Here is a 230,686-nt window from a genome sequence, read left to right on the forward strand (position 1 = left end):
TTTGCGCCGCAAAGCAGGCCTTGCCGCGGTCAAATTGTGGGAGTGCCCTTGGGCGCGACCGCAGCGCTACGGATTCACCACAGACCGCGGCCAGAGCGGATCTCCGCGGTCGCGCCCAAGGGCGCTCCCACAGTCGGGCTTCGTTGGGCGTCGGTGAGATCCATAGGGTGTGCCTTGGCGCACCGATACGAGCGTTCGGACGGTATGCCCGGTGCGGCCAGCCGCACCCTATGAATGTCTGCTTAGCGCCCCAACCCGCCGTTGAGATCACGGGTGGCCCCGGGGCGCCGGAGACAGGCCCTCAGGCGGCCTTGACCTGCTCGTCGGCGAACCTTGCGATGGCCCGCTCCAGCGCATCGAACAGCTCGTGGACCTGCGCCTCGGTGATCACCAGCGGCGGACAGATGGCGATGGTGTCGCCGGCCAGCGCTCGCACGATCAGACCCTCTTCCTGGGCCAGCGCCGCGAGGCGGATGGCGGCCTTGGCCGACGGATCGAAACGCTTGCCGGCGCCCGGATCAGCCACCAGCTCGAGGCCACCGAGCAGGCCCTTGCCGCGTACGTTTCCGACGAAGGGCTTGCCCATCAGCCCCTGCAGGCGGGCCTGGAACGGCACGCCGACCCGGGCCGCATGGCCGACCAGGTCGCGTTCCTCGAACAGTTCCAGGTTGCGCAGGGCGACCGCGGCGGCGACCGGGTGGCCGCTGTAGGTGAATCCGTGGGCGAAGGCGCCGACCTGGTTGCTCGGCTCCAGCATGGCCTCGTGCATCCAGTCCGGCACGGCGACGGCGCTGATCGGCAGGTAGGCCGAGGACAGCGCCTTGGCGATCGAGACCGTGTCCGGCCTCATGTCCATGGCCTCGCTGCCCATGCGCGTGCCGAGCCGACCGAAGCCGCAGATCACCTCATCGTCGATCAGCAGGATGTCGTGGCGGTCGAGCACCGCCTGGATCTTCGGAAAGTAGCCTTCCGGCGGCACGATCAGGCCCCCGGCACCCATGATCGGCTCGGCGATCATCGCGGCGATGGTGTCCGGGCCTTCCTTCTGGATCAGGGCTTCGAGTTCGTCGGCGAGCCGGGTCGCAAAGGCCTCATCGCTCTCACCCGGGTGCGCATGGCGGAAGGCGTGCGGGCAGCCGGTGTGCATCACACCCGGAATCGGCAGGTCGAAGTGGGCGTGGAAGGGAGGCAGGCCGGTCAGGCTGGCCGAGGCCAGGGTGACGCCGTGATAGCCATTCAGACGGCTGATGATCTTCTTCTTGTTCGGACGCCCGGTGACGTTGTTGTAGTAGCGGACCAGCTTGACCTGGGTGTCGTTGGCGTCAGAACCCGAGTTGCCGAACAGGAACTTCCACGGCCCGGTGTGACGCTTGGACGGCGGCACCCAGGACTCCAGCTTCTCGGCCAGCAGGATGCCCGGCTCATGGCTGCGCGAGGCGAACAGCTGGCCATAGGCGAGCTTGCGCATCTGCGTCGTCGCCGCCTCGACCAGGGCCTCCTCGCCATAGCCGATGGCCACGCACCACAGGCCCGCCAGGCCCTCGATATAGCGCTTGCCGTGGGTGTCCCAGACGTAGATGCCCTCGCCGCGCTCGATGACCAGCGGGCCGGTCTTGCGGTGCATGGCCAGGTTGGTGGCCGGGTGCAGCAGGTGGGCAAGGTCTTTCTCGGCAAGTGCTTCCATGGCGGGTCCTGGTCTTAAAACGGCCAGCCTATCAGCGTCGGCGCGGCCTCGCGCGTCTCATCCGGTGAGACGCCGCGCGCGTGTGATCCGCGCACCGCCGCCGACTGCCGATCGCCATGCTCGCCCCCAACGTCACTCCGCTGTTTCCCAGCCGCGAAACCCTGCCCGAGGCGCCGTCGCGGGATGCCGGAAAGCTCGTTCGCGCCCTGTCCGGCAAACACGCCGACCGCATCACCGGCCAGCTGACCCTGCCCGCGCGCCCGGCCGACACCCGACCGTTGCCGGAAGACCTCGGCCCGCGCATCCGCAGCGCGCTGGAGGCCCGCGGCGTCACCGCCCTCTACTGCCATCAGCTGCAGGCCTGGGAGGCGACCCGACGCGGCGAGCACGTGGTCATCGCAACCCCTACCGCCTCGGGCAAGACCCTGTGTTACACCCTGCCGGTGCTGGATGCGGTAATCCGTGAGCAGCGCCGTGCGCTGCACCTGTTCCCGACCAAGGCGCTGGCCCAGGACCAACTGGCCGAGCTGCTCGAGCTGAACCGCGCCGGCGAGCTGGGCGTACGCGCGCATACCTTCGATGGCGACACGCCGGGCGATGCGCGGCAGGCGGTGCGCCTGCACGGCGACATCGTGATCAGCAACCCGGACATGCTGCACCAGGGCATCCTGCCGCATCACACCAAATGGGCGCAGCTGTTCGAGACCCTGCGCTACGTGGTGATCGACGAGATCCACAGCTACCGCGGCGTGTTCGGCTCGCACCTGGCCAACCTGCTGCGCCGGCTGCAGCGGATCTGCGCCTTCTACGGCAACCGGCCGCAGTTCATCCTCGCCTCGGCGACCATCGGCAATCCCAAGGAGCATGCCGAGGCGCTGCTCGGGCAGGCGGTCACCGCGCTAACCGACAGCGGCGCGCCCAGCGGCGCGCGCCATGTGCTGCTGTGGAACCCGCCGGTGGTCAATCGCGACCTCGGCATCCGCGCCTCGGCACGCTCGCAGTCGACACGCATCGCCCGCGCCGCCATCCGCGCCGGGCTGAAAACGCTGGTGTTCGCGCAGTCGCGGCTGATGGTCGAGGTGATCACCAAGTACCTCAAGGACGTCTTCGACCACGACCCGCGCAAGCCCGAGCGCATCCGCGCCTATCGCGGCGGGTATCTCCCCACCGAGCGCCGCGAGACCGAACGGCGCATGCGCGCGGGCAGCATCGATGGCCTGGTCGGCACCAATGCGCTGGAACTCGGTGTGGACATCGGCTCGCTCGACGTGGTGGTGCTGAACGGCTATCCGGGCTCGATCGCGGCGACCTGGCAGCGACTGGGTCGCGCCGGCCGCCGCCAGCGCCCGGCGCTCGGCGTGCTGGTGGCCAGCAGCGAGGCGCTGGACCAGTATGTGGTGCAGCACCCGGAATTCTTCTTCGGCGCGCCGCCGGAACAGGCGCGCATCGCCGCCGATCAGCCGCTGATCCTGCTCGACCATATCCGCTGCGCGGCGTTCGAACTGCCATTTTCGGAAGGCGAGCGATTCGGCAGCGTGGAGCCGGCGCCCTATCTGCAGCTGCTGGCCGACAGCGGCGTGCTGCACGAGGAAGGCGGTCGCTTCGAATGGATCGCCGACAGCTATCCGGCCAATGCGGTCTCGCTGCGCTCGGTGGCCGACGGCAACTTCCTGGTCATCGACCGCAGCGAGGGCCGGCAGACGATCATCGCCGAGGTCGACTACAGCAGCGCCGCGCTGACGCTTTACGAGGGCGCCATTCACCTGATCCAGTCGCAGCCGTTCCAGGTCGAGAAGCTCGACTGGGTCGGCCGCAAGGCCTTCGTCACCCGCACCCGGGCCGACTACTACACCGACGCTATCGACTACACGAAGCTCAAGCCGCTGGAGATCTTCGAGCGGGGCGCCAGCGGCGCGGGCGAGGTGGCGCATGGCGAGGTGCACGTGGTGCGCCGCGTCGCCGGCTACAAGAAGATCCGCTACTACACCCACGAGAACATCGGCTACGGGCCGGTCACCCTGCCCGACCAGGAACTGCACACCACCTCGGTGTGGTGGAGCCTGCCGGCGACGGTGCTCGAACGCGAGTTCGCATCACGGCAGGCGGTGATCGATGGTTTCCTCGGTGCCTCGACGGCCCTGCATACGGTGGCGACGCTGGCAGTGATGGCCGAGGGCCGCGATCTGCAGAAGGCGGTCGGCACTGGCGACGGGGCGATCCGCGGGCGCGGCGCGCCCTCGCCATTCAGCGTGCCGCGCGAGGGCGACGAGGACACCGGCGACTTCGCGCCCACCGTGTATCTCTACGACAACTACCCCGGCGGCATCGGCCTGTCCGAGCCGCTCTACCTGCGCTCGCACGAGCTCCTGCAGCGGGCCCGCGAGCTGATCGAGCGCTGCGCCTGCGCGGAGGGCTGCCCCGCCTGCATCGGCGCCCAGTCCGGCGAACCCGCGGCAGAGCCGCCCAAGCCGCTGGCCCTGCGCGTGATCGGCCTGCTCGAGCGCGCCGCATGAGTGTCGAACGCCTGCGCACGCTGTACCGCCAGGCCAGCGGGCAGCGCCTCGACGCGCCGCCGCCGGTCGCCTCCCCGATGCCGGCCCTGCCCAGCCTGAACACGCTGCTTCGCCGCACGCAGCGGCTGGAGGGTAGTGCGCGTCCAGGGAAGCGCGGCGCTGGCCGGCTGCCGGGACAGACGGTGGTCGATGGCCTGCAGCTGATCCAATCGAGCCACCCGCAGCCTGCCTGCGGCCGCCTGCAGTTCGACCACGCCGAACTGGGCCAGGTGGATGCGACGAGGCTGCTGGCCATCGACACCGAAACGACGGGACTCGCTGGCGGCAGCGGCACGCGGGCCTTCCTGATCGGCGCCGCCGACTGGCATTCGGGCAGTCTGCGCGTGCGCCAGCTGCTGCTGACCTCGCTGGCCGCCGAAGGCGCCCTGCTGGATGCCTTCGCCGGCTGGCTGGCGCAGAGGCCGATCCTGCTCAGCTACAACGGCAAGTGCTTCGACGTGCCCCTGCTGCGCACGCGCATGCGCCTGTACCGCCGCGACCCGCGCTGCCTCGACCTGCCCCACGTCGACCTGCTCTACGGCGTGCGCCGGCGCTACCGCCAGCGCTGGGAGAACTGCCGTCTCGCCACTGCCGAGCGCGAGCTGCTGGACCTTGCCCGGGCCAACGATCTGCCCGGCAGCGAGGCCCCCGCGGCCTTCCGCCGCTGGCTGCGCGATGGCGAAAGCGAGGGCATCAGCCGCGCAGCGGAGCATAACGCCCAGGATCTGGTCAGCCTGATGCAGCTGGCGGTTCGGCTGGGCGGCGAACGCGCCACGCCCTGGTAGCGCCCTGCCTCAACCTCGTCCTTGCAACCGCCGGGGCGAATCGCCAGCAAGCTGGCTCCTACAATTCGACAGACCTGTAGGAGCCAGCTTGCTGGCGATTGCCTGCGCAACCGACAGCTCCGACGCTACTTGCGTCCGTAGACGTCCTCGAGCCGGACGATGTCGTCCTCGCCGAAGTAGTCGCCGCACTGCACCTCGATCAGATGGATGTCCTTCTCGGTGTGGTTCTCCAGGCGGTGCACGGTGCCGGCCGGGATATACGTGCTCTGGTTGCGCTGCAGGAGAATCTCCTCGTCGCCGACGCGCACCTTGGCCGTGCCATGAACCACGGTCCAGTGTTCGCTGCGCCGGGCATGCTTCTGCAGCGACAGGATGCCGCCCGGCTTGACCGTCAGTCGCTTGACCTTGCAGTCCTCGGCATCCTCCAGCACGGTGTAGCTGCCCCACGGTCGATGGACCGTCAGGTGGTGCTGGGCCGCAGTGTGCTTCTCGCGCTTGAGCTGGTCGACCACGGCGCGAACAGACTGCGACTGCTCGCGATCGGTGACCAGGATGGCATCGCCCGAGTCGACGATGACCAGGTCCTGCACGCCCACCGCGGCGACGATGCGCTCGCCGGCGTCGACGTAGCAGTTCTCGGCCTCCACCAGGATCGCCTGGCCGCGCACGCGGTTGCCGCGGGCATCGGCCTCACCCAATTCGCTGACCGCCTTCCACGAGCCGATGTCGCTCCAGTCGAAGCGCGCCGGCACCACGGCGCGCTTGCCGGCTTTCTCCATCACCGCGTAGTCGATGGAGATATCGGGCTGGGCGAGGAACAGCTCGCGATCGAAGCGCAGCGGCTCGGGCATTGACTCGCTGCCCTCGAAGCAGGCGCGTGCCGCTCCGAGCACGTTCGGGCAGGACTCTGCCGCCGCGGCCAGCAGGGCGCCGGCGGAGAAACAGAACATGCCGGCATTCCAGAAGTAGTGGCCGGAGGCGAGGTAGCCCTCCGCCGTGGCGCGGTCGGGCTTCTCGACGAAGGCCTCGATGGCCCGTCCGCCGCGCCCCTCGATCGGCGCCCCGGCGTGGATATAGCCAAATCCGGTTTCCGGATGCGTCGGGCGGATGCCGAAGGTCACCAGGTAACCGTCCGCCGCCAGGGCCGAGGCGGCCGCGACGTCAGCCGCGAAGCCGTCGATGTCGGCGATCAGATGGTCCGCCGGCAGCACCAGCAGCTGCGCCGCCTCGCCATGCCGGACGGCGATATCCAGAGCGGCCAGGACGATGGCCGGCGCGGTGTTGCGCCCGGCCGGCTCCAGCAGAAAGCGCTGGTTCACCTTGGCGGCGGCCGGATCGCGGGCGTACTCGTCGCGCGAGAGGAAGTGGTATTCGGCGCCGGTGACAGTCAGCACCTCGCCGGCATCGGCCACCGCGAGCGCGCGGCGCAGGGTCAGACCGAGCAGCGAGTGGCCATCGCCCAGACGCATGAAGGGCTTGGGATAGCCCTGGCGGGAGACCGGCCACAGGCGCGTACCGGCACCGCCGGAGAGGATTACGGGAATCAGCATGGGCGTTTCATTCCGGCGCCGGAGGTCGGCGTAAACCACCATTTTATCCCGACACCGCTGGAACGCCCGAGGCCCCCGGCCGGCGGACCGTCCTCACGACGCCGTCCGCCGAAACGACGCTGCCCCGGCGGACCGGGGCAGCGCGGTCTTGCGTGGCGCTGTTGGCTCAGCGCGCGGCGTTGCTGTTCATGGTGCTGTTGCGGCTGCTGTCGAGGTACTGCGCCGGGTCACGCATGCCGGTGACATGGCACTGTCCCGAGGTATGACCGCGGTTGCTGGCCCCGGAGAGCTGGCCATAGGCCTTCTCGGTGGTGCCGTCTTCCGGGTCGCTGAGGACGAGGTCCGCGGCGAAATTGCAGTAGTCGTTGACCCACCAGTAGGTGCTGCGGAAACCGGTGGTGTAGTAGTTGACCTTGGAGCGCGCCCAGCTGGGAATGCCCGACAGCCAGGCCGAGGCGCCGCTGTAGGTCATGTTGTCGTTGCTGCCGCACTGGACGCCGAAGAAGCCGCCGATCGCCGCGATGACCCCGGCGAGGTTGGTGCCCTGGTAGGGCGTACCCACCGACTGTATCAGCCGTCCGCTGCCGGCCTTGTCGAGCCCGCTCCAGTAGTAGGTGTACAGGTGCAGCGCCGCGGCGCCGCCCTGGCTGTGGGCGACCACGCCGAAGGAGTTCCAGGTGGCGCCGTAGTCGCGGATCAGTCGGGCGAACTGGTCATGGCTCCGGTTCTGGTTGGCATCGAGGAAGGTCGAGGCATTGCTGAAGTTCGAGGTTGGCCACACCGCGGTGGAGCAGTAGCCGTGCACCAGCAACAGGCGCGAGCCGGTGCCCTTGGACGCATCCAGCAACGAGGCCGGGCGCGGACCCATGCGCATCGATTCGTCGATGGCCAGGTCCACTGCGGCCTTGATCCGGCTGGCCGGCAAGGGGAGCGGCAGCGCGTCGGACTGCAGCAGCGGGATGAAGTGGTCGGCATCCTCGATGCGCAGATTGCGCAGCTCGAATGGCCCCTGCGCGCCGGCCTTGGCAATCCAGCGCTGGTCGAGGCCCAGCGACAGCGCCCCATCGACCAGCTCGCTCATGCCGCCGATCCAGGCCACGGGCAGCGCGTTGCCGGCGACGTCGCGCCCCCAGACCTCGGCATAGGTCCGCACGTGGCTCGCGGCCTTGGCTGCCTGCACCGGAAGACTGATGGCGAAGCGCCCGCCGGCCGACTTGGCGACCTGTGGCGCGCCACGCAGGCTGATCGCCTGGTCGGTCACCGGAACGATATGTTCAGCGCTGCGCAGCAGGCTGCGCCCGGACTTGTCCTGGCCCTCGATCAGCACCTGCGCGGTCCACTTGCCTGCCTCCGGCACCTCGAAGCGCGCTCCATAGATGCCGTCGCCCGCTGCGGCATCGCCGTTGAGGCCATCGTCGAACATCGGCAGGGTGCGCACCATGCCGGCCGGCGAGGTCAGCCTCAGGCTGGCCTTGCTCAGCTCGCCGACGCCGAGTTCTGCCGGCGCCTCGTCCTGGCTCTCGGCCAGCATGGCCACCACCTGCTGGGTCACCCCGACCTTGTGCTGGCGGTGGCTGAGGTAGGACACCAGCTCGAGGTCCGCATTGCCCTCGATGAGCAGGAAGGCCGGCGCGGTGGCGTCCTTGGCGGTCAGTTCCAGCGACCAGTCACCCTCGCCCAGGCCCTCGAAGTCGTAGTACTGACCCGGTACCGCGCTGCCCTCAAGGGCGAGGCGGTCGGGCCGGGCGCTGCGGGCCAGCGACTTCGCGCTCTGCCAGGCACCGCCATTGGGATGGCGCAGCCGCACGCTGGGCTCGCTGCCGGGCTCGGCCAGAAGCAGGAAGCGTGCGCGGCCATTCTCGACGGGCAGCCGGCCGCTCCAGGTGGGCACGCCCGACTTGCCGACGTTGAATTCCAGCGGAATCAGCGCGCTCTTGGAAATGACCGCAGCGCGGGCCGGGTCGGCGGGCTGCATGCCGGCGAACTCTTCCGGCGGGCCGGCCAGCTGTTTGGGCGAGAGTCCCGAGGCCAGGACAGAGGTCGAAGCGAGGGCAAGAACGGACGCAAGCGCCCGGGTCAGACGACGAGTATTCACTAGCATTCCCCTCCCAGAGAATTCACGTGGACCAGCAGGTTTTTGGATTGCTGAACTTCGACCGGGGCGGCGCATGTCCTATGGCGCTCCCGGTGACGGCGCCGCAGCGCCGCCCGTACCGCCCCGCGCCCTCCCAGACGCGGGTGCCGGTGCCTTGCACACCGGAGGCCGCGTGAACCGGATCACGGTAGCGCTGTGCGCCCGATCACCCATACGGCGGCGAATGGATAGTCGCCTGAACGAAAGTTGAAGGCAACCCGGGGGATTTCCCCAGCCCCTCGCGGGGAAGGTCTTGGCCGGGGAGGAGCGGAATGGGCGCGAAGAAAACCTTCCGCAAAACCCGATTGCAGGAGCCAGCTTGCTGGCGATCGTCCCATCCAAAGCGCCTATCGCCAGCAAGCTGGCTCCTACACGCAACGGTGCAGCAAGCTCCGGTTTGCGCCGTAAAGCAGGCCTTGCCACAGCCAGTTTGTGGGGTGCCCTTGGGCGCGACCGCGGAGTTCCGCTCTGGCCGCGGTCTGTGGTGAATCCGTAGCGCTGCGGTCGCGCCCAAGGGCGCTCCCACAGTGGGGCACCGCTGGGGGGCGGCGAAGGCCTATAGGGTGTGCCTTGGCGCACCGATACGGGCGTTCGGACGGTACGCCCGGTGCGGCCAGCCGCACCCTATGAATGTCTTCTTCGCGCCCTGAAACGCCGATCAGCGCGCCTCGGCGGGATCCCGGTAGGGCGGCGAGCCCGGGTAGCGGACGAAGGCCAGCAGGCTCCAGCCGCGGCGGGTGATCTGGCGCTCGGCGCGGGGGCTGACGCCGCCGGCGATGAGCACGGTGCGCCGGGGGAAGCGCGCGACCTGGGCATGATCGAAGTAGTCCGCCACGCGCGCGATCCAGCTCAGGTGGTCCACTGGCAGGGCGAGGAAGAACTCCCCGCCGGCGTCACGCCAGCCAAGCAGGGCACCGACCGCGACCAGCTCGCCGGCGCCGAGCCGCTCTGCGCGGGGCGCCTGCAACAGGCGCAGCGCGTGAAGCACGAACCGGGCCTCTGCCTCGCCTTCGGCCATCCGAGCCACTTCCAGCGCGGCCTCGGCACCGCCCTGTGGAGCGAGCCGGTCGAGCTCGTCGAGCAGCTCATCCATCAGGGTCGCGGGGAAGGCGCTGCGATGCGCGAGCGCGAAGCGCAGGTCCGGATCCCCGGTCCAGCGCCCCAGCCGCTCCTCGTTGCGCAGGCGCAGCGAGTCCTCGTCGGGCAACCTGGTCAACGACTCGGCGCGCTGCAGTTCGCCGATGACCTGGGCGACCACCGGCAGGGCAAGACCCAGCGCCTGATCGTAGGCAAGCCTTTGGCTGGCGACCGCCCAGGCCAGCTCGTCGAGGCGCTGGCGGATCAAGGGGTGGCTGGTCGAGGGATCGATCCCGAAGGCCTGGGCGATGGCGCGGCGCGCGCGACCGTGGCCGGCCTCGGAGCGCAGCAGCCGGCCGACCTCGTCTACCGGCGCGTCCCACCAGGGCTCTTCCGGACGCGCCTCCTTCGGCACCGCCTCGTCCAGCTGCAACCCATCGTAAGGCGAGCCCTCGTGGCTGATCCGTTCGTCGATGCGCTTGCCGAGGCGCCGCGCGCGCTGTCCCCAGTCACGCAAACGATGGGTGAAGTAGCGCAGCACGCCGCCCGGCAGGCGGGCGAGGCGCTCAACCGGCTCATCGGTCAGCGCCTTGGCGCTGCGCCAGGGCTTGGTCAGCTCGTCCAGCCCTGCCTGGCCCAGCACCTCGGTCAGATCGGCCGACATCAATGCGGCAAGCTGGGGCATCTCGCCCACACGCAGCGCCAACATCTCGACCGAATCGGCGCGCAGCTCGCCCCATTCGGTACGGATGACGAAGCGCGCCTGCAGTCCAGCCAACCGGGTCTCACCCTCGACCTGGAAACCGGGACCGGCGAGCAGCGCTGGCTGCACCAGATCGGCACTGGCCAGAACCGGTTCCTTCTCGCCCCCCTGCGCGCAGGAGGCTGCCGCCGCCAGCAGCAAAGCGGCGAACCGAGGATGATGCAGCATGGTCAGTCGTCCAGCAGGTCGAGCACGCGCTCGGGAGGCCGCCCCACCACCGCCCGCTCGCCGCTGACGAGAATCGGTCGCTGGATCAGCCGCGGGTGACCGGCCATGGCCGCGAACAGCGCCGCATCGCTGACCCCCGGCTCATCGAGACCGAGCTGGGCGAATTCCGGCTCCCCGGTGCGCATCATCGACTTCACCGGCGCGCCGAGCGCCCTGGCCACGCGCTCGATCTCGGCGCAGTGCGGCGGATGCTTGAGGTACTCGAGGATCTCGGGCTCGCAGCCGCGCTCGCGCAGGAGGGCCAGTGCCTCGCGGGACTTGGAACAGCGCGGGTTGTGCCAGAGGAGGTAGGTCATTGCTGCGTGATTCGTCATTGGTGATTCGTGATTCGTCAGAAGCAGCAGCCGGTACAGCAGCCGGGTGCGGATTGCACCGACCTGCTGGCGATCCGCGAACCGCGACCCGCACTTGCGAATCACGAATCACGAATCACCAATCACGGGCCGTCAGTTCCAGCTGCACACCACCTTGCCGCAGTGGCCGGACTCCATCAGCTCGAAGCCCTTCTGGAAGTCGTCGATGTGGATCTGGTGGGTGAGCACCTTCTGCAGGGGGAAGCCGGTGAGCAGCATCTGGGTCATCTTGTACCAGGTCTCGTACATGCGACGGCCGTAGATCCCGTGCAGAGTGAGGCCCTTGAAGATCACCTTGTCCCAATTGATGCCGGCGCCATTCGGAAGGATGCCGAGCAGGGCGATCTTGCCGCCGTGGTACATGCAGTCGAGCATGTCATTGAAAGCGCCGGGGTGGCCGGACATCTCCAGCGCCACGTCGAACCCTTCCATATGCAGGTCCTTCATGACCTCCTTGAGCGACTGCTTGGCCACGTTCACCACGCGGGTCGCGCCCATGTCGGCGGCCAGCTTGAGGCGGTAGTCGTTGACGTCGGTGATCACCACGTTGCGGGCCCCGACGTGCTTGCAGATGCCGGCGGCGATGATGCCGATCGGACCGGCGCCGGTGATCAGCACGTCCTCACCGATGACGTCGAACTCCAGCGCGCAGTGCGCGGCGTTGCCGTAGGGGTCGAAGAATGCGGCCAGCTCGCTCGGGATCTGGTCCGGAATCGGCCACAGGTTCTTCGCCGGCATGACGATGTACTCGGCGAAGGCGCCGTCGCGGTTGACGCCGATGCCGACGGTGTTCGGGCACAGGTGCTGGCGGCCGGCGCGGCAATTGCGGCAGTGGCCGCAGACGATGTGCCCCTCCGCCGAAACGCGGTCACCGAGCTGGTAGTCGGTCACGCCCGGGCCCATGTCGACGATGCGGCCGACGAACTCGTGGCCGATGACCAGGCCCGGCTTGATCGTTCGCTGGCTCCACTCGTCCCATTTGTAGATGTGCAGGTCGGTGCCGCAGATCGCGGTCTTCTCGAGCTTGATCAGCACCTCGTTCGGGCCGGGCGTCGGCACCGGCACCTGCTCCATCCAGATGCCCTTGGCGGCTTCCTTCTTGACCAGCGCCTTCATCGTCTGCGACATGGCAGTCCGCATCACTTCATGGGGGGCGCATATTCTAGCGCCGGCGGCTGAACGCGCCGCGATGAAGCCCGCCGGGCCGGGAGTTTGCTAGGCTTGGGCTCAGACGGCACGACCCCGAACAACGGGGCCGTGCCGGCTCCAAAGCCCGCGAGCCTGCCCTCCACCCGGAGAACGGTTCACGGGCCGCCGGTCGGGCCTGTGTCCGGCTGGCCGGGCGACGCGGGAAACGGCGTCGTCTCCCGACCTTGGAAAGGAGCCGCCATGACCTTGCTCGCCGATCGCCACGGCAGGCAATTCCCGTACCTCAGGCTGTCCCTGCTGGATGCCTGCAACTTCCGCTGCAGCTATTGCCTGCCGGAGGGCTACCACGGCTGCGGCACGCAAGGCGTGCTGGGCCTGGACGAGATACGCCGCCTTCTGGCCGCGTTTGCCTGCGTCGGCCTGCGCAAGCTGCGCCTGACCGGGGGCGAACCGACGCTGCGCCGCGACCTGCTCCCGATCATCGAGCTGGCCGCCGCCACGCCCGGTCTTGAGCGGCTGGCCATGACCACGAACGGCATTCTGCTGGAGAAGCGCAGCGCCGACTGGCGCGCCGCCGGCCTTGATGCCCTCAACATCAGCCTCGACAGTCTTGATGCCGCACGCTTCGAGGCGATCACCGGCAGCCCCGCCCACGCGTCGATCCTGCGCGGCATCGAGTCCAGCCTGCGCCTGGGCTTTGCTTCGGTGAAACTCAATGCGGTGCTGCTGCGCGGACTCAACGACGACGAGCTGCCGAGCTGGCTGGACTACCTGCGCGAGCGCCCGGTATCGGTACGCTTCATCGAGCTGATGCAGACGGGCGACAACGCCGAGTACTTCAGCCGCCACCACCTGCGCGCCGAGGCCCTCGAGGCGCAGCTGGGTGAGGCCGGCTGGGTGCTGCAGCCGCGCCCGCCAACAGCCGGGCCGGCCAGGGAGTATGCCCACCCGGACTTCGCCGGCCGGATCGGCGTCATCGCGCCTTACTCGAAGGACTTCTGCGCCGGCTGCAACCGGCTCAGGGTGACCGCGACCGGCGACCTGCGCCTGTGCCTGTTCGGCGAGTTCGGCATCCCGCTGCGGCCGCTGCTGCAGGACGACGCCGACCGCGAGGCCCTGGTCGGCCGGCTGACCGGCCAGCTGGCGCTGAAGACCGCGGGCCACGGCCTGCACGAGGGGCACACCGGCCTCACCCCGCATCTGGCCTCGATCGGCGGATGAACGAGGCAGCACCGAAAGACTACGCCGAAGCGCTCGGGCTCTGGCTCGCCGAGGCGCCCTCCCCCGTGGTCGAGCGCCTGCCCCCGGGCGAAGCCGCGGGGCGCGTGCTGGCCGAACCGGTGCAGGCCCTCGACGCGCTGCCGCCCTTCGACAATGCCGCCATGGATGGCTTTGCCTTGCGCCTCGAAGGCGAGGCCCTGCCCGAGGGAACACGGCTGCGCCCCGAGGGCGCCCAGTTCGCCGGCGATGCCGAGCAGGTCAGCAGCGCCGAGGCGATCGAAATCACCACCGGCGCCGTGCTGCCTGCCGGCTTCGATGCCGTGGTGCCGGTGGAGCGCACCACACGCTTGGCCGATGGCCGCATCGAGCTGACCCAAGCAGTCCGTCGCGGCCAGCACATCCGCCGCTGCGGCAGCGACATCGCCGCGGGCAGCCTGGTGCTGCCGCCCGGCCGCGTGGTCGACGCCGAGGTGCAGACCATCGCGGCGGCGCTGGGCGTGGCCCGCTTCGGCGTGGCGCGGGCACCGCGCATCGCAGTGATCGCCACCGGCCCGGAGCTGGTCGACGACCCCGCGCAGCCGCTGGGCTCCGGCCAGATCCGCAACTGCAATCGTCCCGGGCTGGCAGCGAGGATTCGCGGCGCCGGCGCCGAATGCGTCTACCAGACCACCATCGGCGACGACGGCGATGAACTCGAGGCGGCGATCGCGAAGGCCGAGGCCGCCGGCGCCCAACTGGTGCTGAGTTCGGGCGCGGTGTCCATGGGCCGGCATGATTTCGTGCCGGACACGCTCGCCAGACTGGGTGCGCGGATCCTCTTCCATCGTCTGCGCATGCGCCCGGGCAAACCGATCCTCGCCGCGCGGCTCGGCTCGGGGCTGCACTACGCCGGGCTGCCGGGCAATCCGGTGTCGACCGCGGTCGGCTTCCGCTTTTTCGTCGAACCCTGGATCCGCCGAGCGCTGGGGCTGCCCGAGGAGCGCCCCCTGCGCCTGCCGCTGCACGCGGCGCTGCCGGCGCGCGGCGGCTTCCGCTTCCACCTGAAAGCGCGGCTCTGCCTGGACGCCGGCGCCCGCCTTGGTGTCGAGATCCTGCCCGGCCAGGAGTCGTTCCGCCTGGCGCCGATGCTGGAGGCCAACTGCTGGGCGATCATTCCGGCCGACAGCCCGGACCTCGAGGCCGGCAGCCCCGTCGAGGTGCTGCCGCTCTGCCACCTGCCCGCGTTCCCGCTGAGTGCCTGACATGCCCACCGTCACCCTTGCCCTCCACGGCGCCTGCCGCGAACTGCATCCGCAGCCCAGCATCGAGGTCGAGCTCGACGCGCCCGTGGCCACGGTCGGCGACCTGCGCCGCGCGCTGCCCGGCTGCTTTCCGGACGCGCCGGCCGGCAAGGTCGCCGCCCTGCTCCAGGCGTCGGCCTTCGCCAGCGACGAGGCCCTGCTCCGCGACGGCGACCCGCTGCCCGGGGACGGCCGGTTGGCGATCCTGCCGCCGGTCAGCGGGGGCTGAGCATGGCGTCGATCCACGTCGGCGTGCGCGATATCGCGGAGTCTGCCCTCGACGTCGCTGCGGCGATCGATTTCGTCAGCGATGCCGAGCATGGTGGCATCGCCCTGTTCGTCGGCAAGGTGCGCCGGCGCAATCTGGGCCGCGAGGCGGTCGGCATCCACTACGACATCCACCGCCTGCTGGCGCCAAGGCTGATGCGCGAGATGGCCGAACAGATCGCCACCGACCTTGGCGCGCCGGTGAGCCTGTATGCCGAACACGCCTGCGGGCACCTGGCCGTGGGCGACACCGCCATCGTCGTGGCCGCCGCCACCGCCCACCGCGATGAGGCCTTCCGCGCCTGCCGCGCCCTGACCGAGGCGATCAAGTACCGCGCCCCGGTGTGGAAGCAGGAGCACTACGTCGACGGCAGCAGTGAATGGAGCGAAGGCGCGGCCTGGGATCAGGCCGGCAAGGTGGACGAGGATCGTCCCGATGCCTGAGGCGCGCTACGGCCGCAAAGAAGACATCCATAGGGTGCGGCTGGCCGCACCGGGCGTACCGTCCGAACGCCCATATCGGTGCGCCAAGGCACACCCTGTGGGGCTTCGCTGTCGCCCAACGAAGCCCGACTGCAGGAGCGCACATGGGCGCGACCTCGGAGATCCGCTCTGGCCGCGGTCTGTGGTAAATCCGTAGCGCTGCGGTCGCGCCCAGGAGCGCTCCCACAGTTCGACTGCGACAAGGTCTGCTTTGCGGCGTAAACCGGACCTTGCATCGCCGTCGCATGTAGGAGCCAGCTTGCTGGCGATAGGCGCCCTGGACGGGACGATCGCCAGCAAGCTGGCTCCTACATTCGGAGTCTGCGGAACGTCTTCTTTGCGCCCATTTTACCCCTTGCCCGGGAGACCCAGACGCCATGACCGCCCCCGCTCCCTGGCAAGCCCTGATCCTCGCCGGCGGCCGCTCGCGACGCATGGGTCGGGACAAGGCGCAGCTGCCGTGGCGGGGCGGCACGCTGCTGGACCATCTGGTCGATGTGCTGCGCAGGGCGGGCGCAAGCGCCGTGCATGTCTCGGGCGTGCAGCCGGATGGCCGCGGCATTCCCGATCGTTGGCCCGGCGTCGGGCCGCTGGGCGGCCTCGCCAGCGCCCTGGCCCAGGTCGGGGACGGCATCCTGCTGGCTCTGCCGGTCGACCTGCCTCTGCTCGACCCTGAGCTGCTGGCGCCGCTCCTCGCCCACGCCGACGCTCCCGCTGTTCGCTTTCGCGCGCAGCCGATGCCGGTTCGGCTTCGTGTCGATGCAGCGCTGCGACGCGAGCTGCAGGCACTGCTTGATGCCGAGCCCGCGCAGCGCTCCATGAACACCCTGTTCCGTCGGCTGAACGGCATCGAGATCGAGTGCCCCGAGGGGCTCTCCGGCGCCCTGCTCAATTGCAATACGCCGCAGGAATGGGCCGACGCACAGCAAAGGGCGGGTGTCGCAGCAACTGATACCCGGGGCTGACGATCACCCATCCCGGCACTTGCCTGCCGCTGCCGCCCGGGCCAGCATCGGCGGATGCCCGACCTGCGCTGGTACTTCGACCCGATCAGTCCTTTCGCCTGGCTGCAGTGGCCACGCATCGCCGCGCTGGCCGCCGAGCGGCCGGTGCAGCTGAGGCCGATCCTGTTTGCCGCCCTGCTCGACCACCACGGCCACAAGGGGCCGGCCGAAATTCCGGCCAAGCGCCGCTTCACCTATCGTTACGTGAGCTGGCGTGCGGCCCGCGACGGCCGGCCGCTGCGCTTTCCCCCGGCGCATCCGTTCAACCCCCTGCCAGCGCTGCGCCTGATCGTCGCCGCCGGCAGCACGCCGCCGGCAGTCGATGCGGTGCTGCGCTTCGTCTGGGAGTCAGGACAGGCCGCCGATAGCGTCGAGGCCATCGCCCCGCTGGCCGCCCGGCTCGGCGTCGAGGACACCGCCGCTGCGCTGTCGGCTGCCGAGGTGAAGCAGGGCCTGCTCGCCCATGGCGAGGAGGCACGCGAGCTCGGCGTGTTCGGCGTGCCTACCCTGCTTGTCGACGGCGAGCTGTTCTGGGGCGAGGACGCCACCGACATGGCGCTGGAATGGCTGCGGGATCCGGCCGCCGCAAGGCAGCGCTACGCCGCCACCGACACCCTGCCCGAGGCCGTGCAGCGTCGCCCCGCGCGCTGAGGAACGCCCGCCCGTGGCGTCGTCGAGCAGCAACCTTCGCGTTCCTCGATCCTGATCGGCAGCCCGCTGACCTGGAGACCGCGGCCGAGCGCAAAGATCCGGATCCATGCAGCTCCAATTGGGGCTCAAATCGGTCATTCGCCACCGACCCTGATCGGGCGGGCTCTTCGTAGGAGCGGACATGGCCGCGATCGCGGAGGTTCGCTCTGGCCGCGGTCTGTGGAGAACACGTCACGCCGCGGTCGCGCCCATGTGCGCTCCTACGGTCGGGCTTCGTTGGGCGTCGGCGAAGCCCCATAGGGTGCGCCTTGGGCGCACCGATAAGGGCGTTCGGACGGTACGCCCGGTGCGGCCAGCCGCACCCTATGAATGTCTTCTTCGCGCCCGTCTTTCACCCGGGCATGCCCGCGAAGGCGCTCGCCGGTGAGCCGGGAAGGGTCTCCCTGGCCTGGCCAGGCCTCGGCTTGGAGCGAACCGGGCGCGCGGCCATACTGCAGCGCCGGATCACGCGGAAGCTTCCGATGCGCTCGCTGGCCTGCACTGCCTTCTTCCTGTCCGTCACGCTCGGCGGCTGCACGCCGGACACTCCATCTGCGTCAGGGGACGCCTCCGAAGCGCAGCCAGCCGTTGCTGCAACCGTCGACAGCCTCGTCGCCGAAGACCGCAGCGTCGCCGAACTGCAGGCGCGAATGACGAGCGGGGACACCTCCGCCGTCAGCCTGACCCGCCACTACCTCGAGCGCATTGCAGCGGTCGACGACGCCGGCCCACGGCTCAATGCGGTGATCTCGCTCAACCCGGCGGCGATCGAGGAGGCCACCGAGCGCGACCGCGAGCGCAGCGCCGGCAACGTCCGCGGCCCGCTGCACGGCATCCCGGTCCTGCTCAAGGACAACATCGATGCACGGGGCATGGTGACCTCGGCTGGGTCCCTGGCGCTCGCCGACCACAGGCCGCCGCAGGATGCCTTCCTGGTCAGCCGGCTGCGCGAGGCCGGAGCGGTCATCCTCGGCAAGACCAACCTCAGCGAATGGGCCAACTTCCGCAGCACCGAGTCTTCCAGCGGCTGGAGCGGGCTCGGCGGGCAGACCCGCAACCCCTACGTGCTCGACCGTTCACCCTGTGGATCCAGCTCGGGCTCCGGAGTGGCCGTCGCCGCCGGTCTCGCGCCGCTGGCCGTGGGTACCGAGACCGACGGCTCGATCATCTGCCCGGCCGCGGTGAACGGCATCGTCGGTATCAAGCCCACGCTCGGTCTGGTCAGCCGCGGGGGCATCGTGCCGATCTCGCCGTCGCAGGACACCGCCGGCCCGATGGCGAGCTCGGTGGCCGATGCCGCGACCCTGCTGCAGGCGCTGGTGGCGGCCGATGGGGAAGATCCTGCCGCAGAGCCCGACCGCGCCGAAGTCGACTACCTCGCAGCCCTGCGAGCCGATGCCCTGCAGGGCGCTCGAATCGGCGTGATGCGCAAGGCCATGGGCTACCACCCCGAGGTCGACCGAGTGATGGAGGCGGCGATCATCGCCCTGCGCGAGGCCGGCGCCGAGGTCGTCGACCCGGCCGATCTGCCGACGCACGGGGAGTTCGGCAAACACGAGTTCGAAGTTTTGCTGTATGAGTTCCGGCCGGCGCTGGAGGCGTATCTGGCGCGCAGCAAGGCGCCGGTCGGCACGCTGGAGGCGCTGATCGGCTTCAATCGCGAGCACGCGGCGCGCAGCATGCCCTGGTTCGGCCAGGAGCTGTTCGAGCAGTCTGCCGCCAAAGGGCCGCTGAGCGAGCCGGCCTATGTCGAGGCGCGCGAGGTCGCGCGGCGCCTGGCCGGCACCGAGGGGATCGATGCGGCGCTCGCTGCGCATCAGGTCGACGCCCTGCTGACCAGCGCGGTCAGCCCGGCCTGGAGCATCGACTTCGCCAACGGCGACCACTTCCGCGGCGCTGGCTATTCCGCCGCCGCCGTGGCCGGCTACCCGAGCATCACCGTGCCCGCAGGCAGCGTCCACGGTCTGCCCATCGGCGTCGTGTTCATGGGCCGTGCCCACGACGAGGCTCGCCTGATCGGCTACGCCCATGCTTTCGAGCAGCGCACCCGGGCGCGCAGGCCGCCGTCCTTCCGGCCGTCCCTGTTGTCACCCTGAGCACCACGATCCCGACAGCGAAAGGCCCGCGCTCGGCGGGCCTTTCGAAGCGAGCGGCACGTGCCGCCCCTTGCGTGTCCCTCAGAACGGGATGTCGTCGTCGCTGAAGTCGTTGTCCTGGGGCGGGGGTGACTGGCGCGGGGGCTGCCCGCCGCCACGCTGGCCACCGTAGCCGCTGCGCTGGCCGCCGTCGTCGCGCGGCCCGCGACCGCCGCCACCGCCACCGCCACCGCGCATTCCACCGCCGCCACCGCCCTCACCGCCCATGCCGCCGAGCATCTGCATTTCATTGGCGATGATGTCGGTGGTGTAGCGCTCGATGCCGTCCTTGTCGGTGTACTTGTCGGTCTGCAGGCGGCCCTCGACATAGACCTGCTTGCCCTTGCGCAGGTACTCACCGGCGATTTCGGCGAGGCGGCCGAAGAACTTCACCCGGTGCCACTCGGTGCGCTCCTGCTGCTCGCCGGTCTGCTTGTCCTTCCAGGCCTCCGAGGTCGCCACCCGGATGGTGGTGATCGCGCCGCCGTTGGCGGTGTAGCGGGTTTCCGGATCGGCGCCGAGGTTGCCGACGATGATGACCTTGTTGATACCGCGAGCCATGGAGGTTCCTTGCGTTGCGCGCCGGCAACCGCTGCCGGCGACGGAAGCAGCCTAGTATACGACCGCCCCCCGCGCCCTAGGACGCCGCCGGCCATCCGGGTCGGATTTTTTCCCGGCGATGACACCTGTGCTCCGTATAATCTGTCCGATGAATGCCTCGCTCTCCCCTGCCGCCCCCGCTGCCCTCGGCGTGTCCGAGATCCAGCGGCTTGCCGCGCCGGACATGGACGCCGTCAACGCCCTGATCCGCAAGCGCCTCGCCTCCGATGTGCTGCTGATCAACCAGGTCGCCGAGCATCTGATCGCGGCCGGCGGCAAACGCCTGCGGCCGATGCTCCTGCTGCTGGCCGCGAGGGCACTCGGGCACCACGGCAACGAGGCTCACCAGCTTGCCGCCGTGGTGGAGTTCATCCACAGCGCCACCTTGCTGCATGACGACGTGGTCGACGAGTCGGATCTGCGCCGCGGGCGCAAGACGGCCAATGCCGTCTGGGGCAACGCCGCCAGCGTGCTGGTGGGCGATTTCCTGTATTCGCGCAGCTTCCAGCTGATGGTCGAGCTGGAGCGCATGCCGGTCATGCGCATCCTCGCCGACACCACCAACGCCATCGCCGAGGGCGAGGTCCTGCAGCTGCTGCACGTGCATAACCCGGACACCGACGAGGCCGCCTACTGGCGCGTCATCGAACGCAAGACCGCGGTGCTGTTCGCCGCGGCCACCCGGCTCGGCGCCGTCCTGGCAGGCGCCGACGAGGGCACCGAGATGGCCCTGCACCGCTACGGAATGGCTCTGGGCTACGCATTCCAGATGGCCGATGACGTGCTCGATTACACCTCGGATGCCGAGACACTCGGCAAGAACCTCGGGGATGACCTCGCCGAAGGCAAGGCGACCCTGCCGCTCATCCATGCCATGGCCCACGCGCCCGAAGCCATCCGCGCCCGCCTGCGACAGATCGTCGAGCAGGGCGAGGCCGAGGCGTTCCCGGAGGTGCTGGAGGCTATCCGCGCCTGTGGCGGCGTCGAGTACACCCTCGGCAAGGCCCGGGAGCAGGCGGCACTGGCCGAGGCCGAACTGGCCGGGCTGGACGACAACGCCTTCGTTCAGGCCCTGCGCGGGCTGGCCCGCTACGCGGTCGATCGCACGCACTAGCCGACTGTCCCGGCACCGGCGGGGCCGCGTGGCCCGACGCCGTTCGTGCTGAGGAATCGAAGCGCGAGCGGCCTGCGGAGACACCGGGTTTCGCCCTTCGATACCTCAGGGCGAACCGTTGCTTCGGGCGCGATGTTCCGTATGCGCTTCGCGTCTCCGATGCCGGACACGCCCCGAGGGTATCGAGGCACGAACGGCCTGCAGAGACATCGGGCTTCGCCCTCCAATACCTCAGGGCGAACGGATGCCTTGAATGCCTATCGAGAGCCCGGTTGCTCCGGCCGGTCGCGGACGATCCGTCGGCCGCCTGCGGCCGCACCCTACTCAGTCGAACAGCCCGACCTGCCGCGGCGCCTCCCGGCCGGTGCGCGCCGCCTCGTGGCGCAGCAGCCAGTCCTTCACGGGCAGGCCGCCGCCGAAACCGGTCAGTGAGCCATCGGCGCCGATCACCCGGTGGCAGGGAATGATGATCGGCAGTGGATTGCGGCCATTGGCCGCACCGACCGCGCGCACCGCGCTCGGCCTGCCGATGCGCGCCGCCAGCGCCGCGTAACTTTCGGTTTCACCGAAGCGTATCTGGACGAGCGCTTGCCAGACCTCGCGCTGGAAGGGCGTCCCCCGGGGCTGGAGGTCAAGCTCGAACTGCCGCAGCCGACCTTCGAAGTACGCGCCGAGCTGCTCCACCGCCGCGCCGAAGCCGCCGGGAGCCGGTGCCAGATCACCATTGAGGGGCGCCGGGCGGCCATCGCGGGCAAACAGGATGCCGGTGAGACGGTCTGCCTCGCCGATCAGGGTCAGCACGCCGATCGGCGTGTCCAGGCGGCGGAATCTCGCCTCGGTCATGCCGCCTCCCCTGCTGCTGAAGGCGGCTCCGACGCCGCGCGCCACAGGCGCATCAGGGCATAGGCGCGCCAGGGCCGCCAGGGCTGTGAACGCGCCTCGCAGGCGCGCTCGGCCAGCGGGCGACCGCTCCCCAGCTGCTGGCGCAGCACCAGGTCACCGGCGGGATAGGCATCGGGATCGTGCAGCACGCGCATCATCATGTAGTCGGCGGTCCAGGGGCCGATACCGCGCAGGGCGAGCGCGGCCCTGCGCCATTCCACCGGGTCCGCCCTGCCCGGCTCGTCGGCAAGACAGCCGTCCGCCACCGCCCGCGAAAGGCCACGCAGGCACTCGGCCCGCGCCGAGGTCACTCCGATGCCTTCGAACGAAGCTCCGGCCAGCGCAGCCGGCGTGGGGAAGGCACGGCGGAAGCCTTGGACCTCGGGAACGGGCTGACCGTAGCGCTCCACCACCCGGTTCATCAAGGTGCTGGCCGCCGCCACGCTGACCTGCTGGCCGAGCACCGCGCGCACCATCGACTCGAAGCCGGCGAAGGCGCCCGGCAGACGCTGCCCGGGAAAGCGCGCGCCGAGCGCCGCCAGCAGCGGATCACGGTCAAGCACGGAATCGATGGCCAGGGGATCGGCGTCGAGGTCGAACAGCCGGCGAAGGCGGCGCAGCACGCCCGGCAAGGCGGTCAACTCGGGCAACTCAAGGCGCACCTGCAGGGCGTGGCGACCGGGCAGACGGGTGACCTCCAGCCAGCCGCCGCGCCCGGAGCCTGGCAGCACCCGCAGGTAGGCGGACTCGCTGATCCGCTCGACGCCGGCGATCTCGCGTCGACGCAGGAAGGCAAGGATGCCATCCCAATCGTAGGGCGGCCGGTAGCCCAGCTGCAGGGTCAACGCCCCTCCATCGCGCACCGGGCGCCCGGCGCGCAGGGCGCTGGGAGTCATGCCGACCCGCTGGCGGAACGCGCTGTTGAACCTGCGCAGACTGCGGAAACCCGAGGCCAGCGCCACCTCCGTGACCGGCAAGGCCGACTCGGTCAACAGCTGTTTGGCCAGGAGCACGCACTGATTCAGGTGCAGGTCGAGGGGGCCTGCCCCCACCCGCTCGACCAGCAGGCGGCGAAGCTGCCGCTCGCCCACGCCCAGGCCCGCGGCCAGTGAGCCGACGTCGCCTGTCTCCAGCGCGCCCTGGCGGATCCGGACCAGGGCCGCTTCCACCGTGCGGTCACCGGAGTCGCAGGGCGCACTGCCCGGGGCGAGTTCCGGCCGGCAGCGCAGGCAGGGCCTGAATCCTGCAGCTGCCGCGCCCGCGGCATGGAGGAAGTAGCGCACATTGCGCTCGTGGGCGGGCGGCGCCGGGCAGACGGGCCGACAGTAGATCCCGGTGCTGGTCACGGCAACGAAGAAGCGCCCGTCGAAGCGCGCATCGCGGGCCTGGCGGGCGCGGGAGAAGAGCGCCAGCGTCGAGTCTGGGAAAGCGTCCATGGGCCAGTCCGTTGCGTGCGTCACGCGGCGCCGTCCGCGTCACGGCCCCCGCACCGGGGCGCGAAGGGCGAGACCACGTTACCCCGCTCGCCGACCGCGCGCTCGCCGCATTCGGACATCAACGCCGGCGCTAGGGCGCCCCCGCAGCGCTATGGCTCCACAGCCGCTGCTCGATGCGGCCGAGGCTGTCCGGGAGATCCGCCGCCGGCACCGGCCGACCGAAGTAGTAGCCCTGGGCGAAGTCGCAGCCCGAAGACTCGAGCAGGGCCAGCTGGCCGCCCGTCTCCACGCCCTCCGCCACCACCTGGAAGCCGAGCGCGTGGGACATGGCGATGATCGCCTTGCATAGCGCCAGCGCGCGTGGGTCGCGCTCCAGGCCGCTGACGAAACTCTGGTCGATCTTCACGTAGTCGATCGCATAGCGGTGCAGGTAGGAAAGCGAGGAGTAGCCCGTGCCGAAGTCGTCGATGGACACCTGCAGGCCCGCCTCGCGCAGCAGCTCGAGGCGCTGTTCGGGGCTGGCCGAGGCGTCGAGCAGCAGGCCCTCGGTGATCTCGAGAACCAGCGCCCGGCCGGGCAGCGGCTCGGCGCGGAGCCGCTGCAGCCAACGTGCAAGGTAGGCGTCCTCCGCGCGGAACTGGGCCGGGGAGACGTTGAGGGTGATCTGGAACTCAGGATGCAGCGATCGGCGCCACTGGGCCGCCTGGGTGAGCGCAGTCTCGAACACCCAGTCGCCGATCTCGTTGATGAGGCCGGCCTGCTCTGCCACCGGGATGAACTCAGCCGGGCTGACCTGACCCAGGGTCGGGTGCTGCCAGCGGATCAGCGCCTCGACCTTGCGCAGCACGCCCGAACGCAGATCGATGATCGGCTGGTAGTGAAGACTGAACTGACTATCGGCCAGCGCCGAGCGCAGCTCCCTGGCGATGCGCACGCGCTGCTCGGTGGCCGCCTCGAGATCGCGCGAGAAATAGCTGGTCCGATTGCGTCCACGGTCCTTGGCCGCGTAGAGGGCCTGATCGGCATGCTTGAACAGTTCCCCCACACTGCGCGCGTCGTCCGGATAGAGGCTGATGCCGATCGACGCGGAGACGAAGCATCGCTGCTGGTCGATCAGGAACGGCTGGTTGACCGCGTCGAGCAGCCGGCGGGATAGGTCCTCGACCTCTTCGCGTTCCGGCCGGTCGACCATCAGCACGGTGAACTCGTCGCCGCCCAGCCGCCCGGCGACGTCGATCAGGCGAAGCTCGTCGCGGATGCGCCGTGCCGCCTCGACCAGCAGCTGGTCGCCCTTCTCGTGGCCGAGCGTGTCGTTGATCTCCTTGAAGCCGTCGAGGTCGACGAACATCACGGCCAGGGCCCCGCCTTCACGGTCGCAGCGCTCGACCTCGGCCTGCAGGCGCTCACGGAACAGGCGCCGGTTCGGCAGCCCGGTCAGCGGGTCGAAGTTGGCCTGGCGCCAGATAAGCTCTTCGGTCTGCTTGCGCTCGCTGATGTCGGTATGGGTGCCGACCATGCGCAGGGGGCGTCCCTGGGCGTCACGGCTGACCACGGCACCACGGCTGAGAACCCACTTCCAGCTGCCATCCTTGCAACGGATCCGATGCTCGTTGACGTAGGACGGCGAAGCGCCGGAGAAATGCGCCTCGCGCGCGCGCTGCATCTCCTCCAGATCGTCCGGGTGGGTGCGGGAATCGAGCGCGTGCGGAGTGTTGGCCAGTTCGTCCTCGGCGTAGCCGTACATCGCCTTCAGGCGCGGAGTGAGGAACTCCATGCCATCGGCGATGTGCCAGTCCCACACGCCATCGCCGCTGGCCTCGAGGGCCAGCGCCCAGCGCTGCTCGTTCTCGCGCTCGATGCGCTCGGCCTCGCGACGCGCGGTGACGTCGGTCAGCAGGGCACGAATCAGCACCCGCTCCGGATCAGGCAGCCGCGACAGCCATACCTCGCAGGGCACCGGCCTGCCGTCGGCGCGGCGATGCTCCCAGCCGAAGCTGACCGGCCGCCCCGCGATGGCCTCCTCCAGATAGGCCGCGGCGGCGGCCTCGCTTTCCCGGCCATCCGGCTGCAGTGGCGGGCTGACAGTCGCCGGCGAGCTGCTCAGCAGCTGGGCCCGGCTCATGCCGAACAACTCCAGTGCCGGCTTGTTGGCCTCGACGAAATGACCGGCGCCGACATCGAAGACGACGATGGCTTCGGTCGCCAGCTCGATCTGATCGCGGTAGCGCCGCTCACTCAGGCGCAGCGCCTGCAGGGTCTGCTCGCGGGTTGCGGTGAGTGCCGCGATGACCATCGCCACGGCGGCATTCGACACGCCACCGATCCACTGTCCGAACAGCTGTTCGAAGTCACGAACCGCCTCGCCCTGCTGGTGGTACAGCAGATCCAGGGCGGCGGTGGCCGCCAGCGTGGTGGCCAGCGTCGCGCTATGGAACAGGCCGAACCGAAGCCCCATCCAGACCACCAGGGCAGCTGGAAGGACACCCAGGTCCACGCCGGCGAAGGCCAGCGCATCGTGCGACAGAGCCATGGCGATGGCCAGCACGAACCCAAGGGCCAACTCGAAACGCCGTGACCAGGCGCGCGGCCGGCCCAGCACCTCGCGATTCACCGCCAGCAGGGGCAGCCCGCCGAGCAGCACCCCGGCGGCGTCCCCCAGGCACCAGCCGAGCATGCCCAGCGCCAGGTCCGAGGCGGGCAGGAAGCCCAGCACCCAAAGGGCAAGCGAGCCGTTGATCGCGGCGAGTGCAGAGCAGCCGAGCGCAACAGGCAGGGCCAGCCACCACAGCGATCGCGCCGAGACGGCATCGGTATCGAAGCGCACTCCGCGCAGCAGCAACGCACCCACCCAGGCGGCCGCGGTACCGCCGGAGGCGATCCAGGCGCCAGCAAGCAGGTCGCCGCCGATCCAGCTGTTGACCGCGAACGACCCCAGCCAGACGAAAGGCCAGTACTGCCGCCCCCAGCGGCGCAGCGCGGCCAGCGCGATGCCCGAGGGCAACCACAGCAGCGCGACGAAATCGCCGATGGCTGGCAGCGAAACGCCCAGCACGCCCAGAGCAACGTAGGCGCTGGCCACCACCAGCCCCCGACCCAGTTCGGGCCGCTCTCCGCCAGGCCACCTCATTCGGCTGACCCATCACGGGGCGCGCGGGCGATCTGCCAGCGAGGCAGCACTCGGGGTGCTGGGCAGGCACAGCTTGGGTGCGGCGGCATCGGTCCCCTGCCGGCGATCGGATCAGTGCATCGATGCTACCGTGTCGGCCGCCGCAGGTCGCGCCCCCGTCGGGATCAGACCACCCGCGCCCACCCGCCGCGGCCCAGGCTGGGTAGAATCCGGACTCGGCAACGCCTTCCGGAAAGGTCCGAATGCTGGCTCCCGAAGCCTCTGTCGCAGTCGATCTGACGCCCTCCGCGGCGCGGCTTCGCTGCGTACTGATCTGCGACCTCGCCGACTCCACGGCCCTGATCGAGCGGATCGGCGATGCCCGGGCCAGCGTGGTGCTGCGCCAGCACGACCGCATCGCCCGGCAGGCGCTGGTTCGCCACCACGGCCAGGAGATCGACAAGACCGACGGCTTTCTCGCCCTGTTCGAGCGCCCGATCGAAGCGGTCGCCTTCGCCCTCGACTACCAGCAGCAGCTGCGCAAGCTCGGCGAGGACAACGGGCTGCAGCTGCGCACGCGCGTCGGTATCCACGTCGGCGAGCTGCTGAGCTGGCGCAATGCCAGCGCCGATGTGGCCGCGGGCGCCAAGCCGGTAGAGGTGGAGGGACTGGCCAAAGCGATCGCCGCGCGGTTGATGAGCCTTGCCGACCCTGGTCAGGTACTGCTCTCGGAGTCGGCCTACAGCCTCGCCCTGCGCGCCCGCGGCGAGCTGTCCCCCGAATGGCAGGCGCGCTGGTGCGAGCACGGCCCATACCGGCTGCACGGAGTCGGGCGCCCGATGCCGGTATTCGAGGTCGGAACCGCAGCGAATCCGCCGCATCCACCGGGGGACAAGATCAAGGCCCGGCGCCTTCGGCCCTGGTACCGCTGGCCACCGGTCTACGTCGCCCTGTTGCTGGCCTTGATCGCTGCGCCGCTGTGGTACGCGCTGCAGCCGACACCGGCGATCGCTTTTGTCGAGCGCGACTGGGTGGTGCTCGGCAATGTGCGCAACGTCACCGACCGCGGCGACCTCGGTCCGGCACTGGAGAGCGCCTTCAGGATCAGCCTCGAGCAGTCGCGCCACGTCAACCTGCTGTCCGAGCTGGCCGTTCGGGAAACCCTGCAGCGCATGCAGGATATCCCGGTGGACAGCGCGATCGACCGCGAGGTCGGCGCGGAGATCGCCCTGCGCCGCGGTGCGCGGGCGGTGATCATTCCGACGGTCGCCGAGGTCGGAGGCCGGCTGCGCTTCTCCGCAGAACTGGTCGAACCGCACTCGCGGGCCACCGTGTACGCGGCCTGGGCGGATGGTGTGGGTGCCGACTCGGCCCTGGGCTCGGTGGACCGCGTAGTGCGCGACCTGCGCGCCAGCCTCAACGAGGACCTGGCGATCATCACCGAGGAGTCCCGCCCGCTTCCCGAGGTATCGACCTCCAGCCTCGAGGCGCTGCGGGCCTTCGCACGCGCCCGCGAGTTGCTCAACGGCAGCCGGCGGGAGGAGGCCGTCACCGTGCTCAGGCAGGCGCTGATCCTCGACGGAAATTTCGACCTTGCCCGGCTTTCGCTGGCCACCATCGAGATGTCCCGCGGCGACTACGAGAAAGCCGTCGAGGAACTCCGCCTGATTCCTCTCGACAACCCCCGCCTGAGCGCCCGCGAGCGATTGCAGGTCGACGCCGTGCGGGCCTGGCTGGAGTCGGGACCGCACGAAACCTACCGCCGCTGGAAAGCGCTGGGCGAGCTCTATCCGGATCATCTTCCGGCCTTCGCCAACCTGGCCCATGTGGCCGCCGATGAGTTGCTGCTCTTCGACGAGGCCTTCGAAGCCATGTCGATGGCGCTGCGACCGAGCTATGCACTGCAGCGGTCGGCCCATCTCAGCCTGGCCACCATCGAACTGAGCCGCAATCGGGTGGCCGAAGCGGCGGGTCAGCTGGAAGCGGCTCGGCAGATCGACCCCGAGGACAGCTTCTTTGTCTTCGCCGACGTCGCCTTCGCCCGCGGTGACCTCGAGGAGGCACGACGGCGCCTCGGCGAACCGGCGGCCCGTGCCGAACGCCCCACGTCGCGCTATTCGAGGCTGCTGCGCCTGACCTCGGTGGAGCTGGAAGCCGGCAGGCTCGAGGCGGCGCGCAAACTGTGGGAAGACGGCTCGCCCCAGGGCGACGACGAGGCCTCGACCGCCCTGAGGCACCTGGAACGCCTCGTCCTGGCATCACTGCCCGGCGCCTCTCCCGACGCCGAAGCGCTGGCCGGGATCGCCCGCCTCGGGGCCACCGAAACCGAGGACGAGGTCGAGGCATTGCGCTCACAGCGGGAATTCCGCGCCATGCTGGCGGCCCTCCTGCTGGCCCGCAACGGCGAGCCTGGCGAGGCCCGGGCACTTCTGGCGCGCCCGGCCACCGTCCAGACGGCGCAAACCCACCCGATCAATGCCGATCTGCGCAGCGTGCTGGAAGCGGAAGTCGCCCTGCAGGAAGGCCGGGCCTCCGCCGCGCTGGACCTCCTGCAGTCGTCGCTGCGCGACACCTCGCTGGTCCTGGTCCGCCATCAGGCCCTGCGCAGCGCCCTCGCCGCCGGGGACGACGAGGCGGCAAGGCGCCACGCGGATTGGCTGCTGGCCAACCGCGGGCGGGCCATCGCCGAGATCAACCACCGCATGGTGCTGCAGCCGATGAACGTGCGCGCCCTGGCCGAGGCTGCCGCAGCCAGAGCCGCGACCGCTGCGCCCATCGGCCCTTGAGAGCAGGAGTGGCAGCGCGGCGCGGCCTTCAGGCCACGCCTTCTCCCTCAGCCGGGAGAATTCGACACGCGACACAGGTTGGCGACGCCCGACGCAGGGCCGCAGGCGTCCGCCGCGTCGGCGGCGGTCAGCTGGTCGGGTTGTGGATGATCTGGGCCAGGTGCGCGGTCAGCAGACGGCCGACCATCGCATCATGGTTCTGCCGCAGGGTATCCAGCGGCGCGAGGGTGCCGCCCATGATCTTCTGGCAGTCGTTGAGTGCTTCCTGGCTCTGGATGCCCAGCGAATCCAGGACCGGCGTCATGTTCGCCGCAAAGGCATCGTAATTTTCCTGCGATGCGGTGATGTGCGACATCACCCGCAGGGCTTCCGCCAGCGTCAGGCCCTTTGCCATGATCCCCCCTTAAGTTGGCCAGAATGCCTGGCAGCGCCAGTCTTCCATCTGCGCAGAGGGCTGGCAAGCGGCACTTTGCACCGCGGCGCCACGCTCTTCTAGCGCCCGCTGGCCCGTCACCAAGCGCTTCTGCAGCCCGTTCCGAGGTCCGCCGATGTTGATTCGACGCTGTTTCGCCCTGCTCATGGAGCCCGCGGAACTCCTGGAGTTCGACGCCGGACGACTGGTGCAGGACGGCGCGCCCTGGCGGGTCCGACCGGCCTGGCGCGCCCTGGCGGGGCACCTCGACGAAGCGGTCGAGATCGATGAGTCCCAGCTGCTCGCCCTTGGTCGACTTCCCATCCACGCCTGGCAACCGATACCCGACGACCCGGCGCAGGCGGAGGTGTTGTCGACGTTGATACGTATCGGTCTGGTCATCGCCGAGCACGGGGAGTCCGCACATCGCGCGGCCGACGACACCCTCCGCCAGGTGGGCTGGCATGCCATAAGCGCCGTCTTCCACCGCCACACGCGCTGGCACGACGCCGACTCGCGCGCGGCGGCGGACGCGCTGGCGACGCTCGGCAGCGAGCGACGCACTGCCCTGCAGGGTACGCCGCCCGAACCTGTGCTACGCCGGCAGGCGTCGGCAGCCCCACTGCGGCTGCCCGCCCCACCAGCCGACGCGCTGGATGAGCTGCTCGGGCGTCGGGTCACCTGCAGGAATTTCGACCGCCAACGGGCGGTGTCCAGCCAGGCGCTTTCCGCCTGCCTGTACCGGGCCTTCGGCGCGCAGGCAACGGCCCGTGCGGGCACGCCGCATCTGCTGCTGAAGAAGTTCGCACCCTCGGCCGGCGGGCTCCACCCGATCGATGTGTTCGTGTTCGTGCGACAGGTCGAGTCGCTCCACCCCGGCACCTACCACTACCTGCCCGATACCCATGCCCTGGAGCCGATCGAGCTGGCGCCCGACCAAGACATCGAAACGCTCTGCAAGCTGGCGCTGGCGGGGCAGGACTGGTTCGTCGGCGCGCCCGTTCTGCTCGCTCTCGCCTGCCGCTTCGACCGCAGCTACTGGAAGTACCGCGAGCACGCCAAGACCTATCGCGCCGCCAGCCTCGACCTCGGCCACGCCTCCCAGCTGCTCTATCTCGCGGCAACGGAGCAGGGGTTGGGCTGCTTTGTCACCTCTGCAATCAACGAACGGCCGCTCGACGAAGCACTCGGGCTGGACCCGTGTCGCGAAGGCGTTCTGGCGATGAGCGGGCTCGGGTATCGTGCCGCGGAGCGACGCGAGGTCGAGTTCGATCCGCTCGCCCGGGTCTGGCCCGGTGACAGCCTCTGAAACGCCTAGGTCAGCCTCGGCTCTTGTGCGCCAGCGCAGCGGCGTTGGCCTCCCAGTTCTGCCCATCGAAGGGCACCACGCGCGCGCCCTGCGGCCACTTATCGAGGCAGCGCAGATTGACGTCCATGCCGTCCGGGTTGGATCGCGGCACGTAGAACGGCTTGATCCCGCAGATGCTGCAGAACCGGTGCTCGGCCACCCCGGTGTTGAAACGATAGGTAGTGAGCGCATCGCCGCCCCGCAGCAGGCGGAACCTTGCCAAGGGCACGATCAGGTGGAGAAACCCGGTCATCCGGCAGATCGAGCAGTTGCAGTCCTCGATCTCCGGGTTGTCGGACACCTCGACCTCGAAGCGCACCGCGCCGCAGTGGCAGCCGCCTTGATGGAGCATGGGACGAATTCCGTCATGACTTGCAGGCCGACATTGAACCCGTTCGGCGCGCTGGAGGCCAGAGCGCGCTTCAAGAGATGGTCAATGTGGGCGCATATTTGCCGTTCGCTGCGGCCTCGGATGGGCGCGCTTTTCGTAGGAGCGGACATGGCCGCGACCGCGGAGGTTCGCTCTGGCCGCGGTCTGTGGAGAACATGTCACGCCGCGGTCGCGCCCATGTGCGCTCCTACGGTCGGGCTTCGTTGGGTGTTGGCGAAGACGCATAGGGTGCGCCGTGGGCGCACCGATGAGGGCGTTCGGACGCTATGTCCGGTGCGGCCAGCCGCACCCTATGCATGTCTGCTTTGCGCCCAGTGCCCGCATTCGGTCGGCAACCCCGGCGCGGTCAGCGGCCCCGGACGTCTGCCCCGGCCTGCGCCTGCAGGGTGTGCAGCACCTGCATCGCCCGATCGGCCTGCTCGATGGGAACAAACAGGTGATCGTGGTGCACCGCAGCCAGCACATTGCAGGCAATGCCCGCCTCACCCAGCGCGCGGGAAAAAGCCGCAGTAAAGCCGCATGCCTCCAGCGAGGAATTCACCTCGAGCACGATCCACGCGGCGCGAAGCATGATCTCGCAGCCAATACTCTCCGCCTCGGCCAGCGGCAGGACGAGAGTCAGACCTTCGCGCTCGCGGAAGCTCGCCAGCGCCTCGGCAGGAATCGCGCTGCCGCCCGGCAGGCAGACGAAGGCGTACTGTCCCGGCATGCGCCGCGGACGCATGCCGGCCAGCAGGGCGTCCAGGCGGGTTTCGGCAGGAGGCGGCGTCTCGGCAGGCATCTTCACTCAAACGGCGGGTGTTGGAGCGGCTTGCCAAGGCACGGCCGCTCCGCGAGTATGCGCGAGCTTTCCACAGAACGAGGGGGACCACGATGACCGATGTACAGAAGCTCAAGGCGCTGTTCGACAAGCTGGGCAGCGACGATGCCTTCCGCGCCCGGCTCGAGGCCGACCCCAAGGCTGCCCTGGCCGAGCTGGGCGTGCACGTCCCCGATGGGCTGCCGACCGGCACCATCCGCCTGCCCAGCAAGGAAGAGGTCCAGGCCAACTCGGCCCAGTGGCTGTCGCATGCCGAAGGCACGCCGACCGCGATGGCGATGTTCTTCTTCCTGAAGTGAACCAGGCGGCCGACGCGGCGGGGCGCTTTTGCCGCGTCGATCCGCTGTTCATCGAATGCGGGCAGCGGGTGTTCTTCGATCCTGCGGCCCTGTTCCAAGGCGAGGTGAACCTGGGGCCGCAGGCGGTGCTCCGGGCCTGGCGACCCGGGCGTACGACTCCGATCGAGATCGATGGCGAAGAGGCCGCGGTGCTCGCGGCACTGGCCCCGACGACGCCTCGCCCACTGCCGGACTGGCTGTCCGGCGAACGCCGCGTGGCCGTCATTCGCAGGCTAGCCGACCTCGGACTGATGGCCTGCGATCCGATCACCGACCCGGCACTCGAGGACTGGTGGACGCCGGCCGCGCTATACCACTTCGGCTCGCGCTGGGACGGCGTCCTGGCCCGCGATGACGTGCCCACCGACACCGCCTCGTCGCAGGATGCGTTCGCCCGCAGCCGGATGCAGTTCGAGGCGCTGGCCGCGCGCAAGGGACCAGCGCCCGACCATCGCCTGCGGCATGGCGAGGAAGTCGGGGCTGTCGATCTGCCCGGCCACGCAAGGGACGAGTTCGACAACCTGCTGCAGGCCAGAGAAACCCACCGGCTGTTCCGCACCGACCGCTCCCTGTCGCTGGAACAGGTGGCAGGGCTTCTGCGCCGCAGTTTCGGCGTGATCGGCGAGGCAGCGCTCGGGGGCGGACTGACCGCCCTGCGCAAAAGCGTGCCGTCTGGCGGCGGGATGCACCCGATCGAGGCCTATGTCCTGGCAGTCGACGTCGAGGGCCTGGCGGCAGGCTGGTACCACTATCGCGCGGACCAGCACCGTCTGGCGCCGATCCGTCACCTTGGCGTGGCCGAGGCCCGGGAGCGGGTCTGCGTCTACGGCGCCGGACAGCGCTACTTCGCCAGCGCGCCCCTGCTGGTCGCGCTCGCGCCACGCTTTCCCCGCCATCACTGGAAATACCCGCAGCACCCCAAGGCGCTGCGGGTGATCCTTCTGGAAGCCGGGCATCTCGGCCAGACCTTCTACCTCGCCGCCACCCACGAAGGCCTTGGCGCCTTTCTCACCTGCGCGATCAACGAGGCCGACCTCGACCGCGACCTCGGTCTGGATGGCGTGGGCCAGGGTTGCATCGCGCTGATGGGTGCCGGCTGGCCCAGCGACGAGGGCGCCGCGCTTCGCCTTTCGCACTACGTCAAGCACCGATCGGATCGCTGACCCGACTGCCGGAGTGCCGCACACGTCCACATCGCGCTGCCGGGGGAGCGACTCAGACCCAGCCGCGCAAGCGACGCCAGAACATCAGATTCGGCAACTGCAGCGAGAAATAGTTGTAGGACTCTCCGAGGCCCTCGTGGAGCCGACGCGAGAGGGTGGCGGCGCGGTCGCCGATTGCTTCGCCACGGGACAGGCGCGCCTCAAGCTCCAGCTCGTGGGACAGGAACAGGGGCGCCCTCAGCCGCGACTCCTCCGCCGCCAACACCGCCTCGTCATGGCGCCCGGCCCGCTGGGCCTGCCAGCCCTCGCTCAGCCGTTGCAAGGCCTGCAGCAGCGGGTAAGCGCGCCAGCGGCCGTCAAGGGTGGCCAGCGGCGCCACCGCCGCGCCCTGCTCCGGCCAGACTTCCCGCGCCGACACCAGCGCAAGCATCAGGGCGTCGGCTCGAGGCACCAACATCGCCCCGCCGACGTCGGCCTCGATCTGCTCCCGCAGGAGATCAAGCAACAGCGAGAAAGCGCGCCGTGCCGGAGCCTGGTCGCCGCTGGCGATCGCGGCATGGAGCTCCGCTCGATGAGCCACCAGGCCGGCCGCCGGGAAGTCCCACTCCGTGCTGCGACGTTCCAGGGCAGCCCCCAGGCGGCGCGCAGCCTCCAGATCGCCCCGGTGCACCGCATGCAGGACGGCAGCCTCGACGCGCTCGGTTTCCAGCGAGGGTGTCTGTGCATCCTGGGCAAAGCGCTCGATCAGCTCTGCCGCCGCGGCGCTGTCGCCCCGTACCAGGAACAGTCGCAGCAGGCCCCAGTGGATCGGATTGCCCTCCAGCTCGAGCGCCTCCTGCAGGCTGGTCGCCGCCGCATCCATCTCGCCCAGGGCAAGCTGCATGTAGCCCAGGTTGTGCAGGGCCCTTGAACGCCAGGGGTGTGACAGCTTGACCACCTGACGTTGCACCGCCAGTGCGTCGCCAGGTTGGCCGTAGTGGCTCCACGCCAGCCACGCCACGTTGTTGCCGGCTGCCATATCGTCGGGGAAGGCCGCGTACATGGCAGTCCAGCGGGCCCGCATCAGCTCGGGCGTGGTGGTGTTGGATAGAGCGGCCTCGACGTACATCTGCTCGCGCCGGGTGAGCCGATCGCTGCGCTCGATCGCCGCCCGCCAGTTCGACTCGGCCCTGCGTTGATCGATTCGGAACAGCATCTGCACCGTACCCAGCTTGGCCAGTGCACTGGCGAAGTCGGGATCGATGTCGATCGCCTGCTGCAGCAGGGCTGCGGCCTCCAACGGCTTGCGGTCGCGGACCTTGAGTTCGGCCTCCGAGTAAAGCCGCAGGGCAGTGAGGTCGGTGGTGGTCACCTTGGCCAGCGGCCGCGAGTCGGCGACGATGGCCTCGATCGACTCACCGAGGCTGGTCCGCACGGCGGCCGCCAGGTCGTCCAGCGCGCGGGTCAGGCTCTCGGCGCTGGGCATGGCGACGTCGACGCTGTGCACCAGGCGGTTCTTCCACGGGTCGATCACCGTGCAGGACAGGCGCAGGCCGATGTCGATGCTCGACACCGCCGGCATTACCAGCGCCTTGGCCTGCTCGCGCTGGGCCACCTCGATGGCCAGCGAGCGGTCGGTCAGCTGCTCGACGTCGCTGCGCATCCTCCGCAGCGTCTCGCGCACCGCTTCGCCATTGAGCACATAGGCGAAGCGCGATTGCTCCAGGGCGATGCGGAAGGCGGTGCCCAGCACCTGGGCCAGCGAGGCATCGCCCACCGAGTCCATCCAGTCGGCCAGCACAAGCCAGCCGGTCTTGGGAAACTCAAAGCGCGTGTAGCGATACCAGGCCACTCCGCCGGCCGGCAGGGCCACGCTGGCCGCCAGCGCAGCGCCGCCGCGCAGCAGGCGCCTTCGTGACTCGCGGCGCAGTGAGACCACCTTGCTGTTCTCCAGCGGCTCGCGCGGCCGCACCGCGCCGCGGACCAGCACCTCGTGCACCTCGATCGGCAGGTCGACACCCTTGAGCCGGAAGCGGCCGTGGGCGATCCAGTCCAGATCCCCGATCTCGGCACGGTGCTCGGCGCAGGCCGCCTCCGCCACCTCGCGGGCTGCGGTGCTGATCAGGATCTGTCCCCCGTGGGCAGCGCTCATCAGGCGCGCCGCGATCGGCTTGCCGACCCCGCTCACCTCGACCGGCTTGGCGCCGCGCGCGACGTCCTCCGGCTCGTGCCGTGTGAGGTAGACCTCGGCCCAGTGGATGCCGACCTTCGACTTCAGCGCCACCCCACTCCGCCGCGACAGGCCATCCAGTTCGCGCTGGTAGTCGAGGGCAAAGGCTACCGCCTGCCAGGGTTGTTCGAAGACGAACAGGAATCCATCGCTGCGGTCGATCTCCTGGCCGCCGTGATACCGGGCAAGGCGCCGCGCGCCCTCCTCCTCCGTGCTCAGCAACTGGGTCGCCTCGTACTCACCCAGCCGGGCGAACAGCTCCGTGCTGTCGACCAGGTCGGTCACCAGCAGGGCGCAGCGGACGCTGTGAGCGGCGCGCGTAGCTTCGGCGAGCAGGGAGAGCATCAGGACACCTGGAACCCAGTCAGCACAATGAGTGTAAGTGTTTCGAATCGCCCCACCAAAAGGGGTTTTAGGTTTTCCGTTCGAGAGTCGATCCCCGCCCCCGGATGTCGCCCCGGAAGACCGTGAGCGGCCTGGTTCCGCATTGGCTGACGCTCAGCCCTGGGCCAGCTTCCAGCCCAACTCCGCCACCGGCCGGGCCAGCTTTCCGGTCTCCACGGCCTGGGCGCTGCTCGCCGTGCCCTGTTCGGCGCGCCGGGCGATGCCCTGGGCAATCCCGGCGAGGCGGAACAGGTTGTAGGCAAGATAGAACGGCATGTCCGGGATGCCCCCGTCGCGGCCGGTGGCCCGGCAGTAGTCGGCGATGTAGCCGGACAGACGCGGAATGCCCAGCGCCTCGATATCGAGCCCGGCGAGGCCGCGCATGATCCCGGGCGGAGTGAACCAGGCAAGGCAATGGTAGGCGAAGTCCGCAAGCGGATGCCCCAGGGTGGACAGCTCCCAGTCGAGCACGGCGATCACCCGCGGCTCATCGGGGTGGAACACCAGGTTGTCGATGCGGAAGTCGCCATGGACGATGCGCGTCGCGTCGTCGTCGGGGATGCGGGTCGGCAGCCACTCGATCAGCCGCTCCATCGCCTCGATGGTGCCGGTCTCGGCGGCCCGGTACTGCTTGGTCCAGCGGCCGATCTGGCGAGCGAAGTAGTTGCCCGACGCCCCGTAATCGGCGAGGCCCACGGACTCGGGGTCGACCCGGTGCAAGGCGGAGACCGTGCGGTTCATGGCCGCGTAGATCGCGCCCCGTTCGGCGGGATCCAGTTCGGGCAGCGCCGAATTCCAGAAGATCCGACCCTCGACCCGTTCCATGATGTAGAACATGCGACCCAGCACCGACTCGTCCTCGCATAGGGCGTGGACCCGCGGCACCGGCACGTCGGTGCCGGCCAGCGCCGCCAGCACGCGGTACTCGCGCTCGATGGCGTGTGCGGACGGCAGAAGCTGCGACACCGGCCCCGGCTTGCTGCGCAGGACCAGCCGATGGCTGGGCGACTCCAGGGCGAAGGTCGGGTTGGACTGGCCGCCCTTGAACTTCTCGAGGCGCACCGGCCCCTCGAACCCGGGAAGCATCCCGGCCAGCCAGCGGGCCAGCGCATCCGTATCGAGGGTGGAGTGGGCGGCGGTCTCGCTCATCGATGCACCTTGCTTCGGGCCGGGCTGCGAGCCTAACAGCCCGGACGCGTCGCTGCCGCGCCCGGAGAATCGATCAGACCAGCACGATGGGGACGCGCAGCTCGCGCGGCAGGGCGAAGGTCATGTTCTCAGGCTCGCCGCGCATCTCGCGCACGCTGCCGCCGCCGAGTTCACGGACCCGCTCGATGACGCCGCGCACCAGCACCTCCGGCGCCGAGGCGCCCGCGGTGACGCCGACAGCGCGCCGGCCCTCGAACCAGGATGGATCGACATGTTCGGCCCCGTCGATCAGGTAGGCAGTGGCCCCCTGCTTCTCGGCCAGCTCGCGCAGGCGGTTGGAATTGGAGCTGTTCACCGAACCGACCACCAGCACCAGGTCGCACTCGGCGGCCAGCTCGCGCACCGCGTCCTGGCGGTTCTGGGTGGCGTAGCAGATGTCGTCCTTGCGCGGCCCCTCGATGGCCGGGAAGCGTTTACGCAGGGCGGCGATGATCTCGAGCGTGTCGTCGACCGACAGCGTGGTCTGGGTGGTGAAGGCGAGGTTCTCCGGCTGGCCGACCTCCAGCGTGGCGACATCGTCTACGTCTTCCACGAGATAGATCGCGCCGCGGGCCCCGTCCTTCAGCCACTGGCCCATGGTGCCCTCGACCTCGGGGTGGCCGGCGTGGCCGATCAGCACCACGTCGCGCCCGGCGCGGCAGTGGCGCACCACTTCCATGTGGACCTTGGTCACCAGCGGGCAGGTGGCGTCGAACACCTTCAGGCCGCGCGATTCGGCTTCGCGGCGCACCGCCTGTGGGACACCGTGGGCGCTGAAGATCACCGTCGCCCCGTCGGGCACCGCATCCAGCTCCTCGACGAACACCGCGCCCCGGGCGCGCAGGTCCTCGACCACGAATCGGTTGTGCACCACCTCGTGGCGAACGTAGATCGGCGCGCCGAACAGCTCCAGCGCGCGGTTGACGATCTCGATGGCGCGGTCGACACCGGCGCAGAAGCCGCGCGGGTTGGCCAGGACGATGTCCAACTTAGTTCTCCTTGGGCCGATGCCCGAAGCCCAGAACGATCAGGGCAATGGCGCCGACCACGATGGCCGAGTCGGCGATATTGAAGGCCGGCCAGTGGTGGCCCTGCCAGTGCCAGTCGATGAAGTCGACCACGTAGCCGAAGCGCACCCGGTCGACCAGGTTGCCCAGCGCGCCGCCGATGATCAGGGCGAAGGGCAGCGCATTGCGCCAATCACCGCGCGGCGTGCGCAGCAGCCAGAAGGTCAGCAGGCCGCTGATGCCGATGGCCAGCGCGGCAAAGAACCAGCGCTGCCAGCCGTCGGCGTCAGCGAGGAAGCTGAACGCCGCCCCCGTATTGTAGGCCAGCGTCCAGCTCCACAGGCCCTCGATGAAGACCACCGGTTCACCATAGGTCAGGTGATCGAGCGCCAGCTGCTTGGTCCACAGGTCGAGGATCAGGACCACGGCCGACAGCAGCAGCCAGATCGCGGCGCTGGGGCGTGGCCTCGTCATGCGTGTAGCCCCCGCTCATGTAGGAGCCAGCTTGCTGGCGAACATGGCACTACATCTGACGGAGTCTGCTGGATCTGGCCGCGTAGGGGGGCGGTCGCCAGCAAGCTGGCTCCTACAGGGGAGGTCGAGGTGGCTCGACGCATCGGCATCAGAACCATTTCCGCGTCTCGCCGAAGCCGACCACGTTGTCGACGCAGCGGCCGCACAGCTCCGGATGGTCGCGCTGCGGATCCTCGGCATCGCGATGGCTGCCGACGTCGGCGCGGTAGTGCCAGCAGCGCACGCACTTGGCGTGCTCCGAGGCGGTGGCCATGGCGTAGGCCTCGATGCCCTCGGCGCGCTGGGCGCCAGCCGGCTTTTCGGCCAGCGGGTGCAGGCGGACCTCGGAGGTGATGAACACGAAGCGCAGCTCCTCGGCCATCGGCGCCAACCGCGAGCGCAGCGCCTCGTCGACGTAGAGGTCGACCTCGGCCTCGAGCGAGGCGCCGAGCACCCCGCTGGCGCGCATCGGCTCCATCACCCGCGTGGCCGCCTCGCGAAGGGCCAGCACCTGCTGCATCAGCCCTGCGTCGACCGGCGAATCCTCGCGCAGCGGGGCAACGCCCTCGTACCAGGTAGCGAACAGCACATTCTCCTCGCGGGTGCCCGGCAGGTGGCTCCACACCTCGTCGGCGGTGAAGCTGAGGATCGGGGCCAACCAGCGGGTCAGCGCCTGGGCGATGTGGTACATCGCGGTCTGCGCAGAGCGCCGGCCGCGGGAGTTCTCCGGCATGGTGTAGAGCCGGTCCTTGGTCACATCGAGGTACAGCGAGCCGAGTTCGACGCTGCAGTAGTTGCCGAGCCGCTGGACCACGCCGGCGAAGTCGTAGCGCAGGTAGCAGGCGGCGATCTCCTGCTGCAGGGCATGCGCGCGAGCCACCGCCCAGCGGTCGAGAAAGACCATGTCGTCGAGATGCACCGCATGCTGCTTCGGCTCGAAGCCATGCAGGTTGCCGAGCAGGAAGCGGCAGGTGTTGCGGATGCGGCGGTACAGGTCGGCGCTGCGCTTGAGGATCTCCTGCGACAGCGACATCTCGTAGCAGTAGTCCGTGGAGGCGATCCACAGGCGCAGGATGTCGGCGCCGAGGGTCTTGATGACCTCCTGCGGCGAGACCACGTTGCCCAGCGACTTGGACATCTTGCGGCCCTTCTCATCCACGGTGAAGCCATGGGTGAGGACCTGCTTGTAGGGCGCGGCGCCGTCCATCGCCACGGCGGTCAGCAGCGAGCTCTGGAACCAGCCGCGATGCTGGTCGGAACCCTCGAGGTACAGATCGGCCGGCTTGCCCATCCCGCGCGCAGCCAGCACTGCCTCATGGGTGACGCCGGAGTCGAACCAGACATCGAGGATGTCGGTGACCTTGTCGTAGTCGGCGGCCTCGTTGCCAAGCAGGTCGGCGGCCTCCAGCTGGTACCAGGCATCCACCCCGCCCTGCTCGATGCGCTGGGCGACCTGCTCCATCAGTTCCACCGAACGCGGATGCGGCTCGCCGGAGACCTTGTGCACGAACAGCGCGATCGGCACGCCCCAGGTGCGCTGGCGCGAGATGCACCAGTCCGGGCGGCCTTCGATCATTGAGCGGATGCGGGCCTCACCCCACTCGGGGAACCAGCCCTTGTTGCGACCGATTTCGGCGATGGCCTTGAGCGCATCCTCGCGCAGCCCTGCCTGCTCCATCGAGATGAACCACTGCGGCGTCGCGCGGAAGGCGACCGGCGTCTTGTGCCGCCAGCAGTGCGGATAGCTGTGCTGCAGCGCGCTGCTTGCCAGCAGCACGCCGCGCTCGCGCAGCAGCTCGATGATCGAGTCGTTGGCCTTCCAGATGAACTGGCCTTCGACCATCGGCGTACCCGGCAGGTAGACGCCGTTGCCGCCGACCGGATTCATTTCCGGCGCGCTGTACTTCTCCAGCAGCCCGTAGACCTGGCCGACGGCGAAGTCTTCCTGTCCATGGCCGGGCGCGGTATGCACGGCGCCGGTGCCGTCCTCGGCGGAGACGTGATCACCGAGGATCAACGGAATCTCGCGCGGATAGAACGGATGCGCGGTCACGAAATGCTCAAGCGCCGAACCCTTCGAGCGACCCAGCACCTTCGGCTCGGCCACGCCATAGCGTGCCAGCGCCGGGCCAGCCAGCGGCTCGGCCAGCACCAGCAGGCGCGGCCCATTCGGGCCGGCCGGGCCCTCGACCAGCACGTAGTCCAGCTCGGGGCCGAGGCTGATGGCGAGGCTGGCCGGCAGGGTCCACGGCGTGGTGGTCCAGATGGGCACCGCGACCTCGGTACCCGCCGGCAGCTCGACGCCGAACTTCGCCGCCAGCCCCGTGGCGTCCTTGGCCACATAGGCGACGTCGATCTGCGGCGAGGTCTTGTCGGCGTATTCGATCTCGGCTTCGGCGAGCGCCGAGCCGCAGTCAAAGCACCAGTGCACCGGCTTGAAGCCTCGGCTGACGTGGCCGCGCGCATAGATCTTCGCCAGCGAGCGGACGATGTCGGCCTCGAAGCGGAAGTCCATGGTCCGATACGGATTGGCCCAGTCGCCGAGCACGCCGAGGCGCTGGAAATCGGTGCTCTGCAGGGCGATCTGCTCGGCTGCGTACTCGCGGCATTTGGCGCGGAAGGCGGCGGCGTCGAGCTTGGCCCCGACCTTGCCGTGCTTCTTTTCCACCGCGTGCTCGATCGGCAGGCCGTGGCAGTCCCAGCCGGGCACGTAGGGCGCCTGGAAGCCGGCCATCAGCCGCGACTTGACCGCCACGTCCTTGAGGATCTTGTTCACCGCATGGCCAAGGTGGATCACCCCGTTGGCGTAGGGCGGGCCGTCGTGGAGCACATAGCGCGGGCGGCCCTCGGTGCGGGCCATCACCTGCCCGTAGAGGCCGTCTTTCTGCCAGCGCTCGAGCGCAGCGGGCTCGCGCTTGGGCAGGTCTCCGCGCATCGGGAATTCGGTGGCGGGCAGGTGGATGGTCGGCTTGTAATCGTGGCTCACGCGGATTTCCGGTCGACGTTGTTTGAAAGGGACGCTTGGGCAGCGAGGATCGCGCGAGCCTGGGCGGCGTCGCGGTGCATCTGCTCGGTCAGCGCCTCGAGTGATTCGAACTTCAGCTCGTCGCGTAGGCGGGCGACGAACTCGACCTCGATGCGCCGACCGTAGAGGTCGCCGTCGAAGTCGAAAAGGTGAGTCTCCAGCAGCGGCTCGACGCCATCCACCGTCGGCCGGGTGCCGAGGCTCGACACGGCCGGCCAGGGCCGCTCGCCGACCCCGTGGACCCGGGTGGCGAAGATGCCGGTCAATGCCGGGCGAACACCGGCCAGGCGCTGGTTTGCGGTCGGGTAGCCGAGCTCGCGGCCCAGCTGGCGACCGCGGATCACCTTGCCCGAGATGCTGTAGGGGCGACCCAGGGCACGCTCGACCGTATCGAAATCGCCGACTGCCAGCGCCGCGCGCACCGCCGAGCTGGAGACCCGCTGACCATCGATCTCGTGGGTCTCGATCGCCTCGGCCCGGAAGCCCAGCGTCTCGCCCATCTGCCGCAGCAGGGCGAGGTCGCCGCGTCGCTTGTGGCCGAACCGGAAGTCCTCGCCGACCCAGACCTCGGCGACCTGCCAGCGTCCGACCAGCACCCGGGTCACGAAGTCCTCGGCCGACATCGAGGCCAGCCGCGCGTTGAACCGCAACAGGCCGACCAGATCGACGCCCATCGCCCGCAGGCGCTCGAAGCGGTCGCGAGCGGAGGCGACACGTGGCGGGGCTTCCGCGCCGAGCAGGAATTCGCGGGGCAGCGGATCGAAGCTGATCACACCGGCCAGCGCGCCGATCGAGCGGGCACGCGCAAGGGTATGCCGCACCAGCGCCTGATGCCCGACGTGCAGGCCATCGAAGGCGCCGATGCAGACCACGCTTGGTTGCGTTGCGAGGGGGCCGCCTTCGACGTCCCGGACCAGCCTGCTCATCCGCTGGAGTATAGCGGCTATGGGGGTTCGCGCAGATGGCGCGGGCGCAGTCCCAGGCAGAGAAGCACGAGCGCGTAGGTGAGGCCTCCCGCGGCAATCACGCCGCCCAGCCAGAGCACCCGTTCCCAGGCAGCAAGCAGGTTCCAATCCCCGGGCAGGCCCTGCAGCCAGGCGATGGCCAGACCCATGGCAACCACCGCGGTGAGCAGACGCCCGAGATAGACGCCCCAGCCGGGCAGCAGGCGCAGCCGCCCTTCTCGCCGCAGCCCCCGCGCAAGCAGCAGCGCATTGGCGATCCCCGCCAGGGCCGTGGCGAGGGCGATGCCGGCGTGGGCGGCCTCGAAGCCGGCCCGCCACAGCGGCCAGACCAGGGCCACGATCAGCACGATATTGACCACCACGGTCAGGATGGCCACGCGCATCGGGGTCACCGTGTCCTGGCGCGAGAAGAATCCCGCCAGCAGGACCTTGCTGGCCATGAAGGCCGGAATGCCGACGCTCATCGCGGTGACTGCCGCCGCGGTCATCTCGGCGTCGCGGGCCGCGAAGGCGCCATAGTTGAACAGGGTGGCGCAGATCGGCAGGGCCAGCACACCGAGCCCGACCGCCGCCGGCAGGGCCACCAGCAGCACCGCGCGCAGGCCCCAGTCCAGGCTGGCCGCGTAGCCGTCGCCGTCGGCCAGCGCGTGCTTGCCCGACAGGTGCGGCAGGATCACCGTGCCGATGGCGACGCCGAACAGGCCCAGCGGCAGCTCGACCAGGCGATCCGAGTAGTACAGCCAGCTCTGCGCCGAGGCGACCAGCAGGGAGGCGGCCATGGTTCCGACCAGCAGGTTGAACTGGGCCACCGAGGACGAGAACAGGGTCGGCAGCATCAGCCGGAAGACCCGGACCACGCCCGGATGCCGGGCCCTGAAGCGTAGCCGGGGGCGCAGGCCGAGCTTGGCCATCGCCGGCCACAGCAGGGCAGCCTGGAGCAGCCCGGCCAGGCACACGCCCCAGGCCAGGGCCTTTTCCGGCACGGCGAACCAGCTGCCGGCGAACAGGATTGCGGCGATCACCGAGAGGTTGTGCAGCACCGGTGCGAAGGCCGGCAGACCGAAGTGGCGGAAGCTGTTCAGCACGCTGCCGGCCAGCGCCGTCATCGAGATGAACACCAGGTAGGGGAAGGTGATCCGCAGCATCTCCGCGGTCAAGTCCACCGGAATCGCGTTGTCGCCGCTGGCAAAGGCGAGAAACCCGCGGGCGATCCACGGCGCCGCCAGCCAGCCCAGCGCGGTGGTCAGGACCACGGCGGCAAGCAGCGCGCCGGCGACGTGGTCGAGGAAGTCCTGGATGGCCTCCTGATCGCCCTTCTCGCGCAGCTCGGAGAGCACCGGGACGAAGGCCGAACTGAACGAGCCCTCGGCAAAGATCCGTCGCAGGTAATTGGGGATCCGATAGGCGACGACGAAGGCGCTGACCGCTGGCCCTGCGCCGAAGGTCACCGCCTGCAGCCAGTCCCTGACCAGTCCGGCAATACGCGAGAGCAGGGTCATCGAGCCGAATACGGCGCTGGCCCGGGCGAGGCGGCTCATGCCGGGGCTCCCGACGCGGTGCGGGCCGCGACCCGGCGCGGATTCCTGGTTGCGATTCGCTGCGCCCAAGGGCATAATGCGCGGTCTTTATCCGGTCCCGTCCGACCCATTTCAGGAGCATTCCCTTGGCCAACATCAAGTCTGCCAAAAAGCGCGCCAAGCAGACCCTCGTCCGCAACGCCCGCAACGTCGCCCAGCGCTCGATGCTGCGCACCGCCGTCAAGAAGGTCATCAAGGCCATCGACGCGAACGACGCCGCCGCCGCCACCGAGGCTTTCAACACCGCCCAGCCGATTCTCGACCGCTTCGCCGCCCGCGGTCTGATCCACAAGAACAAGGCCGCTCGCCACAAGAGCCGCCTGACCGCGCGCATCCGCGCGATCGGCTAAGCGGCCAGCGACGGGACCCTCGATCAAGCCGGCGAAAGCCGGCTTTTTCGTTTCCGGGCGGGAGCGGGGAGCGGGGAGTCGGACCACCTCACCCTCGTATCGATCAACCTGCGCGCCGCCCTGCAGGAGCCAGCCTGCTGGCGAAAAATGCGCACAAAGGCGCGCTGCGGACTGATCCGACACACCATCCCCGCCCCGACGCGGCCGAGCGCCCCCCGAAACACCGTCACCCTTGATCGCCAGCAAGCTGGCTCCTACCGGGGGATGCACGGGCGGCTCAGCGCGGCGCGCTGTCCGCATCGTCCTCAGACTGCGCAGCCTCGTGCTCGGCTTCACGCTGGGCGTCCAGCGCCTTCATCACGTCCTGGCAGATCCGCTCGGTGCCCTCGCGGGAGATCGCGGCGATGGCGTACCAGGGCGACTTCCACTCCAGGCGTTCGAGGAGGTCGGCAATGCGCACCTCGCGCTCGTCTTCCGGGATCAGGTCGACCTTGTTCAGCAGCAGCCAGCGCGGCCGCTCAAGCAGCTCGGGGTCGAACTTCTCCAGCTCGCCCTCGATGGCCTGCACCTGCTCGACCGGGTCGATGCCCTCCTCCAGCGGCGCGGCATCGACGATGTGCAGCAGCAGACGGTTGCGCTGGACGTGCTTGAGGAAGGTGATGCCCAGACCTGCGCCTTCGGCCGCGCCCGGAATCAGACCCGGAATGTCGGCGACCACGAAGCTGCGGTGCTGCTCGACGCGGACCACGCCGAGGTTCGGATACAGGGTGGTGAACGGGTAGTCGGCGACCTTCGGCGTCGCCGCGGACACCGCGCGGATGAAGGTGCTCTTGCCGGCGTTGGGAAAGCCCAGCAATCCGACATCCGCCAGCAGCTTCAGCTCCAGGCGCAGCTCACGCTCCTCGCCCGGGGTCCCGGGCGTCGCCTTGCGCGGCGCGCGGTTCGTGGAGCTCTTGAAGTGGATGTTGCCAAGGCCGCCGCGACCACCCTGCGCCACCTTCAGCCGCTGGCCGTGGCGGGTCAGGTCGCCCATGACCTCCTCGTTCTCGATCTGGGTCACCACGGTGCCGACCGGGACGCGGATCTCGATGTCCTCGCCCTTCTTGCCGTACATCTGCCGGCTCATCCCGTTCTCGCCGCGCTGGGCGCGGAACTGCCGCTGATGGCGGAAGTCGATCAGGGTGTTGAGGTTCTCGTCGGCGACCAGCCAGACCGAGCCGCCATCCCCACCGTCTCCGCCGTCGGGACCGCCCAGCGGGATGAATTTCTCGCGCCGGAAGCTGGCGCAGCCATTGCCGCCATTGCCGGCGGTCACGCGGATGTCTGCTTCGTCGACGAGTTTCATGGGTTAGAGCCGTGATTGGTGATTGGTGATTCGGGATTCGCTAGAGCGCACAGGGGCGACTTGATGCCGCGCAGTCTAACGAAGCTCCCTTGCGAATTTCGGACGAGATCGGGCCTGGGCCTGGCGAGATTCTGCTCTTGCGAATCCCGAATCCCGAATCCCGAATCCCGTTGCGGCCGCCGCAGGCGGCCGAAAAACAAAAGCCCCGCACGCGGCGGGGCTTCTGCTCACACCGTCGGCTGCGCTCAGGCGGCCGGGTTGATGCTCACGGTGCGACGGTTCTTCGGGCCCTTCACCGCGAACTGCACGGTGCCGTCGACCAGGGCGAACAGGGTGTGGTCGCGGCCGAGGCCAACGCCGCTGCCCGGATGGAACTGGGTGCCACGTTGACGAACGATGATGTTGCCGGCTTCCACGGCCTGACCGCCGTAGATCTTGACGCCGAGGTACTTCGGATTGGAATCGCGGCCGTTACGGGTACTGCCGCCTGCCTTTTTATGTGCCATGACTCGTGCTCCAGGCTAGTCGGCTGCGCTCAGGCGCTGATGCCGGTGATTTCGATTTCGGTGTAGTGCTGGCGGTGGCCAGCCTGCTTGCGGTGGTGCTTGCGGCGGCGGAACTTGACGATCCGAACCTTGTCGTGACGGCCGTGGGCCTTCACCGACGCCGACACCTTGGCGCCATCGACCAGCGGCGCGCCGAGGGTGATCTTGTCACCGTCGCCGACCATCAGGACCTGGTCGAAATCGACCGTGGCACCTTCCTCGACGTCCAGCTTCTCCACGCGGAGGGTCTCGCCCTTCATCACGCGGTACTGCTTGCCGCCGGTAACCATGACTGCGTACATGACTTTCCTCTGTAGTTCTTCTGATAACACCATCCGTCGCCGGACTGCGGGACGGAAAGACCGCGAATAATAGCCGGTGGCGAGCAAGCGGTCAATGCCGGAAACGCCCGCCCACGGCGGCGTTCAGGCCCGCCTTGGCCACCCGGCGCTATCCTTTCCGAACGGCCGGAGACGAAATCGAGGAGTCGACCATGTGCACGAGGATGCTGTTGCTGGGAGGGGCCCTGGCCCTTCTCTCGGGGGTCGGTTCCGCCGTGGGCGAGGACGGCCGTGTCGAGGTCGAATTCCTCAGCCCCGAGAAATACACCGACGCCCGCCTCGACGACGGTTTCCGCAAGGGGGCCAGCAAGGGCGTCACCGAAGGTCTGGAGAAGTACCTCCGGAAGCGCGCGCCCGATCATCTGCAGGCCGGCCAGCGGCTGCACGTGGAGTTCGTCGACATCGACCTCGCCGGCGACTACGAGCCGACCACCCAGATCGCGCTGCACGACGTCCGCATCGTCAAGCGCATCTACCCGCCGCGGCTGGTCTTCCGCTGGGAGCTCAAGGACAGCCAGGGCGGTACCCTGAGGGCCGGCGAGGAAGACCTGCGCGATCTCGGCTTCCAGGACCGGGGTGGCGGCTACGATCGCGACCCGCTGCGCTACGAGACCCACATGCTCAGGCGCTGGCTGCAGGACACCTTCCCCCGCGGCAGCTGAGCCGCAGCCGACCACGGGCTCTGCGGTCACGGTCCGGTAACGGCCCCGGACGCTAGACTGGCAAGCTTGCCCGCACCGTTCCTGACTGCATGGACAGCATCCGCATCCGCGGCGCCCGCACGCACAATCTGAAGAACCTCGACCTCGACCTGCCCCGCGACCGGCTGATCGTCATCACCGGACTGTCCGGCTCGGGCAAGTCGTCGCTGGCCTTCGACACCATCTACGCCGAGGGCCAGCGCCGCTACGTCGAGTCGCTGTCGTCCTACGCCCGGCAGTTCCTGTCGATGATGGAGAAGCCGGACGTCGACCACATCGAGGGCCTGTCCCCGGCCATCTCGATCGAGCAGAAGTCGACCTCGCACAATCCGCGCTCGACAGTCGGTACGATCACCGAGGTCTACGACTACCTGCGCCTGCTCTACGCCCGCGTCGGCACCCCCCGCTGTCCGGACCATGATCTGCCGCTCGAGGCGCAGACGATCAGCCAGATGGTCGACGCCACCCTCGCCCTCGACGCCGAGCACCGCTACATGCTGCTTGCCCCGGTGATCCGCGAGCGCAAGGGCGAGCATCTGCAGGTCTTCGAACAGCTGCGCGCCCAGGGCCTGGTACGGGCACGGGTCAACGGCAAGGTCGTGGAGCTTGATGACGTGCCCAAGCTGGCCCTGCGCCAGAAGCACACCATCGAGGCGGTCATCGACCGCTTCCGCCCGCGCGCCGACCTCAAGCAGCGCCTGGCCGAGTCCTTCGAGACCGCGCTCAAGCTCGGCGATGGACTGGCCCGCGTCGTCGACATGGACGATGCAAACGCCGAGGAGCAGCTGTTCTCGCAGCGCTACTCCTGCCCGGTCTGCGACTACGCGCTGACCGAGATGGAACCCCGGCTGTTCTCCTTCAACAGCCCGATCGGCGCCTGCCCGAGCTGCGACGGTCTCGGGGTAACCCAGTTCTTCGATCCCAAGCGGGTGGTCACCAAACCAGAGGCCAGCCTGGCTGCCGGCGCCGTGCGCGGCTGGGACCGGCGCAACGCCTACTACTTCCAGCTGATCCTTTCACTGTCCAAGCACTACGGCTTCGACGTCGACACGCCCTGGAACAAGCTCGGCGAAAAGGCGCAGCAGGCCGTGCTGCACGGCAGTGGCGGCGAGCCGATCAGCTTCACCTACCTCACCGAGAGCGGCGGTCGTGCACAGCGCAAGCATGCCTTCGAGGGGATCATTCCCAACCTCCAGCGCCGCTATCGGGAAACCGAGTCGCCGATGGTCCGCGAGGAACTGTCGCGATACATCAGCGAGCGTCCCTGCCCCGGCTGCGATGGCCAACGGCTGAATCGCACGGCACGCCACGTGTTCGTCGACGGTCAGAACCTGCCTTCGATCACGGCGCTGCCGATCGACGAGGCCCTGCTGCGGTTCGAGCAGATGCAGCTCTCCGGCTGGCGCGGCGAGATCGCGGTGAAGATCGTCAAGGAGATCCGCGAGCGGCTGAAGTTCCTGGTGGATGTCGGTCTCGACTACCTGACCCTCGACCGCCAGGCCGATTCGCTGTCCGGCGGCGAGGCGCAGCGCATTCGCCTGGCCTCGCAGATCGGCGCCGGCCTGGTCGGCGTGATGTACGTGCTCGACGAGCCCTCGATCGGCCTGCACCAGCGCGACAACGAGCGTCTGCTCGGCACCCTGACCCGGCTCCGCGACCTCGGCAACACGGTAATCGTGGTCGAGCACGATGAGGATGCGATCCGCCTCGCCGACCACATCCTCGACATCGGGCCCGGCGCCGGCGTGCACGGCGGCGAGATCGTCGCCCAGGGCGTGCTCGAGGACATTCTCAAGTCCGAGCGTTCGCTCACCGGCCAGTACCTTTCCGGGCGCCGCGGCATCGTGGTGCCCGACCAGCGCCAGCCGGTCGATCCCGAGCGGGTGCTGCGCCTGCGCGGCGCCCACGGCAACAACCTCAAGGACGTCGACCTGGAGATTCCCGCCGGGCTGTTCGTCTGCGTCACCGGGGTCTCCGGCTCGGGCAAGTCGACCCTGATCAACGACACCCTGTTCCGTCTGGTCGCCGGCGAACTGAACGGCGCCAGCGCACAACCGGCGGCCTACCGCAGCGTCGAGGGACTGGCCCTGTTCGACAAGGTCGTCGACATCGACCAGAGCCCGATTGGACGCACCCCGCGCAGCAATCCGGCCACCTACACCGGCCTGTTCACCCCGCTGCGCGAGCTGTTCGCCCAGGTGCCCGAGGCCCGCGCCCGCGGCTACCAGCCCGGCCGCTTCAGCTTCAACGTCAAGGGCGGGCGCTGCGAGGCCTGCCAGGGCGACGGCATGATCAAGGTCGAGATGCACTTCCTGCCCGATGTCTACGTGCCCTGCGACGTCTGCCACGGCAAGCGCTACAACCGCGAGACGCTGGAGATCACCTACAAGGGCCACACCATCCACGACGTGCTGGAGATGACCGTCGAGGATGCGCTGACCCTGTTCGAGCCGATCCCGGTCATCGCCCGCAAGCTGCAGACCCTGATGGAGGTCGGGCTCAGCTACATCAAGCTGGGCCAGTCGGCGACCACGCTGTCGGGCGGCGAGGCGCAGCGCGTCAAGCTCTCGCGCGAGCTGTCCAAGCGCGATACCGGACGCACCCTGTATATCCTCGACGAACCGACCACCGGCCTGCACTTCCACGACATCGAGCAGCTGCTCGGCGTATTGCACCGGCTGCGCGACGGCGGCAGCACCGTGGTCGTGATCGAGCATAATCTCGACGTGATCAAGACCGCCGACTGGGTGATCGACCTCGGCCCCGAGGGTGGGCACCGCGGCGGCCGGATCCTGGCCACCGGCACGCCTGAGCAGATCGCCGCCCACGAGGACTCGCATACCGGTCGCTTCCTCGCCCGGCTGCTGCCCGAAGCGGCATCCAAGGCCCGGAAGCCAAGGGAGTCAGCGTCCTCCGCCCCGCGCAAGCGCGGCACGGCCAAAGCAAGGAAGCGCGCATGAGCGAAACCACCCCGAAGAAGCCGGCCGCCAAGAAGGCCAAGCCGGCGCGCAAACGGACCAGCCGGGCCAAGGCCAAGACCGCGCCTGCCGACAAGGCGGCAGCAGCGGCGCCGCCGGTCGAACCCGCGGCGCCCCCGGAGGCGTCGGACGCCCTGTTCCGGATCGACTTCGAGGTGCGCTGGCGCGATCTCGATGCCTTCAACCACGTCAACAACTCGACCTTCCTCACCTATCTCGAGGAGGCCCGTCTGCGCTGGCTGGAGTCCCTCGACGGCCCCTGGCTGACCGAGACCTCGGCCCCGGTGCTGGCTTCGGCCGAGCTGCAGTTCCGCCGCCCGATCCCCTGGCCGGAAACGCTGAGTGTGACCCTGCACGCCGAGCGCGCCGGCAACAGCAGCCTGACGCTCGGCCACCGGATTTCCTCGGCGACCGACCCCGACGCCGTCTACTGCGAGGGCCGGGTGGTGATGGTCTGGGTCGATGCCGCCAGCGGCAAGGGCGCCAGCCTGCCCGAGGCAGTGCGGCGCGCGGCCGAATCCCGACTCGGCGACTGAGCGCCGCGGCGGCTCAGAAGTCCGCCTGCCCCATCGGGTGCACGGTCAGCTCGTCGACCACCAGGCCCGCCGGCTGCCAGAGCATCTGAACGATCAGTTCCGCCAACTGGCCCGGCTCGAGCAGGCGGTGTCCGTCACCCTGGCCGGCTTCCCCGCCGCCGAAGCCCGTGTCGATCATCCCGGGATTGACCAGGCTGACCCGGATGCCCTGCGGCCGGAACTCGCGAAGCAGGGACTGGGCAAATCCGGCCAGGCCATGCTTGCTGGCAACATAGGGCGCCATGTTGGCCAGCGGCCGGCGGGCCAGGTCCGAGGCGACAAACAGCAGCTGCCCGCCGCCGCGCCGGCACATCGCCGGCAGCAGCGCGTGGCATAGCTGCATCGCAGCGCCAAGATTGACCTGCAGGAGGTCAAGCAGCTCGTCGCTCGAATGATCGAGGAAGGGCCGATACCAGCCGATGCCGGCGTTGTGGATGAGGCCATGCAGCGACGACCACTCGGTTGCATGCGCCTGCATCGCCCGCTCGACCCCCGCGGCATCGGCAAGGTCGAGCACCAGCGGGCGGAACCCGCCGCCCAGCCGGTCGGCCATCCGGCGCAGCGCGGCGGCGTCGCGGGCCACGCCGATCACCCGCTCGCCGCGCGCCATCAGCTGCTCGCACAGCGCCTGGCCCAGCCCCCGGCTGGCGCCGATGACCAGCCAGCTGCGGCCTTTCGCCTCTTCCACCGTCCGTCTCCCGCTCGAATCTGCCGGCACCATGGCATGCAGCCCGAGCTTTCCGCGGTGCAGCACGCCGGGCGCAGGCATGAATACGTTTGCAGTCCCCTCCCCCCCTCCGGAGCGGGCCGCTACTCTGCCCCGGTAACAGCCCCGCGCGCCGTCGCGCCGCTGCCGAAGCGCGCTGCCGGACCTCCGGTGGCACGCGGGGCACGGAGAGATTCGGGTGACCTGCGCGCGACGCGGGGACGTCATCTGCGGTTGGGGGGACCACACGCAGCGGGACCGGTCACTGCGTCGCCCTGGCGACTCGGGCCGGTCGACAGCCATTCCGACGCGGAGACCATACGAATGACCGACACCAGCACCGTTTCGCCTGCGCCCGCGTCGACGTCGCTCGCCCCCCTGCTGCAGTCGTCCCTCGAAGCCCAGCGCCAGGCCGGCGGCCGCGATGCCGCGGCGCTCGGCGCGCTGCGCGCCGCCGCCTCGGTCTGCCGCGGCGGGCTGGAGCGGCGCTGGGAGGCCACCCAGCAGCGTGATCGCGCGCAGCTGGAGTCCGGTTCGGCGCGCCGGGTCCACTACCTGTCGATGGAGTTCCTGATGGGCCGGGCGCTGGGCAATGCGCTGGATGCGCTCGGCCTGCGCCAGACCCTCTCCGATGAGCTGGCCAGGCAGTCACTGGAACTCGGCCAGGTCATCGAGGCCGAGCCGGATGCGGCGCTCGGCAATGGGGGGCTCGGGCGCCTGGCCGCCTGCTTCCTGGATTCGCTGGCCGAGCTGGGCCTGCCCTCGTTCGGCTACGGACTGCGCTACCGCTACGGCATGTTCGCCCAGGGCATCCGCGACGGCGCCCAGGCCGAGCGACCGGACGACTGGCTGGCGCACGGCGACCCCTGGAGCGTGCCCCGCCCCGGCCTCCACTACACCATCGGTTTCGGCGGCAGGGTGGTCACCGAAGGCCATGGCCGGCGCTGGGAGCCCTCGGAGCGGGTGCGTGCCGAAGCCTTCGACTTCATCGTCCCGGCCCACCACGGCGAGCAGGTGTCCACCCTGCGCCTGTGGCAGGCCAGCGCCGCCGAGCCGATCGACTTCCCTGCCCTGTGCCGGGGCGAGATCGCCGCCGCCGGCCAGCACCAGCTGCAGGCCGATGCGCTGAACTGGGTGCTGTACCCGGACGACAGCACCGAGGCCGGCCGCGTGCTGCGCCTGAAACAGGAGTATCTGCTGGTCGCCGCCTCGCTGCAGGACCTGCTGGCGCGGCATCTCGAGGAGGGCGGACGGCTGCATGAGCTGGGGCTGCGCAATGCCGTGCACCTCAACGACACCCATCCGGCGCTGGCCCCGGCCGAGCTGATGCGCCTGCTCCTGGACGAGCACGGACTGTCCTGGGACGAGTCCTGGTCGATCACCCGCCAGGCCTGCTCCTACACCAACCACACGCTGATGCCCGAGGCGCTGGAGACCTGGCCGGTGCGCATGTTCGAGACGCTGCTGCCGCGCCACCTCGAGATCATCTACGAGATCAATCAGCGCTTCCTCGATGCGCTGCGCGAGCAGGGCGGCGTGGACGATGCGCGCATTCGCGTTCTGTCGCTGATCGACGAGCGCGGCGAGCGTCGCGTGCGCATGGCGGCGCTGGCCATCGTCGCCTCGCACAAGGTCAACGGCGTCGCGGCACTGCATTCGAAGCTAATGGTCGAGACCATATTCCGCGACTACGCCGCGCTCTGGCCGGAGCGCTTCATCAACGTGACCAACGGAGTGACACCGCGACGCTGGCTGGCGCAGTGCAATCCGGGCCTGGCGGCCCTGCTCGACCAGCGCATCGGCGAGGGCTGGCGCCGCGACCTCGGCGAGCTTGACCGCTTGCGCGGGCTGGCGGGCGATGCCGAACTCGGCCGCGCCCTGCAGGCGGTGAAGCGTGCCAACAAGCTGCGGCTGGCCGAGCGCATCCGCCGCGACACCGGCATCGTGGTCGATGCCGACTCGCTGTTCGACGTGCAGGTCAAACGCATCCACGAGTACAAGCGGCAGCTGCTGAACCTGCTCCACGTGGTCGCCCGCTACCAGGCCATGCTGGACGCGCCCGAAGGCGAGGACGGTCGCGGCTGGACGCCCCGCACGGTCATCCTGGCCGGCAAGGCGGCTTCGGCCTACCAGACCGCCAAGCAGATCATCCGCCTCAGCCATGACATCGCCCGCGTGGTGAACAGCGACGCCCGGCTGCAGGGCCGGCTGAAGCTGGTCTTCCTGCCCAACTATGGCGTCTCGCTGGCCGAGCGGATCATCCCCGCAGCGGACCTCTCCGAGCAGATATCCACTGCCGGCACCGAGGCCTCTGGCACCGGCAACATGAAGTTCGCGATGAATGGCGCGCTGACCATCGGCACCTGGGACGGTGCCAACATCGAGATGGCCGAGGCGATCGGTCCCGAGCACCTGTTCGTCTTCGGCCGGCGCACCGAACAGCTGGCCGAGCTGGCCGCGCTGGGCTACGACCCGCGCCTGCAGGTCGAGGAGCAGCCGCGCCTGCGCCGGGTGCTCGAGGCGATCGCCTCGGGCGCGTTCTCGCCAGGCGAGCCTCTGCGCCATCGCGGTCTGGTCGATGGCCTGCTGCAGCGCGACCGCTACTTCCTGCTCGCCGACTTCGCCGACTACCTCGCCGCCCAGCAGCGCGTCGACGCCCTGTACCGGGAGCCCGCGGCCTGGGCCGAGGCCTGCCTGCGCAACATCGCCGGCATGGGCGGCTTCTCCACCGACCGCACCATCGCCGAGTACCAGCGGGAAATCTGGGCGCCGGCGCAGGCCCGGGCCGTGCGCGAGGAGGCGCTGCAGCCGCGGCATGCCGGATGATCCCGCCATCACCGCGCTGGTCGAGGGTCGCCATGGCGACCCTTTCTCCCTGCTCGGGCCGCATGCGGTGGAGGATGGCCGGATCCGGCTGAGCGCCTTCCTGCCCGGCGCCGCCGAGGTCGAGGCCGTGGATGCCGCCAGCGGACGCCGCATCGTCCGGCTGCGCGCCCTGCATCCGGCCGGCTTTTTCGCCGCCACCTCGCGCCGTCGGCGCGCCTTCGCCTACCGACTGCGGGTACGCTGGCAATCGGGCGAAACGATCTGTATTGGCGATCCCTACGCCTTTGGACCGCAGCTCGACGCGTCCGCCCTGCGCGCCTTCCACGAAGGACGCCACGGCGCGCCCTACCGCCTGCTCGGCGCCCACCCGGCCAGCGTCGACGGCGAAGCGGGCGTTCGCTTCGCCGTCTGGGCGCCGAATGCCTCGCGGGTCAGCGTAGTCGGCGAGTTCAACCACTGGGATGGTCGCCGCCACCCGATGCGCCTGCGCCACGATGTCGGCATCTGGGAGCTGTTCCTGCCCGGCGTCGAGCCCGGCGCGCTGTACAAGTTCGAACTGCTGGACCGCGCAGGGCGGCTGCTGCCCCTGAAGGCCGACCCCTATGCCTTCGCCGCCGAGCTGCGCCCGAACAGCGCCAGTCGCGTTGCCGCCCTGCTCCCTGCGCGGCGCCTCGGCGATGACCGCGCCGCGGCCAACCGGCGCGATGCGCCGATCAGTATCTACGAGGTGCATGCCGCCTCCTGGCGCCAGCCGGGCGGACGATTCCCGACCTGGGACGAACTGGCCGCCGGCCTGCCCGAGTACGCTGCCGGAATGGGCTTCACCCATGTCGAGCTGATGCCGGTCAGCGAGCATCCCTTCGACGGCTCCTGGGGCTACCAGACCCTCGGCCAGTTCGCGCCCAGCGCGCGCTTCGGTGATCCCGGCGGCCTTGGCCGCTTCGTCGATGCCTGTCACCGCCAAGGCCTGGGCGTGCTGCTCGACTGGGTGCCGGCGCATTTTCCGTCCGACGCCTTTGGCCTGGCCCGCTTCGACGGCAGCGCGCTCTACGAATACGAGGATCCGCGCGAGGGCTTCCATCGCGACTGGAACACCCTGATCTACAACTGTTCACGCAGCGAGGTCCGCGAGTTCCTGGCCGGCAGCGCGCGCTACTGGATCGAGCACCACGGCGTCGACGGCCTGCGCGTCGACGCCGTGGCCTCGATGCTCTACCGCGACTACTCGCGACCCGAGGGCGAATGGCTGCCCAACCATCTGGGCGGCCGCGAGAACCTCGAGGCGATCAGCCTGCTGCAGCGACTGAACACCGAGATCGGCCGGGACCTGCCGGGCGCGATCACCGTCGCCGAGGAGTCCACCGCCTTTCCCGGCGTCTCGGCGCCGGTCGACGCCGGCGGCCTCGGCTTCCACTACAAATGGAACATGGGCTGGATGAACGACACGCTGCACTACATCGCCGAAGACCCGGTGCACCGCCGCTGGCACCACGACAAGCTCACTTTCGGCCTGGTCTACGCCTTCTCGGAAAACTTCATCCTGCCGATCTCCCACGACGAGGTGGTCCACGGCAAGGGCTCGATGCTGGGCAAGATGCCGGGCGACGACTGGCAGCGCTTTGCCAACCTGCGCGCCTACTACGGCTTCATGTGGGGGCACCCGGGCAAGAAGCTGCTGTTCATGGGGCAGGAATTCGCCCAGCCCGGCGAGTGGCGGCACGACGCCGAGCTGCCCTGGCACCTGACCGGCGACCCGCGTCACGCCGGCATGCAGCGCCTGGTGCGCGACCTCAACCACCTGTACCGCGACTGCCCCGCCCTGCACCGGCTGGACTGCGAGGCCGCCGGCTTCGAGTGGATCGAGGCCAGCGACGCAGAGCAATCCGTACTGGCCTGGGCGCGCCGGGATGACGCGGGCAATCTGGTCCTGGTTGTCTGCAACTTCACCCCGGTGCCGCGATCGGGCTACCGGCTTGGGCTGCCGGACGATGCCGGATCCGCATGGCGCGAGGCCCTGAACACCGACGCCGCCGCCTATGGCGGCAGTGATCGGGTCATGGGCCAGCGAATCCTGCATGCCGAGCCCTCCAGGGCGCAGGGTCGCGGCCGATCCCTGCAGATCGACCTACCTCCGCTGGGCTGCGTGTTCCTGAGGTCGCAATGAGGGCCGCCCTCGCTCACCGACTCGAACCCGGGCGTCCCGGACCGCTTGGCACACAGCTGCGCGACGGCGGCGTCAACTTCGCGGTCGCCTCCAACGACGCGGAGGCGATGGAACTGTGCGTGTTCGACGCCGGCGGCAGCCGCGAGCTGAGACGCCTGCGGCTGCATGGCCCAAATACAGGCGTCTTCCACGGCTTCCTGCCGGAGGCCGGCGAGGGCCTGGTCTACGGGCTGCGCGCGCACGGGCCCTACCGGCCCGAGGAAGGCCTGCGCTTCAACTCCAACAAGCTGCTCCTCGACCCCTTCGCACGCGAGATCGTCGGCCGCTTCCGCTGGGACGATCTGCACCACGGCTACCAGCTCGGCCATCCCGCCGGTTCGCGATCGTTCGACGCCCGCGACAACGCGGCCAGCGCGCTGAAGGCCAGGGTGCGCTCGCCGCTGGACGAAGCGCCGGGACTGTCCAGCCGCCCGCGCGTAACGGCTGCGCAGCGCGTGCTCTACGAGCTGCACGTGCGGGGCTTTTCCATGCAGTTGCCGGGCCTCCCCGAGGCGCTGCGCGGTCGCATCGCAGCCCTGGCCCACCCGCTGGCCATCGGACACTTCCGGCGGCTGGGCGTCACCACGCTCTCCCTGCTGCCGCTGCACTACTCGCTGGCCGAGGCGCATCTGGCACGCCAGGGCCTGCCCAACTACTGGGGCTACAACACGCTCGGCTTCTTCTGTCTCGACCCGCGTTTCGGCGCGCCCGGCGCCGACGCCCGGCAGCGGGACATCGAGATGCGCGAGACCGTGCAGGCCCTGCACGAGGCAGGCATCGAAGTCCTGCTCGACGTGGTCTTCAACCACACTGCGGAAAGCGACGAGCACGGCCCAACAATCAGTTTCCGCGGACTGGACAACCGCGGCTGGTACCGCTTGCCGGCGGACGACCGCTCGCGCTACGAGAACCTCAGCGGCTGCGGCAACACGCTCGACCTGAGGCAGGCCTCGCCGCAGCGGCTGGTGATGGACGCCCTGCGCCACGCCATGCTGGCCTGGGGCGTCGACGGCTTCCGCTTCGATCTGGCCAGCGTGCTGGGCCGTGGCGATCACGGCTTCGACCCGCAGGCGACGTTATTCGCGGCCCTCAGACAGGATCCGCTGCTCGGTGAGGCGATCCTAATCGCCGAACCCTGGGATGGCGCGCCGGGCGGCTACCAGCTCGGCCGCTTTCCCGGTGCCTTCCGCGAATGGAACGACCGCTTCCGCGATGCGGTGCGCGGATTGTGGCTGGGCCGCCCGGTCACCCGGGGCGAGTTCGCGCGGCGCTTCACCGCCTCCAGCGACCTGTTCCAGCATGCCCAGCGCAGCCCGCTGGCCAGCGTGAACTTCCTCACCGCGCACGATGGGTTCACCCTGGCCGACCTGGTCAGCCACAGCCGCAAGCACAACCACGCCAATGGCGAGGACAACCGCGACGGCCACGACCACGAACTCTGCGCCAACTTCGGCGCCGAAGGCGCGAGCGAGGATCCGGCCATCATCGACACGCGGCGCCGGGTGCGTCGCGCCATGCTCGCCACCCTGCTCCTCGCCCAGGGCACGCCCATGCTCTGCGCCGGTGACGAACTGGGCAACTCGCAGGGCGGCAACAACAACGCCTACTGCCAGGACAACCCGACCGGATGGCTCGACTGGGAGACGACGCAAGGCGACGACGTCGATCTGGTCGCCGGCCTCTGCGCCCTGCGCCGCACGCATCCGCTGCTGCGGCATCCTCGCTGGTTCGTCGAGAACCCCCACGAGGCCGGCGACGCCGGCGTGCTGTGGCTGAGCGCGCACGGCCGGGCCATGCGCATCGAGGACTGGCATGACGCCGACGAGCATGCGCTGGCCTGCCAGATCGTCGCCGGCGATGGCCCTGCCCAGTCGCTGCTGATCCTCTTCAATCCCGACGCACAGCCGCGACGTTTCGTGCTGCCCGCAGGCCGCTGGCAGCGGCTGCTCGACACCGCCACCCCGTGTAGGAGCCAGCTTGCTGGCGATGTGCTGTCTGGAATCGCCAGCAAGCTGGCTCCTACAGGTGTAGCGCCGAGCGAGTCCGGCTACCTCGCCCCCGCCCATTCCCTCACCCTGCTGCGCGGCCTGGATGCCGCCCCCGAGACTCGCCCATGATCGACCTGTCGCAACGCGCCGCCGGCGTTCTGCTGCACATCACCTCGCTGCCTGGCCCGCACGGCATCGGCGACTTCGGTCCCGACGCCTACCGCTTTGTCGACTGGCTACAGGGTGCCGGACAGCGCCTCTGGCAGTGGCTGCCGACCAATCCCATCGGTCCCGGCAACTCGCCCTACCAGAGCGTCTCGGCCTTTGCCGGCAGCCCGCTGATGGTCGCGCTCGAACCGCTGGCGGAGCGCGGCTGGCTGCCCGCACCGCCGCTACCCGAAGGCGGCTTTCCCGAACACCGCGTGGATTTCTCCAAGGTGGTCGACTGGCGCCTGGCCCGGCTCCGGGAAGCCGAGCGCGGCTTCCGCGAGCGGGCCAGCCAAGGCGACAAGGATGCCTTCGCCAGCTGGTGCGCCGCCCAGCAGGGCTGGCTCGACGACTACAGCCTGTTCATGGCCCTGGATCGCGCGCACGGGGGAAAACCCTGGGATCGATGGAGCGCACCGTTGCGTGATCGCGAGGCCGCCGCGCTGGACGAGGCGCGTACCACGCATGCCGCGGAGATCGCTTTCTGGAATTTCGTCCAGTGGTGCTTCGATGTGCAGGCCGTGGACCTGAAGGCCTACGCCAACCAGCGCGGCATCGCCATCATGGGCGACCTGCCGATCTTCATCGCCCACCACAGCGCCGACTGCTGGGCGCGGCCGGACCTGTATTTTCTCGACGAGCAGCTACAGCCGACCGTCGTCGCGGGCTGTCCACCCGATGCCATGGCGCCGACCGGGCAGCGCTGGGGCAACCCGCTCTACCGCTGGGATCGGATGAAGGCGGAGGACTACGCCTGGTGGGCCGAACGCCTGAGGCGCGCCCTGCACCAGGCGGACGTGTTCCGCATCGACCACTTCCGCGGCTTCGCCGGCTACTACGAGATCCCGGCAAGCTGCCCGACCGCCGAGGAGGGCACCTGGGTGCCCGGCCCGGGCAAACCGCTGTTCGAAGCCATAGCACGTCGTTTGGGTGAGCTGCCGATCATCGCCGAGGATCTCGGCCTGATCACCGAGGACGTGGTCGAGCTGCGCGATCACTTCGGCTTTCCCGGCATGAAGATCCTGCAGTTCGGATTCGGCAGCGATGCCTCGGACGAGTTCCTGCCGCACAACTGGGACCGCCGCTTCGTCGCCTACACCGGCACCCATGACAACGACACCGTGCGCGGCTGGTGGAACGCCGCCAACCCGCGCGAGCGCGCCTTCGCCGGCAGCTATCTGCCGGCCAGCGAGCAGGACATCCACTGGGCGATGATCCGTGCCTGCTGCAACTCGGTCGCCAATCTTGCGATGTTCCCGCTCCAGGACGTCCTCGGCCTCGACGGCGCCCACCGGATGAACACCCCGGGCACGATGAACGACAGGAACTGGGCCTGGCGCTTCGACTGGAACATGCTCGACCCCGAGTCCCAGCGCGTCCTCGGCCTGATCGCCGCCGCCAGCGGCCGCTGCGGGTTCGAGCACCTGCCCTTGCCCTGAGGTCCGTGTTGGTAGGGCAAGGAAGGGCGCGAAGCGGACATTCATAGGGTGCGGCTGGCCGCACCGGGCGTACCGTCCGAACGCCCGTATCGGTGCGTCCAAGACGCACCCTATGGGGCTTCGCTGACGCCCAACGAAGCCCGACTGTGGGAGTGCCCTTGGGCGCGACCGCGGAAATCCGCTTTGGCCGCGGTCTGTGGTGAATCCGTAGCGCTGCGGTCGCGCCCAAGGGCACTCCCACGATTTGACTGCGGCAAGGCCTGCTTTGCAGCGCAAACCGGGCCTTGCAGCGCCGTTGCATGTAGGATCCGCATGCTGGCGATCGTCCCTTCCGGTGCGCCTATCGCCAGCAAGCTGGCTCCTACATTCGGGTTTCGCGGAAGGTCTTCTTCGCGCCTGAAGCGAGCCTCGCCGGCCGCGCCGCTCAGCCGACCAGGGCCGCCTCGCGGACCTTGCGGATCCGGTCTCGAAGGGCAGCGGCCTGTTCGAACTCGAGATCCTGGGCGTGCTTGTACATCTGCTGCTCCAGGCGCTTGATCTCCCGGGCCGCCTGGTCGGGGGAATAGGTGGTGTAGTCCGGCGCAGGCTCGGCCACGCGCTGCTTGCCGCCCTTCTTGCCCCGCCCCTTGGCCGCGGCGTCGTTGGCCGCCTCTCGGGCGCCCTCCATCACGTCGGTGACCTTCTTTATCACCGACTTCGGTTCGATTCCGTGCGCCAGATTGAACTCGATCTGCTTCTGTCGCCGCCGGTCCGTCTCGTCGATGGCGCGCCTCATTGAATCGGTGATCCGGTCGGCATACAGGATCGCCTTGCCGCGCAGGTTGCGTGCGGCGCGGCCGATGGTCTGGATCAGCGAGGGCGTGGAGCGCAGGTAGCCCTCCTTGTCGGCGTCGAGGATGGCGACCAGTGACACCTCGGGCATGTCCAGGCCCTCGCGCAGCAGGTTGATGCCGACCAGCACATCGAAAGCGCCGAGGCGCAGGTCGCGGATGATCTCGACGCGCTCCACGGTCTCCACGTCCGAGTGCAGGTAGCGCACCTTGACCCCGTGCTCGCCGAGGTATTCGGTCAGGTTCTCGGCCATGCGCTTGGTCAGGGTCGTGACCAGCACGCGATCGCCCTTCTCGACCCGCAGGTTGATCTCGGACAGCAGGTCATCGACCTGGGTCGCCACCGGGCGGATCTCGACCTCGGGATCGATCAGCCCCGTGGGTCGAACCACCAGTTCCACCGTCGGGCCGCCGGTCTTCTCCATCTCGTAGCGGCCCGGCGTCGCCGAGACGAAGATGGTCCGCGGCGAGCGGCGCTCCCACTCCTCGAACTTCAGCGGCCGGTTGTCCAGTGCCGAGGGCAGGCGGAAGCCGTACTCGACCAGGTTTTCCTTGCGCGCCCGGTCGCCCTTGTACATGGCGCCGATCTGCGGAACGGTCACGTGCGACTCGTCGACCACCAGCAGCGCGTCCGGCGGCAGGTAGTCGAAAAGGCAGGGTGGCGCCTCGCCGGCCATGCGCCCGGTGAGGTGCCGCGAGTAGTTCTCGATGCCCTGGCAGAAGCCGATCTCGGCCATCATCTCTAGGTCGAAGGTGGTCCGCTGCTGCAGGCGCTGGGCTTCGAGCAGCTTGTTGTTCGCGTAGTAGTACTCGAGCCGGTCCTTCAGCTCGACCTTGATCGCCTCGATCGCCTGCAGCACCGTGCGGCGGGTGGTGACGTAGTGGGTCTTCGGGTAGATCGTGTAACGCGGCACCTGGCGGTAGACCTCGCCGGTCAGCGGATCGAACAGGGACAGCCGCTCGATCTCGCCGTCGAACAGCTCGATGCGCAGTGCCTCCGAGTCACTCTCGGCGGGGTGCACGTCGATCACCTCGCCACGGACGCGATAGGTGCTGCGGCGTAGGTCGAACTCGTTGCGCTGGTACTGCAGCTCGGTCAGCCGGCGGATCAGCTCGCGCTGGTCGATGCGCTCGCCGCGAACCATGTGCAGGACCATCCGGAAGTATTCGTTGGGATCGCCGAGGCCGTAGATGGCCGACACGCTGGCCACGATCAGCGCATCGCGGCGCTCGAGCAGGGCCTTGGTCGCCGACAGCCGCATCTGCTCGATGTGCTCGTTGATCGAGCTGTCCTTCTCGATGAAGGTGTCCGAGGACGGGATATAGGCCTCGGGCTGGTAGTAGTCGTAGTAGCTGACGAAGTACTCCACCGCGTTGTCCGGGAAGTACTGGCGGAACTCGCCATAGAGCTGGGCGGCCAGGGTCTTGTTCGGGGCCAGCACGAGGGTCGGCTTCTGGATCCGCTGCACCACGTTGGCGATGGTGTAGGTCTTGCCCGAGCCGGTCACCCCGAGCAGGGTCTGCTGGGCCAGCCCCGACTCGAAGCCACCCACCAGCGCCTCGATCGCCTGCGGCTGGTCGCCTGCGGGCTCATAGGGGGCCGCCAGGCGGAACCCCGCATCAGTGTTTTCCCGATCCATCGCCCGAGTATATCGACGCCTCCGTAACGCCCGTCTGTACGCAGCGTAGGAATCGCCCTACGCGATGCACCGCCGCGCGCCGATACCGGCCGGGCCGAGGAATCGCGAACCTGCCGGCTCGGGGACTTCGGGGAATTGCGAGATGAAGATGAACAAGGCGACCCAGCGCGGCCTCAGCCTGGTCGAACTTCTGTTGGGGCTCGGGCTGGCGGGCTTCATGCTGGTGGTCGCGGTGCCGGGGATGCAGGCGCTGGGCGCCCGCAGCGAACGGGCGGCGATCAACAACTCGCTGCTGGCCACGCTCGCGCTCGCGCGGAGCGAGGCCCTGCGCCGCCGGCAGGACACGATCGTCTGCCCGGCCCAGCCGGCGGCCTCGGGCTGTCGCAGCGACGGTGCCTGGCACGAGGGCTGGATGAGCTTTGTCGACGCCAACGGGAACGGGCGCTTCGACAGCGGAGAGAGCCTGCTCCAGGTCCACGGCCCCCTCGAGGGCGCCCGCCTCGACTCCGGCCGCGGCCGGCCCAAGGTGCGCTTTGCCCGCAACGGGATGAATCGCGGCAGCAACCTCAGTATCCGCCTGTGCCAGGCCGGCGAAATCGCCAGCGCCGTGGTACTGAACAATGGCGGTCGGGCGCGTCTGGAGACCAACCCCTCCGCATTGCGCCGCTGGCGCTGCGGATGAACGCCCCCAGCCTTGGGCCGCCGATGCCGAGGCCGATGCCGAGGCAACAAAAAAGCCCGCCAAGGCGGGCTTTTCTGCAGTCAATCTGGCGCCCGAAGTTGGACTCGAACCAACGACCCCCTGATTAACAGTCAAGTGCTCTAACCGGCTGAGCTATTCGGGCGGCGAGCCACGCATTTTGGAGGCAGGGAATGCGCCTGTCAACCGGTCAGGCGGTCAACGCCAGTCGCAATTCTCGGTGGTGATCCCGGGGTCGGCATCGACCAGGCCCTTCACTCCGGCCTGGGTCAGGGTGAAGGTGCCGCATTTGTCGTCCGCCTGGGCCCCAGTCGGCGCCGCGCGCACCTCGAAGGTGTTCCGGGTAATGGTCTCGCAGCTGACCGTGTAGAAGTCCAGCACGCGATCGCACAGAGCATTGCTGTCCGAGGTGGGAGGCACCGCGGTGGCATCACCTGCGGTGGCCACGTAGGTGTTGTTGACGGTATGGAACCGCTCAAGCCCCTGGGCGACGGAGAGCAGCTCCCCGGTAGCCGTGGTCCGCCTGGTGCGCCGCACCTGCTCGTTGTAGGCCGGCACCGCGATCGAGGCAAGGATGGCCACCACCACGACCACGATCATCAGCTCGATCAGTGTGAAGCCTTTCTGCGCTTGTTTCATGTACATGCCTTCAGGTCCGGAGTGACGATGCGGAGGGTAGCGAGACCGATTCTCCCCTATCGGCGGGCGGCGGCGCCAAAGCGCCGCCGCCCAGCCTGAGGGTCAGTCGATCTGCCTCCAGGTGGTACGGCCGCAGGACACGCTGGAGAAGGTCTTGGCGCCGTCGTTCAGCAGGACCTGCAGATCGGCGCGGCAGACCCGGCCGCGGTAGGTCGGCAGCGAGGCGCCGTCATCATCGCCCGAGTCGGAATCCCCGTCGCCGTCAGTGCCGCCGTCAGTCCCGCCGTCGGTGCCGCCATCTGTACCACCGTCTGTACCGCCATCTGTACCGCCGTCGGTTCCACCATCGGTCCCGCCGTCGGCGCCGCCATCGTTGCCATCGTCGCCCGGATCGACCACCTCGGGACCCTTGGTGACGTTGACGATGATCGGCGGCGAAGTGGCCGGCGGCTGGCTGATCGAATTGAGCTGCAAGCAACCGCACTCCGGACAATCTGCCAGCGTCAACTGCCTGCCGCCGGTAAAGGCGTTGACGGAACAAATCCAGTTGATACCGCCGGGGCTGCAGTCATCTCCCAAAGGCCGGAAGGTCGTGAAGATTGCCCGTCCCTGGCTTACGCGTGGCTCGCCAAAGAACCGCTCTCCAGCCTTGACCGGATCACCGGATTCGTCCTCGACCGCCAGGTCAATGTACCAACCCGCCCCGCCCTCGGTGACGGGGTTATCTGACACTTTTCGCGCCGTCCCCACAGCCGCAGTGAACTGCTCAGTGATGGACTGTTGCTGCAGGTCATCTCGAGTAAAGCTGACCGGGGGCGAGCTCGGAGTCATCTTCGGAACCCTGACTCCATAGAAGGTTTCGAGCTGCGGATCCGTTGGCACGATATTGTCGCCTTCGACGAGATAGCGACCTGTACCAAAGTAGACCATGGTCCCGCCACGGCCAGCGAACGTGACGTCGATCGACCCTGTGATCCGCTGACGGTTGTCGTCGACATCGGTGGCGGTGAACACGGGCAACCCCGAGTTTGCTACAGCCCACGTTGTCGGGTTGCTGCCACTGAGGTCAAACGCCCACAGATAGCCGTGGTAGTCGACACCGAATACCGTATCCGCGACAAGGTCAAAATCCGTGTCCAGCGCCACGACCCCGGCCATGCCATTCGGATCGGCGGCCGTGCCTGCACCAGTCATGAGCTGCTTGGTCAACGCGCCGGTCGCGAGATTCACGATTATCAAGCCCGACTGATTGCTAGCGCTGTTCAGCCCATTGCCGAACAGCGCGTACCAGTTGCCGTCCTTCGCCAGGATGATCTGACCGCGCTGGAGAACATGTCCAATATTGTCCCCGGAGACTTCCCACTTGATGTTCGAAGCACTGAACGAATCGACCGGATCAGTCACGTCTAGCGCCATCACCGACTTGCCACCCAAACCGGCCGAAGCCAGCAGCATGGTCTTCCACGCCCCCCCGATGTAGGCATCTCCCTGGACGGGCGACGCGTCGACAAAGTAGGTGTGGGAGTAGTTTGGCTCCGGCAGCCTGCGCAATTTCTCGCGAACACTATTGGGAATGACGGCAAAGATCTCCTTGCCTCCGTCAGTGGCATCGCTTGTACCATTGAATGCGTGCAACATGCCGTCATTCGATCCAACGAAAAGCACCGCGGTACGATCACGCTTGGTAGTGTTGACGAACTCACCGTAGCTTCCGGGCCCTGAGATGCCACCTCCCTGAGTCGAAGGCAGACGAGTGAACCCTGCACTGCCGCGACTCAGCACCTCGGGCTGCGAACCCAACACATCGCCGATGATCCTGGATCGATTACGGAAGGGCCCGCCAGCACTCACTTCAAGAGACTGATCCCCACGCAGATAGCTGATCACGTCACCGATGGTACGGGTCGCACCGAAGCGGGTCTGCACCTGAGTCGGCAGGAAACCAAGCGCCAGTTCCGCCAGAGCGGAGCCACCCAAACCAGCCTCTGTAAAGGTCCTTGGGGTGGGCACACTCGACACGTTCGGCACCATCATGAAAATCTTTCGATTGGCCACGGCGGGCATCCGCGTATTCGCCGACCACACCAAGCTGCCCAGCCGACCATTGCTGAGAAGCGGATATGCCTTGACGTCGCCACTCCAATCCTCCGCGTTGTACTCCGGCACATAAGCGAGGAACTCGCCATCCTTGCGCGCTCCGGACGCCGCCACACCGCCCGAGGGCCTGGAATCGCGTTCGATCTGATCGAACGCCTTGGCCAGCTGCGCGGTCAGGTTCAAGGCATTGGTGACAAGGAAGTACTTGTCCGGAACACCATCCGTGTTCTCATCCCATTCTTTAGCAAGATCCGGCTTGCCATTGGCATTCTCGTCATTGAAGCCGCCGTACTTGGCCGCATACCACAGCGGATCCTTGAGAAGCTGCGCGTTGCCGGTCGTGCCACCGGGGGTAAAGGTGCGTTCCGCATCCAGGGGCAGCCCGCCATTGCAGGGAGGCGTGGTGAGATCGTTCAGACACTGGCCCGCGGTGGCGTTGGGCGGCGTGTTGAACCGGTAGGCCGGACTGTTTGCGGCACTGGTGTCGCGGTCGCGCACCTCTAGATACACGCCGTCAGCCGTGGTACCCGAAATCACATAGCCCAGATGCTGGATCACGCAGCCCGCGGCGTACTCCGAGCGAACGGTGACGGTCACGGTGCCGTCAGCGTTGGCCGAGACCACGTAACGCGCGATGGCGTCCATGTCGTGGTCGTTGCCCTGCTCGACGTCCTCATAGTTGATCCGGAAGACGGCATAGGGACGGCCTTCGTTCACCGTCGCGTCGGTGGGGAAGCCGGGGCCATTGACCAGCTGCTCTACGTAGAAGTCGACGATCGTATTGGTCGGCTGGAATTCGGCCGTGGGATCGATTCTGAAACAACTTCCCGAAGGCCCCACCGACTTTGCGAATGGCACCAGGCTGACGAAGCGCGTACCGGCATCGTTGACCGGGAAGTTGATCCGCGGCAGCGGCGAGGCGATCGCCACCGAATAGGTGCGCAGCTTCTCCGGACTCAGCTCGTTGATCCGGCCTTCCTTGGTCCAGCCATAGTTGGCCACCATCGCCGCGGAGTAGCTGCCGCGCTTGGTCGGCTCTTCCGGAGCAAGGCCCCGAATATTTCCGAAGCTGCTGGCGGCCTTGTTGGTCGGCGCACCGTCGGTGACGTTACCTACCTCGCCGATGAAGATGTTCTTGCTGGCCGATGCCCCGAACTCTTCGTTCCAGAGCTTGTCACCCAGGGTCTGGAAGCTGAACCCGGAAAGGGTGTCGGGCAGGGCGAAGCTCGGCGTCTGCCATGGGTTGCCGGGAAGGTTGGAGTCGTAGGAAGGGTTGATGTCCGAGATGACCGTCATCACCGGCTTGGCACAGCTCTTGAAACCCAAGCCCCCATCGGCGGTCGGCTTGTAGGGATCCTTCCAGGCCGGTGTGGGCAGGCCCAGCGCAGTCTCCTCCGCCACGCCCTCGCTGGCGCCACCGCTGGCATAACCGGTGTGTGCGGCGGCACCCGCGAAGTAGCGCAGGGCCTCGAACATCATCTCGCCGATCGGGTTGCCCCACATGCGGCACTCGCCATTGGCCAGGCCGCGCGTGCCGAGGTTCTGGCAGTTGCCCCAGTTGTAGTGATAATTGCGGCTGGTCGCGTCGCTCGGATACCCGAAACCGATCACCCTGAACTTGTTCAGGGTGGCCACCAGCCCGGTCGAAGTGCTGGTGAAGATGCCGGTCTGGGGGTTCACCTCATTGGCGAAGGACTTGATGTTCTCGCGCAGCACGCCGCCTTCGAGGTTGTTGAACTGGCTGCCGGTCAGCAGGCCAAAGAACATGCGATCGGTTTCGCCGTACTGGTGGAGCAGACCGGTCGGCTTGTAGTTGAATGCGCTGGACGAAGTGCTCTCGTAGCGCTTGCAGTTGGCCTCGCGGAACAGCGGCTGATCATCCGGACAGACCTTGACGCGCACGTTGTAGTCGGTGCGGGTGGTGTTGGTGGACGGCGGCGCAAGGTTGTAGAAGCTGAACGCGAAGTTGGTGTTCCGGTCCTCGATGGCGTCAGTGCGCTTGACGTTCGTATTGCCGTTGTTCTGGCGGTCGAAAGTCTTCCAGCCGAACTGGCGCTGCCCGCTGACCTTCTGCCACTGCAGCAGATAGCCATCGCCGCCGCCGGCCTCTTCGTGGCGGAACTTGATCCAGTAGATCTGGTTGCGCGACAGCGAAACGTTGCCAGTGCGGTGATCGCTGCAGTTGCCGGCAAAGCCGTGTCCGCCATACCAACCGATATCGGCGATCACCGTCCCGGTCGGGCCGCCCTCTCGGATCTCGAGATCGATCGCGTCGTCACCGTTGATGCAGAACTGATACTGCCCGTTCGCATCGTTGTTGTCCGCCATCTGGAAATAGGCGGTCGCGATGCTCATGTAGTTGTCGTCGGCGCCGCCCGGGTTGCAGTTGTTGTTGTTGCAGTTGATCGTTCGACGGCTGGCCTCCTGCTGGAGGTTGTCGGTGATGGCGTAGGTGGTCTCCAGCGTGTCGAACTCGGTGCGGTTGGCAGGGTGCCCCGGGTGCGGCGATGCGCTGCCGCTCAGGCAGTTGGGTCCGCTGCCACCGTTCAGGCACCTGTCGCCGCCTACCGGTCGCTCGATCGACACCCATTCCCAGATGCGATAGGGCGAGTTGGTCATCACCCGCAGCCGCGGCGTTTCTCCGTTGGCCAGACTGGTGACGGCGAACAGGTGGTAGCTGCCATCCTGTGGCGCGCTGAGCGGTGCATAGTTGGCGATGTCGTAGCGGTCGCGCGCAGCACTCAGGTACTCCTTGCCCCAGGTATGACCATCCTGCGGGATAAAGCTCCCCTCGAGCACGGTGTTGTCGTCGTCATCGGTAACGCGTCGGCCACCGTAGAGCACCTTGCGCAGGGCATCGATACGCGAAGTGGCCAGGTAGTTCAGGAAGTCGCCACTCCAGGCCACGCCCCCACACTGCTTCAGGTTCGTGCCCGTGGCGAGCCCCGACGGGATGAACTGACCGCCCGAGTAGGTGTAGCAAAGCGCCGGCGTTACAGGCGTCACTGAACGGTCGCGGGTACGGAAATACCCGTAGTAGTCGATGAGGTCGGGCTTGTAGCCCACGTCGATGATGCCGTCGCCGTTGAGGTCGGCGGAATCGTTGTAGGCCTCGTAATAGAGCTTGTGATCGCGCCCCATGACCAGCATGTTCAGCGGTGGCACGGCCGTCTGCAGGTATAGCGGCGCCTCTGCGAGAGGGATTGGCGCAGCAACAGCGCTGCCGGGAACGCCAAACAGGAACACCCAAATTGCCGAAGTGAACGTTAACGTCGATTTGCGCAAGATGTTCATGACGCCCCCAACTCAAGGGATAAAATGAGACTGGACAATTACATGCGAAGTCGGACTATCCTTGCCGTCCGCGCCGACCGAACTGATTCTGAACACAAGGCATTTCTCGCCCCCGGGAACGAAGTCGGCGCCCCATTTGGCGCTACCTTGTATGGCAAGACCGGGGGAAAAAGCGGCGGGGCGATTCAGGTTCTCGACAAACTCCAGCGAGGGGGTTGCGGTCGACGCGACGGTGAAGTCCACTGAACGATCAAACCAGGAGGACGGCAGGTACTCTCGCGCGGGTTCGTCACACAGGATGGGGCTATCGAGAATTCCGGCCTCCGAGCTCCGCAAACCGTCTTCCGCCGCATGGAAGGCCATCGAATCAGCCCTGTAAATGCCCGCCATCCGCTCCTGCAGCGATGTGACCTGAGCGGCAGACAATGCAAGCAAGGTGAGAATGATGAGAATGGTCAGCGCCACGAACAATGTCGCTCCGCGTTGAGTGCGGGCCGGCGAAGTCCTGAGGTGATTCATCGGTTTCATGTTGGCGTCCTAGGCCCTGAGTCGGTTGCGTAGGGCAATGACAGTGTCGTAAACCTGCCGGAGTCGTCCGTCAGCAGGAGGAATGACGCGGGTTTCGCCGAGGATGAAAGCTCCAGGCCCTTCTGCGGCGGACCGCGAGTTGTCTCCTCGCCCCAACAGCGAAATTCGAACACTTGTCACCGTTCTGAGCGCGTCTTCACGGGCGGATCCTGCCGCCGCAGTGCCAAGCAGTTCTGTGCCATCGACATACTCATCGGCGTTGTCATCCCTTGGGGCGCTGTTGTCCACGCCGAGAAGTACCTGCATCATCTCGATGCCGCTCACTACCTCTTCAATCGGGCCAAGCACGATGTCGTCGTCCGAGGTGGCGCCGGGGTAACCGCCTTCCAGAAGCTCGCGACGCATGAGGGCCGGCCCGCTTACCCCTTGGCCGATGAAGTAGACAACCATCCGGTAGCGAAACATCATGGTGCCGTCCAGCACTGACATGTCGGTGTTGCTCCACCACACTGAACCAGCGAGCGGAACATTGGGCGCCGAGTTCATTTGAAAGGAGCCGGTTGACCGTGAAGTAATCTGGAACAGAGCGGCGGCAGCACAATTGGTGACGCCATATGGAGCGCCGGGCTGCAGCCGCGCAGCGTCGGCGGCAGAAAGCGAAAACGTGCCGGTCGCACCATCGGTGAGTCCCCCTGAGATGGAGATGAGCTCGTCACCGAAGTAGCGCACGACGACGACGTCGCTGCCCGGCAGTGCTGCGTCCGTTATTCCCAATTCGGCAGGCAACGCGGGCGTCCAATTGCCGGCCGCGTTCGGCGGCACTGGGTCAGCGCTGGTGATCGTGTAGTCATCCCCCGGCCCCGTCGGCGCAGCGTTGTAGTCGTACACCTCGAACGGAATGTCTGCTCGCAGGGTGTAGTAGACATCATCTCGGTCTGCCCCACGAGCTGCGAAGCGATTGAAAAACTGCGGCTCCGTCGAGCGAGGCGTGGTGGCAGGAAAGTGGGCGAACTCGTTCAGGCAGCCAAAATGCCCAGCCATTCTTACGTCGCGCCGCAGAAACTCCATGGCGAAACGCCCGTTTTCCTGGACGCGCGCCAAGGATTCGCTCGCGGCAAACGTATTCCGGATCCCAGAGAAAATCTGCACCAGGCCGAGAAGCAGAAGCAACCCGAGAGCCATCGCCACGAGTAGCTCAATCAACGAGAGACCGAACTGGTTCGTGCTTCTCGTTTCGGGAGCAGAGTGAGTCAAGGCATTCATCAGATTCGGCTCTCCAGGATGAAGGACGTCTCGCCGTCACCGTCGCAATCAGTGGTCACTACCCCGCCCTCTGAGCGATCGTCAGACCAGCAGACCTCAACCTGGACGTCGTAGTATCCGGAGGAACCAACGGCTGTCACCTGCGCGCGGCCACGACCGTTGGGCAGCGCCGTGCACAGCTCGCGCGCCCACTTCGAACGGTCGCAGGTGTGCTGATTGCCGCAGTCACTGATGTCGAAGGCCGCGGGCGCCGCGGGGCAAACCGCCGGGTTGGTGAAGCCGGTGCGCGCGTAGTTCGGCGCATTAGCTCCGTTGGCCCGCATCATGTCCATGTAGTTATAAGCAAGGTTGGTCGCCTGCGAGCGGAAGTTCGCGCTCTGGCTGTTGCGCAGGGAGCTGGCCATCAGGGCCGCCATGCCAAGCAGGCCGACAGAGAGGATCAGGATCGCGACCAGGATCTCGATCATGGAGAAGCCGGATTCCTGCGCTCGGGTTCGAATCGCCATGTGGAAGGTCCCGTGGGTCAATCGCAAAGGGTGGGAGGAGCGTCGGCCTCGGTGCCGCACACGATGCAGACGTTCGACATCGCGCCCGAGGCGAGCAGCTGCCAGCGCCTGACCAGCTGCTTGCCGGTGTCGCAGCTGTCCGGCTTGAGGGTCAGGGTGACCGCCGTGGCCGGCACTGCTCGACCGCCGCGCGGCCCGAAGCGGATGTCGGTCACCGCCACATCGGCGGCGTCGACCACGGCGAAGCTGTCGCGCGAATCCAGGCGGCCGACCCTGAGGATCTCGTTCGCATCGAGGCCGTCGTCGTCGTCGTCATCGCGCCAGACCAGCCAGCCCTGGGACCAGTCGGCGGCGCAGGCGTTCTGGGCGGCATTGGACGGGCAGATACGCACCTGATCGTTGCTGCGCAGGGCCTCGCTGCGGGCGAAGGCAAAGGCCGCGCTGACGTCATTGGTCTGCGAAACGATCCGGTTGCGCTCGAAGGCATCGGCAAAGGTCGGCACGCCCACGATCAGCAGGATGCTCGCGATGACCACGGTCACCAGCAGCTCGATCAGGGTGAAGCCGGCGGATGGGCCTTGAGGCCGGGAAGTGCGCATGCCTGGTCGTCCTCTTGTACGGAGATCAACGTAACCCGGGCAAATCGCAAGCTCCAGCGAAGGCCGACGGCCGGACGGGCCAGGCGGATCAACGCGTTGGGCCCGGACCTGGCGCACAGTTTGTCAGCCGCAAAGCGCCTGGATTCCCCGCTGCGGACAGTAGCGCTGGCCATCGGGGGCTGACAAGCAAGCCCGCCGGCCGGCATGTGCAGGCAGACGAGCGGTCGGGCCAGACCCGAGGCGCGCGCATGCGGACACAGACGGCGGGGTTGGGCGCAAAGAAGACCTTCCACAACACCCGAATGTAGGAGCCAGCTTGCTGGCGATAGGCACCCCGGACCGGACGATCGCCAGCAAGCTGGCTCCTACACACGCAACGGCGTTGCCAGGTCCGGTTGGCGCCGCGAAGCAGGCCCTGCGGTAGTCAAACTGTGGGAGTGCCCTTAGGCGCGACCGCGGAGGCGCGCTCTTGCCTCGGTCTGTGGTGAACACGCCACGCCGCGGTCTCGCCCATGTGCGCTCCTACAGTCGGGCTTCGTTGGGGGTCGGCGAAGGCCTATAGGGTGTGCCTTGGCGCACCGATACGGACGTTCGGACGTTACGCCGGTGCGGCCAGCCGCACCCTATGGATGTCCGCTTCGCGCCCATCCCTGCCGGACCGGACCGGACCGGACCGGACCGAACGAACCGAACAGAACCGAACAGAACCGAACCGAACCGAACCGAACCGAACCGGGAGCCATTCTTTCCGATGCGACGGGCCGGATGTGCGTTCCGCGGGCGTTCCGGACCCTGGGCGTCAGGGGCTTGCCACGACCTGATAGCAGGGGTGGTAGTCGCCAGACATCTTCATCCGCCCCTGGGCGACGAAGGCGCGCAGCAGGGCATCCAGGGCCCGCATGATCGCCGGCTCGCCATCGATCCGGAACGGACCGTGCTGCTCGATGGCACGCATGCCCTCTTCCTTGACGTTGCCGGCCACGATGCCGGAGAACGCACGGCGCAGGTCGGCGGCCAGATCGTGTACCGGCACGTCGCGGTGCAGGTGCAGCCGGGCCATGTTCTCGTGACTGGGCACGAACGGCTGCTGGAACGACAGCGGGACCTGCAGCGACCAGTTGAAGAAGAAGGCGTCCTTGTTCTCCAGGCGGTGCAGACGCACCTGCTCCATCCCCCTGGCCATCTGGCGGGCCACCTCGGCCGGATCGTCGACGATGATCCTGTAGCGCTGGGCGGCAGCTTCGCCGAGGGTCAGTTGCAGGAACTGATCGATCTGCTCGAAATAGGCCGCCGACTCGCGCGGACCGGTGAGGATCATCGGAAAGGGCAGGTCGCGGTTCTTCGGGTGCAGCAGGATGCCGAGCAGGTAGAGGATCTCCTCGGCCGTGCCGACACCGCCGGGGAAGACGATGATGCCGTGGCCCAACCGGACGAAGGCCTCCAGGCGCTTCTCGATGTCCGGCATGATCACCAGGTGGTTGACGATCGGGTTCGGCGACTCGGCGGCGATGATGCCGGGCTCGGTGATGCCGATGTAGAAGTTGTGGTACCGGCGCTGCTTGGCGTGGGCGATCGTGGCGCCCTTCATCGGGCCCTTCATGGCACCCGGGCCGCAACCGGTGCAGATGTCGAGGCCGCGCAGGCCGAGCTGGTAGCCGACCAGCTTGGTGTACTCGTACTCGTGGCGCTTGATCGAGTGGCCGCCCCAGCAGACCACCATGTTCGGTTCGACATCGGGGCGCAGGACCCGCGCGTTGCGCAGGATCTCGAAGACGGCCGCGGTGATCCCGTCCGAACTGTCCAGATCGAACGCGTCGCTGCCCTCGATGTCGGTGGCGACATAGGCAATGTCGCGGACCACGGAGAACAACAGCTCGGCGACGCCGTGGATGATCCGTCCGTCGACGAAGGCGGTGGCCGGCGCATCGGTCAACTCCAGCTTGATGCCGCGGTCCTGCTGCATCACCTGGATATCGAAGTTCGGGTAGCGCTCCATCGCGGCGCGCGGGTCGTCGGACTCGCTGCCGCTGGTCAGCACGGCCAGGGCGCAGCGGCGCAGCAGGTCGTGCAGGCCGCCGGTCGAGGCGTCGCGCAGGCGCTGCACCTCCATCCGCGAGAGTACGTCGAGGCCACCGCGCGGGGAGATGCGGGCGCTGACCACGGCAGGAAGGGTCGAGTTCATGGAAGTCCTTGGATGACGGGGCCGTCCGCCGGAGCGGAGGCGAGGTCCGGAAGAATCGGAAAGCCGCCGAGGCGGCTAGCGCTCGGTGAGCTGGGTCTGGGGCACGCCGCCCTCCACCCAGCGGGCATTGAAGCCGCGCTCACGCAAGAGGAAGGTGGCCGAGGCGCTGCGGCCACCGGCGTCGCAGTAGGTGACGACCGGCCGCGAGGCATCGAGTTCCATGCAGCGCATGCGCAGGTCGCGCAGCGGCATGTTGGCCGATCCCGGCAGGTGGCCCCAGGCAAACTCCTCGGGCAGGCGTACGTCCACGAGCTGGGTCCCATTGCCGACATCGCCGAGGCGCACCGGCTGGACCATCGGCTCGCGCAGGAAACGCTGGAAATCGCGTCCGGGCAGTCGCACCAGCCGGCAGTCGGTGACGGCCTCGACCGTGGCATTGCGGTTCAGGCCGGAGACCAGAGCCTCTTCGCCAAAGCCCTCGCCCGGGGGAATGCGGTCGACTTCCACCAGCTCACCGCCCTCTTCCATCGGACGCAGCACCCGGCATTCGCCCGAAACGAGGACATAGTAGAAGTCGCCGGGCGAATCAAAGCGGATGATCGCCTCGCCGGCGGCAAATTCCACGGGCTCCACTGAAGCGATGACCCGGACGATGCTGGCCGAGGGCACCTGCTGCAGGACCGGGCTGCGCAGCATCGCCGCCATCCAGTCCGCCGAGCTGTCCTCATTGATGTCACGCACCTCGATGATCCCCGCCTGATTCCACGTCATCACCCGGTCGAGCCGGTCCCGCTCAATGTACAACACCTGCACCGCGGTCCGGCAGCGCGCCGTGCAGGCGAAACGCGGACCGTTGGACAGCGCATAGCGTGACGCCTCGCTGCCCGCCTCCACCAACCGGGTCTCGCCCTCACGTTCGAGCGCGAGGGTGCCTTCCACCAGGTAGGCGACGCGCTGCGAAGGCGTGCCGGCGGTAAAGGCGACGTCGCCCTCCCGATAGGACAGCAGCTGGCTGCAGCGCGCCAGCTCCGCCCGGTCGGACGGATTCAGGCTATGGGTCGGTACGAAACGCCGGAACAGGGCGAGATCGATCATGGCCGAAGAATACGACAAAGCGACGTGCAAAAAGAAAGACGGCCGGGAAACCCGGCCGTCCTTCGTACCGCATGCCGGAACCGCTTAGAAGCGGTAGCGGAAGCCGACCTGCAGTGCCCAGCGCGATTCGGCGCTGCGATCGCGACGGCCAAACTCTTCCAGATTGACCAGGTCGTAGACGTAGCGGCCGCTGGCCGGGTCGACACCGGCGAAGTTCACGAAGCTGCGCGCCGAGCCACCATCAGACTGGAAGAAGATCTCGTCGATGTGGCCCCAGTCCTTGTTGATCAGGTTGCCGACATTGAGCACGTCCAGCCAGATCTCCGAGCTGTGGCCTTCGAAGAAGCCCGGCAGCTCCTGCGAGAAGCGCAGGTCGACGTTGTTGACCCAAGGCGCGTAATGCGAGTTCCGCGGGACCACGCCGCCGGCGTAGCCACCCAGCCCTTCGCGGTTGACGATGTCCCAGAACGCAGCCTCTTCCGACGGGTCGGTGAAGATCACGTCGCCCGGGCCCGACGGGATGTACAGCAGGTCGTTGCCGGACTGGTTGTCGCCGTTGGCGTCGTTGTTGAAGACCCAGCTGTAGGGCTTGCCGCGACGGCCTTCGTAGAACGCCGCGAACTCGCTCTTGTAGCCGCCGAAGAAGAAGTGACGGTAGCTCAGGGTGCCGGTGATGCGGTCCTTGGTCACGTAGGCCGAGCGGGAAGCCACATCCTGGCCGGGATTCAGCGAAGCCACGCTGCGCCAGTTGGAGATGGCGCGCGAGGAGGTCAGGCCGTTGACCTCGTCAGCATCGGTATAGGCGTAGGCCAGGCTCCAGGACAGGTTGCTGTCCTCGCTGTAGGGCTTGCTGATGGACAGGGTCAGCTGCTGGCCGTCACCCTTGCCGGTGCGCTTGGTCAGCAGGACGTCGTTGAAGCCGGCCACGTTGCCGTTGCGCGAGCCGCCGTTGAAGCGGTTCTGCGAGGCGTTGTAGCGGCTCGGGTCGGTGCTGCCCCAGTAGAAGTTGCGGCCGTCGACGCCGGTGCCGCTGACCTGACCGAGGTTCAGGTGCTCGTAGTAGATGCCCGACTCGACCTCGGTGAAGATGACCTCGGCGGTACCGACCATGCCCCACCACGGCAGCTCGTGGTCGAAGGCCAGGTTGGCCTTCCACACCGAGGGCTGCTCGAGGTCGCTCTCGACCACGTCGACATCCGAGCGCGGGCCGGAGCCGGCCGCGAACAGCGGCTGGTTGTCCGGATTGGACGAGAACACCGGGCCGCCGGTGCTCGGGCAGCTGGAGAAGCCGCCGGTGCCGCAGCCATAGCTGACGATGGTCAGGCCGTTGTTGGTGAACGGGTTGGCCAGCCAGACATTGGCGGCGGCACCCTGGAACAGGCCGAAGCCACCGCGCATCTGGGTCGGGCGCTCGCTGTCGAAGGTGTAGTTGAAGCCGAAACGCGGCTGGATCAGCTCGTTGCCGTCGATGGTGCCGTCATTGCGGATGCCGAAGGCGTCGAAGAAGGCCTGGTTGAACGGCGGCTTCTCGTCGATCTGCGGAATATCCAGGCGCAGGCCCATGGTCAGCGTCAGGTTGTAGTTGACGCTCCAGACGTCCTGGACGAACAGGCCGACATTGTCCAGGGTGTAGTCGGCCGCGGCGTCGTTGACGTTGCCGCTGGTCGAGGTGCGGAAGCTGTACTCACGCAGCGGGCCACCGTTGCGGAATGCGTCCAGCGAACCGAAGCGGTAACGGCCCAGGCTGGACTCGAGGAACAGGTTGAACACCTCGTTCGACTCGAAATCGGCGCCGAACTTCACGTCATGGTCGCCGAGGAACAGGTTACCGGCGAGGTAGGCGTTGAGGGTCTGGGTCTCGAGCAGGTTGGCGTGGCGGAACTGCTCGGTGCCGAAGCGCAGGTTGGCGCGACCGAAGTCGACCTGGACCTGCGGCTGACGGGCGAACAGGGCCGGGGCGCTGATGTAGTCGCGGTAGCTGACGCGGAACTCGGTGGAGAAGTTGTCCGACCAGTCGGAGAACAGCTCCAGCGCGTAGTTGTCGAACTCCTTCTCCTGGCTGTACCAGTAGCTGGACAGGGAGAAGAAGTTGCTGCCGAAGCCGGGCAGGATCGCCTCGGCCTGGTCGGTGGTCGACACGCGCAGGGCAGCGCGGTGGTAGTCGCTGATGTTCCAGTCGAAGCGGGCCAGCCAGGTCTCGACCTCGGTGGAGCTGCCGCCCGGATTCAGGCTGCCCGGCTGGAAGCCGAAGCCCTGGGCGATATTGATGACGTCATTGAGCTGCGCCGAGCTGATGCCGTCGGTGGCGCGGTCCAGCGGGCCGCCGCCCAGATCCGGACCCGGGGAGCTGATATCGGTCTTGTCGTAGTTGATGAAGAAGAACAGCCGATCCTTCAGCAGCGGGCCGCCGAAGGTGAAGCCGTAGGTCTCTTCCTTGTCGAAGCCCTGGAAGGTGAAGCCGCGATCGTCGGTCTCACGCAGCCAGTCGCCGTCACGGTAGGTGCCGTAGACCGAGCCGAAGAACTCGTTGGTACCCGACTTGGTGACGGCGTTGATGTTGGCGCCGGTATAGCCGCGCTGCTCGACACCGTAGTTGACGATGTTGATCTGCACTTCCTCGATCGCGTCCAGCGAGATCGGCTGGCGCAGGGTCGGCAGGTTGTTGGACTCGAGGCCGAAGGTGTCATTGGTGGTCACCGAGTCGATGGTGACGCTGTTGAAGCGCGAGTTCTGGCCAAGGGCCGAGATCTCCGAGCGCTCCTTGTCGGTCTGCGAGATACGCGGGTCGAGACGGGCGTAGTCCTGCAGGTCGCGGCGGATCGACGGCAGCTGGCGGATGGTCGCCTCGCTGATCGTGGTGCCGGCGCCGATGGCGTCGGGCGAGAACACGCTCGACTGGGCCGAGGCGATGACCTCGATCTGGTCCATCTGCTGGGCAGCCGGGTCGAGGAACAGGTTCGCGCTGCCGGTCTGGCCGAGCTGCAGGAACAGGTTCTCGGTCGACTTCGACTGGAAGCCGTCGGCGAGGACCAGAACGCTGTACGGACCACCGACGCGCAGGCCGCGCGCGTTGTAGCGACCGTTCTCGTCGGTGCTGGCGCGGCTGATCGTGCCGGATGCGGTGTGGGTGATGATCACGTCCGCGTTGGCGATCGGGGCGCCATCGGCGCCGACGACGAGACCCTGCAGGGCGGAGGAGGTCTGCTGGGCGAAGGCCGGGGCGGCGGCGAGTGCGACGGCCAGACCGATGGCGAGGCGCGAGCGCGGGAGCAGGCGACGATGGCTCATGAGGCTTCCTTGAGGTTGATGCGATGCAGAAAAAAACGGTCGGCAATCCAGCCGAAGGCCTTGCCGGCAGCAAGCTGAGGGCAAGGCGGGTTGGGGGTTCTGCCAATGCCGGCGAGGCGTTCCTGTCGAGCCGGGTTAACTAGAGATTAACACGGTAGCCGGCGACTGTGACAGCGATGTTTCAGCAGGAATTCCCCCACCATCCCCCGCTCCGCCGGCCCCGGTTCCAATCCCGGCCTGGGGCAGATCGAGGGGCGACGCGGCGGGGAGCAATGCCAACGTCGGCCAACGTGATGCGTTCGAGCAGGCAACGTTCACGCTGCGACCGGACCAACGCCGCGACAGCCCCCGGCAGGTCGCGAGCACCTGGAATCAGGACGGGCCGACTTCCACCAGCCATGAGCCGGGGCGCAGACGCAGGCGCGGACCGGGCAGGCCAAGGCCTGATGGCGGCTCCGGTCAACGCCCGAGGTAGCTGGCCACGCCATCCAGAAACATCTGCACCGACAGTGCCACCAGCAGCATGCCCATCAGCCGCTCCAGCGCGATCAGGGCGCGGTCACCGAGCCAGCGGTACAGGGCGGTGGCCGAGAACAGGATCAGCGCCGTGCCGCCCCAGGCGATCAGGAGGGCGAGGCTCCAGTCGGCGGTGCGTTTGGGGTCGCTGTTCGCCAGCAGCATCACCGCGGCCATCCCGCTGGGGCCGGCCACCAGCGGGATCGCCAGCGGCACGATGAAGGGCTCTCCCTCCGGAGTGTCGCCGAACATCGGCTTCGGGCCGGGAAAGATCATCTTCAGCCCGATCAGGAAGAGCACGATGCCGCCGGCAATCGAGATCGACTCCTGGCGCAGCTGCATCAGCCGGAGCAGGTCGTCGCCAAAGAACAGGAAGCCGAACAGGACACCCAGTGCAATCAGCAGTTCGCGGCCCAGGACCCAGCGCCGACGCGCTGGCGGCAGCGGCTTGAGCTGACTGAGGAAAACCGGGATGTTGCCCAGCGGATCGAGGATCATGAACAGCAGGATCGCGGCGGCGATGGTGCTCATGCCCTGCTCCTATCGTTTCAGCGCCCGCACCGCGGCCCGCTGCTGCCCTTCGCCACTGGCCAGGGCAGCCACGAAGTCCGTCGCGTAGGCGGCGGCCTCGGGCCACTGGCCGGGATCCTCGGAGAAGTATGCCTTGCCGCGCAGCGGCGTGCGCATCGGCCCGGGCTGCAGGGCGTGCACGCGGATCGGTGTGTTCTCCAGCTCATCGCCGAGTTGCACCGCCCAGCTCGCCCGTGCCGCCTGGGCCGCGGGATAGGCGCCCCAATAGGCCTTCTGGCAGCGCTGCGGGTCGTCGACCGCCACCAGCACCGCGGCATCGGGGGACTGCATGAGCAGCGGCAGGCAGGCCTGGGTGAGCAGCATCGGTGCAGTCACGTTGACGTGCAGGCTGCGCACCAGGTCTTCGGGCGGAATCGAGCCGAAGGCCACCAGCCCCTTGAATTCGGCTGCGGCGTGGATGATCCCGTCGAGGCGGCCACAGCCCTCGTGGATCGCCGCTGCCATCCGCTCGTAGTCGGCCGGCCCGGCGCCTTCCAGGTCCAGTGGGTACAAGGCGGGCTCGGTGTGACCCGCCGAGACCAGCGAATCATAGAGCCGATTGAGCTTGGGCACCCGACGGCCGAGCAACACCAGAGTGGCGCCTTCGGCAGCGGCTGCGCGAACGCAGGCCGAGCCGAGGGCGCCGTGGGCCCCGACCACCAGGACGACGCGCCCGGCGAGCACGCCCGCCGCCGCAGTGGACACCTCAGCCACCGCGGGTGGCTTCGGCCACCATGCGCTGCAGTTCGCCCTGTTCGTGCAGCTCGACGGTGATGTCGCAGCCACCGATCAGTTCGCCATTGATGAACAGCTGGGGGAAGGTCGGCCAGTCGGAGTAGCGCGGCAGCTGGGCACGGATCTCCGGATCGGCGAGTACGTTGACGCTGTGGAAGGTGGCGCCGCAGTCGCGCAGGGCCTCTGCCGCACGGCTGGAGAAGCCACACATCGGGAACTGTGGCGTGCCCTTCATGAACAGCACGATCGGATGCCCGGACACGATCTGCTGGATCCGCTCCTTGACGGACATGGAAACTCCTTGAGTGTTCGTGGATCGACCGGCTGCGATCAATTTGCCCGATCACCGGGCGTTGCCGTCGAATTGCTACCATTTTCACACAAGCGCCGGCCCGGCGCCGCCCGATGGGTGACCCGGCCGGCATCCGATCCATGCTCCAGCCCAACCCGCAAGAGGATAGCCATGGCCATCGAACTGCCCGCCCTGCCCTACGCACGTGATGCTCTCCAGCCGCACATTTCGGCGGAAACCATCGACTTCCACTACGGCAAGCACCACCAGACCTACGTCACCAATCTCAACAACCTGATCAAGGGCACCGAGCACGAAAGCGCCGACCTTGAAACGATCATCCGGAATTCCAGCGGCGGCCTGTTCAACAACGCCGCCCAGGTCTGGAACCACACGTTTTACTGGAACTGCCTGAAGCCCAACGGAGGCGGCGAACCGTCCGGCAAGCTGGCCGACGCGATCAACGCGGCGTTCGGCTCCTTCGCCAGCTTCAAGGAGGAGTTCACCAAGACCGCCGTCGGGACCTTCGGCTCCGGCTGGGCCTGGCTGGTGCAGCGCCCTGACGGCACGCTCGGCCTGGTCTCGACCTCGAATGCCGCCACCCCGCTGACCGGCACCGATACCCCGCTGATGACCTGTGATGTGTGGGAGCACGCCTACTACATCGATTACCGGAATGCCCGTCCGAAGTACATGGAAGCGTTCTGGAACCTGGTCAACTGGGACTTCGTCGCCTCGCAGATGAAGTAAACGGGCCGCGGCAGCCGCTCCTGCCTGCGTGCGGAGCGGCTGCTGCGGGCGCAAATCGGACGTACCGCAAAACCCGAATGTAGGAGCCAGCTTGCTGGCGATAGTTGCCCCGGACGGGACGATCGCCAGCAAGCTGGCTCCTACATGCAACCGTGCCGCAGGGTCCAGTTTGCGCCGCAAAGCAGGCCTTGCTGCAGTCGAATTGTGGGAGGGCCCTTGGGCGCGACCGGAGCGCTAAGGATTCACTACAGACCGCGGCCAGAGCGGAACTCCGCGGTCGCGCCCAAGGGCACTCCCACAGTCGAACCTCGTTGGGCGTCAGCGAAGCCCCATAGGGCGTGCCTTGGGCCCACCGACACGGGCGTTCGGACGGTACGCCCGGTGCGGCCAGCCGCACCCTATGAATGTGCGCTTCGCGCCCATTCCGCGCCTCTGCGATCTGACCCTTGCGGACGCCGGCGAGATGCTTTCGCATCTTCATGGCGGTTCCGCTGCCCTCTGCTCCGGCGCCCCACGGACCTCCGCCCGGCCCGGGCCCGCAAAAACACGGGCGGCCCGGAGGCCGCCCGTGGAGCGCTTCGCAGGGGAGGGACGTCGCGCTCTATTCGAGGGGACCGCTTAGCTGCCGCGGACGACCAGTCGGCTGGCGTCGACGCTGACCACGCCTTCGGTGCGCTCGGCGGTGGCGATGGCGCGGGCGCGCATCTCGGCGGTGGGGACGACGCCGGACAGGTGGACGACGTTGCCCTTGGTGTCAACATCGATGTCGAGGCCCTTGATGTCGTCATCGGCCAGCAGCTGGGTCTTGACCTTGGTGGTCAGCCAGCCGTCCTCGGTCGCCTCGGCGGCGGTCTTGGCGCCCTTGCGGACCTCACCCGACGCGGTGGCGGAATTGGCCTCGGTGCGGGCCACGGTGCCCTCGGCGGCGACCACGATCAGGTTGGTCACGCCGGTCACACCATCGACCGAGCGCGCCAGAGTCTCGGCCGCACTCTTGTCGGCCAGGCTGTCGGCGCCACCGCGCAGGGTGACTACGCCATTCCTGGTGTCGACATTGATGTCGAACCCCTCGGTGCGCTCATCTTCCAGCAGCTTGGTCTTCACGCTGGCGGTGATGGTCGCATCGTCGATCACGGTGCCGACGGTGCGGTCCGCATCGTTGGCCGCGTGGAGCGGCAGGGCCAGCCCGGCGGTACCCAGGGCCAGCGACAGGGACAGGAACAGCTTGGAGGGAACGGTATTGCGGTTCATGGTGAACTCCTTGAGGTGATGGACAGGGCTTCTACGTGGGCCCCGAAGGTTCAACGCGGACCCGCCGCGGCATCCCTTGGGGGTGCGCCCTACACCATCAGGTTCCGTGCCAACCCGACCCCTCCCGACATATCAACACGTTACATCGACAGTCCCGCCGGGGGCTTGCAGAATGCAGCGGCATCGCGCCCGGCTTCGTGTGGAATGCCCGCCTACTCGTCGCGGCGGGGCTTGAGCAGATTGGTCTCGCCGAGCTGGTCGCGCTCTTCGGCAAGGTCGGCATCGACATCAGTGGACGGCGCGGAGGAGAGCGCCGCGGAATCGACCGACGCTGCGCCGGCAGCGGGCTTCGGCTTGGCCGGCGCAGCGGCAGGGCCTCGCGGCACTTGCGACTCCCCGATACCCTCGAGGGTCACGCGGAATTGCGGCTCGGGCAGGCTCACGCCGCGCTCCTCGAGGCATTGCTTCACCCGCACCAGGCAGGCGCTGCGCGCAGCGGTGAAATCGTGGCGACGCTGGTCAACCCAGCCGGTGAACCGAACCACCACGCTGGAGTCCCCGAGAGCGACCACGGAGGCCCGGGGCGCGCGCTCGGACGAGACCAGGCCACTGGCGGTGATCGCCTCGAGGCCGATCTGCTGGGCCCGCACGAGGTCATCGTCGCCGCCCACGCCAAGATCGAACTCGAAGCGGCGCAGCGGGTTCCGGCTGTAGTTGAGGATGACCGCGTTGAACACCTTGCTGTTGGGGATCCGCAGGTGGTTGCCGTCCAGGGTCATCAGCAGGGTCGCGCGCGAGGTCAATCCGACCACCTTGCCCTCGTGACCGTCGATGCTCAGATGATCGTTGGGTGCGAACGGCTGGCGCAGGCTGAGCAGAACACCGGCGAGGTGGTTCTCGATGATGTCCTTGAACGCGAAACCCATCGCAATGCCGACCACGCCTGCGGCGCCAAGCAGCGCACCGACCATCGCGGTCAGGTCGAGCAGTTCCATCGCCAGCAGCAGGCCCAGGCCGAAACTGACGACCCGCACGGCCTGGCCGGCCATCGTCGCCAGGTAGGGATTGCCGCCGCCAAGCCGGGCGACCCAACGACGGCGTGAAAGCCAGCCACCGATGCCACGGGCGACCGCGACGATGAGGGCGGCCACCGCCAGCAAGGGCAGCCAGTCGAGGATGCCGCTCCACAGCTCACGCAGGCGCTTGAGCGTCGGCGTGAGGCGCGTCTCGAACGAGGTATCCAGACGCATGCGGTCGTCGACCGGAAGCGGGTCCACCGCGTCTCGAACCACGGCCAGTGCCGCCTCTCGCTCGGCGTTGTCGGCCACCACGCCCTCGACCCGCAGTACGCCGTCCTCGGCGCGCACCTGCAGCGCCTCAAGCCCGGCGCGGGCCAGCGCCGCCTCGGCGCTGGCCTCCGGATCTGCGGCGGAGGAGGACCCCTGCGCCATGGTGGCAGACGACAGCAGAAGAATCAGCCATGCAAGGAAGAGGCACAAGCGAGGCATCTCGGGTCTCCGTTTCGGCAACGCAGCCTTGAAAGGGGGGGCGGTTCATCCTGCCAGCACCGGCCTTCGCGGTCACGGCAGGCCCGCGTGATCGCGCAGCATGCCCGGCGGACACTGCAGAGTGCATGGCGCAGGGAGCACCGCCCGCGCCCGCAGGGGCTTGAACACGTGGTTCCAGCGCATGGCACGCGACTTGCGTGAGGGGGACAGCCCGCATTCCGGCGGGCTGAACCAGTTCCCCCAAACAGAGGATTACCAACATGAAGAATGCCAGCACCCTGCAGGAACTCGTCTCCATCGCCCGTGACGGCGCCAAGTTCTACGACGAGGCCGGCAAGGAGGTGAATGACCCCTCCCTCAAGCTGCTGTTCCTGCGCATGGCCGACCAGAAGCGCACGCTGATCGCCTCGCTCAGCGGCAAGCTCGCCGCCAATCACGAGGACATTCCGACCGAAGGCACCATCGCCGGCAAGCTGCGCCGCGTCTACACCGACCTGCGCGGCAGCCTGTCCAGCAACGAAGCCAAGGTCTACGTCAGCCAGCTCGAGGAGACCGAGGATCGCCTGCTCGAGCACTTCGAGGACGCCCTGCAGAAGGTCGAGGACCCGACCGTCCGCAGCACCCTTCAGGCGCACATGCCCCAGGTCCGCGCCTGTCATGCGGAAATGAGCGCCGCCAAGAAGCGCTACGCGGCCTGACCGGCCGCGGCGGCTGGCGCGCCCTGCCCTGCGGCGCGCCAGCCTCCTCTCACCCGGTGCCGGCCGCGTCGCCGCCGCAAAGGCTCCGGGGCTCTCCTTGGATCGAACGGAGTCGCTCATGAGCCACGCGGACATCGTCGGCTGGATCGCCACCCTGGTCCTGGTGCTGACGCTTGGCCACCAGGCCTGGAGGCAATGGCGCCGCGAGGATGGCCCGGGCGTGCCTCCTCTGCTGTTCGCCGGCCAATGCACCGCGTCGATCCTGTTCATCGCCTACAGCGCGATGGTCGGAAGCGCGATCTTCGTGGTCGCCAACTCGCTGATCCTGGTCACCGCGCTGGCCGGCTTTGCCGGCTGTCTGCTGCGCACACGGCAAGCGTGACCGGTACTCATCCAAACGTGACCGGTACTCATTGATGTCACCGCGCGGAGCCCTCTCCCCGGGCCGCCGGCCATCCATCCCGTGCGTGCCCCCGCTCCGACGCGCGCCTGAACCATCGAACGAGGAAGGCCGGCTGGTTCCTGCAAGCTCGAAGCGCGCTGCTGCCCGCGATCGGCGCAGGCACCACAACACATCATTTGCGTGCGGTGACCGTGCGAGATGCCAGCTCCGGTCGGGCATCCCGCCTTGCACCCGCCGCGTCGGGACGGCCGCAGTCTTTACAAATCAATACTTTATGCGTTGGCACGCTGCATGCTCAGCGGTGGATGCAACACCCATCCATCCATCACCAAGGGAGAACCACCATGCTTTCGTACGCCATCATCTTCTTCATCATCGCCCTCGTCGCCGCCCTGTTCGGCTTCGGCGGACTGGCCGGTGCTTCGGCCGGTATCGCCCAGATCCTGTTCTTCGTCTTCCTGGTCCTGTTCGTGCTCTCGCTGATCTTCGGCCGCCGCGCGCGCTTGTGACCGGAAGCGCCGCCGGCCGGGCGCGCCCTAGTGCCCCGCCTGGCCGGCGGCCCCGGAAAGACGCATAACAAGGAGAACCTCATGAACCGATCCCCCAAACTGCTGGCAGCGGCCCTCGCCGCCGCCCTGCTCCCCGGACTGGCCTTCGCTTCCTCCAAGGACGACGCACGTCTGATGCAAACCCGCGCCGAAGCGGCCATTGCCGCGGCCGAGCGCGCCGAGGCGGACACCCGCGCGGCCCCCAGTCTGCAGGACGCCCGCGCGCTGCTCGCCCAGGGCGAGGGTTCCTTCGACGACCGCGACTACCGGGACGCCGAGCGCGAGTTCGAGCGTGCGGCAGCCGATGCACGCCTCGCCGAGGCCCGCGCCCGACAGGCCAGGAACGAGCAGGTGACCGATGAACTGAGCGCCGCCATCGAGGCGCTGCGCACCGAGATCAACCGTCTGGAGACCGAGGCATGAACCGCAAGCTCACCCTTATTCCGATCGCCGCCGCGCTTCTCGCCGCCGGCTGCGCGAGCCGCGACACCCTTCCGCCCGAGCTGGTTCGCCTGGATCAGCAGCTTGACCAGATCCAGTCCGACAGCCGCGTCGCCGCCAATGCCCCGGAGCTGGTCGACGAGGCCGGCCGCAGCGTCGAGTTCCTGCATCGCGAGGTCCGCAGCCTGGACGATGACGAGTTCAGCCACCGCGTCTATCTTGCCGACCGACTGATCCAGACGGCTCGCGCCGAGGGCCTGGCAGGCTATGCCGAAACCCAGCGCCGCACCCTTGCGATGGAGCGTGAGTCGCTGCAGCGCGCGGCTGCAGAGGCGCGCCTGGCGGCCACCCGCCGGCAGCGTGATGCCGCTATTGCCGAGGCGCGGATGGAGAGCGTGCAGCGTGCCGCGGCCCAGGACGCAGCCCTGGTCGCCCGGATGCAGGCCGAAGCTGCGGAACAGGATGCCGAGGAAGCGCGGCGCCGGGCCGCCGAACTCGACGCCCAGCTCGCCGAGATGAAGGCGGAAAAGACCGCCGAAGGCTGGAACCTCACCCTCGGCGACGTGCTGTTCGAGGTCGACAAGGCTGTGCTGAAGCCGGGTGCCGAGCGCCAGCTCAGCGCGCTGGCCGAGGTCCTGCGCGACAACCCCGCCGCCACCGTGGCCATCGAAGGCCATACCGACTCCACCGGTAACGCCGGCTACAACCAGTCGCTGTCCGAGCGTCGCGCGCAGGCGGTGGCCAGCTATCTGGCCAGCGAGGGCATCGAGCGCACCCGCATCGAGAGCCGCGGGCTCGGCGCTTCCTACCCGGTGGCCAGCAATGCCACGCCCGAGGGGCGCAGCCAGAACCGTCGTGTCGACGTGCTGATCAGCACCGGCAACCGCGACCACACAGCGCAGGTGACCCGGGCCCGCTAGCAGTTCCCCACCTCTCCGTGGATCGACGCCAACGCGTCACCTGCCCGCCCGACCCGGGGCGGGCAGGCCCAGGAAGAGGTAGCAGCGGTTCATCGTTTCCGCCGGACCCTTTTTCGGGACAGGCACAGGGAGGTGCCTGCGGCAGCGGCTCAGGTCTGCGGGCGCGGGCCGCCCAGCAGCGAGTCGACCAGCAGCAGTCGCTCGATTCCACCTACCGCTTCCAGACCGGGGTTCAACACCTCCGGAGAGTGTGCGATCAGCAGGCACGCCAGCCGCAATCCGTCCCAACGCTTGGCCAGCACCGCGCTGCGCGCGCCCATGGCTTCCAGCAATCTCCGCTCGCCGTCGACCGGCAGCGCCAGGTGAAGCCGATCCTCGATGCCTGCCCCGTCCCAGTCACCCCCTTCCACCTCGCGCCCATCTTGCTGAAGGTCGACCACGATGCGTGTCTGCAGGGACTGACCCGGATGGCGTCGCAGGTTGAGCGGGTCACAGCTCAGCCCCGCGCGCTGGGCGAGCCCAAGGGGCCGGCGACCGGCGGCGGCCCAGCGCGGAGACAGCGCACGGGACCCCAGCTCGGGCAGCCACACCTGGCATTCGCGATGTTGCGAAAGAATGCGCATCTCGTCCGCTAGCAGCCTCATGCGGGCTTCTTCGCTGGGGGCAGCACCCAGACGAAAAGCGGCCTGCTGGAGCCAGGGAGTGTCGTCGGCGCCCATGCCCGGCCGGGCCCTGGGCAGGAACTCGACAAGCAGGTGGCCATCGTGGGCCTGAACCACTACGTCTGCGGTGCGACCGAGCGGATCGATCCGTTGTCCGAGAAAGCGCTGTGGCGCGCGGCTGACACCGCCCCAGCCCAATGACTGCACCCAGACATCGAGCAACTCAGGCCCGATCAGCCGGGGCAGGCTGGCCCCGCGGAGGCATTGCTCGGGCAAGCCAAGAACGGCGGAGATGCCGCGGCTCGCGTGGCTGACCCGCCAGGTCTGCAGATCGACCGCCAGCAGGTGTCCGTGTGCCTGGATACGCAGCCGGGGAATTTCAGCGTCGCGCGGCAAGTCCGCCTCGGCGGGCGGCCTGATCTCGATCACGTCGATAGGGAATTCCAGCAGGATGAGCGATGGGCGGATGCTGCATCCCGCTCGCCTTGTTCACATTAAGCGCGCTTAATCGCCCTGCCCCCGGTTGGCCGGCGCTCAGGCGGCTTCGTCGGAGTCGAACTCGATCATCTGGATCCGGCGCGGCAGCGGCACGGTGTTGAACACGTCGTTCCACATGCCCTGCTGCGGGGCGAACCAGCTCAGATCAAGCGCGGCATAGCGGTCAACGAACTCGACCTCGCGCTGCATCGCTTCGCGCTGGAGGAGCTGCAGCCGGCGGCCGGACAGGCGTTGGATGCTTCCCTCACGCCTCAGCTCGCCAAGCGCCCGGTTCACGTAGACGTTGGACAGGCCGATGGCGTCGCCGATCAGCTGCTGGGTCAGCGGCACGCTGACGAGTCCGTGCTCCGCTCGCCCTCCCACGCGCTGCCGCGACCAGAGCTCGAGCAGGAAGTGCACGACCCGCTGACGTGCCCCCATCCTCGCCACCACGCGCATCCGGTCGGCCAGCACCGCGTTGGCGGCCATGCCCAGACTGAACAGCAGCGCGGCAAGCCGCGGCGCGCCGACAAAGATCTCGTCGAGCGCGGTCTTCGGGAACGGACAGACCACGGACCTGCCTGCGGCGGCGACGCTGAAGCGCGACCGCGCAAAGACCACGTCCGACATCCCGATCACGTCCCCGGGCAGGTAGACCTGGGCAAGCTGGCGCTTGCCGTCGCGCTGCGTGCTGTGGCTGTAGCAGACGCCCGAGCGCACTACGAACAGCCGGTCTACGCGGTCGCCTTCGCGGCGCAGCGTCTCGCCGGCTGCCAGGCGCCTGCGCTCCTGCTCGAATCGCTCCAGCAAGGCCCTTTCGCGCGCGGTGATCCCCACCAGCCGCGTGACCGTACTGACCAGGCAAGCCCGCGCCACCGGCCTAGCCCCCGGATTCCGATCCCGAGGCGGCCGTCTGGGTAGCAGCGACCGATGCGCCGTGGACCAGCCGCAGACGCCGCCTGAGCGTGTCTACCTGGGAGATCAGGCGGCGGGCATCCTCGGGGTCGCGCACCTGGTCCTCGATCGCCCGACAGAGGGCATCGGCCTGGCTGAGCAGGGCGCGGTCAAGCTCGCGGTCATTGCGGGTGTGCTCGACAATCCGGGTCAATGCGGCGACCACCCGGTCGAGGAACAGGCTCTGGCCACCGGCGTTCTGACGCAACGGATCGAAACACAGGCCGATCAGCACCGCGGAGGAGCGCCGCCTGAGTCGAAGCCGTCCGTGCCTTCCGCGGGTGTCGGCACCGCCAGGTCGGGACTGCTCGATCACCAGGGCCCGGCTGAGCAGCTCGCCCAGCCGGTCGACGGCCATGCCGGCCGAATGCGGGTCATTGAGACTGGGCGAAAGCGCGCGCAGGGCGAGATCGACGAGCTGACTCATGCCGCAGAAAGGGTCCTGCTCACACTCCGGATGGTCTTCAATGCGTGCGTGGGACTGGACTTGCGGGCCGATGGCCTTGCCCAGATCCGGTGGCCAGACGGTGGCCAGGCACTCGCCCTCGCGGATGAAATCGCCAAGGCTCACCTCGATGCTGATATAGGCTCCCGCGGCCTCCGCCAGATCGTCGAGGCGGGTCACGTCGGCGGCCTGCAGATAGCCCGAGCGCGGCGCCGACACGGTGTGCGGCGAGGGGCCGGGCATGGGCGGCCATTCCTCCGGATCGCCCTCGCGCCCGACGTCACGCTCGACCTCGTCGAGCACCGCGTTGGTGTCCGATGCGATCGCAGCCACCACCTGGCTGGCGCGCAGCGAGGTGGCCAGGTGGTGGAGGTAGTAGATCAGCAGCGCGACGGACACGAAGCCTGCGATCACGCCCAGTCCTACCGCGATGTGGGGAACCTCGTCGCCGTTTCCTATGCCACGCATGACCACGAGGCTATAGGCATGCACGCCCAGCAGCAGGCCGATCGACGCCTGGCTGATGCCGTCCGCGAGGAAGGTCTTGAGGACGCGCGGACTGTACTGGGCGCCCGCATGCGTGAGCACGGCAAGGGTCAGCGAGACCGCCAGCGCGGCGATGGTGAGGCTGCTGGTGGCGATGGCGGTGAGCGCCGAGCGCGCGATCTCCGGCGTCGCCAGCAAGGCCTCCGGCCAGGGCACCAGTTCGGCCAGTGCGTCGTCCAGGAAGACCATCGCCAGACCCGCGATAACGCCGCCAGCCAGCGCCACCGAGGGGAGGAAGGCGAAGTTCGAGCGTATCCGGTTCCAGAGCGGGACGCGGAGCGCGTTCATCGCTCGACCATCAGGGCGAAGGGCTGCAGCATCTCGCTGCGCGCGGCCACGATCTTGGTGCAGACCAGCAGCGGCATGGCGAGGAGCAGTCCCGGAACGCCCCACAGCCAGCCCCAGAACAGCAGCCAGACAAGGATGACAACCGGATTCAGCGAGAAGCTGCGGCCCAGCACCAGGGGTGTGACCAGCTGGCTCTCGACCATGTTGAGAAAGAGGTAGATCCCGGCCGGTGTCAGGGCCTCCACAGCCGAGTCGAACTGGAGCACCCCGACCGCAACCAGCAGCACCGCGCCGAGCATCGGGCCAAGGTAGGGGATGTAGTTGAGCAGCGCCGCCATCACGCCCCAGAAAAGGGGGTTCTCGAGACCGGCGCCGTAGAGGGCGAGCGCCACCGCGGCGCCCAGCCCGAGATTGACCAGGGTGACGGTGCCGACGTACCGGGTTACGTCGGACTGGATCTCGCGCACCACCGAAACGGTGTTGCGCTTGTCGGCCAGGGTCGGAGCCATGGTGACGATCCTTCGGAACAGCAGCTCCCCGAACACAAGGAGCAGATAGATCAGCATGATGCCACTGACGCCCATGGCAAGACCGCCAAGCAGGCCACCGTAGCGCTCACCCAGGCCGATCGGATGCTCGACCACCGCGACCGTGCGACTGCGTTCGCGCTCGCTCTTGCCCATGGTCTCGATCGTGTTCAAGGCCTGCTCGACGCGCTCTGCCGGGGACAGCGGATGCATCATGCCCTCGACCTTGCGTTTGAACTGCCAGGCCAACTGCGGCGAGCGGTCAGCCAGCTCGCGGGCGGGCTCGTAGCTCAGCCATCCGGCGAGGCCGACCACCCCACCCAGGGCTGACATCACCATCAGCGCCGCCAGCCAGCGCGGAAGCCAGCGACGACTCAGCCCCCTGACCATGGGGTTGAGCAGCAGGGCGACCAGCGCCGCGGTGAGAACCGGCAGCAGGATCGGCGCGGCCAGCTTGATAGCGACGATCAGGGCCAGCCCGGCGAGGATCAGCATCGCCGCCGTCGAGGGACGACGCTTGGCTGCCGCCAACGACGGCGTGCGAGGCGGGCCTGCCGGACTGGCCAGCGAGTCAGCCATGGGCGCCCGCCGCCGACTGCTGGGTCGGGGTTGGAGCGGCGGACTTGGATCCCATGGACATGTCACCCGGGTCTTCGACCGGGGCGGCGTCGGCCTGACTTCCGTCTTCACCGGCACCGGACGGCTGGCGGCCCTGGGCAAAGGCCTCCAGAAGCGGACGTGCCTGGTGCCACCAGCGCATGGCCAGGCCGAAATTGGCAAGGCTCAGCCAACTGGGCGTCGAGGACTGCCCCGACTCGCCGCCACGCCGCTCACGGCGGCGGGGCTCGCCCTTGGGCGGAACCGCATGCTCAAGAAGAACGCCCGCGACGACGCCGGTGAGGGCGACCGTGCTGGGGTAGGCCACCGAACCACGGTCGGCGCGCGATGCGGCAATCCGCGCCCGCGCCCGCTCGATGCAGTCCTGCGCGCGAGCCTCGGCCTCGGCGACCCGGGCCTTCTTTTCGGCAAGACTCATGGCTTCTCTCCGGCAAAGGACGCAAGCAGGGCGCGCAGCTGCCGCCGGGTCGCAGACAGGTCGGCTTCGTGCAGACGCTCTCGGGCCAGCCGGGCGCAGCCCGCTGCAACCAGTGCCCCGGCCAGCGCGCCGCTGAGCAGGGCCCAGGGCCAGGCCAGCCCCAGCCAGAGCCCCAGCGCGACGGCGCTGGCAACGAGGAGCAGCAGGGAGACGCCGGCGACGAAGATCGAGAGCAGCGTCCAGAGCAGGCAGCGCAGCACGCCCGACGCACCGAGCGCGAGGTCGCGCCCAAGTAGCTCCAGCAGCGCGGTGGCCGCATCGGCTTCTGCCGCGGCGGCCTCGCGCATGACCTTGATGTCGGCCTCAGTGCTCATCGCCAGGCTCAGCGACGCAGCATGCGCGAAAGCAGGAAGCCGCCTGCGACGGCGATACCGAACGCCGCCAGCGGTCGCTCTCGGATGAACTGCCCGGTGCGGTCGGCGAGATGGCGGGACTTCTCACCCATCGCCGCGAACTGCTGCTCCGCGGCGCTGACCGCGCTGGAGCCGGCCGCCTTGGCCTCCGCGCCGGCTGCACGCAGCTCGGGGCCGGAGCCGCTCAGGCCATCGCGAAGGGCCTGCCGCGCGGCGACGTTGGCCACCTGCACGCCCTCGACCACCTTGTCGGCAGCCTTGGCCAGATGCGCCGATGCTGCACCCAGGTGGGCACCAGTCGAGTTGGAGGATCCGTTCTCGCTGCGCGAGTGGCTGGCGCTCGGGGTCTGCTTGCTCATGGTGTGTCTCCTGTTGAAAGATGGGAGGGAGGTCGGCGGCTAGCGGGCCGCCTGCAAAGTGCCCGGGTCGTTGGCGATCCAGGCGGTGATGAAGGGATCGTCCTCACGCTCGCCATAGGCCTGCGCGTACAGTCTCTCGACCTGCTGGGTGCGGCGATCGAGACGCAGATCGACACGCAACATGGCGGGCGCCTGGTTGGCGGCGATCAGCAGGCCCCACAGCCGCGCATCGGCACGATCGTCACGCAGGGTCAGCGACTCGAGGCGTGTCATCTCGAAGCGGTAACCGAAGCCGAGCCGCTCGCGCAGTGCAGCGGCGGCCTTGTCGGCGAACGCGACCTCGAGGCGATCCCGGGCGACGTCCATGTCGGCCTCGCTGCGGACCAGCCTGATCGGCTGATCGACGGTCATGCGCTCGCTGACAGCGGGCAGTTCGGGATTGGACAGCGCAATCAGCGACCACAGGGCGGCCCAGGCAGTGACGCCCAGCGCCGCCAAGGGCAGAAGCGGCACCCCGCGGCTCATGACACACCTCCTGCCATGGCAGGCACGCTGGGCATGGCAAGCGACGGCAGCTCAGCCTTGCAGGCCGGAACTTCATTGGCCGCTGCCCGTTCCGGGCTCGCCACGGTGAGGGGGCGTGGAGCCGGAGCCGGCTTCGACCGATTGTGGTTGGCGAGGACCCGCAGGTCCGCTTCGGTCAGCTCTTCGATGCACAGGACGGTCATGGCGGCGTTCCTCGGGGGCGACGATGAACATCACGCAAACGCTGTGCCAACCCTTCGTGAAAACCGAATCAATGACTTAGCCCAAACCTCCGCCGATGACCCATTGCAATCGGCACGGTTGCGCACGAGCGAACGGCGTTCTGCACGGAGGCACCCGGCGCTCGGCCGGTGAAGGAAGCCCACCCAGAACCTCCGCGAGGGATGAAAAGCACGATCGGGCAAGGGTTTGCGCTCGCCCCGGGCGATGCTTGCTGCGCAGCACACGAATAGCTAATGGCTGGCATGTCTCTTGCTGCCCTCCCGCCAATGCCGGCTCGACCGTCCACGGCCGAGGCTTGTCTGGGAGCGCCGGGCCATGAAGGGATTTCTCATGAACTCACAAACGATGAGCATTGACCCCGAACGCAGCTGGCCGAGCTGGGCCATATCGATCACGGTCGTCGCGGCGGTGATGCTGGTCGGTTCGGCATTCCCGGCAGGCGAGTGGTACCAGAGCCTGGCCAAGCCGACCTGGCAGCCGCCGCCGTGGATTTTCGGACCCGTGTGGTCGGCGATCTACGCGGCACTGGCCGCGTCGCTGGCGCTGCTCCTGCAGGCTCCGCCGAGCAGGCAGCGGCGACGCAGCCTGGTCGCATTCGGCGTGATGCTGCTGCTCAATGCGGCCTGGACACCGCTCTTCTTCGGGCTGCAGTCGCCACTGCTCGCCTTTGCCGACGTGATCCTGCTCTGGATAGCCGCTGTATGCAGCGTCCTGACCGCGGCCGCGGCACGTCCTGGCGCGGCATGGCTACAGTTGCCAAACCTGCTTTGGGTATCCTTCGCCCTCGTGCTCAACGGCGTCATCCTGGCACTCAACTGGTAATTGCGCGTATCCATCGAGCGGCCTCCACACATGCCCCAGCCCAATGCAACACCGAAGGCACCGCCCTCGGCTTCCCGGCGGTTCCAGGTCATCCTTCTGGTGATTGCCGGGGCCCTGATCGTGGCGGGCGCGATGTTCAGCGCCCGTACGCTTGGCAAGCTGCGCGACTCGGTGCAGTGGGTGACCCACACGATGTCGGTGATCGAGGCGGTCAAGGAGCTGAATTCAGCCAGCCATGACGTCGATACCTTTGGCCTGCGCTATCTGCTGGCGGCCAACGAGGGGCATCTGCGCGCCCACTCGATGGCGATCAGCACGGTCGCGGAACGCCTCGACCGCCTCGCGGCGCTGGTCAGCGACAACCCCAGCCAGATTGAGCGCGTCGAGCGGCTGCGTGCCGTGATGGACGCTCGCGACGAGTGGTTCCGGCGCGCAATCGGCGAGGCCCAGGTACTGGGCAATGGTGCCGATGCGCCACAGGTGCTCCAGGGTGGCGGCGCGGTACTGACCGGCGAGATCCGCATCCTGCTGCTGTCCATCGAGGGCGAGGAGAACCGGCTGCTGAGGCAGCGGCAGGCGCTGCTCGAAGGCATGCTGACCCAGGGTGCGGTCACCGTGGTGCTGGTCAATGGCCTGGCCCTGGTCATGGCGATCATCGCCCTGGCCCTGCTTCGCCGCGGCAATCAGGAGGAACAGGCCCGCCGTGTCATCGAGGCGCGCGCGGTCGAGGCCGAGCGCGCGACTCGGCAGAAGAGCGAGTTCCTGGCCACGATGAGCCACGAGATCCGCACCCCTATGAACGCCCTGCTCGGCTTCTCCCAGCTGCTCGGCCGCACCCGCATCGAGCCCCAGGCACAGGAGTACCTGCGGGCGATCCGAACCAGCGGCGAGGCACTGCTGGCGCTGATCAACGACATCCTCGACCTGTCGAGGATCGAGGCCGGAAAGCTGTCGCTGTCGCCGCAGATGGTCGAGATCCGCGATCTGGTCGACAGCACGGTCGGGGTGTTCAGCGAGGCCGCCAACCGCAAGGGGCTGGTGTTGCGCGTGCGCACCCGTCCGGAGGTGCCCCGTGCCCTGCTCACCGACCCGCACCGGCTGCGGCAGATCCTGATGAACCTGGTCTCCAATGCAGTGAAGTACACGGACCAGGGCGAGGTGGACCTCCTGGTGGAGGTCATTGGACGTTCCGGCGCGCGGGCTGACCTGCGTTTCTCCGTGCGCGACACCGGCCGCGGCATTCCCGAAGCGCAGCAGGCGCAGCTCTTCGAGCCCTTCCATCGCGCGGTGGCCGACGAGGAACGCGAGTCCGGCACCGGCCTTGGCCTCGCGATTGTCCGCCGCCTGACCGACCTGCTCGGCGGCAAGGTCGACGTGCAGAGCACCCCGGGCGAGGGCTCGACCTTCACCGTGACCCTCCTGGGTGCCGAGATCGGCGACCGTGCGAACGCCTCGGGCAGCCGATTCGGCGCTGGAGTCGGATTCGACCGGCTGGCACCCAGCCGCATCCTCATCGTCGACGACGTGGCCTGGAACCGCGATCTGCTGCAGGCCTTCCTCAGCGAGGGCGACCACCAGCTGGAGTTCGCCTCGAACGGCCAGGAGGCAGTGGACAAGGCCACGGAGTTCCGCCCCGACCTGATCCTGATGGACCTGCGCATGCCGATCCTCGACGGCCGCGAGGCCACGCGCCGGCTGCGCGAACGGATGGAGCCCGATCCACCGACGGTGATCGCGATCAGCGCCTCGAGCATGAGCCGGGAAGAACGCGAGCTGGGCAAGGTCTTCGATGGCTATGTCCGCAAGCCGGTCGACCGCGAAGTGCTCTACCAGGCGCTGGTCGAGCACCTGGGCGAGCGCGAGGAACCCGAACCCGCCGACACCGGGTCGGCGCCCGACCTGCCCCCCCCGGCCCCGCTGATCGAGGGCGCCGAAGCCCTGGACGAACGAATGATCGCCGAGCTTCGCGAGATGCTGGAGACTTCCCTCCCCCGTCTGCGCTCAACGCTCCGCGTTGCCGAGGTGGGCCGCTTTGCGGCTCGCTTGATGGAACTCGGCGAGAGCCACCAGGCGCCCTCGCTGGCCTACTTCGGCGAGCGTCTTCGCGGCGCCGTCGAACGATTTGACATCGCGCAGATGGAGTCGCTGCTCCACCAGGGCGAAGAACATCTGAACAGTGTCCTGAACGAGGTGAAGTAGGTAATGCGCAACTGGCCATGGCCCGATGAACCACTGCTGGTCCTGGCAGTGGACGACCAGGAACCCAATCTCAGGCTGCTGGGTCGTCTGCTGGCCGAGGCCGGCATCGACATCATGCCCGCCGGAAACGGCCAGACCGCCCTGTCTCGCCTGCAGGCGCTGCGTCCGGACCTGGTCCTGCTCGACCTGCGCATGCCGGGCATGGACGGGCGCGAGGTGCTGAAGGCGATCCGCGCGCGGGGCGAGTGGGATGACATGCCGGTGATCCTGTGCACCGCCGCGCACGAGAAGCCGGCCCTGCTCCAGGCCCTGTCCGAGGGGGCCGACGACTTCCTGCTCAAGCCCTACGAAGCCGAGGAGCTGCTGTTCCGGGTGATGGCCCAGGGCGAGCTATCGCGCCGCCGCCGTCTCGCTGCGGAAGCCGCGCAGGCCTGAGCGCAAGGGCCACCGGCGTCGCCGGACATTGCCCGCGGAGCGCAGGCTACCGCGCTGAGCCCGGTTCCCGGGCCGCACCCTGCCCGGCTTGGTGGAACGTGGACACCTCGCACCCCGCGCGGCGGCGACCAGCTGGAAAGGGCCGATTCGGGCGCGAAGAAGACATTCATAGGCTGCGGCTGGCCGCACCGGGCGTACCGTCCGAACGCCCGTATCGGTGCGCCAAGGCACTCCGTATAGGGCTCGCTGACGCGCAACGAAGCCCAACTGTGGGAGCCCCCTTGGGCGCGACAGCGGCGCTACGGATTCACCTCGGACCGCGGCCAGAGCGAACCTCCGCGATCGCGGCCATGTCCCCTCCTACGAAGAGCCCGCCCGGTCGGGGTCGGTGGCGAATGTCCGATTTGCGCCCCTTGCCTACGCCCGCCACTCCCGCTCCGGGTTGCCTTCTGCCCCTTGCCCCTCGCTCTACCCGCGGATCGCCGGAGGCGCGGAGGTGCGGGACCGCCGCAACGCACGTGCCCAGGCCCTACTCGCCGACGTCCCGCCGGCCGCCCCGCTTGGACACCAGAGCCACCTGTTCAATGACGATCTCGTGCGAAAGTGCCTTGCACATGTCGTAGACCGTCAGGGCTGCGACGCTGGCCCCGGTCAGGGCCTCCATCTCGATGCCGGTCCGGTAGGTGGCCCGGGCCTCGCAGTCGATGCGCAGGGCACAGTCGTCCTCCCAGTCGATGCTGATCCGGCATGCCTCAAGGGGCAGCGGGTGGCAGAAAGGAATCAGCTCGTGGGTGCGCTTGAGCGCCATGGTGCCGGCGATGATGGCGGTGTCGATCACCGCCCCCTTGGCCACGCGCAGGGCGTCATCGCGAAGCTGGCGGGCGACTGCGGGGGGAAAGCGCACCCTTGCCCGCGCATGCGCCCTGCGCTCCGTGACCGGCTTGTCACCGACGTCGACCATGGTGGGGCGCTGCGTGGAAGCATCGACGTGGGTCAGGCCCTGCTTGCTCATGCTGCCTCCGCGGGCGGGTTGAGGTCGAAGGCGTCGCCGGCCCGCGCCACGCGGTAGCCGCGTGCCGCGATCGCCCGGCCGTCGGCCTCCGATCCATAGTGGTAGAGCACCAGCGAAGGACGCCATTCGGCCGGATACTCGCGTTCGATATCGTCCAGTCCGGTGTGCGAGGGATTGCCGTGCAGGGCACAGTCGTGCGCCAGCAGCACGCCCTGACCGGCGTGGCGCGCCAGCTGCTCGGGCACCGGCCGGGTGTCGCCGGTGAAGACGAAGCAGCCGGCCAGCGCCAGGCCAAACGACGTGTTGGGCTCGTGGTGGCGGGTCGGAAACACCTCGAACCAGCGTCCACCGTGCCAGAAGCCGCGCTGGCAAGGGATCAGGCGGATGCCGTCCCAGTAGTTCACCCCGCCCTCGGCCAGCACGCCCGGGTAGTCGGCCACGCGGGCCTGGATCCACGGCACCAGGGCAGCATGGCAATAGAGCCGCATGGCCCCCCGCCGGGCCTCGTCGAACCAGGTGCCGAAGAACCAGCGCTCCATGCCGGCGATGTGGTCGAAGTGGGTGTGGGTCAGGTAGATCGCCGCGGGCGGCTCGCCGTAGCGGTCCAGGTAAGCCGACATGGCCTCTGCGCCACAGTCCACCATCAGCTGGGGACAGCCGTCGTGCTCCAGCACCACCGAGGACGAGCCCAGCTCGGGCGCCTGGGCACCTCCGACGCCCAGGAAGCGCAGCTGCCAGCTCACCGGCCGACTCCCGCAGCGGCGTCGTGCACGGCGCGCAGCTGGCGCCATGCGCTCAACCCCCGTGCCTGCTGCAGCACGCCAAGCTTGCGCCAGGAGCGCTCCAGACGATCCATCCGCCGCGCCCACCAGCCCGGTCGCGGCGCCCGCAGCTGACCGCGGTCGAAGTCGATCAACCACCACTGTCCGTTTCGGTCAAGCAGTATGTTATGGGCATTCAGGTCGGCATGGCTGGCCCCCGCGCGATGGAAGCGGGCCAGGGTCAGGCCGAGCTGCTCGATCGCCCCGGCATCCTCCAGCACCGCCGGAAACAGCTCGGCCAGGGTCCGCGCGCCAGGAATCTCGAGGGTCAGGAGGTCGGCGGTGTAGCGCAGCGGGTCGCAGCGACGGTAGCGCGCCGCCAGCGGCGGGGGCACCGGCAGCCCCATCTCAAGCAGGGTCGACAGCAGCTCGAACTCGGCGAAGCTGCGGGTGCGGCCGGCGCCGGCCCAGAGATAGCGATCGGCACTGATCCGGGCCACGGCGCCGCCCCGGCGATAGTGGCGCAGCACCGCCCGTCCGGCGGGCGTATCCACGCGCCACACCGCGCCGCGGCCGCCGCGAGCGGCGTCGGCTGAATCGTTCGGTTCGAGCCAGCGCTCGTCGACTTGTGGCAGGCGCCGACGGTCGAACACAATCGCGCCATGCGCCGTCGTGACGCATCGGGCGTCCACCGCAGAGAGCTGCATGCTGGCGTGCGAAATCCAAGGGCCTGCCGCGGAGTCTACCTTGCCCTCCACCTCGATCGAGTCGATCTGCCTGCTGCGCCTGTCGGCGCTGGGCGATGTCACCCACGTCGTGCCCCTGGTACGTACGCTGCAGGCACGCTATCCCGAGGCCAGGCTGGCCTGGGTGATCGGCAAGCTTGAGCACAAGCTGGTCGGCGACCTGCCGGGCGTCGAGTTCGTGGTGGTCGACAAGAGCCGCCGGCTCTCGGACGCCAAGGCGCTGCGCGAGACCCTGCAAGGCCGCCGCTTCGACGTGCTGCTGCAGATGCAGGTGGCGCTGCGGGCCAATCTGCTCTCGACCCTGGTGCCCGCCGAGCGCCGGGTCGGCTACGACCGTGCCCGCGCCAAGGACCTGCACGGCCTGGTGATCAACCAGCGCATCGAGCCCGGGCGCGGCCAGCACGTGCTCGACGCCATCGCCAGCTTTGGCACCGCGATCGGCGCACCGCGCCTCGAAGCGCCGGTCTGGGACATTCCGATCAGCGAGGCCGACCATGCCTTCGCCGAGTCGGTGCTGCCGGGCGATCAGCCGACCCTGTTGCTCAGCCCCTGTTCCTCGCACGCGCTGCGCAACTGGCACACAAAGGGCTATGCGGCGCTCGCCGGCCACGCCGCCGAACGCGGCTACCGGATCCTGCTCTGCGGCGGCCGCAGCGCGCTGGAACGCAACGTGGGCGACGCGATCATCGCCGCCACCCGTGCCCCGGTCATCGATCTGATCGGCAAGGACACCCTGAAGCAGCTGCTGGCACTGATGCAGCGTGCGAGCATCGTCGCGACGCCGGATTCGGGCCCCATGCACATGGCCAACGCGGTCGGCACCCGGGTGCTCGGCCTGCACGCCGCCAGCAACCCGCACCGCAGCGGCCCCTACAGCGACCGCCGCTTCTGCGTCGACCGCTATCCCGAGGCGGCCCGAAAGTTTCTCCGCCGCGATGCCGAGCGCCTGCCCTGGGGCAAGAAGATCGAGTTCCCGGGGGTCATGGACCTGATCGACGAGACCGACGTGATCGAGGCCTTCGAACGGCATCTGGCCACGCCGGCCTGAGGCGTCGAGGCGCAGTCCGCGCGCGGAGATGACATTCATAGGGTGCGGCTGGCCGCACCGGGCGTACCGTCCAAACGCCCGTATCGGTGCGTCCAAGACGCACCCTATGGGGCTTCGCTGACGCCCAACGAAGCCCGACTGCAGGAGCGCACATGGCCGCGACCGCGGCGTGACGTGTTCTCCACAGACCGCGGCCAGAGCGAACCTCCGCGGTCGCGGCCATGTCCGCTCCTACGAAAAGCCCGCACGATCGGGGTCGGTGGCCAATGTCCGATTCGCGCCCATCCCTCGCAAGTGATCGCGGGCGATTCTCGGCAGTACGAGGACGGATCCGGGCAGCCCGGTCTGCGCTCAGGCGCTACCGGCGCGGTAGTCCTGGTAGGACTTTTCCTCGACGTAGGTGGAGCCCAGCGCCAGGTTGATGGCCTTCTTGATCCGCGCGCGCTCGTCGTTCTCGAAATACACCGCCCGGGCGAGGCGGATGAACTCGTCGTCGAAGGCCTGCGCCTTCTCCTTGATGCGGATGTCGTCCTCGATCACCCAGAGGCGCTCGTTGACGGCCTTGAGCTCGGCACGCAGGGCGCTGATGTCCTGCCCGGCCGCCGGATGCGCAGACCAGGTCGCCTCCAGGGCGGACAGCTCGCGGCGCACGTTCTCCAGCTTGGCGGCATCGCTCATCCGCTCCGACTTGATTTCGAGGATGGCGATCTTGTCCAGCAGTTCACCGAAGGACACCGGGACCAGGATTTCCGACACGTCAGGATTCCACAGCAGGCTTGGGAGGCGAATGCTAGCCGAAGCCGGCGCTGCCGGCATCCCGGCTTCAGTCCAGCGCGGCGTGCAGCGCGCGGCCGAGCCGCTCGAGACCCTCGGCCAGCTCGGCCTCGCTGATGTTGAGCGCCGGCACGAAACGCAGCACGCCGGTGCCCGCGGTCAGCAGGAGCACGCCCTCGCCCGCCGCCGCGTCGAGCACGGCCGCGGCGCGCTCGGCAAACTGCGGGCGAAGGACCGCACCCTGCATCAGGCCGCGACCGCGCACGCCCTCGAACCAGCGCGCCGCGGGATCAAGGCGACGCAGCCCCTCGACCAGCTGCAGGCCGCGCGCCTCGACATTGCCGAGCAGCTCGGGCTGGTCGATGCGCGCCAGCACCGCGCGCGCCACCGCCGCAGCGAGTGGATTGCCACCGAAGGTGGTGCCGTGGCTGCCGAAGCCCAGCGCATCCGCGGCCGGCCCGCCGACCAGCATGGCGCCGATCGGGAATCCCCCTCCGAGTGCCTTGGCCAAGGTGACCACGTCCGGGCTGATCCCATCCCAGGCGTGGGCGAACAGACGGCCGGTGCGACCCATCCCGCACTGGATCTCGTCGAGCATCAGCAGCGCGCCCTGCTCGTCGCAACGCCGGCGCAGGTGGGCGAGGAATCCCGGGGCGGCAGGCAGGACACCGCCCTCGCCCTGGATCGGCTCCACCAGCACCGCGCAGACGTCCTCGCCGAAGGCGGCATCCAGCGCGTCGACGTCGTTGAAGTCGACATGGCGGAAGCCAGCGGGCAGCGGCTCGAAGCCTTCCTGGTACTTGGGCTGGGCGGTGGCGGTGATCGCGGCGAGGGTTCGGCCGTGGAAGCTGCCGCGGAAGGTGAGGATGACCCGCCGCGCAGGGTCGCGCCCCCGGGAAGCCGCATACCGGCGGGCCAGCTTGATCGCCGCCTCGTTGGCCTCGGCACCGCTGTTGCACAGGAACACCCGACGGGCGAATCCGGCTGCCCGGACCAGCTCTTCGGCAAGCCGGATCGGCGGCTCGCTGTGGAAGATGTTGCTGGTGTGCCAAAGCCTGCCGGCCTGCTCGACCAGGGCTTCGCGCAGGCCGGGGTCGGCGTGTCCCAACGCGTTGACGGCGATGCCGGCAGCCAGATCGACGAAGTCGCGGCCCGCTGCGTCCCAGACCCGCGAGCCCTCTCCGCGCACCAGGACCAGTTCGCGCTGTCGATAGATGGGCAGATAGTGCTCGCGTGCGCTGGCCAGCAGGCTACGGGTGGGGTCTTCGGCGGACATCGGTCGCGGACCAGGGGTGGGGCCGCGCAGTATCGCAAAGCGTGCCCGCTGCCGGGATCCGGCAGCTGCGCATTCCGTCCGGGAAATGAATTTTGCGCGCGGCCATCGGGCGCCGCGCCCTTCCCTTCCCCAGGCCCCTCGGGCACGCTTGCCGGATGTCCGGCCGGCGCCGATTGAACCGTCTGCTAATCCGAAGAATGGCGAACGTGCAATGCGCACGATCGCGCCCTCCAATGACTGGAGACAGGCATGCCCACTCGCCGCACCACCGCCCCTGCAACCCCGCGCCGCAGCGCCTCCGCGAAGGCAGCGCAGGCCGACGACCGCGACGCCCGGCTGCGTCAGGTGCTCGACGCGCTGAACCTCATCAGGAACGGCGACTTCTCGGCAAAACTTCCCTCGGACTGGGACGGCGTCGAAGGCAAGCTGGCCGAGGCCTGCAACGACATCGTCCAGCTCAATCGCCGCGTCTCGGGCGAGCTGGACCGCATCGGCCAGTCCGTGGGTCGCCAGGGCAAGACCCGCCAACGCGCCAGCTTCGGGGGCCGTGCCGGCGCCTGGGAGGGCATGGAGACCTCGGTCAACACGCTGATCGACGACCTGCTCTGGCCCACGGAACGGATGACCGACGCCATCGCCGCGGTGGCCAAGGGCGATCTGTCGCAATCCATCGCTCTGGACGTTGATGGCCGACCGCTCGAGGGCGCCTTCCTGCGCTCGGCCGGCATCGTCAACAAGATGATCGAGCAGATGAGCGTATTCAGCTCCGAGGTGACCCGCGTCGCCACCGAGGTGGGTACACAGGGCAAGCTCGGCGGACAGGCCAAGGTGCGCGGCGTGTCGGGGGTGTGGAAGGACCTGACCGAATCGGTCAACTCCATGGCCTCGAACCTCACCGCCCAGGTGCGCAACATCTCCGAAGTCACCATCGCGGTGGCCAACGGCGACCTCTCGCGGAAGATCACTGTGGACGTGCGCGGAGAGATCCTGCAGCTCAAGGAGGCCATCAACACGATGGTCGACCAACTGCGCGGCTTCGCCTCCGAGGTGACCCGTGTTGCCCGCGAGGTCGGCACCGAGGGCCAGCTCGGCGGCCAGGCCATCGTGCCCGGCGTCGCCGGCACCTGGAAGGATCTGACCGACTCGGTCAATGCGATGGCCTCCAACCTCACCTCGCAGGTGCGCAACATCGCCGAGGTCACCACGGCCGTGGCGCGCGGCGACCTCTCGCGCAAGATCACCGTCGACGTGAAGGGAGAGATCCTCGAGCTGAAGGACACCATCAACACCATGGTGGACCAGCTCAACGGCTTCGGCGCCGAGGTCACCCGCGTCGCCCGCGAGGTCGGCACCGAGGGCAAGCTCGGCGGACAGGCGCAGGTCAAGGGTGTGTCAGGCGTCTGGAAGGAGCTGACCGAGAACGTCAACTCGATGGCTTCGAACCTGACCGGACAGGTGCGCAACATCGCCGCCGTCGCCACCGCCATTGCCAATGGCGACCTGTCGCGCAAGATCACCGTCGACGTGCGCGGCGAGCTGCTGGAGCTGAAAGAAACCCTCAACACCATGGTTGAACAGCTGCGCTCGTTCGCCTCCGAGGTGACCCGCGTCGCGCGTGAAGTGGGCACCGAGGGCAAGCTCGGCGGCCAGGCCAAGGTGACCGGCGTCGCCGGCACCTGGAAGGACCTCACCGACCACGTCAACTCGATGGCCACCAACCTGACCTCGCAGGTGCGCAACATCGCCGAGGTGACCACGGCGGTGGCCCGCGGCGATCTGTCGCGGAAGATCGACGTCGAGGTGCAGGGCGAGATCCTCGCCCTGAAGAACACCATCAACACCATGGTCGACCAGCTCAACGGCTTCGCCGCCGAGGTCACCCGCGTCGCCCGCGAGGTCGGCAGCGAAGGCAAGCTCGGCGGCCAGGCCCAGGTGCCCGGCGTCGCCGGCACCTGGAAGGACCTCACCGACTCGGTCAACGCCATGGCCACGAACCTCACCGGCCAGGTGCGCAACATCGCCGAGGTGACCACCGCCGTCGCGCGTGGCGACCTCTCGCGCAAGATCACCGTCGACGTGAAGGGCGAGATCCTCGAGTTGAAGGACACCATCAACACGATGGTCGACCAGCTCAACGGATTCGGCGCCGAGGTCACCCGCGTCGCCCGCGAGGTCGGCACCGAGGGCAAGCTGGGCGGCCAGGCCAACGTCAAGGGCGTGTCGGGCGTGTGGAAGGAGCTGACCGAGAACGTCAATTCGATGGCCACCAATCTGACCACCCAGGTGCGCAACATCGCCGAGGTGACCACAGCCGTCGCCCGCGGCGACCTCTCGCGCAAGATCCAGGTCGACGTGAAGGGCGAGATCCTCGAGCTGAAGAACACCATCAACACCATGGTCGACCAGCTCAACAGCTTCGCTGCCGAGGTGACCCGCATGTCGCGCGAGGTGGGCACCGACGGCAAGCTCGGTGGACAGGCCATCGTGCCCGGCGTTGCCGGCATCTGGAAGGACCTCACCGACAACGTCAACTCGATGGCGACCAACCTGACCACCCAGGTGCGCAATATCGCCGAAGTGGCCACCGCGGTGGCCCGTGGTGACCTGTCGCGCAAGATCGCGGTGGACGCCAAGGGCGAGATCCTCGAGCTGAAGAGCACCATCAACACCATGGTTGACCAGCTCAACAGCTTCGCCGCCGAGGTGACCCGCGTCGCCCGCGAGGTCGGCACCGACGGCAAGCTCGGCGGCCAGGCGACCGTACCGGGTGTTGCCGGCATCTGGAAGGACCTCACCGACAACGTCAACGTCATGGCCACCAACCTGACCAACCAGGTCCGCGGCATCGCCATGGTGGTGACCGCGGTGGCCAACGGCGACCTGCAGCAGAAGCTGACCGTGCAGGCCAAGGGCGAGATTGCCGAGCTGGCGGACACCATCAACGCGATGACCAACACCCTGGCGATCTTCGCCGACCAGGTGACCACCGTCGCCCGCGAGGTCGGCGTGGAGGGCCGTCTGGGCGGCCAGGCCCACGTGCCCGGCACGGCCGGCATCTGGAAGGACCTGACGGCCAACGTCAACCGGCTGGCCGCCAACCTCACCTCGCAGGTGCGCGCCATCGCCGAGGTCGCGACGGCGGTGACCAAGGGCGACCTCACCCGCCTCATCCAGGTCGAGGCCCGCGGCGAAGTGGCGGACCTCAAGGACAACATCAACTCGATGATCGACAACCTGCGCGCGACCACCGAACGCAACCGCGAGCAGGACTGGCTGAAAACCAACCTGGCCAAGTTCTCCAGCACCATGCAGGGCCAGCGCGACCTGATCACGCTGGGCAACATCCTGCTCTCCGAGCTGGCCCCGGTTGTAAGCGCCGAGCAGGGTGTCATCTACGTGGTCGAACCCGCCGATGAGGGTCCGCGCCTGCGCCAGCTGGCCGGCTACGCCGATGGCCTGCAGGGCGGCGCGAGGCGCGAGTTTCGTCTGGGCGAAGGCCTGGTTGGCCAGTGCGCCGCCGAGCGCCGCCGTCTACTGGTCGAGGACCTGGGCGACGACTCGATCCAGATCGGCTCCGGCTTGTTCAATGCCCGCCCGCGCAGCGTGATCGTGCTGCCGGTGCTGTTCGAGGACCAGGTCAAGGCGGTGATCGAACTTGCCAGCCTGCGCGAGTTCACCGAATCGCATCGTGCCTTCCTCGAGCAGCTCAGCGGCTCGATCGGCATCGTCCTCAATACCATCGAGGCGACGATGCGCACCGAGAGCCTGCTGGCCCAGTCCCAGAAGCTCGCTTCCGAACTGCAGACGCAGCAGCGCGAGCTGCAGCAGACCAATGAGGAGATGGCGCTCAAGGCCAAGCTGCTCGCCGAGCGCAACGTCGAGGTCGAGCGCAAGAACCAGGAGATCGAGCAGGCCCGCCGCGCACTCGAGGAAAAGGCCGCCGAACTGGCCCTTACCTCGCGCTACAAGTCCGAGTTCCTGGCCAACATGTCGCACGAGCTGCGCACGCCGCTGAACAGCATCCTGATCCTCGGCCAGCAGCTCGCCGACAACGTCGAGGACAACCTCACGCCGCGCCAGGTCGAGTTCGCCAAGACGATCCACGGCGCCGGCACCGACCTGCTGAACCTGATCAGCGACATCCTCGACCTGTCGAAGATCGAGTCCGGCACGGTCACCGTCGAGAACGAGGAGATCTCATTCGGCCAAATCCGCGACACCGTCGAGCGCAACTTCCGCCACGAGGCCGAGCGGCGCAACCTTGAGTTCAGCGTGGACATCGACCCCTCGCTGGGGCGTCCGCTCACCACCGACCCCAAGCGACTGCTGCAGATCCTGAAAAACCTGCTCTCCAACGCCTTCAAGTTCACCGAGCAGGGCAGCGTGCGACTGCAGGCGCGAAAGGTGCAGGACGGCTGGAGCGAGGGCCATCCGGTGCTGTCGCAGGCCAGCGACGTGGTCGCCCTGACCGTCAGCGACACCGGCATCGGCATTTCCCCGGACAAGCAGCGGATCATCTTCGAGGCCTTCCAGCAGGCCGATGCCGGCACTGCCCGCAAGTTCGGCGGCACCGGCCTGGGCCTGGCCATCAGCCGGGAGCTGGCGAGCCTGCTGGGCGGCGAGATCCGCCTGCGCAGCGCCCCCGGCGAGGGCAGCATGTTCACCCTGTACCTGCCGCTCGACGCCGCCACGGGAGGCAGCGTCCGCCGCCGCCCCGCGCCGGATGCATCGACCACAGGCCGCGCCCTCCAGGCCACCGCAACGGCCGTCAGCACGTCGGACAGCATCGAGGATGACCGCGAACTCATCCAGGCCGGCGAGCCGGTGCTGCTGATCGTGGAGGACGACGCACGCTACGCGAGAGTGCTGCTCGATCTCGCCCGCTCGCGCGGGTTCCGTGGCGTCGTGGCCATGTCCGGCGCCGAGGCACTCAAGCTGGCGCGGGACCTCACTCCCAGTGCGATCTCCCTCGACATATTCCTGCCCGACATGCTCGGTTGGACGGTGCTGGCGCGACTCAAGCAGGATCCGGCCACCCGTCATATTCCGGTGCAGATCGTCACCATCGAGGAGGAGCGGCAGCAGGGCATGGAGCGCGGCGCCTTCTCCTTCCTGCCAAAGCCGACCACCACGGAAACGATCGAGGCGGCGCTGGACCGCATCAAGCGCTTCGCCGAACCCCAGGTGCGACGGCTGCTGGTCATCGAGGACAACGAGGCCGAACGAATCAGCATCGATGCCCTGATCGGCCACGAGGACGTCGAGATCGTGCCGGTGGGCACCGGCGCGGAGGCGCTGAGGAAACTGCGCGAGGAGAAGTTCGACTGCGCGGTGCTCGACCTCAGCCTTCCCGACATGAGCGGCTTCGAGCTGCTGGAAAAGGTGGAAGCCGAGGAGCGCCTGCGCCAGCTGCCGATCGTGGTCTTCACCGGCCGCGAACTGGGCGCCGAGGAGGAGAAGGCCCTCGGAAGGGTCGCGAAGAGCATCGTGCTCAAAGGGGCGCAGTCGCCCGAGCGGCTGCTCGACGAAACAGCCCTGTTCCTGCACCGGGTGGTCGACCGGCTGCCGACCCGGCAACGGCAGATGCTGGAGCGCCTGTACTCCTCCAACGAGGCGCTCGACGGGCGCTGCGTGATGGTCGTCGACGACGACATCCGCAACATCTTCGCCCTCAGCAGCATCCTCGAGCGGCAGGGCATGAAGGTGCTCACGGCTTCGAACGGCCAGGAGGCCATCGACCGGCTGGGCGAGACGCCCGAGATCGCGCTGATCCTGATGGACATCATGATGCCGGACATGGACGGCTACCAGACCATGCGCGAGATCCGCCGCGACAGCCGCTTCCGCTCGTTGCCGATCATCGCGCTCACCGCGAAGGCGATGAAGGGCGACCGCGAGAAGTGCCTCGAGGCCGGGGCTTCCGATTACATCGCCAAGCCCGTCCACACTGACCAGCTGCTGGCCATGCTGCGCCAGTGGATGCATCGCTGAGCGAAGACCGGAGGCCGGCCGTGGTCAATATCCTGCTCGTCGACGATCAGCCCTCGCGGCTGCTTAGCTACGAGGCGGTGCTCGCCGAACTGGGCGAGAACCTGGTCCGTGCCGGCTCAGGCCGTGAAGCCCTCGCCCGGCTGATGGAGATGGAGTTCGCGGTCATCCTGCTCGACGTCAACATGCCCGATCTCGATGGCTTCGAAACGGCGAGCATGATCCACCAGCACCCGCGGCACGAGAAGACGCCCATCATCTTCGTCACCGCGGTGCACATCACCGACCTTGATCGATTGCGCGGCTACCATCTGGGTGCCGTCGACTACGTCTTCGTACCCGTGGTGCCGGAGATCCTGCGCAGCAAGGTCTCGGTGCTCTGCGAGCTCTATCGCCAGCGCCGCGAGCTGGAGCGCCTGAATCGGAGCCTTGAGAAAACCAATGCGGATCTTGCCGACGCCAATGCCGCCCTGCAGGCGGAAAAGGCGAACGAGCTGCATGCCCTGAACCAGGTGCTGGAGCGGACCAACCGCGAACTGGCCGGCACCAACGCCACCCTGCAGGCGGAGATCGCCGAGCGACGCCGTGCCGAAGAGCGCCTTCGCGACGCCGACCGGCGCAAGGACGAGTTCCTCGCCACCCTGGCCCACGAGTTGCGCAATCCGCTGGCGCCGATCCGCAACGCCCTGCAGCTGCTGCGCACCGGCAGTCCCGAGGTCACGGGTGGCGCGCTGACCGTCATGGAGCGCCAGCTGCGGCAGCTGGTGCGACTCATCGACGACCTGCTCGACGTCGCTCGCATCACCCGCGGAAAGCTGGAGATGCGCAAGCGACAGATCGTGCTGCGAACGGTACTCGACGACGCCATTGCCGCGGTGCGACCGGTGATCGACGACGCGCGGCAGACGCTGGAGGCCGATCTGGAGGCGGCCGACGTGGAAGTGGACGCCGATCCCGAACGACTGACCCAGGTCTTCGCCAACCTGCTCAACAACGCCTGCAAGTACAGCCCGCCCGAGGCCCGGCTGTCGATCAGCGCCCGCTGCGAGGACGGCCGTGCCGTGGTCCTGGTCCGCGATGAGGGAATCGGCATCCCGGCCCCGCAGCTTGAGCAGATCTTCGACCTGTTCGTGCAGGCCGACACCTCGCTGGAACGCGCCCGGGGTGGGCTTGGCATCGGCCTCACGCTGGTCCGCCAGCTGGTCCACATGCACGGCGGCAGCGTGGCCGCCGAAAGCGCCGGTGGCGGATTGGGCAGCACCTTCACCGTGCAGCTGCCGCTCTCCGCCGCCCGGCCCATCGGGGACACCAGGTCCGGGGAAGCGATCCCGGCGGCGCAGTCGAGCGCGATGCCCAGCGCGCGTCGCCGGGTCATGGTGATCGACGACAACCGCGATGCTGCCGACAGCCTGTCGATGGCGCTGCGCCTGTCCTCGCACGAGGTCCGCGTGGTCTATGACCCGCTCAAGGCCAGGGAGGCCTGTGCCCTGTTCCGCCCGGAGATCGTTTTCATGGACGTGGGCATGCCGGGAATGAACGGCTACGACCTGGTCCGGCTGCTGCGTGGCGAGCCCTGGGCCGAACGCGCGCTTATCATCGCCCTGACCGGCTGGGGCCAGGAGACGGATCGACAGCGCTCGCGTGAGGCAGGCTTCGATCACCACCTCGTGAAGCCGGCCGACTTCGAGGAGATCGAGATGCTGTGCAATGCGGAACGCCGCGAGGGCGGCGGGGTAGCGTCGGGAGTGGCGCATGGCTGAACCCAAGAACACCCCCTGGGACCCGCGCTGGCTGAGCCGGCTGAGCCACGACCTGCGCAACGAGCTGGTGCCGCTGCGCACCGCGACGGATCTGCTCGGCCGGGGCCGCCTCGATCCCGAGGGCCAGCGCGAGATGGTCGGCATGATCGATCGCCAGACCCGCCGCCTGGTACGGATGCTTGAGGATCTTTCCGAGTACGGGCATGCGCTCGCCCACCACACATCCCCGCGTCGGGAGCGCCACGAGCTGGCCCTGATCATCGACAACGCCCTGGGCCAGGTGGAGGGCGCGGCGCGCGCGGCGGGTCACGATCTTGCCGCCGAGCTTCCGGACGACCCGCTTGAGGTCGACGGCGACGCCAACCGTCTCACCACCCTGCTCCGCCGCCTCCTCGACAATGCCTTGCGCTTTACCCCGGCCGGCGGCCGGATCCGCCTGAGATTGCGCCGCGAGGGCGACCAGGCCGTGCTGACCGTAGCGGACTCGGGACCGGGCATTCCGGAACCTGAACGTGAGGCGGCCTTTGGCCCGCCCCTCGAGCAACGCGACGCCACCGGACTGGGCCTCAGCCTGACTCTCGCCCGCCGCTGCGCCGAGGACCACGGCGGCAGCCTGCGCGCCGAGCAGGACCCCGATCTGGGCGGCGCCGCCCTGATCCTCACCCTGCCCCTGGCCTGAGGGCTCCGAAGCCGGCGCGCCCTCCGGGCCCAAAGCGGACGTTCGCCACCGCCCCGATCGGGCGGGCTCTTCGTAGGAGCGGACATGGCCGCGACAGCGGAGATTCGCTCTGGCCGCGGTCTGTGGTGAATACGCCGCGCCGCGGTCGCGCCCATGTGCGCTCCTACAGTCGGGCTTCGTCGGGCGTTGGCGAAGACGCATAGGGTGCGTCTTGGACGCACCGATTCGGGCGTTCGGACGGTATGCCCGGTGCGGCAAGCCGCACCCTATGAATGTCTGCTTCGCGCCCGAACCAGACCCTTCGCCGTGGCCGGGAATCCCTGACGCGTAGCGACCCAGTGGCGGAGAGGGGTGAGAGGGCTCGCTTGCGAACCACAGGTTCGCGAGCCATCGAACGCCATCGCGCATGCAGGCGCGATGGCCGGGCCGACCTCGGAGCCGTCGTAGATGGCGGAGAGGGGTGAGAGGGCTCGCTTGCGAACCACAGGTTCGCGAGCCATCGAACGCCATCGCGCATGCAGGCGCGATGGCCGGGCCGACCTCGGAGCCGTCGTAGATGGCGGAGAGGGGTGAGAGGGCTCGCTTGCGAACCACAGGTTCGCGAGCCATCGAACGCCATCGCGCATGCAGGCGCGATGGCCGGGCCGACCTTGTAGCCATCGTAGATGGCGGAGAGGGAGGGATTCGAACCCTCGATACGCTGAAAGCGTATACCGGATTTCGAGTCCGGCGCATTCGACCACTCTGCCACCTCTCCGCAGAGGCTGGCGCCTGAAGACAGGGCGCCGGAACTTCGCCGGCCGGCGGTCAGGGCGGGGGGCGAAGGCGGCGGATCATACGCAGGCCGCCTTCGCTGGGCAAGCCCCTTCGACTCAGGGCGCCGCCGCGCCGCTCCGCGGCATGAAGAAGAAATCGCCGGTGATGTGGCCCGCAAACTGGATCGGCGCGTAGACCGGTGACTGGGTCAGCGGCGCATCGAGCGAGGTCAGGGCAAGGGTCGAGGTGATCTCGCGGTACAGGGCCTGGCCTTCGAGCAGGCGGTTGTTGTCCTCCAGCACGTTGAGGAAGGCACGGGCGAAGTAGGAATGCTTGCCGGTGCCCACATCCGGAACCGGCTGCAGGCCGCCGGAGGTCAGCGCTATGCGTGCGCGGCCGTCGTTCATGGTCTTGACCCATTCGCCCCAGTCGCTGCCGCGATCACCGCCCCCGGCAAACAGCGGCAGGGCCGCCTCGGTCAGGGCACCGGAGTAACAGGAGTCGGCAACCACCAGCACATGCTTGGCCTCCATGGTGTCGAGGATGTCCGACACCGCACGGTTGGAGATCCAGGTGTTGCTCAAACCCGCCTGCCCGTCGACCGGGATCCAGTAGCCGGTCTTGCCATCCTCGCTGAGCTCGCCGTGACCGGCGTAGTAGACCAGCAGGTTGTCCTCGGGCTTCAGCTCCTGGCGCAGGTCGTTGAGCGCGGAGAGCATGTCGAAGCGGGACGCATTGAGCAGCAGGGTGGTCTTGTAGCCGTAGCGATCCCTGAGCAGGTTGCTGACCGCGGTGGCGTCATTGACCGCGCTCTTCAGCGAGCCGAAGACGTTGCTCTGGTAGCTGTTGTTGCCGATGACCAGGGCGTGGAAGCGGCCGAGCTTGACCCCGGCGGGCACGCCGCGCGCGCTGCCGGCGCTCGGCGCGTTCACGGGGGAGGCACCGGGCTGCGGCAGCATGGTGAACTCGATGCTGGCGAGGTCACCCGTGCGGCTGACCGCTGCGACCTGGATCAGCGAGCCCTGCTGGGCCACATCGACGCTGGCGCGGAACAGGCCGTTGTCGCCGATGATGACCGGCGTGCCGTTCACGGTGATCTCCTTCACCGCCTGCGGCGCAGAGACCTTGCCGACCAGCGGATGCCGCCCGGGCGCGCCACGCAGCATGGCCGCCGACTTGCCGCGGGTCAGGGTCAGCGGGGGATCTATGATCTCGAGCGTCGGCGCGGCAGCAAGCAGGGCGCCACCGCTGATCGAAACCTGTTGTTCCAGCGCGACGATCTGCAGCTGCTGGTTACGCAGTTCGGTCTCGCGGGAGGCCAGCTGGGTCTCCAGCAGCTTCATCAGCTCCCAGTCCTCCTGGTTGCGGTTGGCGGCCGCGGCCTCCAGCTCGGCGATGCGCGCGTCATAGGCAGCCCGCTGGGCGGCGAGCTCGGCCTGCACCCGCGACAGCTCCGACTCGAGCGAGGCGCTGCGCTGCTTCGAGCCCTCGATGGACGCAGCCAGACGCTGGCTCTGCTGCTGCAGCATCTCGGCGTCCGCGCCCTGCCCTGACTGCAGCGCGGACTCCTGCTGGGCCAGCTGCTCCTGGCGGCGCTGCAGGGCGGCCTTTTCAGCCTCGATCTCGCGGGTCAGGCGCAGCAGGTCGTCCGAGCGACTGGCCAGTTCGCGCTTCTGTGCCTCCAGCGCGGCGAAGTCGGCGCCTGTCGCCTGTCGGGCCTGGGCCAGCTGCTGCTGCAGCCTGGCCACTTCGGCCTGGGCGGCCTGGGCCGCCTGCTTTCGCGAACCCAGTTGGGATTGCAGGTCGCGCACCTGGGCGCGCAGCTGGTCGGCCTGCTGGCGCTGCTCCTCAACGGTCTGCTTGAGCGCCGAAATCTCGCTGTCCTTGGCCTCGAGCTGCACCTTGACCGCCGAGGCGAAGAGCAGCTCATCGCCGCCGGCACCGGAGGCCTCGCGATACAGGTTGAGCGCCTTCAGCTCGTCCTTGGGCACGCCAAGGCCCTGCTCGTAGAGATAGGCCAGATTGGTCTTGGCGCGGGCAAAGCCCTGTTCGGACGCCTTCTGGAACCACTGCGCGGCCATGCCGTGATCGGGCGGCGTGCCGAGCCCCTTCAGGTAGATCTCACCGACGTAGTTCTGCGCCTCGGCGCTGCCCGTGAGGGCCTGGGTCATCCAGACCTGCAGCGCGGTCTGGTAGTTGGCACGGTCGTAGGACACATACTCGCCGCCGCGGATCTCGCAGTCTGCCTGCGTCGTGCGAATCGGCCGCCGCGCCGACATGAAGGTCGCCTGAGCACCGAGTTTGCGCACCTGGCCTGGAAGCAGGCAGTCGACGATGAGCAGATCCTCTGGATTCTTGGGCCCACCGCGTGCCGCTTGACCTGCCTGTGGAGCAAGCCCGCCCAGGGCGACGAGCGCTGCCATCGAGAGTGCAACCAGAGCGCGCCTGGGCGCCGTATGAGGGCCAAGGGTCGGGGTTTTCATTGCAAGCCTCCGGAGCACAGCCACAGCGGACGACCCGAGTATACTGCCGTCAAACTGGGGTCAAGGAGTTGGGGAACATGAACCAGATACGTCGATTCGGCGACGGGCGGATGCGTCCGCGTGGAAGTGTCCTTCGGTTTGTACCCCCAGTTCCGCTGCGCCTGGCCTTCTTGCTGCTCGCCCTGTTAGCCGCCGGTGCAGCGCATGCACAGACGGCGACCCTGACCCAGAGCTTCTATTTCGGCTCAACGGGCATCCCGATTCCGGTAACCCTCGAGACTCGGGACCAGGGCGGTTCGCTCGCCGGCGGTGGCACCCTGAACTGGGACGTCTCCAGCTGCACCACGGGGCCGGTGTTCCAGCCCAGCCCGCCGCCCGTGGCGGCGGATGTAAGCGGGTCCAGCACGGCAAACCTGCTGTTCAGCGCACCCGAGACCTGCTCGATTTCGGTGACCTGGGATCCGGATGGCCCGGGCACCCAGCCGGCGCTGGCCCCCGCGGTGGCCCTGATCGATGCCGTCAATCCGCCCCTGAATGCGGCGCCGCTCACGCCGCTCAACGTGACCACCACTTCGTTCGGCGCACCCGTCTTCCAGATCCAGGTCACCGACGGCGGCATCCCGGCCCCCGGCATGTTCGTCGAGTGGGTGGTCAGCGCACCCGACGAGAGCTTCACGTTCTACGGGGATGCCTGCACGCCGAGCAGCTTTACCACCGATGCCAACGGCATCAGCACCCTCGACCTCTCATCCCTGACCCCGCCGGTCGCACTCAACCAGCTTGGCACCTGGTTTGTGGAGGCCTACGCGGAGCGCCCCGGTGAAGGCTCCTGCGGCAACGCATCGAAATCGCGTCGGGCCAAGGGTATCCCTCCAAACCTCGTGCCTTTCGGAATGACGGTGGAGGACGTCACCCTGAGCTTCCAGAATCCGCCGACCCAGATCTTCTCCGGCACGACGGGCAACCCGTTCACCGTGCTGGTGTCGGGCGCGACGAGCGGCAATCCGGTGTCGGGCGCCAGCGTGAACTTCAGCGCCAGCCCGACCGGCACCGTGGGCCCGCCGTCCGATGTGCAGACCACCGACGGATCGGGCCTGGCCACCTTCCTGGTCGATGCAGGATCGCCCGACCTGATGGGCGGCACGATCACCGCGCAGGTGACCGTGCCTCTGACGACCCCGGCGGTGCGATCGGCCAACACGATCGTCGCCGTCGTCGACCTTGACGTGATCATCTCGACCCCGGCCCCCACCACACCCACCTTCACCGACGAGCAGGCGGCCGGCTTTGCCGTGCAGACCCGCGCCGACAGCGGCAACGGTTTCGACCCGGCGGGCAATGTCCCGGTCACCTTCTCGATTCTCTCCGGCACCGCCACCTTCTTCGGCGGCGCCACCAGCGTCGTGGTCAATTCCGACGTCACCACCGGTATCGCCACCTCGCCGTCGCTGCAGATCGGCCGCGGCGCCGGCCCGGTGGTGGTCGAGGCCGACGCCGGACCGCATGGCACGCTGACCCAGAACTATGCGGTGCAGGCTTCCACCTACAGCCTCAGCCCGTCCAGCACGCCGGGCAGCCAGGACATCGACATCTCGGAGGTCGCCAATCTCGCCGTGCTGCTCGAGCGCAGCGGCAGCTCCACGCCCGTGCCGCTGCCGGCCGAGGCGATCAGCTGGCAGATCGCGCCGAGCAATGGATCGAGCATCACCCCGCCGAACCCGACCACCGACACCTCCGGCATATCGACCGTCAGCTTCGTCCCGGCGGCTACGGGCACCTATACGGTCACTGCCACCTTCAATACCGGGTTCACCACCAATCCGACCCAGAGCTTCACCGTCAATGTCAGCGCACCGGTTCTCACCCTCGACGCGGTCTCCGGTGACGGCCAGACCGGCGAACCCGGTGCCACCCTCCCCGATCCGCTGGTCGTGCAGGCCCTCGACGACGGCCTGCCGCCGGCCAGCGCCACCATCGAATGGTCGGCCACGGGCGGGGTGCAGCTGTTCAGCAGCAGCAACCCGACTCCAACTGGCCTGCTCACCGAACCGGCCGACGCTTCCGGACTTAGCGGCGTCCAGGTCATCCTGCCGGCCCAACCCGGCAGCTTCGTGGTCACCGCCACCCGGCTGATTCCGCCGCTGGCCAAGGGCGGCGCGAAAGGGGCCACGACTCCCGGCCCCAGCGTCAGCTTCACCGTGAGCTCGGGCGCCCCGGCCCGGGTGACCATCGAGGCGGTCGAGGGCAACGGCCAGACCGGCCTCGTCGGCTCCGAAGGCACTCCGCTCGGCGCCCGGGTGCTGATCGACGGCCGGCCCGCCGTAGACCGTGGCGTCTCTTGGCGGATCCAATCGGGTGATGCCCAGGTTTCCCCGAGCGTCAGCTTCACCGATGAACAGGGCATCGCGCGCACCGCCCTGCGCTTTGGTCCCAACGCTGGCCCATCAACGATCATCGCGTCCAACGCCGAGGCCGGCGAGGCCGTCTTCTCCGTCGAGGCGACGGCCAGTCCGCCGCAGATCGAGCTGATCTCGGGCGATAACCAGACCGGCGTAACGGGCGCCGTGCTGGGCGAAGACTTCGTCGTTCGCGTCTTTTCGCAGGACGGCAGTCCGCTGGCGAATGTCGACGTCGGCTGGAGCATCGTGGAAGGCGGCGGCAGCCTCGACGCCGACGTCTCGAGCACCAATGCCCAGGGCCTTGCAGGCAACCGCCTCACCCTGGGCAACCAGACGGGCAGGACCCGGGTCAGGGCCGCGCTCGGCGCCGACAGGTTTGTCGACTTCATCGCCACGGCCACCACGCCCGGCGGCACGGTCGTGCGGCTGGTGCGGGTCAGCGGGGACGGCCAGCGCGGCCTCGTCGGCACGCGGATCGACGAACCCTTGACCGTGCAACTGCTGGAAGCCGGCGTCGCTGTGCCCAACCCCCGGGTGTTCTGGGAGGTGCTCGAAGGCAATGCCACCCTCGACGGCGCGGAAAGCATCGGCAACGAGCAGGGCTTCGCCACCATGAGCCTGGTCTTCGGCGCCGGTGCGGATGCGGTCAGGATTCGAGCCCGCGCCTCCGCTGCGGCCGACCCGGTGATCTTCAATCTCCGCGGCGCGAACCCGGTTCTTTCCGGTGTCGAGGGCAACGGCCAGAGCGGCCCGCCCGGGGAGACGCTCGAGGAGTCGCTTGCGGTCAACGTCACCCAGGGAATGGAGAAGCGATTGGACGGCGTGCCCGTGCAGTGGCGCGTCCTGACAGGCGGCGGCAGCTTCGCCAGCGCACAGACCCTGAGTGACACGAACGGCCGCGCCAGCAACCAGTGGACTTTGGGCCCGGCGATCGGTGAGCAGACCGCGGTCGCCATCCTGCCCGGCGGGCAACAGGTGCCCTTCACCGCCACCGCGGTGGCGCCCCAGCTGACCGGCACGCTGTCCGTCGTATCCGGCACGCCGCAGAACCTTGCCCCGGGGACCCCGAGCGCACCACTCGTGGTCGAACTGAGGGACGGCAACGGACAGCCCATCAGCGGCGCCCTGATCGAATGGAGCGGCGACGCCCAACGCGTATCGCTGCGCGATGCCAGCCTGCGTACGGGCAACGACGGCCGCGCCAGCAATATCGCCACCGTGCTGATCCCGGGTGCGGTCAGCGTCTCCGCGCGTGTCGCCAACAGCGAGATTCCGGCAGTGACCTTCCAGCTGACCGGCGGCATCGCCCAGATCCCGGGGCTCAATCCGCAGCAGCGTGACGTCGGCACGGCGATCGACAACGCCTGCCCGGCTCTGGCCGCCATCGCCAACCGTACGCCCGAGCAGGAAGACCTCTTCCAGCGCTGTTCGGAGCTGGTCGGCAATGCCGCCGACAACCCTGGGGAGGTGCGCAACGCGCTGGATGAGCTGCCCGCGGACATCGGCCCATCGCTTGCCGGACAGGGCCTGGGCAGCGTCGATGTGCAGTTCGACAATCTCGACACCCGCCTGTTCATGATCCGCGGCGAGAAGACCGGCGCGCAGCGCAACCAGTTCAACATCGGCCTGTGGACGCCCGACGGCACCCTGCCCCTGTCCTTCCTGCCCTCCGCCCTGATGTCGGCCGGCGCGGCGGACGAGGAGGAAGCCGGGCTCGATTTCGACCGCTGGGGCTTCTTCGCTACCGGCCAGATCGGCCGCGGCGAGGTCCGCGCCGGCCAGCGCACGCCGGAGTTCGACTACGACATCGCCGGACTCACCTTCGGCGTCGACTATCGCTTCACCGACAGGCTGGTCGGCGGCGTGGCGCTGGGCTACAGCGACAACGACGCCGAGCTCTCCGACGGCGGCGGCGACGTGGCCACCAAGGGCTGGAACCTCTCGGCCTATGCCACCTGGTACTCGGACCGCGCCTGGTACGTCGACGGCACCGTGATGCTCGGCCGGCTGGACTACGACCTGCAGCGCCGCGTGCGCTACATCATCACCGCACTCGACGGCGGCCGCACGGTGGTCGATCAGGTCGGCACCAGCAAGACCGATGGCGACGCCTTCGGCACCTCGATTTCGGTCGGCCGGGACTGGCAGAAGGGCCCCTGGAGCCTCAACGGCTACCTCCGCGGTCAGTACTCGCGGGTCAAGACCGACAGCTTCGTCGAGACCATGCGCGCCGGCCAGCCGGGCGCCGGCCTTGCGCTGGCGATCGACGGCCGCACCACGGAATCGATGACCTCGGTGGTTGGCGGCCGCGCGACCTACATCCTCAGCCGTGACTGGGGCATCCTGATGCCGAACTTCTCGGTCGAGTGGGAGCACGAGTTCGAGGACGACCCCAGCCGCCTGACCGCTCGCCTGGCCTTTGACCCGACCGGAAGCGTCATCGAGCGGTTCGGCGACCCGGTGGACACCGACTATTTCAATGTCGGCGTCGGCGTCTCGGCGCTGTTCCCCGGCGGGCGCTCGGCCTATCTCTACTACGAGGAGCTGCTTGGCGCCTCGCGGCAGAGCCAGGGCCTGCTCTCGCTCGGCGTGCGCTTCGAGTTCTGATGCAGCGCAGCGGCCAGTGGAACGCGCGAGGGCCGGCTTGCACGCGTCTTGCCGCAAACGGCATGATGCGTCGCATGCCTGCCCTCGCTGCAGCATGGAGATGGCCCCCGACCGGCTGCGCGCCGGAATCGACCTCCACTTCCCCAGAAGCCAGACCCTCCTCACCGGGACCCGCGAATGATTGAGTTCGGTCACCTGAGCCACGTCGGTCTGCGTCGCGAACACAACGAGGACACCTACTACGGTGACGCCGACCTCGGTCTGTGGCTGGTGGCCGACGGCATGGGCGGTCACGAGTTCGGCGAGGTGGCGAGCGCGCTGGCCCGGGAGACCATCGTCAGCGAGGTGCGCGGGGGCCGCAGCCTGGCCGAGGCCATCCGCCTCGCCGACCAGGAAATCCTGCGTCAGTCCCAGCGCCGGGCCGAGGCCCTCCCCATGGGCACCACGATCGCCGCGGTGCTGGTCCGCGACAACCGCTTCGAGGTGGGCTGGGTCGGTGACAGTCGCGCCTACCTCTGGAACGGCGAGCTGCGCCAGGTCTCGCAGGATCATTCCTACGTGCAGGAACTGATCGAGCAGGGCGCGATCACTCCCGAGCAGGCGCGCACCCATCCGCACCGCAATGTGGTGACCCAGGCGCTGGGCGTGACCGACCCGAGCAGCCTCAAGATCGAGACCATCTCCGGCGAGTTCAAGCCGGGCATGCAGCTGTTGCTGTGCAGCGATGGACTGACCGAGGAGGTCGATGACGCCCAGATCGCTCGCCTGCTGTCGCGGGATGATCTGACCGCCCAGGAATGCGTTGAACAGCTGATCATGGCCGCCCTTGATGGCGGCGGCTCGGACAACGTCACCGTGGTGCTGATCCGGCAGCGCTGAGCGCCGCCGCCGGGCGGCCGCCAACCCGGCCCCGCCGTCTCGCTATACTTCCGCCTTTGACGCCGGGTACCGACGCCACGATGAATCCGAATTTCCTCGACTTCGAACAGCCGATCGCCGAGCTGGAGGCCAAGATCTCCGAGCTGCGCCACGCCAGCCACGGTTCGGCATTCAATATCGACGAGGAGATCGGCAAGCTCCGCGAGAAGCTGAAGACACGCACCGCGGAGATCTTCCGCGCGCTGACGCCCTGGCAGGTCTCGCAGATCGCGCGCCACCCGCAGCGACCCTACACCCTCGACTACCTGAAGCTGATCGCCGAGGAGTTCGAGGAACTGGCCGGCGATCGTGCGTTCGCCGATGACCCGGCGATCGTTGGCGGCCTGGCGCGGATCGAAGGCCGCCCGGTGGTGGTGATCGGTCACCAGAAGGGCCGCGACACCAAGTCCAAGATCCGCCGCAATTTCGGCATGCCGCGTCCGGAGGGCTATCGCAAGGCCCTGCGCCTGATGAAGCTTGCCGAGCGCTTCAAGCTGCCGCTGCTGACCTTCATCGATACCCCGGGCGCCTACCCCGGCGTCGGCGCCGAGGAGCGCGGCCAGAGCGAGGCCATCGCCCGCAACCTGATCGAGATGGCCGAGCTGCGCGTGCCCGTGGTCTGCACGGTGATCGGCGAGGGCGGCTCCGGCGGCGCGCTGGCCATCGGCGTCGGCGACCGCACCCTGATGCTCGAATACAGCACCTACTCGGTCATTTCGCCCGAGGGCTGTGCCTCGATCCTGTGGAAGAGCGCCGAACGCGCCCGCGACGCCGCCGAGGCGCTGGGCCTCACGGCTCCGCGCCTGCAGGAGCTCGGCCTGATCGACCAGATCGTCAGGGAGCCGCTCGGTGGCGCCCACCGCAACGTCGAGGAGATGGCCGGCCGGCTCAAGGACGTGCTGCTATCCCAGCTCGACCAGCTCGGCGCCCTCGACGTGCAGACCCTCCTCGAGAAGCGCTACGCACGGATCCGCCAGTACGGTCGCTTCCACGAGGGCTGAGGCCCCGGTCCAGCCCGCCCTACCGGACTGCCCTTCGGCCTACCGAGCCATGCACGGGGACCGACGGCGCGACCCGGCCACGACCGAGCAACCGGGCTGACGGGCCGCGCAGGGCGTACCGGCCGAAGTTCACGGGCGATGCGCCAGTGCGAACGGTGGGCGCAAAGAAGACCTTCCACAACACCCGAATGTAGGAGCCAGCTTGCTGGCGATCGTCCCATCCGGGGCGCCTATCGCCAGCAAGCTGGCTCCTACACGCAAGGGCGCTGCCAAGTCCGGTTTGCGCCGCAAAGCAGACCTTGCCGCAGTCAAATTGTGGGAGCGTCCTTGGGCGCGACCGCAGCGCTACGCATTCACCGAGGACCGCGGCCAGAGCGGATTTCCGCGGTCGCGCCCAAGGGCACTTCCACAGTCGGGCTTCGTTGGGCGACAGCGAGCCCCATAGGGTGTGCATTGGGCGCACCGATACGGGCGTTCGGACGATACGCCCGGTGCGGCCAGCCGCACCCTATGAATGTCTGCTCTGCGCCCTTCGTTTCCTCTCACGTGTCGCCCGGGCCGCTGGAATGGCAGGCCCGGGAGGCCAGCTGGTGCCGCGCGCGGAGAGCCAGAGGGCTGGCGCGGCTCAGTCCTCGTCGGGCCAGCGGATCGCCGGCTTGGCGGCTGGGGCGCCGCGCGGCGCGGGCTGGGCGGCATAGGCCTGCCACACCGCCAGTGCCTCGCGGGTTGGGGCCACATCGTGGACGCGAAGAATGCGCGCGCCCTGCTCAGCGGCCAGAATGGCCGCGACCGCCGAACCCACCACACGCTGGTCCACCGGCAACCCGGTCACCGCGCCGATCATCGACTTCCGCGACAGGCCGGCGAGCAGCGGAACGCCCAGATCGACAAACCGGCCGAGCTGACGGAGCAGCCGATAGTTGTGATCGACGCTCTTGCCGAAGCCGAAACCGGGATCGACCAGCAGGCGTCGCTTGTCGATGCCGGCCATCTCGCAGGCAAAGATGCGCTCCGCGAGAAAGCGATGCACGTCGGCAGCGACGTCGTCGTACTGCGGATCGTCCTGCATGGTCCGCGGCGCGCCCTGCATGTGCATCAGGCAGACCGCCACCCGGCTTGCGGCGACCGCGTCCAGCGCGCCGTCGGCGCGCAGGGCGTTGACGTCATTGATCATGTGCGCGCCTGCCTCGATCGCCGCGCGCATCACCTCTGGCTTGCTGGTATCCACCGAGACCGGCACGTCGACCGCGTCGACCAGTCGCTCCAGCACCGGAATCACCCGCGCCAGCTCGGTGGCGGCGGCGACCGCCTCCGCACCGGGCCGGGTCGACTCGCCACCGATGTCGAGCAGGTCGGCGCCCTCCTCCACCAGCTTCTGCGCATGCGCCACCGCGGCCTCGACATCGGCCAGGGCCCCGCCGTCGGAAAACGAGTCCGGAGTGACGTTGACGATGCCCATGATGCGCGGGCGATCCAGCAGCAGCGGACGGCCGGCGCAGTCGAGGGTGGGCGTGGTATCGAACATGGGGTGGGAGTCGGGAGTCGGGAGTCGGGAGTCGGGAGCGGCTCAGGCTAGAGGGTGTGGTCAGCAGAGATCAAGCGCCAGCGACGGCCCCGGAAACAGCAAGGCCCGCTTGCGCGGGCCTTGAGGGTGAGCTGGCGCTTCAAGCCGCGGCGCTCAGGTCTGGGCCGCGGGCCCGCCGATCACGGGGCTGCCGGAGTCTCCGCCGCCTGGCTTGCCGGGGTCGGCCTTGGAGTCCTCATCCCAGTCCGCCGGCGGACCAGGCCGGCGACCTTCCATGATGTCGTCGATCTGCCGCGCGTCGATGGTCTCGTACTTGAGCAGCGTGTCAGCCATCACGTGCAGCTTCTCGATGTTCTCGGTCAGAATCTCACGCGATTTCTGGTAGGCGCGATCAAGGATGGAGCGCACAACCTCATCGATCTTGCGCGCGGTCTCGTCCGAGACGTTCTTGTGCTGGGTCACCGAGCGGCCAAGGAACACCTCGTCCTCCTGCTCCCCATAGGCCACCGGCCCCATCTCGTCGGACAGGCCCCACTTGGTGACCATGTTGCGCGCCATCTGGGTGGCCCGCTCGATGTCGTTGCTGGCGCCGGTGGTGACCTTGTCGACACCGAAGATCAGCTCCTCGGCGACGCGGCCACCGTACAGCGAGCACAGCATCGATTCGATCTGGGTGCGGTTGTGGCTGTACTTGTCGCCCTCGGGCAGGTACATGGTCACGCCCAGCGCGCGGCCACGCGGGATGATGGTGACCTTGTAGACCGGGTCGTGCTCGGGCACCACGCGGCCGACGATGGCGTGACCGGCCTCGTGGTAGGCGGTGAGCTTCTTCTCGTCCTCGCTCATCACCATCGAGCGCCGCTCGGCGCCCATCATGATCTTGTCCTTGGCCCGGTCGAAGTGCGTCATGCGCACTTCCTTGGCGTTCTCGCGGGCGGCGAACAGGGCGGCCTCGTTGACCAGGTTGGCGAGGTCGGCACCGGAAAAGCCCGGGCAGCCGCGCGCGATAACCGAGGGCTCGACGTTGTCGGCCAACGGCACCTTGCGCATGTGCACCTTGAGGATCTGTTCGCGGCCGCGCACGTCGGGCAGCGGCACCACCACCTGACGGTCGAAGCGGCCCGGGCGCAGCAGGGCCGGGTCGAGCACGTCCGGACGGTTGGTGGCGGCGATGACGATGATGCCCTCGCTGCCCTCGAAGCCGTCCATCTCGACCAGCAGCTGGTTCAGGGTCTGCTCGCGCTCGTCATGTCCGCCGCCAAGGCCCGCACCGCGGTGGCGGCCGACAGCGTCGATCTCGTCGATGAAGATGATGCACGGGGCGTGCTTCTTGGCCTGCTCGAACATGTCGCGCACGCGGGAAGCGCCGACGCCGACGAACATCTCGACGAAGTCCGAACCCGAGATCGAGAAGAATGGCACCTTGGCCTCACCGGCAATGGCCTTGGCCAGCAGGGTCTTGCCGGTGCCGGGCGAGCCGACCATCAGCACGCCACGCGGAATCTTGCCTCCGAGCTTCTGGAATTTGCCCGGATCGCGCAGGAACTCAACCAATTCGGAGACTTCCTGCTTGGCCTCGTCACAGCCGGCAACGTCGGCGAAGGTCACCTTGACCTGATCCTCGGCCAGCATCTTGGCCCGCGAGCGGCCGAAGCTCATCGCCCCGCGGCCACCGCCGCCGGACTGTAGCTGGCGCATGAAGAAGATGAAGATGCCGATGAAAATCAGATAGGGCAGCAGGTTGATCAGGATGTAGGTCAGCGAGGGACCGCTCGGCGGCGGCGCCTGCTCGATCTGCACCTTGTGGTTGAGCAGGTCGTTGACCAGGTAGTCGTCGCCGGGATTGATCGTGGTGAACTTGCTGCCGTCACGGCGCTCGCCGGTGATCGTGACGCGGTCCTCCTCGATGCGCACGCGCGAGACCGCGTCAGAGCGCACCTGGGCGATGAACTCGTCGTAATTGAGGCTCTGCACGCCGCCGCCGCGCGGGGCAAAGCTCTGGAAGACAGCCATCAGCACGAAGGCGATGACAATCCAGAGCAGCAGATTCTTGGCCAAGTCGTTCATCGATTACGCCTTTGCAATACAGCAGTTCAACACTTCGGTCGGGGGGTCACGCCGATTCAGGATGCCTTGCGGCCCGTCGCCAGCACGTAAACCTCGGGAGACCGTTTCCGGGATGCGCTCGGCTTCTTCACCTGCACCTTCGCATAGCGCCGGCGTAGATCAAGCAGGAACGCATCGGATCCGACACCCTGGAACATCTTGACCAGCAGGCTGCCGCCTTCAACCAGATGGCTGTCGGCAAAGTCACGGGCCAGTTCGACCAGGTACATCGCCCGCGCACGGTCGACGGCTTCCACTCCAGACATATTGGGGGCCATGTCGGACAACACAAGATCCACCTTGCGACCCTCCAGGGCGGCCTCCAGCCTCGACAGTGCTTCCTCTTCTCTGAAATCACCGTGAATGAAGGTGACCCCCGCAATGGGCGGCATCTCGAGGATATCCATGGCGATGATCCGCCCGGATTCGCCCAGCTCGCGGGCCAGGACCTGGCACCACCCGCCCGGGGCCGCACCGAGGTCGACCACGCTCATCCCCTTCTTCAGCAGGCGGTTGCGGTCGATCAGCTCTTCCAGCTTGTAGGCGGCGCGGGAGCGCAATCCCTCGGCCTGGGCCTTCTTCACGAAGGGGTCCGAGAAGTGCTCCTTGAGCCAGCGGTGGCTGCTTCTGCTGCGGGCCATGCGTCGACCGTCGATTCAAAGACGCCATGATACCCTTGCCGCCCTTCTCAGACCTGCCCGATCGGTCATGGCCCAGTCGCTATCCGCTGCCCAGAAGCGCCACCTGCGCGCGCTTGCCCACCACCTCAAGCCGGTCATCCTGATGGGCGCCAAGGGGGTGACCGAATCCCTGACCGCCGAACTTGCCCTGGCGCTTGAGCGCCACGAACTGGTCAAGGTGAAGCTGGCGGCCGATGACCGCGAGGAGCGCGACGCGGTCATCGAAGCGCTGACCTCGGCCACCGGCGCGGCCCTGGTCCAACGGATCGGCAATATCGCCGTCCTGTTCCTGCGCAACACCAAGCAGCCGCTGATTGTCCTGCCGCGGGCGCCGTGAGCCTGCAGCAGCAACTTCCGGATGGCGGGCTTCGAGTCCGCTGGGTTCGCGAAGACGGGCTCGGCGTCGGCGAGGAGTCCCTGAGCACCAGCCTGCTGCTGGAGCCCGATCGCTGGACTCCGTGGGCGCCCGTAAGCTTCGAGGAGATCGACGAGGCTGCGATCGAATCGCTTCTGGCGCTGTCCCCGGAACTGATCCTGCTGGGCACCGGGAACCGCCAGCGGTTCCTGCCGCCACGGCTGCAGGCCCGCCTTCTGGCGGCCGGAGTCGGGGTCGAGTGCATGGACAACGGAGCCGCCGCACGGACCTTCAACCTGCTGGCCGATGAAGGCCGCCGGGTTCTTGCGGCATTCCTGATCGAGACCTCGGGCTAGCCGGGCAGCTACCGCTTGGGCAACACGCCCAGCGGATCGACCGGGCGGCCGTTCCGCCGCACCTCGAAATGCAGCATGTCGCGTGAGGTGCCGGTGCGGCCGAGTTCGGCGATCTGCTGGCCGCCACGCACCGCCTCGCCTTCGTTGACCAGGCGCTTCCGATTGTGGCCGTAGGCCGAGAGCCAGGTCTCGTCATGCTTGACGATGATCAGTTCGCCGTAGCCGATCAGGCCGGAGCCCGAGTACACCACCACCCCGTCGGCAGCGGCGCGCACCGGATCCCCGCCGCGGCCGGCGAGGTTGACGCCCTGACGGGTCGGATCACCCGCCAGGTAGCGGCTGACGATCTGTCCTTCGGCCGGCCACTGCCAGCGGGGCGGACCAGCGGGCAGGCTGGGCGTGACTGACGGAGTCACCGGCGCAGGCGTGCCGGTCACCGGCGCGCTCGAAGGAGGCGCGCCCGGGGGCGGCTGTGGCCTAGCCGTGGGGGGCGGCGTAGACCCCGATGCGGGCCTTGCCGGCTGCTCGGCGACGATGGGCGCGATCACGCCGCGCGCCTCCCGCGTCGGACGAGCCGGCGCAGTCGGTTGGGCCGTCGTCCCCGCGCTCAGGCGCAGGCGCTGGCCCGGATAGATCGTGTACGGAGGACCGATGCCGTTCATCGAGGCCAGCTCGCGGTAGTCCATGCCGTGGCGGAAGGCGATGCCATACAGGGTGTCGCCGCGAACCACCTCGTAGAGCCCGGTCGGCGTGCCCCGCGGCTGCGGCCGATCGCTGGGTTCGACGCGCACAGAACGCTGCGGCGCGCAGGCGGAAAGGAGCCCGCAGAGCAGTGCCAGCAGCAGCGCACGGCCGACTGGGCTCATGGGCGACCCCACTCCCACCAGGCGAGCCCTACCACGACCAGCAGCACCACCGCCCAGCCAAGCCCCTCGATGTAGCGGCGCAACATCGGCTCCATCCTCGGCCCGCCCCAGGCCATCAGTGCGCCAACCAGGAAAAAGCGCCCGCCGCGGCCGATCAGCGATCCGAGAAGGAAGGGCAAGAAGCCGATGCCGGTGGCCCCAGAGGCGATGGTGAACACCTTGTAGGGGATCGGCGTGAACCCGGCGACGAAGACGATCCAGAACCCGTAGCGGGTGAACAGGGCCTGGATCTTTTCGAAGGTTTCGACCTTGCCCCAGGCCTCAAGCAGCGGCCAGATCAGCTCAAGGGCGAAGGCGCCCAGCAGGTAGCCAATCACGCCGCCGAGCACCGAAGCCACGGTGCATATCGCGGCAAACCTTACCCAGCGCGGCGGCGTGGCCAGGCTCATCGGCGCGAGCATCACATCGGGCGGGATCGGGAAGAACACGGACTCGGCCGCGCTCATGCCGGCGAGATAGCGCTCGGCATGCGGGTGCGCTGCCCATTGAAGGCAGCGATCATAAAGGGGGCCGAACAGGCGCATCAGCGCACTCCGCCAAGCAGGGGAACAAAACTCACGGCGCCAAGCGCCTCCGGTTGCCAGCGTCCTTCGACTTGGCGGAAGCGCAACAGCCACTGCTGCTCGGGGGGGCCGACCGGGGCCACCAGCACGCCGTCGGGCGCCAGCTGCGCGAACAGCTGCGGGTCAACCGACTCGGCAGCGGCGGTGACGATGATGGCGTCGAAGGGGGCATGCTCGGGCCAGCCGAGGCGGCCGTCGTCGTAGCGGGAGCGCAGATTCTCGATACCCAGCTTGCGGAAACGCCGGCGGGCCGTGCGCAGCAACTCGTCGATGCGCTCGACGGTGTAGACCTCTTCAACCAGGCTGGCGAGCACCGCTGCCTGATAGCCGGAACCTGTGCCGAGCTCAAGCACGCGGGTCGGCATGCCGTGCTCGATCAGGGCTTCGGTCATCCTCGCGACCACCCAGGGCTGGGAGATGGTCTGGCCAAGGCCGATCGGCAGCGCTGTGTCCTCGTAGGCACGACTGGCCAGGGCCTCGTCGATGAACAGATGGCGCGGCAGCAGGCGGATGGCCTCCAGCACACGCGGGTCGCGGATCGGTTCGACGGCGCGGCCGTTGGCAGCGCGGCCCGAGCGCAGCGAATCGACCAAGCGGTCGCGGGCGCGCTGCGAGGTCATGCCGAGACCCTGGGCGGCTGCGCCCAGCTTGAACACCGGACTCATCACGGACGGGCGAGCACCTGGCTCAGACCGGACACCCAGCTGGAGACCTTCTCCAGCGCCTGATACCGGGTGAGGTCGACATGGATCGGGGTGATCGAGATGTGCCCCATGCGCACGGCGTGGAAATCGGTACCCGGGCCGGCATCCTGCTCCTCGCCGGCGGCACCGATCCAGTACACGGTGCGGCCACGCGGATCCTGCTGGGCCACGCAGGGCTCGGCTCGGTGGCGCTGACCGAGCCGGGTGACCTCGAAGCCACGCACCTCGCTCCAGGCGCGGTCGGGCACGTTGACGTTGAGGATGGTGTTGGCCGGCAGGGGATCGACGAGCAACCGGGCCATGATCTCGCAAGCTGCGCGCGCTGCCGTCTCGAAGAACCTGCCCTGGTGATTGCCGGTCGCCAGCGACATGGCGATCGCAGGCAAGCCCAGGAAGCGTCCCTCCATCGCCGCGGCGACGGTCCCGGAATAGATCACGTCGTCGCCCATGTTGGCGAAGTTGTTGATCCCGGACACCACGATGTCGGGCTCCTCGTCCATCAGGCCGGTGAGCGCAAGATGCACGCAGTCGGTCGGCGTGCCGGACACGCTGAAGATGCCGTCACCGACCTGCTTGGTGCGCAGCGGCTGGTCGAGGGTCAGCGAGTTGCTGGCGCCGGAACGGTCGCGATCCGGGGCAACGATGGTGACCTGGTGTCCGGCGGCCCGGAGGTAGTCGCCGAGGATCCGGATACCCGGCGCGTCGACACCGTCATCGTTGCTGACAAGAACACGCATGGAAACGCCAACACTCCGCGCGCCCGGACTGCGGGCATACCGCCTTATTCTGCCACGCCGCGGTGCTGCTTCGGAGCGCCCGTCTCCGAACTGTGCGCTGGGCAAGTTGCATCACCCGCCGTGCTGCGAGATGCTGCGCCGCATCCAGCGTCCTTGGCTAATCAATGGCTGCCCTTCGCGTCATCAAGAAGTATCCCAACCGTCGTCTCTACGACACCGAGATCTCCAGCTACATCACGCTGGAAGACGTCCGCCAGCTGATCGGCGAAGGCGTCGAATTCGAGGTCCGCGACGCCCGCTCCGGTGAGGACCTGACCCGTTCGGTGCTGCTGCAGATCATCGCCGAGCATGAGGAACGCGGACAGCCGATGTTCTCGACCCGGCTGCTCAGCCAGATCATCCGCTTCTACGGTGACTCGCTGCAGGGCTTCATGGGCAGCTACCTGGAACGCAGCATGCAGCTGTTCCTCGATCAGCAGACCCAGTTCCGCAGCCAGCTCAGCAATCTTCTTGGACAGACGCCCTGGACCATGCTGAACCAGATGACCGAGCGCAATCTTGAGGCCTGGAAGCAGATGCAGGCCGGCATGCTCGGCAACCTGCGCGCTGCCGGCAAGGGCGAGACCGACAAGCCGCCGCCCAAGTCCGGACGCTGAGTCGACACCCGCCGAGCGGGTGAACCAACCAGGCTAGACGGCCGCGGCGCCGGCCTCGAATCGGCACACTACCCTGAGCCCACCGGAGGGCTCGATCTCGACATGCGCCTGGCCGCCGCGTGCGAACACGCGGTCGCGCACCGCCTGCAGGTCGGATTCGGCCCTGACCGCCTCGAGGTTCAGTGGTGAGCGGCAGAGCAGCCGGATGTCCAACTCGACCTCCGGCGGGACGCCGGCGCCCACCACCACACGCACTTCCATCAGCACCGCGTTCGAATAGCGCATGGCCAGCGCCATCAGGTGCTGGACGATGCGGTAGGCCTGCATCCGGTCCAGTTCGGCCAGGCGCCGTTCGTCACCCTCGATGGTGACCCGGGTCTCCACGCCGGCCTCGCTGAGCGCCCGGGCAGAGGGCCCACCGCGCAGCGCCTCGGCCAGCCCGCCGCTGCTCATGGCCCGTGGCTGGAGGTTCTCCAGGCAGTCGTCGGCCGCGTCCCGCAGGGCGTGGACGTGGGTGCGCAATTCGTCCAGCATCGCCATCAGCTCGGGCCGGTCGACCCGGCGCACCAGAAGCGAAAGCTGGGTGCCGAGGATGGTGATCTGCTGACTGAGCTCGCCGCGTAGATCGGCACGAATGCGCTGGCGCTCGTCCTCCTGGGCTCGAACCAGGCGCCTTCCCAGCTCGCGCATCTCGGCGGTTTGCGACTGCAGCCGCGCGTTCGCTTCGGCCAGCTCATCAAGCCCGCGCTGCATGCGCTCGCGCAGACGCCTTTCAAAGCCGACCCATGAGCCGAAGATCAGGCCGGCCACGCCGATCACCGCCAGATAGAACTGCAGTAGCGAAGCGATCTGCGGCGAGAAGTGCGCGCGTCCGGTGGCATACACCGCGGCGCTGACCAGGGCGAAGGCCAGCGCCGCCCCGCGCCAGCCGGACTGCCGGGCCAGGTAGAGCGGTGCCCCAAGGGCGAACAGGGCCACATAGGGCAAGGCCTGTGGCTGGTTCGAGGCGACCACGGCCAGGACGATACCCAGCGGCACTACGCTGTAGGCAAGGTCACGCCAGACCCGGCTCTGGCGCCAGGCGGCCCGGGGATCGCCGAACTGCACCAGCACCGGGCCGAGCAGGACCATGCCGACGAAGTCGCCGACCAACAGGCCGAACAGCGACTCGATCGTCGAGTCGCCGGCAAGGCGCCCATCGATGGCGCGCAGTGCGACCAGGTTCACCGCAGTCAGCGCCGAGGCGGCGAAGCCGACCATCAACAGCTGGGCGAATGACTGTGGGGTGCGCGGGAGTTCCTCCGCGCTCTGCCGACGCCAGAGCCAGACCGCCAGCGCATACAGCCCCCAGGGCACGCCGTTGGCCATGATCGAACCCGCCGGAGTGAAGCTTCCGCCGAAGTAGACAAGCGTTGCCGACGCTGCGATGTACTCCCCGAGCAGCAAGGCCCACCACCAGCGGACAGGCACCCTCAGCAGGGCCGCCACGCGGACGCCGACCGGCAGGAACCAGTAGTCGTTGGAGACCAGGAGGCCCAGCGCCCAGGCCACCGGGTAGAGCAGCAGGGCCGCCGCCAGCCAGCCACCCGTCAGGGCCCAGTAGCGCGGACCGCGCATCATCGTCTCCCCTGGCCCCGGCAGCCCGGACGCTCCCCTGCGCCCGATGCTGCCTCTGCGCGGCCGCGCATCACTCGCTGCGGCGACCCAGCCAGGCGTCGATAGCCGGCGGTACCTCGCGCTGGGCGCGGCCGGAGACATAGATGCCGATGTGCCCGCCCTTGAAGCTCAGCTCGGAGTAGTCATCGCTGCCGACCACCCGCGACAGCGCCCGCGACGCCGCCGGCGGAACCAGATGGTCCTGCTCGGCGAAGATGTTGAGGACCGGCATGTCGACGCGGGCGAGGTCGATCTCATGGTCGCCGATGCGCAGGCCGCCCTCGATCAGCTTGTTGCCCTGGTAGAAATCGCGGATGAACTGCCGGAAAGCCTCGCCGGCCTGATCGGGCGAGTCGAAGATCCATTTCTCCATGCGCAGGAAATTGCGCACCTCTTCCGGACGGTCGAGGATGTCGATCAGGCCAAGATACTTCTGCCCGTTGAGACGGAAGGGCTTGAGGGTCAGGTAGCACCAGTTCATCAGGTCGCCCGGTACGTTGCCGAGGCTGTCGACCATCAGGTCCACGTCGATCTCGCGGCACCAGTGCGAAAGCATGTTGTCCGGCGTGTGGAAATCGACCGGAGTCACCATGGTGACGAGGTTCCGGATCTTCTCCGGGTGCATCGCGGCGTAGCACAGAGAGAACGCGCCGCCCTGGCAGACGCCGAGCAGATTGATCGAGCCCACCCCGCAGCGCGCGCGAAGCGCTTCGACACAGCCGTCGAGCACACCGTTGAGGTAGTCGTCCAGGGTCATGAAGCGATCGGAGCCGTCTGGATAGCCCCAATCGATCAGGTAGACGTCGTGCCCCGCAGCCAGCAGCGAGCGGACGATGGAGCGGTCCTCCTGCAGGTCGACCATGTAGGGACGATTGACCAGGGCATAGCTGATCAACAGTGGCGTCCGGCGGGTCGGGCCGCGCTCGCCGATGAAGCGGTAGAGCACCGCCTTGCCGTCCTGGTGGATCGCCTCGCGAGGGGTACAGCCGTAGTCGTAGTCGCCGATCTCGGTCAGCGTCTTCAGGCCGGCGCCAAGCTTCTGCTGCATCCGTGCCGCTTCCTCGGCGATGCGCTCCGGACCGAAGTTGAGGGGGCCGAACATGGGCGTTGCTCCTTAGGAACTGCGGCGGGGGGCGGACTTCTTCGCGCCTGCCTTGCTGGCGGTGGACTTCGGCTTGCGCGCGGCCGCCTTCTTCGCGGTCGGGGCACGCTTGCGCCCCGTGCCGGTTGCCGGGGCGCTCTCACGGCGCGCCGGCTTCGCCGGCGAAGCGGAGTTTCCTCCCCGCAACGCGGCCAGCTCGGCGCGCAGCGCTCGCAGCTCGCGGGACATCTGCTGGAGCTTGCGGTGGGTACCGTCCATTTCGCTGCGCGTCGGCATGCCGAGCTGGGCGGCGTGCTGCTCGGCCTCGGCCTGCACCCGCTGACGCAGGCGCATCTGGGTGTTCACCAGCTCGCCGTAGGCACTGCGGAAGTCGGGCGACATCGCCACCTCGGCGTAGGCCTCCTCGGCGGCGTCGACCCAAAGGTCGTAGACGGCGCGCGCCGTATCGAGCTGTCGCCCTGGCTCGCTGCGTTCGACGAGCTTGTTCTCGAAGCGCTCCATGCCGCGCTGGCTGGCCTTGACCAGCAGCGCGTTGTATTCGGCCTGGGCGCGGGCATGGTCGCTGGCGGCCTGCTGCAGGGCTTGCCAATGCTGCTGGCGCTCACGGCTGTAGCCGAAGGCTGGCAGCTGGAACTGCGATTCGATGCTGCGGCGCATCGGCTCCAACAATTCCATAAGGTCCTGGCCGGCCTTCTCGAAACCCCGGGCGCCCTCGCCGTTGACCGCGCGCAGCGCGTCGAGCATGGGATTGCCCTCGCCCAGCGCGCCGCGCCACATCCCGGCCAGCTTGCCGGCATCCAGCGGCTCACCAGCCCCCATCCGTCCGGCAGCCGCCTGCAGGAACTCCATGAACTGTCGCCCCTGTTCGGCCATGGACTGGGCCGCGTGGCCAGCATCGGACATCGACTCGGGCATGACCCGGCCAAAGGCCGCCGCCGGGCTGCTCCACGAGTTGGCGTCCGCACCCATGGCATCACGGGCGAGGCCGGTCCAGCTGTCCCAGAACTGCTTGCCGGCAGCGAACAGATCGCTGTCGGCGCTCGACTTGCCCGCCATTCACTACTCCTCGAGACCCGGCCGCCCGGGCGTCTCTGCACGATGTTAACAAGCAAGTCCGCGCGGCATCAGGCGACTTGGCGCGCTGGAAACGAAAAAGCGGACCGAAGTCCGCTTTTTCGCTGCAGCCGGTTGACAGGGCGAGATCAGCTCGCTGCGTCTTCCAGCACGGCCTTCATCGACAGGCGGATGCGGCCCTGCTTGTCGACTTCCAGCACCTTGACCTTGACCACATCGCCTTCCTTGAGCTTGTCCGAGACCTTCTCGACGCGCTCGTTGGAGATCTGCGACACGTGAACGAGGCCATCCTTGCCCGGCGCGATGGTCACGAAGGCGCCGAAGTCCATCAGCTTGGCGACCTTGCCTTCGTAGATCCGTCCCGGCTCGACGTCCGAGGTAATCTGCTCGATGCGTGCCTTGGCCGCTTCGGCGGCGGCGCGGTTGACCGACGCGATGACGATGGTGCCGTCGTCCTGGATGTCGATCTGCGTGCCGGTTTCCTTGGTGATGGCCTGGATGGTCGAGCCACCCTTGCCGATCACCTCGCGGATCTTGTCCGGATGGATGCGCATGGTCAGCAGGCGCGGGGCGTACTCGGACATCTCGGCGCGCGGCTGCGACAGGCCCTTGGCCATCTCGCCGAGGATGTGCAGGCGACCTTCCTTGGCCTGCTCCAGGGCGATCTTCATGATCTCCTCGGTGATGCCCTCGATCTTGATGTCCATCTGCAGGGCGGAGATGCCCTCGGAGGAACCGGCCACCTTGAAGTCCATGTCGCCGAGGTGATCCTCATCGCCCAGGATGTCGGACAGGACGACAAAGCGCTCGCCTTCCTTGACCAGGCCCATGGCGATGCCGGCCACCGGCGCCTTGACCGGCACGCCCGCGTCCATCAGCGCCAGCGAGGAGCCGCAGACCGACGCCATCGACGAGGAGCCGTTCGACTCGGTGATCTCGGAGACTACGCGAACCGTGTAGGGGAACTCTTCCATGCTCGGCATCACTGCCAGCACGCCGCGCTTGGCAAGGCGGCCGTGGCCGATCTCGCGACGCTTCGGCGCGCCGAAGCGCCCGCACTCACCGACCGAGAAGGGCGGGAAGTTGTAGTGGAACAGGAAGTTTTCCTTGTACTCACCGGCGACCGCATCGATGATCTGGCCGTCGCGCGCGGTGCCCAGGGTGACCATGACGATGGCCTGGGTCTCGCCGCGGGTGAACAGCGCGGAGCCGTGGGTGCGCGGCAGGACGCCGGCCTTGACGCTGATCGGGCGAACGGTGTTCAGCTGACGACCGTCGATGCGGACCTTGGTGTCGAGCACCGAGTCGCGCATGGTGCGGTATTCGATCTCACCGAACTCCTTGCCCAGCTCGGCGCTGCTCCAGCCTTCCGCCTCGGCCCTGGGAGCCAGCTTCTCCATCACCGACTTGCGGATGGCAGAGATGGCGTCGCGGCGCTGAAGCTTGTCGACGATCTTGAAGGCGTCGGCCAGCTGGCCGCCCACGGCTTCCTTGAGCGCGGCGATCAGCGATTCGTTCTTGACCGGAGCGGTCCACTCGCAGGTCTTGGCGCCGGCCTCGGCCACCAGTTCCTGGATGGCGTTGATCGCCTTCTGCATCTCACGGTGACCGAAGGTCACGGCGCCGAGCATCACTTCCTCGCTCAGCAGCTGCGCTTCGGACTCGACCATCAGCACCGCGTTCGCGGTACCGGCGACCACCAGCTCAAGCTTGGATTCCTTCAGCTCGGAGGCCGTCGGGTTGAGGATGTACTGGCCGTCCTTGTAGCCGACCTTGGCGGCTGCGATCGGGCCCTTGAACGGGGTGCCGGCCAGGGCCAGCGCCGCCGAGGCACCGATCATGGCCGGGATGTCGCCGTCGACTTCCGGGTTCAGCGAGATCACCTGGGCGATGATCTGGACTTCGTTCTTGTAGTCCTCCGGGAACAGCGGACGGATCGGACGGTCGATCAGGCGGGAAACCAGCGTTTCCTTTTCGGTCGGACGGCCTTCACGCTTGAAGAAGCCGCCGGGGATGCGTCCGCCGGCATAGAACTTCTCGACGTAGTCGACGGTGAGCGGGAAGAAATCCTGCCCCTCACGGCCCGACTTGGCGGCCACCGCGGTGACCAGCACCACCGTGCCGTCCACGGAGACCATGACGGCTCCGCTGGCCTGACGGGCGATCTCGCCGGTCTCGAGGGTGACAGTGTGCGATCCGTACTGGAACGACTTGGTTACTTTCGCCACGTTGTATTTGCCCTTATCTCAGTGTCTGGCCGGCGCCCGGCGGAAAGGCCGGCCCAAGGCCGGCCACGAGGGTCCGGCTCAGCGGCGCAGACCGAGACGCTCGATCAGCGTCTTGTAGCGCTCGGCATCGCTGGTCTTCAGGTAGCCGAGCAGCGAACGGCGCTGGTTGACGAGCTTGAGCAGACCGCGGCGGGAGTGATGATCCTGCTTGTGCACCTTGAAGTGCTCGGTGAGCTGCTCGATGCGCGCGGAGAGCAGGGCGACCTGCACTTCCGGGGACCCGGTGTCGTTCGGGCTGCGCTTGTATTCGTCGATGATCTTGCTGGTGTCGATGGACATGTGTGCCTCTTTGAGATGCGAAGTCGGCAGGAACTGCGGGATTACCCGCGGCACCGCCTGGCCCGCCGGTTGGAAAGAAAAACGCGTGTAAAGCTTTTCAAGTATAGCCCGGGCAGGACCGCAGTCTCAAGGAAGACCCCGCGCCCCGCTCCGGGCGTGTCGCCCGTTCACGCCTCGGGCGGGGAATTGAACAGCCGGTCCGGGTGGAGGACCGACTCGGCGTCCACCCGGCCACGACCCATGGCCCTGTCCCCGACCCAGAGGATGTACTCGCCGGGCGGCGCGTCCAGCGGCACACGCTGGCCCTGGCGCAGCCGCACGGCGCGCTCCGCATCAACGGACAACCCGGGCAGGTGGCGCAGACCCGACTCCAGCGGCAGCAGGAAGGTCGGCCGCTCGGCCGGATCGGCCGCGGCCAGCGACTCGAGGGTGTGCATAACCGGCGCCCGGAACGGCTCGACCCAGAGCCGGCGGAGGGCCGTGACGTGGGCCCCGCAGCCCAGCGCCTCGCCCAGATCGCGGACCAGGCTGCGGATATAGGTGCCACTGCCGCATTCGACCTCGAGTTCCAGCAGCTCGCCATCCAGTCGCAGCAGCTGGATGCCATGCACCTCGACCTGGCGCGGCTCCAGCTCGAAGTCCTCGCCGGCGCGAGCCCGGCGATAGGCCGGCACGCCGTCGCGCTTGAGTGCCGAATAGGCGGGCGGACGCTGCAGGATGGTGCCGGTCAGGGGCGGCAGCCGGGTCTCGACGTCGGCCTTGGAGAGCGCTGGCACCGGCCGCTCGAGCACCGCCTCGCCGTCTGCGTCCTCGGTGTCGGTGGTGACGCCGAGCCGCGCCTCGACCCGGTAGGCCTTGCGGGAGCCCAGCAGAAGACCGGCGATCTTGGTCGCCTCACCAAAGCAGATCGGAAGCAGTCCGGTGGCGAGCGGATCAAGTGAGCCGGTATGACCCGCCTTGGCGGCGCGGAACAGGTGCCGCGCCCGCTGCAGGGCCTGGTTGGAGCTGATCCCACGAGGCTTGTCCAGCAGCAGCAGGCCGTCGACCGGCTGCCAGGCCGGCCGGGGTGACCGCCTGCCCTTCATCGATCAGTCGTCCTGCCGCTCGGCCTTGGGCAGGTCGGCCAGCAGGGCTTCGATGCGCTCGCCCCGATCGACCGAGTCATCGTAGTGGAAGTGCAACTCGGGGACATGGCGCATGCGCAGGCTACGGCCGAGCTGGAAGCGGACCTCGCGGGCCAGCTCGCGCAGCGCCTTCAGGGCCTCCGCAGCACGCTCGCTCTCCAGCGCGGTGACGAAGACCTTGGCATGGGCAAGGTCACGCGTGACCTCGACATCGGACACGCTGACCGACGGCAGCCCGTGCTCGCGCACCGCCTGGTGCACCAGCGTGCCCAGCTCACGGCGGAGCTGGGCGGAAACGCGGTCGGTACGATGGAAGCTTTTCTGCGACGGCATGGGTGAGACTCCGAATCAGGACCGGGGGAGCGAGCGTTGCCGGGGGGAGCAGCCGCCGCTCGCGACGACCGCCCTGCCCTTCTGAGCCCTAGACCCTAGCCCCTGAGCCCTGAACACTCACAGCGTCCGCTGGACCTCGACGCGCTCGTAGCACTCGATCTGATCGCCCGGCTTCACGTCGTTGTACTGCTTGACCGCGATGCCGCACTCGGTGCCATTGCGCACTTCCTCGACGTTTTCCTTGAAGCGGCGCAGCGACTCGAGCTCGCCCTGGAAGATCACCGTGTTGTTGCGCAGCACGCGGATCGGCTTGCTGCGACGGACCACGCCCTCGACCACCATCGAACCGGCCACCGCGCCAAACTTCGAGCTGCGGAAGACGTCGCGAACCTCGGCGATGCCGATGATCTCCTCGCGCACCTCGACGCCGAGCAGACCGGATGCCACCTGCTTCACCTGGTCGATCACGTCATAGATGATCGAGAAGTAGCGCAGGTCCAGAGCGTTGGTCTCGATGACCCGGCGGGCAGCGGCGTCGGCGCGCACATTGAAGCCGATGACAACCGCCTTGGAAGCCGCGGCGAGCGTGGCGTCCGACTCGGTGATGCCACCGACGCCCGAGGCGATCACGTTGATCCGGATCTGCTCGTTGGACAGGCTGGTCAGCGCATCGCGGAGCGCCTCGACCGAGCCCTGCACGTCCGCCTTCACCACCAGGTTGAGCTGCTGCTGCTCGGCACCCTGGCCCATCTGGGCCATGATGTCCTCCATGCGGTTGCCAGCCTGCTTGACCAGCCGCGACTCGCGCTTCTTGGCCTCTCGCTGCTGCGCCACGTCCTTGGCCAGGCGCTCGTCCTCGACCACGACGAAGTCATCGCCCGCATCCGGCACGCCGGACAGGCCGAGCATGACCACCGGAATCGACGGCCCGGCGCTGTCGACCTGTTTTCCGGCCTCGTCGAACAGGGCACGCACGCGGCCGTACTGCGTGCCGCAGACCACGTAGTCGCCCTTGTTCAGGGTGCCCTGCTGGACCAGCACCGTGGCCACTGGGCCGCGGCCCTTGTCCAGCGCCGACTCGACCACCACGCCCTGGGCGCGGCCTTCGACCACGGCCTGCAGCTCCATGACCTCGGCCTGGATCGAGATCGCATCGAGCAGCGCATCCACGCCCATGCCGGTCTTCGCCGAGACGGGGACGAACTGGGTGTCGCCACCCCATTCCTCCGGCACCACCTCGAGCTTCACCAGCCCTTGTTTGACGTGCTCGGGATCGGCACCCGACTTGTCCATCTTGTTGACCGCCACAATGATCGGCACGCCGGCGGCCCGGGCATGCTGCACCGCCTCGGCGGTCTGCGGCATGACGCCGTCGTCGGCGGCGACCACGATGACCACGATGTCTGTCAGTTTTGCGCCGCGCGCGCGCATCGAGGTGAACGCGGCATGGCCGGGCGTATCGAGGAAGCTGATCACTCCGCGGTCGGTTTCTACGTGGTAGGCACCGATGTGCTGGGTGATGCCGCCGGCCTCGCCCGAGGCGACCTTGGTGCTGCGGATGTAATCCAGCAGCGAGGTCTTGCCGTGGTCGACGTGGCCCATGATGGTGACCACCGGCGGACGGGTGTGCTTCTCGCCCTCGACCTCCGCGTGGGCGATCAGCGCCTGCTCGGCGTCATCGTCGCTGGCGCGCACGGCTCGGTGGCCGAGCTCCTCAACCGCCAGGACCGCGGTGTCGTGATCGATGGCCTGGTTGATGGTTGCCATGACGCCCATCTTGAACAGCGCCTTGACCACCTCACCGCCCTTCATTGCCAGCTTCTGCGCCAGCTCGGTGACCAGGATGGAGTCCCCGATCTGCACCTCGCGGGTGACCGGAGCGGTCGGCCGGGAGAACCCGTGGGGACCGCCGGACTGCCGCGACTGCTCCTTGGCCGGGCGGCCGCGCCGCTTGCTGGCAGCGCCGCGACGGGCGGCCATGGCCTTGGACAGGTGCAGTTCGCCCTTGGCGAAGCGGCTGCTGCTGTCGTCATCGTCGCGCACGTGGACGCGCGCCGGCTTCTGGGCGCGGTGCTTGTCGTTCTCGCGGCGCGGCGGAACCGGGGGTGCCGGCGGCTCGGCACGGGCGGCCCCGGCCGCGCGCGGGGCGCTGGCAGGCTGCGCCGCGTCGGCGGCCGCGCGCAGGGCCTCCTCGGCGCGCTGGCGCTCGGCCTCTTCCTCACGCGCCTTGCGCTCGGCCTCTTCCTCGGCGCGGCGCTTGGCTTCCTCTTCCTCGCGCTTGCGGTCGGCCTCGCGCAGAGCGGCCTCCTCGGCCTCGTTGCGGCGCTGGGAGTCGGCCAGCAGGCGCTGGGCCTCCTCGCGCTCGGCGCGCTGATCATCCTGTTCCTCGACCAGCTCCCGCTTCACGTACGTGCGCTTCTGGCGCACCTCGACGGCCACCGTGGTCTTGCTCTTGCCGGCGGCGACAGTGATCTCCTGCACCTTGCGGCGCTTGAGCGTGATCTGCTTCGGCGCAGCGGCCTCGACCGGCGCATCGGACTTGCCATGCGAGCGGCGAAGGAATCCGAGAAGCTTCATCTTCTCGGTCGGCGTCACCACCTGATCCGGCCCCTCGAAGCTCATGCCGGCCTCCGCCAGCTGCTCAAGCAGCTTTTCAACCGGGGTGCCGACCAGCTTGGCGAGCGAACGTACCGTAACTTCGGACATGTGACTTCCTGTTCGGGGGCGCCCCTTGGCGCCCGAGAAAACGCGACATTCTATCCCGACCGCCTACGCGGCCCAAAAGCACAAGGCCCTATGAGGCGGCCTTCTCAAGTCGCGCGATCTCGTCGGCGCGGGCAGCGAGGATCAGCGCCGCGGCGAGCTCCTCGTCCATGCCGTCGATGTCGCTGATCTCGTCGGCGGCCAGCTCGGCGAGGTCCTCACGGCTCTGGACGCCGCGGGCGGCGAGCGCGTAGGCGATACCGTCGGTCATGCCGGGCAGGCCGAGCAGATCCTCGGTGGGTTTGTGCTCCTCGAGCTCCTCCTCGACCGCCAGCGCCTCGTTGAGCAGGGCGTCGCGGGCGCGGGCGCGGAGTTCCTCGACGATGTCCTCGTCGAAGCCTTCCACCGCCAGCAGCTCGCCGGCCGGCACGTAGGCGATTTCCTCGACCGTCGAGAAGCCCTCGGCGACCAGGATGCCGGCGATTTCCTCGTCGACTTCCAGCTTGTCCTGGAACAGCTGCCGCGCGGCGGCCTGCTCGGACTCGCTCTTCTGGGTGATCTGGTCCTGGGTCATCACGTTGAGCTGCCAGCCGGTCATCTTGCTGGCCAGGCGCACGTTCTGCCCGCCCTTACCGATCGCCTGGGCGAGCCGATCCTCGGCCACCGCGATATCCATCGAGTGACGTTCTTCGTCGACGATGATCGACTGGACCTCGGCCGGCGCCATGCCGTTGATGACGAACTGTGCCGGGTTGTCGCTCCACAGCACGATGTCGATGCGCTCGCCGTTGAGCTCGTTCGACACCGCCTGCACGCGCGAGCCGCGCATGCCGATGCAGGCGCCGATCGGATCGGTGCGGTGATCATGGGCCAGCACGGCGATCTTGGCGCGATCGCCCGGGTCACGCGCGGCGGCCTTGATCTCGACCAGGCCCTGGCCCACTTCCGGGACCTCGAGCTTGAACAGCTCGATCATGAATTCCGGTGCGGTGCGCGACATGAACAGCTGCGGCCCGCGCACTTCGGCGCGCACGTCATAAAGGTAGCCGCGGACGCGGTCGCCGGCGCGCATCACGTCGCGCGGGATGGCCTTGTCCTTGGGGATGAAGGCCTCGGCATTGCCGCCGAGATCGACATAGACATTGCCGCGCTCGACGCGCTTGACGATGCCGGTGATCAGCTCTCCGACGCGATCCTTGTAGGCATCGACGACCAGGGCGCGCTCGGCCTCGCGCACGCGCTGCACGATGACCTGCTTGGCCGCCTGGGCGGCGATGCGGCCGAACTCGGCGTTCTCGACCTGCTCCTCGACGAACTCGCCGACCTGCGCCTCGGGGTTGTCGTCGACCACGTCCATGAGGCGGATCTGCCGGTCGGGCGACTCCATCACCACGTCGTCGGCGACGATCTCCCAGCGGCGGAAGGTCTCGTAGCTGCCGTCCTTCGGGTTGATCTTCACCCGCATCAGGGTGTCCTCATCCGGGTAGCGCTTGCGAGCAGCCGAGGCCAGCGCGGCCTCCATGGCCTCGATGATCACGCTGCGGGCGACGCCTTTCTCGTTGGCGACCGCCTCAACCACCATCAACAGTTCCTTGCTCATTGCTCCAGCTCCAGCACGCCCGGGGCGCGGTGTCGTGTCATTCCTCGGGACCGGCCTCGCCAGCCGGTGTGTTCTTGCCGCGCCGCTGGCGCGGCGGCTTCTTCTCGGCCTGGTCGAACTGCGGCACCAGGCGCGCCTTCTGCACGTTGCCGACCTGCACGGTGAACTCGCCGGATTCGTCGGCGATGGTCACCGCCTCGCCCTCGACCCGGGCGATCCGGCCGTTCAGCCGCCGCCTGCCCTCGACCGGCACCAGCAGCGCCAGCTTGGCCTGCTCGCCAAGGAAACGCGCGTAGTGCGCGGCCTCGAACAGCGGGCGGTCCATGCCGGGCGAGGACACCTCGAGGTTGTAGTTGCCGGGGATCGGATCGTGGATGTCGAGCAGCGCGCTGATCTCGCGGCTGACCGTCTCGCAATCCTCGATGCCGACATGACGGCCCTCGACGTCGACGTAGATGCGCAGCAGCGACTGCGACGCGCCCGGCACGAACTCGATGCCCCACAGGAACAGCCCGCCGCCCAGATCGGCGATGGCCGGACCCAGCAGGTTTCCAAGCTGTTCAACGCGGTTGCTCATCCAGTCGATCGATCCTGTGTCAAGGCACCACGGCCGCCGGGCTGCGGGCGACGGCCAAAGAAAAAGGGGCTCGCGGCCCCTTTTGAACACCCAGGTTGGCTTCCGACGCGTAGTCCGGAAAAGGAAAGAGCCTCGCGAGGAGGCTCTTCCTGAACCAAAACTGGTAGCGGGGGCAGGATTTGAACCTGCGACCTTCGGGTTATGAGCCCGACGAGCTGCCAGACTGCTCCACCCCGCAGCAGCGAGCCACGAATCATACGCAGGACACCCGAATCGCGCAAGCGCTTTGTCGAGGTCGGTTCATCCTCCGACTCCGACGCAGGCGCCGCAGCTCAGCCCAGCCGCACCGGCAGGCTGCGCACGGGCTTTCCGGTCAGGGCCAGCAGGGCATTGGCCAGCGCCGCCGCGATCGGCGGCGTGCCCGGCTCCCCCGCCCCGCCCGGGGCCTCGGCACTGTCGACCAGGTGCACCTCGATGCGTGGCATCTCGCTTTGCCTGAGCAGCGGGAAGTCGTGGAAGTTGCTCTGCTGCACGCGACCTTCAGCAAAGGTGATCTGCTGGTGAAGCGCCGCCGAAAGCCCGAAGACGATGCCCGACTCGATCTGCACCCGGGCGTGCCGCGGATTGATCACCCGGCCCATATCGGCCACCGCGGTGACCCGGTGCAGCCTGGGGCGACCGCCCTTGATCGACACCTCGGCGACCTGGGCGACGATGGTCTCGAAGCTCTTGTGGATGGCGAAGCCACGGGCATGTCCTTCTTGCAGGGGCTTGCCCCAGTCGCTGCGCGCGGCGGCCTGTTCAAGCACCGCCAGCCAGCGTGGATGTTCGGACAGCAGGCGACGGCGGTAGTCCAGCGGATCGACGCCGGCCTTGCGCGCCGCAACGTCGACCAGATGCTCCACGGCCAGCGCGGTATGCGTGTGGCCCACCGAACGCCACCACAGCACCGGCAGCACCCGCGGCGCCAGGATGCACTCGACGCGCAGGTTCGGAACCGCGTAGGGCAGGTCGATCACGCCTTCGACCACGCTGAAGTCGACGCCGTCCTTGACGCCCATCGATTCGAACGGCGTGCCCTGCATGATCGACTGCGCGACCACGCGATGCTGCCAGGTCTTTGGCAGGCCATTCTCGCCCAGCGCCAGGCGCATCCGGTGCAGCGCCCTTGGCCGGTACCAGCCGCCGCGCGTGTCGTCCTCGCGGGTGTAGACGGTCTTGACCGGCAAGCCCTCACCCTTGGCGACGTTGGCGGCTACCGCGACGAAGTCGCTGACCGGATTGGCCCTGCGGCCGAAGCCGCCGCCGAGCAGCTGCGGATGCAGCACGACCTTGTCGACGGCTACGCCCAACAGGCCGGCCGCCCGCGCGGCGTCGGCGCCGGGCATCTGGGTGCCGGTCCAGATCTCGGCCGAATCGCCCTTGTGGTGAACCGTTGCGTTCAGGGGCTCCATCGTGGCGTGCGCCAGATAGGGCACTTCCACATCCAGCTCGATCACGCCCTCCGCCCCTTCGAGCGGCCTGTCGCCGTCGCCGCGCTCGACAGCCAGCGCCCCCGGGCGGCTGGCCAGCTCGGCGTACTCACGCCCCTGGATTTCGCTGTCGAAAGCGGCGTTCGCTCCGTCGTCCCACTCCAGCCTGAGGGCATCGCGACCCTTGCGGGCGGTCCAGAAGTCCCGGGCAATCACCGCCACGCCCTCGGGCACCTGCTTGACCTTGACCACGCCGGGCACCGCCTTGGCGGCTGTCGCGTCGAACGACTTCAGCGTCGCCCCCGGCACCGGCGGCCAAGCGACCACGGCGGTGAGCATGCCGGGCAGGCGCACATCGAGCCCGAACCCGGCGCTGCCGTCGACCTTGCCCGGCGCCTCGATACGGGCCTGGCCCTTGCCGATCAGGCGGAACTCGGAGGCCGGCTTCAGCGCCACGGCGGCGGCGTCGGGCACGGGCAGCTTCGCCGCGGCGGCGGCCAGCTCGGCATAGGCCAGGCGGCGACCACTTGCGGTGTCGATCACGCTTCCGGATTCCGTACGCAGCGATTCGCGCGGCACCTCGAGCCGCTCGGCCGCGGCCTCCATCAGCATCTGCCGGGCCTGCGCGCCGGCGCGCCGCAGCGGTTCGAAGAAGCCGCGCACCGAGGTCGAGCCACCGGTGACCTGGGCATTGAAATAGGGGTGATTGAAGGCCGGGTTCACGCCGACCCGCTGGATGCGCACCTGGGACAGCTCGACGTCGAGTTCCTCTGCCAGAAGCATCGGCAGCGAGGTCAGCACCCCCTGCCCCATTTCGGCCTGGGCCACGTAGAGGACGATCTCGCCGTCCTCATTGATCTCGACGAAGGCGTTCGGCCGGAAGCCGCCCGCGACGGGCGCGTCCGCGATTGCCAGGGGCAGCAGTCCCGGCAGGTGCAGGCCGATGACCAGGGAGCCGCCACCCAGCAGCGTCGTGCCAAGGAACCTGCGCCGACCCGGCTGCACGCTCATGACTTGGCCTCCCTGATCTTGCGCGAGGCCAGCTTCACCGCCTCGCGCACCTGGCTGTAGGTGCCGCACCGACACAGGTGCGCGTCCATCGCGCTGACGATCTCCTCGTCGCTCGGGTCGGGATTGGCGGCGAGCAATGCCGCGGCGCCCATGATCTGGCCGGACTGGCAATAGCCGCACTGGGCGACGTCGGCCTCGATCCAGGCCTGCTGCACCGGGTGGCTGCGGTCGTCCGACAGACCTTCGATGGTCGCCACACGCCGCCCCGCCACCGCGGACACCGGCGTGATGCAACTGCGTGTAGAGACTCCATCCAGGTGCACGGTACAGGCCCCGCACAGGGCCATGCCGCAGCCGTACTTGGTACCGGTCATGCCGAGATGATCGCGAAGCACCCAGAGCAGCGGCGTATCGGGCGCGGCCTCGACCTCATGCTCGACGCCATTGACGGTGAGCTTCATCGGCTGGCTCCTGGCTGGCTCGTGCTGGAACCGGCAGCCTACGCCTGCTTCCCGACCCTCGCCACCTCGCGGCATGCCAGCCCGGAAAAACAAAAAGGCCGGCAGTTTCCTGCCGGCCTTCCTGCTTGTTCATTGGCGCGCCCGGAGAGATTCGAACTCCCGACCACCAAGTTCGTAGCCTGGTACTCTATCCAACTGAGCTACGGGCGCGTAGAAACCGCAATTATGGGGAGGCCGGGGAATCTCGTCAAGCCTCTTTTCGAGGTTGATTGCGTTCTGCTTTCGGGCGGGTCCCGAAGGCGGAGGTGAAGGCCGCCAATGGCGGAGAGCGGGCGGCCGGTTCGGGCGCGAACCGGACATTCATAGGGTGCGGCTTGCCGCACCGGGCGTACCGTCCGAACGCCCATGTCGGTGCGCCAAGGCAAACCCTAAAGGCCTTCGCTGACCCCCAACGGTGCCCGACTGTGGGAGTGCCCTTGGGCGCGACCGCAGCGCTCCAGATTCACCACAGACTGCGGCCAGAGCGGGTCTCCGCGGTCGCGCCCGAGGGCACTCCCACAATTTGACTGCGGTAAGGGCTGCTTCGCGGCACAAACCGGACCTGGCAGCACCGTTGCTGTAGGAGCCAGCTTGCTGGCGATCGTCCCATCCGGGACGTCTATCGCCAGCAAGCTGGCTCCTACATTCGGGTTCTGCGGAAGGTCCTCTTCGCGCCCAGAGTCGCCAGTCGGCCTCAACCCATCGAAGGCGCTCGAGCGGAGCCAGACATGAAAACGCCGCCCTGAAGGCGGCGTTTTCATGTCTGGCGGAGAGAGAGGGATTCGAACCCTCGATAGAGCTTTTGACCCTATACTCCCTTAGCAGGGGAGCCCCTTCGGCCTCTCGGGCATCTCTCCGGAACTGTTGATCCGCGCACGGATCAGGCGCGGAAGTCTAGCGGCTGGGGGGAGGCGGGTAAACCCCTGTCGTGCTCAGGCGGCTCCGTCCTCGGGCTTGCCGCTCTCGGCGGCAGCACCCTCGTCATCGCGACGGATGCGCTGATAGATCTCCTCACGATGGACGGACACGTCCTTTGGTGCGTTGATGCCGATGCGGACCTGGTTGCCCTTGACCCCGAGCACGGTGACCGTGACCTGGTCTCCGATCATCAAGGTTTCGCCTACACGTCGGGTCAATATCAGCATTTTCGCGTCTCCCTCGCGACCGGCTTGCCCGGGTGGCCCCTACCACCCCTTGTCGCCGTTCTGGCTAAGCCGGCTGTCCCTGGCGCTTGGCGCTGTGGACCTGCTTCCGATACTAGCCGAGCATCGGAGCGGGTCGCAATAAAGCATTGCAGCGCGTGATCGGCTGCCCGGGGTGCTCAGCCGGCGCGCTGGGTCACCCAGTCGGGCACCGAGGACAGCGCCGCGACCAGCGCCGGTCCGTCCTCACCACCGCCCTGCGCCATGTCCGGACGGCCGCCCCCCTTGCCGCCGATCTGTGCGGCAACATGAGAAACCAGCTCGCCTGCCTTGACCTTGCCGAGCGCGCTTCCGCTGACGCCAGCGACCAGCGAGGCCTTGCCCTCGCTCGCCGCGGCCAAAAGGATCACTGCGTCGCCGAGCTTCTGCTTGAGCACATCGACGCTCTCGCGCAGCGCCTTGGGCTCGATGCCCTCGAGCCGCGCGGCGATGACCTTGAACCCGCCGACCTCGACGGCCTGGCTGGCGAGATCGCCGGCTGCGCCGGCCGCGGCCTTGGCCTTCAGCGCGTCGAGTTCCTTGTCGAGCTTGCGCTGCCGCTCGATCAGCTGGCGCACCTTGTCGACCACGTCCGCGGCGCTGGCGCCGGTCAGACGGGCCAGCTCGGCCAGGCGCGCCTCCTCCTCGGCCACGTAGGCCAGCGCACCGTCGCCGGTGACCGCCTCGATCCGGCGCACGCCGGCCGAGATGCCGCCCTCGCTGGTGATCTTGAACAGGCCGATGTCGCCGGTGCGCGCGACATGGGTGCCGCCGCAGAGCTCGGTCGAGAAGGCGCCCATGCGCAGCACCCGCACCTGCTCGCCGTACTTCTCACCGAACAGGGCCATGGCGCCGAAGTCGAGGGCCTCCTGCATGCCCATGTGGTGGACCTCGGCCTCGACGTTGCGGCGGATCTCCTCATTGACCATGCGCTCGATGGTCTCGAGCTCCTCTCCGCTGATCGGCTGGAAATGCGAGAAGTCGAAGCGCAGTCGGTCGGGGGCGACCAGCGAGCCCTTCTGGGTGACATGCTCGCCCAGCACCCGGCGCAGCGCCGCGTGCAGCAGATGGGTGGCACTGTGATTGAGGACGATGGCCTGGCGGCGTCCAAGGTCGATGCGCGCCGACAGCTGCGCGCCGACCCGGATCTCGCCCTGCTCCAGCCTGCCGACGTGACCATGGAAGGCGGCGGAGAACTTCTGCGTGTCGGTCACGACGAAACGCAGGGACTCGCCGTCGCCCAGGTCACCGCTGTCGCCCATCTGGCCGCCGCTCTCGGCGTAGAACGGGGTGCGGTCAAGGAAAACCACGCCGCTGTCACCGGCCTCGAGACGCTCGACGGAGACGCCGTCGCGCATCAGGGCGACCACCCGGCAGGCGTCCGCTTCGTGAGCGTCGTAACCCAGGAACTGCGTCGGCGCCAGCTTCGCCACCAGCTCCGAGGGCAGATTGCCGGCGGCGGCGAACTTGCTGGCCTCGCGGGCGCGCTCGCGCTGCTTCTCCATCGCCGCCTCGAAGCCCGCCATGTCGACGGACAGGCCGCGCTCTCGGGCGATGTCGGCGGTCAGATCCACCGGGAAACCATAGGTGTCGTAGAGGCGGAAGGCGTCCTCACCGGGAATCTGCCCCTTCGACTTCTGCGCGACCTCGTTGAAGATCTTCATGCCGGAGTCGAGGGTCTCGGCAAAACGCTCCTCCTCCGCGCGCAGGGCCTTCTCGACGAACTCCTGCTTGGCGGCGAGTTCGGGATAGGCCTCGCCCATCAGCGTCACCAGCGGCGCAACCATCCTGTGGAAGAAGCCGCCACGCACGCCGAGCATCCAGCCATGACGCAGAGCGCGGCGGATGATCCGGCGCAGCACGTAGCCACGACCCTCATTGCTGGGCAGTACGCCGTCGACGATCAGGAAGCTGCAGGCGCGGATATGGTCGGCGATGACACGCAGCGACTTGTTCTCGAGGTCGGCGGTCGAGGTCAGCTCCGAGGCCGCCTTGATCAGCGCCTGGAACAGGTCGATCTCGTAGTTGCTGTGCACGTGCTGGAGCACCGCCGAGATGCGCTCGAGGCCCATGCCGGTGTCGACGCAGGGCGCCGGCAGCGGCACCAGTGTGCCGTCGGGCTGGCGGTCGAACTGCATGAACACGTTGTTCCAGATCTCGATGAAGCGGTCGCCGTCCTCATCGGGGCTGCCGGGCGGGCCGCCGGGGATGGCGGCGCCGTGGTCGTAGAAGATCTCGCTGCAGGGCCCGCAGGGGCCGGTGTCGGCCATTTGCCAGAAGTTGTCCGAGGCGTACGGCGCACCCTTGTTGTCGCCGATGCGGATGATCCGCTCGGCGGCCAGGCCGATCTCCTTGTGCCAGATGTCGAAGGCTTCGTCGTCGGTGTGGTAGATCGTCACCAGCAGCTTGTCGGCAGGGATCTTCCACACCCCGGTCAGCAGCTCCCAGGCGTAGGCGATAGCGTCCTTCTTGAAGTAATCCCCGAAGCTGAAGTTGCCGAGCATCTCGAAGAAGGTGTGATGTCGCGCGGTGTAGCCGACCGAGTCGAGGTCATTGTGCTTGCCGCCCGCGCGCAGACAGCGCTGCGAGGTCGCCGCGCGGGTATAGCTGCGCTTCTCGCCGCCGAGAAAGACATCCTTGAACTGCACCATGCCTGCGTTGGTGAAGAGCAGGGAGGGATCGTTGCCGGGCACCAGCGGACTGGAGGCGACCACGGCATGGCCCTTGGAACGGAAGAATTCGAGGAAGTCTGTACGGATCTGGGCGCTGGTCTTCATGGTCTGGCTGCAGGCTGGTCGATGGGACGCGGGAACGATAGCCCGCCGCCTACACCATGGGTGCAGACAGGGGCTCGATCAACCCGGATCCGAGGGTGACCGCAAAGAGTAGCAGTGATCGGGCCGGCCGATCATCGCCGCGCCAGGCGCGGCCCCGGTTTCGGGCGTAGCATGGACTCCGGTCCACCGGAAAAAGGCGCCGCTCATGGATCGCCCCGAACATGGGACGCCGGCCCCGCCACGGCTCGACCGCGAGCCGGAATCTGCGAGGTTTCGGCGGTGAGCCGCGAGCTTCGTCACGCGGTCTGGGTGGTCGACCGCGACCGCCGTCGCCGCCGTGGGCTGGCCCGCTGCATCGAGGCCGCTTCGGACCTGCGCTGCGTCCTGACCGTTCCCGACACCGCAAGCCTGGACGCCGCCCTGGACGCCCGGCCGGCCCCGCCGCTGCTGCTGCTGGGCTGCGGCCGCGACGGGGACCCCGGGCCGCGAGGCCTGCGCCGCGTGCAGGCGCGATGCCCGACCACCCGATTGCTGGTCATCGGCGGCAGGAAGCCCGGACCCGCGGCGGTCGCCGCGATCGAAGCCGGAGCCCGCGGCTTTCTGCTCCGGCCGGTCCAAGGCCCGCGGATCATCGAGGCCCTGCACGCCCTGCTCCGCGGCGCCGCTCCGATCGACCCGGCCCTGACCGCCTGCCTGCTCGACCGCTGGGTCAGCGGGGCGCGGGCGCAATCGGCCGTGTCTCGCTTTGGCCTCAGCCCGCGCGAGTCCGAGGTGCTGGCCCTGCTCGGTGAGGGACTCAGCGTGGAGGCGATTGCCGAGCGACTCGCGCGCTCAAGGCACACGGTGTCCAATCATCTACGGCGGGTCTACGCCAAGCTGCGCGTCCATTCCCGCGCCCAAGCCGTGGCGCGGGCCCAGCAAGGCGGCCTGCCGTGACGTCGCGCGCACCGCCGGCGCCGATGTCCTATTCGAAGCCGTTTGCACTGATCAGACTCACCGTCGCCGGCAGGGCACGCCTGAATACGTCCGCGGCGGCGTTGAGATCGTTCTCCACCAGGTTGCCCGCGGACGAATCGAAGGCCAGCACCTTGGCGTTGTAGTCGAACCGCGGGGCGTTCTGCGCCGCATCGGCCTGCGCCCCGCTGACTCCGAGCGAGAGCCTGCGGATGGCGCCGCCACCGAGCACCCTTGCGTGGATGTCGGCCACGCCATTGTTGTCGTTCGATCGCGTATCCAGATCGCTGGCCGAGGACACGAAGGTCACCACGCGGCCATCGCCCGAGAGGGCGGGCCTGCCGGACCCGCCGTTCCCGACGCTTCCCGTCGACCCCCGGCTGACCCACTCGGGGCTCCCTGTCGACGTGCCCACGGGGAGCGCGAACACTTCGTCCTGCAGCCCGGTCACTCCGGGCACCAGGGCCTCGTCGCTCTCGAAAGCCAGGTTCAGGCCCGCCCAGTCGAGGCTCGGCTTGCGGCTGCCCTGCATCCCGCAGCTCGATGCGGAGAAGCCGATCGGCTGACTGACCCGCCGACTCACGCCGGTCAGCATGTTGCGCATCATGATCGACGATGTCTGCGGCGCCGTGCAGGGGCTGGGCGCGCCCGAGAGCAGATTTTTGGCGCGGGTCTCCCAGGCCACCAGGCGACCATCCCCTGACACCACGGGCGCGCCGCTATCGCCATCGGCATTGCCCGGCGTATCGAGGCCCATGCTGGTCACCGCCTTGCAGGACACGCAGCGCAGATTGACCGTATCCGGCTCGTACTCACCGCCGGTCACCGGTGACAGCGGGATGCGGAACACGTTGGGCTGGCTGGGCTCGCCCTGCCCCGGAATCGGCAGGCCGGTGAAGACCACTGCGCCGGCGCCCGGCGCGATGACTGGCGTGGTGCCGGTGCCACCCGGGAGCGCATCACCCACGCGACGCGTGCTGCCGGTGAGCATGTTGCGCAGGAATACGCCGAAGCCGCTGCCCTTCTGCCTGAGCGCAGCCGCCTGCTTCGACTCGCCGCTCAGCTTGCCCACGCCGGCATCCGGCGCCACGAACACCACCAGCTGGCCGTCGGCCGATACCGAGGGTTCAATCGAAGCGCCATCGATCTCGCCCTCGGCGTCATCCAGGCTGACGCGGACCGTGACCGGCGGATCGGCCTGCGTATCGATGCGGAAGATGTCGCTGGCGCCGTTGCCATCCGCCTGCATGGTGAGGTTGGCGGCGGCGGACTCGAACACGATGAAGCGCCCGGCTCCGTCCGGCACCGCGGAACGGCTGTCTCCGTTGCCGGCCGGAGTCAGCGGTGCAACATCGCGCTCGGGGACATAGGCGAGCACCTGGACCGGGGACGATGCGTTGGTGGTGGTGCCGTCGCCCAGCATGCCGAAGTTGTTCTCGCCCCAGCACTGCAGGGTGCCGTCGGGAAGCTTCGCACAGCCATGATTGTGCCCGACGCCGATCGAGGAGACTCCGCTGGTCAGTCCGGACACGTCCACCGGGATGGTGCTGTTGCCGCTGCTGCCGGTACCCCCCTGAAAGCGGCTGTCGTTCAGTCCCCAACAGCGCACGCCGCCGCCGTCCAGCAGCGCGCAGCTGTGGTCGTGCCCGAGGGCGATCTGCTGCGGATCGGTGGAGAAGCCGCTCACCGTTACGGGCGTGGGCTGGGTCAGCACCGTATTGCCGTCGCCGAGCTGGCCGAACAGATTCCGACCCCAGCACTTCAATCCGCTGCCAACGAAACGCGCGCAGCTGTGGAACGCGCCGACGTCCACCTGATCGAAGCCGCTGGTCAGGCCGCTCACCAGCACCGGCGCATTGCGGTTGGTGGTGCTGTTGTCACCGACCTGCCCATTGTCGTTGCGGCCCCAGCAGAACACCGCCCCCGCGGCGATCGCGCAGGCGTGCAGGCTGTCGTGATTGCTGAGCGCGGTGACGCTGGCGCCAAGGCCGCTGACCGCCACCGGCAGCGGCTGGTCGGTGAAGTCACCATTGCCGAGCTGGCCAAAGGCGTTGTCGCCCCAGCAGTAGGCCGTATTGGACATGCCGATTACGCAGCTGCTTTCGCGCCCGGCGCTCACGCTGATCGCCGCCTCTGGCAGGCCCTGGACGGTGACCGGCGTGCGCCGGTCCTCCAGCGTGTTGTCGCCGAGCTGTCCGTTGTCATTGCGCCCCCAGCAGCGCACGCTGCCATCGTCGATCAGGGCGCAGGTGTGGCGCAGCCCGGCACTGATCGCCAGGACGCCGGACTCGAGTCCGACCACGTCGACGGCGGTCAGCTGATCCAGTTCTCCGCCATCGCCGACCTGACCCTCGAGATTGCTGCCCCAGCACTTCACCGCGCCGTCCACCGTCAGCACGCAGGTATGCTGCCAGCCGCCGGTCACCTGCATGACGCGATCGAGCGGACGCAGCGTCTGTGCGCCGGCCGTCCCCATGACGAGCGCCAGCAGGCCGAGCAGAACGAATCTGCGCCGGACCTGCACCGCATCCCGAGCGGTCACGCCCAATGGAACCCACTGCGGTTCGCGCCTGCGCGCTCCGGTTCGTTCGGTGATGGCGTCCACGTGCGCCTCGCTCTGCCGTGAACCGCGGTAATCCCACGACCGCGGCCCCGCCGGCGGCCACTGATCAGTGGTTCGAGTTCAGCGCCTTGCGACGATCAGGGCAATGACGCAAATGCGTCATGATGGGCGCGGCCTGGCAACGCCCCCTGCAGGCCGGGTTCCCGAGGCGGCTACTGCACCGCGCTGATTGCGCGGCGGGAGGTCTCGCCATCAAAGCCCCGGCGCTGAAGAAGGGCTGCCGCGCGCCGGCGGTCTGATGGGTCCTGAAGGCCCTGCGGAAAACGACGCGAGACCAGGTCAGCTGCCTGGTCCTGCCAGTCGACCTCCACGGCTTCGAGCACCTGGGAGATCAATGCATCGGGGAGCTGGTGCGTTGCCAGCTCGGCAGCGATGTAGCGCGGGCCGTAGCCGGACGCCACCCGCTGCCGGAGCAGGCTCTCGGCAAAGCGCCGCTCGTCCTGCAGACCGCTCTGCTCGAGGCGATCGAGCGCCTGGTCGACTGCCTCGGCCTCCTCGCCCCGCTGGACCAGCTTGCGGCGCAGCTCGTGCCGAGAGTGCTCGCGCCGCGACAGCAGGCCAACCGCCCGCTGCAGCGGGGTGCGCGGCGCTCTCGGCATCCCGCGCCTCAGGCCTCCTCGGCCTCGGCTTCGCTTTCCTCATTGGCGATCTGCGGGACGTAGAGCTCGCGCAGCTTGGCTTCGATCTCGGCGGCCAGCTTGGGATTGTCCTTGAGGAACTGGCGGGCGTTCTCCTTGCCCTGGCCGATGCGATCGCCGCCGCAGCTGTACCAGGCCCCCGCCTTGTCGATCAGCTTGGCATCGACGCCCATGTCGATCAGCTCACCCTCGCGGGAGATGCCTTCGCCGTAGAGGATCTCGGTGACGATCTGCTTGAACGGCGGCGCCATCTTGTTCTTGACGACCTTGATCTTGGTCTGGTTGCCGATGATCTCGTCGCCCTTCTTGATGCTGCCGATGCGGCGGATATCGAGGCGAACCGATGCGTAGAATTTCAGCGCGTTGCCGCCGGTGGTCACTTCCGGGCTCTGGCCCGGCATCATCACGCCGATCTTCATGCGCAGCTGGTTGATGAAGACCACCAGGCAGTTGCTGCGCTTGATGTTGCCGGTGAGCTTGCGCAGGGCCTGGCTCATGAGCCGGGCCTGCAGGCCGGGCAGCTGGTCACCCATCTCGCCCTCGATCTCGGCCTTCGGCGTCAGCGCGGCGACCGAGTCGACCACGACCATGTCCACCGCGTTGGAGCGGACCAGCATGTCGGCAATCTCCAGCGCCTGCTCGCCGGTATCCGGCTGGCTGACCAGAAGGTCTTCAACCTTGACACCGAGCTTCGCCGCGTAGGTCGGATCCAGCGCATGTTCGGCGTCGACGAAGGCGCAGGTGCCGCCGTTCTTCTGACACTCGGCGATGGCCTGCAGGGTCAGGGTGGTCTTGCCCGAGGACTCGGGCCCGTAGACCTCGACAACCCGTCCCTTCGGCAGGCCGCCGATGCCCAGAGCGATGTCCAGCATCAACGAGCCGGTTGGCACCACGGCGACCGCCTCGATGGCCTTGTCGCCCATGCGCATCACCGCGCCCTTGCCGAACTGTCGCTCGATCTGGGTCAGCGCCGCAGAGAGGGCGCGCTTCTTGTTGTCGTCCATGGGGAATCCTCGATGAGTTGACGCCGGGGAGGCTGACGCTGGGGCATCTCAGAAGCTGAGAGCACGCGCCGCCGTCAGGCCTGACAGTATCCCACAGGGTGCGGCGACGCCGTCGGCGTACTTCCCGTCAGGGGGTAAGACTTTTCAGTAAGCCATTGATCGCGGCGGCGACCGTCTGTCGGCGCACGGCCTCGCGGTCGCCGCCGAAGTGGAACACCTCGGCACGCGGATAACCGCCGCGTCGCTTCCAGCCGATCCAGACCGTTCCGACCGGCTTGTCGTCGGTGCCGCCGCTGGGTCCGGCGATGCCGGTGACGGCCACGGAGATGCTCGCCCCGGAGTGGACCAGCGCGCCGGAGACCATTTCCAGCACCGTCTCGCGGCTGACCGCGCCGTGCTCCATCAGGGTTTCCGGACGCACGCCCAGCAGGGCCTGCTTGGCCTCGTAGCTGTAGGCGGCCAGTCCGCAGTCGAACCAGTCGCTGCAGCCGGCGATGTCCGTCACGGTCTTGGCGATCCAGCCGCCGGTGCAACTCTCGGCGGTGACCAGCATCAGGTGCTGGGCGCGCAGGGCCTCGCCCAGGCGACCCGCCAACTCGGCGAGCTGCCCATCCGAAGGGACCGGGCTCATGGCGACAGGCGGCTCCTAGAAATCGACCCGCAGCGTAACCCAGCCGCTGCGGCGCTCCAAGGCGGGGACGCCGAGATTGCCCTCGCCCTCCCCGGCCACGCTGGTCGCGGGATACAGGGCAAGCGCGTTGCCCACATTCTTCAGCTGCAGGGCGATCGACCAGCCCGGCAGGCGGACGAAGCGGTAGCCCAGCCCGAGGTTGAGCACCGTGTTGCCATCGAGCTCGGGCGTGAAGCTGCTGCCATCCGCGTTCTCCTGCACCGGCGGGTACCAGTGCGGCCAGTCGAGCAGACTGGCATGCAGGCTCAGCGCGCCCTCGCGGCCGCCGGGCCGCCACTCGGCCTGCAGCCGGTTGACCCGCTCGGGGAAGGACCGCGCCAGCGGCGATGACTGGCGGCCCGCTACGTAGATGTTGCCCGGACCGAACTGGCCGGCCGACGAAGAAGTCACCTCGACCCGCGAGTGGCTGGCCCGGAGCGTCAGCCCCAGCTCATCCAGCCTGTACTCGGCCTCCAGCTCAAGACCCGCGTGGTGCAGCGAGCCCGGGTTGTTCTGGAAGTAGAACACCCCACCCCAGTCACCGATCACGTCGGAGCCGATCCGCGTGGCAGCCGCGACGGCTTCGGCGCGTGCGACATCGTCGGCGATGAAGTACGCGCCGACGCCGATCACGTTGCGGGTGACGTTGTAGAACAGGGTCGCCTCGACCTGCCAGTTCACCGAGGGATGCCAGCCGGCCGCCAGCTCGAGGCTGGAACTTTTCTCCGGGCTGACCGGGCGCAGGTTGCGGTTGCCGTTGGCAGCGAAGAAGGGGTTGGACTCGACCTGCCCGAAATTGGCCTCGCGCAGCAGGCCGTCGCCCTCGAAGCCGCCGCTGTAGTTGACCCCGACCGCGCCGCGGAAACCGGTCTGCCAGGACAGCCGCCAACGCCACTCGGGCGTGTTCTGGAAGAGCAGGCCGAGCCGCGGACTGACTTCGGAGCCCCAGTCGGGATGGTCGTCCCAGCGCGCGGCCAGGAACAGCTCCCAGCCCGAACCGAGATCGATGAAGTCCTCGGCGAACAGGCTCATGACCCGGGTCCGGCCGGGCAGGCTCCAGCGATTGAACCGGTTGAGCCGGGCCGGCCCTTCGTCGAGCACGGCCTGCTGCGTGTTGACCAGGAAATTGTTGCCGCGCGCATTGCGCTGGCCGGCATGCAGGCGGGTCCACTCGGCACCGAGGGCGATGCGGTGGCCGTCCAGCAGGCTGTCACTGCGGAACTGCGCGCGCAGTGCGCTGCGGCTCTCCCGATGTCCGCCGAGCACCATGCCGGGGATCAGGCTGCGCGCGGCGCCCGCTCGGGTACCGCCGTGCGAACTCAATTCGTAGTCGTCGATCTGGTGAAACAGCTCCACCTGCGCCTCTCCGCGCGCGAAGCCGTGGCGATAGCCCAGCACCAGCCCGTCCAGACGCTGCTCGACCCGTTCGCGGTCCCGGCGCCAGTTGTAGAGATCCCGGCGCTGCTGGAAGCGAAACGCACGCAGCGACCAGCGCCCGTCGTCCAGATCGAACATCAGATGACCGTAGTCGCCACGTCGCAGATGGTGGTTGCGTTCGAACACACTGAGCCCCTGCTCAACCTGCAGGCCCAACCCCTCGTTGCGATACGGCTCACCTTCGAAACGCCCGTCGCTGAGATAGAGCGAGGCGAGCCAGTCGTTCCAGCGCCAGCGATGGCGCAGCGCGGCACCGGTCCTTCCATCCTCGCCCGCCACCAGGGTGGCGTGGCTGCGGCTGCCACGGGTCACGATGTTCACCACGCCAAGCAGGGCGCCCTGCCCCAGGGTCACCGAGCCGGGGCCGCGGATGACCTCGAGGCGCTCGATGAAGGCCAGGTCGAGTCCATTGAGCACGGCATCGGGCGGCCCCCAGAACCAGTCCGCATTCAGGGACACCCCGTCGAGCAGGAGCAGCAGCTTCGAGTTGTTGTCCGGCGCAAGGCCACGCACGCCGGCAATGGTGTCGTCCTGGTCCTCGACCAGGAAGAAGCCGGGCACGTGGATCATCAGCAATTCGTTGAGCGTCCGCGCCCCGCTGTGGCGGATCTGCGCCGCGCTGATGGTGGTAACCGCGGCAGGCTGGCGGTCGGCACGCAGGCTGACCCGCGAGGCCACCGAGACATCCGTGGCCATCAGCTCTTCCAGGCTCATCCCCATGTAGTCCTGGGAGACGGCGGCATTGGCGTGGACAAGGCCCAGCGCCAGCAGCACGCACAGGATCGCGCCATGGTGCATCGGGCAGCGCCTACTGGGGATTTGCAGCCTTGGCATGCGCGTCTTCAATCCCGGATCTGGTGCTACCATCGTCCGCACTCACTCTAGCGCGTTGTGATGCCGATGCGGGAGTGTTTCGGCGTTGTGGCACGATCCGCCGAAGCGCCGGCCGATGACGTCCGGGAGTCCTGGGACACCCGCCGCGGGGAGGTGCGATGCGGTTACCGCTGCAGCTGTTGCTGGTGTCGCTGGCCCTGCTCGCGTCCGCCGCCCAGCCGGCCCTCTCCGCCTCCGAGCGTGAGGCGGCGATCCGCGCCGCATTCCTCTACCGGCTGTCGTTCTTCGTCCACTGGCCCGAGGGCGAACTGGCCGATCCGGGCGCGCCGATTTCCGTCTGCGTCGTCGCAGCGGGCGAGTCCGAAGTCTTTCGCCAGCTTGAGCTGGGCGCGCGCCGCTGGAAGATCGGCGAACGTCCGATGCGGGTCCAACTGCTGGCCGGCGGCGCAGCGCTCGAGGGCTGCCATATCGCCTATATCGAGGGCGACCTGCCCGCCGCGCGGCTTCCCGGCCAGCTGGTCGTGGTCGAATCGATGGCGCGGCTGGACGGCATTGGCGACCTGGCCCTGGTTGCGACCCGGACCGAGGACGGCGGAACCCGTCTGGGCTTCCACGCCGATCGCCAGCGCCTCGCGCGGGCCCGCTTCAGTCTGAGCTCGCAGCTGATGCAGCTGCTGAGCTTCCGCGCCGAGCGGCCGGGAGACCCCTCTTGAACGCGAGCCCCTCCGTGGAGAAGAAGCGCGTCGGCACGCCGGCCGATGCCGACGCCGGATGGTCCGCGCAGCTTGGCAGGCTGCCCTTCCACACCAAGCTGGCGGTGATCTCCACCGGCATCTGCCTGCTCTGCCTGATGGTGGCCGCGGGGGCGATGGCCGCCTTCCAGCACCAGGCACTGGCGGAACTGCTGGTTAATCGCGCCAAGACCCAGGCCGAGGTGGTGGCGGCGAACAGCGAGGCGGCACTGAGCTTCATGGACCGCGGCGCGGCCAGCCTGGTACTGGGCAATCTCGAAGCCGACCCGAGCATCGAGGAGGCCCAGCTCAGATTCCTCTCATCGTCCGGGAGCGAGGAACCGGGAGACAGCCTCGCCACCTACACGCGCGGCGGACAACCGCGTGCGCTGCCCGACTTCGCGGAAGATCGCACCCTGCGCGAGGGTGACACGCTGCACCTCCTGCAGCCGGTGATGCAGGGCGGATCACCGATCGGATTTCTCTATCTGCGGGTGTCGCTGGGCGAATTGGCGGTGCTCCGCTGGCGACTGCTCTGGCTTTCCGGGCTGCTGGTGCTGGCGGTCATCAGCCTGGCCTGGATGCTGTCCCGCCCCCTCCAGGGCATGGTGACCCGGCCGGTCACCGAGCTGTTGCATACCACCGACGCAGTGCGGGTCAGCAAGGACTACACGCTGCGCGCCCGTGTCCTCGCGAATGATGAACTGGGCCGGCTCACCCACGCCGTGAACGCCATGCTCGCCGAGGTCCAGGCGCACGATGCCGCGCGCGCCATGGTGGAGACCGAGATCCGCGACCTCAATGAACAGCTGGAGCAGAAGGTCCGCCACCGTACGCAGGACCTGCAGGCCTCCAACCTCGACCTGCAGGAGGCCCTGGCCTCCCTTCGCCAGACCCAGACGCAGCTGGTGGAATCGGAGAAGCTGGCTGCGCTCGGTGGGCTCGTCGCGGGCGTCGCCCATGAGATCAATACCCCGATCGGGGTCTGCGTGACGGTTGCCTCCCACCTCGAGGAATCCGTGCTCCGCATGCAGCGCGCCTACCGCGAGGGGATCCGCCGCAGCGAGCTGGAAGCCTTCCTCGAGGAAAGCCACCAGGCGGCCGAGATCATCAATGGCAACCTGCGTCGCGCGGCGGATCTGGTTCGCAGCTTCAAGCAGGTGGCGGTCGATCAGGGCAGCGAGGAGAGAAGGCAGTTCGAGGCCGCCAACTACCTCGCCGAGGTACTGCGCTCGGTCGGTCCGGAGCTGAGGAGGCAACGCATCGCCGTCGAACTCGACTGCCCACCGGGGATCCTGCTCGACTCCTATCCCGGCGTGCTCGCCCAGATCGTGACCAATCTCGCGATCAACTCCCGCCAGCACGCCTTCGATGGAACCAGCGACGCACCGCGGATCCAGGTCCGGGGGCGTCTGGAAGACGGACAGTTCGTGATGCACTTCGAGGACAACGGCCGGGGCATGACCGAGGAGGTGCGCCAGCACATCTTCGAGCCCTTCTTTACCACGCGCCGCGGCAGCGGCGGCAGCGGCCTCGGCCTGCACATCGTCTACAACCAGGTCACCAAGCAGCTGCGCGGACAGATCAGCTGCGACAGTGAGCCGGGCGTGGGCACCCGGTTCGTGCTGCGTATGCCGAGGGTTACGCCGGGCCGGCCCGAAGCGCCGCCCCCCGACATGAACCTGTCTCAAGGGGGGGCGCCCCAGGGCTGACATCCGGGCCGGCGCGGAGGCTTGTTGCGCCCCTGCGGCTCAGTGCACCGTCGGCTTGGCGTCCGGCGGACGCACCAGGGTGCGCTGCATCAGGCGGTCAAGCCGGGGCGTCCAGTCGGGGCCGGTCAGCGGGCCATCCAGCACGAAGACCGCGATGTCGTGCCCCGGCACCTCGACCTCGGCCTGTCCCTCGGCAAGGTCCGCGCCGCCCAGTGCAGCGCGCCAGCGACCCGTGGGCAGCCCCGGGGGCAGCCCCACGCGGGCCGGCGCCTCGCCCTTGTTCAGCAGCACCAGGGCGGTCTGGGTGATCTCTCCGGTCTGCAGCACGCGCAGGAAGGACGCCGTGTGCCCGGCAAACGAGAGGTTCAGCTGCAGGCCGCGCTGCAGGGCGGGCGTCTTCTCGCGCAGCCGGGCGACGCGCGACAGCCGCTCGCGGATGACATGCCCGCGGGCCGCCTCGATGCCCTCGACGCCGAAGTAGGCGCGATTGCCGGCGTGCTCGCCCCGGCCACGCATGAAGCCCATCTCCGAGCCGTAGTAGACGACCGGAATCCCGCGGGCGGTGAACAGCCAGTTGTGGGCATCGATGAATCCCTCATCGCTGGCCTGCATCCGCGGCATGTCGTGGTTGTCATAGAAGATCACCAGGTCATAGGGGTTCTGATAGGGCCCGGTTTCCAGATGCAGGGCCGGCAGCAGCTCGGCGAAGTCGCTGTCGGTGCGGCTGAAGACCTTGTCCATCGCCTCCTTCAGCGGGAAATCGAGCATGCTGATCGAGCCGTTCTCGGGCCAGGTGAACGGGGCGATGTTCTTCGCCTCGTAGTCAAAGGCCTCACCGAACAGGAACAGGCCCGGCCGCCGTTCCCTCAGCCGCTCCGCGACGAGCTTCCAGAACGCCAGCGGCTGGTGCCGGATGGTGTCGATGCGCAGCGCATGCGCACCCTGGTCGAGCCAGTCGAGATAGGCCGAGACCAGGTATTCGACCACGTCCGGGTTGTCCGGATTGAGGTCGGACAGCTGGGCCAGTTCGGCCTTGGTGTTGTAGAAGGCGTGCAGCGGATTGTTCTGCGGATCCAGCTGCTCGGGCGGCAGGTTCTGGTGGTCGGCGAGCAGGCTGCCGTCGGCGGCGAAGAGCTGGCCGAACTGCGGCTGCGCCTCGGGCATGCTCCAGGCCGGCGAGCCGTGGTTGCCGACGATATCGAGTACGGTCTTCAGCCCCTTGTCGCGAAGCCCGGCGGTCAGTTCGGCAAAGCCCAGCCCCGGGCTTGGAAGGTGTTCATCGACGCGATGGAAGTTGATCGCCCAGTAGCCGTGGTAGCCGCTCTTTCCGCGGTCGGAAAGAAACGAGGTGCAGCTGATCTCGTCGCCGCCGGTAAAGGCCTGGTCCGGATTGTCGACGATGGGCGTGATCCACAGCGAGGTGAAGCCCATCTCGCGGATGTAGTCGGCCTGATCAAGCAGGCCGCGGAAATCGCCGCCGAGGTAACCGATGTTGCCGGCCACACCGTCGCAGGGCTCGAGCGGGATGTCGAAGGTGGGATGGGCCCCGCCCTGCTCGCGCTGGTCATTGCCGGGATCGCCATTGACGAAGCGGTCGGTGAGCACGAAGTACAGCGCCTCCGCGGCAAACGGCTCGAGCGTGCCGTAGTAGCGAGCCGGCTTCTCCGCGACGCTGCCGGCCGGGGGCTGAGCATCCTGGCAGCCGGCAAGAAGCCCCAGCAGGGCCAGGCTCAGGATCTTCTTCATGGTCTCCCCCGGATCAGTGCGCAGCGGCCATTGCCGGGGCGCGGACGGTACGCGGCTCGTCCACCCGCGACAGGCAGGCGGCGCCGACCAGCAGGCTGGCGCCGCTGATCATCAGCGCGGCGATCGGCTGGGTGTCGAACAGGCCCCGCAGCGTCGGCCCCAGCAAGGTGGCGGCGACGATCTGCGGGATCACGATGAACATGTTGAAGATGCCCATGTAGACGCCCATGCGCCGAGGGTCGACGGCACTGGCCAGCAGGGCGTAGGGCATCGAGAGGATGCTCGCCCAGGCCACACCGACCAGGGCGAACGAGCCGATCAGGTAGACCGGCGCCGGCACGAAGTACATGGACAGAAAGCCCAGCCCGCCCAGCGTCAGTGAAACAAAGTGGACAAGGCGCCGGTTCACCACCCGGCGGGCGGCGTAGAAGCTCAGCAGCAAGGCCACCGCCATGGAGGACAGGCCGTAGTAACCCATGTACGAACCCACCAGGTCGGCGGCGTTCTGGAAGGCCTGGTTGGCGCCAGTGAACGCCTCGGCCTGGGCCGCCACCGCCATGTCGAAGGCGGCCGGGTCGGGGGCAGGAGCGCCGAACACGTGATCGGTCAGGGCCGGCGTCGCCATGCTCCACATGCTGAAGAAGGCCAGCCAGCTGAAGAACTGCACCACGCCGATATTGAACATCTGCCGCGGCATGTGGCGCACCAGGTGGAGGATGTCGCGGACCAGCGAGCCGTCGCGGCGCTCTTCCTCGAAACGGGCCATGTCCTCGGGCGGGGATTCCGGGGTGGTGACCACGGTCACCAGGATGCTGAGCAGGAACACCGCGGCGCCGATGGCGAAGGCGATCTTCACCGAGTCCGGCACCACGCCCGGCGCAGCCACATTCGACACGCCGAGCTGGTTGACCATCCACGGCAGATTGCTGGCCACCCAGGTGCCGATGCCGATGATCAGGGTCTGCACGACGAAGCCGTAGGAGCGCTGCTCGTCGGGAAGCTTGTCGGCGACCAGGGCGCGGAACGGCTCCATGCTGATATTGATCGACGCGTCCAGTACCCAGAGCATGCCGGCCGCCACCCACAGGGTCGGCGAGTGGGGCATGAACAGCAGGGCGATCGAGCTGAGAATGGCGCCGATCAGGAAGAACGGGCGACGCCGACCCAGGATCGGATGCCAGGTGCGATCGGACAGATAGCCGATCACCGGCTGCACCAGCAGACCGGTCAGCGGCGCGGCGATCCACAGCAGGGGAAGTGCGTCCTTCTCGGCGCCGAGGGTCTGGAAGATCCGCGACATGAAGCCGCCCTGCAGGGCGAAGCCGAACTGGATGCCGAGAAAGCCGAACGACATGTTCCAGATCTGCCAGAACGACAGGTGCTGCTTTCCGGCCATCGCGTCCCTCCCAGAACGGTTCCCGCCCGCGGGCCCGCCCCGCGAAAGGCCGAGATTAACCCGCGTTTGGCCCGCTTGAGTGCGCCGCGCCCGCGGCAGGCATTGAATACGTATTCAATGCCGCTTCCGTCCGCCGGTTGCCGGCGTGGCCCTCGCCCCAACGGTGCATCCACTCAAAGGCCAGGTTGAACACCAGCACGCTCGCAATCGCCGCGAGCAGGCCGGGCACGCCGATGAGCGCCCACTCACGCCATAGCGTCCAGGCGAACTGCGCCACGCAGAGCACGGCGACGAAGTACAGGGTCGGCTGGCGTCCGATCCGATTGACGATGAACACGCCGAGCGGCGCGCCGACCGCAACGATGGGCGCCGCGGCCAGCCAGTTCTCGTAGACCCCGGGCTGGACGCCGGTGACCTGTGACTTGAAGAGGATCCCGACCACAGAGGTGAAGGCCATGATCAGCACCGAGGTCGGTATGGCGATCCTGAGGTCGGCGCGACGCAGCAGGATCAGTGCGGCGTAGAGGATCATGTCGATGCCGACCCCGGTCACCGAGGCCACGCACAGGCCGGCGCCAAGACCGACGCCGAAGCCGACCGCGGCATCGAAGCGCGGCATCGGCGCACTCGGGCCGTGGACGCTGCAGAACTCACGGGTACGCAGCAGGTGCAGCACGCCGAAGCTGGCCCAGATCACCGCGAACAGCAGCTTGATCCACAGCGCCGGCACCAGCGGGGCGACGAAGAGGATGCCCAGCGGCGTGCCGATCAGCGAGCCCAGCATCGCCGGCCCGAGCATCGCCCACTCCAGCGGCTGTCGACGGCAGAGGATGAGGATCGAGGCGCTGACCATGCCGATGCTCTGCACCGCGAAGCTGAAATCACGGCCCAGTTCGGCCGGCTGGTCGAAGAGCAGGACCAGGATCGGAAAGCCCACCGTGCCGCCACCCATCGGCGTCGAACCGGCGACGTAGGAGCCAAGCCCCATCGCCAGGGCAATCCCCCAGTGCTCGGCAAGCAAGGCGAGGCCACCGGCCCGGTCCACCAGCACACCCCACACGGCATAGAACAGCAACAGCCAGAGCAGCCAGGGCAAAAGGCGGCGGAGCGGGGCGTGGCGGTCGGTCGGCATCGGCGGACACTACAAAAAAAGAACCCCGCCGGGGAGAGCACCGGCGGGGCAAGATGGGTACCGCTTACCGATATCAGAACTTGTAGGTCACGCCCAGCAGCACGGTTCGGCCGTACTCGACGAACTTGCGCGGCCGGTCCTGCACGTTCGGGTCGCGGAAGAACTCGCGGTACTCCTCGTTGGTGAGGTTGTTGACCTGGAGCAGGATGGTTGCGCCGTTGAGGCTCGATTCCTCGCCGAAGGCGTAGCTCATCTGGAAGTCGACCACGTCCTCGCCGCGGATGAACTGCGTCTCGCGGTCGGCGCCGAAGCCCTGGATCTCACCGCGGAACGAGGAGCGCGAGCGCTGGCTGATGCGGGTCGAGAACCCGCCGCGCTCGTAGTAGGCGGTGAGGTTGCTGACATAGCGCGACAGGCCCGGAAGGGTCTGGGTGACCGCGCCGTTCGGACCGTTGGGGCTGATGCTGCTGCGGGTGTCGGAGTAGCTCGCGAGGACGCCGAAGCCATCCAGGGCGTCCCACACCGTGCCGAGCGGCAGCGAGGTGGCCAGCTCCCAGCCGTTGATCGAGCCGCCCTCGCCATTGGCCTGCTGTCGGAACTCACCGATGGTGGTACCCGGCAGGTTCGGACTGTTGGCGAACGGGCTGAGGTCGAAGACGCTGAAGTCGAAGTTGGTGTTGACTTCTTCGTAGATGAAGGTGTTCAGGTCCTTGTGGAAGACCGCGGCGCTGACATAGCCCTGGCCGTCACCGAAGTACAGCTCCCAGGACAGGTCGAAGCTGTCCGACTCCCAGGGGCGCAGGCGCGGGTTGCCGCCCGAACCCGACCAGAACGGCTGCGCCCGGCTGGCATCGATGCCGAAATCGGCGAAGAAGCGCATGTGGTCCATGCGCGGCCGGGCGACCTGCCGGGCCGCACCGAAGCGCAGCGTCTGCGCATCGGTCAGCTGCAGGGCGAGGTTGAGGCTGGGCAGGACGTCGGAATAATCGTCGCCGTCGACCACAGGCGTCGCCGTGCCACCATCGCCGCCACGCACCGAGAGACCGCGCGACTCCTGCTCGACGTCGATGTACTGCAGGCCCAGATTGCCGCGCAGGTACATGCCGGCGACCTCGGTGTCGATGTTCAGCTGGCCGAAGAGCTGGACGATGTCCTCTTCGACGGACCAGTTCTTCGCCGCACAGTCACGGCAGTTGTTGGGCCGGAAGTTGTAGAAGCGATCCACCACGCCGCGCGTGTTGTACGCGATCACACCGGTATTGCTGAAGGGCAGTCCGGTCGGCGACTGCAGCAGCTCGCTGGGAATCAGCTGGAACCCCGCGCCGGCGAGGTCAAGGAAGAACTCGTTCGACTCGCGGCTCTTCTCGCGATTGGAGTAGTTCACACCCGCCTCGAAGCTGCTGAATACGCCTTCGAGGAAGCTCCGCTCCACCGCCAGACGCGCCGAACGCAGCTCGTCGTCGACGTTCGGATACTTGACGTAACCGTCCTGGCCCCAGCCGCCCGGGTCGGTCAGGCCGATGATCGAGGGATCGGCATAGTCGAGACCGAACTGGAAGCGCGCGGGACCGTTGGCGCGGTCGAGCGAGAAGGCCGCGGTGTCGGTGGTGGCGGCACCGGCGTAAACCTCGAGGATCTCCTGGTTGCGGTCGGCCTTGGAAAGGCTGAAGTCCGCCACGGCGCGGAAGTCCTCGTTGAACCAGAACTCGTTCTTGAAGCCGATGGCGAACAGCTTGTCATCGAAATCGGACAGGTCGGTGCGCACCACCGGTCGGATGCCGGTCCAGTTGCCCGAGACCAGGAAGCCATCCTCGACTACGGGGTTGGCCAGCGAGGCGCCGGACCAGCCGAGGCCGAACTCCATCCAGCGGGTGGTCTCGGCGCGCTCGAACTTCGAGTAGTAGACGTCGATGGCGCCGGTGTAGATGTCGTTCGGAGCGAACTCGAGCACGCCCATCAGGCCGTCGCGGACGTTGTCCACCGAGCCGGCCTTGAGCTTGTTGCCGCCGAGCACCAGCACGTCATTGCCGGCGCTATCCTGAAAGGTCGGAAAGCCCCAGGCCTCCCACTCCTTGAACTGGCCCGGCGAATCGAGACGGGCGTAGCCGATCGCAAGGCCGATGGTGTCGTCGGCGAACTTGTCGATAAAGGCCGCGCTGACACGGTAGCCCATGTCGTCATAGCCATCGTTGAGGTTGCCGAGCGAGTTCTCTTCCAGGCGCCCGTTGAACGACAGCCGCGGACCCGAGTACGACAGCGGCCGCACAGTCTGCAGATCGACGGTGCCGGAGATGCCCTGGGCCGGCAGCTTGGCGTCCGGGGTCTTGTAGACGACCACGCCCGAGAGCAGCTCGGAGGGATACTGGTCAAACTCGACGCCGCGGTTGTCGCCGGCGCTGACCTGCTCACGGCCGTTCAGCAGGGTGGTCGAGAAGTCACCGGCGAGGCCGCGGATGTTGATGGTCGAGGCGCGACCGGCGACGCGCTGGGCCGAGAGGCCAGGCAGCCGGGCGATCGATTCGGCGATCGAGGTGTCCGGCAGCTTGCCGATGTCTTCGGCAGAAACCGCCTCGACGATGGAGTTCGAGACCTGCTTGATCGCGATCGATTTCTGGATGCTGCGCGCGATGCCGGTGACGACGTAGGAATCCAGCTCGACGGCCTTCTCCTCGTCCTGGGTGCGCAGGTCCTTGCGTCCCTGTGCCTCATCGTCCTCGGCCTGCTGCGCGTGGACGCCCTGTGCCAGCATCAGCGTGGCCGAAGCCAGCGCGACGCTCAGCAGATTCCGCTTGAGATTGTGCATCTCCCCCTCCCTCCAAGATCACAAGAGTGTTGACCGCCCCTCCTTGCATCGCGGTCGATGTGGCGGGGTCAAGGCACGTTTCGACAAGCTCGGAAACGCGTTCGGGAGAGGATATCCGGCACCGCCATGCCTGCGGCTTGGATGCATACGTATTCATAGCCAGTACAGGTTCCAGGCACCGCCGCAGGCCCCGTCCGGACTGGCTTTCCGGCCCTGCCCGGAGCCGGCCGGCGCGTGGTCATCCCGCCCGGCGGCGACAGGTGAAGAACCCGTTGAGCGTCAGCCGGCCGCGCGCGGGATCGGCATCCAGCAGCTCGGGCGCGGGGATGTCGCTGCAGTGGAACAGGCCGCCGTCGTAGAAGATCAGACGGTTCCAGCGCGGCGGCACGTTAAGCGCGTGCTCGAACCAGTCCGAGCTGTCGCGCATGTAACCCGCCGTGATGCCGTAGCGGGCAGAGAAGTCCGCTGGGGACAGCTGCCCGGAGTCGTGCACCAGCCTGGCGACCTCCATCGCCGGCCGTCGCGGGCGGAAGAAGTTCGTGCCCCCCAGACGCGGGTCGCGGAACAGGTACAGCACCGAGGCCGCCGCGCACTGTTCCGGCGGCAAAGAGAAACGGTCGCGATGACAGATCCACTGCCGTGGCTCAAGCTGCTCGGGCTGGCGGGTGACCAGGGCGAGACGGCTGAACACGCCAAGCGTGCGTCGGGCCCCCAGTTCGCTGCGGCAGGTGCGGCCGAACAACTCATCGAGGCGTTGCGAAACGGCGTCGGGCAAGGCCAGCTGGACACCGGGATAGGCATCCTTGTCCGAACTGGCGAAGGCTTCACGATGCTGGCTCGCGCGCTCGACCCAGCGCTCTGGCTCGCTGAGTGCGTCGTCGACCACCCAGACACGGATGTCGGGCGCCGCCTCGACCACCGACACGCTGGCCCTCGGATTCAACATCGACCCTGATCTCGCAGGCTGCACGGGAGCGGCGACATGTTACCGATGCGGGCCCGAGCGCTGGCAAGCGCGACGAACCGTCGTGGTCGCAGAACGACCGGGTGGGTGAGAGACCGCATTGGGCGCAAAGAAGACCTTCCACAACACCCGAATGTAGGAGCCAGCTTGCTGGCGATCGTCCCATCCGTGGCGCCTATCGCCAGCAAGCTGGCTCCTACAGCGGGACCGGGGCGAATGCGAACTTCGCGCCCAGCCCTGCCCCTCGCCCCAACCGTCTCACGCCGCTTCGCGGGTGGCGGCGGCGCAGTGCTGGCGAATGAAGTCGTCGTGCTGGGGCATGACCTCGGCCGAGCGCTCGAGTACGCCCTTCACCCCCTCCACCATGCGCCGGATCTCGTCCTTGGGGATCAGGTCGACCATCGGGTGGTAGCGCCGGGGCAGCACGTTCTGGCCGAAGAACACCTGGACCCAGCTTGACTCGGTGAACAGCTCCTCGTGCTCGCGGAACACCCGGCCGGCGCTGCGGAACAGTTCGATCTTCTCGCGCAGCGAATCCGGCAGGTCGATCTCCCGGCAGTGCTGCCAGAAGGGCTCCTCGCGCTCGGTGGCCCAGTAATGCAGGATCAGGAAATCGCGGGAGCGCTCGAACTCGAACTGGACCTGGCGATTGAAGCTGTCGATGTCGGCCTGGTTGAAGCTGCGGTCGGGGAAGAAGGCGATGAGCTTGGAGATGCTCGACTGGATGAAGTGGATGCTGGTCGATTCCAGCGGCTCCATGAAGCCCGAAGCCAGACCGATCGCCACGCAGTTGCGCTGCCAGAACTTGCGCCGCATCCCGGTCACGAAACGCAGCGGGCGCGGCTCGGCCAGCGGCCGGCCGTCGAGGTTTCCGAGCAGGGTCGCGGCGGCCTCGTCGTCGCTGATGAAGTCGCTGCAATAGACCAGGCCATTGCCGGTGCGGTGCTGCAGGGGGATGCGCCACTGCCAGCCGGCCTCGCGCGCGGTCGACCGGGTGTACGGGGTGATCGGCGTCACCGACTCGCAGGGCACGGCCAGCGCGCGGTCGCAGGGCAGCCAGTGGCGCCAGTCGTGGTAGCCGGTCTTCAGCGCCTCCTCGATCAGCAGACCGCGGAATCCGGAGCAGTCCACGAAGAGCTCGCCCTCGATGCGCGCACCTCCCTCCAGGCGCACCGCCCGGATGAAGCCGGACTCGCCATCCAGTTCGACATCGACCACCTTGCCCTCGGTGCGGCGTACGCCGCGTGCCTCGGCAAAGCGGCGCAGGAATCCCGCATAGAGCGAGGCGTCGAAGTGGAACGCGTGGAAGACGTTGGACAGCGGCGAGTTCTGCACCTTGGCGCCGCGCATGAAGCGATTGCGGCGGGCCGCAACGGTGTTGAAGGTGTAGTCGCCAAGATCCCCCGCCTCGCCGGCCTGATGCAGCTTGTACCAGTAGTGGTAGAAGGGCACGAGACCGAGGTCGCGCCCGCCGACGTTGCCGAAGGCGTGCAGGTAGGCGTGGCCCTTGCGCGTCCAGTCGGCAAACTCGATGCCCAGCTTGAAGCTGCCCTGGGTCTCGCGGACGAACTCGTTCTCGTCGATGCCGAGGGTGGCGTTGTACAGGCGGATCTGCGGGATGGTCGCCTCGCCGACGCCGACGATGCCGATCTGCTCGGACTCGACCAGTTCGATTTCCAGGCGGCCGTCGAACAGCTTGGCCAGCGCGGCCGCGGTCATCCAGCCCGCGGTGCCGCCGCCGACGATGACCAGCTTCCTGATCGCCTGGTTGTCCATGCCCTGCCCTCCTCGTCTGACGGCGCATCCTAACGGCAAGCGGCGGCTGTCCGCGCTGCTGTCCCCCGCATACGTATGCAGCCGCCCGCCGCGCCGGACTGACCTAGGATCGGTGGAACGAAGGGAGGAACCCATGCCCCAACCCCTGCTGCTGAGCGCCGTGCTCGCCATGACCGCCGTGCCCGCCGCCCGCGCCGATGCGGTGGCCGACTGCAACGCCGAGAGCTTTGCGCGCGTGCTCACGCCAGCCGCCGAGGCCAGCCCTGCGGCCACCGCGATCTGGCTCGACCGGAGCCGCCTGCGCTGGCCCGAGGGCTCGACCGGGGGACGCTTCAGCCTGCACGTTTCCGCCAGAGGGGGGATCGTGGCCCGTGCCGGCTCGCCGGTCAGCGGCGCCGACGGTTCCACCCCGCTGCAGATCGAGCAGGCGGCCTTGCCGGCCGAGCTGGAGGCCCGCTTCCGCTGGTTCGGACCTGGCGTCACCCTGACCCTGCCCCCCGAAATGGCCGGCAAGATCGCCGGCTGGCACCAGGGGCAGCTGGTGCTGGTCGAGGAGACCGCCGACGGACGCGTCCTGCGCGCGGCCAGCGTGCAGCACGCCGCCGCGCTGGACGACCTGTTCGCCGGCGCGGCCGAGCAGGCGCCGCTCGGCAGCCAGCCGGCGCCGGGCTCGACCCGCTTCGCCCTGTGGGCGCCCACCGCGCGCCAGGTGCAGCTCTGCGACTATCCCGGCGCCAGTGCCGCCGCGGAGCGCGTCCTGCCGATGCAGCCCGACCCGCGCTCCGGGGTCTGGACGCGCAAGCATCCGGAGGACCTGCGCCACCGCTACTACACCTACCTCGTCGACGTCTTCGTCCCCGGCCACGGCCTGGTGCGCAACCGGGTCACCGACCCCTACTCGCTCGGCCTCTCTACCCAGTCGCGGCGCAGTCAGGTCATCGATCTCGATGATCCGGCGACCCAACCGGAGGGCTGGTCGGGCGCGCCGCGCCCTGCCCCGCTCGACTCGCCGGTGGACGCGGTGATCTATGAGCTGCACGTGCGCGATTTCTCCTTGCTGGATGACCGCGTGCCAGCGGCCGACCGTGGCAAATACCTGGGCTTCGCCCACCCCGATTCGCGCGGCATGCGCCATCTGCGCGCCCTGGCCGGGGCCGGTCTCACCGACGTCCACCTGCTGCCGGTGTTCGACTTCGCCACCGTGCCCGAGTCCGGCTGCGTCGAACCGCAGGTCTCCGGCGCGGCCGACAGCGCGACCCAGCAGTCGACCATCGACCGCGTTCGCGGCGAGGACTGCTTCAACTGGGGCTACGACCCTCTGCACTTCAACGCACCCGAAGGCAGCTATGCCAGCGATGCCGGGGACGGCCGCGTGCGCATCCGCGAGTTCCGGCAGATGGTGATGGCCCTGCACGCGGCCGGTCTGCGCGTCGGCATGGACGTGGTCTACAACCACACCAGCGCCAGCGGCCAGGACCGCAACTCGGTGCTCGACCGCGTCGTGCCGGGCTACTACCAGCGTCTGAACCGACAGGGTGGCGTCGAGACCTCGACCTGCTGCGCCAACACCGCGACCGAGCACGCGATGATGGCCAGGCTGATGATCGACTCGGCGGTGATCTGGGCGCGCGACTACCGCATCGACAGCTTCCGCTTCGACCTCATGGGCCACCAGCCGCGCGCCGCGATGGAGCGCCTGCGGGCCGCCGTCAACGAGGCCGCCGGGCGGCGCATCGACCTGCTCGGCGAGGGCTGGAACTTCGGCGAGGTGGCGGATGGCTCGCGCTTCGTGCAGGCCTCCCAGCTGTCGCTGAACGGCAGCGGCATCGCCACCTTCAGCGATCGCGCCCGCGATGCCGTGCGCGGCGGTGGCTGCTGCGACAGCGGCGAGGCCAGCGTGCGCGAGCAGGGCTACGTCAATGGCCAGTTCTACGCGCCGAACGCTTCGGCGCAGAACCGCTTCAGCCGCAACGATCTGCTGCGCACGGCGGACATGGTCCGCGTAGGCCTCGCCGGCTCATTGCGCACCTACGAGATGGTCACCGCCGACGGTTCACGCAGGCGCCTTGAGTCGATCCCCTACGCCGGCAGCCAGCCCGCCGGCTACGTCAGCCAGCCCACCGAAGTGGTCAACTACGTCGAGAACCACGACAACCAGACCCTGTTCGACATCAATGTGCTGAAGCTGCCGCTGGACACGTCGCCCGAGGAGCGCGCCCGGGTGCAGATCCTGGCCGCGGCGATCAATGCCTTCAGCCAGGGCATCGCCTACTACCACGCCGGCATCGACGTGCTGCGCAGCAAGTCGCTGGACCGCAACAGCTACGACTCCGGCGACTGGTTCAACCGCCTCGACTGGTCCTACCAGGACAACTTCTTTCCCGCCGGCCTGCCCCCTGCATGGGACAACCAGGCCAGCTGGAGCCAGATGCGGTCGCGGCTCGCCGCGCCCGGGATCAAGCCCGGCCCTGAACAGATCGATTGGACTCGACGCGCCTTTCTCGACCTGCTGCGGATCCGAGCCAGCTCGCCGCTGTTCCGGCTGCGCAGCGCCGACGAAATCATCCAGCGCCTCCGGCTGCTGAACACCGGCCCGCAGCAGGTGCCGACCGTGCTGGTCGGACTGCTGGATGGCGAGGGGCTGGCCGATGCCGGCTTCGCCGCCGTGACCTACGCCGTCAACGTCCGCTTGCAGGCGGAAACGCTGACCCTGCCGGCGCTGGCCGGCAAGGCCTGGCAGCTGCATCCGGTCCATGCGTCGCCGGACGCGGCCGACCGGCGCGCCGCCGAACAGTCTGGCCTCGACGGCAGCACCGGCCGGCTGTCAGTGCCGGCTCGTACGGCGGTGGTGTTCGTCGCAGCGCGCTAGCGCGGTTGTAGGAGCCAGCTTGCTGGCGAGCAGGTCCTTTCACACGCCCATCGCCAGCAAGCTGGCTCCTACAGGGGCTGGAGGTCAGCCCTCGCCGGGCAACGGGGCCGGCTCGCCTTCGGCACTGGCCGGCGGCGGAAGAGCGCCTTCGCCGCCCTCGCCGTTGGCACCGCCTTCGAGGCCGTCCTCGTCCTCTTCCTCCAGCGTCTCCACCGCCACCACGCCGACCAGCGACTCGTCGTCCGGCAGGCGGATCAGGGTCACGCCCTGGGTATTGCGGCCGACCCGGGTGATCTCATTGGCGCGGGTGCGCACGAGGGTGCCCTGATTGCTGATCAGCATGATCTCGTGGCTCTCGTCGAGCTGCACCGCGCCGACCAGGGCGCCGTTGCGCTCAGTGGTCTGGATGCCGATCACGCCCTGCGTGCCGCGGCCCTTCTTCGGGTATTCCTCCAGCGGCGTGCGCTTGCCGAAGCCGTTCTCGCAGGCGGTAAGGATGTCGCCATCGCCTTCGGCCACGATCATAGAGACCACCTTCTCGCCCTCGGCCAGACGCATGCCGCGAACGCCGGTGGCTGTGCGCCCCATCGAGCGCACGGTCGACTCGTCGAAACGCACGGTCTTGCCGTTCGAGGCGAACAGCAGGATGTCCTGGTTGCCGTCGGTGATGGCCACATCGACCAGCGAGTCGCCCTCGTCGAGGTTGATGGCGATCTTGCCGCGCGCCAGCTGGTACTCGAACTCCTTCAGCGGGGTCTTCTTCACCGTGCCCTTGGCGGTGGCGAAGAACACGAACATATCCTCGGGGAAGTCCCGCACGGGCAGCACGGCCTGGATCTTCTCGCCGGCTTCCAGCGCGACGAAATTGATGATCGGACGGCCGCGCGAGTTCGGGCCGGCCTCGGGCAGCTGGTAGACCTTGGGCCAGAACACCTTGCCGTTGCTGGTGAAGCTCAGCAGCACGTCATGCGTGTTGGCAATCCACAGCCGCTCGATGAAATCCTCTTCCTTGGTCGAGGCCGCCGAGCGACCCTTGCCGCCGCGGCGCTGCGAGCGGTAGGTGCTGACCGGCTGGCGCTTGGCATAGCCCTGGTGGGACAGGGTGACCACCATGTCCTCCGGCGCGATCAGGTCGAGGATGTCGAGGTCCTCCTGCGACTCGCGGATCTCGGTGCGGCGGGCGTCGCCGAACTCTTCCTTGAGGTTGCGCAGTTCGGTGCGGATGACGTCCAGCAGCACGTCCGGATTCTCGAGGATCTCGATCAGCCCGCGGATGGTCTCCAGCAGCTGCTTGTACTCGTCGGTGAGCTTTTCCTGCTCGAGGCCGGTCAGGCGGTGCAGGCGCATCTCGAGGATCTGCTGCGCCTGGGTCTCGGTCAGCTGGTAGCCGGAGGCCAGCAGGCCCACGCCGGGGGGCAGGTCTTCCGGCCGCGAGGCCTCGGCCCCGGCGGCCGACAGCAGGGCGCCGACCAGGCCGGGCTCCCAGGTGCGCGCCAGCATGCGCTCCCTGGCGACCTGCGGGTTTTCCGAGGTCTTGATCAGCTCGATCATCTCGTCGATGTTGGCCAGCGCGACGGTCAGGCCTTCGAGGATGTGGGCGCGGGCGCGGGCCTTGCGCAGCTCGAAGATGGTCCGCCGGGTAACCACCTCGCGGCGGTGGCGGACGAAGGCCTCGAGCACTTCCTTGAGGTTCAGCAGCTTGGGCCGGCCATCGACCAGGGCGACCATGTTGATGCCGAACACCGACTGCATCGCGGTCTGCTGGTACAGGTTGTTCAGCACCACATCGGCCGCTTCGCCGCGCTTGACCTCGATGTAGATGCGCATGCCGTCCTTGTCGGACTCGTCGCGCAGCTCGGAGATGCCCTCGAGCTTCTTTTCCTTGACCAGCTCGGCGATCTTCTCGATCAGCCGCGCCTTGTTCACCTGGTAGGGCAGCTCGGTGACGATGATGGCCTCGCGGCCGGTGTCCTCGTTGGTCTCGATATCCGCCTTGGCGCGCATCAGCACGCGGCCGCGGCCACCGTGGTAGGCGGCGTGGATGCCGGCGCTGCCATTGATGATGCCCGCGGTCGGGAAGTCCGGCCCGGGGATGTGCTGCATCAGGCCCTCGATGCCGATCGACGGGTCGTCGATCAGGGCGATCGTGGCGTCGACCACCTCATTGAGGTTGTGCGGCGGGATATTGGTCGCCATGCCCACCGCGATGCCGGCCGAGCCGTTGATCAGCAGATTGGGCGCGCGCGACGGCAGCACCGTCGGCTCGAGTTCCTTCTCGTCATAGTTGGGCTGGAAATCGACGGTTTCCTTGTCGATGTCGGCCAGCAGCTCGTGGGTGAGGCGCGACATGCGCGCTTCGGTGTAACGCATGGCCGCCGCGCTGTCGCCGTCGACCGAGCCGAAGTTGCCCTGCCCGTCCACCAGCAGGTAGCGCAGCGAGAACGGCTGCGCCATGCGCACCAGGGTGTCGTAGACCGACTGGTCGCCGTGCGGATGGTACTTACCGATCACGTCACCGACGATGCGCGCCGACTTGTAGTAGGGCTTGTTGCTGTGGGCGCCCAGCTCGTTCATGGCGAACAGCACGCGGCGGTGCACCGGCTTCAGGCCATCCCGCACGTCGGGGAGCGCGCGGCCGACGATCACGCTCATGGCGTAATCAAGGTAGCTCTTGCGCATCTCGTCTTCGAGGTTGACCGGGATGATTTCCTTGGCGAGATCGGACATCGAGATCCTTTGACGAGCAGACGGTAAACCGGCCTCGGCGAGCGGGCCGCGAGGCCGCGCCCGGCAGCTGTCGAAACAGGGGGCCGGAAAGCGCAAAAGTGTAACATGGCCAGCGGGTTAGCGTGCCGGCATCGAGGCCAGGGCTTGCCTTGGCAGGGCATGCGGCACGGACCGCGCGGTCGGGGCACCGGGGCTGGGGCCCTCCCCGGCATGGAAGGCCCGGGCTTGCCCGTTCGCACTGCGCGTACTACCGCCCGTCGCCGCTCTGCGCGATGGGGCGAACCGGCGGCTCGTGGGCGGTGTCCGATGCGCACCATCACCGGGGGAGAACCACCATGCGCCACGCCGTCGCCTGCCTGATCCTGTGCCTGTCCCTGCCCGGCCTTGCGCTGGGCGCCGAACCCGAACTCGATGAGGCGCCGATCCGGTCCGCCCTGACGCGCCTCGCCCCGCAGCTTCAGATCGAGCGCATTGCGCCCGCGCCACTGGCCGGCCTGGCCGAGGTCAGCGCCGGCGGCCAGGTCTACTACGTCAGCCTCGACGGCCGGCACCTTCTGCACGGCTCCCTGCTGCGCACGGCAGACGGCGTCGACCTGACCGAGATCCGCCGCAGCGCGCTGCGCGCCGCCGCCATCGACGCCCTGCCCCTCGACGCCCGCATCCGCTACGCGCCGAAGTCCCCGGCCGAGCACCGGGTCACCGTGTTCACCGCGGTCGACTGCGGCTACTGCCGGCGCTTCCATGCCGATATCGAGGGCTATCTCGCCGCCGGCATCGCGGTCGACTACGTGATGATTCCGCTCGCCGGCCCCGGCTCGCCGGCCGAGACCCTGTCGCGACGCGTCTACTGCGCCAGCGACCGACTGGGCGCGTTCACCGCGGCCACCCATGGCACCGCCTTCGAGGCGCCGGACTGCGACTCTGCCTACCCGCAGGGTGTCGAGCTCGCGAAGCGACTGGGCTTTGGCACCACGCCGACCATCGTCGCCGAGGACGGCCGCGTGCTGGGCGGCTATCTCGACCCGACCCAGCTCAAGCAGCGGCTGACCGCCGGGCGCTGAGCCGACCGGAAAGGCCGCCACGACGACCCGAGGATCCTTTGCTAAGCTGCCCTCGACCATCGGGGAAACGCCATGCTGAGGAACGTCTTTCGTACTGCCCTGCTGCTCGGCCTTGGCACGTTCGCCCTGGCGCCGCCGACGCTGGCAACGCCCGCGTCCGATGCCGCCGACGGCTGGCTGCGCTATGACCGCGAGCAGATCGCCGCCAGCGGCGCCCGCTCGCTGGCCGACTTCCTGCGCCAGCTGCCGCTGAACCTGCAGGGCTCGCTGCGTTCGGCGCGGACCGAGATCGACCTCGGCCACGCCGGCATCGACCTGCTCGGCGCCGGGCCTGAGCGCACCCTGGTCCTGCTCGACGGCCAGCCCCTGCCCGACTCCGCGGTGACCGGCCGCGGCGCAAATATCGAATGGCTGCCGCTGGCCGCGATCGAGCGCATCGAGATCCTGCCGCGCTCGGCCGCCAGCCGCTTCGGCGGCCGTGCGGCGGCCGGCGTGGTCAGCCTGCATTCGCGCCGGGCGGACGGCGCCAGCGCCGGGATCGGCCTGCACGCGCCGGAGCGCGGCGGCGACCTGCAGCGCGAGGCCAGCGCGCGCCTTGGCGGCCAGCGCGGAGACTGGCGGGCAAGCGTGGGTGCCTATGTGCAGTCGCTTGATTCGCTGGGCTATCCGGACCGATCCACCCTGTCCACTGGCGGGCTGTCGACCTTCTCCAACAATCTGCTGCGCGCGGTTCCGGTTTCGGGCAGTCCCTTCGGATTTCTGCCCAGCAGCTTCATCAGCCATCCCGAGTTCGGATCGGCCTTGCCCGGTCCCACCGCCTGTGCTGCGCCGTTCCTGCGTCAGGGCCCGCGCTGCTTCTACGATTTTCGCAGCGTATCCACCCTCGAACCGGCCCTCGAACGGCGCCAGCTGGCGGCCAGCCTGGGCTGGTCGGACGGCGCCGGCGCCGGGTTCCATCTGCAGGCCCTCGCCAACCATAGCCGCGCGCGAGCCCGCGAAGCAGCGGACGTCCGCACGCCCGGCCACATCGTGCAGTTCTTCATCCCGTCGGGCTCACCCAACCACCCCGCCGTGCGTTTCCCCGCGCTGGGCTACGACCCCAGCACGCCCTTCTTCGTTCGTCACCGCATGCTCGGCCTGGGCCCGCGGCATCTGCTGGCCGATCAGGACAGCTACCAGACAACGGCGGAATGGAGCCAGCCGCTGCAGACGTGGAATCTGCGGGCGAGCCTCGCGGCCGGTGGCAGCGACCTGACCCAGTATTCACCCAACCGGATCGACCTCGATGCGGCGCAGGCCGCGGTGGCCTCGGGTGAGTACGATCTGTACACGCCGCTCAACCAGCCGGCTGAGCTGATCGAGCGGATCAGGACCCGCTACGAGCGCCATGGCCACAGCCGCGTTCAGTCTCTCGAAGTCACGGTGGAACGTCAGGCGCCGTGGTCGGTGGGCGGGTATTCGATCACGCCTCACGCATCCATCGGTCTGTTGCGCGAGGACTACCTCGACAGGGCGGACCCGAGATCGGTAGAGGCATCCGCCTCCGCACGCTTGGCAAATCTTGCCGAGGGGGATCGGATGACCCGCTTCCTGCAGGCAAGCGCGCTAGCTTCCTTGGGGAACAGGTTGGACAGCAGCACCGCAGTTCGATGGGAGAAGGCCGGGGGTAGCGCCTGGCGCCCGAACATCGACTTGGACCTCGCTTGGAGCGTATCGGACACGTGGCGCGCTTCGATACGCGCCGAACGCGGCTACCGAGCCGCAAGAATCTCGGTCGACGCGCAGCGACCGGTTTCCGAGGTCACCTCGATCAACGCGTTTCCCTTCCTGCCACCTCTCGGAGACTTCAACCCGATCGTCGAGAACTTCATCGTTCGCAACCCTTCGTTGCGTCCGGAGCGCCACTTCTACGGGAGTGCGGAGTTGGGTTGGCAGCCGAACGAGCGCCTGCAGCTTGCGCTCAGCCTGCAAGACTGGCGGTTACGAGATCGACACCAGCTGATCGATACAACCGAGTTCGCCGCATGTCTGGCCGGCGCCGGCCCGTGTCCCGACGGTGTCACCTTTGTTTCTCCGGGAACTGTGCTGCCATCGCCCGGGCTTGGACTCGCGGGCTGGCGCGTGGACCACGTCGGAGACCTGTTGACCAACAACAGTATGCAGCGCGCCGTCGTCAACCAGGGCGGCGTCGACCGCCGCACTGCCTCCCTGCAGGGCGAATGGCTGACGGGGGAATGGGCATTCGGCGCGCTGAGCCTGCGCGGCGAATGGGTCCGCCTGCTCCGCGAGAGGCTCGTGGACGCGAGGCGCGCTGACCATGCCGACACCTACCCGCGCCAGCGCGCCAGTCTGTCCGCCAGCTGGGAGCGTGGCGCCCATGCGCTGACCTGGCACACGCGCTTTTTCGACCGCACCCTGTCCTTCAACGGCCAGGAGCTGAGAGGCGGCTTCGGCGACCCCGATCTGCCGAGCACGCTGGCAAGCTTCACCCAGCACGACCTGCAGTGGCGCTGGCAACTGGCTGCGCGGTCCACGCTGCGGCTCGGGGTGCTGAACCTCGCCGACCGCAAACCACCGATCGATCCGCTCGCTGGCAGCTACGACCCGCTGCACGCCGACGGCTACCTGCGCACGGCCTACCTGCGCTGGGAGCAGAGCTTCTGACTGCCCGCCGGCGTCGGCGCGCTGCCCGCAAATCGCCACAATTACGGTCGAACCTGCCGGGGTCCTGACCACCGAATGGAGTCCGCCGTGCACCAGCCCCATCGCCGCCACCTGCTGGCCTTCCTCGCCACCAGCGCGCTGTATGCCGCCCTGCCCCTGCCCACCGCCCGCGCCGCCGGCACCGCCACAACGTCGCTCGGCGAGGCCCTGTCTGCGCTGGAGAGGGCCCATGGCGGACGCCTCGGCGTGCAGGTCGTCGGCCTCGACGGGATTCCGCAAGCGGGCCACCGCGCCGACGAGCGCTTTGCCCTGTGCTCGACCTTCAAGCTGCTGCTGGCCGCCGTGGTGCTGCGCGAGGCCCAGCACGGACGCATCGACCTGAACAGGCCGATCCGCTTCGGCAAGGCCGACCTGGTGCCCTACGCCCCGGTGGTCGAGAAGCATCTGGACGCCGGCGCACTAAGTCTGCGCGAGCTGGCCCACGCCACCCAGACCACCTCGGACAACGTGGCCGCCAACCTGCTGCTGCGCGAGCTTGGCGGACCCGAGGGCTTCACCGAAAAGCTGCGCGAACTGGGCGACACCATCACCCGCATCGACCGCATCGAGCCGCAGATGAACCTCGTACCTAGCGGCGAGGTGCGCGACACCACCACGCCGCGGGCCATGGCCGAAACCGTCCATCGCCTGTTTACCACCGACCTGCTGGACGAGGCTTCGAAGGCCACGCTGAAGTCCTGGATGATCGAAACCCGCACCGGCCTGCGCCGCCTGCGCGCCGGCCTGCCGGCGGACTGGGAGGTCGGCGACAAGACCGGCACCGGCGTCGCCTCGGGCATGGCCAACAAGCACAACGACGTCGCCGTGGTCTGGCGGCCCGGACTACCGCCCCTGGTCATTGCCGCCTACTGGGAGGCGGACGGCTACTACCCCAAGACGCGCCCGCAAGACGAAGCCGTGCTGGCCGAGGTGGGCCGGCTGGTCGCCAGCGCGGGCTGATCTTCCAGACCCGCACACCGGCACGAAGCCGCGCGCCCCACCTGCCGCCCGCGACACCCTCCCCACCGTTCGGGCTGAGGTATCGAAGCCCGAACGGACGCGGCAGAGCACTGGAGCCCAGCTACCCCCGCCGCGCCAGCCAGTAAAGCACCGTGCCCGCCGCCAGCAGGGCCGCCGTCGCCAGCACCGACTGCAGCGACACCTGGGTCAGCAGCCCGATGCAGAACAGCGCCGCCAGCACCGGGACGACCGGACCGCCGGACAGGCGCCAGGCATCCGCCGGCGCCTGCCGTGCCACCGCCGGCATGGCGGCGATGCAGCCGAGATAGATCAGCAATCGCGTCAGCACGCTGAGCGAGGCCAGCCAGACAAAGCTGCCGCTGGCCGCCAGCGCCCAGCAGAGGAAGGCGTAGGCCAGCACCGAGAACCAGGGCGTGCGAAAGCGCCCGGACACGACGCCGAAGACCCCGGGCACCAGTCGCTGCTCGGCGAAGGCATGGGTGATGCGCGGCACCGAGAACATCGAGCCAAGCAGGTTGCCGCCCACCGACATCACGATGGCGGCCAGGATCAGGGTGGCGCCGAACGGCCCGAGCAACTGCTGGCCAAGGGCCACCAGCGGACGCTGGGTCTCGGGCAGATTCGGCAACAGCGCGATGCAGGCCCATTGCAGCACCGCGTACAGCACCGCGCATACCGCGAGCGAGGCCAGCAGGGCCCGCGGCATGTCGCGCTGCGGCGCCCGCGCCTCGCCGCCGGGGATCAGGCCGGATTCGAACCCGACATACGCGTAGATCATCAGCAGCAGGGCCGCACCGAAGGACACCTCGCCGAGCGCCGGCAGCGGCGGCGGCTGACCAGCGTCGGGCAGCGCGAACAGCCCGAGCACGGCCAAGGCCAGCAGGGGCAGCAGCTTGCCCGCGGTCAGTGCGGCCAAAGACTGCATGGCCCGGCGCACACCGATGATGTTGAGCAGGGCCAGCAGTGTCACCAGCGCGGCCAGCGCCAGCATGCGTCCCGCACCTTCTGCGACGCCGGGGATGAAATAGGCCAGCGCAGCCAGCAGCAGGTTGAGGTTGGCGGCGAAGGCGGTCATCCGTGCGATGTACATCGCCCAGCCCGCCTGGAACCCGGCCTGCCGGCCAAAGGCGATCTGCACATAACGGGCCGGTCCACCGCTTTCCAGGGTGGCGCTGGACAGCGCGGCAAAGCAGAGCATCACCGGCGCGATCAGCACGGCAGTCGCCAGGAACAGCCAGGGGCTCCAGCCTGCGGCCAGCCGCGCGCCCTCGGCAGGAATGCCGAAGATGCCGGCGCCGATCATTCCGTTCAGCACCAGCAGCCAGAGGCCGAACACGCCCAGCGTGCGCGGCAGTGAGGAAGGCGTCGGGGAATCGTTGGCAGGCGTCATGCGCCGAGTAGCGCATGGGCCCGAGCTTCGCGCAAGCGCCCTCAACCCGTTACGTAGGAGCCAGCTTGCTGGCGAATGGTCTTCCAACCGGAATGATCGCCAGCAAGCTGGCTCCTACACGAGGTGCTGCGTGCTACTGCTTGCGGAATACGATCTTGCCGCCGTGGGCGTCGACCAGGAGGGCATCGCCGGGAACGAACTCGCCGGCGAGGATCTGCTGGGCCAGCGGGTTCTCGACCTGCTGCTGGATCGCCCGCTTCAGCGGCCGCGCGCCATACACCGGATCGAAGCCGACATTGCCGAGCAAGGCCAGCGCCGAGTCGCTGATCTCGAACCGGATCTGCCGCTCGGCCAGGCGGGTGGCGAGGTATCCGGTCTGGATCTTCGCAATGGCGCGGATCTGCTCCTTGCCCAGCGGATGGAACACCACCAGCTCGTCGAGACGGTTGATGAACTCGGGGCGGAAATGCGCCTGCACCACACCCATCACCGCCGCCTTCATCTTGGTGTAGCTCTCCTCGCTGTCGTCGCTGAACTCCTGGATCAGCTGCGAGCCGAGGTTCGAGGTCATCACGATGACCGTGTTGCGGAAGTCCACGGTGCGGCCCTGGCCGTCGGTCAGGCGGCCGTCGTCCAGCACCTGGAGCAGCACATTGAACACGTCCGGGTGGGCCTTCTCGACCTCGTCGAGCAGCAGCACGCTGTACGGCCGGCGGCGCACGGCCTCGGTGAGGTAGCCGCCCTCCTCATAGCCAACATAGCCCGGGGGCGCACCGATCAGCCGCGCCACGCTGTGCTTTTCCATGAACTCGCTCATGTCGATGCGAACCATGGCGTCGGCCGAGTCGAACAGGAACTCGGCCAATGCCTTGCACAGCTCGGTCTTGCCCACGCCCGTCGGGCCGAGGAACAGGAATGAGCCGTTCGGCCGGTTGGGATCCGACAGCCCGGCGCGCGAGCGACGGATCGCATCGCTGACCGCCTTGACCGCCTCGTCCTGGCCGACCACCCGCTGGTGCAGGGCCTCTTCCATGCGCAGCAGCTTGTCGCGCTCGCCTTCCAGCATCTTGCTGACCGGAATGCCGGTCCAGCGCGAGACGACCTGGGCGATCTCCTCGGCGGTGACCTTCTGCTGCAGCAGCTTGAAGCCCTTCTGCTCGGTCTCGGCCGCCGCGGCGAGCTGCTTCTCCAGCTGCGGCAGCTGGCCGTACTGGATCTCCGAGGCGCGCTGCAGGTCCTGCCGGCGATGCGCAGCCTCCAGCTCGGTCTTCAGCTGCTCGATCTGCTCCTTGATCTTCGCCGTGCCGCTGACCGCGGCCTTCTCGGCCTTCCAGATCTCCTCCAGATCGTTGTACTCGCGCTCCAGCGAGCCGATCTCGGATTCGAGGTCGGCCAGGCGCTGCTTGGACTCGGCGTCCTTCTCCTTCTTCAGCGCCTCGCGCTGGATTTTCAGCTGGATCAGCCGGCGCTCCTTGCGGTCCATCTCCTCGGGCTTGGAGTCGATCTCCATGCGGATGCGCGAGGCCGCCTCGTCCATCAGGTCGATGGCCTTGTCCGGCAGCTGGCGGTCGGCGATGTAGCGGTTCGACAGCGTCGCCGCGGCAACGATGGCCGGGTCGGTGATCTCGACCCCGTGGTGAACGGCGTAGCGCTCCTTCAGGCCGCGCAGGATGGCGATGGTGTCCTCGACGCTGGGCTCACCGACCAGCACCTTCTGGAAGCGGCGCTCCAGCGCGGCATCCTTCTCGACGTACTTGCGGTATTCGTCCAGCGTGGTCGCGCCGATGCAGTGCAGCTCGCCGCGCGCCAAGGCGGGCTTTAGCATGTTGCCGGCGTCCATCGAGCCTTCGGCCTTGCCGGCGCCGACCATGGTGTGCAGCTCATCGATGAACAGGATGACCTGGCCTTCCTGCTTGGCGAGATCGTTGAGCACGCCCTTCAGGCGCTCCTCGAACTCGCCGCGGAACTTGGCGCCGGCGATCAGCGCGCCCATGTCCAGCGACAGCACGCGCTTGTTCTTCAGACCTTCCGGCACCTCGCCGTTGATGATGCGCTGGGCCAGGCCTTCGACGATGGCGGTCTTGCCGACGCCCGGTTCGCCGATCAGCACCGGATTGTTCTTGGTCCGCCGCTGCAGCACCTGGATCGTGCGCCGGATCTCCTCGTCGCGGCCGATCACCGGATCCAGCTTGCCCTTCTCCGAGCGCGCAGTGAGGTCGATGCAGTATTTCTCCAAGGCCTGCCGTGCCTCCTCGGCATTGGCATCGCTGACCTTGTCACCGCCGCGCAGGGCCTCGATGGCGCGCTCGACGGTGGCCTTGTTCGCGCCGGCCGCGCGCAGCGCATCCCCAAGCGCGCCCTTGTCCTCGGCACAGGCCAGCACGAACAGCTCGCTGGCAATGAACTGATCACCGCGCTGCTGGGCCAGCTTGTCGGCGACGTTGAGCAAGCGGGCGAGATCATTGCCCAGGCTGATATTGCCTTCCTGGCCGCTGACCCTGGGCAGGGCATCGAGCATTTCGCCCAGGCGCTGGCGCAGGGCCGCCACGTTTACCCCGGCCTGCGAGAGCATCGGCCGGGTCGAGCCGCCCTGCTGGTCGAGCAGGGCCACCAGCAGATGCGCCGGTTCGATCAGGTTGTGGTCGCGGCCCACAGCCAGGCTCTGGGCATCGACCAGGGCCTGCTGGAAGCGCGAGGTGAACTTGTCCATCCGCATCGGTCTGCCTCGATCAGGGGGCGGTCGCCGGGACCGCCGATGGGCTAGATGTGCGGATGATCGCGCCGGGATTCAAGACGCCGCTTGACTGCGCTCAAACTCCGGCGCTAACGCGCTGTTCAATCGTGAGGCTGGATCCAGACCAGCGTCGCCATCCGTCCGCTACGCCCGTCGCGGCGATGCGAGTAGAAGCGGGCGGGGTCGGAGATCGTGCAGTGCCCGCCGCCGTACACGCGCCCTACGCCGGCCGCAGCCAGGCGCTGGCGGGCAAGCCGCGGCAGATCGCAGAGCCAGTGACCGGGGCGGGTCGGCGCGAAGGCTGCCTCGGCCTCGGACGAGGCGGCGGTAAAGGCCTCGCGCACCTCGGCTCCGACCTCGTAACGCTGCGGGCCTGCCGCCGGACCGATCCAGGCCATCAGGCGTTCGGGCGCTGCGCGCATGGCCTCGACCCCGCGTTCGACGATGCCCGCCGCCAGCCCGCGCCAGCCGGCGTGGATGCCCGCCACCTCGGACGCATCCTCGGCACAGAGCAGGATCGGCAGGCAGTCAGCGGTCAGGATTGCGAGCACCTCGCCGGGGTCCGCAGTCACCGCGGCATCCGCCTCGATCTCGGCCCGGGCGTCGCCGCGGCAGAAGCGCCAGACCCGATCGCCGTGCACCTGGCGCAGCCAGCGCGGCGCCGCGGGCAGCTCGGCGACCCAGCCCAGCGCCTCACGGTTGTGGGCGACCGCGGCGGGGTCGTCCCCACAGCGGTCACCGAGGTTGAAGCTGTCGAAGGGCGGTTGCGATTCACCGACCTGCAGCCCTCGACGCAGGGTGCTCAGTCCAACCACGCCGGGTGGCGCTGGCCAGTCGGCGCGCAGCAGCACCGACTCCCGCACCTGGCGGTCGAGCATCCGGCCGAGCGGCCGCCGGATGCCCTCAGTCGGCATGCCGCTCGCGATCCTGGCGCAGGGCCAGGATGAGGGCGGCAAGGTCCGCGGGACGCGGAGCCTCGGCCAGGACTTCCTCGCCGGTGATCGGATGGGTGAAACCCAGACGCTCGGCATGCAGGGCCTGGCGACGGAAGCCGCGCAGGGTGCTGTCCAGGGTTTCCGTCGCCTGTCGCGGCAGGCGCAGGCTGCCGCCATACAGGGGGTCGCCCACCAGCGGAAAGCGGATGTGCTGCATGTGCACGCGGATCTGGTGGGTGCGCCCGGTTTCCAGCTGGCACTCGACCAGGGTGTGGGCACGGAAGCGCTCGCGCACCCGGTAGTGGGTACGGGCGGGCTTGCCGGAGTCAGTAACGGCGCGTTTGAGACGGTCGCTGCGGTGGCGGTCCAGCGGCGCGTCCACCGTCCCGCCGGCCAGCACGTTGCCATTGACCACGGCCTCGTACTGGCGGTGGATGCCGCGCTCACCGAGCAGGGCCACCAGGGCGGTGTGCGCCGCCAGCGTGCGCGCCACCAGCAGGGCGCCGCTGGTGTCCTTGTCCAGCCGGTGGACGATGCCCGCGCGGGGCAGCTGTTCAAGGCGGGGATCCAGATGCAGCAGCGCATTGACCAGGGTCCCGTCGCGGTTGCCGGCGCCCGGGTGCACGACCAGTCCGGCCGGCTTGTCGACGATCAGCAGATGCTCATCCTCGAAGAGCAGCTTGAGCGCGATCGGCTCCGAGCGGTCGCGGGTGGCGACGGCCACCTCGGCGGCCAGCCGCACGACGGCGCCCTCGGCCACTGGGGTGCGCGGCTTGGCGGTGACTCCGTCCACGGTCAACTCGCCGGACTTGATCCAGCCGGACAGGCGCGAGCGCGAGTGCTCGGGAAACAGCTCGGCAACGGCCTGGTCCAGACGCAGTCCGGCCTGCGCGGATCCCACGCGGGCTTCGGCCTGGACCAGGGAAATCGGGGTGGAACCAGTTCGGTGATCGTTCACATCAGTCATGCTTAATGGAGGCCCGCGGCGGCTTTGGGCTATCATCGCCCGCTTCGAGCCGCCCCCGGCGCTCATCGACTCGGTAGAACATGATCCACCATCAAGGCCTGCTCCGCCCAGCACCGCGTACCGCCCTGCCCTCGCTGGCCCGGATCGGCTGCCTGTTCCTGCTGGCCCTTTCGCTGGCCGGCTGCAAGTGGTTCCAGAAGGAAGACCCGCTGGAAACCCTGCCGGTCGACCAGATGTACGCCGAGGCCAAAAGCGCCCTGGTCGGCGGCAATCTGGGCCGCGCGACGCGCTACTACCAGCGCCTGATCGCCCGGTTCCCCTACGGCCCCTACACCGAGCAGGCCCAGCTCGAGCTGGCGTATGCCCAGCACCGCAACAACGAGCCGGAGGATGCGCTGTCCACCATCAACCGGTTCATCCGCACCTATCCGGCGCACGACAAGGTGGCCTACGCCTTCTATCTCAAGGCCCTGATCAACTTCGAGCGCGGCAATTCCGCGCTGGACCGTCTTGTCGGCATCGACGCGACCCAGCGCGACCAGGCCTTCAACGTCCAGAGCTTCAATGACTTCGCCGAAGTCATCCGGCGCTTCCCTGACACCCGCTACGCCGTCGACGCCCGCCAGCGCATGGTCTACCTGCGCAACCGCCTTGCCCGCCACGAAATCAACGTCGCCCAGTACTACCTGCGCCGCAAGGCCTGGGTCGCAGCACTCAAGCGCGGCCAGTACCTGATCGAGGTCTACCCGCAATCACGCTACCAGTCGGATGCCCTGGCGGTCATGGCCGAAAGCTACCGCCAGCTCGGACAGGACACCCTCGCCGACGACACCGTCCGCGTGCTCGAAGCCAATGATCCCCAGCACCCGTACCTCACCGGCGGCTGGCCCCGCCAAGGTGGCTGGTGGCGCAAACTGCTGCCCTTCGGCGACGAGCGCCGCGGCAGCTGAAGCGCCCCCCTTCAGCCTCACGCCTGCTCCAGCCGACCACCGGGGATCCGGAGGGGGCTGCCAAGCTGCTGGCCATTGCTACTCCCAGCGCGCAATGAAGTGCAGATTGCGCTCAAAGAGAAGCCCGGCAACCGGCCCGTAGAGTCCGAGTCTTCCTACCCGGGCCGTCTCGTTCATCCGCAGCGACTCACGGAGTTCATTCCAGTCCGGAGCAGTGAGATAGTTGTAGGGCAATGCGACGCCGAATCTGGCGTTGCCCACCCAGTCCATGACCGACAGGGTTGCCCGGGCTAGGGGGCCATCGAGCACGTGATCCTTGATCAGCAGGCCGCCTTTGCTGACGCGGGCGGCCTCTTCCAGCAATCGCCGAGGCTGCTCGATGTGGTGGAGAACGTCGACGAACATGCAGATGTCGACCGACCGATCGGGCAGGGGAATGTGTTCGCCGTCGAACTCGGCGACCGGGATTGCCGTCTGAGGCCGCACCAGAACATCCACGCCGGAGATCGACAGATCGGGGCGTCGCTCCAGAATCTCGGCAGCGACCTCACCGCTACCGCACCCGATGTCCAGCACTTTCGAACCTGTCGGAATCAGGGAGGACAGCCGGGACGCGAGCACATTCCTGCGACGACTCAGGACGAGCGAGCCGTGTAGCCAGCCGATCATCTCGCGCTTCCCCAGCCTTGGCGGTCAAGGCGAAGAACGCCCATCATGAACCCGCCGAGCACCACCTGCAGGCCCATGAGAAACATCGTCACCGCAGGAATCGTGACCCTCATCATGTCGGATGGAACCAGGCCTCCAAACTCTTCTTGGCCCCAGGTGAACAACGCCCAAAGGCTAAGCGCGAACCCAGAAACGGAGAGCAGCGCGCCGAGTGCCAACCAGGACTCGAAGGGGACGCGGGCAACCGCGCGTTCAAATCGCGGATCGGGAGGGAGCGTGCCGGAGTAGAGGCCGAATAGTTTTGCAAAAATTCCGAAAAAGACCGCCTGGGCCCCGCCGAGCATGCTGGCTGAGGTGTAGAGAAGCGTGTGAACGTCAAGCTCGACCCCCACTACGCCGACGGGCCCCATCAGAAGCACGATGTGGCCCGCGAGCCCTGCCGCAATTGCCACGAGGCCCGGGTAGAAGAAAAGCCACCGGGGTGAGAACAAGAGCAGGAACCTGAGGTGGCGCCAACCGTCTGACCAGGTGCGGAGATGGGGCCTACGGTCACGCCCATCGACGCGAAGCTTCGTCGGCACCTCTTCGATCCTGTACTCGGCCAGAGCTGCCTTCACGATCATCTCGCTCGCAAACTCCATCCCCTTGGTCGCCAGAGCCAGGTCAAGAAGCCTCCGCCGATTGGCGGCTCTGAGACCGCAGTGGAAGTCCCCCAGATCGACCCGGAAAAACAGGCGCCCGATGAAGCTGAGGACTGGGTTGCCGAGGTATCTGTGAAGAAGTGGCATCGCTCGTCTTTCGATACCGCCCAGGAATCGGTTTCCCACGACCAGGTCTGCACCATCTCTTAGCCGATTGATGAAGGGGGCAAGAGAGGAGAAATCGTAACTCTGGTCTGCATCCCCGATCGCCACGTATCGACCGCGGGCTCCCGACACCCCAGCCATGATCGCGCTACCGTACCCGCGCTCTCTGGCATCCACCACGCGTGCTCCCGAGGATCGGGCGAGTGCAGGCGAGCCGTCGCTGCTTCCGTTGTCGGCAACCACGACCTCCCCGACGATTCCGCTTTCCGCAAGAAACGACTTGGCCTCTTCTATGCACCCAACAAGCGTTCGGGCCTCGTTGAGGCACGGCAGGACGATGCTCAGCTCCATCTCCGGTGAACCAGCGCGTTCTTCACCTGTCATCTAATTGTTCCGAGAAACCTCGACGATTCTGGCGATCGGCCGGAGCGATCCATCCCGAAGCGGCACACGGTGCTCCGCCACGAGAGAGAAACCTTCCGGAAGCCGATCAGAGAACAGTTCGGCCTCCAGTGGCTCCAGGACTCCCTCCTCCAGCAACTCGGTGGCCGAGCTGCTTGCAAGCCTACTGTTATGAACTAGCACATAGGAGATTCGAGGTTCGCTCCCAGGCAGCGCGGCAGCGGGTTTGCGAAAGCGATCCATCACCTGCAATGCCCCACGCGTCTGGACAGGCGTGACGACCATGTTGTTCGCGAGCACACCACATCGGCTGAAGTAGCGAGCGTAGTGTCCGTGGTCCCAACGCGCAAGGACAGTTCCAGGGCGGTCTGCGCATACTTGACGAAGGCTGAGATAGATCGGATACACCGAGGAGAACTCCACGGAGCCGGCCAACGGTTTCGCTGTGGCGTGCAATCGCCAGCCCGGGATGCACGCGAGGGCGAAGCTCAACGCCAGCAACGTGCCCGGCCATCGGAGCTTCCCCGTTTCTGCAACCTGGTACCGCAACAACATCCATGCTGCGCCAACGCTTAGTCCCAGGTATGCGAAATAGTTGAACCTGTACTGCGCCATCGCCAGCGCCAGACCCAATAACGCGAAGCAGGCCATTGCAGCTCGCCCGTCAACTCTTGGCTCGGTTGCGAGCGCCTTGGACAGCTGGAACCCGATCCATGGCGTCAGAAGGAGAAGAGGGGTGTACCTGGCTACGGTGATCCAGAACGATCCGCCAGTCAGCGACGCATACACGGATTCAACTTCCAGAATCCCTTCATAGAGAGGCAGGTCTCCCGAAAGGTAGGTCATCCCCTTCATGATCTGTGTGCCTGAGAGCAACAAGGCCAAACAGGCAAGCAGGGTCAGGCCTTGAATAGTCCTGGGCGAGGGCTTGCTTGCCGCCATTGCGCCAACGAGCACAGCGACGATGATGCTTGCTGCAAGATGGAACCACGAGAACCAGTAGTAGGCGAACTTCAGCTCCAGGAAGGCCTGGGAGGGGAGGAGCAGCAGCGTCTGCGTGACAAGCATAGAGGCGGCGAAGTATCTGGCGCTCTGGGCGAAGTCACCGGAACGCCCCCTGCACCACACCACTCCAAAAAGAAGCAGAACCGGCGCGAACAGGACGATAAGCGAAGTGGCGATGCCCTGCGAAACGGAAAGCGCAACACCGCAGAGGATTCCTTGAAGATTCGAATCCGGGGAATCGAACCATCGCATCGTCGCCAAAGTGACACACAACACGGATGTGGTTTCCGCAAAGTGATGATCGATGTGTCCGAATCCGTGCACGAAGTGCACGTTGGGCGACCAACAGAACAGAAGCAGCGCCAGAAGCCGCAGTGAGGGTGCCAACCCCGCCTGCTTTGAGATCAGCAGGATCAAGGCTCCGTTCAACAGGAAGAAGGCTGGGGGAACCGCCCCAAGAAGCATCGCCGGATCCTGTGTGGGCATTGCAATGCGCAACAGGCCCAGAACCAGAGACATCAGCGAATCGTACAGCCAGGGCCACGCCACCAGATGACCCGTGGGCACGTAGGATTGCGTGTCGAACTCCCTGGGAACCCAGCCAGAATCCGTAGCCCCCATGATCCGCAGGGCGTGATAGAAGGAGTCCGCACCCAGGAACCCGTACTCGCCGATCAGCTGCACCGAAGGCAGGAAGGTAAGGCTTCCGAACAACCCGGTAGCAAGAACGACCGCCACGGAAGCAGCCCGAAAGAGCCCTGTCGCCCCAGCTCTCGGACCGGACGCGAACGACTCCGTCATGCGTTCCGCAGCGGGAGTTCTGCGCCACATCCGATGGCGCGGCGGCCACCGGAATCAAGGAGCCCTCGATCCGGACTGCAGCTCATCGCTTCAACTCCACCCCGAGGTGATCGGGTAGCGCCGCTCGCGGCCAAAGGCACGCCGCGACACCTTGGGGCCCGGCGCCGACTGGCGCCGCTTCCACTCGTTGATGAATACCAGCCGTGCCACGCGCATGACCGTGGCTTCGTCGAAGCCCTCGGCGATGATCTCGGCACGCGACATCTCGCGGTCGATGAATCGCTGCAGGATGGCATCCAGCACCTCGTAGGGCGGAAGCGAGTCCTCGTCCTTCTGGTTCTCGCGCAGCTCGGCGCTGGGCGGGCGGTCGATCACCGCCTGCGGGATGACCTCGCCGTCGCGGTTGCGCCAGCGGGCCAGCTCGAAGACCTCGGTCTTGTAGACGTCCTTGAGCGGCGCGTAGCCGCCGCACATGTCACCGTAGATGGTCGCGTAGCCGACCGCGTACTCGCTCTTGTTGCCGGTGGTGAGCAGCAGGTGGCCGAACTTGTTGGACAAGGCCATCAGCATCGCGCCACGGCAGCGTGACTGCAGATTCTCCTCGGTGACGTCGGCCTCGCGGCCCGCGAACATCGGCCCGAGCGCGCCCAGGAACCCCTCGAAGGCCGGCTCGATAGACAGGGTCTCCAGCCGAACCCCCATCGTGTCGGCCTGGACGGCGGCGAGGTCGTTGCTGAGATCCGAGGTGAATCGCGAGGGCAGCCGCACGGCGAGCACATTCTCAGGCCCCAGTGCATCGACCGCGATGGCGAGCACGAGAGCCGAATCGATGCCCCCGGAAAGTCCGACCAGGGCGCGACGGAAACCGTTCTTGCCTAGATAGTCGCGGGTGCCACGTACCAGGGCGCCCCAGGTCAATGCGAAACGGGTCTCGTCGCCGGCCTCCGGCCAGGCTGCCCTTGTCCACTTGCCACTGACGGGGTCGAGATCGGCCAGGAGCAGGGCCTCCTCGAAGTCCACCGCCGCCGGGTGCAGGTGGCCGTCGCGGTCGGCCAGCACCGAGCAGCCATCGAACACCAGCTCATCCTGGCCGCCGACGGTATTCAGGTAGGCAAGCGGAACCGGGTGTTCAGAGAGCCTGCGCGCCAGCACCTCGTCGCGCTCATGCGGCTTGTCCGCCTCGTAGGGTGAGGCATTCGACACCAGCACCAGATCGGCGCCGGCCTCGACCGTTTCGCGCAGCGGCCGCGAGAACCACAGGTCCTCACAGACCAGCAGGCCGATGCGCAGCCCACCGGCGTCCACCACCACCGGCTCGCTGCCCTTGGCGAAGTAGCGACGCTCGTCGAATACGGCGTAGTTGGGCAGCTCGCGCTTGCGATATGTGGCCTCGATCCGTCCGTCGCGCAGCACGCTGAGCGCGTTGTACACCGCAGGGCCGCGCGACTCGGGATGCCCCAGCACGACGACGATGCCCTCGACACGGCGGGCGACATCCGCGAGGGCATCCTCGCAGGCGGCGAGAAAGCTCGGACGAAGAAGCAGATCCTCAGGGGGGTATCCGGACAAGGCCAACTCCGGGAACAGAATCAGCGCTGCTCCGTACCGGTCACGCGCCTGGCACGCGAGCTCGACGATGCGGCTTGCATTCGCCCCAACCTGGCCGACCGGGAAATCCGTTTGGGCGAGTGCCAGCCTCATTGGCAGAGCCCCGGACACTTCTGGCCCTCGCGCGCCTCTCGCCCCATGCTATTCCTCTTCCAGTTCCAGAATGTTTCGCAGGCGTTGCGCGACAACCGGAGACAACGCCTCCACGTATGCACTGGAGAGATGCTGCGTGTCACGGTAGACCGGCGTGCCGGAGCGGACGGCCCGGCAGTCCATCTCGTTGCACACGAGGTCGTTCAGATGGAGGATCGTGACGCTGGGCATGGCATCGGCGACTTCGCGGTTTGCAGCCAGCTCCGGTGCAATGGACTCGTCACTCGGCTGGAGTCGGCAGGACGCGCCGCCCAGCCATTTCGGGCGCCACTCACGACGCGCCAGACAGACAAGCGGATCCTCGCGTAGAACGGGGGTCGGCTGGAGTAGGACGACTTGCCTTGCCGTTTGTGAGAGAGCTGCAAGCATCTGCATGGACCCGGCGATCCATTCGTCCTCGGAGATATCGTAGGAGGCCCCGGAGCCAGTCACGATCACATCTGGGGACAGCGAAGTCAGGTAGCCCACGACGCCTTGCCGCCACTCCTCGCACTCATAGAACGGCCTCCCCAGCCTGGGGTAGTAGAATCGCGCGTGGACCATTGGGCAGGCTGACTTGGTCAGCACGACGAGCCTCCACGTCGGCGCAGGAAACGCTGCGCGCAGGCTTTCGTACCATTGCAGAACCACGCTGTCTCCCAGGATGACGGCGGTCCTTGAAAAGCCTTCGTCCTCCGCGACGCACGGCAGGATGCGGGCGGATCGGTACCAATCGTCGCAACCGAGTCGGTAGATCGAGGGGAGGTCCCTTGCCGCCATTGCGAGTGACGCCTGCGCGGGCTCTGCAGCCCAACGCTGGGCTGAGTCACGCCACTGGAGCGCCGCGAATGTCGCGATCGCCATGAGCAGCAATGAAGTCGTGACGACCGCCGCCGGGCGAAGGTCCAGCCAGCGGGCATGACGCACGGGGTGCTCGACCCAATGGTACGAGAGCAGCGCCGGAAGCAAGGCGGCCGCCGCCGCGAGCAGACGGAAGCCCCAATGGAGGTCGCCGAGCGCGGCGTCAGCGAGCAGCAGTGCCGGCCAGTGCCAAAGATACCAACCATAGGACATGCGCCCGAGCCATTGAGCGCCGGAGGAACGCAGCAGGCCAGGCAGGAAGCCTACACCATGCTGAGCGGAGAGCAGGATCAATGCCGCACCAAGAGACGGTCCAGTCGCCCACAGCCCTGGGTACTGCTCGCCCCGCCCCAGCATCGCGACCGAGCCAACGACGAACAGCGTGCCAATCATGCATAGGGACGATGCAACCGCGGTCAGCGGCCTTTCGAGACGCGCTGCCAAGTTCGTCAGCAGCCGATGGCCGCGAAGGAAGACGATACCGCCGAGCGCGAACTGCCACGCTCTAGAAAAGACGGTGTAGAAGGCCAGGTCCCGGCTATGGAGGGCCAACAGGAGGCTGGCGAGCAGGGAGACCAGCAGCAACAGGACCAGGGTGCGGACCAGCTGCGACACCCGGCTGTCCTCAGCGGCGGCGGCGCGCGACCAGAGGAACCAGAGCAACAGGGGCCAAACCAGATAGAACTGTTCCTCGACGCCTAGAGACCAGGTATGCAGGAAGAGCTCACTCTCCGCGCCGTGCCCGAAGTAGTCCAGTTCGGCAAATGCAAAGCGCATGTTGGTAAGCCACCACGGCACGAAGGCCGCGGTGCGCGCCTGCGCAATCTGCTCTCCAGGCGCGAGAAGAATCGTAGCCAGTGACGCGACGACGCCGAGCATGACGAGCAATGCGGGGAGCAGCCTACGGAAGCGGCGTGCGTAGAACTCAGCGAAGCGCACGCCTCCCGACTGGGAAAGTTCCGCCACCAGCAACCCGGTAATCAGATAGCCAGAGAGCACGAAGAACAGGTCGACCCCGACGAATCCGCCCTGCAGGAACGGCACGCCAGCGTGGCCGACGACCACGGCGAGGATGGCCAATGCGCGCAGCCCCTCGACCTCGGGCTGGAATGGAAGCCGGTTCATGGAAGACGCGTGAGCGCTCACTGCGGCGCCAGCCCCGCCAGGGGGCCCGGCCCGAAGCAATGAATCGTCCTGGCCATCTATCAACCCATGCGACACGGCCCGTTCCAAGGGGAACGGGCCGCGCGGCACAAACTCGAACGGTAAAGCAGTTGCCCGGACATTCCAGGCCCGTCGATCACTTCATCTTCTCAACCAGCGCCTTGCCGAGATCCGCCGGCGAACGCACGGTGGTGACCCCGGCCTTCTCCAGCGCGGCGAACTTGCCAGCCGCCGTGCCCTTGCCGCCGGAGGCGATAGCGCCGGCATGGCCCATGCGCTTGCCCGGAGGCGCCGAGGCGCCTGCGATGAAGCCGACCACCGGCTTGGTGACGTACTCGGTGATGAACTCTGCGGCCTCTTCCTCGGCGCTGCCGCCGATCTCGCCGACCATGATGATGCCCTCGGTCTGCGGATCGTCCTGGAACATCTGCAGGGCGTCGATGAAGTTCATGCCCTGGATCGGGTCACCGCCGATGCCGATGCAGGTCGACTGGCCGAGGCCGGCGTCGGTGGTCTGCTTGACCGCTTCGTAGGTCAGGGTGCCGGAGCGCGAGACGATGCCGACCTTGCCCGGCTTGTGGATGTGCCCCGGCATGATGCCGATCTTGCACTCGCCCGGGGTGATGATGCCGGGGCAGTTCGGGCCGATCAGCCAGCACTCGTCGTAGTGCGCCAGCGCGTGCTTGACGCGCAGCATGTCGAGCACCGGGATGCCCTCGGTGATCGCCACGATGACCCGGATGCCGGCGTCGGCCGCCTCGAGGATGGCATCGGCGGCGAACGGCGGCGGCACATAGATGACCGAGGCATCGGCGCCGGTGTCGTCGACCGCGTCCTGCACGGTGTCATAGACCGGCAGGCCGATGTGGTCCTTGCCGCCCTTGCCGGGGGTGACGCCGCCCATCACCTTCGTCCCGTACTCGAGCATCTGCTCTGCGTGGAAGGTGCCCTGCTGGCCGGTGAAGCCCTGGACGATGACCTTGGTGTTCTTGTTGACCAATACGCTCATGGTGAATTCCTGTGGTCGTCGATCGGGCGGGCTCAGGCCACCGCGGCCACGGCCTTCTTGGCCGCGTCGTTCAGATCGTCTGCGGGGATCAGGGCGAGACCGCTGTTCTTCAGCAGCTCCTTGCCCTTGTCGACATTGGTGCCTTCCAGGCGAACGATCACCGGCACCTTGACCCCGACCTCCTTGACCGCGGCGATGATGCCCTCGGCGATCATGTCGCAGCGCACGATGCCGCCGAAGATGTTGACCAGGATCGCCTTGACCTTGTCCGAGGCGAGGATGAGCTTGAAGGCTTCGGTCACGCGCTCCTTGGTGGCGCCGCCGCCGACGTCGAGGAAGTTCGCCGGCTCGGCGCCGTTGAGCTTGATCACGTCCATGGTGGCCATCGCGAGGCCCGCGCCATTGACCATGCAGCCGATGTTGCCATCCATGGTCACGTAGTTAAGGTCGTGCTGGGCGGCCTCGGCCTCCTGCTCGTCTTCCTGCGCCTTGTCGCGCATCGCCACCAGCTTGGGCTGGCGGAAACCGGCGTTGTCGTCGGAGTTGATCTTGCCGTCGAGGGCGACCAGATCGCCGGCGGCAGTGATCGCCAGCGGGTTCAGCTCGACCAGGGCCAGGTCCTTGTCGTTGAACAGCCGGAACAGGCCCATCATGATCTTGGTCAGCTGGTTGACCTGCTTGGCGTTCAGGCCCATGGCGAAGCCGACCTGCCGGCACTGGAACGGCTGCAGGCCCTGAACGAACTGCACCTGCAGGTTCTGGATCGCGTCGGGGTTTTCCTCGGCGACCTTCTCGATGTCGACGCCGCCCTCGGCCGAGGTGATGAAGGAAATCGCCTTCGAGGCACGGTCGATCAGCATCGACAGGTACAGCTCCTTGCCGATGTCGGTGGCCTCGGTGACCAGCACGGTATCGACCGGCAGGGCGCGGCCGCCGCTCTGGTAGGTGGCCATGCGCGTGCCGAGCATGCCGGCGGCGGCATCGCGGACGGCGTCGAGGGTCTTGACCAGCTTCACACCTCCGGCCTTGCCGCGGCCGCCTGCGTGGATCTGGGCCTTGACCACCCACTGCTCGCCGCCAATCGCCTTGGCGGCCTCGACGGCCTGGTCGGGGGTCTGCGCGACACGCCCGGCCGGAACCGGAATGCCGTACTCGGCGAACAGCTCTTTGGCCTGATACTCGTGAAAGTTCATGCTGCACCTGGAATCGGTAGGGGAAGACCGGTCGACCGGAAGGGGCGCGCACAGCGCAGCCCGGGCGGTGCCGGCATAGGGCCGCGGTATTGTGGCGAAGGGCGTCGCCAAAGGCAAAGCGACAGCGCCTGAGCGTGGCGGGCACCCCGCCCGGTCCGGGCTTCGGCTAACCTGCCGGGATGCGGCTTTCCCCCACACGCCGGACGCCCGGCCGCTTCGATCGCGATGCCCAGCAGCGCGAACTCTACTTCTTCACCCTGTACCGCTGCTTCCAGGCCGCGCTGATCGCGCTCGTCGTATTCAGCCCGGTCGGGCTGTCGCTGGCTCGACTGGTGCAGCCGGTGCTGGCCCAGGTGGTCTGCCTGACCTATCTGGTGCTGTCGGCGGTATTCCTGCTGATCGCCACCCGCTCGCGGCTGAAGCTCACCCATCAGGTGCTGCTCGGACTGGGTGTCGACATTCTCGCCGCCCTGCTGATGCGGGCGGCGCTCGAAGGCGTCGACCTCGGCATCGCCCTGCTGCTCATCGTCAACGTCGGCGCGGGCGCGCTGTTGCTGCCGTTCCGGTGGGGCTTCCTGTTCGCCACGCTGGCCGCCGTCGGCGTGGTTTTCGAGTACCTGGTGACCGCCGTGCTCGGCCTCGGCGAGACCAGGGCATCCGAGACGGCGATGCTGGCGGTTACCTACATGGCGGTCGCCGCACTGTGCAACATCCTTGGCCGCAGCCTGCGCGAAAGCGCCCTGCTCGCAGCCGAGCGCGGCGCCGAGGCCGCCAGCCTCGCGCAGATCAACGATCTGATCATCCGCCGCCTGCGCTCCGGCGTGATCGTCGTCGATGCCGCGCACCGCGTGCGTCTTGCCAACGAGACCGCGTGGCACCTGCTTGGCGAGCCGAACCCCTCCGAGAAACGCCTTGAGGTGCTGTGCCCGGCGCTTTCCCGGCACATCACCTCCTGGCGCGTCGATCCGCAGCAGGAGCCGCAGGCGCTGCAGCTGCGCAGCGACCGCCCCGATGTGGTCCCGCGGATCGCCCGGCTGGGCACCTCCGAGGACCTGCTGCTGGTCTTCCTCGACGATAGTGAGCTGGTCTCGAGACGCGCCGAGCAGCTGACGCTCAGCACGCTGGGAAGACTGTCGGCCGGCATCGCCCACGAGGTCCGCAACCCGCTCGGCGCGATCAGCCACGCCGCCCAGCTGCTGGAGGAATCCGAAGCGCTGCCGGACGGCGACCGTCAGCTGCTGCAGATCATCGTGACCCAGAGCCAGCGCGTGAACGGGATCATCAACAACGTTCTGGCCCTGTCCCGCCGCGAGGCCTCACGACCGGAGGTGCTCGAGATCTGCGAATGGCTGGAGGACTTCCTCGGCACGTTCTGCCGCGAACACTTCCTTGAGGCGGGTGCCATCGAAACCGATATCGAGCAGCGTCCGATCACGGCGATTTTCGACGGGCAGCAGCTGCACCAGGTGCTGACCGCGCTGCTCGGCAATGCGCTCAGGCACGGTCGCCGTGGCAGCGCCCCGGCCGAGGTGCGCCTGCGGGCCAGGCTGGACGACGACCAGGCGACGCCGCTGATCGAGGTCACCGACCGTGGCCCGGGCATTCGCCCGGAGCAGGCCGAGCGGATCTTCGAACCCTTCTTCACCACCCACGACATGGGCAGCGGGCTTGGGCTCTACATCGCCCGGCAGATCTGTGAGGCGAATCAGGCAGTATTGGAGTACCGCCCGGCACCCGAGGGGGGCAGCTGCTTCCGCATCGTCCTCTCCCGCCCACTGCGGATCGTCTGAGCCGAACACCGGCAGGTTTCACGTCGCCCTCGCGAACCGGCATAATCAGCGCGGCCTTCCGACCGTGGGTTGCCCATGCTGCCATCCCGCTGCGCCCTGGTAGTCGATGACGAGCGCGACATCCGCGAATTGCTGTCGATCACCCTGAGCCGGATGGGCCTGCAGGTGGACACCGCCGAGGATCTGGCCGTGGCGCAGCGCAAGCTGGCCAGTCAGGCCTACGATCTGTGCTTCACCGACATGCGCCTGCCCGACGGCTCTGGACAGAGCCTGATCGAACTGATCAGCAGTCGCTATCCCGATACGCCGGTGGCGATGATCACCGCGCACGGGAACGTCGACGCCGCGGTCAATGCGCTCAAGGCCGGCGCCTTCGATTTCGTCAGCAAGCCGGTCGACCTGCATGTCCTGCGCCGCATGGTGCAGAACGCCCTCCAGCTCGGCGAGCAGCGCCGCGCCCAGGCCCAGCTCAGCAACAACAAGCTGCTTGGAGAGTCGGCCCCGATCAACTCACTGCGGGCCACGATCGCCAAGGTCGCCCGCAGCCAGGCCCCGGTGTTCATCAGCGGCGAATCCGGCGTCGGCAAGGAGCTGGTCGCCCGGCTGATCCACGAGCAGGGTCCCCGCTCGGGCGGCGCCTTCGTCCCGGTCAACTGCGGAGCGATCCCGACGGAACTCATGGAAAGCGAGTTCTTCGGCCACAAGAAGGGCAGCTTCACCGGCGCCGTGGCCGACAAGGAAGGTCTGTTCCAGGCCGCGAACGGCGGCACGCTGTTCCTCGACGAGGTGGCCGAGCTGCCGCTGCACATGCAGGTCAAGCTGCTTCGGGTGATCCAGGAGAAATCGATCCGTCCGGTCGGTGCCAACATCGAGCAGCCGGTTGATGTGCGGATCCTCTCGGCCACCCATACCGACCTGTCCGCACGTGTCGCGGACGGGCGCTTCCGGCACGATCTGTACTACCGCATCAACGTCATCGAGCTGAACGTCCCCCCGTTGCGCGAGCGCCCCAACGACATCCCCCTTCTGGCGGACGCCCTGCTCAAACGGCTGGCCGCCGACAATGGCGATCCCGGTTACGAACTGGCTGAGGACGCCCAGGAGCAGCTGGCCGGCTACGCCTTTCCGGGCAATGTCCGCGAGTTGGAGAACATCCTCGAGCGAGCGGTGGCGCTGTGCGACGGAGGCATCATCCACGCCGAGGACCTGCGCCTGCCATCGCCCCCTCCAGCCACGCAACCGACCGGCGATGCAGAGCAGCCGGCGCGCGGCCAGGGCGCCGCTGCCACGCCCCCCACCCTGCCCGACCGTCTTCCCGACGCCTTGCCTGATTTCATGGAGTCACTGGAGCGCGAGGCCATCCAGAAGGCACTGATCGAGTGCAAGTACAACAAGACCAAGGCCGCCGCCAAGCTCGGAATCACCTTCCGGGCGATGCGCTACAAGCTCAAGAAGCTGGGCATCGACTAGCGCCCCCATCCCGCTCTTGATCCGGTCATGCCCGCCCCCAGATCGCCGCACGGGGCGCCGGTCGGGTGGCCGGGGGCCCGGGACGGATCACATTTGGAGGACTCCCGATGAGCCGCTGGAAAGCTGCCGGCATCCATCTCCTGATCAGCCTTGGCGTGGTCGCGGCGCTGGCCGCCCTGATGCTCTCGACCTGGTACGCCAGGGGACTGTTCCAGTTTGCCCAGGCCGACCGACTGCTGCTCCTGGTCGGCGCCATCGACGTCACCGTCGGCCCATTGCTGACCCTGCTGGTGTTCCGGGCCGGCAAGAAGGGCCTGAAGCTCGATCTCAGCCTGATCGGTCTCGCCCAGGTCGCCTTCCTCGCCTATGGCCTGAGCGTGGTCTGGATCTCCCGCCCCGCCTTCCTGGTGGCGCTGCCGGAGCGCGTCCAACTGGTCTTCGCCAACGAGATCGATCCCGACACCCTGCCGGTGGTGGACGGCGCCCTCCCCCGCAGCCGTGTGCCCTGGCTCGGCCCGGAACTGGTCGGGGCCAGGCGGCCGCAGGACCCAGCCGAACGCGCTCGACTGGTGGACGAACTGATCGCAGGCCGTGATCTGCCCGCCTTTCCCAAGTACTACGTGCCTTTCCCACAGCTGGCCGACGACCTGCTGGCCGCCTCGGAGAGCATCGAGTCCCTGGGCCGGAGACTCGGGCCCGACGAGCGCCGCGCCCTGCACGAGCGACTGCGCGCCGAGTACGGAAACGGCGCCCGCTGGGTGCCCATCGTCTCGTCCCGAGGCACCGCGACCCTGTTCATCGATCCGGAGACGGCCCTGCCCTTGCGTGCCGACCCCTTTGATCCGCGGTGACAATCTGGACGGCCTGCGTCACTAACTGACGCATTTTGCGTCCACTGCGGGCCTCCCCGGTGTCTCGCTTCTGAGCAGCCGGCCACGCGGGGCGCTCACGCGGTTTCGCACGGCCCTCCTTAAGCTTGAACAATGTCCTTTAAAATCAAGTTTCTGGAACATCTCAGATCTGGATTTTCGGTCGTGGCACGCAATGTGCTTTAATCTTCCTGCGCAGTTGTCGACAAGGGCCGCAAGGCCACGGAGCAAGGCCGCGGGCCTCTTGAGTCGGCATCGGCGACGTTAGCTAACCCGCAACCTACCCACTGGGGAGTTCCCATGAAGAAGATGCAAGGTTTCACCCTGATCGAGCTGATGATCGTGATCGCGATCCTCGGCATCCTGATGGCGATCGCCATCCCGGCCTACCAGGACTACACCGTCCGTGCGCGCTTCTCCGAGTGCATCGGCAAGCTCGCCCCGCTGAAGCTCACCGCGTCGGAGATCCGCCTCAATTCGCGCACCGCTTCGTTCCCAGCGAACATCGCGCAGCTGGGCGACGTGGACGGCACGAACTTCTGCGCGGCAGCCACGTCCCCCGCCGCAGGCCGTATCCAGATCGCCAACTCGGCAGGTATCGGCAACGGCCTCGCCTCCGGCGCCATCGTGGTCGAGCTCTCCGGAACCGTCCTCGCGGGTCAGTCGGATGTGACCTGGGTCTGCAAGCCGGCCGATCCTGCCGATGCCGACAACAAGTACCTGCCGGGCTCCTGCCGCTAAGGGATTCGTCAGGCAGACGGCAAACATGGGCTTCGCATGAATGCCCAACCGGACCCCGCCCCTTCGGCGGGGTCCTTCATTTGTCGCGGACTGATTCCCTGCCTGGTCGTCGCGCTCTGCCTCATCCCCTTTATTCCCGGGCTGAGCGGCCCCTTTCAGCATGACGACCTCAGCAACCTCCCCAGATTGATCGTTGGCCCGTTCGGCTGGGAGTCGCTCTGGGATGTCGCCGTCCGCAATGAGAGCGGCCTGCTCAGGCGCCCGCTGTCCAATATCGCTCTCGCCCTCAATTACTGGGGCAGCGGTATTTCCGACCCCTTTCCCTTCAAGCTCGGAAACCTGCTTGTACATGGCCTCACCGGCCTGGCCGCGTATTGGCTGTGCGTCGAGTTCCTGAGCATCCCCCATATCAGGCGCAGCCTGCCCGCATCGCCGCGGCAGATCGCCCTGCTCGCCGCCGCGATCTGGGTGATCCACCCGCTCCAGGTGAGCACGGCGCTCTATGTCGTCCAGCGCATGGCGCAGCTCGCCACGCTGTTCAGTTTGGTCGCGGTCGCCTGGGCCCTCCACTGGACGCGCGCCCACTGGAGCTCGGCCGAACGACCCAGCGGCTCGCGTCTGGCAGCGGCCGGCTTCATGCTGGCCTCGCTTCTTGCCATAGCTTCCAAGGAGAACGGGGTGCTGACCCCCGTCCTGCTGCTGGCTTGTCTGCTGCCAGCCTTTTCTGCTCTTCGTGGCGGCACGTCGCAGCACGCCTACGCAGTGCGCAACTTTCGACCGCTTGCGTACTTGTGCATCGCCCTTCCGCTGGCGCTCGGCCTGACCCTGGCGGCGTTCCGCCCGGAGCTCGTGATCGGGGGCTACGCGGGCAGACCCTTCACCTGGGATGAGCGCCTCCTGACCCAATCGATCGTGCTGTGGAAGTACATCTCCATGATCCTCCTGCCAAGGCCCAGCGAGATGGGTCTCTATCATGAGGTGGCGGTCCACGGCCCCGGGTCTGTTGCCGCGTGGATCGCCACGGCGGGTCTGGCGGCAATGCTGGCAACCGCGACGACTCTGATGAAGCGGGCCCCAATCCTCTCCTGGGCGCTGTTGTGGTTTTTCGGCTCCCACCTGCTGGAGTCAAGCCTCCTGCCGCTGGAGATGATCTATGAGCACCGCAACTACACGGGGCTTCTAGGTTTTTCCGCAATGGCATCGTGGGGAATCTTCGCCTTCGCAGGACGCACAGGCGTGCACGCAGGCCTTATAGCGGCCCTGCCCATCGCTCTTCTGGCGAGCTTGACCTTCAGTCGCGCGGTGGACTGGTCCAGTCCGGAGCGCTTCTATGCGGCCGAGTATCGCCACCACCCCGAGTCGTTCCGCGCCCTGCTGGGTTTCTACGACAGGATTGAGAACGTGGGCGCTTTCCCGGAGGTCGCAGCACAGCTCAAGCAGGAAATAATCGATCGACGGGGCGATGAGCCGTGGGTCGCGCTGATGCTGGCGTCCGAAGAGTGCGGCAATCCGGATTTCAGGGCCGATTGGGACCGGGTACTGGAACGGGTCCGCAACGCGAACAGCCTCGGCAGGTTCTCTGATTACGCGCATTCGGTATTGGACCAGGTGATCAAGGGCCACTGCAGGCACCTGGACCTCGACGCCTTCTCCAATGTCCTGAAGCAACTCCACAGTCGGGCGCTCTACGCCGATGATCGGGCCAACGCCTCCATGGCGGCCAATCTCAATGCCTGGGTTCATCGCCACAAGCGCGAATGGGAGGAAGCGCGCAGTTGGCACTGGCGAGCGTCCTCAGCAGACCCTGATTCGGTCGAGCCATTGTTCGAACTCGCCTACCTCGAGCTCAATCAGGGAAACCCTGCTGGAGCCCAGGCCGCAATCGAGGAACTGAAACGCCGAGAGGATCGAAGCCTGCGTCCGGTCAGCCATCGACTGCGCGAGATCGAGGGCCACCTCCAGCACCTGCTGGAAACCCAATCCCAGTAACCGCGTGGCCAGCGAGCGGACATACCCCCCTGAGCCGGATGCTGGCCAATGAATCACTCCCCCAAGCGAGCTGGCGCCGCTTCTTGACGCCGTCAACCGCGCGAACTGATCGCACGCAGTAGCACTGTCTCGTATTGACGGGCAAGATCGGTCCAGGGCTGACTGATGGCCGGGTCCAATGGCCGCGGATCGAGGAGAGCGCACTGCATCCGAGACGCAAGTGCCGTGGAGTCTCCGGGTGGGTAGAGGGCATCGGGACGCATACTGAGCAGTGACGCCACTTCGCCGATTTCAGCCGCGATCACAGGCAGGCCGCAGGCCACCATCTCCACCAGCTTCATCGGATGGCAAGCCTCCGAGAACGCTCCTACCCGGTTGTACACCACACCCACGTCAAGCGCCTTCCACAGGAGAGCTACGTCCTGGTGTGGCAGTACTCCCAGGTCGATGAACCTACGATTCGGGGTCAGTCGAACAGAGCCATCCCTCGGCCCGGCCAAACAAAGGTGGACATCAGGGCATAGCTCGAGCAGCCTCTCATGGGCTTGAATCAGGTCCTGCACGCCCCGCGCGGAGGATAGTGACCCTGCCGAACCGACCAACGGAACTCCAAGCGGCAGTCCCAGTGCTTGCCTGGCCGCGACCTTTCCGATCGAGGGTACGAACTGACCGGGGATGCCGTTCCCGATCACCGTCACTCTCTGCAGCTGCACGCCCCTGCTGATGAGCTGAGCACGCAACGTCTGGGTCACCGCGACCACGCAGCGGGCCCGACGGGATGCTCTTCTCAGCGCCCAGCGCAATCCCGGCACCCGGCTAAGCCCGAAGGCTTCATAGTCGTCGTAAAAGTCGAGCACCACGGGAATACCCAGGCGGCTTCCAATGAACTCAGCCGCGGCCAGGTGCAAGGCATCACTGCTCGCAACCAGCACGTCGGGCGCGAAGCGCGCAATGGCCGCGGCCCAACCGCCAAACGGCCTATGCGGAACGGGCAGCATATCGGCGCTGCTCCAGCGCACGCGGTCACGGATCGTAACGCTCGCCCCAGCCCGAGAACGGTAGGACGTGAATGCGACCTCCACGGAGTGGCCAAGGGCCGCGAGCGCCCGAGGAATCTCATAAAGCCGCCCGTATGCATCATCCAGAGCATCCCGACCGGTGTACTGACGTTTGGAGACGAAAAGTACTCGCAAGGAAGACTCGACGTTCTAGCGGCAAACGGTTCGAAACAGGTCCAGATTGCGGGAAGCGACCTGTTCGATCGAGAAGAACTCCTCCACCAGCTCGCGAGCCCGCCTACCGCGCGCGAGCCAGCCCCCCTCGTCAGCGCCAAGCATCTCCCCAACGGCCTGCGCCAGTGCAGCCTCATCGTCAGGCGCACAGGTCCACCCAGCTCCATCTTCCACGTACGTGTCGATACCGCCGCATCGGGTGCAGAGCACCGGGAGCCCAGCCTCCATCGCCTCAAGAGCGGCGTTCGACATGCCCTCATATCTTGACGGTAGAACGAAGGCGTCCGCGTCCTCTAGCACGCTCCGAACCTGATCCGCGGGGAGTGCCCCTCCGAACGATACGCAGTCACTCATCCCCAGACGCTCGACCTGCTGCTGGAGCTGTCCCCGCAGAGATCCCTCTCCCCACAACGAAAGCCGGAATCGTCTACCGGCCTGGCGCTGCGAAGCCAGGACATTCAATAGAAGATCAATCCCCTTCTGTTTCTCAAGCCTTCCCGTCCACACGAGGCGCCTTGGGTCGGCCAAGGCTTTGCGGCAGACAGCGGGCGCCACGCTGACGCCATTCGGGATACTGAACCTTGGCGGATGCACGATCCCAAGCCGCTCCAGATCTTCCGCGATTGCGGCGTTGATGAGGTTGACCGCGTCGATCTGGGAGTCGAGAAGAGACAGCCAGAATCTCGAGAAAGGTACAGACCTGACAAAAGCAGCGTCTCCGTCCCCCCGGGCGTTGATCGGCACCACCACCAGCTTCCAGGAAACGATGCGAAGAGCCTTGAGCAGCGCCAGCGCCAGCGCCGCGTCCCCCATGCCACGGCTGTAGACGACGTCGAACCTGCTTCGATTCCTGAAAGCAAACAGGATGTGCGAGACGAGGTACGAGCAGCCCCTCGCCAGCCTGCCGAGCCCGTTCGCCGCAAATAGCCGGTGCGTCTGAAGACGCTGCGCTCCCAGCTCCTGCACGCCGGTCGGAATCCGGTGACCCGCGACTTCAACCTCGGCCCCTTGGGCCAGCCAAACCTCGACCAGCCGCGAGACCTGGTTCTCTGCGCCACCCATCACATACGGTGGCAGGTTAGATACCACCAGCACCTTCAGCCTGCTACCGCCCATGGCGATCACACCAAGCGAGGTACATCAGTGTGGCCCACAGCACGTATCCATGGTCTGCTCTTTTGCTAATGTGCTGGCGCCAGACACGTGAGAGCCACTGCGCGTCCAGAAGCGGATCGTCACCCTGCATTGCCGGGCGAAACAGAGAATCCGCCCAGTCGAAGAGCGCTCCCCTTAACCAGGCTCCAATCGGAACATCGAAGCCTTGTTTGCGTCGCTGAGATACGTCAGCCAGGCCACGCTCTGCCACCAGGTTCCGAAGCACGGTCTTGCCGGAGCGGCCGTCGCACAACAGGGAAGAAGGCAACCTCCAGGCCAGGTTAATCAACTCATGATCGAGGAAGGGGCATCTCAGCTCCAGGCCGACCGCCATGCTCGATCGATCAAGTTTGTGTGTGATCCCCTCGGGTAGCAGCAAGGCCTGATCGAGGAATCGACATCTCGCACCAAAGCCACTGCCGGAAAGCCATCCCGGCATTCGAGGCCAAGCGGGATCATCCAGGAAGTTGATGGATTCGGAGCCGCTGAAGCGCAGCAATGCTTGCGCATAGGCCTCCGCGCCTTGAACACCCACACGGGACGCCTGCCTGTTGAGCGCAGCCGAGACTCTTCCCGGCGGCACTATCCGACCCATCCCCCCCCCGCCCAGAGCGAGCAAACGACGGACCTGCCAGGGAAACAAGCGCAACGCCTGCCAGTTGCGCTCGCCATCCAGATATCTCTGGTATCCATGAAACGCCTCGTCTCCGCCATCGCCGGTCAGAGCGACGGTCACGCTCTGCCGGGCAGCGTCAGCGACCAGCAGCGCTGGCAGCTGCGCAACGTCTGCGAAGGGCTCGTCGAATACGTCGACGACGCGCTGGACAGAGGCCAATGCAGCACCGCCCGCCAAATGTACCGTGGTGTGGTCGGTGCCCAAGCGGCACGCAGTGTCGGCCGCGACTCGCTCCTCGTTGACATCGGGCTCGTCGAAGGCAACGGTGAAAGTCTTCACACCCCCTGCCGACATCCTGACCATGCTCGATACGATCAGGGATGAGTCGATACCCCCGGAAAGCAAAGCCCCGACGGGCACGTCTGCCTGATGCCGGAGACCCACTGCCCGGTCAAGGGCCTCACCGACGAGTGCCTGGGCCTCCCATTCGCTTCCCGTCCAGGGGTCCTGCGCGGCACGTTGAACCATGTCACCGAGATCCCACCAACGCTCTACCCGGGACATGAACACATCGACGTCAGGTCTCCACAGCCGGTCAGCCCGCGCGATACGAATCATCGCCCCCGCAGGCAATTTGAAGATTCCGGGGTGAATGGTCCAGGGAGCTGGAATGAAACCGAATGACAGCAGCCAATCCAGCGCCCGAGGCTCGACGACATGTCGCCAGTCGGGATGCTCCCTGAACGCCTTCAGCTCCGAGCCGGCGACCCAATCCTGTCCGACCATGCCGAGGTACAGAGGCTTCTCGCCGAAACGATCGCGCGCAAGCGTGAGGGCGCCGGAGCGCGTGTCGAACGCTGCGAAGGCGAACATCCCGTTGCAGCGCTGCAATGCATCCTTCACGCCCCACGAAGCAATCGCTTCGACCAGGGTTTCCGTATCCGAGTTGCCCCTCCAGCGGACATCGGCGGTGGATTCCAGGCTCTTCCGCAAGCTCGCGTGGTTGTAGATTTCCCCGTTGAACGCAAGCACCCAGCGACCGTTCGCGGAGGCCATCGGCTGAGCCCCGGCTTCCGAAAGCTCGACGACGCGCAGGCGGCGGTGAGCCAGGGCGATGCTGCAGTCATCGTTGCGCCAGACACCAGCAGCATCCGGCCCTCGATGTGCGAGTACGCCGCCCATTCTTTCCGCGAGTCCCGGTACGGCGGCGCCGGCCCCCATCAGGACAGCCAGACCGCACATGTCAGGTCTTGACGAACTGACGGGCGGAATAGTCGATCCTGTGCAGGAAGACCTTCAGCGAATGCTCCTTGATGAATTCATCCGTTGCCTGCCGCGCACCTTGCCAGTGGCCATAGTCATCTATGGTGACCAACCCGAAAGGGGACACTCTCGGATACAGGTGTCGAAGCTCGTGGGCGGTCGACCGGTACCAGTCCGTATCCAGCCGGAGATAGCTGATCGCGCCCGGGGCCTGCTGTGGCAGCGTCTCGCATACGTCACCCTGCACTAGATGAAACCTGCCAGGGGGATACCCTGTCGAGTGCAGGTTCCGCCGGACCAAATCCGATCCTGCTTCGCACCATCGATCCCCTACGGCTCGCGTCAGCGATGCGTCGTACACCCCGGACGCTTCGGCCCCGGAAAAGTCGCGATCACGCTGGTCAGGGGCGGTCATCCCGCTAAAGGTATCGAACAGGTAAAGGTCACGTTCCTGCCCGAGCGAGCTCAGGGTCAACGCGGCGGCCATCATCTGACCGCCTCGCCATACACCACACTCGACAATCGCCCCTTCGATCCCCTGCTCGACCACGTACTGGACTGAAGCGATCGTTGCCAGCGTGCGCTCAACTCCCCCCATGGTATGAGGCAATGACGTGTCCAGGATCCTCCGCTGCCACTTCGGGACGTCATCCAGCGAAGCCTCGCGAAGCGCTCTCTTGATGTTACTGAGGTATCGTCGGATCACAGTCTTGTCTCTTGAGGGGCGAAATCGCGGGACAGAGCCTGCCGCCCTAGGCATGAAGGGCCCGGCACGCTCAACCCATCCGGATCCTGCAGCAGGCGGAACCTGCCTCCGCGAGAAGGCCACAGCCGATGCCGGGCCATTCGACTTACTGCTCTCCTGGAGAGGCCGAGCCTAGTCGCCGCGAGCAACGTCACGGCTTGGGCCATATCGGAGAACGAACAGCGTCGAGGAGGAGCCGAGCACCCTCGCCAGAGCCGTTCGAGCCCCCAACCGCAGCGCATTGCCGAGAAGCATGGTGCCAGAATAGAACACGCCGCACGCAGAAACCCTTTCCAGTTCCCAGTTCAGTGCTCGAAACTTTCTTGCCCACCAGCGGGTAGAGAAGTACCAGGTCTCTGTGACGAAATTCCCCCGTTCGCCGTGCCTTGAGGGCAGTAGCAACCTGAGTCCACCAGGACGTTCTCGCACGGAAAGGCTGTCGGTCCCGAGCATGGGAGGCGGCCGCCGCTTGCCAAGAAGAAACTGGACTGCACGTTTGAACACCCAGGCCGGGTGAAGCAAGGTCGTCCATACGCGCCACGAAGCGCTGGGAACCACGTGCACAGCGATGCCAGTGCGACGCAGGACCCGAGCCATCTCCGACAGTAGGGGTTCCAGGGGAAGGAGGTGCTCCAGCAGGTTGGAGCTGAATACAACATCCACGGATTCATCATCGAGCGGCAACCGGACACCGTCGTAATCCTGCACCGGGAACACCCGGCGCCCCTTGTAAGCGCTCGATCCGATGTCCAAAGCGGTCACCTGATATCCCAGCTCAGAGAGCAAGGCAGCCTGCTCCCCGGTCCCGGCGCCAACATCCAGAACCAGAATGTCCCTTCGGGCACCAAAATGGCCACGGATTGCCTCGGAGACGAGCCGCAGCTCGAATGCCCGGATTGCGGACAGTGCTTCCGCGTTCAATGGCTTTGCCGCTCACGCCGACGACCGATTACGGCCTTGCTGACAACGGCCACCATCAGCAGGGCGGAGAGCATCTCCACCAGGGCCATTGCCGCGAACCCGGCTCCCAGTCCTGAACTGGGAACTAGCACGGCCAGAAGAGCTACGAGGGCAACGGTATACATGATCTCGATAGCGACGCGCTGCTGCTTTCGCTCCAATGCCAGAAGAAGGTTTGCGGAGAATACCCGGACGCAGAAGAAAGCTACCCAGCAGGCAAGGAGCGGAGCGTACTCACTGATGATGGAGAACTCTGGCCCCAGAATGCCGACAATCCATTCGTTGGTCAGAAAGAATATCAGCGCGGCTGCCCCGGCATAGGCAACAGCGGCGAGGAAGAGCAAGGTCATCTTTCCGGGGGCAAGGGGCTGCCCACCGCTCAGCCGGAAAAGCCGGGGCGTGACGACCATCGCCAATGACTCGATCGGAAGTGCGAACACAGCCCCGATCCTTTGCCCCGCAGCATACTCCCCGCCCAACTTGGCCCCTCCGGCCGAGACCGCAGCCCACTTGTCCAGGGAGGTGGATCCCAGACTGCTGGCCCATAGCGCGGCGAAGCCCAATCCCTCGCCCATCTCCCTCCGACTGGGTCGCGCCTGCGTACGCTTTACGGAAAGCACGGCACAGGTGATCGGCCATACCGGAGCGAGTAGCGCAATCAGCGCGAGAGCATGCAAGAGCACGAACCCCCGTATCCCGAACGGCTCTCCCGCAGCCACGAAGGCAAGCGCTGCCAAGACGCGTGCGAGCGGAGCCGCCACGCCTGCGGCCGCGGCCAGTGCCATTCTCCCGCTTGCCGCAAACGCGAACCCGGCCTGCGTGGCAACAGGCGGCATTGCAATCTCGACGAACCCAAGCGCAAGAATCCAGCCGATCTCCAGCTCGGCAGGAAAGGACCAGGAAAGCAGGACGAACGCGAGCGCAAGCACGGGGAGCCCTCGACTCAGCGCCCAGCTGACCGCCGCCATGCGCTGGTTGAGCAGCGCTCCATCCCTGGCGACATCCTGATACAGCTTCAAGCCCAGGCCGAACGCAGCAAACCCGCCGATTGCCAACGCCAGTCCCGAGACCGCCGCAACCATGCCGTAGCCTTCGGCGCCCAGGGTGCGGGCAACGACAAAGAGCCAGACTACCTGCAGGAGCACCCGAGCCCCATTCCATGCGAAAACAGCCAACGTCTGCGTCAACAGTCGATTGGCGGGCCCGGAATCACGGTGGGCTCGCAATCCGCTGAAGACTGACCACCTCACTCGAACTCCTGCTCAAGGACATCGACGATGAAGGCGCTGGGTGAATGCTTTGCTAGAGGCCTGATTGCCCACCGCTTGCCGCGCTTTTCTTGAACGAACTGCGGAACTCCCTCAAGTCCGTGACCTGCCATCGAGACGCTATCCCCGATGCCGTCTGATCGCTCCGTTTCCTCTCTGAGGAGCATGGTCGGCAGCCCGAGCATGGCAGCCTCTTCCTGATTGCTGCCTCCGTCTGTCAGCAGAAAGCTGGACTGCAGCATGCAGGCAATGAAGTTCGGATAGTCCATGCGCGGCAACAGCTCAAGATTCTCCTGCGACTCAAGGCGGCCAATCCATCCTGTGGACTCAAGGCGGCGTCGAGTGACCGGATGGAGAACGAACTTCAGCCTGCAGTGATTCGCGGCCAGCTGGACCGCCCGAAGAATCTCATCAAGCCTCTGCCTGTTGGAGAGATTCTCATTCCGATGCATCGAAACGATCCCGAATCCCCCCGCCCCGCCTTCATGGATACCACCAGCCTTGGATTCCAGCGCCATGCCCAACACATCGCGGATCGTGTTTCCCCGAGTGTCGACAACCTTGCCTCGGGCACCTGCGAGATTCTCCGCGGCGGCTCCATCGGGTGCGAGATGGAGAGCCGTCATCCTCGATACCAGACGTCGGACCAGCTCCTCGGGGAAAGGCGACATCAACCGTGGGGAGCGTAAACCTGCCTCAATATGGACTACCGGGACTCGGGCCATCTTGAGAGCGATTGCGGAGAACAGGGTGGAAGCAGTGTCGCCGTGGACCAAGCCCCAGCGGGCTGACCGCCACTCTCCCCTCAGGAGCGACTGGATGACAGCCAGCGCGAAACGCACGGCCCAAGTCAAGAATGAAAACTTGCTGTCCGCCTCGGCATCAGGCACCAGAACCTGATCGGCGGACCGGATTCCAAAGCACGCCTCGAGTTCGCGAAAGGTCTCGGAATGCTGCCCGGTGTAGACAAGCCGGTAGGACAGTCCACGCTTGTCGAGCTCTTTGATTACCGGCGCCGTCTTGATGAGCTGCGCTTTCGTGCCGATGAAGATCAGGCCGTAGGACGAAGTATTCTCCCACCGCGCGGGCGGGAGAGGCTCGACCCTGGAGGAAGAAGAATGGCCCACGCCGAGAATCGTCAGAACTGACTGGATTGAGCCAAGCTAGTTCTTTCCTCGCCCGTAGACGAGAGCCGAGACCTGCTCCGACACCAGGCCGATCAGAAACACGATGACCGCTGCGCTGAACAGGAGCAGGCTCATGTTCGTGAAACGGTTGTCGGTAACAAAGGTATAGCTGTAATAGCTCGCGCCCAGCCCGAAGAAGATGAGTGACATCGGAAGGAAAATCTTCATCGGCGAATAAAGCGTTGCGATCTTGAAGATGATCACCAGGAACCGGAAGCCGTCCCTCAGCGGCCGGATGTGGCTGGCTGTCCCCACCCTTGCTACGACCTTGATCGGCCGATACGTCACCGCGTAGGCACTGCGGAAAAAGGCCATGGTGATCGTCGTTGGATAGCTGAAGCCATTTGGCAGCAGATGCAGGAACTCCCGAAAGCGATCCGCTCGAACGGCCCGGAACCCCGAAGTCAGATCGCGGATTGACTGGCCCGTCATCCAGGTCGCGACCCGGTTGTAGAGCCCATTGGCAAGGCTCCTGCCGACGTTCGCCTGCCCTGAAGAGTCCCGCGCTCCGACCACCATGTCGTAGCCCTCAGCCAGCGGTTGGAGTAGATCCGGGATGGATACGGGGTCGTGCTGGCCATCGGCATCCATGAATACGATCACTTCCCCCGATGCCGCGCGTGCGCCGCGTTTGATCGCGGCGCCGTTGCCCATCGAGTAGGGAGAGCTGATCACCTTGGCACCCAAGACTCGGGCAACGTCTGCGGTGTCGTCCGTGGAGCCGTCGTCGACGACGATCACCTCTGCGTCCGGGCAGACGTCCCGGATCCTGGGAAGCGTCTTGCGAAGGCCGGCGGACTCGTTCTTGGCAGGAAGTACGACCGTTAGCTGCATCGCTTCATTCAGGACTCGGAGATGAGGCGAGAGTACCGCAATCCTCGGGCGCAAGCAGTGACCCCCATCCCGAGCAAGGCGAACGACGGAAGGGCTCCTGGCGGTTTCCAGGAGCCCCCTCCGTGAGCGGGGCACCCGAGCGTTTCGGCTGCCTCCACTTTGGTGTAGATTCAGGGGGTTGGCGGCAACCCTTGAGGAAGGCTCGCATGAACGCAGCGCCCACGCCCAATCTGGCGGGCATTACCGGCCTGGTGCGCAGGCTGGTGGCGGATGGCCACCTGCCCGAGCCCGATGCCCGGCGGGCCATGGAGGACGCGGCCAAGGAGAAGAAGCCCGTCCATGTATTCCTGCTCGAGAAGAAGCTGATCACCTCGGCCCAGGTGGCGGCGGCCAACTCGGCCGAGTTCGGCGTGCCGATCTTCGATGTCTCCAGCCTCGACCTGACCCACGCGCCGGTGAAGCTGGTCGAGGAGAAGCTGCTCAACCAGCACCGTGCCCTGCCCCTGTTCAAGCGCGGCAGCCGGCTGTATGTCGGCATCTCCGACCCCACGAACACGCGTGGGCTGGACGAGATCAAGTTCCAGGCCAACATGACGGTCGAGCCGATCCTGGTCGACGAGGAGCAGCTCAAGCGCGCCATCGATACGGCGCTGTCGGCCCAGGAGAGCCTTGGCGACCAGATGGAGGACGCCGAGGGCCTGGAAAACCTCGAGCTGGGCGACACCTCCGAGGACGAGGCCGACGCCGGCGGCGTGGATGCCCGCGGCGACGACACTCCGGTGGTCCGTTTCGTCAACAAGATCCTGGTCGATGCGATCAAGCGTGGTGCCTCGGACATCCATTTCGAGCCCTACGAGGCAGAGTACCGGGTCCGCTTCCGCATGGACGGCATCCTGCGCAGCGTCGCCAAGCCTCCGGTCAAGCTCAATGCCCGCCTCGCCTCGCGCCTCAAGGTCATGTCTTCGCTGGACATCGCCGAGCGCCGGGTGCCGCAGGACGGACGCATCAAGCTCAACCTGTCCAAGAACAAGTCGATGGACTTCCGCGTCAGCACCTGTCCGACGCTGTTCGGCGAGAAGATCGTGCTGCGCATGCTCGACGGCAGCGCGGCCAAGTTGGGCATCGACATGCTCGGCTACGAGGCCGACCAGAAGCAGCTCTACCTCGACGCCCTGGCCAAGCCCTACGGCATGATCCTGGTTACCGGGCCGACCGGATCGGGCAAGACGGTCTCCCTGTACACCGGTCTCAACATCCTCAATACCGAAGAGCGCAACATTTCCACCGCCGAGGACCCGGTCGAGATCCGCGTCGCCGGCATCAACCAGGTGCAGATGAACGTCAAGCGCGGCATGACCTTTGCGGCGGCCCTGCGCTCCTTCCTGCGCCAGGATCCGGACGTGATCATGGTCGGCGAGATCCGCGACCTCGAAACCGCCGAGATCGCGATCAAGGCGGCGCAGACCGGGCATCTGGTGCTCTCGACCCTGCACACCAATGACGCCCCGCAGACCATTTCCCGCCTGATGAACATGGGCATCGCGCCCTACAACATCACCTCCTCGGTCACCCTCGTGATCGCACAGCGCCTGGGCCGACGCCTCCACGACTGCAAGAAGCCCATCCAGCTGCCCGAGGCGGCGCTTGAGGCGGAGGGCTTCTCTCCTGCCGACATCAAGGCCGGCATCACCCTCTACGAACCGGTGGGCTGCGACGGCTGCAACGATGGCTACAAGGGGCGCACCGGCATCTATCAGGTGATGCCGATGTCGGAGGAAATCCAGAAGATCGTCCTGCAGGGCGGCAACGCGCTGCAGATCGCCGAGGCCGCCGAGGTTTCCGGCGTGCGCGACCTGAGACAATCCGCCCTGATGAAGGCCCGCAATGGCGTCACCAGCCTTGCGGAAATCAACCGCGTCACCAAGGACTAAGCCATGGCCGCCAGCAAAGCCGCAGTTAAGGCCCGCCCGGCCGCCCCGCGCAATCCCAATCCGCTGCAGCCCTTCCTCTGGGAAGGCAGGGACAAGCGCGGCCAGGTGATGAAGGGCGAGACGCTAGCCAAGAACGCCAACCTGCTGAAGGCGGAGTTGCGCAAGCAGGGCATCACGCCGATCAACGTCAAGCAGAAGGCCAAGCCGCTGTTCGGCAAGGCCGGACGCACGATCTCGGCTAAGGACATCGCCATCTTCGCCCGCCAGATCGCAACCATGATGCAGTCGGGCGTGCCGATGGTGACGGCCTTCGAGATCATCGGCGGCGGTCAGAGCAATCCGCGCATGAAGGAGATGCTCGACGACATCCGCGCCAGCCTCGAGGGCGGCTCGACCCTGGCCGAGTCGCTGGCCCGGCATCCGGTTCAGTTCGACGAGCTGTTCGTCAACCTGGTCCGCGCGGGCGAAGGCGCCGGCGTGCTGGATACGGTGCTCGACACCATCGCCTCCTACAAGGAGGCCTCCGAGGCCCTCAAGGGCAAGATCAAGAAGGCCATGTTCTACCCGATCGTCGTGATTGCGGTGGCCATCCTTGTCAGCGCCATCCTGCTGATCTTTGTCGTGCCGCAGTTCCAAGCGGTGTTCAAGAGCTTCAACGCCGATCTGCCGGCCTTCACCCTGATGATCATCGCCGCCTCCGACTTCATGCAGAGCTACTGGTGGGCGGTCCTGTTCGGCATGATCGGCGTGGGATGGGGGCTGATCGAGTTCAAGAAGCGCTCGCCGGCCTTCGCCCACTTCCTCGACCGCGCGATCCTCAAGGTCCCGGTTCTGGGTGAGATCGTCAAGAATGCTGCCATTGCGCGCTATGCCCGCACCCTGGCGACCACCTTCAAGGCCGGCGTGCCGCTGGTCGAGGCATTGGAAACGGTTGCCGGCGCCACAGGCAACCAGGTCTTCTCGGACGCGGTCAAACGCGTACGCGAGGATGTCTCGGTCGGCTACCAGCTCAATGTCGCCATGCGCCAGACCGGCGTCTTTCCGCACATGGTCAATCAGATGACCGCGATCGGCGAGGAAGCCGGTGCGCTGGACACCATGCTGTTCAAGGTCGCCGAGTTCTACGAGCAGGAGGTGAACAACGCGGTCGACGCGCTGTCCAGCCTGATCGAACCCTTCGTCATGCTGATCATCGGCGTGGTGGTCGGCGGCATGGTGGTCGGCATGTACCTGCCGATCTTCAAGCTCGCGGCGGCGATGTAAGCCCGCGTGCTCGAGCTTCTTGCGCTTCATCCTGCGGCGGCCGTGGCCGCCGCAGGCGTGTTCGGCCTGCTGGTGGGCAGCTTCCTCAACGTGGTGATCCTGCGCCTGCCGCTGCGCATGCAATGGCAGTGGGAGCAGGACGCGCGGGAGATGCTCGCGCTTGAGCCGGCTGCGCCCGCGCCACCGCCGGGCATCGTCGTCGAGGGCTCGCACTGTCCTGCCTGCAAGCACCGCCTTGCCTGGTGGGAGAACATTCCGGTGTTCAGCTTCGCGATCCTGCGCGGCCGCTGCCGGGGCTGCGGCAAGCCGATCTCCTGGCAGTATCCGGCGGTGGAGCTGATCACCGGCCTGATGTTCGCCGTGGTCGTCTGGCGATTCGGCGTGGGCTGGGAGGCGCTCGCCGGACTGGCCTTTACCGGCATCCTGATCGCCGCTTCCGGCATCGACCTGCGCACCACCCTGCTGCCGGACAGCCTCACCCTGCCCCTGCTCTGGCTAGGCCTGCTGCTGTCCCTGATACCGCTGTTCGTCGATCCGCGACAGGCCATCCTCGGTGCTGCCCTCGGCTACCTCAGCCTGTGGACGGTGTACTGGGGCTTCCGCCTGCTGACCGGCAAGGAGGGCATGGGTTTCGGCGACTTCAAGCTGCTCGCCGCACTCGGCGCCTGGTGCGGCGCGCAGTCGCTGATCTCGATCATCCTGCTCTCCTCGGTGGTCGGTGCGGTGGTCGGCTCGCTGTGGCTCGCCCTCAAGGGCCGCGATCGCGCAACGCCGATTCCCTTCGGCCCCTACCTCGCCATGGCCGGCTGGCTGCAGTTCGTCCTCGGACTCGACCTGTTCTCGGCCTATATGGATTGGCTGGGCAGTTGAGCACGCCGGTCATGGCCGTGACCGGCGGCATCGCCTCGGGCAAATCGGCGGCCTGTGCCGCCTTCGAAGGCCTCGGCCGCCGCGTCATCGACGCCGACCTTGTCTCGCGCGAGCTGGTGGAGCCGGGCCAGCCTGCGCTGAGCGCGATCACCTCGCGTTTCGGTGCCGGGATGCTGGACGCCGATGGGCGACTGGACCGACGCCGCCTGCGCCAGCACGTGTTCTCAAACGAGGCCGCGCGCCGAGACCTTGAGGCGATCCTGCATCCGCGCATTCGCGAGACCCTCCGCCAGCGCGCCGAAGCCTCATCGGGTCCCTACGCGCTGGTGGCCGTACCCTTGCTGCTGGAGACCGGCGCCTACGGCTGGGTGCGTCGGGTTCTGCTGGTCGACGTGCCCGAGCCCCTGCAGGTGGAGCGGGTCATGCAGCGCGACGATATCGGGCGGGCCGAGGCGCAGGCCATCTTGTCGGCCCAGGCCCCACGTCGGGCACGCTGGGCGATCGCTGATGATGTCCTGCTCAACGATGGTTCCCTGGCCGATCTGGGACACGCGGTCGAACGCCTGGATCGCCGCTGGCGAAAGCAGCTGGCCTGAGGCAGCGGGCACTCGCGGCGGCCCGCATCGCGTGGCATGGTGTAGGCCACGCCACTGAGTCCGCCCGGTTCCGATGCCTGCCCCGCTTGCCCGATGCCTGTTGGCCCTCTGCCTGCTGCTCACCGCGGACGCTACCGGTGCGCGCGAGCTGCATGCGTCCGAGGACTCGCTGCTGGCGGCCGAACTCATCGGTGTAGAGGCGCTGCCCGGCACCGACCTCGCCCTGATCGTGCTCGGCGTCGCAGGCCGCCAGCTGCCGATGTTCACCGGCCTGAGCGAAGCGTCCGCGATCCTGCGCGCCCGCGACGGCCTTTACCCTGACCGGCCGCAGACCCACGAGCTGCTCGACAGCAGCCTGCGCGAGGCGGGCTGGCGCGCTCAGCGGGTGATGGTCGATCTGCTCGACGAGGAAGGCAACTTCCATGCGGTGATCGAGCTGGTCGACGAGGGTGGGCGCAAGCGTCGGCTCGACAGCCGACCGAGCGACGCGATCGCCCTCGCCCTGCGCGCCGGAGCCCGGCTCTACGTGGCCCGGGATGTGCTGGACAGTGCGGCGGAAGAGGCCGCGCCGGCGGCGCCGCAGATCTCGACCTGAGGCCCGGCTACATGTCCGGCTCGCGGCCCGCAGCCGGATCCGGATCCTCTTCCACCTCGTCGTCGATGCGCCCGGCCGCGGCAGCGTCCGAGGCCTGCTCGGCGCTGGTTTCCTCGCCGATGTGGAAGGCCGCGAAGCCCGGCAGCACCACCTGGTTGCGGGCCATGCCGATCACCCGGCCGTACAGCGGCGAGAGAATCTCGCGCTCGGTGTTGCGCACCGGATCCACGATGACCCCGAGACGCTGGTCGCGCTGGACCCGCTGACCGAGGCGGACGTTGGCGATCAGCAGGCCGCCGGCGTTCGCCCGGACCCATTTGGAGTCGTAGAAGATCGCCTGCGGCTCCTGGTCGCGCGGCTCGTCGGGGACCATACCGAGGTGGTGCATCAGCGAGTCGATGGCCTCCACCGCGGTGTTCACCTGGTCGACCTGGATGATGCCCGGTGCGCCGACTTCGAAGGTCGCCGCGGGAATGCCGGCCTGGGTCGCGGCCACCCGCAGCATCCCCCGGGAGCCGTTGCTGTGCAGGACCGGTAGGGCGCCGAACCCGCGCGAGAAACGCAGCACCTCGGGCAGGCGCAGATCGGCGCGGACCTGGGGCAGGTTGTCGCGGTCGAATGAGCCGGTGTGGAAATCGACCAGCGCCTCGCAGCGCTTGGCGATGTTGTGGAAGAAGCTGAAGGCGATTCGCGAGGCGACGCTGCCGAACTGGCTGCCGGGGAAGAACCGGTTGAGGTCGCGCCGGTCGGGCAGGTAGCGCGAGCTGCGCGCGAATCCGAACAGGTTGATGATCGGAACCGCGATCACCGTCCCGCTGAGCCGGTCCGGATTGAGGTCGTTGAGAACACGACGGACGATCTCAACGCCGTTGATCTCGTCGCCATGGACCGCGGCGGTCAGGCACAGCACGGGACCGGGACGGGTCCCGTGGACCACGTTGACCGGAGCCACCGTATCGCCGCCGGCAAAGCTCTGGCCAGCGTTCCAGAACAGGGTGCGCGCCGAGCCCGGGGCCACCGACTCGTCGAGCAGCTTGAACGGGGGCACCAGGGGCGGACCGATGAACTGGGGGGAAGCCGGATCGCCTTCGGGGATCAGAACCGGGGGCCCTGCCACCAGTGCCGCCGACAGCTCGGCCGCGCCGTCGGTCGGCGTTTCGGCGAGGTCTGTCTCGGCAGTGCCTGGAGCTTGCAGTTCCTCTCCAGCCACAGCGGCCTCTTCCGCCGGCGGCCCCGCTTCATCGGCGGCGCCGACCTCCAGTGGCAGTACCTCCGCCGCGGTTCGCGGGGCGAGCGGCAGGGTTTCCGAAGGCGGCCTGCGCACGGGGATGGCAACCGCTTCGCCTACCGCCTCCGTGGCAGGTGCCGCCGGCTCGGAACGATCGGGCGGCGGCTGCGGCGCCTCCGAAGGAAAGTCCTGTGCTGCCAGCGCCATGGTCGCCAGCAGGGCCAACAGGAACAGCGCTGCGCGGCTAGCCGCGCTCACGGCAGGCCGCACACACGCCATGAACCTCCAGGGTCTGGCCCGCCGGCTGGAAACCAAGGGCCTTGGCCCGCTGGGTGAGCAGGCTGCTGATCTGCTCGTCCTCAAGTTCGATCGCCTCCTGGCAGCGGTCGCAGATCAGGAACGGCACCTGGTGGTGCGTGTGAGGATGGTGGCATCCGACGAAGGCATTGATCGACTGCAGCTTGTGGATGAAGCCGCCCTCGAGCAGGAAATCCAGCGCCCGGTAGACGGTGGGCGGCGCCACTGGCCCCTGCAGGTCGCGCATGCGTTCGAGCAGGTCGTAGGCCTTGATCGGCTTGCCCTCCTCCGCCACCAGCCGCAGCACGCGCTCGCGCAGCTCGGTCAGGCGCAGCCCGCGCTCCTCGCAGAGGCGGGCGACCTCACTGACGTAGGCATCGGCGTCATGGACGTGGTGGTGGGGGTCGGTGCAGACCTGGGGGGCCGAAGTCATCGGGCGATGGTATCACCGCGTCGATAAACGCCGACTGTGGCTCAGCCTACGGGACAACGCCCGACCGCCGCTTCGATGCGGCGCAGCGCCTCGTCGCGGCCGGCAAGGTAGATGGTGTGATCGATGGAGGGCGAGACCTGGGTGCCGGTGATGGCCACGCGCATGGGCTGGGCCACCTTGCCCATGCCCAGGCCGAGCTGCTCGGCGGTGGCACGCAGGGCGCCATCGATGGCCTCCGGGCTCCAGCCCTCGATCGCGGACAGCGCAGCATGCGCGGCTTCCAGCACCGGACCTGCCCCCTTCAGATGCTTGGCGACGGCGGCCTCGTCGTATTCGGTCAGCGGCCGGTACCAGACCGCCGCGCGCTCGGCCATCTCCTTCAGCGTGCGCACGCGCTCGCGCAGCGCGACCACCACGTCCTCGGGCTTCGGTCCCTGGTCCAGCGCGTAGCCCTGCTGGCGCAGGTGCCACTCCAGGTGGACGGCGACCGACTCCGGGGAGTCGCTCTTGAGATACTGCTGATTCAGCCAGGACAGCTTCTCGACGTCGAAGCGAGAGGGCGAGGTGTTGACGTCCTCGATGCGGAACAGGGAGATCATCTCCTCGATCGAGAAGATCTCCTGGTCACCATGCGACCAGCCGAGGCGGGCAAGGTAGTTGAGCACCGCATGCGGCAGGAAGCCGTCATCGCGGTACTGCATCACGCCGACCGCGCCGTGGCGCTTGCTGAGCTTGCTGCCGTCCGGGCCGAGGATCATCGGCAGGTGCCCAAAGCGAGGTACCGCGGCGCCCAGCGCCTCGTAGATATTGATCTGCCGCGGCGTGTTGTTGACATGGTCGTCGCCGCGGATGACCTCGGTGATCTTCATGTCGAGGTCGTCGACGACCACGGCAAAGTTGTAGGTCGGCCAGCCGTCCGAGCGGATCAGGACAAGATCGTCCAACTCGTCGTTGCTGATCTCGATGCGGCCCTTGACCGCGTCGTTCCAGACCACACTGCCCGAGGTCGGGTTCTTGAAGCGCAGCACCCGGTTCGGGTCGTCGCGCAGCGGTTCGTTGCGATCCCGATAGTAGCCGTTGTAGCGCGGCTTGCGCCCTTCGGCCATGGCCTGGTTGCGCATCGCCTCGATCTCTTCCTTGCTCTCGTAGGCGTAGTAGGCCTTGCCGGCGCGCAGCAGCTGCTCGGCGACCTCGCGGTAACGCTCGAGTCGCAGGGTCTGGTAATACGGGCCCTCGTCATGCATCAGGCCGAGCCAGGACATGCCGTCGAGGATGGCCTGCACCGCTTCCTGGGTGCTGCGCTCGCGGTCGGTGTCCTCGATGCGCAGCACGAACTGCCCGCCCTGGCGCCGGGCTTCCAGCCACGAGTACAGCGCCGTGCGGGCGCCGCCGATGTGCAGGAAACCGGTGGGACTGGGGGCAAAGCGGGTGCGACAGCTCATGAACGATTCTTCCGGGATGAAGCGGGCGCGCATTCTACCTGCTTGCGCTCGAAACGCCGGCCCACCGGAAAGTCCCCTACTCGACGGTGATCGTGATGCGCCGGGAGGCGACAACCGGTTGGTGCGGGCGGTGCAGGTAGTCACCGAGCAACAGCTGAAGGCTGTGGGTGCCGGGCTCCAGGGTGATCGTCGCCTCCGTCTGACCCTTGCCGAAGTGCACATGCCGCTCGTCGGCCGGAATCGGCTCTTCGAGCGGCGGCAGGCCATCGACATCGATGAGCAGGTGGTGGTGGCCGGTGCCCTCGAGGTTGATCCCTGCCGGGGCCACGCCCATGCCGCGCAGGCCGAACTGGACCACGACCTCGCGTCCGGTGGTCGCGCCGTCGACCGGGCTGATGAAGTAAAGCTCGGCGCCGGCCGGCGAGGCCGAGGTCGGCGGCCCTTCGGCCAGAGCCGGCGGCGCCACCAGGGCGAGCAGAAGCAGGGATCGCAACATGTCGTGACTCCTCGTCGACCGGGCCAGGGGGCATGGTAGCGCGGGCGTTGCAGGCGCCGCTTGGCCGCACCCGGACTGCACCCTATCATCACCTGCACTGTCTTCCGGAGCCTGCCGATGATCCGCCCGCTGCTGTTCTCCACCCTGCTTGCCTTCGCACCGCTGGTGCTGGCCCAGACCGAAGCCGATCCCGCCGCCGGTAGCGATGCGGCCGCGGCGCCGGCGTCCGCCGCGACGCCGCAGGTCGCGATCAACACCAGCCTCGGTCGGATGGTGGTCGAGCTCTACCCGGAGAAGGCTCCGAAGTCGGTGGAGAACTTTCTGCAATACGTGCGTGACGGCCACTACAACGGCACCATCTTCCACCGCGTCATCGACGGATTCATGATCCAGGGCGGCGGCTTCACCGCCGACCTGCAGCTCAAGCCGATGCGCCCGCCGATCGAGAACGAGGCCCGCAACGGGCTGTCCAACCAGCGCGGCACGCTGGCCATGGCGCGCACCGGCGAGCCGCACAGCGCCCAGTCGCAGTTCTTCATCAATGTGGTCGACAACCCCCGCCTCGATTTCGTCAGCGAGCAGAGCGGCTTCACCTGGGGCTATGCGGTGTTCGGCAAGGTGATCGAAGGCCTCGACGTGGTGGACCGGATCCGCGCGGTCGAAACCGGCGGACAGGGACCCTTCGCCCGCGATGTGCCGCTCCAGCCGGTGGTGATCGAGAGCGCCGAGGTGCTTTCGGTCGCCGAACCGCCTGCCGCTGAACCGCCCGCCGCAGAGCCGGGCGAGGCGCCTGCCGAGGTGCCGGCCGCAGCGGCCACCCCGTAAGCCATGCTCGCCGGCTTCATCTCCGACCTGCACCTGCGCGAAGCCGGCGAAGCGCTGACCCGAATTCTGCTGAGCTACCTCAACGGCCCGGCGCGGGACCTGCCGCGGCTGTACATCCTCGGTGACCTGTTCGAGGCCTGGGTCGGCGACGACGACGACGGTGCGCTGCCGGCGCAGGTCGCCGAGGCACTCTCCCGGCTGTCGGCCGCGGGCACGGCGGTCCATTTCCAGCACGGCAACCGGGACTTCCTGCTCGGCGCCGACTACGCGCGCCGCGCGGGCATGCGGTTGCTGCCCGACCCTTGCGTCGTCGACCTCGGTGGCCAGGCGGTGCTGCTCAGCCACGGCGACCGCTATTGCACTGACGACGAGCCCTATCAGGCCTTCCGCCGTCAGGTCCGTGACCCCGCCTGGCAGCAGGGGTTCCTTTCCCGGCCGTTGGCCGAGCGCCAGGCCTTCGCGGCCAGGGCCCGTGCGGAGAGCGCCGCCCACCAGAAGTCGCAATCGATGGAACTCGGTGATGTGAACAGGGACTCCGTCGAGGCGGAACTCGCCCTGTTCGGCGTCGACAGGCTGATCCACGGCCACACGCACCGGCCCGACCAGCACAATCATGAGGTGGGAGGTCGCCGCCGGGAGCGCTGGGTGCTGGCCGACTGGCGCACTGCAGGCGAGGTGCTTCTGATTGGCGCGGACGGACGGCCGCACCGGCAAACCCTCGATTGAGGGGCGCGGAGAGCTGCCTGTGCCTGCCCTGCGGACCGCTCAGCTGGCCCGGGTGGAGCGCCGCTCGTCGCCCTCGTGCACCAGCCGGGCTAGGCGGGCCGCGTCACGCACGCGGATCCGCCGCCCCTTGACCTCGATCACCCCTTCCTCCTGCATCCGGGAGAAGGTCCGGCTGACGGTCTCGATCACAAGGCCAAGGTAGCTGGCGATCTCCTCGCGCGACATGGCGAGGTGGAACTCCAGATGCGGTCTGGACAGGGCGTGCAGGCGCTCGGAGAGGCTGTGCAGGAACAGGGCCACGCGTTCGGTGGCATGGCGTCGGCCCAGCATCTGCATGTGTTCCTGGTCACGGCCGACGCTCTGGCCCATGACCCGCAGCAGCTGGTGCTGCAGGGCGGGGATCTGCGCGGCCACCTGCTCGAGGTCCGCAAGGGGCACCTCGCAGACTTCGGCGCTCTCCAGCGCCGTGGAGGTGCAGCGGTGACTGCCAGCGCCGAGGCCATCGAGGCCGATCAGCTCACCGGGCAGGTGGAAGCCGATTACCTGCTCGTCTCCCTGCTCGGTCAATGAGGTGGTCTTGAAGGCCCCCTCGCGGGCGACGAACAGTGCCTCGAGCATGGAGCCGGCCCGGTACAGCGCCTCGCCCCGCTTCAGGGGGCGCCGGCGCTTGACCAGGCGATCGAGCTGCTCGACATCGGCCTGGCTCATGCCGCCGCCGGCCAGGCAAAGCTGCTGCAGCGAGCAGCGCCCGCAGCTCTGCCGCAAAAGACCGATGTCGATGGGCTGATCGCTGTCCATGCTCAATTGTTGCCCGCTGCCACGGCGCGACGCTAGCGGGAGAGATGCTCTGCCAACCAGTCGTTCACCGCCTGGTGCCACTGCACGCTGTTGGCCGGCTTGAGGATCCAGTGGTTCTCGTCGGGGAAGTACAGGAAGCGGCTCTCGATGCCCTGCCGCTGCAGGGCTGTAAACGCGCCGATGCCCTGCTCCACCGGAATCCGGTAGTCGAGCTGGCCGTGGATCACCAGCATCGGCACCTTCCACTTGGCGACGTGGGCCACCGGATTGTGCTTCTCGTAGTTGGCCGGAACCTCATAGGGTGTGCCGCCCATTTCCCACTCGTCGAACCACAGCTCCTCGGTCGAGTAGCCCATCATCCGGTTGTCGAAGACGCCGGCATGGCTGACCAGGCAGTCCCAGGGCTCCTGCCAGTTGCCGGCGATCCAGTTGACCATGTAGCCGCCATAGCTCGCGCCCAGCGCGCAGGCGCGCTCGCCGTCAAGGAACCCGAATTCGGACAGGGCGTACTGCCAGCCCTTCTGCAGGTCGACGAGCGGCTTGCCGCCCCAGTCGCCGGAGATCGAATCGGTGAAGGCCTGGCCATAGCCGGTGGAGCCATGGAAGTCGATGAACACCACCGCCCAGCCCTTGGCGGCGTAGGTCTGCGGGTTCCAGCGGTAGTGGAAGCTGTTGCCCATCGAACCCTGCGGGCCGCCGTGGATGATGAAGGCCACCGGATACTTGCCGCCTTCCTTGTAGTTCCAGGGTTTCACCACGTAGCCGTGGACGGTCTCGTCGTTCCAGCCTGCGAAGCGGAACTGCTGGTATTCGCCCATTCCGACGGCGGCCAGGCGCTCGGCGTTGAACTCGCTGATCCGCCGCTGCTGGCTGCCGTCGGCCCGGGCCAGGAACAGCTGCGCGGGAGAGGTCAGCGAATCGCGGGTGAAGACCAGGGTCGAACCCTCCAGCGAAAAGCCACCGACGCCGCCACCCTCGACAAGCCGCTGCGCCGCGCCGTCGGCGAGGCGGATGCGGAACAGCCGATGTTCGCCGAGGTCGTAGGCCGTGGTGTAGAGGTGCTTGCCGGTCTCGTCGAGGGTGATGCCATCCGCCGAGCGGTCCCAGTCCGGTGCAATCTCGACCGGCGTGCCGCCGGCCAGCGGACGCTTGACCAGGGCCAGGCGGTCGGCTTCGAAGCCGGGCCGCTTCATCGCCCGGTAGTAGAGGGTCTTGCCATCGGCCGAGAACACCGGGCCGGCGTCCCATGCCGGGTTGTCCTCGGTAAGGTTGCGCGGCGGCGCGCTGCCGTCCGCCGGTACCAGGTAGATGTCGAAATTGGTCGACCAGGGCTCGCTGCGCCCGGCGATGCGCGCGCTGAAGGCGATCTGGCTGCCATCCGGAGAGAAGGCATAGTCGTCGTCGCCGCCGAAGGGCTTGGACGAGACATCGCCGTCGATGTCACGGCTGACGCGCACGGGCTCGGCAGCCGCCTTGCCCTGGCCGTCCATCCTCGCGACGAACAGCTGGTTGCGCCGCCCGTCCTTCCAGCTGTCCCAGTGGCGGACGAAGAGCTTGTCGAAGCTCATCCCGGTGGTCCTGGCGGCAGCCTTCTCCTCCAGACGTTTCGCCGTGCAGGCGAGGTCGGGGCAGTCCGGAAAGACTTCCAGGCTGAGCGCGAGCGCATCGCCCTTCGGCGAGAGGCGGAAGTTGCCCACGTCGACCGCGAATGAGGTGACCTGCTGCGCTTCACCGCCCACCCCACCGAGGTCGAGACGCCAGACCTGGTTCGAGCCGGAGCGCGCACTGAGGAAGTACAGGTGCCGCCCATCGGCCGACCAGCGTGGGCTGGAAGCGCCCCCCTGGGTGGTCAGCTTCACCGCCGCGCCCGGCTGCTTGCCCAGGGCCTGGTACCAGATGGCCGTGCTCGCCTTGTTGGCGGCGAGGTCGGCCTCGCGCAGCACATAGGCCAGGCCGCCGGCACCCGGGCGCAGCTGCGGGTCCGAAACCCGGTCGAGGCTGACCAGGTCCTCGGGGGACAGGCCGCGCTCGGCGGCCAGCGCGCAGGCCGGCAGCAGGGTCAGGAGGCCGGCGATCAGCCCGGCGCGAATCGGTGTGGGGAATGCCATTTCGGGTCCTCCGTTGGTCGTTCTCATTGGTAGCCGATGGCGACCGCGGTCACCATCGCCAGCGCCGCGGCCACGACCAGCTTGAGAAGCAGGGGCGCGGCAAAGCGGAACCAGCGGTCATAGGGCACCCCGGCCACGCCGAGAATGCTCATCAGCACGATATTGGTCGGGACCAGCATGTTCGAGAGCCCGTCGCCGAACTGGTAGGCCAGCACGCTGACCTGACGGCTGACCCCGACCAGGTCGCCCAGCGGGGCCATGATCGGCATGGTGACGAAGGCCTGGCCGCTGCCCGAGGGAATGAAGAAGTTGATCAGGGTCTGGATCAGCATCATGCCGACCGCGGCGGCGTGCGCGCCGACCAGGTTCAGCGGCCCGGCCAGCCCGTTGACCACGGTGTGCAGCACCTGGCCCTCCTCGAGGATCAGGGCGATCGAGCGGGCGAAGCCGATCAGGACCGCGGTGGTCGCCAGCTCGCTGGCGCCCTCTCCGAAACGAAGCGCGGTGCCGTTCGCACCGAGACCACCCAGCAGGCCAACCACCAGCGAGAGGCCGATGAACAGCGCGCCGAGCTCGACCAGGTACCAGCCCTGCGCCGCAATGCCCCAGACCATCAGCGCCAGCGCGGCGGTCAGCACGCCGAACACCAGCAGCAGGCGCCCACCCAGCGCCGGATACTCCGGCGGCGGCGCGTGGCGCGGCTCGATGCCGTGCATCAGGCTGCTCGCGGGGTCGGCTTTCACCTTCTGGGCGTAGCGCCAGACGTGATGCACGCCGATGGCCAGGAAGGGCAGGAACAGGGCCAGCCTGAAGGCGATGCCCGAGGTCGGCGGCACCCCCGCCACGCCCTGGGCGACCTGCACGGTGAAGGGGTTGAGCGCAGCCACGCCATAGCCGATCCCGTAGCCGCCGATCAGGATGCCCATCGCCACCATCGCATCCATCCGCATGGCCAGGCAGAGCGAGACCAGCATGGCGGCGAACGGGATGTATTCCTCGGCGACGCCGATCGCCGAAGAGCCCGCGGCAAAGGCACCCATGCCGATGATGACCAGCAGGCCTGGCGAGTGCCCTACACGCCTCAGCAGGCTGCCCAGCACGGCGTCGACGACTCCGGTGGCGCGCATCACCGCCACCGCGCCGCCCACGATCAGAACGAAGAAGATGATGTCGGCGGAGGCCGCCATGGCCCTCGGCACTGCGGTGAACAGCACCAGGGGAGAAAGCTGCACGCGCTCGGCCGCCGCGGTGTAGGTGCCCGGAACGACCAGGGCGTGGCCCTTCTCGTCCTCGGCAGTCTGGAACTGGCCCTGCGGCAGCAACCAGGTGGCCGCCCAGGCCAGCACCATGATCGCGAACAGCAGGACCAGGGTGTGCGGCATGCGCAGTCGCGAAGCCATCGGCGGTCCCCCAAAACCGCGAGTATAGGCAGCGCCGGGAGGACGTGGCGACCGCCCCGGCAGGCCAGGCCCGGTCCCGCCTACGCTCACTCCCGACCGGAGAAGCGCGCGTAGACCTCGTCCGCCGGCAGCGCCGGGGCCACCAGATAGCCCTGCATCTCGGTGCAGCCGTGGCGGGCGAGAAAGGCCTTCTGGGCCGCGGTCTCCACGCCCTCGGCGGTCACCGCCAGGCGCAGCGCGCGCGCCAGCTCGATGATCGCCACCGCAATCGCCTCGTCCTCCTCGTTGCCGGGAATGTCCGAGATGAAACTGCGGTCGATCTTCAGCCGCTCGATGGGAAAACGCTTGAGGTAGCCGAGGCTGGAGTATCCGGTGCCGAAATCGTCGATGGCCAGGCGCAGCCCCAGCTCGCGCAGGGAATGCAGTCGGCGCATCGCATCATCGGCGTCGGCGATCAGCACCGACTCGGTCAGTTCGAGTTCCAGCAGCTCGCCCGGCAGCGCGTGGCGCTCGAGCAGCCGGCCAAGGCTCTCGACGAAGTCCGACTGGTTGAACTGCATCGCCGACAGGTTGACCGCCACCGGGACCCGCCAACCGCGCCCGGCCCAGGCGGCGGCCTGGGCGGCGGCACGCTCCAGCACCCACTGGCCGATCGGGATGATCGCCCCGCTCTCCTCGGCGATCGGGATGAAGCGCGAAGGCGGCACCTCGCCCAGCTCATCGTCGCACCAGCGCAGCAGGGCCTCGACGCCCACCAGCCGGCCATCGGCGATACCGAGCTTGGGTTGGTAGTGCAGCTCCAGCAGGTCGGCATCCAGCGCCCGGCGCAGCGCCTGGTCCAGCTTCATCCGCGACAGCAGACCGACATTCATGTGCCGCTGGTAGAAGCGGAAATCCGAACGCCCGCGCTCCTTGACCGCGTACATCGCACTGTCCGCGTTCTTGATCAGCTCGTCGGCGTCCTCACCGTCATCCGGGTACATGGCGATGCCGATGCTGGCGGTCAGGGTGAAGGTCATCTCGTCCACCACCACCGGTTTCGCCAGGTCGGTGAGCAGGCGGCGGGCGGCAATCTCGGCGCCGGCTGCGTCGACCTGGCTGAGCACCAGCACGAACTCGTCGCCGCCCAGCCGGGAGGCAGTGTCGACCGCGCGCAGGCCGATGCGCAGGCGATCGGCGATCTCGACCAGTACACGGTCACCGAAGGCGTGGCCCAGGGAGTCGTTGATCTGCTTGAAGCGGTCGAGGTCGATGAACATCACCGCGAACCCGGAGCGCGAGCGCTGCGCGTGGCGGACCGCGAACTCGAAGCGGTCGCGGAGCATGATCCGGTTCGGCAGGCCGGTGAGGGCATCGGTGAAGGCCAGCTCCTCGATCCGCCGCTTGGCCGCCATCGCCTCGGTGAGATCCTTGAAGAAGCCGATGAAGGTATCCGGCTGGTCTTCCTCGCCGCGGATGCGCACCACCGAGAGCAGACACGGATAGGCCTCGCCGCTGCTGCGCCGCGCCCACAGCTCGCCCTGCCAGTAGTCGTGCTCGATCAGCGCGGCGCGCACCTCGGAGAAGCTCGTGCTGCCGGCCTGTTCAGCCAGGAAGCGCTCGCTGGGCAGACCCTTGATGTGGCTGCGCTCA

The 230,686-nt window shown here is 67.8% G+C and carries 176 protein-coding genes, 5 tRNA genes and 1 riboswitch (1 of these 182 cut by a window edge); of the genes, 62 read left to right on the forward strand and 119 right to left on the reverse strand.

The annotated features are described in order from the left end of the window. Positions 1-301: 301 nt before the first annotated feature. Positions 302-1,684, reverse strand: a complete 1,383-nt coding sequence (locus tag M0G41_RS05770) for an aminotransferase (RefSeq protein ID WP_248206362.1) — start codon at positions 1,682-1,684, stop codon at positions 302-304. 104 nt (positions 1,685-1,788) lie between these two features. Between M0G41_RS05770 and M0G41_RS05775 the strand changes: the two genes are divergently transcribed. Both M0G41_RS05775 and M0G41_RS05780 read left to right on the forward strand, forming a co-directional pair. Next, on the forward strand, positions 1,789-4,197 hold the full coding sequence (locus tag M0G41_RS05775; RefSeq protein ID WP_425511235.1) for a DEAD/DEAH box helicase: 2,409 nt from the start codon (positions 1,789-1,791) through the stop codon (positions 4,195-4,197). After that, positions 4,194-5,021 carry a ribonuclease H-like domain-containing protein gene (locus tag M0G41_RS05780; RefSeq protein WP_248206366.1) on the forward strand — a complete coding sequence of 276 codons (828 nt, stop codon included), beginning with the start codon at positions 4,194-4,196 and terminating at the stop codon, positions 5,019-5,021. Before M0G41_RS05775 ends, M0G41_RS05780 begins: the two co-directional genes overlap by 4 nt. 125 nt (positions 5,022-5,146) lie before the next feature. Here the strand turns inward: M0G41_RS05780 and M0G41_RS05785 are convergent, their stop codons facing one another. The 5 genes from M0G41_RS05785 to tdh all read right to left on the reverse strand — a co-directional run bounded on the left by M0G41_RS05785 (position 5,147) and on the right by tdh (position 12,254). Then, the gene (locus M0G41_RS05785) at positions 5,147-6,571 is read right to left on the reverse strand and encodes a mannose-1-phosphate guanylyltransferase/mannose-6-phosphate isomerase (protein ID WP_248206368.1); all 1,425 of its coding nucleotides are present in this window, start codon (positions 6,569-6,571) and stop codon (positions 5,147-5,149) included. A 166-nt stretch (positions 6,572-6,737) separates the two neighbouring features. Next, positions 6,738-8,666, reverse strand: coding sequence for a choice-of-anchor X domain-containing protein (locus M0G41_RS05790; RefSeq protein ID WP_248206372.1), 1,929 nt, complete (start codon positions 8,664-8,666; stop codon positions 6,738-6,740). A 697-nt stretch (positions 8,667-9,363) separates the two neighbouring features. Next, on the reverse strand, positions 9,364-10,713 hold the full coding sequence (locus M0G41_RS05795; RefSeq protein ID WP_248206374.1) for a hypothetical protein: 1,350 nt from the start codon (positions 10,711-10,713) through the stop codon (positions 9,364-9,366). Positions 10,714-10,715: 2 nt separating this feature from the next. Next, the gene (gene arsC, locus M0G41_RS05800) at positions 10,716-11,069 is read right to left on the reverse strand and encodes an arsenate reductase (glutaredoxin) (protein ID WP_248206377.1); all 354 of its coding nucleotides are present in this window, start codon (positions 11,067-11,069) and stop codon (positions 10,716-10,718) included. Positions 11,070-11,219: 150 nt separating this feature from the next. After that, complete coding sequence (tdh, locus tag M0G41_RS05805) at positions 11,220-12,254, reverse strand: L-threonine 3-dehydrogenase (RefSeq protein ID WP_248206379.1); 1,035 nt, start codon at positions 12,252-12,254, stop codon at positions 11,220-11,222. Positions 12,255-12,389: 135 nt separating this feature from the next. Continuing rightward, positions 12,390-12,511, forward strand: a riboswitch (molybdenum cofactor riboswitch). 4 nt (positions 12,512-12,515) lie between these two features. Between tdh and moaA the strand changes: the two genes are divergently transcribed. The 7 genes from moaA to M0G41_RS05840 all read left to right on the forward strand — a co-directional run bounded on the left by moaA (position 12,516) and on the right by M0G41_RS05840 (position 19,316). Then, positions 12,516-13,496 (forward strand): GTP 3',8-cyclase MoaA, encoded by a 981-nt coding sequence (moaA, locus tag M0G41_RS05810; protein WP_248206381.1) that lies wholly within the window; start codon positions 12,516-12,518, stop codon positions 13,494-13,496. Beyond that, positions 13,493-14,737: a molybdopterin molybdotransferase MoeA gene (locus M0G41_RS05815; RefSeq protein WP_248206383.1), complete on the forward strand. Its 1,245-nt coding sequence runs from the start codon at positions 13,493-13,495 to the stop codon at positions 14,735-14,737. Before moaA ends, M0G41_RS05815 begins: the two co-directional genes overlap by 4 nt. A 1-nt stretch (position 14,738) precedes the next feature. After that, entirely contained in the window at positions 14,739-15,005 is a 267-nt protein-coding gene (locus tag M0G41_RS05820; RefSeq protein WP_248206386.1) for a MoaD/ThiS family protein, read from the forward strand. Between the two features lie 2 nt (positions 15,006-15,007). Beyond that, positions 15,008-15,487, forward strand: coding sequence for a molybdenum cofactor biosynthesis protein MoaE (locus M0G41_RS05825; protein ID WP_248206388.1), 480 nt, complete (start codon positions 15,008-15,010; stop codon positions 15,485-15,487). Positions 15,488-15,903: 416 nt separating this feature from the next. Beyond that, the gene (gene mobA, locus M0G41_RS05830; protein ID WP_248206391.1) at positions 15,904-16,491 is read left to right on the forward strand and encodes a molybdenum cofactor guanylyltransferase; all 588 of its coding nucleotides are present in this window, start codon (positions 15,904-15,906) and stop codon (positions 16,489-16,491) included. Positions 16,492-16,545: 54 nt separating this feature from the next. Continuing rightward, positions 16,546-17,181: a 2-hydroxychromene-2-carboxylate isomerase gene (locus M0G41_RS05835; protein ID WP_248206395.1), complete on the forward strand. Its 636-nt coding sequence runs from the start codon at positions 16,546-16,548 to the stop codon at positions 17,179-17,181. A 521-nt stretch (positions 17,182-17,702) separates the two neighbouring features. Beyond that, positions 17,703-19,316: an amidase gene (locus M0G41_RS05840; protein WP_248206397.1), complete on the forward strand. Its 1,614-nt coding sequence runs from the start codon at positions 17,703-17,705 to the stop codon at positions 19,314-19,316. 81 nt (positions 19,317-19,397) lie between these two features. Here M0G41_RS05840 and ssb read toward each other — a convergent pair whose 3' ends face one another. Further along, positions 19,398-19,916, reverse strand: a complete 519-nt coding sequence (gene ssb, locus M0G41_RS05845; RefSeq protein WP_248206400.1) for a single-stranded DNA-binding protein — start codon at positions 19,914-19,916, stop codon at positions 19,398-19,400. 148 nt (positions 19,917-20,064) lie between these two features. Here ssb and M0G41_RS05850 point away from each other — a divergent pair, with 148 nt between their 5' ends. Continuing rightward, positions 20,065-21,069 carry a polyprenyl synthetase family protein gene (locus M0G41_RS05850; protein WP_248206403.1) on the forward strand — a complete coding sequence of 335 codons (1,005 nt, stop codon included), beginning with the start codon at positions 20,065-20,067 and terminating at the stop codon, positions 21,067-21,069. Between the two features lie 324 nt (positions 21,070-21,393). On the opposite strand, the gene M0G41_RS05855 is transcribed toward M0G41_RS05850, so the two are convergent. The 3 genes from M0G41_RS05855 to M0G41_RS05865 form a co-directional block, all read right to left on the reverse strand. After that, positions 21,394-21,912 (reverse strand): methylated-DNA--[protein]-cysteine S-methyltransferase, encoded by a 519-nt coding sequence (locus M0G41_RS05855; protein WP_248206405.1) that lies wholly within the window; start codon positions 21,910-21,912, stop codon positions 21,394-21,396. Next, positions 21,909-23,387, reverse strand: a complete 1,479-nt coding sequence (locus M0G41_RS05860; RefSeq protein ID WP_248206409.1) for an AlkA N-terminal domain-containing protein — start codon at positions 23,385-23,387, stop codon at positions 21,909-21,911. Before M0G41_RS05860 ends, M0G41_RS05855 begins: the two co-directional genes overlap by 4 nt. Before the next feature lie 130 nt (positions 23,388-23,517). Beyond that, entirely contained in the window at positions 23,518-26,514 is a 2,997-nt protein-coding gene (locus tag M0G41_RS05865) for a bifunctional diguanylate cyclase/phosphodiesterase (protein ID WP_248206412.1), read from the reverse strand. 242 nt (positions 26,515-26,756) lie between these two features. On the opposite strand from M0G41_RS05865, the gene M0G41_RS05870 reads away from it, so the two are divergent. Then, positions 26,757-29,279, forward strand: a complete 2,523-nt coding sequence (locus M0G41_RS05870; protein ID WP_248206414.1) for a putative peptide modification system cyclase — start codon at positions 26,757-26,759, stop codon at positions 29,277-29,279. Between the two features lie 127 nt (positions 29,280-29,406). On the opposite strand, the gene M0G41_RS05875 is transcribed toward M0G41_RS05870, so the two are convergent. Beyond that, complete coding sequence (locus tag M0G41_RS05875) at positions 29,407-29,673, reverse strand: hypothetical protein (RefSeq protein ID WP_248206418.1); 267 nt, start codon at positions 29,671-29,673, stop codon at positions 29,407-29,409. A 154-nt stretch (positions 29,674-29,827) separates the two neighbouring features. Between M0G41_RS05875 and M0G41_RS05880 the strand changes: the two genes are divergently transcribed. Then, positions 29,828-31,000, forward strand: a complete 1,173-nt coding sequence (locus M0G41_RS05880; protein WP_248206420.1) for a putative peptide maturation dehydrogenase — start codon at positions 29,828-29,830, stop codon at positions 30,998-31,000. Between the two features lie 10 nt (positions 31,001-31,010). On the opposite strand, the gene M0G41_RS05885 is transcribed toward M0G41_RS05880, so the two are convergent. Both M0G41_RS05885 and M0G41_RS05890 read right to left on the reverse strand, forming a co-directional pair. Continuing rightward, positions 31,011-31,391: a GFA family protein gene (locus M0G41_RS05885; RefSeq protein WP_248206423.1), complete on the reverse strand. Its 381-nt coding sequence runs from the start codon at positions 31,389-31,391 to the stop codon at positions 31,011-31,013. 385 nt (positions 31,392-31,776) lie between these two features. Beyond that, positions 31,777-32,211: an ACT domain-containing protein gene (locus M0G41_RS05890; protein ID WP_248206426.1), complete on the reverse strand. Its 435-nt coding sequence runs from the start codon at positions 32,209-32,211 to the stop codon at positions 31,777-31,779. Positions 32,212-32,303: 92 nt separating this feature from the next. Between M0G41_RS05890 and M0G41_RS05895 the strand changes: the two genes are divergently transcribed. Then, a complete protein-coding gene (locus M0G41_RS05895) occupies positions 32,304-32,549 on the forward strand; it encodes an NHLP-related RiPP peptide (protein ID WP_248206428.1) in 246 nt (81 codons plus the stop codon). Then, on the forward strand, positions 32,546-33,751 hold the full coding sequence (locus M0G41_RS05900; RefSeq protein ID WP_248206430.1) for a putative peptide maturation dehydrogenase: 1,206 nt from the start codon (positions 32,546-32,548) through the stop codon (positions 33,749-33,751). The genes M0G41_RS05895 and M0G41_RS05900 overlap by 4 nt, the downstream gene beginning before the upstream one ends. A 52-nt stretch (positions 33,752-33,803) precedes the next feature. Here M0G41_RS05900 and M0G41_RS05905 read toward each other — a convergent pair whose 3' ends face one another. The 7 genes from M0G41_RS05905 to murJ form a co-directional block, all read right to left on the reverse strand. Continuing rightward, positions 33,804-36,305, reverse strand: a complete 2,502-nt coding sequence (locus M0G41_RS05905) for a putative peptide modification system cyclase (RefSeq protein WP_248206431.1) — start codon at positions 36,303-36,305, stop codon at positions 33,804-33,806. A gap of 153 nt (positions 36,306-36,458) precedes the next feature. Continuing rightward, on the reverse strand, positions 36,459-37,493 hold the full coding sequence (locus M0G41_RS05910; RefSeq protein ID WP_248206433.1) for a phosphotransferase: 1,035 nt from the start codon (positions 37,491-37,493) through the stop codon (positions 36,459-36,461). Between the two features lie 73 nt (positions 37,494-37,566). Then, positions 37,567-38,520, reverse strand: a complete 954-nt coding sequence (gene ispH, locus M0G41_RS05915; protein WP_248206435.1) for a 4-hydroxy-3-methylbut-2-enyl diphosphate reductase — start codon at positions 38,518-38,520, stop codon at positions 37,567-37,569. A gap of 1 nt (position 38,521) precedes the next feature. Further along, the gene (lspA, locus tag M0G41_RS05920; RefSeq protein WP_248206437.1) at positions 38,522-39,013 is read right to left on the reverse strand and encodes a signal peptidase II; all 492 of its coding nucleotides are present in this window, start codon (positions 39,011-39,013) and stop codon (positions 38,522-38,524) included. Positions 39,014-39,161: 148 nt separating this feature from the next. Beyond that, positions 39,162-42,038: an isoleucine--tRNA ligase gene (ileS, locus tag M0G41_RS05925; protein ID WP_248206439.1), complete on the reverse strand. Its 2,877-nt coding sequence runs from the start codon at positions 42,036-42,038 to the stop codon at positions 39,162-39,164. After that, a complete protein-coding gene (locus M0G41_RS05930; protein ID WP_248206442.1) occupies positions 42,035-43,003 on the reverse strand; it encodes a bifunctional riboflavin kinase/FAD synthetase in 969 nt (322 codons plus the stop codon). The genes ileS and M0G41_RS05930 overlap by 4 nt, the downstream gene beginning before the upstream one ends. A 17-nt stretch (positions 43,004-43,020) precedes the next feature. Further along, complete coding sequence (murJ, locus tag M0G41_RS05935; RefSeq protein ID WP_248206443.1) at positions 43,021-44,580, reverse strand: murein biosynthesis integral membrane protein MurJ; 1,560 nt, start codon at positions 44,578-44,580, stop codon at positions 43,021-43,023. Positions 44,581-44,705: 125 nt separating this feature from the next. Here murJ and rpsT point away from each other — a divergent pair, with 125 nt between their 5' ends. Further along, a complete protein-coding gene (gene rpsT, locus M0G41_RS05940; RefSeq protein ID WP_248206447.1) occupies positions 44,706-44,969 on the forward strand; it encodes a 30S ribosomal protein S20 in 264 nt (87 codons plus the stop codon). A 277-nt stretch (positions 44,970-45,246) separates the two neighbouring features. On the opposite strand, the gene cgtA is transcribed toward rpsT, so the two are convergent. The 3 genes from cgtA to rplU all read right to left on the reverse strand — a co-directional run bounded on the left by cgtA (position 45,247) and on the right by rplU (position 47,161). After that, on the reverse strand, positions 45,247-46,314 hold the full coding sequence (cgtA, locus tag M0G41_RS05945; protein WP_248206449.1) for an Obg family GTPase CgtA: 1,068 nt from the start codon (positions 46,312-46,314) through the stop codon (positions 45,247-45,249). Positions 46,315-46,559: 245 nt separating this feature from the next. Further along, entirely contained in the window at positions 46,560-46,820 is a 261-nt protein-coding gene (gene rpmA / locus M0G41_RS05950; RefSeq protein ID WP_248206452.1) for a 50S ribosomal protein L27, read from the reverse strand. A gap of 29 nt (positions 46,821-46,849) precedes the next feature. Then, positions 46,850-47,161, reverse strand: coding sequence for a 50S ribosomal protein L21 (rplU, locus tag M0G41_RS05955; RefSeq protein WP_248206454.1), 312 nt, complete (start codon positions 47,159-47,161; stop codon positions 46,850-46,852). A 191-nt stretch (positions 47,162-47,352) separates the two neighbouring features. Between rplU and M0G41_RS05960 the strand changes: the two genes are divergently transcribed. The 3 genes from M0G41_RS05960 to M0G41_RS05970 all read left to right on the forward strand — a co-directional run bounded on the left by M0G41_RS05960 (position 47,353) and on the right by M0G41_RS05970 (position 51,415). Continuing rightward, a complete protein-coding gene (locus M0G41_RS05960) occupies positions 47,353-47,862 on the forward strand; it encodes a DUF3016 domain-containing protein (RefSeq protein ID WP_248206457.1) in 510 nt (169 codons plus the stop codon). Between the two features lie 89 nt (positions 47,863-47,951). Beyond that, a complete protein-coding gene (uvrA, locus tag M0G41_RS05965; protein WP_248206459.1) occupies positions 47,952-50,861 on the forward strand; it encodes an excinuclease ABC subunit UvrA in 2,910 nt (969 codons plus the stop codon). Further along, the gene (locus tag M0G41_RS05970) at positions 50,858-51,415 is read left to right on the forward strand and encodes an acyl-CoA thioesterase (protein WP_248206461.1); all 558 of its coding nucleotides are present in this window, start codon (positions 50,858-50,860) and stop codon (positions 51,413-51,415) included. Before uvrA ends, M0G41_RS05970 begins: the two co-directional genes overlap by 4 nt. A gap of 13 nt (positions 51,416-51,428) precedes the next feature. On the opposite strand, the gene M0G41_RS05975 is transcribed toward M0G41_RS05970, so the two are convergent. Then, positions 51,429-52,142, reverse strand: coding sequence for an SDR family oxidoreductase (locus tag M0G41_RS05975; protein ID WP_248206464.1), 714 nt, complete (start codon positions 52,140-52,142; stop codon positions 51,429-51,431). 342 nt (positions 52,143-52,484) lie between these two features. Here M0G41_RS05975 and M0G41_RS05980 point away from each other — a divergent pair, with 342 nt between their 5' ends. From M0G41_RS05980 to malQ, 4 genes are read left to right on the forward strand one after another with little or no spacing between them, the layout of a single operon-like run. After that, a complete protein-coding gene (locus M0G41_RS05980) occupies positions 52,485-54,986 on the forward strand; it encodes a glycogen/starch/alpha-glucan phosphorylase (protein ID WP_248206467.1) in 2,502 nt (833 codons plus the stop codon). Then, a complete protein-coding gene (gene glgB / locus M0G41_RS05985) occupies positions 54,976-57,150 on the forward strand; it encodes a 1,4-alpha-glucan branching protein GlgB (protein WP_248206471.1) in 2,175 nt (724 codons plus the stop codon). Before M0G41_RS05980 ends, glgB begins: the two co-directional genes overlap by 11 nt. Continuing rightward, positions 57,147-59,306, forward strand: a complete 2,160-nt coding sequence (gene glgX, locus M0G41_RS05990) for a glycogen debranching protein GlgX (protein ID WP_248206473.1) — start codon at positions 57,147-57,149, stop codon at positions 59,304-59,306. The genes glgB and glgX overlap by 4 nt, the downstream gene beginning before the upstream one ends. After that, the gene (malQ, locus tag M0G41_RS05995; protein ID WP_248206475.1) at positions 59,303-60,823 is read left to right on the forward strand and encodes a 4-alpha-glucanotransferase; all 1,521 of its coding nucleotides are present in this window, start codon (positions 59,303-59,305) and stop codon (positions 60,821-60,823) included. The genes glgX and malQ overlap by 4 nt, the downstream gene beginning before the upstream one ends. 424 nt (positions 60,824-61,247) lie before the next feature. Here malQ and uvrB read toward each other — a convergent pair whose 3' ends face one another. Next, positions 61,248-63,293, reverse strand: coding sequence for an excinuclease ABC subunit UvrB (gene uvrB, locus M0G41_RS06000; RefSeq protein WP_248206477.1), 2,046 nt, complete (start codon positions 63,291-63,293; stop codon positions 61,248-61,250). Positions 63,294-63,435: 142 nt separating this feature from the next. Between uvrB and M0G41_RS06005 the strand changes: the two genes are divergently transcribed. Beyond that, entirely contained in the window at positions 63,436-63,975 is a 540-nt protein-coding gene (locus M0G41_RS06005) for a GspH/FimT family protein (protein WP_248206479.1), read from the forward strand. 86 nt (positions 63,976-64,061) lie between these two features. Here the strand turns inward: M0G41_RS06005 and M0G41_RS06010 are convergent. The 13 genes from M0G41_RS06010 to grxD form a co-directional block, all read right to left on the reverse strand. Beyond that, positions 64,062-64,138, reverse strand: a tRNA-Asn gene (locus M0G41_RS06010). Positions 64,139-64,191: 53 nt separating this feature from the next. Continuing rightward, positions 64,192-64,638, reverse strand: coding sequence for a type IV pilin protein (locus M0G41_RS06015; protein WP_282452739.1), 447 nt, complete (start codon positions 64,636-64,638; stop codon positions 64,192-64,194). A gap of 96 nt (positions 64,639-64,734) precedes the next feature. Next, positions 64,735-70,023 carry a pilus assembly protein gene (locus tag M0G41_RS06025; protein WP_248206484.1) on the reverse strand — a complete coding sequence of 1,763 codons (5,289 nt, stop codon included), beginning with the start codon at positions 70,021-70,023 and terminating at the stop codon, positions 64,735-64,737. 12 nt (positions 70,024-70,035) lie between these two features. After that, the gene (locus M0G41_RS06030; protein ID WP_248206486.1) at positions 70,036-70,551 is read right to left on the reverse strand and encodes a pilus assembly PilX family protein; all 516 of its coding nucleotides are present in this window, start codon (positions 70,549-70,551) and stop codon (positions 70,036-70,038) included. A gap of 9 nt (positions 70,552-70,560) precedes the next feature. Next, positions 70,561-71,814 carry a PilW family protein gene (locus M0G41_RS06035; RefSeq protein WP_248206489.1) on the reverse strand — a complete coding sequence of 418 codons (1,254 nt, stop codon included), beginning with the start codon at positions 71,812-71,814 and terminating at the stop codon, positions 70,561-70,563. Further along, positions 71,814-72,320 carry a type IV pilus modification protein PilV gene (gene pilV / locus M0G41_RS06040; RefSeq protein WP_282452740.1) on the reverse strand — a complete coding sequence of 169 codons (507 nt, stop codon included), beginning with the start codon at positions 72,318-72,320 and terminating at the stop codon, positions 71,814-71,816. Before pilV ends, M0G41_RS06035 begins: the two co-directional genes overlap by 1 nt. A 17-nt stretch (positions 72,321-72,337) precedes the next feature. After that, positions 72,338-72,919 carry a GspH/FimT family pseudopilin gene (locus M0G41_RS06045; RefSeq protein WP_248206494.1) on the reverse strand — a complete coding sequence of 194 codons (582 nt, stop codon included), beginning with the start codon at positions 72,917-72,919 and terminating at the stop codon, positions 72,338-72,340. A gap of 799 nt (positions 72,920-73,718) precedes the next feature. Next, entirely contained in the window at positions 73,719-75,101 is a 1,383-nt protein-coding gene (gene ppnN, locus M0G41_RS06050; protein WP_248206497.1) for a nucleotide 5'-monophosphate nucleosidase PpnN, read from the reverse strand. A gap of 75 nt (positions 75,102-75,176) precedes the next feature. Continuing rightward, positions 75,177-76,196: a cyclic nucleotide-binding domain-containing protein gene (locus M0G41_RS06055; RefSeq protein WP_248206499.1), complete on the reverse strand. Its 1,020-nt coding sequence runs from the start codon at positions 76,194-76,196 to the stop codon at positions 75,177-75,179. Between the two features lie 84 nt (positions 76,197-76,280). After that, the gene (locus M0G41_RS06060) at positions 76,281-79,484 is read right to left on the reverse strand and encodes a TonB-dependent receptor (RefSeq protein WP_248206500.1); all 3,204 of its coding nucleotides are present in this window, start codon (positions 79,482-79,484) and stop codon (positions 76,281-76,283) included. A gap of 459 nt (positions 79,485-79,943) precedes the next feature. Then, positions 79,944-80,531: a YhgN family NAAT transporter gene (locus M0G41_RS06065; protein ID WP_248206501.1), complete on the reverse strand. Its 588-nt coding sequence runs from the start codon at positions 80,529-80,531 to the stop codon at positions 79,944-79,946. Between the two features lie 9 nt (positions 80,532-80,540). Then, on the reverse strand, positions 80,541-81,284 hold the full coding sequence (locus M0G41_RS06070) for an SDR family NAD(P)-dependent oxidoreductase (protein ID WP_248206503.1): 744 nt from the start codon (positions 81,282-81,284) through the stop codon (positions 80,541-80,543). Continuing rightward, positions 81,277-81,597: a Grx4 family monothiol glutaredoxin gene (grxD, locus tag M0G41_RS06075; protein WP_248206505.1), complete on the reverse strand. Its 321-nt coding sequence runs from the start codon at positions 81,595-81,597 to the stop codon at positions 81,277-81,279. The genes M0G41_RS06070 and grxD overlap by 8 nt, the downstream gene beginning before the upstream one ends. Positions 81,598-81,768: 171 nt before the next feature. Between grxD and sodB the strand changes: the two genes are divergently transcribed. Continuing rightward, positions 81,769-82,347, forward strand: coding sequence for a superoxide dismutase [Fe] (sodB, locus tag M0G41_RS06080; protein ID WP_248206506.1), 579 nt, complete (start codon positions 81,769-81,771; stop codon positions 82,345-82,347). A 618-nt stretch (positions 82,348-82,965) separates the two neighbouring features. Here the strand turns inward: sodB and M0G41_RS06085 are convergent. Next, positions 82,966-83,598 carry a BON domain-containing protein gene (locus tag M0G41_RS06085; protein WP_248206509.1) on the reverse strand — a complete coding sequence of 211 codons (633 nt, stop codon included), beginning with the start codon at positions 83,596-83,598 and terminating at the stop codon, positions 82,966-82,968. Positions 83,599-83,810: 212 nt separating this feature from the next. Next, positions 83,811-85,106, reverse strand: a complete 1,296-nt coding sequence (locus M0G41_RS06090; protein WP_248206510.1) for a mechanosensitive ion channel family protein — start codon at positions 85,104-85,106, stop codon at positions 83,811-83,813. A 260-nt stretch (positions 85,107-85,366) separates the two neighbouring features. Here M0G41_RS06090 and M0G41_RS06095 point away from each other — a divergent pair, with 260 nt between their 5' ends. The 5 genes from M0G41_RS06095 to M0G41_RS06115 all read left to right on the forward strand — a co-directional run bounded on the left by M0G41_RS06095 (position 85,367) and on the right by M0G41_RS06115 (position 88,116). Continuing rightward, positions 85,367-85,804, forward strand: coding sequence for a PA2169 family four-helix-bundle protein (locus tag M0G41_RS06095; RefSeq protein WP_248206513.1), 438 nt, complete (start codon positions 85,367-85,369; stop codon positions 85,802-85,804). Positions 85,805-85,922: 118 nt separating this feature from the next. Further along, on the forward strand, positions 85,923-86,186 hold the full coding sequence (locus tag M0G41_RS06100) for a hypothetical protein (protein ID WP_248206514.1): 264 nt from the start codon (positions 85,923-85,925) through the stop codon (positions 86,184-86,186). A 365-nt stretch (positions 86,187-86,551) separates the two neighbouring features. Next, on the forward strand, positions 86,552-86,716 hold the full coding sequence (locus M0G41_RS06105; protein ID WP_248206516.1) for a DUF1328 domain-containing protein: 165 nt from the start codon (positions 86,552-86,554) through the stop codon (positions 86,714-86,716). Positions 86,717-86,797: 81 nt separating this feature from the next. Further along, entirely contained in the window at positions 86,798-87,178 is a 381-nt protein-coding gene (locus M0G41_RS06110) for a DUF4398 domain-containing protein (RefSeq protein ID WP_248206519.1), read from the forward strand. Continuing rightward, the gene (locus tag M0G41_RS06115) at positions 87,175-88,116 is read left to right on the forward strand and encodes an OmpA family protein (protein ID WP_248206522.1); all 942 of its coding nucleotides are present in this window, start codon (positions 87,175-87,177) and stop codon (positions 88,114-88,116) included. The genes M0G41_RS06110 and M0G41_RS06115 overlap by 4 nt, the downstream gene beginning before the upstream one ends. Before the next feature lie 149 nt (positions 88,117-88,265). Here the strand turns inward: M0G41_RS06115 and M0G41_RS06120 are convergent, their stop codons facing one another. From M0G41_RS06120 to M0G41_RS06160, 9 genes are all read right to left on the reverse strand, one after another. Then, on the reverse strand, positions 88,266-89,207 hold the full coding sequence (locus tag M0G41_RS06120) for a hypothetical protein (protein WP_248206525.1): 942 nt from the start codon (positions 89,205-89,207) through the stop codon (positions 88,266-88,268). A gap of 105 nt (positions 89,208-89,312) precedes the next feature. Beyond that, complete coding sequence (locus tag M0G41_RS06125) at positions 89,313-90,065, reverse strand: Crp/Fnr family transcriptional regulator (protein ID WP_248206528.1); 753 nt, start codon at positions 90,063-90,065, stop codon at positions 89,313-89,315. Positions 90,066-90,135: 70 nt separating this feature from the next. Continuing rightward, positions 90,136-91,488, reverse strand: a complete 1,353-nt coding sequence (locus M0G41_RS06130; RefSeq protein ID WP_248206531.1) for a DUF2254 domain-containing protein — start codon at positions 91,486-91,488, stop codon at positions 90,136-90,138. After that, positions 91,485-92,594, reverse strand: coding sequence for an AI-2E family transporter (locus M0G41_RS06135; protein ID WP_248206533.1), 1,110 nt, complete (start codon positions 92,592-92,594; stop codon positions 91,485-91,487). Before M0G41_RS06135 ends, M0G41_RS06130 begins: the two co-directional genes overlap by 4 nt. Continuing rightward, positions 92,587-93,051, reverse strand: a complete 465-nt coding sequence (locus M0G41_RS06140; protein WP_248206537.1) for a hypothetical protein — start codon at positions 93,049-93,051, stop codon at positions 92,587-92,589. Before M0G41_RS06140 ends, M0G41_RS06135 begins: the two co-directional genes overlap by 8 nt. After that, entirely contained in the window at positions 93,048-93,425 is a 378-nt protein-coding gene (locus M0G41_RS06145; RefSeq protein ID WP_248206539.1) for a hypothetical protein, read from the reverse strand. The genes M0G41_RS06140 and M0G41_RS06145 overlap by 4 nt, the downstream gene beginning before the upstream one ends. Positions 93,426-93,433: 8 nt before the next feature. Further along, a complete protein-coding gene (locus M0G41_RS06150; RefSeq protein WP_248206541.1) occupies positions 93,434-93,823 on the reverse strand; it encodes a hypothetical protein in 390 nt (129 codons plus the stop codon). Positions 93,824-93,862: 39 nt separating this feature from the next. Further along, complete coding sequence (locus tag M0G41_RS06155; protein ID WP_248206543.1) at positions 93,863-94,348, reverse strand: hypothetical protein; 486 nt, start codon at positions 94,346-94,348, stop codon at positions 93,863-93,865. After that, the gene (locus M0G41_RS06160; protein ID WP_248206545.1) at positions 94,345-94,551 is read right to left on the reverse strand and encodes a hypothetical protein; all 207 of its coding nucleotides are present in this window, start codon (positions 94,549-94,551) and stop codon (positions 94,345-94,347) included. Before M0G41_RS06160 ends, M0G41_RS06155 begins: the two co-directional genes overlap by 4 nt. A 370-nt stretch (positions 94,552-94,921) precedes the next feature. On the opposite strand from M0G41_RS06160, the gene M0G41_RS06165 reads away from it, so the two are divergent. From M0G41_RS06165 to M0G41_RS06175, 3 genes are read left to right on the forward strand one after another with little or no spacing between them, the layout of a single operon-like run. Beyond that, positions 94,922-95,413, forward strand: coding sequence for a TspO/MBR family protein (locus M0G41_RS06165; RefSeq protein WP_248206547.1), 492 nt, complete (start codon positions 94,922-94,924; stop codon positions 95,411-95,413). 30 nt (positions 95,414-95,443) lie between these two features. Continuing rightward, positions 95,444-97,612 carry an ATP-binding protein gene (locus M0G41_RS06170; RefSeq protein WP_248206550.1) on the forward strand — a complete coding sequence of 723 codons (2,169 nt, stop codon included), beginning with the start codon at positions 95,444-95,446 and terminating at the stop codon, positions 97,610-97,612. A gap of 3 nt (positions 97,613-97,615) precedes the next feature. Further along, complete coding sequence (locus tag M0G41_RS06175; RefSeq protein WP_248206552.1) at positions 97,616-98,047, forward strand: response regulator; 432 nt, start codon at positions 97,616-97,618, stop codon at positions 98,045-98,047. A gap of 529 nt (positions 98,048-98,576) precedes the next feature. Here the strand turns inward: M0G41_RS06175 and moaC are convergent. The 3 genes from moaC to M0G41_RS06190 are packed head-to-tail and all read right to left on the reverse strand — an operon-like array spanning position 98,577 to position 100,527. Then, complete coding sequence (moaC, locus tag M0G41_RS06180) at positions 98,577-99,059, reverse strand: cyclic pyranopterin monophosphate synthase MoaC (protein WP_248206554.1); 483 nt, start codon at positions 99,057-99,059, stop codon at positions 98,577-98,579. Beyond that, positions 99,056-99,802 carry an MBL fold metallo-hydrolase gene (locus M0G41_RS06185; RefSeq protein ID WP_248206557.1) on the reverse strand — a complete coding sequence of 249 codons (747 nt, stop codon included), beginning with the start codon at positions 99,800-99,802 and terminating at the stop codon, positions 99,056-99,058. Before M0G41_RS06185 ends, moaC begins: the two co-directional genes overlap by 4 nt. Further along, on the reverse strand, positions 99,799-100,527 hold the full coding sequence (locus tag M0G41_RS06190) for a 3-deoxy-D-manno-octulosonic acid kinase (RefSeq protein ID WP_248206558.1): 729 nt from the start codon (positions 100,525-100,527) through the stop codon (positions 99,799-99,801). The genes M0G41_RS06185 and M0G41_RS06190 overlap by 4 nt, the downstream gene beginning before the upstream one ends. A 40-nt stretch (positions 100,528-100,567) precedes the next feature. Here M0G41_RS06190 and M0G41_RS06195 point away from each other — a divergent pair, with 40 nt between their 5' ends. Continuing rightward, the gene (locus M0G41_RS06195; protein WP_425511232.1) at positions 100,568-101,614 is read left to right on the forward strand and encodes a glycosyltransferase family 9 protein; all 1,047 of its coding nucleotides are present in this window, start codon (positions 100,568-100,570) and stop codon (positions 101,612-101,614) included. A 351-nt stretch (positions 101,615-101,965) separates the two neighbouring features. Here M0G41_RS06195 and M0G41_RS06200 read toward each other — a convergent pair whose 3' ends face one another. Next, a complete protein-coding gene (locus tag M0G41_RS06200; protein WP_248206560.1) occupies positions 101,966-102,370 on the reverse strand; it encodes a DUF6165 family protein in 405 nt (134 codons plus the stop codon). A 67-nt stretch (positions 102,371-102,437) separates the two neighbouring features. After that, a complete protein-coding gene (locus M0G41_RS06205; RefSeq protein WP_248206562.1) occupies positions 102,438-103,664 on the reverse strand; it encodes an aspartate aminotransferase family protein in 1,227 nt (408 codons plus the stop codon). A 249-nt stretch (positions 103,665-103,913) separates the two neighbouring features. On the opposite strand from M0G41_RS06205, the gene M0G41_RS06210 reads away from it, so the two are divergent. From M0G41_RS06210 to M0G41_RS06220, 3 genes are read left to right on the forward strand one after another with little or no spacing between them, the layout of a single operon-like run. Then, positions 103,914-109,655 carry a HAMP domain-containing protein gene (locus M0G41_RS06210; RefSeq protein WP_248206565.1) on the forward strand — a complete coding sequence of 1,914 codons (5,742 nt, stop codon included), beginning with the start codon at positions 103,914-103,916 and terminating at the stop codon, positions 109,653-109,655. Positions 109,656-109,675: 20 nt separating this feature from the next. Beyond that, on the forward strand, positions 109,676-111,412 hold the full coding sequence (locus M0G41_RS06215) for a response regulator (RefSeq protein WP_248206567.1): 1,737 nt from the start codon (positions 109,676-109,678) through the stop codon (positions 111,410-111,412). Next, positions 111,405-112,091, forward strand: coding sequence for a sensor histidine kinase (locus M0G41_RS06220; RefSeq protein WP_248206568.1), 687 nt, complete (start codon positions 111,405-111,407; stop codon positions 112,089-112,091). Before M0G41_RS06215 ends, M0G41_RS06220 begins: the two co-directional genes overlap by 8 nt. A 666-nt stretch (positions 112,092-112,757) precedes the next feature. On the opposite strand, the gene M0G41_RS06225 is transcribed toward M0G41_RS06220, so the two are convergent. Together M0G41_RS06225 and M0G41_RS06230 are read right to left on the reverse strand one after the other, a co-directional pair. After that, positions 112,758-112,848, reverse strand: a tRNA-Ser gene (locus tag M0G41_RS06225). Between the two features lie 115 nt (positions 112,849-112,963). Continuing rightward, a complete protein-coding gene (locus M0G41_RS06230) occupies positions 112,964-115,270 on the reverse strand; it encodes a caspase family protein (protein ID WP_248206570.1) in 2,307 nt (768 codons plus the stop codon). A 137-nt stretch (positions 115,271-115,407) separates the two neighbouring features. Between M0G41_RS06230 and M0G41_RS06235 the strand changes: the two genes are divergently transcribed. The 3 genes from M0G41_RS06235 (at position 115,408) to M0G41_RS06245 (ending at position 122,255) form a co-directional block, all read left to right on the forward strand. After that, positions 115,408-120,336, forward strand: coding sequence for an autotransporter domain-containing protein (locus M0G41_RS06235; protein WP_248206572.1), 4,929 nt, complete (start codon positions 115,408-115,410; stop codon positions 120,334-120,336). 177 nt (positions 120,337-120,513) lie between these two features. Then, positions 120,514-121,215, forward strand: a complete 702-nt coding sequence (locus M0G41_RS06240) for a PP2C family protein-serine/threonine phosphatase (RefSeq protein ID WP_248206573.1) — start codon at positions 120,514-120,516, stop codon at positions 121,213-121,215. A gap of 80 nt (positions 121,216-121,295) precedes the next feature. Further along, positions 121,296-122,255 carry an acetyl-CoA carboxylase carboxyltransferase subunit alpha gene (locus M0G41_RS06245; protein WP_248206575.1) on the forward strand — a complete coding sequence of 320 codons (960 nt, stop codon included), beginning with the start codon at positions 121,296-121,298 and terminating at the stop codon, positions 122,253-122,255. A gap of 625 nt (positions 122,256-122,880) precedes the next feature. Here M0G41_RS06245 and folP read toward each other — a convergent pair. The 3 genes from folP to rlmE all read right to left on the reverse strand — a co-directional run bounded on the left by folP (position 122,881) and on the right by rlmE (position 126,527). Next, positions 122,881-123,780 carry a dihydropteroate synthase gene (gene folP, locus M0G41_RS06250; RefSeq protein ID WP_248206576.1) on the reverse strand — a complete coding sequence of 300 codons (900 nt, stop codon included), beginning with the start codon at positions 123,778-123,780 and terminating at the stop codon, positions 122,881-122,883. A 153-nt stretch (positions 123,781-123,933) separates the two neighbouring features. Continuing rightward, entirely contained in the window at positions 123,934-125,847 is a 1,914-nt protein-coding gene (ftsH, locus tag M0G41_RS06255; RefSeq protein WP_248206578.1) for an ATP-dependent zinc metalloprotease FtsH, read from the reverse strand. Between the two features lie 56 nt (positions 125,848-125,903). Beyond that, positions 125,904-126,527 (reverse strand): 23S rRNA (uridine(2552)-2'-O)-methyltransferase RlmE, encoded by a 624-nt coding sequence (gene rlmE / locus M0G41_RS06260; protein ID WP_248206580.1) that lies wholly within the window; start codon positions 126,525-126,527, stop codon positions 125,904-125,906. Between the two features lie 67 nt (positions 126,528-126,594). On the opposite strand from rlmE, the gene yhbY reads away from it, so the two are divergent. Next, positions 126,595-126,903, forward strand: coding sequence for a ribosome assembly RNA-binding protein YhbY (yhbY, locus tag M0G41_RS06265; RefSeq protein ID WP_248206582.1), 309 nt, complete (start codon positions 126,595-126,597; stop codon positions 126,901-126,903). Further along, positions 126,900-127,277 carry an Mth938-like domain-containing protein gene (locus M0G41_RS06270; protein WP_248206585.1) on the forward strand — a complete coding sequence of 126 codons (378 nt, stop codon included), beginning with the start codon at positions 126,900-126,902 and terminating at the stop codon, positions 127,275-127,277. Before yhbY ends, M0G41_RS06270 begins: the two co-directional genes overlap by 4 nt. Positions 127,278-127,285: 8 nt before the next feature. Here M0G41_RS06270 and M0G41_RS06275 read toward each other — a convergent pair whose 3' ends face one another. The 4 genes from M0G41_RS06275 to surE are packed head-to-tail and all read right to left on the reverse strand — an operon-like array spanning position 127,286 to position 130,207. Beyond that, the gene (locus M0G41_RS06275) at positions 127,286-128,143 is read right to left on the reverse strand and encodes a peptidoglycan DD-metalloendopeptidase family protein (RefSeq protein ID WP_248206587.1); all 858 of its coding nucleotides are present in this window, start codon (positions 128,141-128,143) and stop codon (positions 127,286-127,288) included. Beyond that, entirely contained in the window at positions 128,140-128,727 is a 588-nt protein-coding gene (locus tag M0G41_RS06280) for a YqaA family protein (protein ID WP_248206589.1), read from the reverse strand. The genes M0G41_RS06275 and M0G41_RS06280 overlap by 4 nt, the downstream gene beginning before the upstream one ends. After that, positions 128,727-129,431, reverse strand: a complete 705-nt coding sequence (locus tag M0G41_RS06285; RefSeq protein WP_248206593.1) for a protein-L-isoaspartate(D-aspartate) O-methyltransferase — start codon at positions 129,429-129,431, stop codon at positions 128,727-128,729. Before M0G41_RS06285 ends, M0G41_RS06280 begins: the two co-directional genes overlap by 1 nt. Then, a complete protein-coding gene (gene surE, locus M0G41_RS06290) occupies positions 129,431-130,207 on the reverse strand; it encodes a 5'/3'-nucleotidase SurE (protein WP_248206596.1) in 777 nt (258 codons plus the stop codon). Before surE ends, M0G41_RS06285 begins: the two co-directional genes overlap by 1 nt. Before the next feature lie 164 nt (positions 130,208-130,371). Between surE and phaR the strand changes: the two genes are divergently transcribed. After that, positions 130,372-130,863, forward strand: coding sequence for a polyhydroxyalkanoate synthesis repressor PhaR (phaR, locus tag M0G41_RS06295; protein WP_248206598.1), 492 nt, complete (start codon positions 130,372-130,374; stop codon positions 130,861-130,863). Positions 130,864-130,896: 33 nt separating this feature from the next. Here the strand turns inward: phaR and M0G41_RS06300 are convergent, their stop codons facing one another. The 17 genes from M0G41_RS06300 to alaS form a co-directional block, all read right to left on the reverse strand. Continuing rightward, entirely contained in the window at positions 130,897-132,480 is a 1,584-nt protein-coding gene (locus M0G41_RS06300; RefSeq protein ID WP_248206600.1) for an MASE1 domain-containing protein, read from the reverse strand. A gap of 70 nt (positions 132,481-132,550) precedes the next feature. Next, positions 132,551-133,621: a class III poly(R)-hydroxyalkanoic acid synthase subunit PhaC gene (locus tag M0G41_RS06305; RefSeq protein WP_248206602.1), complete on the reverse strand. Its 1,071-nt coding sequence runs from the start codon at positions 133,619-133,621 to the stop codon at positions 132,551-132,553. Between the two features lie 12 nt (positions 133,622-133,633). After that, entirely contained in the window at positions 133,634-134,677 is a 1,044-nt protein-coding gene (gene phaE / locus M0G41_RS06310; RefSeq protein WP_248206603.1) for a class III poly(R)-hydroxyalkanoic acid synthase subunit PhaE, read from the reverse strand. A 146-nt stretch (positions 134,678-134,823) separates the two neighbouring features. Then, on the reverse strand, positions 134,824-136,923 hold the full coding sequence (pnp, locus tag M0G41_RS06315) for a polyribonucleotide nucleotidyltransferase (protein WP_248206606.1): 2,100 nt from the start codon (positions 136,921-136,923) through the stop codon (positions 134,824-134,826). 78 nt (positions 136,924-137,001) lie between these two features. Next, positions 137,002-137,262: a 30S ribosomal protein S15 gene (gene rpsO / locus M0G41_RS06320; RefSeq protein WP_248206610.1), complete on the reverse strand. Its 261-nt coding sequence runs from the start codon at positions 137,260-137,262 to the stop codon at positions 137,002-137,004. A 167-nt stretch (positions 137,263-137,429) separates the two neighbouring features. Beyond that, positions 137,430-138,347, reverse strand: coding sequence for a tRNA pseudouridine(55) synthase TruB (gene truB, locus M0G41_RS06325; RefSeq protein ID WP_248206614.1), 918 nt, complete (start codon positions 138,345-138,347; stop codon positions 137,430-137,432). 3 nt (positions 138,348-138,350) lie between these two features. Continuing rightward, positions 138,351-138,719: a 30S ribosome-binding factor RbfA gene (gene rbfA, locus M0G41_RS06330; RefSeq protein WP_248206617.1), complete on the reverse strand. Its 369-nt coding sequence runs from the start codon at positions 138,717-138,719 to the stop codon at positions 138,351-138,353. Positions 138,720-138,836: 117 nt separating this feature from the next. Further along, positions 138,837-141,425, reverse strand: coding sequence for a translation initiation factor IF-2 (infB, locus tag M0G41_RS06335; RefSeq protein WP_248206621.1), 2,589 nt, complete (start codon positions 141,423-141,425; stop codon positions 138,837-138,839). A gap of 88 nt (positions 141,426-141,513) precedes the next feature. Then, complete coding sequence (gene nusA / locus M0G41_RS06340; RefSeq protein ID WP_248206622.1) at positions 141,514-143,022, reverse strand: transcription termination factor NusA; 1,509 nt, start codon at positions 143,020-143,022, stop codon at positions 141,514-141,516. 37 nt (positions 143,023-143,059) lie between these two features. Continuing rightward, the gene (gene rimP / locus M0G41_RS06345; RefSeq protein ID WP_248206624.1) at positions 143,060-143,599 is read right to left on the reverse strand and encodes a ribosome maturation factor RimP; all 540 of its coding nucleotides are present in this window, start codon (positions 143,597-143,599) and stop codon (positions 143,060-143,062) included. 161 nt (positions 143,600-143,760) lie between these two features. Continuing rightward, positions 143,761-143,837, reverse strand: a tRNA-Met gene (locus M0G41_RS06350). A gap of 94 nt (positions 143,838-143,931) precedes the next feature. Continuing rightward, the gene (locus tag M0G41_RS06355) at positions 143,932-146,082 is read right to left on the reverse strand and encodes a xanthine dehydrogenase family protein molybdopterin-binding subunit (protein ID WP_248206627.1); all 2,151 of its coding nucleotides are present in this window, start codon (positions 146,080-146,082) and stop codon (positions 143,932-143,934) included. Further along, positions 146,079-146,543, reverse strand: a complete 465-nt coding sequence (locus M0G41_RS06360) for a (2Fe-2S)-binding protein (protein WP_248206630.1) — start codon at positions 146,541-146,543, stop codon at positions 146,079-146,081. Before M0G41_RS06360 ends, M0G41_RS06355 begins: the two co-directional genes overlap by 4 nt. A 133-nt stretch (positions 146,544-146,676) precedes the next feature. Then, positions 146,677-146,753, reverse strand: a tRNA-Arg gene (locus M0G41_RS06365). Positions 146,754-147,346: 593 nt separating this feature from the next. After that, positions 147,347-147,439, reverse strand: a tRNA-Ser gene (locus tag M0G41_RS06370). 75 nt (positions 147,440-147,514) lie between these two features. After that, the gene (gene csrA / locus M0G41_RS06375; RefSeq protein WP_248206631.1) at positions 147,515-147,727 is read right to left on the reverse strand and encodes a carbon storage regulator CsrA; all 213 of its coding nucleotides are present in this window, start codon (positions 147,725-147,727) and stop codon (positions 147,515-147,517) included. A gap of 176 nt (positions 147,728-147,903) precedes the next feature. After that, positions 147,904-150,540, reverse strand: a complete 2,637-nt coding sequence (alaS, locus tag M0G41_RS06380) for an alanine--tRNA ligase (RefSeq protein ID WP_248206633.1) — start codon at positions 150,538-150,540, stop codon at positions 147,904-147,906. 279 nt (positions 150,541-150,819) lie between these two features. Between alaS and M0G41_RS06385 the strand changes: the two genes are divergently transcribed. Beyond that, the gene (locus M0G41_RS06385) at positions 150,820-151,476 is read left to right on the forward strand and encodes a helix-turn-helix transcriptional regulator (protein WP_248206634.1); all 657 of its coding nucleotides are present in this window, start codon (positions 150,820-150,822) and stop codon (positions 151,474-151,476) included. Between the two features lie 28 nt (positions 151,477-151,504). On the opposite strand, the gene M0G41_RS06390 is transcribed toward M0G41_RS06385, so the two are convergent. From M0G41_RS06390 to M0G41_RS06410, 5 genes are all read right to left on the reverse strand, one after another. Continuing rightward, on the reverse strand, positions 151,505-154,099 hold the full coding sequence (locus M0G41_RS06390) for a hypothetical protein (RefSeq protein ID WP_248206637.1): 2,595 nt from the start codon (positions 154,097-154,099) through the stop codon (positions 151,505-151,507). Positions 154,100-154,269: 170 nt separating this feature from the next. Further along, positions 154,270-154,716: a regulatory protein RecX gene (locus M0G41_RS06395; RefSeq protein WP_248206639.1), complete on the reverse strand. Its 447-nt coding sequence runs from the start codon at positions 154,714-154,716 to the stop codon at positions 154,270-154,272. A gap of 8 nt (positions 154,717-154,724) precedes the next feature. Continuing rightward, positions 154,725-155,759 (reverse strand): recombinase RecA, encoded by a 1,035-nt coding sequence (gene recA, locus M0G41_RS06400; RefSeq protein ID WP_248206642.1) that lies wholly within the window; start codon positions 155,757-155,759, stop codon positions 154,725-154,727. Positions 155,760-155,886: 127 nt separating this feature from the next. Next, positions 155,887-156,390, reverse strand: a complete 504-nt coding sequence (locus M0G41_RS06405; RefSeq protein ID WP_248206644.1) for a CinA family protein — start codon at positions 156,388-156,390, stop codon at positions 155,887-155,889. Between the two features lie 15 nt (positions 156,391-156,405). Continuing rightward, positions 156,406-158,664, reverse strand: a complete 2,259-nt coding sequence (locus M0G41_RS06410; RefSeq protein ID WP_248206647.1) for a TonB-dependent receptor plug domain-containing protein — start codon at positions 158,662-158,664, stop codon at positions 156,406-156,408. A 194-nt stretch (positions 158,665-158,858) separates the two neighbouring features. On the opposite strand from M0G41_RS06410, the gene M0G41_RS06415 reads away from it, so the two are divergent. Then, a complete protein-coding gene (locus M0G41_RS06415) occupies positions 158,859-159,413 on the forward strand; it encodes a YfiR family protein (RefSeq protein WP_248206650.1) in 555 nt (184 codons plus the stop codon). Next, a complete protein-coding gene (locus M0G41_RS06420; protein ID WP_248206653.1) occupies positions 159,410-161,143 on the forward strand; it encodes an ATP-binding protein in 1,734 nt (577 codons plus the stop codon). The genes M0G41_RS06415 and M0G41_RS06420 overlap by 4 nt, the downstream gene beginning before the upstream one ends. 39 nt (positions 161,144-161,182) lie before the next feature. Here the strand turns inward: M0G41_RS06420 and M0G41_RS06425 are convergent, their stop codons facing one another. From M0G41_RS06425 to M0G41_RS06450, 6 genes are all read right to left on the reverse strand, one after another. After that, positions 161,183-162,889: an alpha-amylase family glycosyl hydrolase gene (locus M0G41_RS06425; protein WP_248206655.1), complete on the reverse strand. Its 1,707-nt coding sequence runs from the start codon at positions 162,887-162,889 to the stop codon at positions 161,183-161,185. Between the two features lie 13 nt (positions 162,890-162,902). Beyond that, positions 162,903-164,285 carry an MFS transporter gene (locus M0G41_RS06430; protein ID WP_248206657.1) on the reverse strand — a complete coding sequence of 461 codons (1,383 nt, stop codon included), beginning with the start codon at positions 164,283-164,285 and terminating at the stop codon, positions 162,903-162,905. 55 nt (positions 164,286-164,340) lie between these two features. Next, positions 164,341-165,417 (reverse strand): sulfite exporter TauE/SafE family protein, encoded by a 1,077-nt coding sequence (locus M0G41_RS06435; protein ID WP_248206659.1) that lies wholly within the window; start codon positions 165,415-165,417, stop codon positions 164,341-164,343. 73 nt (positions 165,418-165,490) lie between these two features. After that, positions 165,491-168,220 (reverse strand): TonB-dependent receptor, encoded by a 2,730-nt coding sequence (locus M0G41_RS06440; protein ID WP_248206662.1) that lies wholly within the window; start codon positions 168,218-168,220, stop codon positions 165,491-165,493. A gap of 238 nt (positions 168,221-168,458) precedes the next feature. Beyond that, the gene (locus M0G41_RS06445) at positions 168,459-169,166 is read right to left on the reverse strand and encodes a DUF6445 family protein (protein WP_248206665.1); all 708 of its coding nucleotides are present in this window, start codon (positions 169,164-169,166) and stop codon (positions 168,459-168,461) included. A gap of 276 nt (positions 169,167-169,442) precedes the next feature. Next, on the reverse strand, positions 169,443-170,960 hold the full coding sequence (locus tag M0G41_RS06450) for a tryptophan halogenase family protein (protein WP_248206667.1): 1,518 nt from the start codon (positions 170,958-170,960) through the stop codon (positions 169,443-169,445). 133 nt (positions 170,961-171,093) lie between these two features. Here M0G41_RS06450 and M0G41_RS06455 point away from each other — a divergent pair, with 133 nt between their 5' ends. Beyond that, positions 171,094-173,829 carry an alpha-1,6-glucosidase domain-containing protein gene (locus M0G41_RS06455; RefSeq protein ID WP_248206670.1) on the forward strand — a complete coding sequence of 912 codons (2,736 nt, stop codon included), beginning with the start codon at positions 171,094-171,096 and terminating at the stop codon, positions 173,827-173,829. An 84-nt stretch (positions 173,830-173,913) separates the two neighbouring features. Here M0G41_RS06455 and gyrA read toward each other — a convergent pair whose 3' ends face one another. Then, a complete protein-coding gene (gene gyrA / locus M0G41_RS06460; RefSeq protein ID WP_248206674.1) occupies positions 173,914-176,556 on the reverse strand; it encodes a DNA gyrase subunit A in 2,643 nt (880 codons plus the stop codon). A gap of 335 nt (positions 176,557-176,891) precedes the next feature. Between gyrA and M0G41_RS06465 the strand changes: the two genes are divergently transcribed. The 3 genes from M0G41_RS06465 (at position 176,892) to bla (ending at position 181,280) form a co-directional block, all read left to right on the forward strand. Then, positions 176,892-177,617, forward strand: a complete 726-nt coding sequence (locus M0G41_RS06465; RefSeq protein ID WP_248206676.1) for a DsbC family protein — start codon at positions 176,892-176,894, stop codon at positions 177,615-177,617. A gap of 72 nt (positions 177,618-177,689) precedes the next feature. Beyond that, a complete protein-coding gene (locus M0G41_RS06470) occupies positions 177,690-180,281 on the forward strand; it encodes a TonB-dependent receptor domain-containing protein (protein ID WP_248206679.1) in 2,592 nt (863 codons plus the stop codon). A gap of 87 nt (positions 180,282-180,368) precedes the next feature. After that, positions 180,369-181,280: a class A beta-lactamase gene (gene bla / locus M0G41_RS06475; protein WP_248206683.1), complete on the forward strand. Its 912-nt coding sequence runs from the start codon at positions 180,369-180,371 to the stop codon at positions 181,278-181,280. A 121-nt stretch (positions 181,281-181,401) separates the two neighbouring features. Here the strand turns inward: bla and M0G41_RS06480 are convergent, their stop codons facing one another. The 4 genes from M0G41_RS06480 to rluD form a co-directional block, all read right to left on the reverse strand. Then, the gene (locus M0G41_RS06480; protein WP_248206684.1) at positions 181,402-182,691 is read right to left on the reverse strand and encodes an APC family permease; all 1,290 of its coding nucleotides are present in this window, start codon (positions 182,689-182,691) and stop codon (positions 181,402-181,404) included. 133 nt (positions 182,692-182,824) lie between these two features. Then, on the reverse strand, positions 182,825-185,407 hold the full coding sequence (clpB, locus tag M0G41_RS06485; RefSeq protein WP_248206687.1) for an ATP-dependent chaperone ClpB: 2,583 nt from the start codon (positions 185,405-185,407) through the stop codon (positions 182,825-182,827). Between the two features lie 119 nt (positions 185,408-185,526). Beyond that, entirely contained in the window at positions 185,527-186,303 is a 777-nt protein-coding gene (pgeF, locus tag M0G41_RS06490) for a peptidoglycan editing factor PgeF (RefSeq protein WP_248206909.1), read from the reverse strand. 25 nt (positions 186,304-186,328) lie between these two features. Then, the gene (gene rluD, locus M0G41_RS06495; RefSeq protein ID WP_425511233.1) at positions 186,329-187,327 is read right to left on the reverse strand and encodes a 23S rRNA pseudouridine(1911/1915/1917) synthase RluD; all 999 of its coding nucleotides are present in this window, start codon (positions 187,325-187,327) and stop codon (positions 186,329-186,331) included. A gap of 80 nt (positions 187,328-187,407) precedes the next feature. Here rluD and M0G41_RS06500 point away from each other — a divergent pair, with 80 nt between their 5' ends. After that, entirely contained in the window at positions 187,408-188,277 is an 870-nt protein-coding gene (locus M0G41_RS06500; RefSeq protein ID WP_248206689.1) for an outer membrane protein assembly factor BamD, read from the forward strand. A 78-nt stretch (positions 188,278-188,355) separates the two neighbouring features. On the opposite strand, the gene M0G41_RS06505 is transcribed toward M0G41_RS06500, so the two are convergent. The 7 genes from M0G41_RS06505 to sucC all read right to left on the reverse strand — a co-directional run bounded on the left by M0G41_RS06505 (position 188,356) and on the right by sucC (position 197,927). Further along, entirely contained in the window at positions 188,356-188,946 is a 591-nt protein-coding gene (locus tag M0G41_RS06505; protein WP_248206692.1) for a class I SAM-dependent methyltransferase, read from the reverse strand. Continuing rightward, a complete protein-coding gene (locus M0G41_RS06510; protein ID WP_248206693.1) occupies positions 188,943-190,103 on the reverse strand; it encodes a glycosyltransferase family 2 protein in 1,161 nt (386 codons plus the stop codon). Before M0G41_RS06510 ends, M0G41_RS06505 begins: the two co-directional genes overlap by 4 nt. A 33-nt stretch (positions 190,104-190,136) precedes the next feature. Beyond that, positions 190,137-191,897 carry a hypothetical protein gene (locus M0G41_RS06515; protein WP_248206696.1) on the reverse strand — a complete coding sequence of 587 codons (1,761 nt, stop codon included), beginning with the start codon at positions 191,895-191,897 and terminating at the stop codon, positions 190,137-190,139. Positions 191,898-192,050: 153 nt separating this feature from the next. Further along, positions 192,051-193,661 (reverse strand): NAD+ synthase, encoded by a 1,611-nt coding sequence (locus tag M0G41_RS06520; protein WP_248206698.1) that lies wholly within the window; start codon positions 193,659-193,661, stop codon positions 192,051-192,053. A gap of 48 nt (positions 193,662-193,709) precedes the next feature. Beyond that, the gene (locus M0G41_RS06525; RefSeq protein WP_248206700.1) at positions 193,710-195,686 is read right to left on the reverse strand and encodes an acyltransferase family protein; all 1,977 of its coding nucleotides are present in this window, start codon (positions 195,684-195,686) and stop codon (positions 193,710-193,712) included. 175 nt (positions 195,687-195,861) lie between these two features. Then, complete coding sequence (gene sucD, locus M0G41_RS06530; protein ID WP_248206702.1) at positions 195,862-196,734, reverse strand: succinate--CoA ligase subunit alpha; 873 nt, start codon at positions 196,732-196,734, stop codon at positions 195,862-195,864. A 32-nt stretch (positions 196,735-196,766) separates the two neighbouring features. After that, complete coding sequence (sucC, locus tag M0G41_RS06535; RefSeq protein WP_248206704.1) at positions 196,767-197,927, reverse strand: ADP-forming succinate--CoA ligase subunit beta; 1,161 nt, start codon at positions 197,925-197,927, stop codon at positions 196,767-196,769. 179 nt (positions 197,928-198,106) lie between these two features. On the opposite strand from sucC, the gene M0G41_RS06540 reads away from it, so the two are divergent. The 5 genes from M0G41_RS06540 (at position 198,107) to M0G41_RS06565 (ending at position 204,786) form a co-directional block, all read left to right on the forward strand. Continuing rightward, complete coding sequence (locus M0G41_RS06540; protein WP_248206706.1) at positions 198,107-199,717, forward strand: sensor histidine kinase; 1,611 nt, start codon at positions 198,107-198,109, stop codon at positions 199,715-199,717. 75 nt (positions 199,718-199,792) lie between these two features. Next, the gene (locus M0G41_RS06545; RefSeq protein WP_282452748.1) at positions 199,793-201,187 is read left to right on the forward strand and encodes a sigma-54-dependent transcriptional regulator; all 1,395 of its coding nucleotides are present in this window, start codon (positions 199,793-199,795) and stop codon (positions 201,185-201,187) included. Positions 201,188-201,294: 107 nt separating this feature from the next. Next, positions 201,295-202,038, forward strand: a complete 744-nt coding sequence (locus M0G41_RS06550; protein WP_248206708.1) for a hypothetical protein — start codon at positions 201,295-201,297, stop codon at positions 202,036-202,038. A gap of 318 nt (positions 202,039-202,356) precedes the next feature. After that, a complete protein-coding gene (locus M0G41_RS06560) occupies positions 202,357-202,797 on the forward strand; it encodes a pilin (protein ID WP_282452749.1) in 441 nt (146 codons plus the stop codon). Positions 202,798-202,833: 36 nt separating this feature from the next. After that, entirely contained in the window at positions 202,834-204,786 is a 1,953-nt protein-coding gene (locus tag M0G41_RS06565) for a tetratricopeptide repeat protein (protein WP_248206711.1), read from the forward strand. A 92-nt stretch (positions 204,787-204,878) separates the two neighbouring features. Here M0G41_RS06565 and M0G41_RS06570 read toward each other — a convergent pair whose 3' ends face one another. The 8 genes from M0G41_RS06570 to M0G41_RS06605 form a co-directional block, all read right to left on the reverse strand. Then, a complete protein-coding gene (locus M0G41_RS06570) occupies positions 204,879-205,979 on the reverse strand; it encodes a glycosyltransferase (RefSeq protein ID WP_248206712.1) in 1,101 nt (366 codons plus the stop codon). A 15-nt stretch (positions 205,980-205,994) separates the two neighbouring features. Next, a complete protein-coding gene (locus M0G41_RS06575) occupies positions 205,995-207,134 on the reverse strand; it encodes a glycosyltransferase family 4 protein (protein WP_248206715.1) in 1,140 nt (379 codons plus the stop codon). Next, positions 207,124-209,031 carry an asparagine synthase (glutamine-hydrolyzing) gene (gene asnB, locus M0G41_RS06580; RefSeq protein WP_282452750.1) on the reverse strand — a complete coding sequence of 636 codons (1,908 nt, stop codon included), beginning with the start codon at positions 209,029-209,031 and terminating at the stop codon, positions 207,124-207,126. Before asnB ends, M0G41_RS06575 begins: the two co-directional genes overlap by 11 nt. 1 nt (position 209,032) lies before the next feature. Further along, positions 209,033-209,662, reverse strand: coding sequence for a TylF/MycF/NovP-related O-methyltransferase (locus M0G41_RS06585; protein WP_248206719.1), 630 nt, complete (start codon positions 209,660-209,662; stop codon positions 209,033-209,035). A 267-nt stretch (positions 209,663-209,929) separates the two neighbouring features. Further along, positions 209,930-210,718, reverse strand: coding sequence for a class I SAM-dependent methyltransferase (locus M0G41_RS06590; RefSeq protein ID WP_248206721.1), 789 nt, complete (start codon positions 210,716-210,718; stop codon positions 209,930-209,932). Beyond that, positions 210,715-211,902 (reverse strand): lipopolysaccharide biosynthesis protein, encoded by a 1,188-nt coding sequence (locus tag M0G41_RS06595; protein ID WP_248206724.1) that lies wholly within the window; start codon positions 211,900-211,902, stop codon positions 210,715-210,717. Before M0G41_RS06595 ends, M0G41_RS06590 begins: the two co-directional genes overlap by 4 nt. Before the next feature lie 101 nt (positions 211,903-212,003). Beyond that, complete coding sequence (locus M0G41_RS06600; RefSeq protein ID WP_248206726.1) at positions 212,004-213,152, reverse strand: UDP-N-acetylglucosamine 2-epimerase; 1,149 nt, start codon at positions 213,150-213,152, stop codon at positions 212,004-212,006. A gap of 36 nt (positions 213,153-213,188) precedes the next feature. Next, a complete protein-coding gene (locus M0G41_RS06605) occupies positions 213,189-214,046 on the reverse strand; it encodes a glycosyltransferase family 2 protein (protein WP_248206728.1) in 858 nt (285 codons plus the stop codon). 206 nt (positions 214,047-214,252) lie between these two features. On the opposite strand from M0G41_RS06605, the gene pilB reads away from it, so the two are divergent. The 5 genes from pilB to M0G41_RS06630 all read left to right on the forward strand — a co-directional run bounded on the left by pilB (position 214,253) and on the right by M0G41_RS06630 (position 219,301). After that, on the forward strand, positions 214,253-215,977 hold the full coding sequence (pilB, locus tag M0G41_RS06610; RefSeq protein ID WP_248206730.1) for a type IV-A pilus assembly ATPase PilB: 1,725 nt from the start codon (positions 214,253-214,255) through the stop codon (positions 215,975-215,977). 3 nt (positions 215,978-215,980) lie between these two features. Then, positions 215,981-217,240 carry a type II secretion system F family protein gene (locus M0G41_RS06615; protein ID WP_248206732.1) on the forward strand — a complete coding sequence of 420 codons (1,260 nt, stop codon included), beginning with the start codon at positions 215,981-215,983 and terminating at the stop codon, positions 217,238-217,240. Between the two features lie 6 nt (positions 217,241-217,246). Next, complete coding sequence (locus tag M0G41_RS06620) at positions 217,247-218,110, forward strand: prepilin peptidase (RefSeq protein WP_343226468.1); 864 nt, start codon at positions 217,247-217,249, stop codon at positions 218,108-218,110. Next, positions 218,107-218,706, forward strand: coding sequence for a dephospho-CoA kinase (coaE, locus tag M0G41_RS06625; protein WP_248206734.1), 600 nt, complete (start codon positions 218,107-218,109; stop codon positions 218,704-218,706). The genes M0G41_RS06620 and coaE overlap by 4 nt, the downstream gene beginning before the upstream one ends. Positions 218,707-218,779: 73 nt before the next feature. Next, positions 218,780-219,301: a bifunctional nuclease family protein gene (locus tag M0G41_RS06630; RefSeq protein WP_248206736.1), complete on the forward strand. Its 522-nt coding sequence runs from the start codon at positions 218,780-218,782 to the stop codon at positions 219,299-219,301. 7 nt (positions 219,302-219,308) lie between these two features. Here the strand turns inward: M0G41_RS06630 and M0G41_RS06635 are convergent, their stop codons facing one another. The 4 genes from M0G41_RS06635 to M0G41_RS06650 form a co-directional block, all read right to left on the reverse strand. Next, positions 219,309-220,787, reverse strand: a complete 1,479-nt coding sequence (locus tag M0G41_RS06635) for a succinylglutamate desuccinylase/aspartoacylase family protein (RefSeq protein ID WP_248206739.1) — start codon at positions 220,785-220,787, stop codon at positions 219,309-219,311. Then, entirely contained in the window at positions 220,774-221,259 is a 486-nt protein-coding gene (locus M0G41_RS06640; protein ID WP_248206741.1) for a transcriptional repressor, read from the reverse strand. The genes M0G41_RS06635 and M0G41_RS06640 overlap by 14 nt, the downstream gene beginning before the upstream one ends. 41 nt (positions 221,260-221,300) lie before the next feature. Then, positions 221,301-222,701 (reverse strand): glutamate--tRNA ligase, encoded by a 1,401-nt coding sequence (gene gltX / locus M0G41_RS06645; RefSeq protein ID WP_248206743.1) that lies wholly within the window; start codon positions 222,699-222,701, stop codon positions 221,301-221,303. A 76-nt stretch (positions 222,702-222,777) separates the two neighbouring features. Next, a complete protein-coding gene (locus M0G41_RS06650) occupies positions 222,778-223,197 on the reverse strand; it encodes a DUF4399 domain-containing protein (RefSeq protein ID WP_248206745.1) in 420 nt (139 codons plus the stop codon). Between the two features lie 117 nt (positions 223,198-223,314). Here M0G41_RS06650 and M0G41_RS06655 point away from each other — a divergent pair, with 117 nt between their 5' ends. Together M0G41_RS06655 and M0G41_RS06660 are read left to right on the forward strand one after the other, a co-directional pair. Then, on the forward strand, positions 223,315-224,022 hold the full coding sequence (locus tag M0G41_RS06655; protein WP_248206747.1) for a peptidylprolyl isomerase: 708 nt from the start codon (positions 223,315-223,317) through the stop codon (positions 224,020-224,022). 3 nt (positions 224,023-224,025) lie between these two features. Continuing rightward, complete coding sequence (locus M0G41_RS06660; protein WP_248206749.1) at positions 224,026-224,748, forward strand: UDP-2,3-diacylglucosamine diphosphatase; 723 nt, start codon at positions 224,026-224,028, stop codon at positions 224,746-224,748. A 39-nt stretch (positions 224,749-224,787) separates the two neighbouring features. On the opposite strand, the gene M0G41_RS06665 is transcribed toward M0G41_RS06660, so the two are convergent. The 4 genes from M0G41_RS06665 to M0G41_RS06680 form a co-directional block, all read right to left on the reverse strand. Next, complete coding sequence (locus tag M0G41_RS06665; protein ID WP_248206751.1) at positions 224,788-225,546, reverse strand: helix-turn-helix domain-containing protein; 759 nt, start codon at positions 225,544-225,546, stop codon at positions 224,788-224,790. Between the two features lie 32 nt (positions 225,547-225,578). Further along, complete coding sequence (locus M0G41_RS06670) at positions 225,579-227,654, reverse strand: dipeptidyl-peptidase 5 (protein WP_248206756.1); 2,076 nt, start codon at positions 227,652-227,654, stop codon at positions 225,579-225,581. 23 nt (positions 227,655-227,677) lie between these two features. Continuing rightward, positions 227,678-229,054: a YfcC family protein gene (locus M0G41_RS06675; RefSeq protein WP_248206760.1), complete on the reverse strand. Its 1,377-nt coding sequence runs from the start codon at positions 229,052-229,054 to the stop codon at positions 227,678-227,680. An 86-nt stretch (positions 229,055-229,140) separates the two neighbouring features. Beyond that, positions 229,141-230,686, reverse strand: partial view of a sensor domain-containing protein gene (locus M0G41_RS06680; protein ID WP_248206763.1) — the 3' portion only. The gene runs 857 nt beyond the window's last position; 1,546 of the gene's 2,403 nt are visible here — the last part of the coding sequence; its start codon lies beyond the right edge, outside the window; its stop codon occupies positions 229,141-229,143.

Source organism: Pseudomarimonas salicorniae (assembly GCF_023156535.1).
Taxonomy (GTDB): Bacteria; Pseudomonadota; Gammaproteobacteria; order Xanthomonadales; family Xanthomonadaceae; genus Pseudomarimonas; species Pseudomarimonas salicorniae.

Bases quoted from the DNA above. Each gene is read 5' to 3' on its own strand.
- M0G41_RS05770 (WP_248206362.1), bottom strand. From the start codon at position 1,684: ATGGAAGCACTTGCCGAGAAAGACCTTGCCCACCTGCTGCACCCGGCC.
- M0G41_RS05780 (WP_248206366.1), top strand. From the start codon at position 4,194: ATGAGTGTCGAACGCCTGCGCACGCTGTACCGCCAGGCCAGCGGGCAG.
- M0G41_RS05785 (WP_248206368.1), bottom strand. From the start codon at position 6,571: ATGCTGATTCCCGTAATCCTCTCCGGCGGTGCCGGTACGCGCCTGTGG.
- M0G41_RS05795 (WP_248206374.1), bottom strand. From the start codon at position 10,713: ATGCTGCATCATCCTCGGTTCGCCGCTTTGCTGCTGGCGGCGGCAGCC.
- arsC (WP_248206377.1), bottom strand. From the start codon at position 11,069: ATGACCTACCTCCTCTGGCACAACCCGCGCTGTTCCAAGTCCCGCGAG.
- tdh (WP_248206379.1), bottom strand. From the start codon at position 12,254: ATGTCGCAGACGATGAAGGCGCTGGTCAAGAAGGAAGCCGCCAAGGGC.
- moaA (WP_248206381.1), top strand. From the start codon at position 12,516: ATGACCTTGCTCGCCGATCGCCACGGCAGGCAATTCCCGTACCTCAGG.
- M0G41_RS05815 (WP_248206383.1), top strand. From the start codon at position 13,493: ATGAACGAGGCAGCACCGAAAGACTACGCCGAAGCGCTCGGGCTCTGG.
- M0G41_RS05820 (WP_248206386.1), top strand. From the start codon at position 14,739: ATGCCCACCGTCACCCTTGCCCTCCACGGCGCCTGCCGCGAACTGCAT.
- M0G41_RS05825 (WP_248206388.1), top strand. From the start codon at position 15,008: ATGGCGTCGATCCACGTCGGCGTGCGCGATATCGCGGAGTCTGCCCTC.
- mobA (WP_248206391.1), top strand. From the start codon at position 15,904: ATGACCGCCCCCGCTCCCTGGCAAGCCCTGATCCTCGCCGGCGGCCGC.
- M0G41_RS05835 (WP_248206395.1), top strand. From the start codon at position 16,546: ATGCCCGACCTGCGCTGGTACTTCGACCCGATCAGTCCTTTCGCCTGG.
- M0G41_RS05840 (WP_248206397.1), top strand. From the start codon at position 17,703: ATGCGCTCGCTGGCCTGCACTGCCTTCTTCCTGTCCGTCACGCTCGGC.
- ssb (WP_248206400.1), bottom strand. From the start codon at position 19,916: ATGGCTCGCGGTATCAACAAGGTCATCATCGTCGGCAACCTCGGCGCC.
- M0G41_RS05850 (WP_248206403.1), top strand. From the start codon at position 20,065: ATGAATGCCTCGCTCTCCCCTGCCGCCCCCGCTGCCCTCGGCGTGTCC.
- M0G41_RS05855 (WP_248206405.1), bottom strand. From the start codon at position 21,912: ATGACCGAGGCGAGATTCCGCCGCCTGGACACGCCGATCGGCGTGCTG.
- M0G41_RS05860 (WP_248206409.1), bottom strand. From the start codon at position 23,387: ATGGACGCTTTCCCAGACTCGACGCTGGCGCTCTTCTCCCGCGCCCGC.
- M0G41_RS05865 (WP_248206412.1), bottom strand. From the start codon at position 26,514: ATGAGGTGGCCTGGCGGAGAGCGGCCCGAACTGGGTCGGGGGCTGGTG.
- M0G41_RS05870 (WP_248206414.1), top strand. From the start codon at position 26,757: ATGCTGGCTCCCGAAGCCTCTGTCGCAGTCGATCTGACGCCCTCCGCG.
- M0G41_RS05875 (WP_248206418.1), bottom strand. From the start codon at position 29,673: ATGGCAAAGGGCCTGACGCTGGCGGAAGCCCTGCGGGTGATGTCGCAC.
- M0G41_RS05880 (WP_248206420.1), top strand. From the start codon at position 29,828: ATGTTGATTCGACGCTGTTTCGCCCTGCTCATGGAGCCCGCGGAACTC.
- M0G41_RS05885 (WP_248206423.1), bottom strand. From the start codon at position 31,391: ATGCTCCATCAAGGCGGCTGCCACTGCGGCGCGGTGCGCTTCGAGGTC.
- M0G41_RS05890 (WP_248206426.1), bottom strand. From the start codon at position 32,211: ATGCCTGCCGAGACGCCGCCTCCTGCCGAAACCCGCCTGGACGCCCTG.
- M0G41_RS05895 (WP_248206428.1), top strand. From the start codon at position 32,304: ATGACCGATGTACAGAAGCTCAAGGCGCTGTTCGACAAGCTGGGCAGC.
- M0G41_RS05905 (WP_248206431.1), bottom strand. From the start codon at position 36,305: ATGCTCTCCCTGCTCGCCGAAGCTACGCGCGCCGCTCACAGCGTCCGC.
- M0G41_RS05910 (WP_248206433.1), bottom strand. From the start codon at position 37,493: ATGAGCGAGACCGCCGCCCACTCCACCCTCGATACGGATGCGCTGGCC.
- lspA (WP_248206437.1), bottom strand. From the start codon at position 39,013: ATGACGAGGCCACGCCCCAGCGCCGCGATCTGGCTGCTGCTGTCGGCC.
- M0G41_RS05930 (WP_248206442.1), bottom strand. From the start codon at position 43,003: ATGAGCAGGCTGGTCCGGGACGTCGAAGGCGGCCCCCTCGCAACGCAA.
- murJ (WP_248206443.1), bottom strand. From the start codon at position 44,580: ATGAGCCGCCTCGCCCGGGCCAGCGCCGTATTCGGCTCGATGACCCTG.
- cgtA (WP_248206449.1), bottom strand. From the start codon at position 46,314: ATGAAACTCGTCGACGAAGCAGACATCCGCGTGACCGCCGGCAATGGC.
- rpmA (WP_248206452.1), bottom strand. From the start codon at position 46,820: ATGGCACATAAAAAGGCAGGCGGCAGTACCCGTAACGGCCGCGATTCC.
- rplU (WP_248206454.1), bottom strand. From the start codon at position 47,161: ATGTACGCAGTCATGGTTACCGGCGGCAAGCAGTACCGCGTGATGAAG.
- M0G41_RS05960 (WP_248206457.1), top strand. From the start codon at position 47,353: ATGTGCACGAGGATGCTGTTGCTGGGAGGGGCCCTGGCCCTTCTCTCG.
- uvrA (WP_248206459.1), top strand. From the start codon at position 47,952: ATGGACAGCATCCGCATCCGCGGCGCCCGCACGCACAATCTGAAGAAC.
- M0G41_RS05970 (WP_248206461.1), top strand. From the start codon at position 50,858: ATGAGCGAAACCACCCCGAAGAAGCCGGCCGCCAAGAAGGCCAAGCCG.
- M0G41_RS05980 (WP_248206467.1), top strand. From the start codon at position 52,485: ATGACCGACACCAGCACCGTTTCGCCTGCGCCCGCGTCGACGTCGCTC.
- glgB (WP_248206471.1), top strand. From the start codon at position 54,976: ATGCCGGATGATCCCGCCATCACCGCGCTGGTCGAGGGTCGCCATGGC.
- glgX (WP_248206473.1), top strand. From the start codon at position 57,147: ATGAGGGCCGCCCTCGCTCACCGACTCGAACCCGGGCGTCCCGGACCG.
- malQ (WP_248206475.1), top strand. From the start codon at position 59,303: ATGATCGACCTGTCGCAACGCGCCGCCGGCGTTCTGCTGCACATCACC.
- uvrB (WP_248206477.1), bottom strand. From the start codon at position 63,293: ATGGATCGGGAAAACACTGATGCGGGGTTCCGCCTGGCGGCCCCCTAT.
- M0G41_RS06005 (WP_248206479.1), top strand. From the start codon at position 63,436: ATGAAGATGAACAAGGCGACCCAGCGCGGCCTCAGCCTGGTCGAACTT.
- M0G41_RS06015 (WP_282452739.1), bottom strand. From the start codon at position 64,638: ATGTACATGAAACAAGCGCAGAAAGGCTTCACACTGATCGAGCTGATG.
- M0G41_RS06025 (WP_248206484.1), bottom strand. From the start codon at position 70,023: ATGAACATCTTGCGCAAATCGACGTTAACGTTCACTTCGGCAATTTGG.
- M0G41_RS06030 (WP_248206486.1), bottom strand. From the start codon at position 70,551: ATGAAACCGATGAATCACCTCAGGACTTCGCCGGCCCGCACTCAACGC.
- M0G41_RS06035 (WP_248206489.1), bottom strand. From the start codon at position 71,814: ATGAATGCCTTGACTCACTCTGCTCCCGAAACGAGAAGCACGAACCAG.
- pilV (WP_282452740.1), bottom strand. From the start codon at position 72,320: ATGGCGATTCGAACCCGAGCGCAGGAATCCGGCTTCTCCATGATCGAG.
- M0G41_RS06045 (WP_248206494.1), bottom strand. From the start codon at position 72,919: ATGCGCACTTCCCGGCCTCAAGGCCCATCCGCCGGCTTCACCCTGATC.
- ppnN (WP_248206497.1), bottom strand. From the start codon at position 75,101: ATGAACTCGACCCTTCCTGCCGTGGTCAGCGCCCGCATCTCCCCGCGC.
- M0G41_RS06055 (WP_248206499.1), bottom strand. From the start codon at position 76,196: ATGATCGATCTCGCCCTGTTCCGGCGTTTCGTACCGACCCATAGCCTG.
- M0G41_RS06060 (WP_248206500.1), bottom strand. From the start codon at position 79,484: ATGAGCCATCGTCGCCTGCTCCCGCGCTCGCGCCTCGCCATCGGTCTG.
- M0G41_RS06065 (WP_248206501.1), bottom strand. From the start codon at position 80,531: ATGAGCACCATCGCCGCCGCGATCCTGCTGTTCATGATCCTCGATCCG.
- grxD (WP_248206505.1), bottom strand. From the start codon at position 81,597: ATGTCCGTCAAGGAGCGGATCCAGCAGATCGTGTCCGGGCATCCGATC.
- sodB (WP_248206506.1), top strand. From the start codon at position 81,769: ATGGCCATCGAACTGCCCGCCCTGCCCTACGCACGTGATGCTCTCCAG.
- M0G41_RS06085 (WP_248206509.1), bottom strand. From the start codon at position 83,598: ATGAACCGCAATACCGTTCCCTCCAAGCTGTTCCTGTCCCTGTCGCTG.
- M0G41_RS06090 (WP_248206510.1), bottom strand. From the start codon at position 85,106: ATGCCTCGCTTGTGCCTCTTCCTTGCATGGCTGATTCTTCTGCTGTCG.
- M0G41_RS06095 (WP_248206513.1), top strand. From the start codon at position 85,367: ATGAAGAATGCCAGCACCCTGCAGGAACTCGTCTCCATCGCCCGTGAC.
- M0G41_RS06100 (WP_248206514.1), top strand. From the start codon at position 85,923: ATGAGCCACGCGGACATCGTCGGCTGGATCGCCACCCTGGTCCTGGTG.
- M0G41_RS06105 (WP_248206516.1), top strand. From the start codon at position 86,552: ATGCTTTCGTACGCCATCATCTTCTTCATCATCGCCCTCGTCGCCGCC.
- M0G41_RS06110 (WP_248206519.1), top strand. From the start codon at position 86,798: ATGAACCGATCCCCCAAACTGCTGGCAGCGGCCCTCGCCGCCGCCCTG.
- M0G41_RS06115 (WP_248206522.1), top strand. From the start codon at position 87,175: ATGAACCGCAAGCTCACCCTTATTCCGATCGCCGCCGCGCTTCTCGCC.
- M0G41_RS06130 (WP_248206531.1), bottom strand. From the start codon at position 91,488: ATGAACGCGCTCCGCGTCCCGCTCTGGAACCGGATACGCTCGAACTTC.
- M0G41_RS06135 (WP_248206533.1), bottom strand. From the start codon at position 92,594: ATGGCTGACTCGCTGGCCAGTCCGGCAGGCCCGCCTCGCACGCCGTCG.
- M0G41_RS06140 (WP_248206537.1), bottom strand. From the start codon at position 93,051: ATGAGTCTTGCCGAAAAGAAGGCCCGGGTCGCCGAGGCCGAGGCTCGC.
- M0G41_RS06145 (WP_248206539.1), bottom strand. From the start codon at position 93,425: ATGAGCACTGAGGCCGACATCAAGGTCATGCGCGAGGCCGCCGCGGCA.
- M0G41_RS06150 (WP_248206541.1), bottom strand. From the start codon at position 93,823: ATGAGCAAGCAGACCCCGAGCGCCAGCCACTCGCGCAGCGAGAACGGA.
- M0G41_RS06155 (WP_248206543.1), bottom strand. From the start codon at position 94,348: ATGAGCCGCGGGGTGCCGCTTCTGCCCTTGGCGGCGCTGGGCGTCACT.
- M0G41_RS06160 (WP_248206545.1), bottom strand. From the start codon at position 94,551: ATGACCGTCCTGTGCATCGAAGAGCTGACCGAAGCGGACCTGCGGGTC.
- M0G41_RS06165 (WP_248206547.1), top strand. From the start codon at position 94,922: ATGAACTCACAAACGATGAGCATTGACCCCGAACGCAGCTGGCCGAGC.
- M0G41_RS06170 (WP_248206550.1), top strand. From the start codon at position 95,444: ATGCCCCAGCCCAATGCAACACCGAAGGCACCGCCCTCGGCTTCCCGG.
- M0G41_RS06175 (WP_248206552.1), top strand. From the start codon at position 97,616: ATGCGCAACTGGCCATGGCCCGATGAACCACTGCTGGTCCTGGCAGTG.
- moaC (WP_248206554.1), bottom strand. From the start codon at position 99,059: ATGAGCAAGCAGGGCCTGACCCACGTCGATGCTTCCACGCAGCGCCCC.
- M0G41_RS06190 (WP_248206558.1), bottom strand. From the start codon at position 100,527: ATGCAGCTCTCTGCGGTGGACGCCCGATGCGTCACGACGGCGCATGGC.
- M0G41_RS06205 (WP_248206562.1), bottom strand. From the start codon at position 103,664: ATGTCCGCCGAAGACCCCACCCGTAGCCTGCTGGCCAGCGCACGCGAG.
- M0G41_RS06210 (WP_248206565.1), top strand. From the start codon at position 103,914: ATGCCCACTCGCCGCACCACCGCCCCTGCAACCCCGCGCCGCAGCGCC.
- M0G41_RS06220 (WP_248206568.1), top strand. From the start codon at position 111,405: ATGGCTGAACCCAAGAACACCCCCTGGGACCCGCGCTGGCTGAGCCGG.
- M0G41_RS06230 (WP_248206570.1), bottom strand. From the start codon at position 115,270: ATGGCAGCGCTCGTCGCCCTGGGCGGGCTTGCTCCACAGGCAGGTCAA.
- M0G41_RS06235 (WP_248206572.1), top strand. From the start codon at position 115,408: ATGAACCAGATACGTCGATTCGGCGACGGGCGGATGCGTCCGCGTGGA.
- M0G41_RS06240 (WP_248206573.1), top strand. From the start codon at position 120,514: ATGATTGAGTTCGGTCACCTGAGCCACGTCGGTCTGCGTCGCGAACAC.
- M0G41_RS06245 (WP_248206575.1), top strand. From the start codon at position 121,296: ATGAATCCGAATTTCCTCGACTTCGAACAGCCGATCGCCGAGCTGGAG.
- folP (WP_248206576.1), bottom strand. From the start codon at position 123,780: ATGTTCGATACCACGCCCACCCTCGACTGCGCCGGCCGTCCGCTGCTG.
- ftsH (WP_248206578.1), bottom strand. From the start codon at position 125,847: ATGAACGACTTGGCCAAGAATCTGCTGCTCTGGATTGTCATCGCCTTC.
- rlmE (WP_248206580.1), bottom strand. From the start codon at position 126,527: ATGGCCCGCAGCAGAAGCAGCCACCGCTGGCTCAAGGAGCACTTCTCG.
- yhbY (WP_248206582.1), top strand. From the start codon at position 126,595: ATGGCCCAGTCGCTATCCGCTGCCCAGAAGCGCCACCTGCGCGCGCTT.
- M0G41_RS06275 (WP_248206587.1), bottom strand. From the start codon at position 128,143: ATGAGCCCAGTCGGCCGTGCGCTGCTGCTGGCACTGCTCTGCGGGCTC.
- M0G41_RS06280 (WP_248206589.1), bottom strand. From the start codon at position 128,727: ATGCGCCTGTTCGGCCCCCTTTATGATCGCTGCCTTCAATGGGCAGCG.
- M0G41_RS06285 (WP_248206593.1), bottom strand. From the start codon at position 129,431: ATGAGTCCGGTGTTCAAGCTGGGCGCAGCCGCCCAGGGTCTCGGCATG.
- surE (WP_248206596.1), bottom strand. From the start codon at position 130,207: ATGCGTGTTCTTGTCAGCAACGATGACGGTGTCGACGCGCCGGGTATC.
- phaR (WP_248206598.1), top strand. From the start codon at position 130,372: ATGGCTGCCCTTCGCGTCATCAAGAAGTATCCCAACCGTCGTCTCTAC.
- M0G41_RS06300 (WP_248206600.1), bottom strand. From the start codon at position 132,480: ATGCGCGGTCCGCGCTACTGGGCCCTGACGGGTGGCTGGCTGGCGGCG.
- M0G41_RS06305 (WP_248206602.1), bottom strand. From the start codon at position 133,621: ATGTTCGGCCCCCTCAACTTCGGTCCGGAGCGCATCGCCGAGGAAGCG.
- phaE (WP_248206603.1), bottom strand. From the start codon at position 134,677: ATGGCGGGCAAGTCGAGCGCCGACAGCGATCTGTTCGCTGCCGGCAAG.
- rpsO (WP_248206610.1), bottom strand. From the start codon at position 137,262: ATGTCCATCGACACCAGCAAGATCATCGACGAATACAAGCGCAGCCCG.
- truB (WP_248206614.1), bottom strand. From the start codon at position 138,347: ATGAAGGGCAGGCGGTCACCCCGGCCGGCCTGGCAGCCGGTCGACGGC.
- rbfA (WP_248206617.1), bottom strand. From the start codon at position 138,719: ATGCCGTCGCAGAAAAGCTTCCATCGTACCGACCGCGTTTCCGCCCAG.
- infB (WP_248206621.1), bottom strand. From the start codon at position 141,425: ATGTCCGAAGTTACGGTACGTTCGCTCGCCAAGCTGGTCGGCACCCCG.
- nusA (WP_248206622.1), bottom strand. From the start codon at position 143,022: ATGAGCAAGGAACTGTTGATGGTGGTTGAGGCGGTCGCCAACGAGAAA.
- rimP (WP_248206624.1), bottom strand. From the start codon at position 143,599: ATGAGCAACCGCGTTGAACAGCTTGGAAACCTGCTGGGTCCGGCCATC.
- M0G41_RS06355 (WP_248206627.1), bottom strand. From the start codon at position 146,082: ATGAGCGTGCAGCCGGGTCGGCGCAGGTTCCTTGGCACGACGCTGCTG.
- M0G41_RS06360 (WP_248206630.1), bottom strand. From the start codon at position 146,543: ATGAAGCTCACCGTCAATGGCGTCGAGCATGAGGTCGAGGCCGCGCCC.
- csrA (WP_248206631.1), bottom strand. From the start codon at position 147,727: ATGCTGATATTGACCCGACGTGTAGGCGAAACCTTGATGATCGGAGAC.
- alaS (WP_248206633.1), bottom strand. From the start codon at position 150,540: ATGAAGACCAGCGCCCAGATCCGTACAGACTTCCTCGAATTCTTCCGT.
- M0G41_RS06395 (WP_248206639.1), bottom strand. From the start codon at position 154,716: ATGCCGAGAGCGCCGCGCACCCCGCTGCAGCGGGCGGTTGGCCTGCTG.
- recA (WP_248206642.1), bottom strand. From the start codon at position 155,759: ATGGACGACAACAAGAAGCGCGCCCTCTCTGCGGCGCTGACCCAGATC.
- M0G41_RS06405 (WP_248206644.1), bottom strand. From the start codon at position 156,390: ATGAGCCCGGTCCCTTCGGATGGGCAGCTCGCCGAGTTGGCGGGTCGC.
- M0G41_RS06410 (WP_248206647.1), bottom strand. From the start codon at position 158,664: ATGCACCATGGCGCGATCCTGTGCGTGCTGCTGGCGCTGGGCCTTGTC.
- M0G41_RS06415 (WP_248206650.1), top strand. From the start codon at position 158,859: ATGCGGTTACCGCTGCAGCTGTTGCTGGTGTCGCTGGCCCTGCTCGCG.
- M0G41_RS06425 (WP_248206655.1), bottom strand. From the start codon at position 162,889: ATGAAGAAGATCCTGAGCCTGGCCCTGCTGGGGCTTCTTGCCGGCTGC.
- M0G41_RS06430 (WP_248206657.1), bottom strand. From the start codon at position 164,285: ATGGCCGGAAAGCAGCACCTGTCGTTCTGGCAGATCTGGAACATGTCG.
- M0G41_RS06435 (WP_248206659.1), bottom strand. From the start codon at position 165,417: ATGCCGACCGACCGCCACGCCCCGCTCCGCCGCCTTTTGCCCTGGCTG.
- M0G41_RS06440 (WP_248206662.1), bottom strand. From the start codon at position 168,220: ATGCACAATCTCAAGCGGAATCTGCTGAGCGTCGCGCTGGCTTCGGCC.
- M0G41_RS06445 (WP_248206665.1), bottom strand. From the start codon at position 169,166: ATGTTGAATCCGAGGGCCAGCGTGTCGGTGGTCGAGGCGGCGCCCGAC.
- M0G41_RS06450 (WP_248206667.1), bottom strand. From the start codon at position 170,960: ATGGACAACCAGGCGATCAGGAAGCTGGTCATCGTCGGCGGCGGCACC.
- M0G41_RS06455 (WP_248206670.1), top strand. From the start codon at position 171,094: ATGCCCCAACCCCTGCTGCTGAGCGCCGTGCTCGCCATGACCGCCGTG.
- gyrA (WP_248206674.1), bottom strand. From the start codon at position 176,556: ATGTCCGATCTCGCCAAGGAAATCATCCCGGTCAACCTCGAAGACGAG.
- M0G41_RS06465 (WP_248206676.1), top strand. From the start codon at position 176,892: ATGCGCCACGCCGTCGCCTGCCTGATCCTGTGCCTGTCCCTGCCCGGC.
- M0G41_RS06470 (WP_248206679.1), top strand. From the start codon at position 177,690: ATGCTGAGGAACGTCTTTCGTACTGCCCTGCTGCTCGGCCTTGGCACG.
- M0G41_RS06480 (WP_248206684.1), bottom strand. From the start codon at position 182,691: ATGACGCCTGCCAACGATTCCCCGACGCCTTCCTCACTGCCGCGCACG.
- clpB (WP_248206687.1), bottom strand. From the start codon at position 185,407: ATGCGGATGGACAAGTTCACCTCGCGCTTCCAGCAGGCCCTGGTCGAT.
- pgeF (WP_248206909.1), bottom strand. From the start codon at position 186,303: ATGCTCGACCGCCAGGTGCGGGAGTCGGTGCTGCTGCGCGCCGACTGG.
- rluD (WP_425511233.1), bottom strand. From the start codon at position 187,327: ATGACTGATGTGAACGATCACCGAACTGGTTCCACCCCGATTTCCCTG.
- M0G41_RS06500 (WP_248206689.1), top strand. From the start codon at position 187,408: ATGATCCACCATCAAGGCCTGCTCCGCCCAGCACCGCGTACCGCCCTG.
- M0G41_RS06505 (WP_248206692.1), bottom strand. From the start codon at position 188,946: ATGATCGGCTGGCTACACGGCTCGCTCGTCCTGAGTCGTCGCAGGAAT.
- M0G41_RS06510 (WP_248206693.1), bottom strand. From the start codon at position 190,103: ATGGAGCTGAGCATCGTCCTGCCGTGCCTCAACGAGGCCCGAACGCTT.
- M0G41_RS06520 (WP_248206698.1), bottom strand. From the start codon at position 193,661: ATGAGGCTGGCACTCGCCCAAACGGATTTCCCGGTCGGCCAGGTTGGG.
- M0G41_RS06525 (WP_248206700.1), bottom strand. From the start codon at position 195,686: ATGAACCGGCTTCCATTCCAGCCCGAGGTCGAGGGGCTGCGCGCATTG.
- sucD (WP_248206702.1), bottom strand. From the start codon at position 196,734: ATGAGCGTATTGGTCAACAAGAACACCAAGGTCATCGTCCAGGGCTTC.
- sucC (WP_248206704.1), bottom strand. From the start codon at position 197,927: ATGAACTTTCACGAGTATCAGGCCAAAGAGCTGTTCGCCGAGTACGGC.
- M0G41_RS06540 (WP_248206706.1), top strand. From the start codon at position 198,107: ATGCGGCTTTCCCCCACACGCCGGACGCCCGGCCGCTTCGATCGCGAT.
- M0G41_RS06545 (WP_282452748.1), top strand. From the start codon at position 199,793: ATGCTGCCATCCCGCTGCGCCCTGGTAGTCGATGACGAGCGCGACATC.
- M0G41_RS06550 (WP_248206708.1), top strand. From the start codon at position 201,295: ATGAGCCGCTGGAAAGCTGCCGGCATCCATCTCCTGATCAGCCTTGGC.
- M0G41_RS06560 (WP_282452749.1), top strand. From the start codon at position 202,357: ATGAAGAAGATGCAAGGTTTCACCCTGATCGAGCTGATGATCGTGATC.
- M0G41_RS06565 (WP_248206711.1), top strand. From the start codon at position 202,834: ATGAATGCCCAACCGGACCCCGCCCCTTCGGCGGGGTCCTTCATTTGT.
- M0G41_RS06575 (WP_248206715.1), bottom strand. From the start codon at position 207,134: ATGGGCGGTAGCAGGCTGAAGGTGCTGGTGGTATCTAACCTGCCACCG.
- asnB (WP_282452750.1), bottom strand. From the start codon at position 209,031: ATGTGCGGTCTGGCTGTCCTGATGGGGGCCGGCGCCGCCGTACCGGGA.
- M0G41_RS06605 (WP_248206728.1), bottom strand. From the start codon at position 214,046: ATGCAGCTAACGGTCGTACTTCCTGCCAAGAACGAGTCCGCCGGCCTT.
- pilB (WP_248206730.1), top strand. From the start codon at position 214,253: ATGAACGCAGCGCCCACGCCCAATCTGGCGGGCATTACCGGCCTGGTG.
- M0G41_RS06615 (WP_248206732.1), top strand. From the start codon at position 215,981: ATGGCCGCCAGCAAAGCCGCAGTTAAGGCCCGCCCGGCCGCCCCGCGC.
- M0G41_RS06630 (WP_248206736.1), top strand. From the start codon at position 218,780: ATGCCTGCCCCGCTTGCCCGATGCCTGTTGGCCCTCTGCCTGCTGCTC.
- M0G41_RS06640 (WP_248206741.1), bottom strand. From the start codon at position 221,259: ATGACTTCGGCCCCCCAGGTCTGCACCGACCCCCACCACCACGTCCAT.
- gltX (WP_248206743.1), bottom strand. From the start codon at position 222,701: ATGAGCTGTCGCACCCGCTTTGCCCCCAGTCCCACCGGTTTCCTGCAC.
- M0G41_RS06650 (WP_248206745.1), bottom strand. From the start codon at position 223,197: ATGTTGCGATCCCTGCTTCTGCTCGCCCTGGTGGCGCCGCCGGCTCTG.
- M0G41_RS06655 (WP_248206747.1), top strand. From the start codon at position 223,315: ATGATCCGCCCGCTGCTGTTCTCCACCCTGCTTGCCTTCGCACCGCTG.
- M0G41_RS06660 (WP_248206749.1), top strand. From the start codon at position 224,026: ATGCTCGCCGGCTTCATCTCCGACCTGCACCTGCGCGAAGCCGGCGAA.
- M0G41_RS06665 (WP_248206751.1), bottom strand. From the start codon at position 225,546: ATGGACAGCGATCAGCCCATCGACATCGGTCTTTTGCGGCAGAGCTGC.
- M0G41_RS06670 (WP_248206756.1), bottom strand. From the start codon at position 227,654: ATGGCATTCCCCACACCGATTCGCGCCGGGCTGATCGCCGGCCTCCTG.
- M0G41_RS06675 (WP_248206760.1), bottom strand. From the start codon at position 229,054: ATGGCTTCGCGACTGCGCATGCCGCACACCCTGGTCCTGCTGTTCGCG.